This is a genomic window from Pedobacter sp. Bi27 (genome assembly GCF_918698255.1).
In the GTDB taxonomy this organism is placed as follows: Bacteria; Bacteroidota; Bacteroidia; order Sphingobacteriales; family Sphingobacteriaceae; genus Pedobacter.
The window spans coordinates 346,029-576,714 of sequence record NZ_CAKKMW010000001.1 but is presented as its reverse complement, the minus strand read 5'-3'; the positions used below and the strand labels follow the sequence as shown (position 1 = coordinate 576,714).

Here is a 230,686-nt window from a genome sequence, read left to right as displayed (position 1 = left end):
CCTGCTCTGTACAAGTATGGTGTAGAAGTGGTAGCGGGTAATGATTGTATTGTTGACCATTGGAATACCTTTGGCACTGGAAGCATTTTGCAAAAGGCCAATATAGCTGCTCAAATTTATGGCTATCGTACAGAATTTGAACTTTCAAGGATCTTGAAACTGGCTACAGGTAATATTCTTCCCTTAGATGATAAAGGAAATAGACAATGGCCTAACACAGGCGATAAAGCCAATCTGGTGCTTGTTGATGCCAGTTGCGCTGCAGAAGCCGTATCAAGGGTATCGCCTGTTAAATCACTGATCCATGATGGAAACCTGGTTTTCTAATCAAGTGAAAATCAATTGAAATATTTCTGATAGAATGAGCTTATGACCTGTGTTTTTTGTGAAAAAATCTTATCTTGATTTTACACACAAATAAATCTTAAGGATATGAAAATCACATTAGACACAAAATCCCTTGTGCTAGGGTTTTTGGGCGCAGGCTTAATGTTTACGGCCATCAGTTTTAAAAACGGACAAGATCAAACCGGTGGAAGGTACCGCACCGAAGTAAATCCCAACAATCTTGTCGTTATCCTTGATACTGAAACCGGAAATTACATCATTGCACCAGCTATGCAGTCATCCGGAAAAGTACAATGGATAAAGGGCGAGTTTGACAAAACATTTAGTACCGCAGTAGACAATAAAAAAGAGCCGAAATAATCAACTGTATCATAAACGAGGTGAATCCATGGTCTGTGTCTCACAGACCATCTTTGTTTTTTACCATAAGAAAAGTCTCATAAGGTTGTCATCCTGAGAGGGTAATTTATTTCATAATGATCAAAATAAATGACGTTGAAATATCAGGCGGTATATAATTCCCCTCTTTTAGAGGGGTGTCCGCAGGACGGGGTGTTTATTCGTCCTGGCCGGACAGGCCTTTTTCTTTTGGCACCAAAAGAAACAAAAGTGTCGGCTGAAAATTTTTGTATTGAAGTTTCTGCATGGGCTTGGCCTGTGGATTCCCAAAAATTTGTTAGGCCGATTTAAGTAGAACGGGGATACCGCGCTATGGCCTAGCTGGATGGAAATGCGATAGCGGCTAAAATATTAATTAATAATGATTTGTAAAATAACGTCAATGGTAGCGGAGTCGAAGGACCTTATTACAATTAACTAAAGGTAATGAAGAATAAGTTTACTTCACACTTATCCGTTCCACTACTGGTTTGCCTGTCGATTCTTCTGTGCCTTCCACTTCCGCATATTTTACATTCGGAAGCCAGAAACTGCCACCTTGTATCCTGATAAACAATCGAGTAACCCTGATGGTCCGGTTGTTTAGGGTTACCGAAACGCGATAGCTTTTATCACTATACTTTTGCAGGTAAAATGGTAATTTTTTATGTGATACAAATCGAAATTCATACTTGTCTGCCCCCAATTCCTTCGTGTCGATACCATATGCAAACTTTCTTTGGATATAGCCCAGATCTTTTTTCTGTCCTTTTTCACCATAGCGGATCCAATAAACCTGAATAGGCGCATTAGCATTAATGCTGCCATTTTCTTTCAGGTTTAGTGCATAGATCAGGGTGTTGGTATTCGGATCACGCTGAAGATAAAATAACATGCGATCTATATTTTTAGGCGTAGGAAAACTGATAGGGGATGGATCTTTCGATTGTGCCCATATTTGGGGTGAAAAGAGGAAAAAGGTTAAAACTATAGTGAATAAGGTTTTGAGTAAAATGGGTAGTCTGGGTGGTGTTGAATACATTTTAGGCTTGTTATTTAAAGGAGCGTTTAAACTAAAGGTTCGAATAATTTAGGTGTCGGTTTTGGGTTGATCATGTGGAATTTCTCCATTGATCTCATTAAGTTGTTCATTATAAAGCCGATCTGATTCTGTCTTACAATGTTCATAATCATCTAATTTTTCGCAGGAAGTATTTCCGTGGATCTCGAAAAAATCCCTGATGGATGGATAATCAAAATAAACTGACATATTATTAAATTTAGGTTACCAATTTTTGGAAGGGATAGCCATTGATCGTTCGCCGAAAACAGTGAAGGGATCTGCTTTCAAACTCATCTTTTCTGCCATTGCAGAAGGAATTAGCACCTTGTTAATCAATAGGTTGCTAAGACATCAAAGGGCCATTCCCTACGTCTTTCTTGATAAGTATTAGACGTCATGGACGGAATCGAACCGCCGTACTAGGTTTTGCAGACCTTTACCTAACCACTCGGCCACATGACTATATGATCTTTTCAAGCAGTTTTAGATTCACTTTTTGAAGAAGACTCAGCAAAAGTAAAAATTAATTACTATAATTTCTATAGAAATAGTAGTTTTTTTGTGGATTTGTAATATTTAATTTTTATTCTGTTGGTTAATACGTTGATCTATAGCTTTTTAATATGTCGTCCTGAGTAGAGCGAAGGATCTTTTAGTAGTTAACTTTTTTAAATAAAAGATTCTTCACTGCGTTCAGAATGACTGCAGCTTTGCGCCTTACCTCAGTGTCTTTTACGGTAAAGGATGGGAAATGTAAAATGAATGATGGAATGAAAAGGCTCCATGCGCTCCGCGTTTTTCTCTCTGTGACCTCTGTGGTAAAAATGGAGAGCGGCGACAGATTGATGATAAACCCAATCGTATTCTCAATTTGTCATCCTGAGTGCAACGAAGGATCTTACAGTTGACTTCGGTATTCTTAATAATTAAAGATTCTTAAATGCGTTCAGAATGACAACCGCCCTGCCTAAAACAATAATTATAAATTATTTTCACTGTAAACCAGTTTGTTAGAAATAAAGTCTATAAAATCTATAGGAATACTTGTTTAAATTAAACGAAGTTTATACTTTTACAAAAAAAATAAAATAACTCACTAGCAAATTTACGTTCAATATGAAACTCCGCAGACAACCTCAGCCATATTCCCTGATCAATTATTCAGATCAGTATAACTGCTGTTGCCGCTAATATAAGCTAATATACGGTTCACTTGCTAAAGGTTTTCATTCAGATATTCTTATTTAAAAATCCTGGTACCCCGGGGCCTTTTGATAGAATATTATGGTGGTCATGTATTTCAGTCAATAAGTTGCCGGGGTATCAGGAACGGCCTAACTAATCACCACCACTAGTTTAGGTTATTACGCTAATTAATTCACCTAAGTTTAGTGATTAAAGATAATACGACTAAGGTATTTATTTATTTGATAAACAATGCTTTAAGTACCGCTGAGTTCGAGGCCGGGAAAATTTATACCGTTTATATTAACGGTACATTGGGAGGAGTACAGCTACTATCATTTACATAATTAACATCATCAAAGATGTATAAAGAAACTCCTGGTTCTTAACAGGTTTATATTTGGTTAGAAAAAGGGGCATTTCTGGATAGAATGCCCTTTTGTTTTTAAATTTAATAATTTTATTTTCAATAATTTTTGAAAGTTTAAAAATATATTTTACTTTTGATCAAACATAAATAATATGAAAACGTTTCTCCAATCAAAATTACTTCAAGGGATCATTATCTCAAATGTAATCGTCTTAATCATTATCTGGTTAAATAATTGGCTTCATAGTGAAAAGGATGGTATTTTAGTGTTTTCAGAATTTGTTATTTTACCTTTTTTGATGGGGGTAATCAGCGCCTGGTTTTGGAGAAATCTGAACCTGAAAAGTAAATTGCTCATCTGGTATTCAATTTTAAATGGTCTCCTTGCTATTCTTTTAAGCTACATTTTTTTGGGAGAGGGAACAATTTGTTTAATTATTGTTTCGCCACTCATTTTTGCTTTTGTAATCACTGGGGCATTTATTGGTAAAACAATGTTCAGGAAAAATAACCAAACTTTAAATGTAAGTATCGTTTCCATATTACTCGTGATTTTTACCGTTGATTCCATCTCTGATCATCATTATAGAAACATGGTAAGTGATGAAATGATAGTCAAAGCAGCACCAGAAAAAATTTGGAAGAATGTTGTTGCGTTTGAGAAGATCAAACAAGCAGATACCTATTGGCTTTTCAAAGCGGGAATGCCTAGCCCCATGCAAACTACTGTTACCGCTTATAAAAAAGGTGCAGGAAGAAAATGTATTTTTAGCAATGGATATGTTTTTGATGAAAAGATTGTAACTTTTGATGTCAACAAGAATTTAACATTCGATATTACCGGGCAGCCTAAAGATCCTGAAATTATGGGACATATTGATATTGAAAGAGGTCAGTTTTTATTGAAAGATAATGGTGATGGAACCACCACTCTTGTTGGGAACAGCTGGTATAGCTTAAAGGTATTCCCAATTTGGTATTATGATTTATGGGCAGAAAGTATTACCAGAAATGTACATTTACGCGTAATGCATCATATTAAAGAACTTAGCGAAAAGAATTAGTCATGTTTTCATTTGTGGTGAAGAGATTGGATTTTCTTAAATCAATACCATTGCTCGCACTGGTATTTGATAGCTTATTGAAAATGTGGATGTTGATCACAAAACCCGAAAGGCTGGATCAAATTGACAAAATAGAAAACGAAGTTTTAAAATGGAAAAATACTTCTCTAAGTCTGCATAAATTTGGCGGTTCACAGTTCAACCATAACCAGCGAGAATTTGCGCACATTCATAGTAATGGCCTATTGGACATTCTTTTTACGCAGAAAGTTAAAGCAGAGTTAATGCTCTACGGAAGGGTAGAACAACATCATGTATTTAAAAAATCGGGATGGATAAGCTTTTATGTTCATCATACTGAAGATGTAGATTATGCTATCTTTCTTCTCAAACTATCTTATAATAAAATTGCCGGTAACGAGTACCGGCAGTTTTAATTACCCCAATTTCCTTCCCGTATTAATCACATTAACTCCGTTGAAACGGGTAGTGGCACTTCCGTGGGAAACGGCACTTGCTTGCCCCGGCTGACCTTTTCCATCCGAAAATGTCCCACCCAACCTGTAGTCGTTTTTATCGCAGCGTTGTACACAGGAGTTCCAGAATTCTTGTGTATTGGCTTGGTAAGCAGCATCCTTAAACATACCTACAATTTTGCCTTCCTTAATTTCGTAGGCCAACTGCGCGCTAAACTGGAAGTTATAACGTTGTTGATCGATAGAATAAGAGTTACGGCCAAACATGTAAATGCCTTTCTCTACATTTTTAACCATATCTGCCGCACTTAAAGCAGCATTTCCAGGTGCTAATGAAACGTTTGGCATTCTTTGGAACTGAATACTATCCCAGCTATCGGCATAGCAACAACCCTGCGATTCTTTCAAACCTAAAATATGTGCCTGATCTCTTATGGTCTGGTAATTCACTAAAATTCCATCTTTAATAATATCCCATTGGCCACATTTTACGCCTTCATCATCATAACCCACGGCGCCTAATGAACCCACTTCCAGTTTATCGCCAACGATGTTTACCTCTTTACTCCCGAAGTTGAATTTTTTGCTTTCCCATTTATCCAGCGTTAAGAAACTAGTTCCTGCATAATTCGCCTCATAACCTAAAACGCGGTCTAACTCTGTCGGGTGACCAACAGATTCGTGGATGGTTAGGAATAGGTGAGAAGGATCTAAAACCAGGTCGTATTTGCCAGGGGCAATAGGTTTGGCCTTTAGTTTTTCATCAACATGTACAGCTGCTTCGCGTACATCCTCCAAAATATCGTATCGTTTTTTGTAAAGTGTTACAGGGCCACCTTTAATTTTTTCTTCGTCTTTTGGCTTAAGGTATTCAAAACCCATACCCATTGGTGCACTTAAGGCATTTCTGGTTTCGAACTTACCACTGGCCGCATCTGTTTTAGTTAGGGTAAAGGTTGGCCATATCCTATGGATATCCTGATCGATATAAGAACCATCGGTTGATGCAAAATATTTCTGTTCATTGATCATAAACAGATTGGAACTGATGTATTTTGCACCGCCTTTCATGGCCTCACTATTTACCTTTAAAAGCAGGTCAACTTTGTCGGCAATGGGTACCTCAAAGGCATTAATTTCGATTGGTGTTTTCCAGCTTACCTCCCCATATCCTTTTTGTGCCGCCAATTGAACAGGTTCTTCCATGAGTTTAGAATTTCCTTTGGCAATGGCTACGGCAGTTTCTGCAGCTTTGGCGATGCTGGCATTGTCCATGTTGTTGGTAGCGGCAAAACCCCAGCTTCCATTGGCGATAACACGAACACCTAAACCATAAGATTCGGAATTAGAGATGTTTTCTACCCTGGTTTCTCTAGTAGCCACTACCTGATTTAAATACCGTCCAATGCGTACATCGGCATAAGTTGCGCCTTTGCTTTTTGCAGTATTGAGGGCAACATCGGCCATTTTTTTCTTTAGGGCAATATCAACAGGCGTTAAAGATTCTTCAACAGAAATAATTTTGCCAAAGGCAGGTATATTGGGCATCATGCTGGTACCAAGGCCAACACCTGTCATGTATAAAAAATCTCTTCTTCTCAATTTTTTGATTTTTATTAAAAATAAAAGGTCGTTATCGTACTACAGTCGTCATTGCGAGGCACGAAGCAATCTTAATGCGCACGCTGGTAGCGATCGTTGTAAGATTGCTTCGTCGTTCCTTCTCGCAATGACGGAGCTTGTTATGGAGTTATTTCCTTAAATCGCATCCGATAGTGAAGTAAACGTAAAATCGCGGATTTTCATTGGTGGGATCAATCCGCTTCCTGTTCTCACCGGTTTACCCAAAGCTTCAACATTGTTGAGCATAATTACCGGGCTTTCATTGAACCTGAAATTCTTGATCGGGAATTTAATTTCGCCATTTTCGATGTAAAAAGTACCGTCACGTGTTAATCCGGTGAGTAATAACGTTTGCGGATCTACTGAACGGATATACCAGAAACGGGTAACCAATATGCCTTTTTCAGTACTTTTGATCAGATCTTCCAACGATTGTGTTCCGCCTTCGATGACCATGCTACGACTAAAAGGAAGCGGCTGAACATTCTTTTGTGCAGCCCAATATCTTGAATAAGACAGGTTTTTAACTACCCCTTTTTCAACCCATTGCGTTCTTTTTACTGGTAAACCTTCGCCCGTGAACGTAGCAGACGGGATTTCAGCATTCATTGGATCAGAGTAGATATTTACGTTTTCTGAGAACAATTGCTCCCCTAAACGTGTACCACCACCCTTTTTGCTCATAAAGCTCCGGCCTTCGTCAGCACTTCTGGCATCAAAACCCCTAAACATATTGCCGATAATATCGCTGGCTGCAAGTGGTTCTAAAATAACAGTATATTTTCCCGGTTCTATGGCCTTTGCACCTGCAGAACCATTGGCTTTGCTTGCTGCAATTTTGCTAAGTGCCAGGGTATCCATTTTGTCGAGATCATTAAAGCCTTGCTCAACGTAACCTGATCCTGTTCCTTGCTTGTTTCTAACAGTTACTGAGAAAGAAACATCGGTACCTTTATTGTAGGCGAACAAACCTTTAGAGTTCATGATCGCGTTAAAACGGGTTGAGTTTTCTAAGAAACCGGCCGCATCTAAACCAGCTGCTTTTGATACACTTAAACTTTTTCCCACCATTTCTGCCCTGGTATCAGGAGTCATGGCGGCAGTTTTAGCATTGTATGTATTCGATTCTGGAAAAGTCTGTGGGCCTAAAGGAGGCATAAACTCAGGATTTTCTGGTGCCAGCATGGCCAGTTCTTCTGCTCTTTTTACGACCTTTTGTAAGGAAGCATCATCAAATTCATTTATCGTTGCCGAACCAGTTTTTTTACCAAAAGTGGAGCTTACGCCTAAGCTCATGGTACTGATCTGCCCTGCAGTAGAAACCGCATTGCGGGCATAACGGATATTCCCGCCATCAGAACCGTTTAAACCTACTTCACAGAAATCGGCTTTCGAATAACCGATTACTTTTTTTAATATCGCCTGGGCTTCTTCTTTACTTAATATGGCCATAATTATATTTTTCTTGCTGTATTGATAACATTAACTCCATTAAAACGGGTAGTGGCACTGCCATGCGATACGGCACTGCTTTGAGAAGGCTGTCCTTTTCCATCATTAAACGAACCACCTAAACGGTAATCACTTTCATCGCAAATGGCATTACACGAATTCCAGAACTCTTGCGTATTGGCCTGGTAGGCCACATCGTTAAGCATGCCTGCAATTTTACCATCCTTAATTTCGTAGAATATCTGTCCGCCGAACTGAAAATTGTAACGTTGCTGATCGATAGAAAAACTTCCGTCGCCAATAATGTAAATGCCTTTTTCAACATTTTTGATCATATCATCAACACTCAGTTTTTCTTTTCCTGGCTGCAGCGAAACATTTGGCATCCGCTGAAACTGAACATCATCCCAGCCCTGCGAATAACAGCAACCATTTGATTCGGTTAAGCCGATAATGTGTGCCTGATCGCGTATGGCCTGGTAGCTTGTGAGTATTCCATTCTTGATCAGATCCCATTTTTTGCATTTTACGCCCTCATCATCGTAGCCAACAGCACCTAACGAACCTACCTGGGTTTTATCGGCTACAATATTTACTTTATCACTGCCAAATTTGAAATTTTTTGATTCCCATTTATCTAAGGTAAGGAAGCTGGTGCCTGCATAATTGGCTTCGTAGCCTAAAACACGGTCTAATTCTGTTGGGTGACCAACAGATTCATGGATGGTTAGCCAAAGGTGTGAAGGATCTAAAACCAGATCGTATTTACCTGGCTCAACCGATTTTGCCTTTACTTTTTCTGTTGCTACGCGGGCTGCTTCTTTAACATCTTCCAGCATATCGTAACGGCCTTTATAGCGGGTTACAACACCAGTAACCTTATCTTCAGGGCGGGCATGCATGTATTCATAACCCTTTCCAGAAGGCGCACTTAGTGCATTACGTGTTTTAAATTTACCCGATTCGCGATCAACTTTGGTTACGTTAAAAGTTGGGTAAATGCGGTGAACATCCTGATCGATGTAAGAACCGTCAGTAGATGCGAAGTATTTTTGCTCATTAACCGCGAAAATAACGGAATTTACAAAATTGGCTCCATTCTGCATGGCCACGTCGTTGACATTCAGAAGCAGGTCTACTTTCTCCTTTACCGGAACTTCGAAGGCATTAATTTCGATCGGTGTTTTCCAGCTTACCTCGCCGTAACCTTTTTGCGGAGCCAGTTGAACCGGTTCGCCCTGTATTTTGGCATTGGCTTTTGCAACGGCAACCGCTTGTTCGGCTGCTTTGGCAATGGCATCTTTGGTTACATTGTTTGTGGCAGCAAAACCCCAGCAGCCATTGGCTAAAACACGAATACCTACACCATACGATTCGGTATTGGCTACGCCTTGAACACGTTTTTCGCGGGTGGCAACAAACTGGTTTAAATAACGCCCGATGCGGATATCAGCATATGTTGCACCTTTCGATTTTGCCGCATTTAGTGCAACATCAGCCAGTTCCTTTTTAATTTTTACATCTACTCCATCTAAGGCCTGTAAAGGGTCTATAGGAGTTCCGAATGCAGAAAGGTCGGGAAGGAGTAGGGCACCCATACCCATTCCGGATAAGTAGAGGAAGTCTTTTCTTTTCAATTGGTTGAATTTAGTTAGTTTACGTTCTCAATATAGCCAATTGTGAGGCTAAAACTGGAAATTGATTATAACATTTTAGTTTCAATGCTGAAAAAGGAGGTATTTTTTGTGAAAAGATGTTTTTAGCAAAGCTAATTTCGTCATTTCGACTGACGTTGCTGATTTTTCATCAGTAGCGGAATGGAGAAATCTATAGTAAGAGATTTTTTGTTAGAACTCCTAATGCTTGCGCTCGTTTCCAAACGAGTGCAGAAATAGTTATACGATGGTTTATTAAGATTTGTCATTCTGAACGCAGTGAAGAATCTTTATCAGATTGCACTGTTTCATTGGAGGAGGATTCTTCACTGCGCTCAGAATGACAGCAATCGCGCGGCTTATTTAACGGCCAATATCCTCGATTCGTACCATAAAAAGCTAGCTGCAAGCAGAAACCCTCCAAAGAACCACCAGAGTGATACTTCTTCCTCTACAATGGTATCTGTTAATTTGTTTTTGGCTTCAGTAGTCTTCAGGTTTTTGATAAACTGATGGGTTTCATCAAGCTTTTGTTGGTTTTTGAGTGCTTCCCAATCTGTTTTTTTGTAGATATACACTGGCTCAATGGCTTGATTTACTTTTAAATTAGTCCAGCCTGATTTTTGAGGCCAGTATAAAGCATCCCATTGGAAAGGAAGCTCCATATTTTGTCGCGGACTGAGTAAAATACTATCTATTTTTAATACTGGTACCTTATCTGATGCTGCCAGATCTGTAATAATCCTCATTTTTTGGTGCACAACAGGGAATTGAGGAATGATGTTTACAGACTGAATATTGTTTCTTTTCCTTGCTGCATGGGCCAAAAGTTTAGACCAATAGGTTGCATAATCAGTTTTTTGCCCTGAAAGTAGCCAATTATAGGTGGCGGAAAGTGTAGAGACCAATACTTTGCCATAACCACTGATGCTGCTGTTGACCACTGTTTTATCGCTGGCATCGGAAATGATGGGCTGATCAGTTTGGTTGGCCCTTAAAAATACAGTTTGTTCTAGTGGTAACGGATTAAATTTGTGATGATCTTCTATCATAATTAAATTTAATGCTTTGCCTTTTAAAACAGGAGATTCGAAACGGACAAATTTACCACTGAGTGTTGTCAAAGCTTTGCTATTTGCAACCCTGATCAATAATCCCATTCCGTTATTAACCGCAAAATTTATTGATGACCTTTCATTTGGGCTAATAGCGGCTAATTCTTCTTCATCAATGATCAGGATGTCGAATTTTTTTAAGGATGACGTATTGATCTGATTAAGGTTTATGCTGTCTATGTTAAGGAAATCGAAAGCAAATTTGTTTTTACTGATCTGACTTCTGAAAGCCAATGGATATTGATTTTCATATAACCAGTTTTTTAAAAATTTATATTCAAAGTCAGGAAAAGAGGCTAAAATCAGCACTTTCATCGGTGTCTGATCGCTAACCAGAACCGGCACAGGTTCTTTGGCCAGGGTATCGTTTTTTTGTAGTGCAATTAATTCGTAAATGGCTTTTCCTGTTTGTTTGGGATTCGTTTTAAATGAAAAAGATTTATTCGATTTTGCCTCGATAGCGATCGAATCTACTGTTTTGCCCAAACCTTTGAGCAGGAGTTTAACTGTTTCGCTCCCTGAGTTTTGATAAGTTCCCTGAACCTGAAGCGGCTCACTGGTTTTTAATTTGGCTGGCCAGTTGGCAGAAATAATCCCGCCAGGATTTGCGGAAGGATGAAAAGTGATCTGGTATCCTTTGAGGTTCTTCAGTTCAGCTGCACTTAAACCATAACCGTAGACATTCAGTTTTTGAATATTGGGATTCGATTTTAAGAAATAGGAGAGATCGGAAAGGGTTGTGGCCTTCGTATTTTTTAAATTTACTGATGGAAATGCATATTTTTTCCCTTTTAGTTTTGCAACAGAATCAGGGTTTGTGCCGTCGGTGAGTAAAATAACTTCATCTGCATTTTGTTTTACATGTGTTTTGTATCTGATCGGTACAATTAACAGCATAAAACAGCCCACGGCAATGATATTCGCTAAAATTCGCCATATTAATCTAGCTCGATTTGTCCGGTTTACCTCTTTGTAGAGCAAAAATGCCAATAAAACCAAGCCAACCAGAATAGCGATGTATTTAAATTCCATATCTATTTGCCGGTTTTGTTGAGGTTGTTAAAATAGTTTTGATACAATGCAGAAGCTGGGCCAGCGCTTTGTGTCTGCGGTTTTGCTGCTTCGTTATTAATCATTTTTTGGATAGCCTGTTGAACCAGGTCAATATCCCTCATTATCAGTTTATTGCCTGTGCTTAATTTTCTTAAACTGCTTAAGGCATTTAAATAGATCGATGGATGATCGGCTGCGGCTCCGATCATGTATTTCTCAGTTTCGCCAAGTAAGAATTGATCTTGTTCGATGAACTTTTTCCCTGTTTTTCTGCTCTCCAGTAAGGCGAGCGCCGCTTTTAAAAAGGCAGTTCTTTTTTCTTTTTGCTCAAACGACATTTTCTGAACCGGCTGTGTAATCTTATCCAGTTCCCCGGTTAAACGTTTCTCAGGTTTTAATGCTGCCGTTTTTACGGTGGTTTTGGCTACATAAGCCCGCGATTTTTGCTGCAGATCTTTCAGTAACCTCAGCGCTTTATATTCGTAAGGTAATGCTTCCTGGGGTTTATAGGTTCTCAAACGAAGTTCGGCATTCCACATTTCAGTTAAAACGGCCTTTAATTGCGCCTTCATTTCCGGTTCGAAAAAGGTAGCATCTTCAGCGATATCATGTTTATGGGCATATTTGTCCATAATGCCAGTCACATCACCGAACTTTTCGCCCTCACGCTTATGTTCCGCATGTTCATCGTGGTCGTCATGATCACCGCCGATTTCAGTTTCGTTCTCTTCGCCCAAAAACTGTCCGTAACGTAATCTCAATAACTTTTGATCGATACCCAGATCGTTGCTTCTGGTTTTAAAAGTTGCAGGAGGCAATGTCGATTGTTCTTTCAATAATTTCTCTGTATCGATAATGATCTGCCTTTCACTCCTGAAATATTCCGGAACCAGGTTAACGCCATTGGTCATCCCCGCCAAACTCATTAATTCGGCAGTATCTACAATCGAAACAAAATAAACATCTGAACGGCTCGATTGACCATGGTTATCCATCGCTTTGATGAAAAAGTAGAGTTCATCACCTGGTTTCATGCCAAGGCTTTTTAAGTCAATCAGTTTACCTAGCGTGAGGTTCTTTTTGTTATCAAACCCGGTATTAAACGATAGTTTTTTCTCTGTGAAACTCACACCTTCGCCTTTACCACTGGCCATGGTTGCCGATATATAGGCATCGTTGATGCCGTAATCGTCTGTAAGTGATACGTTCAGATCGATCTTTTGCGGCTGACCGATATCAATAGTGGTGTGCTGTTTGGGTTTTGTAATCTTAATCGTAACGGGTAAATCAGGAATGATCTCGATCTGGTAGAGGTCTGATTTTTTACCGTCCAGATCCAGTTGATAAAAGCCTGATTTGTTGACGGTTTTGCTATATGTCCATTGCGTATGCGATGCATTTAAGGCTTTTAGCGGGACAATTTCGTTATCGTTAAAGATGATTTTCAGTTTTTTAACACCAATGTTCGTTTCGATTTTCCAGTTTATTTTGGCACCAGTTTCGGCAGCGATTGTCAACTGTTTTTGTTTGCGCTCAGCTTTTTGAGTGTAGGCAGGTGGAATGATGATAGCGCTGAAATCGGAAATTTCTGCGGGAATATTTTCTTTGATTGCCGGAATTTGACTTGCTTTTTCGTGAAAATTTAAAGGTTCACTTTTATTCAAAGAGATTTGGCTAATACCAATGCTGATGAGCAATCCTACAAGAAGGGTAATCAAGCCGAAATATAATTTCTTGGCTGGTTCTTTTGGCTGCGATAGGCTGGGGATTATATTTTCGATTTTGTTGCGCTGCAATTGTTGCAGCATAGACAATTCATCTTGATTTTGCAGCAGGAGATCGGCGCTCTCTTCCAGTTCGGGGTATTGGTTGTTTACAAAACGCGAAACATCCTGTTCGGTGGTTTTCCAAATGGGTTTTATGAATAAGAAGATGACCAGAATAACAGGAAAAACAATTGTAAAAAGCCATGGAGAAAAATGCAGCAGGTAAATGCCAATAACCGATAAAACCAAAGCAATGGCCAAAGCAATTGCAATAATGCTAATCAGATAAAAGCTAATCCACTTTTTCCTTAGGTTACTGATCCAATTTTTTCCTTCAGCTTTTAACATAATTCGGTTTTTTTCTGAATGATAAAATACGTTCGGTAACAAAAATCAAAAGGGTAGTTATCCAGAATAAAGTTGCAAGTTCTTCATTTTGAGTATTTTGTGTAGATTCTGCTTTGGTAATCACGATAACTTCTTTTTGCTGAACTGATAAGCTCCGCTGATCGGCAGGATTGTCTTCGAAACCGAAGTCTATTGAGTTTTCCGCTCTGATCACAATCGGCATCAACGCTTTTACAAATAAGCCATCCCAAACAAGTTCGTTCCATTGCGGGTTAAAACGGCTGTAAAAGTGAAAGATATGTAAGGAATTAGCCTTTTCATTTGTCAATACTGCATTTCCAAAACCATCAGTCCATATTTTTTCGGCTTGGCTGGTTGAGGCAATTCTTTTACTCAATTTAATATGACGACCATAAATGTTAATCGTAGATGGTATAGCAACTACTTTCCCGTTTTCGTATTGAAATAATGCTCCACCCGGTGCAATTGATGATTTGAAATCTGATGAAACCGGATTATCAGATAACCAAAAACCAATGCTTGCTTTTTCTGCAGCTGCATTGATGATAATTTTCCGTTTGGTGAAACTTTCAATGGCTTTTAAGGCTGCAATGAGGTATTTACTGTCTGAAATACCTGAAGTTTCGTGTATGGCGACGTTTATTGACGATTCGTCTGCCGAATTTAAAGCCTGATAAGTCGTGCCTGAGGGATTGGACTTTGCTTCATATTTCTTTCCTGCATATCCGGCAATCCAGCTGCTAAGCGTATCGGGTTGGTTTAGCGGAATGTATTTCAGTTCATAACTAACAGTTGGCAGTTCGTTACCAAAACGGTTTAAGTGCCGATCGGCAAAAAAATAAACTTCAGTTCCAGGAGGAACAAATTGATTAGCTGCACTCAGTAAGGCTGTATAGCTTAAAGTATCGCCCTGTTTTGTTTCATTAAGAACGGTGTCTTTTAAGGTTAATGGTTTAAAACCCACATTAAAATCGTGAATTTCGTAACCCTTTTTCAGTAATGAATCTATCGTTTTTTTATTAGAATTGAAAACCTTTTGGAAAATAGTTTTATCAACCAAAATCCATCCGGCTTTATTTTTTCCCGAGATTATTTTTTTAAGGTAAGGTTGTGCCAGAAGAAATGTCAGTAGTGCCAAAAGTAAGCAGCGTAAAACCAATAAAAGCCAATCGTTAATTTTAAAGCTTTTCGAACTTGCCCTCGAACTTTCGCCCAGCAAGGCAATGCTGCCAATCTTAACCGTTTTGCCCTGCTTAACATTCCACAGGTGTATAATGAGCGGGATAATTAAGCCTGCAAGCGCCAGTAAACCTATGGGGTATAAAAAATGCACGGCTTAAATTCTAAGTTTACTTCTTTGTTTTAAAAAATCCCTCAATGCCTGGTCTAAAGGTTCATCGGTTGTAATTGTCCGGTAAAAAATCCTTCTATCAAGCAGCTTTGTCCTGGTTTCTTCCAGGTAAGCATTAAGCTTGTTTTGATAATTGGCCCTCGCTTTGGTTTGATCAATCTGAATGGTTTCTCCTGTTTCCAGGTCTTCGAAAGTGCTGTAACCTTTAAAATCAAGATTCAGTTCATTTCTTGATAACACATGAAAAACCACGATCTCGTGTCTTAAAGTATTCAATGTATCCAATAACTTGATTATTTCATCTTCTTTTTGATAAAGATCGGTGATGAAAATCAGCAATTCGCGTTTTTGGGCTCCGGCAAACAATTCTTTATAATGAATGGGTTTGGTGAATGCTCCATTGGGATTGATCTGCTCCAACTGGTAAAACAACCGGGCCAAATGCTGGTAATCCTGCTTTGGGGTCATGGAAAAAATCCCTGAATTTTTCAGTACATATAAACCAATGGCATCGCCCTGTAAATTGGCGAGGTAAGCTAAAGATGCACTAAGATATTTTGCATAATCTATTTTGGTAAAATCGCCATCACTATGGTTCATCGAGGCACTGGCATCTATTAATATGCGAACGGCAATATTCGTTTCCACTTCCGATTCGCGGATATAATAACGGTCGGAGCGGGCAAACATTTTCCAGTCGAGCGATCGTAAATCATCGCCGGGTTGATAACTTCTGTATTGGCTAAACTCCAATCCCGGTCCCTTTACGGTACTTTTATTAATGCCGTTCATAAAACCATCAATCGTCATTTTAGCCGATAATGAAAGGTCTTTAATGGCCATCAATACTTTTGGATCGAGCAATTTACTCATTAAATATTGGCTTTTGGTTTCGAAATGGCTTTAATCAGTTCTTCTGTAACTTTATCGGATGAAACATTTTCGGCTTCTGCCTTAAAATTCATCAATACCCGATGGCGAAGTACCGGATAAGCCATGGCCTGTAAATCCTCCATTATTACAGCATACCTGCCTTTAAATAAGGCTCTTGCTTTTGCTGTTAAAATCAGTGCCTGTCCGGCCCTTGGGCCTGCACCCCAACGCACCCATTCTTTTACAAAATTTACAGTGGTGGTATCAGGTCGGGTAGCGCGGATGATTTCGCTTACATAAGTAATTAAATCATCGCTGATGCTTACTTCGCGGGTAATGGCCTGCAGTTCTTTGATTTCTTCTGCACCGATAATCGGGTTGACCACCGCTTTTTTACTGCCCGTTGTACTGCTTAAAATCTGAGTTTCTTCGGCTGCCGTTGGGTAACCGATTTTGATGTACAAAAGAAAACGGTCTAACTGTGCTTCAGGCAGGGGGTAAGTTCCGGCCTGTTCAATCGGGTTTTGCGTAGCCAGAATAAAAAATGGCCGATCTAAAGGATAAGTTTGTCCACCGTAGGTTACTTCAAATTCCTGCATGGCCTCTAATAGTGCCGATTGGGTTTTTGGGGGCGTTCTGTTCACCTCATCTGCCAGGATAATATTGGCAAACAAAGGACCTTTGTTAAATTTAAAAAAACGTTTTCCCGTTACGTGGTCTTCTTCCAATATTTCGGTGCCCACAATATCGGTAGGCATTAAGTCGGGTGTAAACTGGATTCTTCTAAAAGAAAGATCTAAAGCCTGAGACATTGTTCTTACCATTAAAGTTTTTGCCAAACCCGGTACACCTTCCAGTAAACAATGTCCGCCAGCCATTAAAGCGATCAGCATTTCTTCAATGATCACATCCTGACCCACAATTACTTTTTGTATTTCGCTTTTTAAAAGGGAGATCTTATCGATCAATATTTTTAGGTTGCTTTCTGAACGCTCCAAAACGGTTGATTTTTTAGTATAACGATATTGTGCTTCAATATAGGGCATATTGATAGATAGTTTTAGCCTTATAGAAAAGAATATCAAAAAATTTACATGATAATTAAGATAAAAAAGCAGAATAATAAAAAATGAAGGTAATTTTAGGGTGATGCAGAGAGCTAAATTTACATTTGCGAGGTTAAAATATAATTCAGGCGATTGGGATACCGATCAACGCATGCCTTCTAACCTCTTAAATTCTCTTCTCGAGTATACAACCATTCCGTTGGATGAAGAAGAGAAAATTGTAGAGCTGAGCAGCCGCGATTTATTTAAATATCCTTTCTGTTATTTAAGCGGGCACAAACTGGTTCAATTTAGTCAGCAAGAAGCAGTAAATTTTAAAACCTATGTGCATAACGGAGGTTTCGTTTTTGTAGATGATTGCAATCATGATATTGATGGTTTATTTGCCCGTTCGTTCGAAACACAAATGAGCAACCTTTTTGGCCCTCAGGCTTTGAAGAAAATCCCTAATAACCATGGTATTTATAGTTCTTTCTTTAAGTTTGAGAAGGGACCACCAACCACTTCTTTCGAGTTAAACGGCTGGGGCGATGATCTTGTGCACGATTACCTGAAAGCAATTACCATTAACAATAGGATAGGAGTGCTTTATAGCAATAAAGATTATGGTTGCGAATGGGATTACGATTTCAGGAACAAACGTTTTTTAGCTGAAGACAATACCAAGTTCGGCGTAAATATTATCCTGTACGCCATGGGGATAAACAGTTAGCAATTGGCAATTTCCAGTTGACTGTTTTTTCGTGTTGTCAGATGTTACCATCTGACAGGTTTAGCGCACTACATCAGGTGATAACGATCATCAAAAATCTGCATTACCGATGCTTTTATCCCAAACAGCGCCAATTTTTCGCAACATGCTGTACTGATATCCCACACTGAAACAATCCGTATTACTTTGTCAATGTCGTCCAGATCGATAGACCATTCAGAAACGCCATCCAAGCCTGCAATGGCCAGGGCAACAAGACTCTTATCGTTTGCATTTTCGATAATGGTAGAGATGATGGTGACGTATCTGGACATATTTTTAGGAATAGTTAATGGATTTTCAAGATCAATCCATAGCTGAAGCTGATCTTTTGTCTATGCAAACGTAATAATAATTTGTAAACAAACCAAACGTTCGGTATCTTTGTTGTATGGAAAACCCCTATAAAAGAAAAAAAGAGCCTGAGGTAAGCAAACAACTTATTTTAGCAGCAGCGGCAGAAATCGGCGCATCAGATTGGCATCGTGTTACGTTTCAGGCAATTGCCGATAAAACGGGTTTGAGCAAGGGGGGGATTATCCACCATTTCCGTAACAAAGAAGATCTGCTAAAAGAATTGATGAACCAAAGTTTGGTCGAGCTTACTGAGTGGATTGTAGAAGAAAAAAAGTCGTCGGGTAAGGAGGTGGGAAGTTTGGCTTTCCTGCGCTTTATTATTGGTAAAAGTAACGACCTGTTTTATAGAAGAACGATGAAAATTATTACTCAGGTTATTCTCATCAATCCAGCGTACCGTAAAGGCTGGGGTGAATGGTTTAGTACGCACATTGGTCATGGTGATGATAGCGAGCAGGGCATAAAACACCTGATTGTGATGCTTGTTGCCGATGGATTATGGTATTCGGATAACCTGGGGGTTTATGATATCAGTGACAAGAAAAAGCAACAGATTTTAGAAACGCTCATTAAACTTTAAGCTGCAATATCTTTTCCTGCCACAGTTGTCAAACTATAATTTTTATGCTAGAACCCAGCGAAACAACCGTTCATCAAAATAAAACTTTTACCGATATCAATTACGCGGGTAAACAGCTGCAAAAGCGAGAGTTTATTAAGTGTGAATTTATAAGGTGCGATTTTTCTAAAAGTGACTTAAGCCATAACGATTTTGTTGACTGTGAATTTAGCCACTGTAATTTCTCGCTCACTCAGGTAACAGGTACAGGTTTTAGTAACATTACATTCACAGACTGTAAAATACTGGGTATTGATTTTTCTACCTGCAATAAATTTATGTTCTCCTTTTGTTTTAAGGGATGCATTTTAGATTATTCTGTTTTTTATGGTACCAAGCTCAGGAAAACGAATTTTATTAACTGCTTGCTAAAGGAAGTCGATTTTGAATCGGCCGATTTATCTTCAGCTGTTTTTAATCATTGCGACCTCACGGCAACCTCTTTTAACCGCACAATTCTGGAAAAAACTGATTTCCGCACCGCAAGGAATTTTTCTTTCGACCCCGCGTTGAACAACATGAAAAAAGCCAGATTTTCACCTGCTAACCTTTCGGGTTTATTAGATCACTTCAAATTGGATATTGAGGATTAAGCCGCTAATTTGGAATCGATGAACCGATTTCAACAATTAACCGGTTAACCAGTCTACAAAGCATACGCGGTTTCGGCTTTAGATTGATTAAGCACCAAAAAGCTCTGGATATTTCCTACGTAAGCCAATGCACCTATATTATCCCTGAGGAAATTGTTGTAAGAAACCATATCGGGCATGGCCACTTTAAGCATAAAATCGAAATGCCCGGTAAGGTGATAACATTCCATCACTTCTGGGTATTTTTCCATTTCGGCCTTAAATGCCCTTACAATATCTTCCGAATGTGTGGTAAGCTGAATGTGCGGAAAGGCTATAAAATGCGACCTCAGTTTATCGATGTCTACAATGGCAACTGTTGATTTGATGTAGCCGTTTGACCGCAGTTTTTTAATGCGATCTACAATGTGGGTCATGCTTTTTCTAAGCTTTCCCGAAACTTCTTTATAGGTTAATAATCCATCACGTTGTAAAAGATTTAGAATTTCTATATCAGTCTGATCAACTTTTTGAGGTTGCATGTGAATACTTAGTGTACAATTTTTTCTTTTTTGTTCGCTTTTGTAAAGGCTAAAAATAGTTAAAATAAGGTATATTTATAATATTTATTGTCGTTATTTAAAAATGTACTTAGTGTATATATTACAATAATAGTAGAAATTATGGAGTGGAAATAAAAATTATATTCTGTCAGCTTATTTTCCTGATATGCCAAACCAAATTTTTAGGATGTTTAGGCTTTGATAAAAAATAATTTTTACCAAAAAAATAAGTTGTTGCGGTATAATTTGCTTAACTACTGATCTTTACGCTGTAATTAATTTAACCGAATATTATTTTTCTCATGCATAAAAAACACAATTTCGGTGCCGGCCCATGCATATTGCCGTCATCTGTAATGGAGCAAGCTGCTCAGGCCGTAATCAATTGGGGAGGGATGGGTTTATCTATTTTAGAGGTTTCTCATCGATCGCCAGAATTTGAAGATGTAGTACTTAAAACCCAGCTTTTGGTGCGCGAGTTATTGTCTGTTCCAGATCAGTATTCGGTGCTTTTTTTACAGGGTGGGGCCAGTACACAATTTGCTATGGTTCCGATGAATTTTTTGAGTGAAGGAAAAAAAGCTGCTTATCTTGATACAGGATATTTTGCGCAAAAAGCCATTAAAGAGGCCAAATTGTTTGGCGAAGTAGAGATCGTGGCTTCTTCGAAAGATAAAGATTATGCTTATATTCCAGCTGAGTTTAATAACGATAAGCAAGCTGCATACCTGCATTGTACTTCAAATAATACGATTGAGGGAACAGAAATATTTGATTTCCCTACTGCCAGTGCACCGTTTATATGCGATATGTCATCAGATATTTTTTCCAGAAAAATTAACATCACTGATTTTGATCTTATTTATGCAGGAGCGCAAAAGAATATGGGGCCAGCTGGGATGACCTTGGTCATTGCTAAAAATGAATTCCTTAACCAGGCCAAAAAAGAAATCCCATCAATGTTGGATTATCGGGTATTCCGCGATAATATGAGCATGTACAATACACCACCGGTTTTTTCTATTTATGTGGCCATGCTTAATTTATTGTGGCTGAAAGATCAGGGTGGTGTTACTGGAATAGAACAAAGAAATATAGAAAAGGCAAAATTATTATACGCCGAAATAGACCGTAATCCGCTTTTTTATGGTACGGCCGATGTTGAGCATCGTTCTCGAATGAACGTTACTTTCTTAGCCATTAACAAAGAGGTAGAGACCGGGTTTTTAAAATTTGCAGCAGACCAGGGAATTGTAGGCATAAAAGGCTATAGAACAGTTGGTGGATTTAGGGCTTCACTTTACAATGCGCTTCCATTATCGAGCGTTGAAGTATTGGTAAATGCAATGGCCAGCTTTGAAAAAATATACAGTGATAAAACAGTTCTTGAACTCGAATAATCCGTTAAACGATGATAAAAATCTCTCCATTAAAGGCATTACAGCCGGGTAAAGACATCTTTGATCTGATGATTTCTGATCAGGTAAACGGTAAGGTGCATAAAAATGAGCAGCTTTCGTTTGAAGACCTGCTTAATCTATTCGGATGTCCTTTGGATGATCGGCCTGCTATTTATGTTTACGAGTTCCGTAGCGAATTTGGTATAATGCGGGGGATTTGGGCAGCTACCGATCTCTCTCAAACACCGGTAAACGCAATTAAAAGGCACGAAGAAACGGTATCGTCGAAAGTAGAATCACTTAAAATAGATCTTAAAAATAAAGCAACGCAAAAATCACCAATTTTATTGGTCCATAAAAAAGATAAAACTTTAGATGCGCTTATCGATTTTGTGGTGCGTACGCGTAAACCTTTGGTAAGTGAATGGTCGCAAATGGGGCATTTCCTTTATCAGGTATTGGAGGAAGATGTTATTGAAAAATTTGTAGAAGCGTTTATGAAACTTCATGCGGTTTACCTTGCAGATGGTCATCATCGTTTGGAAGCTGCCTGTTCGTTGCAGAAAAATACAGCTCAGCAGATCAGTTCGCTATTTGTTTCTGCCGATGTAATTTCGATAGGTGCCTTTCACAGAATGGTTTCAGGTGTAGATATTTCTTATTCGCTGCTGATGGAAAAACTGAAAGCTTATTATTATATCTCAAAAATTCCCAATAACAAAGCTTATAAACCTGATCAGAAGAACAGGTTAGGCCTTTTTTTTAAAGGCGAATGGTACCAACTGGATTTAAATAAAGCTTCTACTGCACTGTCAGAAGTGCCAGATACGGTGATTTTACAAAATAAAATCCTGTCGGCCGTGCTGGGTATCAATAAACCAAAGGAAGACGAAAGACTAGTCTGCTTTCCGGATTGCAAATGGTCTCAATTTCTTGAAGCGCTGAATCACGATGAAACGTCAATTGGTTTTTCTCTTTTTCCGATGACAGCGGATGCATTTATTAATACAGCAGAAAAGGGTAAGTTTTTGCCGCCCAAATCTACCTGGATAGCGCCTAAGATCCCTCAGGGATTTATGGCGAGTAGCCCGGTGGCCATAACGGCGAAAGGAGAACAGGTAAGGGTAAATTAATAGTTAAACCTACAAAACAAACGATATGTTCGATCTCGATTTAGAAAGTATTGCGCAGATAGGTGCTACCTTTCTGATAATTGCTTTCTTTTTAGTGGCTTTGTACAAAAAGCGCCTTAAAGTAAACAAGAAAAAGAATGATGGAGAGCAAGATTACCTGCATTGGCTCTAAACCTGTTATATTGATTTTAAGGGAGGCACGGTATTTTTTTTGTTGTGGTAAATCAATTTAGCTTTACGTTGAATAAATTTTATAGTTAATTATGCCTATCGAGATTGATTGTAGCAATTTCATTATGGTTAAATTTTATACTTTTGGGTTATTGATATTTACAATTTAACCCGATATATTTTATGAAAATGTTTTTTAGAGTTTTCACCCTTTCTATTTTAATCTGCTCATCTGTTCTGGCGAGTGCACAAACCGTTACTTTAGATTATTTTTTTAATCGCGAAACCCGAAAAAATAAAGCTGGAGAGGTAGAGCGTTTTCATTATTTATGGGGCAAAAGCGATTATGGGAACTTCTTTATTTTAGGAAACATCTTTAAGAAACAAGGCTTTAAGTTAGATTCTTTAGAAACAGCCCCTACTGCAGCCAAGCTAAAAGGAACTGATGTATATCTAATTGTAGATCCTGATCGACCAAAAGAAAATCCAAAACCAAATTATATACAGGCAGCAGATATTACAGAAATTTCTACATGGGTAAAACAAGGAGGCATATTGGTAATGTTTGCTAACGATAGCGCAAACGTGGAGTTGCCACACTTTAATAAGCTAGCCAATGTATTTGGTATGCACTTTAGCAATGAGATGCAAAACCATGTTATTGATGATAAACATTTTGAAGATGGTGCCATTTCTACCAAAAAAAATCCTGTATTTAAAACGGCACAAAAAATATTTATGAAAGATGTTTGCGCTATTGAGACCAAGAATGGTGCAAAACCTGTTTTGAAAAATGCAGCTAATGCAACAGTTATTGCTTCGGCTAAATATGGTAAAGGAACAGCAATTGCCATTGCCGACCCATGGTTGTATGATGAATATGTTAATGGACGTTTACCAAAAGAAATGGGTTTCGAAAATGATAAAGCAGCGGCTGACGTAGTGGCGTGGTTAAAAAAACTATCGAAAAAATAATGCTATTAAAGTTTATCTAGTTTAAAATAACCCAAATGAATTTCATCTTCAGGTAGATCGCCTGAAGATGTTTTTATTTCGATATGGTATTTTTGTTTCGATTCTTCGCTTAAAATATCTTCAATTTTATAAATATCATCAACATCAACACCATACTTTTCATCGATGTGGGCATTTGCGCCTTTTATCGAATTGGTTTTAAAGAATACCGTTTTCTTCGCCTCCTGTATAGCCTTGGCCCTTTCATCATGTACAGATAAAACAATATAATGTTGTTCGTATAGTTGGTTCGATTGGTAGCCACCAAGGTTAATGAAAAATAGTTTATTAGCAGGAAGGGTAGTATGGTTCTCTCTTAATTTAATGTTGATTTCATAATTATCGACCTTATTCACTTCCCGCCAGCCATCTATATGTATACTGGTTCCAGCTTCGGGCCAAAAAGCTTTAATTTCGGGAACAAGCGCTTTAAGCGAATGGGCAATGCCAAAGAAATAATCGTGCTGTTCTACATTTCTTTTTGGTGCTTTCGATCCCAATAAAAGCATGTATAGTTTAGGTTGCTGTTCGTCCATATTTAATTGCCTTTTCTTTTAACAGCTACAATCATAATTGGTTTGTGATTTTCTATCTTCTTTTAACCGCGGAGAACACAAAGAGAGGGCGCAGAGAACACAAAGCTAGATGCCGAAGTTCTTTCTGCTGTCATTCTGAACGCAGTGAAGAATCTTTAATTTATAGACATATATGTGTTATAGCGACCGCATTAAGATTGCTTCATCCAATGAAAAATTGGCTTCGCAATGACGATTCCTCATCGCTTATATTAATTCTTATATGATAAATTAACCCTCAGGAAGACAACCAGGACAATTATTCCGTGTTTCTGTGGTAAAAAGGCAAAACAATTTCACCTTTTTAAGATTATATGAAGGTGCACAAATAAAGGTAGCGATAAATGGATGTTAAAAAAGCAAAAAAGAAAATCGCTATTATAGGCGGTGGGCCTAGCGGTCTTTTCATGTACAAGAGATTAACTGAAGCTAAAGCCACCAACTTTGAAATAGACATCTTCGAACGCAAAAATTATTTGGGAGCAGGTATGCCTTATAGTGCCGAAGGGGCTAATGTAGAACATATAACCAATGTATCAGACAACGAAATTCCGATCATTTTTAATTCTATAGAAGATTGGATAAAAATTGCGCCTAAAGCGGTTTTAAAAAAGTTTAACATCAGCGAAGAGAAATTTGACGAATACAAAGTATTGCCCAGGCTATTTTTTGGTGAATACTTATCTGCTCAGTTTAATCTCCTGAAAAAAGCTGCGGCTAAAAAAGGAATCAAAACCAATGTCCACTTAAATTGCATTGTAGAAGATATTATTGATGACAATAAAGTAGCCATATGTGTTCAAAATCATGATAAACTTTATTTCGATCAGGTTATTATCTGTACCGGGCACAATTGGCCTAAAAAATATGAGGGCAGGATTCCTGATTATTTCGATTCTCCATACCCACCTAAAAAAATATCGTTAAAACTTGACCACGCTGTTGGCATTATGGGTTCATCGTTAACGGCGATTGATGCCTTAAGAACGCTGGCAAGGCAAAACGGAAAGTTTACAGATAATGAAGATGGAACCTACGCTTATGATTTAGAAAGCAAGGGATTTAAAATTGTAATGCATTCGCGTAGTGGTTTATTACCTGCTATCCGATTTCATCTGGAAGATTCGCATTTAGGAAAGGAAGAAACGCTCAGCAAAGCCGAAATTCAGGCGAGTATAGCTAAGAACGGAGGGTTTTTACCCTTGGATTTTGTATTTGAAAAGAATTTCAAAGAAATGTTCATTGAAAAAGATCCTGTTTTTTATAAGCAGATTAAAGAAATGAACCTCGAGGAGTTTGTGGGGGGCATGATGGCATTTAGAGAAAAAATAGAACCTTTCGACCTTTTTAAGAAAGAATACGAGGAGGCCGAAAAATCAATAGAAAAGCGGAAATCTATTTATTGGAAAGAGGCCCTGGCTGTTTTAAGTTTTGCCATGAATTATCCTGCTAAGTACCTTTCTGCCGAAGATATGGAGCGGCTCCAAAAGGTATTGATGCCCTTAATTTCTATTGTAATTGCATTTGTACCCCAAAGTTCGTGCAGAGAATTATTGGCACTTCATGAGGCTGGTGTGTTGAGCATTGTTGCAGTTGGAGATGATGCTGAAGTTGAACCCTTAAAAACAGGCGGTGCAGATTATCATTATAAGGTAGATGATCAAAAGATAACCGTTCACTTCGACACCTTTATCGATTGTGTTGGTCAGCCACATCTTTCTTTCGATGATTTTCCATTTAAAAGTTTAATCAAAAATGGAACAGTTAGTCCGGCCATGTTGCAATTCCAGTCTGCTAAGATCGGAAAAGCAGAAATGAAGCATAATGATTTAGTGATAAGAAAAGGCAATACTTACTTTTTAACTGTACCTGGTATCACCATCAACGATCATTTTCAAGTGGTTAATGAAGCGGGACAAGTGAATGAAAGAATCTATATTATGGCCGTTCCGTACATTGGTGGTTATAACCCCGATTATTCCGGAATCGACTTTTGTGAGGCTGCATCTGAAGCTGTATTGAAGCGTGTTTTAGAAGAGAACGGGCTTACTTAATAAAATCTCCTACTTAGAAATATTACTAAATATATTTTTTGCTGAAACGAATGCTGCAGCTAAGAGAAAGCTTGATTTATGAAATCAATTAGTGTGCTTCTACAAAAAACAGCTGGTAAAATGGATTATTAATTGTTTTTCAAGGTTATAGACAGCAGCTTTTTTAAAAAGTTGGTTATTATGTTGATGTTTGATTTATTTGATAATTAAGAACAGAAATTACTTAAAATAGTATACCTTATTTAATTGCTTTTAAAGAAAAAACTGCCTAACGGAGTGTTGGAGCTTGTTTTGTGTAAAAAAACAAACGTTTGCGCTTAATTTGCGCAATGTCTTTTTAGAATTACAAAATTTATAAAAATGATATAGCATTTCTGGGCACAAGCGAGGCTGAATATGATTCTTTAAGCCTAATTTCAGTAACCTATCAAACTATCATTTAAAGCTTTTTCCTTAACAGTTATTGATTATTAGAATATCGTTTATAAAAAAAACAAAAATTAGTTGATTAATACCGCCGTTCAATGTGTATAGCCATTTATGGCTTAGCTTATTACGCATTTTTTAAGCAAACGTTTGCGTTAAGAAAAAATAAAAAACAACTTTCTTAATATATACCTTGCATTAACAAATCATAACTAGCCGATATTTTATTTTAGTATTACGAGCGTAAAGAATCTTGTCAACTAGCAAGAAAACAAATAATAAGTAAAATAACCAAAGAACCTCTAACCAAGGTATATAACAAACAAGCAAACAAAAACTAATCATTCTGATGCACGATTAGGTTGCATTAAGAATTAATATTAATCAATCTTAAACCACATTCCATGATCAAAAATTTTACTTTTTGTCTTCAGGCATTGCTTTGCCCAAAATCTCAAATAGGGACAATTTCTTAACTGTATTTTACCAAATCGAGTTTCTTCTTTAAACACTTAAACTTTTAATTAAACTAATAAAATGGCTAAAATTTATACAAGCGTTTGTATTGCCTTGTTTTTATCTGTTTTTGGATTACAATCTTTACATGCCCATGGGGCATGGCTTAAAACGGCTAATGGCAGTTATTTTGTTTTTCAACAAGATACAACAAAAGCTAAAAAAGATTCGTCCGCTTATTCCATTAAAACCGATACAATTGGCCAAATGGTTAGAGCATTACAGAAATTTAAAACGGTACGCGATACGATTAACATCCGTTCCTCAACACCTGTTCCGAATTTATCATTACAGCAAATTGTTAAAGGTAATTTGGCTGGAGTTTATGTACAGGAACCAAACGGCGAACCTGGAACTGAGCAAAGTATTATTGTGCAGGGTGCATCAGGTGTATTGTTTACTAAAAAGGATATTTATGCACTGCAACCGGCAGTGTACCTAAATGGTGTTCCATTGGTTCAGGATAATCCTTTTGCTTTTGATGTACAGAAATACGATTTTAACAGGATTGGCCCTGCTACTAATTTACTTTCACAGATCAGTATAGATAATATACAGTCTATCTCTGTAATTAAAGATCCGTTTGAATTGGCTAAACTTGGGCCAAATGCAGCAAATGGTGCTATTTATATTACTACGAAAAATGCGAGAGCAGCCGGACTTAGAGATATAAGTGCAAATGCCTATTTTGGGTTTGTAACCGCGCCAAAAGTAAATACTGTTAATGGTGTTTATGAAAATAATTTCCGTAAACCTTTTTATCAGAAATATGCCTCTGCCGAAAATTATGCAGGTTATGCATCTTATTTAAGAGATTCGACTAATACTGCATATTATGGGCCATCAAACTGGAATGATTTATACTATCAGAATACACCAACCTTTTCTGCTGATTTAGGTATTACAGGTGGTGGTGATCGTGCAAACTTTAGATTTTTTGGTTCGGGTACCCAAAATGCGGGTAGTGCTGATGATACCAATATCAATAAGTACAATTTATTTTTTGGTATTAATATGGCGCCATTTAAATGGCTTACTGTTTCGAGTAGTGTAAATGCTGCCCGTTTAGATCGGACCAGAAATAAAAGTTTACGCGATCGTTTTGCAGAAACAAGGTATATCCCCGATTTAACTAGTCCTTTATCTCCTAATTCTTCTATTTATGGAAGTTTCCTAAATGAGAATGATAAAAATGTAGACAATAACCGCAATACCATTTTAAATGGGAATTTGATATTAAGCGCCAGGGTTAACAAGTTTATTATTTCATCTAGTTTGATTTTTGACTACAATGAAGGGGTTAGGGATTATTTTACACCTTCTACCTTAATGGATGGTGTAAGTTATGTATCAAACTATTTCGGTTATAGCCAACGTTTATTGCAAAGTAATACCGTTTCTTATAAATATGAAATTAACAAAGCGAATACTGTTGATTTCGAAATAGGAGAGAGCTTTCAGGGCGATACCTATAAATATAATTATGCCAGAGCCTACAATGGTCCTAACGATTATGTAAAACTAAACTTTGTTGATGGTCGGGAGTTTATTAATGGAGCCTATAACGAAGATTACCTGAATACTTTAGCCAGAGGTGAGTTTTATGTTTTCAGGTATATAGATAAGGAAAGAAATAATTTAATGTCTTTCTATGGCTCTGCCAAGTATAGCTATAAAAACTTGTTAAATATAAATGCATTGCTAAGAAGAGATGGAGCATCGAATGGCCAGCCTGATAGCAGATGGGTAACTACGCCAGCTTTCAATGCTACATTTAATTTAAAAGAACAGTTTTTAAAGAACAATACTTTTTTTGATAACCTTAATCTTAGTGCTGGATGGGGTAGAAACCTGAGAATTTTTCTTGATGACAGGTATGCTGCTGGTCCTCAGTACCGTTCAGAAAATGGCTGGTTTGAAGAACCAACTATTCCTGGGTATGGTGGAAGGTTAGGAATTAACAGACCATATGAGAGCGGGTTTATTGGATATGGTATCACCTTACCTTTTTCTGATCGTACCAATATTACTTTAGATGCATCTTTCTTGAAAAATAGAATCAATGCAGCTATCTCGGCTTATAACCGCAACGATAATAACAATATTATTGGCGTTCCGGTTCCTTTCGAAACAGGTTATAGTGTTAACTACCAATCAGGATTGGACATTAATAATAAAGGTTTAGAATTAATGTTGAATGGTGTGATTATTAGCCAACCAAAAGGGTTAAACTGGAATACTACCTTAAATATCAACTATAACAAGAATGAAGTTAAGGCATTACCAAATGGTTTAACAGAGGTAATTAGTGGAGATAACAAATTAGCTGTTGGTAAACCTGTTGGAAGTTATTGGTTATATACCAATAATGGTATTTATAATACCAATACAGAGGTGCCAGCTGGTAGGACTTTTAATGGTATCCCGATGAAAGCTGGAGATCCAAATTGGGTAGACTATAACGGCGACAACCGCATAGATAGCAAGGATAAGGTTTTAACTGGAGATAGGTTGCCGAAATTTGTAGGTGGATGGAACAATACAATCGCTTATAAAAGTTTCGACCTGAATTTCAACTTTATATTTGCACTTGGACAAAAAGCCATTAACCAATACGAAGCTACCCGCTATGGTTTTATCAACCGCGAAGCTGGTAACGATATCAACTCGGTAAAAGAGGTTTCTTCCTGGCAGATATTCGATAACGAGAAAACATATCCAATTTATAACCCATGGAGTGATGTTGATGCTTACCGTGCAGATCAGGATTTATTCTTAGAAGATGCATCATACCTTAAACTAAGGTCGGTAACACTTGGTTACGATTTTGGTAAAACAGTAATCTTCAAACAATCAGGAAAAACGGTTAAAAGGGCATATTTATATGCAACAGCTATGAACCTGTTTACCGTTACTAAATTTTCTGGTGTAGATCCTGAGTTGGTGAACTACAATGGATATTATGATGGTGCCAATTTAACCATCCCAAGAACATTTGTATTGGGCTTTAAATTGGATTTATAAAATAATTATACAATTAACATGAATTATATAATGAATAAAGAAAATAGGTTTTGCAAAACTGCTGTCGCAATTTTTGTATTACTGATCGGCTTGGGTAACTTTTCTTGTAAAAAGATAGATGATGTACAATCTACAAGATTATCTACAGAAGAAACCAATTGGAAAACCTTAGAAGACGCAAAAGCCAACCTTTTATCTGTTTACGGCTTGCTTCGTTCGGCAACCGTTGCCGATAACGGACATTGGTTAATGGGAGATTTAAGACAAGGCGATTTTACCATTACTACACGTGCAGATTTAAAAGCTATTGTAAATGGGCAGCTTAATGCTTCTTACCCGGTAATTAATAGGATTACCAACTGGAGAAGGTTTTATGCAGCGATAAATTCTGCAAGTCTTTTTGTAGAGCGTGCTAAAGAGATTAAACAATTAGATCCTCGTTATACACAACTGAATCTTGATGTAGATGTAGCTCAAGCCAGAATGTTAAGAGCCTTTGCTTACTTTTACATGAGTAGAATTTGGGGCGATGTGCCTTTACTTACTTCCTCTCACGATGGTGAGTTTATAAAACTAAGCAGAACGCCGCAACAAAAAGTTTTAGCATTTGCAACCAATGAGTTATTGGCCGCGGCTAAGGTGGTACCTTTTAGGTATGGTGGTACCGATCCCATTATGCCGGGTTTATATTATGGAGCTAACTGGCCATCATGGAACGGTATTGTTTTTACCCGATTATCTGCATATATCCTTTTAGCGCATATCGCCGCATGGCAGGGTAATTATATCGATGCAGCCACCTATTCGAAATTCGTTTTAGATAATCAATCAACCCAATATTTTGTTGATGGTGCAAATCCATTAGATTATATTGATATGAATGCGCTAACCGAAAATCAGAATAACTACAGCCCATTTGCCTATAAAAGGGCAAACTTAATGGTTGGTTTTCCTTTTGAGGCGGGTAACGGTTTATCAACCGCTAACGGGCACTTGGAGCAACTAACCTTAGCTTTTCCATTTATTCCAAAAACACAGCCAGAGATGTTTGTATCAAAGGACACCATTATTCGTGCCTTTACCACTCCGTTTGATCTTCGTTTTGGCGTAGATCCTGTAACGAACTTATACAGAACCAATTATTTCTATGGGTTTGAATCGGAGCGCCCGATTTTTAATAAAGTAAAAGTTATTTATCCATCTAATACATCAGGTAATGTAACCTTATTCAGTTCATCGATGGTGTTTAGCAGGATGGAAGAAATTACTTTATTAAGAGCCGAGGCCCTTGCTGTTTTAGGTTTAAGAGACGAAGCACTTACCGCACTGAATAGGGCATGTGCATTGAGGGGTTTCAGTTTTACAACTGCTACCCCAGATTTAGTTGCCGCAATTTTTCAGGAGCGTAGGAGAGAGTTAATGGGTGAAGGTTGGAGATGGTATGATATTATCAGATATAACAGAATTAAAAACCCTCAAACTGTTTTTGCCACTAAAAACGGTACTCCAATGACCTTTAAACAGTTTGAAAATGCTGGTGGTATTTACTGGCCGGTATCACAAGATGTAATTAATGCAAACTCATCAATTACTCAAAATCCATATTGGCAATAACCTACCTAACTAGTTATAAAATGAAAAATTTATCATATAATAGAATTACATTTTTTCTCTTAGGGCTTATTTGCTTGTGCTTTACCGCCTGCAAAAAAGATGATTCGCCTTATCACGATTATGTAAATACACAGCAAACTTTTAATGGTTCGGCAATGGATTACTTAAGGGCACAGCCTAAAGGTACATTCGATTCTTTGCTATTGGTTTTAGACCGTTACCCTTTCCTAAAGGATTCCCTAACGAACCAAAAAGTAACACTTTTTGCACCAGTGAACAAAAATTTTGAGGCCGCTGAGAAGTATTTAAACATGGTACGTAAAAACCAGGGGAAAGCACCAGTTTATTTATCAAATGCAGATCCCAACGAATTGGGCTATATGCTTTGCAAATACATCATTAGAGGAGATAGAACTACCGATGCGTACATCAACAATGTAGATGGCATGTTATTGAAAAACATTGTAATCGACTACCAGATGCACATTAAATATGTGAAACTGAGTTCTGCAGGTTATATAGGCGGTGGGCCAGCAACATTGAATTTTAGCGATACTTATGGTTCTATTTTTACAACCTATTGGGTAACCACTACAACCAACGCAGTTAATGTTAAAACCAATAATGCCATTATCAATATACTCACACCAATACACAACTTTGGTTTTGATGAATTCACCTACAGATTGAACAATTAAAAAGTGATGATGAAAAATAATATAAATCTATTACGAATATTCTTAACCATATTGATTGGTGGCATAGTCTTATCGTCATGCAAAAAGAATTTACCCGAAGAGCGTTTATCCATAGCCAACGATTCTCAGTACATACAATACTTATATCAACCTGTTCTTGGTAGAAATTCCTTGTTTGCCAATAATTTCCAATACGGAAATTCGAGCAGGCCGTTGGATTTTAAGATTGTAAACATGCGCACTTTTACTGGCGAGCCGGCACCAGAACTAACCAATAATTACCCGGTGTTAGTTTGGAAAACGGCTTACAATGGTACAGAGAAATCGCTAAATGAGATCAATGCGAAAAGAGTGATAGAAAACCATCCATTATTTGAGGTAAGACCACATTCTGGAGAATTTTTAATGTGGGCCGCGGCAAATTCTAACATGATAAAAGCACAACCAGATTCTGGTTATGTTTTCGATGTCGAAATGTCGAATTCAGGCGGAAGAAAGTATTATCAGAATTTTCGTCTGCGCCCACTACGCGAACGACCTTACGAGCCATCTAATCTAGATCCTGTTACAGGTCAGGGCACTTCGGTTTCTGTGAATCCTACCAGTGTAAATATTACGGGCGAACGTGGTCAGCCTTTAAGTACCGGAAGTGATATTCAGGTATTATTTAAAAAAGCGGGTAACGGTAATAGTATTACATTCAAGTTTGTAGATACGCTATCCAATCCGATCAATCCAGATAAGTTTGCCGCTACCGATTGGGCAAATCTCGTGCATGGATTTAACATGATTAAAGACGCCACCAAGGTGAAGTATGATGTTGCATACCCTATACCGTTAAGTGCATACCCAACCAAATACACTACACTTTCTGGAGATCAGGCCCGAATAGTTTTCAGATTTAACAGACAGGCTTTTGGTAACGTGCTTCAACAATGCTTCTTAGCATTCAATTTTAATATTTATGAAAAGGGAGACTGGGAGGTAACTTTCTGGTTTAAGCGGGACAAACCAAAATTTGATAATGATTAATGGAACAGTATAAACTAAAACAAAACATATTTCCGATGAAGTATTTTTACACCATAGTTATTTTATTGATTTTTGGTTTCCAAAATTTAGCTATTGCCCAGCAACGTATTGTTGTAACCGGGATAGTTATAGATGGTTCATCAAAGTCAAAAGAAACAATACCCGGAGTTAGTGTTACCAGTGGAGGCAGTTCATTAGGTATTACAGACAATAATGGTAAATTTAGGGTAACCGTAGCTGGTAACGCTTCTTTAACATTTAGTTATGTGGGTTACGAGTCTACTACAATAAAAGTAAACAACCGAACCAATATTTCGGTTACTTTGGGTACTGATAACAAAACCTTAAAAGAGGTAACGGTTACAGCCGGTTACCAAACCAAAACAAAAACGTTAATGACCGGCTCTGCGGTAACCATATCTGGTAAGGATATTCAGGGTCAGCCAGCTGGCGATGTAATGTCGTTACTGCAAGGTAAGGTAGCGGGTTTAAACATCCAGAATAATACTGGTGCTCCTGGTTTTAGGGGTAATGTAACCATCCGTGGTATTTCGAATATTAACGTTTCTGGTTCAGGAAATGGTTCATTTTTAACACCAACCTCTCCATTATTTGTAATAGATGGGGTACCTGTTGATGATAATACCGATTATTCTTATGGCTTTCAACAAGCAGGCCCCGGTGTTTCGCCAGCCTCACAAATTCCACCAGAGGATATTGAAGATATTACAGTTTTAAAAGATGCAGCAGCTACAGCGCTATATGGATCTAGAGGTGCTTATGGTGTAATTTTAATTACCACGAAGCGAGGTAACTCGAAAGTACCAGTAGTACGTTATAATGGTTCGGCATTTATGTCAACTGTTCCTCAATTGCGTTCGGTAATTGGTGGTAAGGGCGAGCGCTTGTTAAGAATCGATCAGATTTTGCGTTACGATACCACATTAAATCATGCTATCGATTTAATCAATTCTACTCCATTTTTATCTGATAGTTTAAATGCTTATTATAATAACTCTACAGATTGGCAGTCTTATTTTTATCGTCAAACTTTTAACCAAACCCATAATTTAAATATTTCTGGGGGAGATGTGAAGTTTAACTACAAGGTTGCATTAGGAGCTTACGATGAAAAGGGTATTCAAGAAAATACCGGATATTCTCGTTATAATTTGAATATGAATATGAGTTATGCACCAAGCCGAAAGTTTAAGCTAGAGGGGCAGTTGAATAACTCCATACAGAAACAACAAACCGGCAGTGGTAACGGACTCCAGAATTCGGGAGTGGCGTCCGGAGGAAGTTCATCCTCCTTGCTGCCTGCGCCCTCGCTCTACTCTTCAGTTAATTCAGTCCTAGGGGCATTAACTACGGATAATGATAATAAGGTATTAAATACTTCAGCACAGTTAAATGCAGAGTATGAGATTGTACCAAATCTGAAATTAGGTTCGTATTTAAATTATACCGCAAAATCGAGCACGAAAGATAATTTTTCTCCGGCGGCACTAAATTCGAATCAGGCAGAATATTATACCTATAACGATCGGGCCACTACCTTGTATAACCGTAACCAACTTACCTATGTATACTCATTAAAAGAAGCTGGTGAAGATGCGCATAACTTTTCTGTGTTTGCGTTCTCAGAGTTAAGAGCATCATTCTTTAAATCGGATGCAATATTAAACGATAGGGTAGTAAATGATCAGTTGAGAGGACCGTTAACCAACATGACAGATTATTTAACGTCAAAAGGTGGAACAATTGGTTACACAGATTTAAGAACAATAGCCTTTGCTGGTGCATTCTCTTATAACTATAAGCAAAAATATGTAATCGATTTAAACTATCGTGTGGATGGACTTTCTACTAATGGGCCGAATGCAGGTTACAAGAAAAATCCGGCCATTGCAGTTAAATGGAATTTTGACAGGGAAGAATTTTTAGGAACTCCAAAATGGTTAGATTATGGTGATTTCCGTTTAAGTTATGGTTCTAACATTACACCTAATGGTAATATTTATCAGGCCTATGGTAAATATTCTGGCGGTAACCGCTACAATAATAGCAACACGGTAATATCCAACTTAGATTTCTTGCCAAATTTAAGTTTAGAACCAACTAAGGCTACCACTTACAATGCAGGTTTTGATATCGGTATTTTTAACGGTAAATTCACCTTAGCTATGGATGCATATTATAAACAGACTGATAATATTTTCCAGGAAAAAGCACTTTCTACAGCTAATTCATTTAATCAAATTGCTTCTACAGAAATTAGTAACGTTAATTACGGCTGGGAGTTTCAGGTTACCAGTAGACCATTAAATGCAACTAGTCCTTTTAAATTGACCTTAAGTGCAAACTTAGCGATTAACCGAGAGATACTTGCGGCCTTACCTGATGGGTTAAGGGAGAAAATTCGTTTTGATACAGATTTAGGACAAGATATTTATTACCGTTTGGGTATTAACTCTTTGTCTAACTATTTGTATAATACAAAAGGTGTTTACAGTACAAATGCTCAGGTTCCTGTAGATCCACTTACTGGTTTGCCTTATCGTATTGGTTCAAACGGTCTTTTGAACTATTTCAGGGCAGGCGATCCAGTATTTACCGATTTAGATGGTAACTATGTTTTAAACGAGTTCGATAGGGTTATTGCAGGAAATTCACAACCTCAAATTACTGGAGGGTTTTTCACATTAGTTCAATACAAAAACTGGAGTTTAGAGGTTAACACTTCATTTACCTTACAAAGAGATATTTTAAACAACAGTTTGGCATCGCAATTTGCACGTTTTGGCAATCCAAATCTTTTGGGCAATCTGGTGCCGTTATCGGAGTACAGTTACTGGGCAGCACCTGGCGATATGGCTACTTATGGTAACCCATTGGATTTTGTTAGAGCGCAATTGTTAAGTCCATTCAGGTACAACCAAACCTTGTTCCAGGAAGATGGATCGTACTTTAAATTAAACTCGGTAAAAGTATACTATATGTTTAATCAAAAGTTTACGCAACGCTTTGGTATGAACAGGGTAAGCATTAACGCTACGGCTTCTAACCTAGGTTTTATTACGCGTTACAGAGGACCCAACCCAGAAAACGTAACTGCATTGGGTAGAGACGATTCAGGAGGTTATCCTGCCTCAAAACAATTTGCATTGGGCTTAAATATTGAATTTTAAATCGGAAATGATGAAAGCGAAAAATATAAAATATTTACTGGTTGCTACCTTACTATTTATCGTAGCGCCTGGATGTAAGAAGTTTCTTAATGTTGAACCAATTGATGCGCTATCTGGAAACAATTTTTGGCAGACCAGAAATGATGTTGAAGGTTTTACTAACGGAATTTATTCTCGATTAAGAGATAAAATAGGTTTTAGTGTAATAATGCCTGCACTTGATGTGAGAGGGAACTTTGTAAAAGTTGTTGGTACCATTGATAATAACGGAAATAATGTATTTAACAATTTAATTGCTAATAATTTAAAACCTGCAATAACTGGCTCAACAACATACGATGGTAGGTTAAGAGCCATTATGGATTGGAAAGCCTGGTACGATATTATTGCGGCAAGCAATATATTGTACTACGAAGTAGATAATGTTCCTTCTTCTGCCTTATCAGATGCAGACAGAAAAAGATACAAGGCGGAAGCGGTATTTACACGTAATTTAAGTTACATGTTTATTTGTAAATTATTTGGCGATGCCATTTACTACACAGAACCTTATAACAGCAAAGCCCTACCACGTACGCCACAGGTAGAAGTAATGAAAAAGTGTATTGCAGATATGAATGCTGCAAAAAATGATCTTCCAGAAGCTTATACCGATGCATCGTTAATTGGATTGAGACCTACAAAAGCCAGTGCAGTTGCGCTGTTAATGCATTTAAACATGTGGGCAGCAGCCTGGGATACAGGAGATAAAACTGGATATTATAAATCGGTTTTAACACTGGGAGAAGAGATGGCTAGCTATAAAAATTATTCATTGTTGCCAATTACCGTAGAAAATACACAAAGGATTTTTAAAGGCCGCTCTAGCGAAAACTTATTTGGTGTTTTGCAGGATTATAATTATGGTGAAACATTCTCAACCTTTTCCAATTATTCTTATTTCTTTTCTCATTTTCCTATTCGTGGTGGTATAACTAAAACCACCAGTTTTATGGCCTATGATAAAGATTACATCAACAAACTTTTTCCTGCTGGTACACCTGATGCCAGGGTATCCGTATGGTTTGAAAACTATAATGCTGATAATAATACTTTCCAGTTTAAGAAATACATTAATGTATATGCAACTGGATCTGGTGCAAGTTTGAGTATAAACAGTGATGATAGTGCGGTGATTTTTCGACTACCAGACGTGTTGTTACTCGCTGCAGAAGCTGCAGCAGAACTTGCTGATGATGCTACAGCACGTACCTATGCTAATCAGGTAAGAGCAGCAGCAGCGGCACCGGCATTTACCACCAGTGGTGAAGAATTGAAAAATGACATTTATAAGGAACGCTGCAGAGAATTAATTGGCGAAGGACAATTCTTTTTTGATCTGGTACGTACAAAAAGAGCTGTAAACACAGAGTATTCGAAAGCAGTAATCAGTGTTGGTAATTTTAACAATGGCGCATGGACCTGGCCTTTAATCATTAGTAGCACTGAGCGTTCTGCTAATCCATATTTAGTAGGTAATAACTTTTGGAATTAAGACGATGAAAATACAAAACAAAAATAAAGCATTTTTACTGGTATTGATCGGTACTCTGCTCATGTTTGCGAGTTGCAAAAAATACTATTTCGATACTGGCGTACACGATCCAAAATACAATGGAAGTGTGTTACAGTATATGAAGGCAAAACAACCATTCTTTGATAGTACGTTAACAGTGATCAACTTAGCTGGAATGAATGACGTATTGGACAAGGAAACGATAACTTTTTTTGCGCCGCCTAGTGGTTCTGTTTTCAAAAGTATTAAAAGACTTAACGAGTATTTAAGAAGTAATGGTAAGGATACGGTATCGAAACTCAGCCAGATTAAACCAGAAGTATGGAGAAACACGCTTTCTCAGTATATTTTTAAAGGTGCTAACTTGTTAAAGGATTATCCACAAAGAGATACGCTTTCGTATCTTGCTTATCCAGGGCAAAATTATACTTCTTATGGAGGGCGTATCATGAATGTCGGTGCAATTTTTAGCGATGCAGGTGGGGTTAGTTATGCCGGTTATCGTCAGTTATTTTTAGCTTATATCCCAGACTTATCTAATCCACAAGTAGCCTTGCAGAATAATCCTATTGCTACTTCAGATATACAGACTACAAATGGTGTATTGCATGTATTAACAAAAATTAAACATAACCTTGGTTTTAATACCGATACGTTTATAGATCAAGTAGTTGCAGCTGGCATTTTACCCCCTACACCATAGCTAATTATTTATTAATATAAATTAACAGATACATGTTAACAAACATAAAATATAGAACAGGCTTATTGGTAGCAGTGGTGATTAGCCTTGCTAGCCTAATGGTTTCTTGCGAAAAAAGTAAGGGACTGGCCGATGATCCATACGCTGGTGGGAAACAGGTTTTAGGGATTACTTTTATTTCTAAAACTACCGATCCTGATATCGTAAATGCTGGAACAACTTTAAATCTTCAGGTTAAAGGCTTAATGAAATATAAAGATAATTTTAAGCTGTATGTAAATGAGATCGAAGCAGAAGTGCTAAATTATACTGATAGTACCATTCAATTCAAGGTTCCACTAACGGCGAGTACCGGAAGTGTTTGGATTACTTCTCAAGGTCAAAGCTTTTTTGGACCAATTGTTAAGGTTGGAGGAAAAGTAGCTGTAGACCCCACTTTTAAAATAATAAACGGAGCTGGCAATGTTGCTGCTGCGGGTATAACAACAGTTTTTGATATCGAAAAACTACCTTCTGGGAGGTTTTGGTTAGGAGGAGGATTTACAAGTTTTGAACAAAGAGGTACACTGCTATCACCTAATGGGGGTATAGCTCAAATAGATGCAGATGGTACATACATTACCTCAGATATTAATTTTGGAAAAGGGGTAATGGGAGGAATTGGAATTATTACTTCGATTAATAGAATATCTAGCGGTTCACAGAATGGCAAATTTATTATCGCAGGTAGTTTTTCTTCTTTTAATTCTTGGCGTTTAAACCGACAAACACTAAATAATATCACTAGATTAAATGCCAATGGTACTTTAGATACCATTAAAACTGCAGATAAAGATGCTCTTGGTAATTCACTAGTGCCAATTGTTAACCCTAAACCTGGAGAAACCTGGAAAAATGGTGATACTGTTGCTGCATTTAATGCAGGGGTAGACGGTTTGGTGAGAAAAACCTTTGTCTTTGGAGAGCAGATTTATATTGTAGGTAGTTTTCAGAACTTTAAAAGGATGTATTATCCAAATTCTAGTTATGATGAGAAAGTTTACGATGTAACCCGGATGAAACAGATTGTGCGTGTAAATGCAGATGGATCTATGGATTCTACATTTCATTATAATAAAAACACACGTCAAAGTGCTGCTGCAGGAAACGGTGGTATTTCCGACGCCACGATGCAGAGTGATGGTAAACTTATTTTAGTAGGTGGTTTTACCACTTTTAACGGGGTAACGGCTAACAGGATTGTTCGATTAAACTTAGATGGTTCTGTAGATCAGAGCTTTAGTGCAGGTGCTGGTGCTGATGGAGACATTTATTCGATAAGGTACAATAGCACTACCGATAAAATTGTGGTGAGTGGTAATTTTACCACTTTTAATGGAAAAGCTTCTTCTGGCATTGCTTTACTAAATTCAAACGGATCATTAGTAAGTACATTTATCGGTGCTTCTATTACTGGCGGTATAGCTACTTTCGCTGGCCAACTTAATAATGGTAAAATAATAGTTGCAGGCTCATTCAATAAATATGGTGATTACTTGCGCCAAGGCTTTATGATATTGGAACCTAATGGCCAGTTGGCTGTGGGCTATAACAATACAGGAGGTTTTCAGGGTAGGATAAGTGACATGATTGAAACACCAATATCAAATGGTTCGCAGGTGATTTTGGTAGGTGATATCATCAGGTTTAATTCCATATTGCCACATAACGTACTTAGATTAATCATTTCTAATTAACTGTACACTTTAATTACACAGATATGAAAAAAAATATAATATCAGTTTTTAATGTAAAAACTATAGGTACTGCACTCGTTTTGGGCTTTGTTCTACTCCAATCGGCCTGCAATAAAAATTTTGATAGTGTACTTCCTAAATCATTCAGAAATGATACGCTTGGTTTAGGTACCAATGCTAAAAAAGTGTTGTACATTATATTGGATGGGGTAAAGGGTTCGGTTGTTAGCAGCCTGGCACCGAGCAACCTGACACAAATTACTACAAATTCGATTTATTCTTATGATGGAGTAGCCGATTACCAGAGAAATGTGATCACCAACGCAGCATCCTGGACTACCATGCTTACTGGCGTAGATTATACTAAACATAATGTTACCACAGAGGCTTTCACAGGCTTAAATTTGCAGCCAACTCCAACATTATTTAGCGGAATTAAATCAACTATACCCAGTGCGAGAACGGTTTCTTTCGGTGCAACAGCTGCATTTAACGATAACCTAGCGACTGATGCAACCGTTAAACAAACCCTGTCTGATGATGCTGCAGTTAAAACTGCAGTTATTACTGAGTTAACCTCAAGCAATCCATCACTATTGGTAGCACAATTTCACAGCGCAGAAACGGCTGGAGCAGCTAATGGATATACTGCGTCTACAGCAGCATATACTACAGCTATTAATACATTAGATAGCTATGTTGGAGAAATCTTAGCAGCCTTAAGGGCGAGAAAGACTTATGCTCAGGAAAACTGGTTAGTGGTAATAGCATCTAATAAAGGCGGTGGTCCTACTTCGGGTGGTGGTGCAGGCTCAAATATCTATGCCGACGATTCCCGTAATACTTTTGTGGCTTTTTACAATCCTAAATTTAAACCGAACCCTGTAACAAAACCTGATGTAAGTAATCTTCCATATGCCGGAATCGGTGCAAAGTTTAACGCAACCAATGGTGCAGTACAAAGCGATCCTAATTTTTTAAATTTAGGTACAAATGTCGAGGCTACCATACGTTTTAACATCCGCTGGGATGGAAGTGCCGGGAATTCAGGTTACTGTGCTATTCTCCAAAAAAGAGGCCTTACTAGTGGAATAACCGGAGGCGTACCGGGTTGGGCCTTTATAAAAGACGACGGTGGCATTATTACTTTTAACGCGAGTTTCACCGGGACTACTGGTAACAGCCAAACAAAAGGGCCAACATCACAAAAGATAGATGATGGAAAGTGGCACTCTGTTGCGGTAAGGTTTTTTAACAATGGTACTACCCATACGGCCAGTATGTTTGTTGATGGTATAGCTGCGCAAACCGCTAATTTAGCCTTAACTGCAGGTAGTGGAAATTTAAATACCACAGCGCCTTTACAGTTTGGAAAATATACTAATGTGGATTGTTTTATTACCGAATTTGCAGTTTACAATATAGCTATTCCGAATGCAGATATTATAGCGGCAAGTAAAAAAACGCCTTTAACGCCAATAACAGATCCATATTACAATAATTTAATAGCCTATTTTAGAGGTAACGAAGGTGTTGGAAGTGTAATAAATGATGTGACTGGCAAAGCACCTCAAATGAATTTAGTAGGAACACCTAATTGGACTAATTTTGCTGATATTTCTCCAAATCTGTCTCCTTCAATATCCGAAGCAGCTTTTAAAGCTGTACCTAATGGTGTTGATATTCCCGTATTAATCTATAATTGGATGAATATTGCCGTACCAGCGCAATGGAGTTTAATGGGTAAATTTTATAACCCTTCAGTTACTTTGCAAACAAACTAATTAAATATTAGAAATATGAAACTCAATCATTTCACAATATTATGCGCCGTTGCCTTAGTGTTAGGCGTAACAGCTTGTAAAAAATACGGTTACAACATTCCGGATGGTTACCCTGACGATTCTCAGAATGTTGCTGAAGGCAAGATTGATACCAACATGAAGGTGATCGATAAGTCTATGTATGCTAAGGCTAGGGTATTTCCAGGTTTGGTAGATCAGTCAGAGCCGCGTGTACAAAATGCTAAATTTACCTTAGATTTAAATTTTACCGATCAAACTGCTGAGAATCTACGCATTTCAGTAGCTCCAGAGCCGCAGTACAGCACTGGTTATTACGCTGCTCCAGGTGAACTGGTTAAAATAGAAGTTCCGGCAGGTATCGAAGGTTTAACTGTTCAGGTTGGTGGCCATACCGATAATCTTTCAGGAAAATCGCCATTGTTAAGAGATCCGGTAATTTATATGCGCCAACAGTTATATGCTGGTGCTAACTATGTACGTAATTTATATGGCGGTACCATTTATATCCGGGCAGGCAGAGCTTATCCAAATCCTGTTGAATTTACCATTACCAATGCTTGTGTTTCTCCTGATTTTATTCTTGGCCAAACCGTAGATGCAGACTGGGTAAATAAGGTGAAAGCTTCGCAGGTACCTTGGTTGGAGCTACGTAGCAAAAGGGTAATTTTCTTGGTGCCGAGAGATAAAATTATCGCTACATTTTCGTCAGCCGAACCCTATACGAATCCAACAGTTGCTTTGGGCAAATGGAACGACGTATTTGATTTGGATTACAACGCCTGGATGGGTTTATCAGATAATGCAGTAGATGCAAGAGATAAAAGCCCGCAGGGGCCGTGGAGAGGGATCTTGGATATTCAATTATCAGTAGGTTACGGCCACAGTGGTTTCCCTTTTGTGGGTTTGAACGATAGTGAGTGGTTTAAAGGTTTTACAAGTCTAACAAACATTACTACCAGTAACGGGATGTGGGGTTCCTATCACGAATTCGGACATAATTGCCAACAAGGTAGGGTATGGAGTTGGAGTACCTTAGGCGAAACCACCAATAACCTGTTCAACTTTAAAGTGGCTAACAGAATTGGCGCCAATTATAATATTTTGCATCCTGCAGTTTCAAGTGGTTTTCCTCAGGCCATAACCTATGCATCTGGTACAGGTACAAAAAATTTCGATACCGATGGAGCAATGAATGATCCGTTTAAAAGGATGACACCTTTTGTTCAGATTTTTGAGAAATATGGTTATGGAGCCATGACCTATTTGTATTCGGAAGCCAGGCATGCAGCACGTTTAAACTCTAGCGATATTACCATGCATAATTTTGTGTATGAAAAATTATCTGACTATGCCCAAACCGATTTAGCTCCATTTTTTGATGCCTGGGGTATTAATTATAGTGATGCTGTAGCTGTTAAAATGTCTAATAAATATCCTTTATTAACAAAACAGCTTTGGACTTATAATCCTTTAAATAAAACTGGAGGAACAGGTACTATTACTTATACTACCACTGTTGTGTCAGCAAGTTCTCCTGCGCAAGAGGGATCAACCGCTGCTTTGGTAGATAATAATTTAACTACCTACTACCATTCTCAGTATTCAAGCCCAACACCCGCACAATCATTTCCTTTTACCTTCATATTTAATGCGGGTGCTAATATTGCAATTAAGGGTATGTATTTTAATGGTAGAGCTGGTACCAATAGGGCTGGGGATGCTAAAGACATAGAAATTTTTAGCAGTAGAGATAATATTAATTACACCAGCATTGGTACCACTACTTTGCCTAATACAGCCAACAGGTTCGAATATATTTTCCCTAATGGAAATGTAAATGCCAAATTTTTCAAAGTAATTGTTAAAAACGGATATACCACTAATCCTTATGTGGTATTTGCTGAAATGAATTTAATTAAGCCATAATTTAAGAGATCATGAAATTAGATAATAAAATTTTTAAAGTCCTTTCATTTGGGCTTCTAAGCGTCTTAATTTATTCTGGCTGTAAAAAGTACGATAATCCACCGCCAGTATACGAAGATCTAAAAAGGGCCACAGGTTTGCAGCGTAAGGTGTTAATTATCAGTATTGATGGGTTAACAGGAACTGAGCTACAAACCGTAGCACCCACTAATATTACACAACTACAAAAAAACTCAAAGTACAGCTATAATACCTTAAAAACAGCATCTGATGCTGCAGGTTGGGTATCTTTGTTAACTGGCACGGGTTTTTCAAAACATCAAATCAGTGGAGATAATTTCGAACGGGTTGCAGATCCAAATGGAGATGATCACGCGCAAATTGTATCTTACCGTAATGTTTTTGATTATGTAACGCAGTACAAAGCGGTAAAAACAGCCTTAGTTACGCCTTGGGCTAACTTGCGCAATTACATGCGTAATGCTGATTTTTCTCCTGTTGTAACCACCGACCAAGCAGTTAAAGACAGTACGATAAGCATCTTAAATAGCCAATCAGGTTTGGGCACAATTGCTGTTAATTTAAGGGAAGTAGAAGCCGCAGGCGCTAACGGGGGATACCTAGCCACTAATGCGAATTACAAAAATGCAATAATAAAAGCTGATGAATATGTTGGTAATATTATGACGGCTTTAAAAGCCAGAAAAAATTATTCAAATGAAGATTGGCTTGTGATCATAACCAGCAATCATGGTGGCAGTAGCGCCAATCCAACTAATGGTTTTACATTAGTTTATAATTCTGCTTTTAAAGCTTATGAACTAAAGAAAACAGGTTTTAATCCAGTTTTATTCAACAATGCTACTGGCAGAGCTACCTTAACTAATGACAATAATCTTTACGATGCTGGCGAAACAAAAAGCTTTACAGTACAGATGGATGTGAAATTTAATTCAGTTCCAAGTGGCTACTCGAGCTTTTTTAGTAAGAGTACTAATCTAAGTGGCCAGGCAATTACAGGTTGGCAATGGGCACTTTATCCTGGTGGCAAGTGGGTAATTACTACTGGAGGAACTTTAAATGGAGGTGGTGGAAAGCAAGATGTAACATCGACAGATTCTCCAGGAACAGATTGGCATACCTTAACCATGACGGTGGAGTACATCAATTCAACAACGCGGAACTTAATTATGTATATAGATGATAAACGTCAAAACGCAACTGCGTTAAATATTACTGGCAGAAAAAGTTTAAGCACAACAGAAGGATTTAGAGTAGGCCATAGAACTGGTGATAATGATACACCTACATCTTTTTATGGTGCTAATTTAGCATATTTTAATACCGTTTTAAGTGAGGCAACTATTAAAAGCAATTTGGGCTTGAAAGATATTACGAAGCATACTAATTATGCAAATCTGACTGGTTTTTGGCCAATGGATGAAGGAGCAGAGGGCAGTTTCTATAACAAGGCTCCCGGTGGTTATAACATGGCACTTTCAGGTTTGTATAGCTGGGCGAATTTAGGGGCTTCGTACCCTCCAGGTACAACACCTGAGCCTGTAACATCATCCTTATCAATTCCATCTACAGTTAGTGATGTTTCTGCACTTACTTTGTATTGGATGAAAATAAATATCCTATCTGATTTCGGTTTTGATGGTAAAACTTACCTCAGCAACTTTGAAATAGAATTTTTAAAATAGTAGTAGTTCAGTTAGTAAAACCCTTTCCGCCTGAGGTGGCAAAGGGTTTTTTCTGTTTTAGGTGTTTGCAATGCATACTAAGACATCAGTTTATCCTTATAAATTTCTCTCCTCCGTAACATATTTAAAACTCAAACGTTTGCGCTAAAACAATTTCATTATTATCAGTTAATCATCAGTAATTTGGAGCAGCAAACCAAAATCATACACACAGAATGAAGCGAAAATTAGCCATTTTATTTACATCATTATTTATCACCGGGCAAATCAGTGCACAAGATCTGCCCTCCGAACTGCAAACGCCCGAAGTGGTTTCGGTAAACCGTTTGCCTATGCGGGCATCGGCTTTTGCTTTCGAAAACCAAGATTTAGCAACTAAAAGAGCCAAAGAAAAATCAGCATATTTTTTATCATTAAATGGTACCTGGAAGTTTAACTGGGTAAAAGATCCACGTAAAAGACCTACAGATTTCTATAAGGTCGATTTTGATGATAAAGGCTGGGATAATTTTAAAGTACCTGCCAACTGGGAAGTGAATGGTTATGGTACCCCAATTTATGTAAACCAACCGTATGAGTTTGCTGGCCGGCAACTCACCGGTGCGAAAATGAATCCCCCATTCGATATTCCTGCCGATAATAATCCGGTAGGTTCGTACCGGAAGAAGATCAATATTCCGGCTAACTGGAGCGGTAGACAGGTGTTTATCAGCTTAGGCGCTGTTAAATCTGCTTTTTATATCTGGGTAAATGGTAAAAAAGTAGGGTATAGTGAAGATAGTAAACTGGCTGCAGAATTTGATATTACCAAATATGTTAAGTCAGGAGAAAATACCGTAGCGCTCCAGGTTTACAGATGGAGTGATGGCAGCTATTTAGAATGCCAGGATATGTGGCGCATATCCGGAATAGAGCGTGAGGTTTATTTATACTCCACGCCAAAATTAGCTATCCGCGATTTTAAAGTTGTAGGGAATCTAGATGCCACTTATACCAACGGATTGCTAAATGTAGACTTAGCGGTTGAAAATTATAAAATAGATCAGCGCACTAACCATAGCCGCCCAGATAGTTTTTATGTAGCACTTGATTTAGTTGATGCCAAAGGAAATAACGTTTGGAAAGATGCCACCACAATCCAAAAAGTGCTGGGGAATTATAAAACCGATCTTTCTTTTAAAGCACAGATCAGTAATGTGAAAAACTGGTCGGCAGAAATTCCCTATTTATATACGCTTTACATCACTTTAAAAGACAAAAACAATAAAATAATCGAAGTAATTCCACAACGCGTGGGTTTCCGTTCGGTAGAAATTAAAGGAAGCGATTTATTGGTTAATGGTAAACGTGTATTCCTAAAAGGTGTGAACAGACACGAACACAATGCCACACAGGGACATACTTTAACCCATGCTGATATGGAGAAAGATATGGAAATGATGAAGAAACTGAATGTAAATGCAGTTCGTCATTCTCATTATCCACCAGATCCTTATTGGATGGAACTTTGCGATGAATATGGGTTGTACGTAATCGACGAAGCCAATATCGAATCACACGGCCGTTATTATAGTTTGGAAACTACTTTTGCCAATGATAAACAATGGCGTATTCCTCATCTTGAGCGCATTACCAGGATGTACGAGCGTGATAAAAACCATGCATCGGTCATTACCTGGTCCTTAGGTAATGAAGCGGGTAACGGTGTTAACTTTTACGAGGCTTATCAATGGCTTAAAGGAAAAGATTTCCGCCCGGTGCAGTACGAAAGGGCTGAGAGTGATTTCAATACCGATATGATTGTTCCGCAATACCCTTCGCCAAACTATCTGCCGCGCTATTCGAAACAGGATAAAGAAACGCGGCCGTTTATTATGAGTGAGTATGCGCATATTATGGGTAACAGTCTGGGTAATTTTAAAGAATATTGGGATGCCATAGAGAACAATCCTAAACTACAGGGCGGTTTTGTTTGGGAGTGGATAGACCAAGCGATCGATACCGTTAAAAACGGTAAACGCATTATGGCTTATGGTGGTGATTTTCCGCTAAGTGGTCCGGTTGACGAAAACTTTAGCGATAACGATTTCTGCGTAAAAGGTGTGGTTACCGCCTATCGTGGCATGACACCAATGGCAGTAGAATTAAAAAAAGTGCATCAATATATCAAAACTACTTTTAACGGTACCAACCAGATTAATGTAAACAACAGCTATTTCTTTAAAGATATCAGCAATGTACAGTTAAACTGGGAATTGGTAGAAGATGGAAAAGTGATTCAGAGTGGAGTGGTAAGTAACCTGAACGTTGGTGCACGTCAAACGCAGCTGTTAAGCTTACCATTTAAAACGAATTATGCGGCAGGTAAAGAATATTTCTTAAACGTTCGCTACCGCTTAAAAACAGCTGAACCCTTTTTAGAAAAAGGGTATGAAATTGCCTACGAGCAGATTGCACTGGCCGGGACGCCAAAGGCCAATGTTTATAGCAGTAACAAGAAATCTTTAAAGGTTGATAAAACGCCAGAAAAAATTACGGTAAGTGGAAATAACTTTTCTGTAAGTTTTGATTTAACAAAAGGTCTATTAAGCAGTTATCTCATTAATGGACAAGAGGTTTTGGCGAAAGGTCCTCAACCAGGCTTTTACCGTGCGCCAACTGATAATGATATTGGTGCAGGCTTAAACACCAAATTGCGTATGTGGCGCAATGTTTATGATGAAAATAGAACAATTATAAAGAAAACTGTTGTAAGTGCTGATAACTTAACTGCTAAAGTTACCATTACATCTTCCTTATTAAATGGAGATGCAGAAACCACACAGAAGTTTGAAGTTTTACCTGATGGTACGGTTAAAGTTGAAACCCAATTTAAAGCCGTAAAGGGCAACTACAAAAGTTTAATGCGTATCGGTAACGATCTGCAGCTAAAAAATGATTACAGCAATATCCAATGGTATGGTCGTGGGCCGGGCGAAAATTATGTAGATAGAAAAACGGCTTCATTAATCGGTACTTATAAATCAACGGTTGCAGATCAGTATTTTCCTTATGCACGTCCACAGGAAAGTGGTAATAAAACCGATGTACGTTGGGTAACTTTTACCAATAAAGCAGGTAAGGGCTTACGTTTCGAATTTGCCGATCAGTTATTGAGTTTTAATGCATTGCCATATTCGGTGGAAGATTTAGATCCGGAGGCCGAGAAAAAACAATATCACTCTGGCGAACTGGTAAAACGTAACCAGATTTATGTACACATGGATATGCAACAACTAGGTGTTCAGGGGATTGATAGTTGGGGATCTATGCCGTTAATTCAGTACCAGATTCCATTTAAAGATTACCAGTACAGCTATTATATCAAACCGATTAAATAAGCTGTCAAAGGTTATTAAAAAAATATTGGATGAAAATATAGGCGGTTCGTCATTCCCAACCGTATTGGGAATCTTAAACCAAAAGCATTAAGATTCTCACCTTCGTGAGAATGACGACCGTTTTTTTGTAATCAAACTAACATTACCTAACCAAAATAAAATGAAACTTATCAAAATCTGCTTTAGCTTGTTGTTGTTTGCTCAAATCAGCTTTGCACAGGAATCAAAATTAGCTGCTACACCACCAATGGGCTGGATGAGCTGGAACATCATGTCCGAAAATCCGAACGAAAAAGATATTAAAGAAATGGCCGATGCAATGGTTACCAGTGGGATGGTGAAAGCAGGCTATCAGTATATTTTTTTAGATGATTGTTGGCAAGGCGGCCGCGATAATAAAAACAAAATCATTGCCGATCCTAAGAAATTTCCTTCAGGCATTAAAGCCCTGGCCGATTACCTGCATAACAAAGGGATGAAATTGGGTATCTATTCTGATGCTGCTCCTTTAACCTGTGGTGGTTACACTGCAAGTTTAAATTTCGAAGATCAGGATGCTAAAACTTTTGCTTCATGGGGAATAGATTATTTAAAATACGACTATTGCAATGCCCCAGAAGATGTTGAAACTGCTAAAGCCCGTTATGGTAAAATAGCTCAGGCGCTACGCAAATCGGGTAGAGAAATTGTATTGGGAATCTGCGAGTGGGGTCCACGCGAACCTTGGAACTGGGGTGCACAGGTTGGCGGACAGAGCTGGCGTACCACTTACGATATCAGAGATAAATGGAATGATGTAGAAGGTAAGGGAGGAGTAGGCATTTACAATGTGGTAGATAAAACAGCAGGATTGGCAAGTTTTTCTGGCCCAGGTAAATGGAACGATGGAGATATGTTGGTTGCGGGTTTACATGGCACAAAAGGCCCATCATCGGCCTTTAATGGCAAAGGTTGTACCCAAGCTGAATATCAAAGCCAAATGAGTTTATACAGTATGCTTAATTCGCCATTATATGCGAGTTGCGATATCCGTAAAATGGATAATGAAGCAAAAACCATTTTTACAAACGAAGAAGTAATTGCATTAAACCAGGATGTTTTGGGCAAACAGGCCGAAAGAAAAATCAAAACTGATATCTGGGATGTTTTTGTCCGTCCTTTAGCCAATGGAGATTTCGCCATAGCAATTTTAAATAAATCGACAGCTGCCCAAAATGCAAAAATAAACTTTGCCGAATTAGGCCTGACTGGTAAATACGAGATCAAAGATTTATGGCAACATAAAGTAATTGGCAAAAATAACAAGTGGAATGGTGAAGTAACTGCTCACGAAACGAAGGTTTTCCGCTTAAAAAAAGTATAATTCTTAAAGAACAACAAACCAAACACAAATGAAATCACTATTATCCCTTGCATTAGTAGCAGCATGCTTAAGCACCTTTGCCCAAGATGTAGCTAAAGATCCCGCAACAATTGTCATTACACCACAACACACGCTTTCCAAAAGCGACACGGCATTTAGAAAAGCCATTGCGAAATGGAGTGATGAAACTTTAAAAAGCACCGATTATAAGAATATCAAAGCACAACCATCAGCTGATGTCTTTCCAGGTACTGTAAAGACTGGTTTTCAGTTTATAAGTAAAACGGTAAGCATCGAACATAAAAAAATGGCCGATAGTTTAGTGTCTATCGTGTCAACCCTAGGCTACTCTGGTTACGATAATGCTACCATGTACAGTACAGGTTTATATGCAAAAGCTGGCGAGTATATAGAAGTTGATGTACCTAAAAACACCAATGTAAACGAGCTTGAAGTTCAGATCGGTGCACATAGCGATCGCTTAAACTATTGGGTAGCAGGCAAGGAAGATTGGCGCAGGATGCCGATTATAACCAAGAAACAGCAATTGGTAATTGGTAAAAACAGATTAGCGTCGCCTTTCGGTGGACTGATCTACATTAATATTAAACCTAAGGCCGAAAGTAGAAAAATTGATTTCAAAATTAGCCATGCTGTTGCAGCTCCACTTTTTGTGCTGGGCAAAAGCACGCAAAGTGATTGGGAGAACCAATTAAAAAACAATAAAGCACCTTGGGGCGAGATGGCCACTGAAAATGTGATTTTAACTTTGCCTGATAGTGTATTGCAAACCATCAAAAATCCTGATGAAGTATTAAAACTATGGGATTTAGTTGTACTTGGAGAATTAGATCTGGCAAATATGCCAGCGCCGTTTTATAGGGCTCAACGGATGGTGCCCGATGAGCATATTGGCGGAGGATACATGCATAGCGGTTATCCGATCATGATTCACCATTCACCATCCAGAAAGATGCTCTCTAACGAAATTATGGCCAACCCTGAGTTGCTGATGAAACCAAGTAAGGGAGGTGCAAATTGGGGCTTTTTCCACGAAATTGGTCACAACATGCAAAATCTGAACTGGGTTTTTGGTGGCACTACCGAAGTGAGCAATAACTTCTTTTCAATTTATATGTTCGATAGGTTAATGGGCGGACGGGACGATTCGCATACCGGCGTATCAAGTGCAAATACGCAAAAGATGATGAAAAAATATTTTGCCGAAGGTGCGAGTTATGAAAAATGGAAGGGTGATGCCTTTTTAGGCCTGATCATGTTCCGCCAGATGCAGGAAGGTTTTGGATGGGAAAGTTTTAAAGCGTTTTTTAAAGAATATCAAAAAATCGGACCAAGTATAGGCAGGTTAAACGATCAGCAAAAACGCGATTTATGGGTTAAAACGTATTCTAATGTGGTAAAAAGAAATTTAGCCCCATTTTTTAATACCTGGGGTGTAGGCATAAGCGAAGAAACACAGAAAGAACTGAGCGTGCTTCGTGCATGGAAACCTTATAATTTTCCACCGGTAAACTAACTGTAAAGCTTCCCTGACCTATGAGGTTTCCTAAGCATGTTGCCGATAAACCTCATAGGTCTTAAGAATTCTTAAGGAATGTAGCGTTTTTATTTTAATTCCCGTTTTAGATTAAATTAACAAACGATGAAACGGACGCTATTTATTTTAACTTCAATTGTACTGATTATAAGTTTGATGTGGGCGTGTAAAGACCGAGAAGATTCTATGCGAAATGTTGATTCGTCAGAGTTGGATAGACTTTATAAAGACATTGAAAAATCAGCCCAGCAGTTTACCTGTGAAAATGCCGGCGAATGGAAATTCACCGCCATTGGATCTAAAGCTTGCGGAGGCGCATCAGGTTACATTGCTTATTCTGTAAAAATAGATGAAAGCACTTTTCTGAAAAAGGTTGAACAATTTACCAAACTACAAGCTGATTATAATCAAAAATACGGTGTGTATTCTGATTGTGCATTGGTGATACAACCGAAAGGGGTAACCTGCGATAATGGGAAACCTAAATTTACGTATTAAGATTTAAATGCTGCGTCAGATATTTCTGTTCTGACGCTAACAATATTTATAACCACTTATTTTAATTGTCTCGTAGCGCATTTTCGAAGTATTCGGAAATGCGCGTTTTTTATTTTACAACGCTATTTGATATGTTCTTTTATAAATACCTGAGGGTTATAAAACCGTTCGTTCAGTTGTTTATTATTAAAAGTTAGCCAGCTTGCACAGCCATAATCATCAAATTTTTTTCTGATCTCTAAATGAAGATGATGGTAATCGCCCCCATATTTTTTACTTTCCTGAGGCGTAAATAACCTGGCCAGTTTGGTGTTTTGGTCAACATTCTGGCCATTGCTTACATAAACTTCTTTTAGGTGTTTATAGGTGGTAAACATGGTTAAACCATTTGGTAATTTATGTTTTAGCACAACTGTACGTTGGTTTTCACCTAAATGGACAGAGCATACTATTCCATTGGCCATGGCATAAACATTAACCAGTTTCGCTTTAGGTTGTGCAGGATTAATATCAATAGCCGTGTGGATGTGACCTTTAACATAACTATCTCTATGATCGCCAAAAATGCTGATGATTTTAATGTTGTTTATTTTCTTACGGTTAGCTACATCAAAAGGAAGAAACCAGTTATCAGCTGTTTTTGCTGGAGCAGTATCCGTATAATAAGGCTTCCATCGATCACGATCTTTTTCAATCGTTGGGGTTTCTAATAAAAGTGTTGATAAAAAGATAAATACTAATGTTTTCATGCTAAAGATTTATAAAGCAAGATAATGATTTTATCAATATAAACTATTTTTATAGTTTAAAATGATTAGATCGTCATTGCGAGAAGGCTTTTTCAGCCGACGAAGCAATCTTAATGCGGCCGCTAGTAGCGATATCGTTGTAAGATTGCTTCGTGCCTCGCAATGACGATTTATCTTTCGTGGTGTCAGATGTTACCATCTGACACTGAAACGAATTAACTTTAGTAAACATTTTGATTTACGAAATTCAGATAAAAACATCTGACTTCACATTACGCCAGCATATCTTCTTCAAAGCCTCTGCTGCAGGGTTAACTAACGTTCCAATCAATTCAGGAACCGGAACATCAGTGCTTTCGCTATAACCATGGGTTAACAACCTTACCCGATTAATGCATACCCTGATAAATTCGGGCACAAACAGGTCAAATTTTTCGAATTTCGGAGCCAATTCTAGGTTTTCCTGTTGAAATTCTAAAATTACATCTGCTACCTGACGCCAGAACTGTTTTTCATCCAAGCCAACATAACTATGAAAAATGTTACTGAGGTATCTAAATACCGCATCGAATATCCCTGAGAGGATAAATAAAGGGGCTAATTCATCATCAATCTCCCTTAAAACATCTACCAGATCATTTGGTAATTTCGCTTTCGATTCTTCTGTTAATACAATTTCTTCAACAAAATCTTTAATAATAATGCGCTCTGGTACGCCGTTTTTCATTACCAAAATGGTGTTTTCGCCATGCGGACTAAAGAAAAAAGCATGTTTGTAAAAAATCCTTAAGACAGGTTTTAAATATGCAGACAGATAGGCATTTAACCAGCTTTCTGCATCCAGGCCAGATTTTTCTATCAAAGCCTCAACCATGCTTTTCCCATTGTCATCTACATAAAGCAGACTCGCCATGGTCATGATGTTTTCGCCTTCCAGCAAATAATTTTCGGCACTCTCACGCCAAATCGCCCCTAAAAATTCCTGATATTGATATGGAGAATCCGGTATTTTACTGTATTGTGGATGGGTATAGGCTACAGTAGCCACTTCACCCAAAAGCACCACACGGGTCTGTTTTAAATACTCATCGCCCTGAAGCATGTCTTTTGCCCACTGGGTTACTTTTGGTGCAATAGCCAGCTTTTTAGGTGAAAGTCCCCTGAAAATGGAGGTGTTTAAAATAGAAATAGCCGTTTTTACATAATGTTTTTTAGGCTCACTTACGTTAAAGAAGGTACGTATACTGTTTTGGCACATGTATTCATCATTGCCTAAACCGACAGGCACGATTAAATTATGCGCAATATCGTGTGCCAGTTGTAATACGATTTTATTGTTCCACTGCCATTCGTGCACAGGGATAAAGAAATAATCTTCAGGCTGTAACTGCTGTTGAATTAATACCTGATTAAAATCGTGAACCTGCTTTAAGCTGAGTTCTTCATTATAAAAAGAAAATGAAGAAATACTTTCGATACTTTTAAATTCTGCTCTTGTTTTATGTACCGCTAACCAAGCCAATTGCGTTTTTTGAGCAGCTTCTGGCGCGTATTTGCCTTGATCGCTATGGTTAAAGCCGATCCGTCCTTTGTTAATGGTGGCCCAGGGATGCCCATCCATTTGATGCTCGATGGTTTGGTAATCAGCATTGGCTAATTCATCAGCGGTTAATCTGCCTTTTTGATGAATGTAAGCATCGGCGTATAAGGTATTTAGGGTTTCTTCAACAAAATGAGCCAAAGTAAATGGTTTAATGCCAAAAGTTTGTTGCAGTTCGGTGTAAAAGGCAGGAGCGTTGTTTACGGCTACACTGTCACCATTTACAAATTTTTTGATGCTCTGTTTATCTATATGTAGATAATCTAAAGCACGTTGCTGCCCCGAAAAGGTATAATAAATGCCTTCAGCATCTGTGGCAAGACGAAAATCAGAATTTCCTTGTTTATCTGTATTGATCAGCGTTGGTTCAGCTAATTTTTCGTGCATCAACTCTACGATCGATTTTGCAATATAATTGCGGTTTACTTTATCCCAGATTTCTTTATTTAAGGGGCTTATGTGATTGAAATTGTTGTAGTTCATGGTATATAATTTTTTGTATTAGTCCAGATTTGTAATCTGGACTTTTCGTGCCCCGGATTTCAAATCTGGCTTTCTATGATCGGGATTACAAATCCCGACCAACCAGTAGTTTATAATTGATTGTCATCCTGTCCATAGGACTCCTACGGAGAGCCTTTCGAAGGACAGATTAAATCTTTTTTAAGCGTTTCGACAGGCTCAACGTGACAGACCTGAATTAATTTAATCTTCAGATAATTGCAGTTCGGCGTTAGACAATTCATTTTCCTGTATTTCATCTGGTACGCTAAACTGCTGAAAAGCAATGCGTTTTTCTATCTTGTAAATTTCGAAGCCTAAAATGGCATTGATAATGGATGCATTGCGATAGGCACCCATGCCCAAATCAGGTGTTACGAAACCGTGGGTGTGCAGTTCTACATTTTGAACAAAAATTTCGTTTCCGTTTACATCAATAGCATAGTTGCGGTGTACCTGAAAAAGTCCGTCGGCATTGCGTATGATGCGATCGTTTATTCCTGATAAGAAGCTTGGCTCGTTATATTTGTAGCCAGTCGCCAATACCACACAGTCTGTTTCAACCGCAAAATCCTTTTCGCTTTCAGTATGATAAAAATCGAGCTGATATTTGCCGTCGGTGTTTACTGTTAAATTGTTCAGTTGACAGTTAGGCATCAATTCTGCATTTACCTTTTCGCCATCAACACTCAATTCGTACAGTTTATCAAAAATCTGGTTAATCAGTTCGAAGTTTATGCCTTTAAACAGCGAATTTTGTTTTCCTAAAAGCTGTTTACGTTTGGCATCACTCAGGTTATAAAAGTGGTCTACATATTCGGGTGAGGTGAGCTCCAGTGTTAATTTCGAATACTCCATCGGGAAAAAGCGATCAGGTCGGGTAAACCATTTTAATTTCAATCCATTTTCGGTTTCAGGCAATAAATCGTAAAAAATCTCTGCAGCACTTTGTCCTGAGCCAATTATCGTTACGGTTTTTTGCTTCAGCAGCGTAGATTTAAACCTTAAATATGCTGAAGAATGTATGGCATTCTTATGCTCAGCCGGCCTAATAAAATTAGGTACTTTTGGTGCAGTTCCCGTTCCGAGTACTATTTTTTTAGTGAAAATGGTCTCGCTGATTCCGCTTGATTGATCGACTTTTTCTACCTGATAAACACCATCAACGTAATTTACACGGGTTACTTTCTGTCCGAAATGGCAGTTTTGCAGGTGATTAATCGTCCATTTACAATAAGCATTATATTCCTTACGTAATACAAAAAAATCTTCTCTGATATAGAATTTATACAGGCGATCTGTTTGTTTAAGATAGTTTAAAAAGCTGTATGGACTGGTTGGATCGGCCATGGTTACCAGATCGGCCATAAATGGAACCTGTAAAGTGGCATCGCTCAACATCATGCCAGGGTGCCAGTTAAATTCGCTCGCCTGATCCAAAAATAAAGTCGTTAAGCTACTGATAGGGGCACACAATGCAGCTAAACCCAGATTGAACGGGCCTATACCGATTCCTACAATGTCGTATATTTTTTGATTCTGCATTTAAATTTCCTCCGTTTCAAATTCTGATGATTTAGCCATGGCGTATGCCTTCGCCTCAGGGAATTTTTCCCAATACCAATTGCGGTGACAAAAGGTAAGATTGGCCATTTTGTAAGGCATCTGGATCACTTTCTCCAATTTGAAGCCCAATCTGGTTACAAAAATGTGCATCGCACGGCTTTCAACAGCTGCTTCACCAATACATTTACCTACTTCAGGTTGTTCGAAAATGAAATCCATTAATGCCTGACCAGTTTCGAAACTGAATTTTTTATCTTTATCTGTTGGCGCAATCAGTAAATGTGCACCATAATCGGTCGTTAAAGCTTCGTAGCATGCACCTACACCATCGCGCATAGGCCAGTAAGGCTCTATGGTAAAGGTGGGTTCGCCATTTATCTCGCCAATAAAGCTGTGCGATGAATCGTTTGGCAATAAAGTTCTATAGAATAGTTCTAAACCTCTGATCGGTCCATCCATCTTCCAGATCGGTTTTGCATGTTCCTGGTTAAACCAATCGTGAACCATTTCCAGATCGCGGTCGATATTAAACGGCCGGATATTGATTGTTACATTTTCTTTAGGGAAAAACCTGCTGTAGAGCACCTCCTTGGTTTTTGGCTTAATCAGATTTTCAGAGAAGAAATATTTAGATAAAGGATTCGGAAACTCACGGTAAATAGCTGGATTATCAATTGGGGCACTGGCCTCGTCGATATTGCAGAGGTTGGTTAACAGGTTACCTTTTACCTCCCAGCTGCGACGGTTGATGATATAATCGACTAAACCTGTAGTATCGGTGTTTTCGAATTGTTTAAACTCCAGGTAAACGAGATCGATCAAGGTTTTTTCATCGGTGAGATTGTTGCTTGCAATGGCATTTACCACACCTAATATATTATTGATGAGCAGATAATAAGTGAGCTTAGGGATAATGTATTCGTTCGGTACAATCGAACCACTTTCTGCAGCAATACCAGGAGATGCTTTTTCCAATACCTCGGCTTTGGCATCACTAAAGAAAAAGCCCTGATTATCCCTGAAATAAAGTTTGGCAGGATAATAATCTTTACCCAGTTCTACCATCACATTTTGCTGATGGAACTCAAAAGCCATCCCAAAATTGTTGTAAAGCCCAACAATCGGTGTAACACAAAGGTGCAGGTATTGTTTAAACCAATTTACAGCTGTATGAGCAACCGTTTTGTTTTTGCTGATCGCTGCTTCTTCAATGATGTTTACAATTCTTGGTTTTTGGCCCAGTAAAGCATCCTGACAAAGCGCTGCCAAAAGCGTTACATTTTTTTCGGCTCCTTCTCCCTTAAAAGGATTATGCCTGATACTGATGTTGAAACCATCAATGGTTTCGCCTTTATAATTTACGGTGATAAATGCAGGGTCGGTAATGAATTCAATTTCAGGGAACTCGGCTTTGGCCGCTTTGCCGTATTCGGTTTTTAAAAGTTTACTTACATCATAGCCACGGTGAAGCTCTCTAACCAGGTTAACCCTTTGCGAGTTGGTTATTTTTACGTGTAACGAAAATTTAAGCATCCAATCGCTCGATGCATTGTAAACCGTCCTTACTGAAGATGTTGGTGTATAGAATTCTCCAAAATGCCCAAGATAGAATAGAAGCTTTTCTTCCTGCATCGCTTTTACTGTAGGGAGGCTAAGCAGGTATTCGGCCTCCCAGGGGTGCATGGGCACCACTTTATGGTCTGGATGTTGATCCAGTAAATGAATGATTTCATCATGATCGCTATCTAGCAATTCAATTCTGAAAAGATCAGTCATGTCAAAACCTTCCGCGTTTTTCTCCACAATATTTTCTGCAGAGATCAGGAAATAGGCCAGCTGGAAACGCCCCTGTGTTTCTGGTGAATATTTAAAAAGCTCTTTTTTACTGTTAAAGCCAGATCTCCCTTTTGGAAGTGGATGTGCATTGTGACCTAAAAACAAGGATTGCTCTGCCTCAATAAAATTCATTTTAGCAAAATTTGCAGGCCTGCCATTCTGTTTGAAGAACGATAAAAATGCTTCAAGATTTTCCACACTGTTGGCTAAACGTTGCTTTACCAGATTAGCATCAACATCAGGAAATTCTTCAGCACTGAACTGGATGGCCAATTCCATAAACCTGTAAATGCTGATCGGGCTGATGACATCTGTAGCAACATCACGTTCGATTATCGGAAAATTAAATACGTGCCTGCCACTGTCTGCATAAAATTTTAAAGGTGCATATACTTCGAAACCAATGGCCGTAAAATCGAACCGGATGTGCAGGCGATCGGTAGTGGTAGTCAAATAGTTTGCTAAAGACTCATCATATTTAGGTATGCCTATATAACGGCTCCAGTTGTTAAATTCTCTGCAATAACTATTTAGGAGTGCATTAAAGTTAGTTTCTTCTGAAATCTGCTGAAGCCTGATTGAGTCTAAAGTATTCGTTTCCATGTTTTTTAATGATTTTAATAATGTTTTCAATATCGCTGATGGTAGTAAGCGGGTTAAGTAGGGTAAATTTGAGGTAGAATTGCTGGTTAATCTTGGTGCCGGCAACCAATGCCTTCCCTTGATTAAACATCGCTTTTTTGATGTACTGGTTCATGGCACAAACATCTAAGCGCACGTTTTTTGGTCGGTAACGGAAAACCAATGCACTGATATCTGATTCGTTCATTAGCTCAAAATCACTATCTGAATGTAACAGATCAGCAATTTTGGCTGCGGTTTCGATAATGGTGTCAAAATAACCACCCAATTTGTTCCTGCCCATCATCCTTAGTGTAAACCAGAGTTTTAAAGCATCAAAGCGCCGGGTGGTTTGTATCGACTTGTTTACCTGATTGGGTAAACCATCCTCATCATGATCTTTTGGATTTAAATAATCGGCATGGTGCGTAATCAGGTTGAAAAAGTTTTTATCGCGCACCAGGAAACCGCTGCTGCTTACCGGCTGGAAGAAAGATTTATGGTAATCAACCGTAACCGAATGGGCCAGTTCGATCCCATTCAACAAACTGCGGTACTTATCTGTTAGCAGTAAGCCACAGCCATAAGCGGCATCGATGTGAAACCAGGTGTTGTATTTTTTGCAGATAGAAGCAAGTTCTTTCAGTGGATCAACATTTCCGAAATCGGTAGTTCCTGCTGTGCCTACAATGGCAATAGGAATGTTGCCCTGATTAATTTCCCGTTTAATGGCGTCTTCCAATAAAACGGTATTCATCCTAAAGCTGCGGTCGGTTTTGATCTTGATTACCGATTTTTCGCCTAAACCTAAAAGGGAAGCATTTTTCTGAATACTGAAGTGCGCTTTTTCAGAAACAAAAATCCTGAAACGAGCTGCTTCTTGGGGCAATCCATCTACTTTAATGTTGTGGTTTAGTGCCGTGATGGAATAATGATCGCGGGCCAATAAAAGCCCCATTAAATTGCTCTGGGTGCCCCCGCTGGTAAAAATACCATCCGCTTTTTTGTTGTAACCGATCTGGTCGCAGGTCCATTCGATCAGCTTTTGCTCGATTAGTGTACCGCCTGCACTTTGGTCCCAGGTATCGATTGACGAGTTGATGGCCGAAATCATGACCTCGGCAGCTACTGCGGGAATCACAATCGGACAGTTTAAGTGTGCAATGTAAGCTGGGTGGTGAAAGGCAACCGCATGACTGGTGTAAAGCTGTTCAACTTCTTTAAGCAAAGCATCGTAATTGTCGTGCGTTTTTTCAAATTCGATCGAATCAAACAGCGGCCTTAATTTCGACGGCGATATCCCACTAAAAGGCTGTTGATTGGTGTTGAGGAATTTTTTTACCGCCTGGGTAACTTTTCCTATTGCATGCAGGTACTCTGCTTCATTTTCGTGGTGAAAGATTTCCTTCGTCGGACTTTCCGTAAGGAAATCAATAAGTTCATGTTTTTCGAGGTCTGATGTTAACATTAGTTTTTTAATTTTTCAAAAGGTTAGGTTTTAAGGCAATAATTATAGGGGCGTTACAGGTCTAAATTTTCATTATTAATGGAATATTAGCGCTTAAAAAAAGCGTGTGCTTCGGGCAATAATTTTGATTGCTAAGGTATATTTTTATTTAGATTGATTAAAAATAATATTTTAAATATTTTTAACATTCTGTTGATAAGTCTGTTATGTAGGGTTGCTTAAACGTTTTAGGAGAATCGCTTATAAAATTTTAATTTATTTATTTGGATTTGATCTAAATAAATGATTGCTTTGCGCAAAAAAATAATAATCATTAATGAAAAATCTATACTTAATTGCAATCTTAATCTGTGGATTTATCTTAAACGGTAAAGCACAAACCGTTACCGGAAAGGTAATTGGGGAAACGGCACCGCTTGCAGGAGCAAATATTAAAGTTGAAGGTAAAGATGCCTCAGCTACAACAGGTGCCGACGGTAGTTTCGAGCTGAAACTAACTGAAGGATCTTACAAATTACAGGTGAGTTATGTAGGTTATACCACCATATTACAAAAAGTGAGTTTGGCTAAAAATCAAACAGTTAACTTAACCCTTAACTTAAGTCCTACATCAAACATGCAGGAAGTGGTCGTGGTATCGTCACGCAAACCGACTAAAATCAGTGAAATACCGGGTACCGTTTGGGTGGTAGATGGTGCTAAAATTCAGGAACAGGCCAGGGCAGGGATTCCACTTAAGCAAACCTTGGCACAATTAATTCCAAGTTTAGATGCCGGTCCGGAAGGACGTACCAACTACGGACAAAACCAGCGTGGCAGAGATGCATTAGTAATGATTGATGGTGTATCATTAAACAGTACCCGTGGTGTAAGCCGTCAGTTTGAATCGATAGATCCTTTCAACATCGAGCGTATTGAGGTTTTATCTGGAGCAAGTGCAGTTTATGGTGGTGGTGCAACAGGGGGGATTATCAACATCATTACTAAAAAAGGACAGGACAGTCAGCCAAGTTTCACTACACAAGTTGGTGTACGCAGCGGTTTAAAAGAAAAAAGTGATCATGATGTACGTGTAGCACAAGCTATTTCTGGTGGGAGCAAAGATTGGAACGGACGCATTGGCATTGCTTTCCAAAAAAACAATGCAGCTTATGGCGCAGATGGAAAACAGATTTTTACCGATATTACACAAACCGATTTACAATATAACCAATCGTTCGATTTTTTCGCAAGTACCGAATTTAAATTGACTGAATATCAAAAACTATCGGTGAATGGTCAATATTACAATTCGGGTTACCGTGGCGATAAAGACCTTTTCCTGGGTGCAAATTATGGTGGATTATTATCAAATCCAGCACTTTTAGAAATGAGAAACGGCTACTCCTCAGATGTTGATCCAAAAACCAGCAGAGCCAATATAAATGCCAATTATCAGGCTAGCGATATCCTGGGTGGGCAAACACTTTATGTACAGGCAGCGGTAAGAAACGAACAATTTAGCTTTCACCCATTCCCAGGCCAAGCGGCAATACCACAGCGACTTTACAGTGGTTCATCCATCCAAAATACAAACTACAGCGCTTTAAAATTGGTATTGAACAAAGACTGGAACAGATTGAACCTTACTTATGGTATTGATGCAGATAACGAAAATTTTAATGCACAGCAAGCCCTGTTTGATAGAACAAAGGCCTTTGCGTCTGGCGGTTTAAACAATAACACAATCGCCACTATTGCCCGTTACCCTAATTTCAGGGTAAATGGTTTATCAGGTTTTTTGCAGGCACAGGTTAAAGTAACCGACTTCTTAAGCCTGTCGGGAGGTGTGCGTCAGCAACGTATGTTTGTTAAAGTTGGCGATTTTGTAGGCACCGCTGCTGCTGTACCTTTGGCTTATGGTGTAGGCAGAACTGCTACGGCTATTGCTGGCGGTGAAAACCATTATGATGTTAACCTATTAAACGGTGGTTTGGTATTTAAAATCAACGCAGCTCAACAAGCCTGGCTTAATTTCTCGCAAGGGTTTAACTTGGCAGATCCGGCAAAATATTACGGACAGGGCACTTATACCCTGGTAGGCACCAACTATAATTTAGGCAACTCGATCAATGTTGGAAGTTCTCCTTTAACAGGTATCAAAACAGAGCAGTACGAAGCAGGTTACCGTTACCGCACAGGTGTATTTAATGCACAGGTAGCTGGTTTTTATGCCTTATCTGATAAAAATGTAAAAACCAATAGCACATTCAACATCGAAGTTTTTGATGAAAATGTAAGGAATTTAGGTGTTGAAGGTTCATTATCACTAAACCTGAAAAATGGTTTCGAAGCTGGTGTAAATGGTTTGTACATTAAAACACAGAAACAAAATGCTGATGGTACCTGGTCATTACAGGATGTAACTGTTGCAAGTCCATCAAAAATTGCGGGTTATCTGGGGTATAATGGAAAAGTTTTTGGAATAAAGGCACAGGCTTTTCACTCATTTGATTCGAAAGGTTATGCTACAATTGGAAATGTTGTGGTGCAAAATGAGCTAAAAGGTTTCACTACTGTTGATTTATTGGGCTCCGTGAAATTATTTACCGGAAGTTTATCATTTGGTGTACAAAACCTGTTGAACAAAAATTACCAAACAATTTGGAGTCAGCGTTCGGCAATTTTGTATGCGGCATTAGCCAGACCAGAAACATTTTATTATGCAGGCCGTGGCCGTACGTATAATTTAACGTATACGCTTAATTATTAAGCGGTTCGTTATTCCCAACTCGATTGGGAATCTTAATGCTATAGCTGGACTTGTAGCTTGCATTAAGATTCCCGCCTGCGCGAGAATGACGACCCATTAACCAAAAATGCCCCAATTCGGGGCATTTGCTGTTTACTTCCTCTTCAATTCTATCACCGTAATTTCTGGCCAGATCCCAATCCGGCCTGAAAAACCAAGGAAACCGAAGCCTCTGTTTACATTAAGGTATCTTCCATTTTCGGTTTTAATACCCGCCCAATGTTTATAACGGTATTTCACCGGACTCCATTTAATGCCAAAAGCTTCGATACCAAACTGCATACCATGCGTATGACCTGCCAATGAAAGTTGGATTTTTGAAGGATAATTTTTTACCTGCGCATCCCAATGCGAAGGATCGTGCGATAACAGGATTTTAAAATCATCGACATTAGTGTTTTGCAAGGCTTTGTTTAAGTCTCCACGTTCTCCAAAACCGATTCCCCAGTTTTCTATTCCGGCGAGTATTATTTTCGCGCCGTTTTTATGCAATTCTACATGTTCATCCAATAATAGCTTAAAACCAAGTTCTTTATGGTAAGCTTTTAACTGATTCAGATTCTGTATTTTATCGGCTTCGCTTGGCCATTTGATGTAATCGCCATAATCGTGATTCCCTAAAACAGAAAACTGTCCGAAAGGGGCTTTAATCTGTGAGAAATGGCCGATATAAGGCACAATCTCCGAAGAAGCATTGTTCACCAAATCTCCGGTAAAAACAAATAGATCGCTCTTTTGGGCATTAATCATATCGATGCCTTTTTGTACCGCTTTAGGGTTGGTAAAACTTCCGGCATGTACATCCGAGATCTGCGTTAGGGTAAAACCATCAAAACTTGCAGGCAGATCATCAAAATACAAAGTATGTTTAATTACGCGGTAGGCATATTTTCCTTGGGTAATGCCATAAGCAAATAAGGCAACGGTTAAACAGAACATCACAAATGCAAAATCGACCCAGTAATTGCTACGGCCTAAAATATGGAAACCTTTGGGCTGGAAATTAGTCGACAAACCTAACAGCAAGCGGTAAATATCGCCGAGCAGGAGGAAAAAAGCGAACACGACTTCTGCGGTAAAGATGATTAAAAAAGCATGACTGATGATCTGAAAAAACCGGTTCATGCCTTGAATCCGCATTTGCTGAATTGCATATAACAGCGCAAATGTCAACCCTACAATAACGACCCAGAAAATAGGACTGAGCCAGGTAGATTGATTAATGGTACCCAGGCCCGATAAAACATAAGCGTTAAGGGCAAAAAATATGATTGCAACTATGATGAGCGGCAATAGATTGAGTTTTCTTTTCATTATTGAAATCTGTAATTCAGCGTGTAGGTAAAAATAGATTTTAAACGCCGATAAATGTTGTTCTGTTTTGTGTCGTGGTTATTTTTACGCTGCTTTGATTAAAGCATTATCGTTATTATGCATTATATTTATAAATATCATAGTATGTTGAATTAAAATCAACTTCCTGTTGCGTATTTTATAATTTACTTTCTTTTATTAGCTTTGTGCGAATATGCTATCCAAAAAAACAAAGTATGCCATTAAAGCGCTTGTTGCGCTTGGTAAAAATTTAGATAAACCACCAATGCAGATTTCGAAAATTGCAGAGGAGGAGCATATCCCGAAAAAATTCCTGGAGCAAATTCTGCTCGATCTTCGTAACGCTGGTTTTTTATACAGTAAAAAAGGTGCAGGCGGCGGCTATAGCTTAAACAAAAAACCTGAAGAGATTTTATTGGTACACGTAATGCGTGTAACGGATGGGCCTATTGCCATGGTTCCCTGTGCAAGTTTAAACTTTTACCACAAATGTGATGAATGTGTAGACGAAAAAACATGCGGAATCAGAAGCGCCTTTATCGATGTTAGAGATGCTACCCTTAAGGTTTTAACCGAAACCAGCATTGCTGATGTAATTGGTAGAGAGGATAATCTGAAAATCGGTATCGTTAATTTATAATATTTATTTTCACGTGGCCCAATCCGTCATGCTGAACTTGTTTCAGCATCTATGAAGATATGTCTAACACGTGGCAGATTTTAAAATATTAATCCTAAAATTCATTTTATTGAGTTTGGGATTTTTTTTTGGGGGGAAATGAAAGTTCAGTTTTTCATAGTGGTTTTCAGTCCCGCTTTCCGTTTTATTCCGATAAAGGATCGGAATGTTCACTTCAATCGGGTTTATTTAACAGAGAGAGTAGCATAATCGGGGGCAGACCTCGCAGGTTTTCGAAACCTGCGAGGTCTTGCTTCCGCGTTAGGGATTGTAAGGGTTCAGTACCGATTTTTCATCGGTACCGAAGCGAAGCGCAGCCCTGCAAAGCCCGACCCTTGCGTAGCTTGGGAACGCCCAAATCAGTTAGCAGTTTTCAATTCGCAGTCTTTAGTTAGCAGTTTAGCCGTTTTTATTCTTCAGTTGGCAACTTTCGGTTGCCAGTTATCAATTGACGGTTTTTAGTCCCGTTTGATTAAGTGATTTAACATTGCAGATTTAGCTTGGCTGAGCACTTCATGGTTTTCGACTGCGTTACACTCCGCTAGAAATGACGACCTTACATGGTTTTAACAGGATATCGTAAATTTTTTCATAATAAATTACGACTATTCCTATATACTTTATATATTTGGCATATGAATTTCAATTTTATACCTAACAAATTAATCGCTATGCAGATAATATGTTGTTGTAAAACGCAGTAATAGGAGCCTACAGATAATTTTAAGTATAAAATATGGAATGCTTCTCGGTAATAGGGAAGCATTTTTTGAATAAAGCTAACAACACATATGCAAAGTTTCAGAACAGAACTCGAAAATCCGATTGTCGAGCAGGACATTATCGATTTAGAGAATAAGATTAAAGCTTTTAGAGATGGAACGATCCACGACGAAAAGTTTAGAAGCCTCCGTTTAGCACGCGGTGTTTACGGTCAAAGACAACCTGGCGTACAAATGGTGCGTATTAAATTGCCTTTTGGTAAGGTAACTTTTAAGCAGTTGTTGCGCATTGCAGATATTGCTGATGAGTATGGAAGTGGGAACTTACACCTAACCACCCGTCAGGACATTCAGATTCACTATGTGAGTTTAGACCGTACTCCAGAGCTTTGGGCTAAATTAGAGCAGGATGACATTACGCTTCGCGAGGCTTGTGGAAATACGGTACGTAATGTAACGGCATCTCCAAATTCTGGAATAGATGCTGATGAACCTTTTGATGTTTCGCCTTATGCGCAAGCGGTATTTGCGTACTTTTTGCGTAACCCGATCTGTCAGGAAATGGGAAGAAAGATTAAAATTTCATTTTCTTCGAGCGATAGAGATACTGCCTTTAGCTACATTCACGATTTAGGTTTTATTCCTAAAATTAACGAAAATGGCGAGCGCGGATTTAAAGTTTTGTTTGCAGGTGGTTTAGGTGCACAGCCATTTTTGGCCAATGCGGTACACGAATTCTTGCCTGAAGATCAATTGATTCCGTTTACAGAATCTGTTCTTCGCGTATTCGATCGTTATGGCGAACGTACCAACCGTAACAAAGCACGTTTAAAATACCTGGTTCAAAAACTAGGTTTAGAAGAAGTTTTACGTTTGGTTGCCGAAGAGCGTATTGCCAACAAAGTAAAAACCTTTAAAATAGATATTAATACTGTACCTCAGCCAACTTTGCCTTTAGCGCAAGAATATCCTGCGGTAGAAATATTAAACGAAGCCCATTACAAACATTGGTTAGCCACTAACGTAATTGAGCAGAAACAAGCTGGGTTTTATGGCGTTTATGTAAAAGTTCAGGTAGGTGATATCAAAACAGATAAAGCAAGAGCTTTTGTTGATGCCGTCAGGTTATATGTGGCTGATGAAATCAGGATTACCCAAAACCAAGGCTTGCTGTTAAAATTTGTACGCAAAGAAGCATTGCCTTCTTTATATTCGGCCTTAAATAAAATTGGCTTTACTACGGCAGGTTTTGATAGTTTAGCCGATATTACCACTTGTCCTGGTACCGATACCTGTAATTTGGGTATTTCGAACTCAATGACCTTGGCCGAAGTTTTAGAAGAGGTAATTTATACCGATTTCCCTGAGTTTATCTACGAGAAAAACATCAAGATCAAAATCAGTGGATGTATGAACTCCTGCGGTCAGCATGGTTTGGCTGAGATTGGTTTCCACGGAAGTTCGGTAAAAGCTGAAGGAAAAGTTGTTCCGGCAGTTCAAGTGATGTTAGGCGGTGGTACTGTAGGTAATGGTGTGGGTAGAGTAGCAGAACGCGTAATTAAAGTGCCTTCTAAAAGAGCAACAAGTGTTTTACACTTCATTTTAAATGATTTTAAAGCCAATAACCTGGAGGATGAGAACTTTCACCAATATTATGATAGAAAAGGTAAAGATCATTTTTATCAGTTGCTAAAACCATTGGCCGATTTAACCAATCTTAAAACAGAAGAATTTGTAGATTGGGGGCATGTAGAAGAATTTGTTACGGCAATTGGTGTTGGCGAGTGTGCCGGGGTAGTGATCGATTTAGTGGCTACTCTGTTATTAGAAGCCGATGAAAAATTTGATTGGGCAAAGCAAAACTTAGATAAAGGTGCTTATGCCGATGCCATTTATCATACTTACAGCACTTTTGTAAGCGCTGCAAAATCGTTACTGTTAGATAAAGGCGTAAACAGCAGCACACAGGTAGGTGTGATCCGCGAATTTGATAACCATTACGTAGAAACTGGAGAATTTAATTTATCGACCAATTTCTCTGACCTGGTTTTACAGATCAATAAAAATGAACCGACTGCTGAGTTTGCTCAGAAATATTTTGAAGAAGCAAATCAATTCTTAAATCAGATTAAGGAAAAAAGGGCGGTATTGGCGAAATGAGATTTGAGACAATAGAAATGAGATTTGAGAACCGTAGACGTTAAACGCCACGCGCCAAACAACTCTTCATCTAGTCATTCAAAATTCAATAATTAAAAAGAACATGGTTAATCAAAATAAAGAATCAAAAATAACCCTTTTAGGTGCAGGTCCTGGAGATCCTGATTTATTGACATTGAAAGGAGTTAAAGCTTTGCAAACTGCTGATGTGGTTTTGTACGATGCATTAACCAACGAAGCTTTATTGGAACATGCTCCGGCAGAAGCCATTAAAGTTTATGTAGGAAAACGTTCAGGTGAGCATTCTTATCCTCAGGATACCATCAATAAATTAATGATCGATTATGCTTTAAACTACGGTCACGTAGTGCGTTTAAAAGGTGGCGATCCGTTCGTTTTTGGCAGAGGATATGAAGAGTTGGATTACGCAGCTTCATACAGCATTCCGGTAAGTGTAATTCCGGGTATTTCGAGTTCTATCGGTGTACCAGGTTTGCAACAGATTCCGGTTACACACCGCGGCATGAGCGAAAGCTTTTGGGTAATTACCGGAACAACCACTTCTGGAGAAGTTTCGGCAGATATTTACCAGGCTGCACATTCGAATGCAACTGTTGTGGTACTGATGGGACTTAAAAAATTACCTAAAATTGTGGAGATTTTTAAAGCCGCAGGTAAACACCATTTACCAACCGCAGTGGTTCAGAACGGATCGGCAGAAGATGAAAGATTGGTTGTTGGCGTGGTTGAAACCATAGAAGGTTTAGTGCAACAAGAAAATATTAAGGCACCTGCTTTATTAATTTTTGGAGAAGTTGTATCATTACATCCATCATTTAAGAAATTAATTAAACAATATGCAAGTATTGCCTAACCAACCTGATAATGCAGCATCTTTTTCTGAAGAAGAAAAAGGTAACCAGCTCTTTCCAGTTTTTGTAAAGCTGAATAAGCTGCGTACATTATTAATTGGTGCAGGAAATATTGGGCTCGAGAAATTAACTGCGATCGTAAATAATAGCCATAGTGCCACCATTACGATTGTTGCAGAGTTGATATCACCAGAAGTTTATGCGCTTATCGCAAATTATCCGCTGATAAAAGTTAAACAGAAATGCTTCGATGTAGATGATCTGAATGACATTGACATCGTTTTCGCGGCAACCAATAACAATATTTTAAATGAAGAGATCAGAAAGGTGACGCATGAGCGTGGCCTCTTGATCAATGTGGCAGATAAGCCTGAACTGTGCGATTTCTATCTGGGATCGATTGTTCAAAAAGGTGATTTAAAGATTGCCATTTCTACAAACGGCAAATCGCCAACCATAGCCAAACGTTTAAAGCAGATTTTAAACGAAGGTTTACCTGCGGAACTGGATGAAACCTTGCAGAACATGAGCGCTTTGCGCCAAACTTTAAATGGCGATTTTTCTGCAAAGGTTAAAAAACTGAATAAGGTTACCCAAAGTTTAATTAACCCTAAAAAAAGTTTTGCCGAACAAAATATTAAATGGCTAATCTGGGCGGCCTCAGTTTTACTAATTGGTGCTATCGGGTTTTCTTTGTGGAATACCGAACCAGAATTTCAGGCTTTTTTAATCCATATAGATCCACTATTCTATTGGTTCTTAGGCGCGGGATTTGTGTTCGCATTAATTGATGGTGCAATTGGCATGTCTTATGGTGTTACTACTGCGTCGTTCTCATTAGCGATGGGTTTACCACCAGCATCGGCAAGTATGGCCATTCACATTTCTGAGGTAATGAGCAATGGGATTGCAGGCTGGATGCATTACCGTATGGGTAACGTAAACTGGAAATTATTCAAAATTTTAATCCTTCCTGCCATAATCGGAGCAGTTTTAGGTGCCTATATCCTTTCTTCATTAGAGCATTATAGTGCTTATGTTAAGCCTATCGTGGCGGTTTATACCTTGTTTTTAGGTGGAGTCATTTTAATGAAAGCTTTTAATGTAAAAAGAAAAAAAGCTGATCAAAAAATTAAAAAAATTGGTTTATTGGGCTTTGTTGGTGGTTTTATCGATGCTGCCTTTGGTGGTGGCTGGGGTTCAATCGTATTATCAAGCTTAATTGCAGGTGGCAGGCATCCATTGTTTTCTTTGGGTACGGTAAAAATCAGCCGCTTTTTTATCGCCACCTTAAGTTCGCTTACCTTTTTTACCATGTTAGGTGGCAAACACTGGGAAGCTGTTGTGGGCTTGATTATCGGTAGTGCAATCGCATCACCAATTGCCGCAAAAGTATCGAACAAAATATCTGCAAAAACCATTATGGTTGCCGTGGGGATTATTGTAATGATTGTAAGCTTACGCAGTGTAATTATGTTTATTTTAAAATTAATTTAGTAATGGAGAACCTAGAGGAGATAAAAGCAGCACTGGCAGGTTTAACTACAATTGATAAACTGAAATTTTTGGCTGATAAATATGCCGACCGTATTATATTTTCGACCAGTTTTGGCTGGGAAGATCAGGCGATTACGCATTTAATTTTTTCAAATAATATTCCGATCAAGGTTTTTACTTTAGAAACCGGACGTTTGTTCCCAGAAACTTATTACGTTTGGAACCGAACCCTGGAAATTTATAACAAACCCATTCACGCCTATTATCCACAAAATGAGCTGTTACAGGATATGGTAAATACAAAAGGCCCGAGCAGCTTTTACGAGTCGGTAGAGAATAGGAAAGAGTGCTGTTACATCCGTAAAATCGAACCTTTAAAAAGGGCATTAAAAGGTAATGAGATATGGGTAACAGGAATCAGGGCCGATCAAAGTGCTAACCGTGAGGATATGCACGATTTAGAATGGGACGAAGGTAACCAGTTGATTAAATTCCATCCCATATTCGATTGGACTTTAGATGATGTGAAAACCTACATTAAAGAAAACAACATTGTTTACAATACCCTGCACGATAAGGGTTTCCCGAGTATAGGATGCGCCCCATGTACAAGAGCAGTACAACCAGGCGAAGATTTTAGGGCCGGAAGATGGTGGTGGGAAGACCAGAGTAAAAAAGAATGCGGTTTGCACGCTACTTAAGGTATAAGGCGGAAGGCTAAAAGGTAGAAGGTTTATATTTCTTATTCAATGAAATGTTGGAACATCCCAACATTCAAACCTTCCAAACATTTTTAACAACAATAACAACAGCAAAGACAACATTTGATAATGAGTACATATAACTTTGATTATTTAGATGAACTAGAGGCCGAGGCCATTCACATTTTACGTGAAGTAGCAGGTCAGTTTGAAAAACCAGCCTTATTATTTTCGGGTGGAAAAGATTCAATTACTTTAGTTCGTTTGGCAGAAAAAGCTTTCCGTCCTGGGAAATTTCCTTTTCCTTTAGTCCATATTGATACAGGCCATAATTTTGAAGAAACCATCACTTACCGCGATCAGATGGTGGAGCGAATTGGCGAAAAATTAATCATCGGTTCAGTGCAAGAATCAATAGATCAGGGGAAAGTTGTGGAGCAAACCGGTAAAAATGCCAGTAGAAATGCTTTGCAGACCGTAACCTTGCTTGATACCATTGCAAAATACCAGTTTGATGCCTGTATCGGTGGTGCGCGTAGAGATGAAGAAAAAGCAAGGGCTAAAGAACGTATTTTCTCTGTTCGTGATGAATTTGGCCAATGGGATCCAAAACGCCAACGTCCTGAACTTTGGAATATTTACAACGGTAAAATCCACAAAGGAGAAAATATCCGCGTATTCCCGATCAGTAACTGGACAGAATTAGATGTTTGGAATTATATCCGCAGAGAGAAAATAGATCTGCCAAGTATTTATTTCTCGCATGAACGCGATTGCATTACCAGAAATGGACAGCTGATGGCTGCTTCACCATTTTTAAATATGGATGATGAAGATGTGGTAGAACGTAAACAGGTTCGTTTCCGTACCGTGGGCGATATGTCTTGTACTGCCGCGGTAGAATCGGATGCGACTTTGATTGATGATATTATTTCTGAAATCAGCGCTTCTAAAATTTCAGAGCGCGGTGCCCGTATGGATGATAAAGTTTCTGAAGCCGCAATGGAAGACAGAAAAAAGGGAGGATATTTTTAAAGAGTATTCAGTCGTAAGTATCAGGTAGCAAGTTGGCAATGAGCTTTAATACAGATACTAGACATTGATACACTAATTAGTATGAAAGTTTTTAAGGCGCATTTAAGTCTTAATACTTGATACTTATATCTTAATACTAAAATTAAAATGAACATATTAAAATTTTTCACAGCAGGCAGTGTAGATGATGGTAAAAGTACCTTAATCGGCCGTTTGTTATACGATACAGATTCTATTTTAGCCGATCAATTAGAAGCTTTACAGAGCTCTAACCGCAAAAATGATGATGGAACAATAGATTTAGCCATTTTAACCGATGGTTTAAGGGCGGAGCGCGAGCAAGGTATTACCATTGATGTAGCTTATAAATACTTTCAGACCGAAAAACGCAAATTTATTATCGCCGATACACCTGGCCATATTCAATATACAAGAAACATGGTTACAGGCGCTTCTACAGCCAACCTGGCCATTATCTTAATCGATGCCCGTAACGGCGTGGTAGAACAGACCATCCGTCACTCGTATATCGTTTCCTTATTGGGTATTAAACATGTAGTGGTTTGTATCAACAAAATGGATATGGTCGACTATAGCGAAACCGTTTATAGTGCCATCATAGAGAAATACAAAGTTTTGGCGCAGCAATTAAAACTTGCTGATGTAACCTATATTCCGGTTAGTGCCTTAAAAGGCGATAACATTGTGCAAAATTCAGGTAACATGGATTGGTATGAAGGAGAGAGCTTGTTACATTTCTTAGAGAAGGTTGATACCGACAATTTAGATAAATCGCAATTAGCCCGTATGCCGGTACAGTGGGTAATACGTCCGCAAACTGAAGAATTGCACGATTATCGTGGTTATGCCGGGAGGGTACTAAGTGGTACTTTTAATTTAAATGATAAAGTTACTGTATTACCTAGTGGTGCGAGTTCTACTGTCGAGAAAATTGAATTTTTTGATCAAGCACCCGATGCAGCTCACGCTGGCCAGTCAGTTATTATTCACTTAAAAGATGATGTAGATATTAGCCGTGGCGATACCATTGTTAATGCTTCGGCATTGCCGCAGGAATCGAAGCTGATTGAAGCAGACCTTTGTTGGATGGATGGCCGTGCGCTGGATACTTCCATCATGTACAATATTCAGCACAATAGTAAAATCACGCGTTGTAAAATCAGCGAGATTCTGCATAAAGTTGACATCAATACACTTGAAAAACATGCTGCTGACGAATTTAAATTGAATGATATAGGTCGAGTGATTATTAAAACCGCTGATGCTTTAGCTTTCGATTTATACGATGATAACCGGGCAAATGGTTCAGCCATTTTAGTCGATACGCGCACAAATTTAACGGTTGGCGCTTTAATGTTCAGGGCAGCAGTAGAATAAAATAGATAATGGAGGATGGAAATTGATCAATGACCAATAGCGAAAGCTTCAAGGAATATAGAAAATCTTAATCTTCTTAATTCCTTAATGGTGGAAAAATTGATGATGAAAATGGTGAAACGATAAGGTCTTTATTTCAGTTTATTGATCCTGAAATCATACAATCCTGAAAATCTTACAGTAGAGAACCACAACCAAATATAATAATGAAGACTTTAGGTTTTTAATCTAAAGTGAAAGCAATTTCAGCGGGGCGCCAGATAGGGTAGCCCCGTTTTTCGTTTGGTGATTTTTTTTAAACGTTTTTAAATATAGGCGCTTTAAATTTTTTATACCTTAGTTCAAATCACTCAGCTAATTTTCCGAATAAACCAAAAACTATGCACGCTGGAAAGAAATATACCTTTTTCGAATTTATTGTATGGACCCGACGAGATATTTACCGTTTAACCATTCTTGCCATTATCCCTACCGTACTTTATCATTTTTGTAAATTCACCTTTCTCTCCATTTCATGGGTTCCGGTAGCACTTTTAGGTACCGCTGTTTCCTTTATCATCAGTTTTAAAAACAATGCCAGTTATTCGCGACTTTGGGAAGCCAGGCAGATTTACGGCGGGATTATCAATGCAAGCCGTGCTTTCGGGGTGATGGTGCGCGATTACTTAGCATCACAAGATAAAAAAGCAGATGTTCAGATCATTTTTTACCGCCATTTTGCCTGGTTAACAGCCTTACGGTTTCAGTTAAGAGAGCCGAGAGCCTGGGAAAACGCAAACGATCCCCGTAATATTGAGTACGCCAGATTGTACCATGTTTCCGAAAAAACTGATAAGTTAGAAGATAGCTTATCGGAATATCTTTCGACAGATGAATTGAAGTACATTTTAAGTAAGAAGAATAAAGCCACCCAATTAATGGCTTTGCAATCGAGCCACATTAATAAGTTAGCAACTGCCGGAAACTTGTCCGATTTACAATTACAGTCGTTGCAAAATTCTATTACCAGTTTTTACGATAATCAGGGTAAAGCCGAAAGAATTAAAAATTTTCCTTATCCACGCCATTTTTCATCAATAGCCACTATTATGTTAAACCTGTTTGTGTTTTTGGTGCCCTATGGTCTATTAAACGAATTTAACAAATTGGGCAATGGTACTTTGATTGAAGGTTATTCCATTTGGTTAAACGTTCCATTTGCGATTTTACTCACCTGGGTTTTTAACTCTTTGGATATTGTGGGCGAAAGTTCTACAAATCCTTTTGAAGGAAGTGCCAATGATGTGCCAATTACCAATATCTCGCGGACAATAGAAATCGATATGAGGGATATGCTTGATGAAACTGATCTGCCTCCAGTACTAACACCCGAAAATAGTATACTGATGTAAATTCGCATTATGGAAATGATGGAAAATAATCATCGTATTTGTATATTGATTATAAAACAATAAATTACAATTACCATGAAAAGAAACATCCTTTACCTTGCTTTGGCTGCAATCCCTTTTGCTTATGCCTGTACCCAAAATAATAAAACAGCTGGCGCTAAAACTAAAACCGATTCTGTGGTTAATGAGAACTGTTATGCAGCAGGTTTTGAAAAAGACAGCGCTGCCATGAATGTGAAAATACTGGCCTCTGGTAAAGTTACAGGTTCTTTATTGGTTAATTATGCCGAGAAACCGCATAACAACGGTACCATAAACGGAAAATTTAACGGCGATACCTTACTGGTAGATTACCGTTTTAAAACTGGCGAGGATACCGTAAAAGTTTACACCAACCCATTGGCATTTTTAAAGAAAGATGGAAAACTAATTATGGGAGTGGGACAAATAGAAACCACACTTGGCAGATCTTATTTTGTTAAAGATAAACCCATTAATTTCGAGGCTGGGAAGTTTATTTTTCAGGAGGTTGATTGTAAGTAAAACCTGATGCTGTGATAAAATGGAAATTACTGGTCTTAGCGTCTCGCTAAGATTAGTGGTTAGTGTTTGTGGTGGCGATACATGAAATTATTCGTTCAATTTGTCATCCTGTCCGAAGGACTCCTGTGGAGAGCGGAGTCGAAGGACCTTTTAATAGATCCTATGTTTCACTATTAAGATTCTTCACTGCGTTCGGAATGACAACCAATTCCATGTTGGTGATTTAAAAACATATACGTTCCCTATAGGATAAGTCTCTCATTAAAGCCCAGATCCCTTAAATCAACACCCACTAAAAAGCTAAATAAAATTATTTTAAAATAAATTACTACAATTCCCATAGACTTTATATATTTGTATTATTAACAAACGTATAACGAGCTTAAATTATCTGTTATGATTTTGAATAAAGTAGAAAAAGCGAACATTGAACCAAGAATTACTTTAATAGGTGCAGGTCCTGGCGACCCGGATTTATTTAGTTTAAAAGGTGTTAAAGCATTAAAGACAGCTGATGTTGTTTTATATGATGCAAATGTGAACGAGGCTTTATTGTGTCATGCGCCAGATGGTATACCGAAAGTTTATGTGGGCAAACGTTCAGATGATGAATCGTTTTCTCAGGATGCAGTTAACAAATTGATTGTTGATTACGCTTTAAACTACGGTCACGTGGTACGTTTAAAAAGCGGCGATCCGTTTTTCTTTGCAAAAGGATACGAAGAAATAGATGCTGCAGAATCGTACAGTATCCCCACCGAAATTATTCCGGGTATTTCGAGTGCAACCGGTGCGCCAAGTTTGCAAAAGATCCCGATGATTTATAAAGATTTGAGTGAAAGTTTTTGGGCAGTAACCGGAACAAACTCAAAGGGTGAAATCTCTGAAGATTTATACATCGCAGCAAAAACGAAAGCAACTATTGTTGTTTTAAACGGAATTGAAAAAGTAAAAGAAATTGCTGCTATATTTCAGGCAGAAAATAAAAACCTTTTGCCAGTAGCGGTAATTCAAAATGGTTCTACACCAGAAGAAAAAATTGCAGTTGGTATTGTTGATACGATTGCTGAAATTGTTGAAGATAAAAGAATAACTGCCCCGGCTTTATTGGTTTTTGGAGATGTAGTATCATTACACCCGCAGTTTCAGCCAATCCGCGATTTTTACGAAATTATCGCCGAAGAGTACTAAGATATTTTTAAACCAAAAATATATTTGTTTTGTTGTTAAAAACCGCTTATGGATTTAAGCGGTTTTTTTGCGTTTAGTAGAAGGAGCCCCTGTGTTTCTAAGCCTGATTGAAGCGAAAGCCCGGAGCGCAGCGAAGAACTTGTAGCGGAAAGCAGGGCTGTAGGCCGCCACAAAGAACTGAATATTCACTTTCTCATAAAAAACGCTGCAGGTATCTACAAAATCAGCGGGAAACCATAGGCATCATTCTCCCGCCGATATGAGCTAATTATGCTTAATAAAAACTTAAAACAATCAACTAAAAATATAATTTTCATTATTTGCAAAACTCAAAACAATTAGTAACTTACTTAGGTTATCTACACCAAATATTTGATGGAAATTATACATATAAGCGCCGAGTGTTACCCAGTTGCAAAGGTTGGTGGTTTAGCCGATGTAGTAGGGGCCTTACCAAAATATCAAAATAAATTAGGCCACATTGCCAAGGTGGTTGTTCCTGCATACGATACTAAATTCATTCGCGAAAGCGAATTTGAAGTAACTTACGATGCATGGGCAAACTACGGTAATCACCACTTTCAGTACCGCATTTTAAAAGAAAAAACCAATAAATTAGGCTTTGATTTATACGTGATCCATATTCAGGGCTTAACCGACCGCCCAAATGTATATGGTTATAGCGACGATACAGAAAGATTTGTGGCTTTCCAGATTGCTACACTTGATTGGATTGTACAATGGGAGCACCGCCCGGATGTGCTTCATTGCCACGACCACCATACAGGCTTAATTCCGTTTATGGTTTCAAATTGCGTAAAATATAAAGCAATTAGCGGTGTCCCGACGGTTTTAACCATTCACAATGCGCAATACCAAGGTCAGTTTGGCTGGGAAAAATTATATTATATACCTGCATTCGATTTGTGGAAAGGTGGTTTACTAGGTTGGGAAGATGCCATTAACCCTTTAGCATCGGCCATTAAATGTGCCTGGAAGGTAACTACGGTTTCGCCAAGTTACCTGGATGAGATGATGAACAATGCCCGTGGATTAGAAAGTTTGTTAAGACAAGAGCGCTGGAAATCGGTAGGAATATTAAATGGAATCGATAGTGAGGTTTGGAATCCGGAAACGGACCCGATGCTGGGCAAAGGTTACAATTTAAAAACAGTTGAAACTGGTAAACTGGCAAACAAAACAGCCCTCTGTGATGTTTTTCAATTAGATCCGTCTAAACCACTATTTACTTTTATCGGTAGATTGGTTGATGAAAAAGGTGCCGATTTATTGCCAGATATTTTTTACACAGCTTTGCAACAGCATGGCGACAACATCAATATCCTGGTTTTAGGATCAGGCGATAACTGGGTGGAAGGCCGGTTAAATCAGCTGAAAGACATTTTTACTGGTAAATACAATGCTTACATTGGTTATAATGAGCAGGTTTCGCACGAAATGTATGCTGGTGCAGATTTTCTGATCATGCCATCGAGAGTGGAACCTTGTGGTTTAAATCAGCTTTATGCGTTAAGGTATGGAACTGTTCCTATTGTGCGCCGGATTGGTGGATTGAAGGATACGGTAATTGATATAGGCGACGGAGGTTTTGGGATTTGCCACGATCAAACGAGTATTTGGGATGTTACTCATGCCATTAACCGTGCTGTTGAGTTATATAACGATAAAAAGGCTTTTAAAGCAGTGAGAAAAACAATGATGAAGATAGACCATTCGTGGGATAACGCAGCATTAAATTATATAGAATTATACCAAATATTAAAATAAGCTTAAACATGACTGACAAAGTTTTAGGCGTTATCCTTGGCGGTGGCCAGGGCTCTAGATTATCGCCGCTAACACAAACACGTTCTAAACCGGCAGTTCCAATTGCTGGTAAATACCGATTGGTAGATATTCCGATTTCGAATTGCTTAAATTCTGGAATTCATCGAATGTTTGTGTTAACCCAGTTTAATTCAGCATCCCTAAACAAACACATTAAAAACACATATCACTTTAGCCATTTTAGTACGGCCTTTGTTGATATTTTGGCGGCTGAACAAACTGTACAAAACTCAGGTTGGTTCCAGGGTACAGCAGATGCTGTTCGTCAGTGTATGCATCACATTGTTTCGCACGAATTCGATTACATTTTGATTTTATCCGGCGATCAACTGTACCAGATGGACTTTAAGGATATGATCGAAAAACATATCGAAGCCAATGCAGAAATTACCATTGCTACTATTCCGGTAACGGCAAAAGATGCAACAGATTTTGGTATTTTAAAGGCCGATGATGAAAACATGATCACTTCTTTCATCGAAAAACCTAAAACTGGTTTAGAAGAATGGGTTTCGGATACTGGTGCTGAAATGCAGGGCGAAGGACGTAATTTCTTAGCTTCAATGGGTATTTACGTTTTCAACCGCGAGTACCTGATCAATATCTTAAATGAGAACGAAGAAGAAAAGGATTTTGGTAAAGAGATTTTGCCCAGAGCAATTTCTCAGAGCAGGGTTTTAAGCTTTCAGTATGAAGGTTATTGGACCGATATTGGAAATATTTCATCTTTCTTTGAAGCCAATTTAGGTCTAACGGATGAAATTCCTAAATTTAATATGTTCGATAGCAACCATGCTATTTTCACCAGGGCACGAATGTTGCCTCCTTCAAAAATTTCGGGTACCACTTTGGATAAAACCATTATCGCTGAAGGCTGTATTGTTCAGGCCAGCAGAGTAGAGCATGCTGTTTTAGGGATCAGGTCTAGAATCGGACAGGATACAGTAATTACCAATGCCTATATTATGGGGAGCGACCGGTACCAGACGCTTGAAGAAATTCAGGAAGAAACCAATAAAGGGAATTCATTAATTGGTATCGGAGATCGCTGTCACATCAACAACGCTATTATTGATAAAAATTGCCGTATAGGAAATGATGTTAAAATTAATGGCGGCGATCATTTGGAAGACGGAGACTTTGAGCTTTATGCCGTTAAGGATGGTATCGTGGTAATTAAAAAAGGTGCTGTTGTACCTAGTGGAACAGTAATTTAAGATAATCATTATTCATTAACTAGGCCAGTCGCGATTTTTCGTGGCTGGCTTTTTTATTGCCCGACTATCATTCTGGGTGTAGTGTTCCAAAGGAACTCCTTCGGAGAAGAATCTTTTATCAGACCGCTAAGGTTTTAAAAATAAGCCGTTTTAAGAAACTACCAACTGAAAACTGCAAACTGGAAGCTGAAGATTGCAAACTGATTTGGGCGTTACCCTAATCCCGGTGAATCGGGAAAGGGTCGGGCTTTTCAGGGCTGCGCTTTGCTCCGGTACCGATGAAGGATCGGTACTAAACCCTTACAATCCCTAACGCGGATTTATAGCGTATCATCAGACTTCAGAAGTTCTCCGGCGTTATGGCCCCTTTGAAACTTCGGAAGTCTTTGCTAAATAAACCTGATAGCAAAAAGCCCACAATGAAGCAAGGACTTGCAGCGGTAGCAGGGACTATCGCCACCGAAATGTACAGAACCCTGCTTTTCAAAAAATAAGTTCTTAATCGTTTTAACGGCTTTTTGACATTTCTCCCTAACATTTTTCCGATCGGCTTGTTAGTAAATAAACAAAATTATAGTCTATGGCCGAACAGCACCTTTATCAAACAGGAATTATAGGAAATTGCGCTTTCATTGCACACGTAAATAAAAACACTGATATATCTTGGCTTTGCTGGCCACGTTTCGATAGCCCTTTTGTATTTGGCAGTTTATTGGATGAGAAAAAGGGAGGAGAGTTTTCGATTTTACCTCAGGGTGAATTTACCTCTAATCAATATTATATTGAAAATACCAATGTTTTAAGGACGGAAATTACCGCTGAAGACGGGAAATACCGGATTACGGATTTTGCACCACGTTTTCACCTGTACGATCGCTATTTTAAACCGTTAATGTTCATCAGAAAGATCGAACCTTTGGAGGGGAACCCGCGCATTACTATCAAATGTGAGCCGGTGTGCGATTATGGGAAAGGTAAAATGAAGTCGAGTAGGGGCAGTAATCATATTGATTATCTGGGTTGTGATGAAAATATCCGCTTAAGTACCAATGTATCACTTACTTATATTTTTGACGAAAAAGCATTTGTACTTAATGAGGCCAAGTACCTCGTTATGACTTATGGCCAAAATTTAGAGGCTCCCGTGGTAAGTACCGCCGAAAATTTTTTGCGGGAAACCATTGCCTATTGGCGATTATGGATTAAACACTCGTCAATAGCGGGTTTTTACCAACCTTTTGTAATCCGATCAGCCTTGGTGCTGAAAATCCATCAATATGAAGATACCGGTGCAATTATAGCAGCAAGTACCACTAGTTTACCAGAATCGCCGGGCAGTACCCGAAACTGGGATTATAGATATTGCTGGTTAAGGGATTCGCACTATGTATTAACGTCATTGAACCATATTGGCCATTTTGAAGAAATGGAGAAGTATTTTAATTACCTCTCTGATATTTCGCATGCTGAAGATACACGCTATCAACCCCTGTACGGTATTGCAGGAGAAAGGGAAATTACCGAGCATACATTAAATCATCTGGAAGGTTACAAAGGCGAGCAACCCATTAGAATAGGAAACCAGGCCTATGAACACATTCAGAATGATATTTACGGTCAGGTTTTAATTTCGATGTTACCACTTTATACCGACCACCGTTTTGTTTTTTCCGAACGTAGCGATTCGGTAAAGTGGATTGAAAGTGTGCTTTCTAAAATTGAACGGACAATTGATGAAAAGGATGCCGGAATTTGGGAATTCAGAAATATTGCCAATGTACATTGTTATAGTAACCTATTTCAATGGGCAGGAGCACAGGCTGCTTTAAAAATGGCTAAAACTATTGGTAATGAGGATTTCGAGAAGCGTGCGGAGATTTTGATTGATAAGGCTGCGGCGCACATAGAAGCCTGCTACGATCCGGAAAGAAAGGTTTATACCAATGCGGTTGGAAGTCCACATTTAGACGCGAGCACCCTACAATTGATCATGATGAATTATTTGGATCCGGCTTCAGATCGGGCGAAAGATCATTTAATCGCTTTAGAAAAGGAGTTGAAAACGGAAGATGGGCTATTTTACCGTTACTTACATGCTGACGATTTCGGTAAGCCAAAAACAACATTTTTAATCTGTGCTTTTTGGTATGTGGAAGCTTTGGCCTGTGTTGGCCGTAAGGATGAAGCGATTAAGGAATTCGAAAATATTATTAAATATTGTAATCACCTTCTTTTGTTCAGTGAGGATGTTGATGCTAAAACGGGTAGCCAATGGGGTAATTTCCCTCAGGCTTATAGTCATGTGGGTTTAATGAATGCGGCTTATCGCATTGCAATTAAACTGGATAGGCCGATATTTTTGTAGGAATAGGGTGGATTACAACAAAAAAGCTTTGACAACTTTTATCTGCACACTGCATGTTAAAGTTGTCAAAGCTAAATGTCTATGGAGACACAGACCTTGGCATTAATTTTATAATAAATTCGTCATTGCGAAGTATGAAGCAATCTTAATGCGCACGCTGTAGCGATCGTTGTAAGATTGCTTCGTCGGCTGAAAGAGCCTTCTCGCAATGACGATTTATTTAGTGAAAATGTAGGTTGCATTAACTCCGGCCTACAAATTCTTCTTTTACTAAGCTCCAAAGCAGTTTTCGCACTTCATTAAAATCATTTAGGTAATATTTTGCTTCCGAAATGTTGTTGCCAACTTTAATGGTAAAAGCGTCATCTGGTAATGCCCTGAAAATATCTTCGTCGGTATGGTCATCGCCAAGAGCCAAAATAAAATCTGGTTTTTTATCGTACAACCAGTTAAGGGCAGCCTTGCCTTTGTTAACCTCCATATTTTTAAACTCAATTACCTTATTGCCCGGCATAAGTTGCAGGCCTTTATCTGCAGCTAAGATTTTCATATGGCTGATAATTTCATTGGCCCTTAATTCGCCAAGCCCTTCTTCTGCTTTCCGATAATGCCAAACCAGTGAGTAACTTTTTTCTTCAATAAACGATCCTGGGGTACGGTCTGTATAAGTTTCCAATAACGTTTTTATTTCTTGTTTCCACTGGTCGGTTAAAAGTGGCAGGCTGTTCCATTTATCTTCGAACGATTTTTGCCAGGCACCATGTTCTGCAATCATATCTACCTTTAGGTGTCCAAACCACTTTTCGAGGGTTTCATTTCGTCTGCCACTAATAATAACCACTTTATTTGCCTTATCGAGTGTTAGGTTCTCAATCAAATCGTACAATTCGGCATCTGGCGAAGCGTCGTCAATATTTCCGGTAAAATCTACAAGGGTACCGTCATAATCTAAAAATAGCACACGATTTTGCGTTTGCGCATATTTAGTTACGATTACTTCATTAATAGCATTTACTGCATGTTTTGTTAATAACGATTTTTGAGAATCTTTCACTTCGTTTAATCTTAAAATAAAATTGTTAACCCAATGTTTAACATTGAATTTTTCTACAATTGCACGCATGGCTTTCATACGCATTTGTTGTTCTGATGGTAACATTTTAAGCGCTGTTACAATAGCCTCCATAATATCACCAATGTTATTGGGATTTACGATTATGGCATCAGTTAATTCTTTGGATGCTCCCGCCATTTCACTTAAAATCAATACACCATCATTATTGTTTCTGCTGGCTACATATTCTTTACTTACCAAATTCATTCCATCGCGCATAGGCGTAACCAAACAGATATCTGCTGTGGAGTAAAGGGCCGATAGCACTTCAATAGGGAAGGAGCGGTAAAAATAATTTACCGGAATCCAATTCATTGAACGGTACCTCGCATTTAAATTTCCAACAAACTGATCAATCTGATCTCGGAGTTCGCTATATTTTGGTACCGTATCCCTGGAGGGCACAACAATCATAAAAAGCTCGATTTTGCCAATATACTCTGGGTGGATCTGAAGCAATAGCTCTAAAGCCTTTAATCTTTCTAATATGCCTTTGCTGTAATCGAGCCGATCGATAGACAAGATTACTTTCATATCTTCTTTACCTGTCCTGAAATAGTCGATCTCTTGTTGCACTCGTTCAGTTGCTGGTAAACCTGAAAATTTATCGAAATCAATTCCCATTGGAAAAGCTTCCACAACAATTTGTCTTTCGTTACTGCTGAGTATGTTTGATGATGAGTTTACAGGGAGCAAACGTGTTGCCGTACTAATAAAATGGCGAACATCATCAAAAGTATGGAAACCGATTAGATCGGCACCAATTAAGCCGTTCAATAGTTCTTCGCGCCAAGGGATTAAACGGAATATTTCGTATGATGGAAAAGGAATATGCTGGAAAAAACCAATCGTAGCATTTGGGAGTTTTTCCCTTAAAATGCCAGGAAGAAGGAGTAACTGGTAATCTTGGATCCAGATTTTATCTCTTCTGTTAAGTACCTGCATGGCACTTTTTGCAAATTTCTCATTAACGGATTGATAGCAATCCCAATAACTTTGTTCGTAATGGGCGTAGGTAACAAGGTAATGAAATACTGGCCATAATACTTCGTTTGAGAAACCTTCGTAATATAAATTGATTTCGTTTTGAGTAAGGTAAACTGGGTATAGGTTTAACGCGGCAAGTTTTTGAGTAACTTCTTCCTGACGTTCTTCTGGTACTTCTATGCCAGGCCAGCCGATCCAAATGGAATTGCCTGATTTATAAACGTCTCCTAATCCTGTGGCAAGGCCGCCCTCACTTGGAATAAGGGTGTATTCGTTGTTTTCTTCAATGATTTTAACGGGTAGTCTGTTCGATATTATAACTGTCTTCATGCTTGTATTTGATGTATCCACATCATTAAAAGCATATCAAAACTGGTTTTGTTTGATTTTTTAGCTCAAAAAAACATTCAAATGATTAAACGTAATTAAATACCAGAGAAAAAGTGCTGCCATTATCTGGCATTGAAACAACTTCTATGCTGCCTCTATGCATTTTCATAATGTTGCGGCTAATGGTCAATCCTATTCCTGATCCATTTTTCCTGGTGGTATAAAATGGAACAAAAATCTTTTCAAGATCACTGGCATCGATGCCTTTTCCGTTATCGGTAACATCAATATATAGCTTAGTGTTTTCTAAACGGTAATTTACGTTGATGTATGGGTGTTCTCTGTCCTCTACAGCATAAATACTATTGGTAATGAGGTTGATCAGCACTTGTTCAACTAATTTCAGATCGAGCTGAATGGTGATTTTTGAAGAGGTTTGTTCTACATCCAGTACCACATTTTTAACTTTGGCAAATGGCTGCATCAATACCTTAATGTGTTTCAGTATTTCACCAATGGTATGCGATTCGAGGTTTGGTGTAGGCAGCTCGGCAATTAGGCGATAATCCTTTACAAAATCTAAGAGGCCAGAAGATCTTCTTTGTATGGTTTGTAATGCCGTTTTCAGGTCGTCCATTTCATCTTCTGTAAGGTTCTCTTTATCAGTTACCATCCTGTTGATCGTATCCGATAATGAACTTATGGGAGTAATTGAGTTTAAGATCTCGTGTGAGATTACACCAATTAATCTATTCCATGCTTCCGTTTCTTTTTGCTCAATTTCGTCTTTAATGTTTTGGAAACTGATAATGGTATAATTGTTTCCGTAAAGATTTAACGGAATAACTTCGGTTGATAATTGAATCAGTTTATCCTGGATTTTCAATTCCAGAAACCTTTTTCCACCCGATAAGATCTGCTCTATTTCTGCTGCAAAGGTAGGGAGGTGTTGCTTTACCCTGTGCCAATACTTATACGCCGGAATACCTAAAAGATTTGAAGCGGCCTGATTAAAAAATGCAACCTCTTCATTCTCTTCCTGATTGGTATTATTTACCACGATTACACCAACGGGAACCTGTTCCAAAATGGTTTTAATCAGCTGAAACATCGCTTCCTGTTCCAATCTGATCTGTTTATGGACCTGTAAAATATCGCTAAACGATTCGTATAACTCAGGGAAACTGCCTTTCGTTACTTTGTTTTTAAAGTTTAAGGTATGATCTCTCGTTTTAACGGCTAAAATGAAACGGTTGATATCTGATCGGATCTGATTGATATAGTAATAAAGGGAAATAATCGTACCCAATAAAATTAAAGCTACGCCAATGATGGTAAACCAAAGCTGGGTATTTTTAATCAGGTAAAATAGGAGATAGCCCAACAGATTGATAACCAACAGGCGAAATATTAAACGGAAAGTAAAACGTTGATAAAACATGTTTTTAATGCTGAAAGCTTAAAGGCGAAAGACTAAAGCTTTAAGCTCTGGTCTTTCAGCTTTCAGCTTATATTCCAAATTTCTCGATTCTTCTATACAGTGCAGCCCGTGTTAAACCGAGTTCTGCCGCGGCTTTTGATATATTTCCTTTGTGTTTGTCAATTGCTTTCTGCACCATCATTTTTTCCATATCCTCAAGTGCCATTTCATCTGGTATGGCGTTGTTCTGTGCGTAGCGCTGCGGACTTAATTGCAGATCTTCTTCTGCAATATCAGTCCCATCGCTCATAATAACGGCTCTTTCTAAAACGTGCTGTAACTCACGCACATTGCCCGGCCATTTATACTGTAAAAGTGCTTCTTGGGCCTTATTACTTAGTTTTCGTATGTCTTTATGGTATTTTGAACTAAAAACCTGCATAAAATGATTGGCCAAAAGTAGAATATCTGTTCCGCGTTTACGTAAGGCTGGTAATAAAAGCTCAACAGTATTAATACGGAACAGTAAATCCTGCCTAAATGTATTTTTAGCTACCATTTCATTCAAAGGCATATTGGTGGCCGTTATTAAACGGACATTCACCTTGCGTTCTTTACTTTCACCTAAACGGGTAACTGTACGGTTTTGCAAAACGCTTAAGAGTTTTGCCTGAAGTGGTAATGTTAAATTTCCAATCTCGTCTAAAAAGATCGTTCCTCCATCGGCCAGTTCAAAGCGACCGGGTTTATCTTCTTTGGCATCGGTAAAAGCACCTTTAGCATAACCGAATAATTCGCTTTCAAATAAATTTTCGTTTAACGAGCCTAAATCAACATGCATAAACACCTGGTTTTTCCTTTGCGAATTACCATGGATTTCATAGGCAAAAACTTGTTTTCCCGTTCCGTTTTCTCCCAGAATAAGCACATTGGCATCAGTAGGGGCTACTTTTAAGAGCGTATTCTGTAATTGCTTTATTTCATCTGCCTGCCCAACAATATTCTCAAAACCACGGGTAAGGTCTTTTTGGAGCGACGAATGTATTTTTTCTAGTTTCTTTACCTTTTTGGTCGATTCGCGAAGTTTAGATGCCGAAGAAATGGTGGCAAACAGCTTCTCATTTTCCCATGGTTTCAGAATAAAATCGGTTGCTCCTTTTTTAATCGCCTTTACTGCCAGTTCAACATTGCCAAAAGCAGTCATTAGTATTACAACATAATCTTTATCAATCGATAAAATATGTTCTAGCCAATAAAGACCTTCGCGGCCATCACTTGCACCTTTTTGGTAATTCATATCAAGCAGAATGATATCAATTTCATTTTTGCTCAATAAAACATTGATCTCTTTAGGCGATTTACAGGTAATTACCTGCTTTACCTGCTGCTTTAGAAACAAACGGGCACTGAGCAGGATATCGTCATCATCATCGATAATTAAAACTGTGGCGTCTAGCATAAAGTTAAATTTGATGTGCTAAAGTAATAAAACTGTCCGCTCCCGCACACGAACTGTCCGATAACGAACATATGAAAATAGTAAAAACTTTTAAATTACTGATTATTAATGTTTTAATTGTGTTTGTGGCTTTTGGCACAAGCTTGGTTATTAGTGATTCCAAACAGTACAACCGAACACAATGGATAAGAAAATAGAGAAAAAAAGATTTAGCACTAAAACCCTGTTGATTATAGGTGGAGCAATTGCTTTTGTGGCAGTTGTAATTTATGGCTATACTTTATCCCTCAAAAAAGTTTACAGTGCAGATGCCGATAAATTAACCATCAGTAAAGTAGAATATGGAGATTTTGAAGATGTAGTGTTATTAAATGCCAGTGTAGTTCCGTTAACTTCGGTAATTGTAAGTTCATCGGAAGGTGGAACAGTTGCCGAAATTTTTACAGAAAATGGTGCTTCGGTAGTTAAAGGAACCCCACTACTAAGAATCTCCAACTCAAATGCCATGTTGAGTTATACTTCAAGTCAAACAGCAGCTACCGAGCAGATTAACCAGTTGCGGAAATCGCGGTTGGATTTAGAGCAGAATCAAAGGGTTTTAAATCAGGATGTTTTAGATGTAGAAAATAGCTTAAGAACAGCAACCCGTCAGTATAGATTAGATAGCTCACTATTTTCTAAAAAAGTAATCACACTTCAGGAATTTAATAAATCGAATCAGGATTACGAATATTACCAGGGTAAACTGAAAATTGTGCGTCAAGCGATTAAACAAGAAAATCAAAGCCGTAAGATGCAATTGGCTCAAATCGATCAATCCATGGGGCAAATGAACGAAAGTTTAGAGATGATCCGTAAAAACATCGAAAATATGACCATTAAAGCACCTGTATCTGGTAAATTATCTTCTTACGATCCGGTAATCGGAAAATCTTATAACTCTAACGAAATGATCGGAAAGATTGACGTGTTGCAGGGCTATAAGCTTCAGGCAGGAGTTGATGAATATTATATCAATCGGGTAAAAGAAGGACAAACCGCTAACTGTGAGTTTAATGGTAAAACTTATAGCTTAACCGTAAGTAAAGTAATCCCTGAGGTTACAGCAGGTCAGTTTCAGGTAGAAATGGTTTTTAAGGGTGCAGCACCTGAAGGTTTACGTCGCGGATTATCGTTACAAACAAAATTAACCTTATCTGACAATAGCAAATCGCTGCTTCTTGCCCAGGGACAGTTTTTCCAGAGTACAGGCGGCTCTTGGGTATTTGTAGTAAATAATGGTAAAGCCACCAAGAAAAACGTTAAAATCGGGCGGAAAAATTACTTGTACTATGAAATATTGGATGGTTTGCAGAAAGGCGACGAAGTAATTACTTCATCTTACGATCAGTTTAACCAATACGATCAGGTGGAGATTAATAAATAAAGCGGATGGCGTTTGGCGCCAATTAACCGATTAACAAATTAGACAATAATAAAATCAGTCTTGATACTTGATACTAACTACATGTACAAGATACTAAATACTAGAATAATACTTGATACTATGATTAAAATAGAAAATCTGGAAAAAGTTTACAAAACTGAAGAGGTAGAAACCACTGCGCTGAATGGTATTAACCTCCATGTTGGAGCAGGAGAATTTGTTTCCATCATGGGGCCATCGGGCTGTGGCAAATCTACTCTATTAAATGTAATGGGTTTATTGGATAAGCCCGAAAGTGGAAGCTACAAATTTATCGATACCGAGCTTTTAACGCTTAACGATAGGGAACGTTCAAATTTCCGTAAAAGAAATATGGGGTTTGTTTTCCAGAATTTCAATTTGATTGATGAATTAACTGTTTTCGAAAACATCGAACTGCCACTAATTTATAATAAAATTCCTACAGGAGAACGCAAGAAACTGGTAAATGAAATTATCGAAAGAATGAATATTGTAAACCGTAGCGGTCATTTTCCACAACAGTTATCAGGTGGACAGCAGCAGCGTGTGGCCGTAGCAAGGGCTTTGGTTACCAAACCGAAGTTGGTTTTGGCCGATGAGCCTACCGGAAATTTGGATAGTTCTCATGGTAATGAAGTGATGGAGCTACTTTGCGAACTGAATGAAACTGGAACTACCATTGTAATGGTTACGCACTCCAGTCATGATGCCAGTTTTTCGAACAGAATCATCAACCTGAAAGATGGTCATGTGATTTCTGAAAAGATCAATAAAAGCAGAAACGAAGAACTGATATAAGGGGAGAAGGCTGAAGGTTTTAAGGTAGAATTATGTCAACCTTTAACCCTCTACCTTCCTACCTTCAACCTCAAAAAAATTTTAGTTTAGTTAATAATAAGTCTGCCCAAAAATCTTCCTGGATAGGAAGATTCGGGAAGACGAAATAGTGAAAACCACCAGATAGGTATTTTGACCGCCACACCCCAAACACCTATCGCCAAACAATAAAAACATGTTCAAATTAAACTTAAAAATCGCTTTGCGAAACCTCTGGAAAAACAAGGGATTCTCTTTGATCAACATTGGGGGTTTAGCCATTGGCTTAGCCAGCTGTATGGTTTTGTTACTTTATGTTGCTTACGAGTGGAGCTACGATAAACAATTCTCCAATCACGATAAAACTTATGTAGTTTATCAAAATATGGAGGCAAGTGGTAAAACTTTTAGCTGGGCGTGGACACCTAATGTGATGGCTAAGGAAGTGCAAGAAAAAATCCCTGGCGTTAAATATGCTTCTCACACTACTTATCCGAGGAAACAATTAATTACCGTTGGTGACAATAAAATAAATAGCAGTGCAATATTTGCCGACCAAAATTTTATTAAAATATTGGATTATAAATTTCTTGAAGGTAATTCAGCCAAAGTTTTAAAAGATGTAAATACCATTATTCTTACCAAATCTTTTGCGAAAAAATTATTTGGAAATGAAGATCCACTTAATAAAATGGTAAAGCTTGAAAATCAGGAAGCATTAAAGGTTGAAGCTGTAATAGAAGATGCACCAGCAAATAGTAGTTTAACTTTTGAGTGCATCATGCCCTGGGCATTGTTCGAAAAACGAGAAAACTGGGTGAAGGAAGGCAATTGGGGGAATAATATGTGTTTAACCCTTGTTCAGTTAAAGGATAATAACTTTTTTACTGCTGCAAATGATTTGATGCATGGCATTTACAAACGCAATCAAAAAGATAATACGGCAGTAGCTTTATTACATCCTTTAAACAAATGGCACCTATACGATGATTTTGTAAACGGTAAATCGGTAGGTGGAAAAATAGATCAGCTTAAAATATTCTTATTGCTGGCCTTTTGTATCTTGTTAATTGCCTGTGTAAATTTTATGAATTTATCTACAGCACGCTCAGAACGTAGGGCAAAAGAAGTTGGCGTTCGTAAAGCAATCGGATCAACACGTAAATCGTTAATTAATCAATTTTTTTTAGAATCCCTACTCCTCACATTTATTGCCACAGTTTTAGCTTTTATCTTAATTGAGGTGAGTTTGCCATATTTTAATGGTCTGTTAGATATTAAATTAACAATAGATTATCATAACAGCCTATTTTGGTTAACACTAGTGGGACTAATGATTTTAACCGGATTAATTGCGGGTAGTTATCCAGCGCTTTATCTATCCTCTTTTGAACCTATCAAAGTGTTAAAAGGTTTCACCCTTAAAGCAGATTCATCTACTTCGGTGAGAAAAGTATTAGTGGTTGGCCAATTCGTTTTTGCGGCAAGTTTAATTATTTGTACAGCAGTAATTTATCAGCAACTTAATTATGTTAAAAATAAGCCTATTGGTTATGATCAATCCAATTTAATTCAGATAGCAGTTGTTGGCAAAATGAACGATGCAGCAAAGCTAGAATTGCTTAAAACGCAACTAATAGCAGCTGGTGCTGCAAGCGATGTTACTTTCTTTAGTACAGATTTTACTGAAGGTGGAGATAATACTACGGGTGTACAATGGGAAGGTAAAAACCCAAACGAAGCTATTTCTTTTAATCATAGAACAATAGGGTATGATTTTGTTGAAACTATTGGCACTAAAATGATTAATGGTAGGGAGTTTTCTGCGAAATTTCCTAATGATACAAGTAGTGTATTGTTAAATGAAGCGGCGGTAAAAATGATGGGATTAAAGAATCCGATCGGTAAGGTTATTACTTTCTGGGATAAAAAGCTAACTACAGTTGGGATAGTAAAAGACTTTGTAGTGGAAAGTGCTTATCAAAGAGTGGCCCCAATGATTTTTAGAGTAAATCAAAGAGACGACGCAAGAGTTATCATTGTACGGCTAAATCCAAATCAAAACATCAGTTCATCACTAGCCAAAATTGATGATATAGTAAAGCAAATGGAACCCAACTATCCTGTTAACCGTAAATTTGTGAACGAATCTTTTGAAGTGAAATTTAAAAATGAAAAACTTTTAGGTTCACTCTCAAACTGGTTTGGTGGTTTCGCAATTTTCATTTCCTGTTTAGGATTATTAGGTCTGGCGCTTTTTATGGCAGAGCAACGCAAAAAGGAAATCAGTATCCGTAAGGTTTTAGGTGCCAGCACTAGCAATATCCTCGTGTTGCTAAATAAAGATTTTATAAAATTGGTGGCCATTGCCAATCTTATTGCATTCCCATTAGCATATATCATTGTAAATAAATGGCTTTCATCTTTCGAGTATCGGGTCTCTATATCTGCATTGCCATTTATAGCTGCAATTAGTCTTTCGGTAATCATTGCCATACTCACTGTAAGTATTCAATCGGTTAAAGTAGCGAAGGCAAACCCTATTGATGCATTAAAATACGAATAAAGCCTGCGTGCGGCGTTTGGCGTTAAGCGATAAATCCTCGCCAAACACCAAACGCTGTGCGCTAAACCCTACACCTTATGTTCAAATTAAACTTAAAAATCGCTTTGCGAAACCTTTGGAGAAATAAAGGATTTACCCTGATTAATTTGGGTGGATTGGCCATTGGCTTGGCCAGTTGTATGGTTTTATTGCTTTATGTCGCTTACGAGTACGGTTACGATAAACAATTTACCGATTATGATAGAACTTATGTACTTTATAACAACCAGAAAACAGCTTCGGAGACATTTAGTTTTATGGCTTTTCCTGGGCAGTTGAAAGATGAAATAAAAGAGAAAGTTCCGGGTATAGCCAAGGTAAGCCGTTTATCTTACCCAGAACCCATGCTTGTTTCTTATAACCAGAACAATTTTAAAATGAACGCTACTTATGGCGATCCCGATTTCCTTAAAATGTTCGATTATAAAGTTTTAAAGGGCAATCCAAATACATTTCTGAACAGTGTAGATGGCATAATTTTAACAGAAACACTGGCTAAAAATCTTTTCGGTAACGAAGATCCGCTTAATAAAGTGGTTAAACTGGATAATAAAGAAAATCTGAAAGTAGAAGGGGTCATAGCAGATCGTCCCAAAAATTCGACTTTGGAACTGGATTATATCATGTCGTGGAAGTTATATGAAAAGTTAAACCCATGGACAAAAAACAGTGGGTGGGGCAATAACTATTGTATGATGTTCGCACAACTTCAGGATAATTCATTTTTTAATCAGGCCAATAACCAGTTAAAGGGTATGATTAAAGCGCATGAGAAAGATGCAAACGGAGAGCCTTTTATGCATCCGCTTTCGAAGTGGCATTTGTACGATAAATTTGCGAATGGGCAGAATGTGGGCGGAAAAATAGATCAGTTAAAGATATTTTTCTTACTTGCTTTTTGTATTCTTTTAATCGCCTGCGTCAATTTTATGAATCTTTCTACAGCCAAATCAGAAAAGAGGGCGCGAGAGGTTGGTGTGCGTAAAGCCATTGGTTCATCTAGAAATAACCTGGTTGGTCAGTTCATGTTCGAATCTGTTTTATTAACCGCATTGAGTATGTTGGTAGCTTTTGTTCTGATCGAAGTAAGCTTACCCTACTTTAATAACCTATTGGGTATTACTTTGGGAATAAATTATAACGACTATAAATTCTGGTCGGTATTTTTAGGATTAACCTTGTTAACGGCCTTTATAGCCGGAAGTTATCCTGCTTTTTACCTTTCCTCTTTTGATCCGGTTAAAGTGCTCAAAGGCTTTAAACTTTCAGGCGGTTCATCTTTATCCATCCGTAAATTTCTAGTTGTTTTTCAATTTGTTTTTGCTGCCTGTTTAATTGTTTGTACAGCAGTTATTTATCAGCAGTTAAATTACATCAAAAATAAACCTATTGGTTACAATAAAGCCAATCTTGTGCAGATTTCTACCGAAGGCGAATTTTCTAAAAAAGAAAAGCGTGAAATATTAAAAGATGAACTGCTCAAATCAGGTGCTATAACAGGTTTTACCGAATACAGCACATCTTTAACCGGTGGTGGAAACAATACATATGGAATTAAGTGGCCGGGCAAAAACGAAAAAGATAAAATTCTGGTCAATTTTAGGTTCACTAACCTCGATCTCACCAAAACTACCGGGATGGAAATTTTGCAGGGGCGCGATTTTTCTAAAGATTTTGTAGATACCGCTAATGTTCTGGTTAACGAGGCAATGGTTAAAGTGATGGGTATGAAAAATCCGGTAGGTAAAATGATTGAATGGGGGCAGCCTATAAAGATCATCGGCGTGGTAAAAGATTATGTGATGGAATCTCCATACCAAAAAGCAAAACCATTGCTTATTGCACGAAACGCTAATTATGTTACTACCATTGTTATGCGATTGAACGATAAAAATAACATCACCTCATCTGTTAACAAGATCAATGAAACATCGAAGAGATTAAATCCTGCATACCCTGCGACAATCAGATTTGTAGAAGATAATTTTGAAAAAAAATTCTGGAACGAAAAACTTTTAGGCACACTTTCAAACTGGTTCGGAGGTTTTGCCATTTTTATCTCCTGCCTGGGTTTACTTGGTTTAGCTTTATTTATGGCAGAGCAACGCAAAAAAGAAATCAGTATCCGCAAGGTTTTGGGCGCCAGTACAGCCAATATTCTTACACTTTTAAATAAGGATTTTATCAAACTGGTTGCAATAGCCAATGTAATTGCATTTCCGTTGGCCTATATTATTATCAATAAATGGCTCTCGGGATACGAATATCGCATTTCTGTTTCTGCCTTGCCGTTTATAGCCGCAATTAGTCTTTCAGTAATTATTGCCATACTCACCGTAAGTATTCAATCGGTTAAAGTGGCCAAAGCAAATCCTGTTGATGCATTAAAATATGAATAAGACTTGCGAATAGCGTTTGGCGTTAAGCGATAAATCCTCGCCAAACGCCAAACGCTGTGCGCTAAACCCTACACCTTATGTTCAAATTAAACTTAAAAATTGCACTGCGTAACCTTTGGCGAAACAAGGTAAGCTCGTTTATTAACGTAATTGGCCTGGCCATTGGTTTGGCTGCCTGCTTAATGTTGCTCTTGTATGTTACCTACGAATGGAACTTTGATAAGCACTACAGAAACTCAGAAAATCTGTATACGGTTATGACTAATATTCCTGATGGAAATGGCGGAGTGTCGAAGACATTTGAAGGAACAACAACAGCGCTCGGACCATTATTAAAGGAACGTATTCCCGAAATAAAAAACCTTGCAAGGATGAATTACATCAAAAAAAGTTTAATTGCAAATGGGGAAAATGGATTTAAGAAAGACGGGAAATTTGCTGAACCGGATATTTTAAAGCTGTTTAATTATGAATTTATTGCGGGTAATGCTAAAACCGCAATGAAAAACCCGAAATCTGTAATTCTTACTGAGACAATGGCGAAAATTCTTTTCGGTACAACAAATGTATTAAACAAATCTGTCCGTTATCAGGATAGTGAAAATTTGACGGTAACCGGTGTAATAAAAGATATACCTCAAAATAGCTCGCTTAAGTTCGACTTTTTAATGCCTTGGGCCTTTTATGAAATGGTTGATGAGAGCGCGAAGAATTTGGGATGGGGTAATTACAGTTTTGTAACGATGTTTTCTCTTAATCCTAATGCAGACATTGATGTTGTGAACAGGAAAATTGACGAGGCTGTTAAAGCAAATAATAAGCAAACCGACCAACCTTTCGTAGCATTCCAATATGCTAAACTGCACTTATTTGGTAAATTTGAAAATGGAAAAAGTGTAGGCGGCGACATTGAACAGATATGGCTTTTTACTGGTCTTGCTTTTGGTATTTTACTCATTGCTTGTATCAATTTTATGAACATGGCTACGGCCAAATCAGAAAAACGGGCGAAAGAAGTCGGTATTAAGAAGACAATTGGTGCAAATCGGATTTCATTAATTCTTCAATTTTTAACAGAATCAATGGTGCTTACCTTAATTGCGGTTGTGGTCGCAATTGCGCTGCTCGAAATCTGTTTGCCTGCATTTAATGGTCTTTTAAATATCAATCTCGGCATATCTTATTTTAATTTAACCAGTTGGATTGGTATATTGGGAATAGTTATCGCTACAGGTTTAATCGCAGGAAGTTATCCCGCATTTTATTTATCTGCTTTTAACCCGATCCAAACTTTAAAAAGGAAAATAAAATCGAAAGGTTTGGCATCTGTAAGCTTAAGGCAAGTCCTTGTTGTAAGCCAGTTTTGTTTTGCTATCATTCTGATTATTTCAACGCTGGTTATTTATCGTCAAATTCAATACATTAAAAACAGACCACTGGGCATAGATACCAAAGCATTAATTGAGATTCCTCAGGATGGGCAGCTAAAAAATCAATTTGAGGTTTACAAGCAAAAATTATTGCAATCTGGTGCGGTAACAAGTTTAAATAAATCTTCAACAAAATTATCACACCACGGTTCAAATTTTACCGATGTCCGTTGGCCTGGAATGGTTCAGGAAAATAATGATAACCTGTTTAATAAGGTTGAAGCCAGCTATGATTTCATAAAAACTAATGGTATAAAATTGTTGGAAGGAAGGGATTTTTCTAAAAAATTTGCATCGGATTCTGCAGCCGTTCTCATTAGTTCTGCAACCGCAAAAGTAATGAACCTAAAAAATCCAATAGGGCAAATTCTTACCATTTTTGGTGATAAAAGGGTGATTATTGGGGTTTTTGATGATTATGTATGGGATTCGCCTTATAAATCGAATAACCCAATGATACTTTATTTTAACGATAAGTATACAAGTTATATCACGATGAGGCTAAATACTTCGAATACCATTCAGCAAAATATTGAAACAATTACCCGAATTACCAAAGATATTAATCCAGCTTATCCTGTTGAAATCTCATTTTTAGATAACGTATACAGTGATTTGTTCCAAAAGGAGAAAACTTTAGGCATTCTTTCAAATCTTTTTGGCGGACTGGCCATATTTGTTTCCTGTTTGGGGCTCTTTGGTCTGGTGGCCTATAGTGCAGAGCAGAGAACAAAAGAATTTGGCGTACGAAAGGTACTTGGCGCCTCCTTACTTAATTTAATGCAATTGCTCTCGTTCTCTTTTGTGAAAATGATTGTGGTTGCGATTGTTATCGCTATTCCTTTGAGTTATTTTATGATGAATAAATGGCTGATGAAGTTCGAATTCCATACCGAAATATCATGGTGGATTATGCCGATAGCGGGATTTGGGACTTTGCTAATGGCATTAATCACTGTAAGTTTTCAGGCTTATAAAACTGCAAACGCCAATCCTGTTGATGCACTTAAATACGAGTAAGGCATAAGGTTTAAGGTAAGAGGCGTAAGGTTGATGCGCCAATGTCTTAAACCAAAGTAATGTATTTGAATATGAATAAAGGCTGAAAGATTAAGGGGTAAAGCGAGATGTTGATACCCTAAACCTTACACCCTAAACCTTAAACCTATGTTAAGATTAAACTTTAAAATAGCACTACGTAACCTTTGGAAAAACAAAGGCTTTACATTGATCAATGTAGGCGGCCTAGCCATCGGAATGGCCTGTTGTTTAATGTTACTCTTGTACGTTAACTACGAATGGAGTTTCGATAAGCAATATAAAAACGCCGATAAAGTATATTTTGCCGCATTAAATTTAAAGTTTAACGGCAAGCTGGCTACTACGATGGCCGTTCCGAATAAATTGGCCAAAGCTGGAGTTTCAGAATTGCCAGGCATTAAAAGTGCAGCCCGCATTTCAATGAACAATGGCCAGAAATTATACAGCCATAACCGGAATAATTTTAAATTAATAGGATTTAATGTAGATCCTGATTTTTTAAAAATCCTTGAACAGAAATTTATCTATGGCGATCCAGGTACTGCTTTATCTGAGCCTAATAACGTATTGATAAGCGAATCGACAGCAAAGAAATTATTTGGCGACCAGAATCCAATAGGACAAAGTATTAAATACGATAACAGGGTAGACTTAAAAGTTAGTGCTGTAATACAAGATTTGCCAAAAAATCAAAGCATGCAGTTTGATGTTCTGCAACCATGGGCTTTTTTTGAACAGGAAAATCCTTCCGAAAAAGAAAATGGATGGGGAGCAATTACCTGTTTAACCTTCTTTCAGCTTAAAGATAATGCTTCTTTAGATGCAACAAATGCAGCACTAAAACACTTCATCGTAAACAAAGAACCCGATTTAAAAGAAATGACCTACGAACCTTTTCTTTTTCCTTTAAGCAAATTTCACTTATATGGTGATTTTGACAATGGAAAATCGGTGGGGGGTAAAATTGATCAGTTGCGATTATTTGTTTTTCTGGCCATCTGTGTATTATTTATCGCCTGTATCAATTACATGAATCTTTCAACTGCTAAGTCGGAGAAACGTGCCCGTGAGGTAGGGGTTAGAAAGGCTTTAGGTTCTACCAGAAATACAATAATGGGACAGTTTATGGTAGAGTCAATACTGCTGTCTTTTTTAGCAATGTTAATTGCCTTTACGTTGCTTGAAGTCTCATTGCCTTACTTTAACAACCTGCTCGATATTGCGATCAAAATTAATTACAATGCTTATCAATTTTGGGGCTTATTACTTGTTATGGTACTGGTAACCGGTTTGCTTGCCGGCAGTTATCCTGCATTTTACCTTTCATCATTTATACCCGTAAAGGTATTAAAAGGCTTTAAAGGTTCAACGGGCTCATTATCAATCCGCAAAATACTGGTAGTAGTACAGTTTAGCCTTTCTATCTGCATGATTATTTCGGCAATTGTAATTTACAGCCAAATTCAGCACCTTAAAAATAAGCCCTTAGGCTTTGATCAGACTGCGCTGGTACAGATCGATTTAGAAGGAGAGTGGACAAAGCCACAGAAATTGCAGACTTTTAAAAATGAATTGCAGCGGGCAGGTGCTACAATTGCTGCAACAGAATATGCTGGCTCGTTTACAGATGGTGGTTCAATTACCAGTGATATTCAATGGCCAGGCAAGCCCAAAAATGATGTCTCGATTATTAATTATAGAAGTACAGGTTTCGATTTTGCCAAAACAACTGGTGTGAAAATTCTTGCGGGCAGAGATTTTGATCCTAAATTTTCGGCTGATACAGCTACATCTCTGCTCCTCAATCAAACTGCCGTTAAAATAATGGGGTTAAAAAACCCTGTGGGTACTGTTATCCATTGGGGCGATAATCCGCCACTTAAAGTGGTAGGCGTGGTGCAAGATTATTCTAACGAATCACTTGCTTCTAAAATACAGCCAACAGTTTATTATTACAATGTTAAAACGAGTCGGGTTTTACTGCTTAAACTCAATCCTAAGCAATCGCTTACTAATTCAATCGAAGCGATAAAATCGGTAAGTCAACGTTTAAATCCGGCTTATCCAATTGAAGTGAAACTGGTTAGTCAGGGCATGGCCGAAAAACTTAAGAGCGAAAGGTTGCTCAGTGTACTTTCCAATATTTTTGGAGGATTTGCCATTTTTATTTCTTGTTTAGGTTTATTGGGTTTAGCGCTATATACCGCTGAACAGCGCAGCAAAGAAATCAGTATCCGTAAAGTATTGGGCGCTAATCTTTCTGATATCCTGGTCCTTTTGAACAAAGATTTTATGAAACTGGTAATCATATCCAATGTGATTGCTATCCCGGTAGCTTATATTCTTGTTGCCAAATGGCTGGAGAAATATGATTATAAGATTACCATTAATCCATGGCCTTTTTTGCTTGCCCTTTTAACCTCGGTAATTATTGCCATTTTAACGGTAAGCCTGCAAACCTTTAAAGTGGCCAAAGCAAACGCTGTTGATGCACTTAAATATGAATAAGACCTGCGTGAGGCGTTTGGTGCTAAGCGTTTAAACGCTACACGCCAAACACTTTACGCCAAACCCTACGCCTTATGTTTAAATTAAACTTAAAAATTGCACTACGCAATCTCTGGAGAAACAAGATAATTACCTTCATCAATATTGGTGGCTTAGCTATTGCTTTAGCTGCATTTATTTTGGTAACCATGTATTTTACCTACGAAACAGGTTTTGACAAAGAAAATCCAAACTACAACGAAATTTACGTAGTAGGAAGACAGTTGCCTGATTTTAAGACCAATAATACTCCGCCACCATTGGGTAAAGCTATTAAAGCAGAAATTCCAGAAGTAGTTTCAGTTGGTACCATGAAAATGAGTTTTTTTGAATTTCCGGTTAGCAGCGATCATGGTGTTGTTTTTTTAAGTAAATGCCTCTATCTTGATTACGCTGCGGCAAAAATGTTTAACATTAAACCCAATGTCGGTTTAACTCAGCCGGAAAGTACAACCGAAAATCTGTTTTACCTCAGTAACGAAAATTATAAAACGCTTTTCCCCCATAATAAAAACGGTCAGCCTGAAATGATTTGGCTTGGGAGTAAATCGGCTAATATGACAGGTAAGTTGAGCGGAAGTATTTTTGCCGATCCCCACTCTAATATTACTTTCGATGCCATTTCATTGATGAAAGAAGTTGGGATAGGCGAAAACTATGGATACAACAACTACAAGACTTATATCCAGGTAAAACCGGGCACAGATATTCAGGCACTTGAAGCTAAAATTAATGCCCTTTATAAAAAGGAATTGCTTAAAGATGGAGAAGATCCCAATAATGAGACTTTTAAAGCAACAAAAGCCTTTCTTGATCCTTTAAAAAACCAACACCTTAAACCAAAGGCCGGTACCGATGCCAATTATAAAGTACTCGTAGCTTTGTCTGTTTTAGGGATCCTGATCTTGGTAATCGCCTGTATCAACTTTACCAATCTGAGTATAGCGCAGGCAACCAAACGGGCAAAAGAGGTAGGCGTTAAAAAAGTGATGGGTGCTTATCGCTTTCAGCTTGCTTTTCAGTTTTTAACAGAAATATTAATTCAGTGTTTAGCAGCGACGATATTAGGACTGATTATGGCCGAAATCATCTTGCCAAAATTTAATAACCTGTTCGTGGTCAATTTATCCATTTGGGTAGCCAATAGTGCTTTATTCTGGCAATTGCCACTTATATTAATTTTTATTACGCTGATAGCTGGTATTTATCCTGCCATGGTACTATCTGGATTTAAACCTGCACTTGTTTTAAAAGGTAATTTTCAAACCAGCAAACAGAGCTATTGGTTGCGCAACAGCTTATTGGTGGTGCAGTTTAGCGTAGCGGTAGTTTTTATTATAGGTCTGCTCATCATCAGTTCTCAACTAAAATACATGCGTACTCAGGATATTGGTTTCAAACCCGAACAAGTGGTGTACATTAAAAACCTCGCCTATTTCGTCTCGCCAAGCAAATTCGATCCTATAAGGGATAAAATGGTTAAGATTCCGGGGGTGAAATCGGTTACTGTTACCAATGCATTGCCGGACGGTTCTGATGGTGGAAAAAATAAATATACGGTTGATGGAAAAGAACAAAGTTTAAGTTTTACAGATGTAGATTTTGATTATTTTGAAACATTAGATATTAAGATTAAAGAAGGCAGAACATTTTCCAGAGAATTTAAAACCGATACGGCAAATTCTGCTATACTTAATGAAGCTGCAGTAGCGAAGTATGGATTAACCAACCCTGTAGGTAAAACCATAAAAGGCTGCCAGAATAAAGAATATAAGATTGTAGGCGTGATAAGAGATTTTAAAGCACTTGGATTTGAGAAAGCAGTACAGCCTACCATTTATGCAATAAATGATCCCTGCGGAAACCCTAAAACAGAAATTATGCTAAAAATAGAAGAAAGCAGGATGTCTGAAGTGCTGAGTACCTTAAAATCGCAATGGCCAGAGATTAACAAGTTGGATGGAGATAATTTCCGTTACCAATTTCTGGATGAAATGTATGGTAAACTCTTTAAAAAACAAGAACAATTACAATCTGTATTTTTTGCTGCTGCAATCCTCACCATTTTTATTGCAATACTGGGTTTATTTGCCTTTGCAAAATACATTACCACTGGTAGAATGAAGGAAATTGCAATAAGGAAAATTCTTGGTGCAAGTCATTTACAGATTTTCAAACTCATTAATAGTTCATTCTTTGTTATGGTGCTTATAGCCAATATTATTTCCTGGCCATTGGCGTACATATTAACCAAAAAGTGGCTCGAAACCTTTGCATATCGAATCGATCTGCCACTTTTCCCTTTTTTAATCAGTGCAGCGCTAACCATTTTGTTAACCATTATAACCGTAAGTATCCAGGCAAACAGTGCTGTAAAAGCAAACCCCGTTGATGCACTTAAATATGAATAAGACCTGCGTGAGGGCGTTAGGCGATCAGTGCGAATTTATCGCCTAAGCCCAAACGCTTAGCTATTCTCCGTTCGGAACCGTACAGGTACTGTTCATAAACGGACATTTTTTCTTTTTGTTTATTTGTATATGGTTGATATTTAGTTATTTATGTTTTGTTTTGCTCTTGGTATAAAATTGGCATAAACACTTGCAGATTTCATTTTACTAATTACTTGATATGTTTAAATTAAATTTGAAGATCGCTTGGCGAAACCTTTGGAAAAATAAAGGTTATACTTTTATCAATATTTTGGGCCTTTCCATCGGAATGGCAAGCTGCATCCTAATTTTTATTTTTATCCGTTATCAGCTAAGTTTCGATGAAAACTTTAAAAATGAAGACCGTATATACCGTGTAATAACCGGTTGGACAACACCCGATAATTTTTTCGAATCTGCAGGTACACCTCGACCTCTTCCGCCAGCGATGCGAAATGACTTTAAGCAGCAATTTGATAAAGTTGCTGCTATTCAGGCCGGAGGTGGAATTATTAAAGTAAAAGACGAATCCGGAAAAGAAAGAATTAAAACCTCCGAAAGCGCACATTATGCAGAGCCAGATTTCTTTGAGATCTTAAGCTTTAAATGGCTTGAAGGAAATCCGCGCCAATCACTAAGTCAGCCTAATACTGTTGTGTTATCAGATGAGATGGCCGATAAACTTTTCGGAAATTGGCATAAAGCAGTTGGGAAAAGCATTAATTTTCAGAACAAAGTAGACCTTAAAGTTACCGGTATTATAGAAAAAACACCCGATAACAGCTCTTTCCCACTTAAAGTAATCATCTCTTATAAAACTTATCAAAATCAGGGAAGGCCAGAGTCGACTAATTGGGGTACAGTTTCTTCTACTTCTGAATGTTATGTATTACTAAAAGAGGGTGCTTCTATTGATGATGCAAGTAAAAGCCTCCCTCAGTTTATTACTAAATACTATAAAAGAGATAATGTTTCGAAAGAAAGCCATAGGTTTCAACAGCTAAGAGATATCCACTATAATGCAGATCTGGGCAATTTTGCGAACAAAGTAATGCCGAAGAAAGAACTTTATGGATTGGCGATAATTGGTGCTTTTTTATTGTTGACTGCATGTATCAACTTTATCAACCTTGCTACTGCACAGGCCGTAAGCAGGGGGAAAGAAGTTGGTGTACGTAAAGTAATGGGTAGTTTGCGCAGGCAATTAATTGTACAGTTTTTAACAGAAACTTTAACAATAACGGTTATTTCGCTACTGGTAGGTTGCGTTTTAACAGAAGTAGCCTTGCCGGGCATGCAAAGTTTGTTTAAAGATCATATTTCATTTAGTATTATCGAGCACCCCATCATATTTGTGTTTATGGTTGTTTTGGTGTTGCTGGTAAGCTTTTTAGCCGGTTTCTATCCGGCAATGGTCATGTCTGGCTATAGCCCCGCATTAGCCATTAAAAATAAAATTACTGCGAATGCTGCAGGTTTAAGTTTGAGGAAGATTCTTGTTGTGGTCCAATTTGCAATTACTGTTATTTTGATTATAGGTACTTTGGTTGTACTAAGGCAAATGAGTTACATGCGAGAGAAACCCCTTGGTTTTATTCCTACGGCGGTAGCTCTGGTTGATGTTCCTTCTGATAGCATGGCAATTACCCGATACCATACTTTGCAGGATCAGATCAACAAAATTCCAGGTGTATTATCAACCAGCTATTGCAGTGCAGCACCATCTTCTGATTTCAATAACGAGAGTAATTTCAGGTACAATGGAACAGTAAAATCAACTTTTCAGGCCAACACCAAAACAGGAGACGAAAACTACTTTAAAACATTTGGTTTAGAAATTATTGCTGGTAAAGGTTTATCTAAGAGTGATACACTCAAAGATATTGTAGTAAACGAAACCATGTTAAAAAAGCTCAATGTAGTTAATTATAACGATGCGATTGGGAAATCCATCAGGATCAATGATAAAACAGGCAATATCATCGGTGTAGTTAAAGATTTTAACAACATGAGTTTGCATGAGCCTATTTCTCCGATTGTGATTAACAGTGATAAAGAATCGTACACCACTATAGCTGTAAAGCTTGATAGTAAAAGTATTTTACCTGCTATGCGGGCTATAGAAAAAACATGGAACACAGTACTGCCCGAATATGTTTATGGATCTACTTTTATGGATGATAAAATCAGTGAATATTATCAAACCGAAAAAATAATGGGAGCCCTCTTTAAGGTGTTTGCCGGGGTGATCATTTTTATTTCCTTTATTGGCTTATTTGGACTGATCTCTTTCGTGGCTACACAAAGAACCCGCGAAGTTGCCATCAGAAAGGTTTTGGGTGCTTCTACATTAGAATTGGTTAAAATGTTAAATGGTTCATTTCTATTGATGGTTTTTCTTGCCAATTTGGTAGCCTGGCCACTTGCTTATTTATTTGTTGCCAAATGGCTGGCCACTTTTACCTACCGCATTGATTTGAATATCTGGCCTTTTGTATTTGCCATGATTATTTCTATGGTCATTACATTGATTACCGTAAGCATCCGCTCGTATAAAGCAGCAGTTGCCAATACCATTGATGCACTTAAATATGAATAATACCTGCGTAAAGTGTTTGGTGGCCAGCGTGGATTTATCGCATTACGCCAAACGCATTACGCTAAATCATTTACCTTATGTTTAAACTCAACTTAAAAATCGCACTGCGAAGCCTGTTTAAAAACAAAGTTTATGCAGCCATTAATATTGGCGGTTTGGCTATCGGCTTAACAGCTTTCATACTGATGCTTTTATATGTCAACCACGAAGAAAGCTACGATACCTGGTCACCACAATTAAAAGATGTGTATCAGGTGAGAGAGAAACACAGTTTTTTTTCGCCTGATAATGAAGATCATTGGCAGGAGATAAACGATAGCCGGATGGCAAACCTGGTAAGGGAAAATATTCCACAAGCCCTTGCTGTTACCCGCGTAACGGCAGATTGGGGTTTTAGCAGTGGTTATTCAGTTAAAATTGCTCATGCCGATCCGGTTATGGTTACGGGGATGAAAGATGCAGACAGTAGTTTCTTTCAGGTATTTCCGTATGAGTTTTTACAGGGCGATAGCGAATCGGCTTTAAATGCTCCAAAATCGGTGGTATTAAAAGAAAGTTTAGCCAGAAAGTTATTTGGAACAGAAAAGGTATTGGGGAAAACGTTAAAGGTATTGATGTGGCGGAACGACCCAGGTACAGATTTAACGATTACAGGAGTAGTTGCTGATCCTGTAACGCCCCAAAGTGTTGGCTTTAATGCTTTAATGCGTACCGGTGAGGAAGATAAAGTTCCCGAATCTGCCGGTAACTTTCATTATTGCCAGATTTACACAAAATTAAACCAGGTAGCGGATACAGGCGCGTTAAATCAAAGTTTGTTGAAAATCTATACCGATTACCAAAAGAAATCATTGGTGCAGCGCAAGTTACAGTATAATGAGATCTATAAAAATGGTAAAACACCGGGTTTAAAGGTTATCCCTTTAAAGGATGTTCATTTAAATCCACCTTTTAAACTAAGTTGGGTAGAAAAGTTAAGGCCAGTAATTGGTATTTCCATCTTTTTGCTTGTTGTTTCGATCATAAATTTTGTAAATCTTGCTACAGCCCAATCGGTTCAAAGAGCTAAAGAAGTAGGAGTTAAAAAGGTTTTAGGAGTTTATAAGCGTGAACTTATTGCTCAATTTTTAGTCGAATCGGCCTTGCAGAGTATGATTTCTTTATTCTTATGCGTAGTGTTGATCGAAGTTGTGCTTCCGACTTTTAACCATCATTTTAATGTTCAGTTGAGTTTTTGGCTCAATCCACAGCTTAAAACGATGTTGATTCAACTAATTGGCCTTTTTAGCGTGGTGACTTTGCTTGCTGGTTTTTATCCTTCATGGGTATTGTCGAACTATAATCCGGTTGCAGTGCTAAAAGGAAGTTATGAAAGCGGATTAAAAGGTGTTGTGCTAAGGAATGGACTGGTTGTTTTTCAATTTGTGATTTCAATTACCTTCATTATAGCCATTGGCATTATGCATAGGCAAACCCAGTTTATGAGCAATAAAGATTTGGGTTTTGAAAGAGGGGAGCTGGTAAACATTAAGACTAATTATGATGAAAGCTTTGCAGAAAAACTTAGAAAAATTCCAGGTGTACAGTATGTTGCAACAACCACTCAGGTAATGGGAAATGCATTTAATGTGCCAGAAGAAATCATATACAAAGGCAAACAACTTAATATGAATACCGTTACCGTTAGTATGGATGCCTTGCCAAGCTTGGGTGTAAGGGTTCTTCAGGGTAGGTTATTTGCTAAAACCTATAAACAAGATACCATCAACACCGTTATTTTAAATGAGGCTGCAGCTAATCTGATAGATAAAAAACCGGTCGGAAAGTCTTATAGCATCAAGGACGGAGATAAAAGTTATGTTTTTCAGATTGTTGGTGTAATCAAAAATTACCATAATGAAGGGTTTGATAAAGCCGTTTTACCTACCATCTACAAGGTTACACATTTAGGAGGAACATCTTCTACCAATAATTTATTGTTACGTTTAAATACCTCCAACACTGGCGAAATTATGAAAAAAGTTCAGTCAGAATGGAAGCAGGCCTACCCCGATTATCCGATGGAATACAAAGCCATGGATGACGTTTTTGCTGATGTTTTAAAAGAAAACAATCGGTTTATAAATATGATTGTGCTATTCAGTATCTTGTCGGTGTCCCTTTCGTTGTTAGGCCTTTTTGCACTTTCTACTTTTGTAGCCAAACGTAGAACTAAGGAAGTAGCTGTAAGGAAAGTACTCGGCGCATCTAACCTGCAAATTATAAACTTGCTAAACAGATCGTTTTTGCTATTGGTGTTAATTGCAAACCTAATTAGCTGGCCTATTGCTTATATCCTCGTTAAAAAATGGCTCGATGGTTTTGCCTATAGAATTGATATGCCTGTTTACCCATTTTTGATTGCTACAATAGTTTCATTAGTAGTATCAGCATTAACGGTTAGTATTCAGGCCAGAAAAGCAGCCAATGGCGACCCTGTACACGCACTTAAATACGAATAAGAACTGCGTGTAGCGTTTGGCGTTTAGCGATAAAAATTTACGCTACACAGCCAGCCGCTTTACGTTAAACCCTAAAAATATGATACAACTTAATAACATCGAAAAATATTACGCAAACAAGGGCATTAAAAATTACGTGTTGCGTTTGGTTACCACAACAATTAAACAAGGAGAATTTGTTTCTATTATGGGCCCATCGGGTGCAGGGAAGTCTACTTTGCTCAATATTATTGGCATGCTTGAAGAACCAACTTATGGTTCGTATGAGTTTCTGGGCGAGGATGTAACTTCGTTGAATGAACGTAAACGCATTGAACTTTACCGAAATCATATCGGTTTTGTTTTTCAGGCCTACCACTTAATTGATGAAATGACCGTTTACGAAAATATTGAAGCCCCATTGCTGTACAAAAAAGTAGGTAGCTCAGAACGCGCAAGTAGAATTGCCGATTTATTAGACCGTTTTAATATTGTGGCAAAAAAAGATTTATTCCCGAATCAACTTTCTGGCGGGCAGCAACAATTGGTTGGTATCGCAAGGGCATTGGCCGCTCAACCATCTATAATTCTAGCCGATGAGCCAACAGGTAATTTGCAGTCGGCACAGGCAGAAGAAATTATGACATTGTTTAAAAAACTAAATCAGGAAGATGGAATTACCATTATCCAGGTTACACATTCCGAAAAAAATGCACAATACGGAAATAGGATTTTGCACATTGCCGATGGTGTAGTAAAAGAAGATGTGGCAGTAGGTTAAAACCAATTTATTAATTTAAGCTTTTGCTTAAGAGATAAACACAGCCTTTAATATTTCAGCTGTGTTTATCTAAATAGCATTGTCTGTATGCCGTATTATTAATCTTTGTGAAAAACTTCTTCCATATTGCTCCAGGTTTCGCCTTTAGCAGCAGCATCTGGTAGTGGGATCTGAGTTGGTGCGGTTTCTTTCCACCAACGTTGCGTAGTGGTATCAGCAGCCATCTTTTTCATATCAGCAGCAAAATCGTTTCCCGTATACTCGAAATAACTAAAAAGATACTGTTTGCCCTCAATTTCTTTTAAATAAATGGAATAATTATGGATGTTGCATGCTGTTATTTTTTTTAATACCCCTGGCCATACTGCAGCATGTAACTTTTTGTAATAAGCCATCTTTTCGGGTTTCAAACCTGTAATACTGCCATAACGTAACACTTTGTTTGTCGCATTTACTTCTGTTTTTATGGGTGTACAGGCAGTAACCATTAGGACAAAAGCCAAGACCAAGAAATACATTGTTTTTAAATTTTTCATGAGCATATAATTTGCTTTTTAATGGTTATAAAGAGGCTTTCTCATAACTTGTAATTTACTTCGAATTCGTCACGTTGTCCAAAGGACTCCTACAGAGAGCCTGTCGAAACACCTTTTAATACCTTAAAAAAGGTCCTTCGACAAGCTACCATTGACGTATTTTGCATATTATTAATCAATATTTTAACGGCTTTCGCATTTCCATCCAGCCGGGCCATAGCATTGTTTCCCCGTTCTACTTAAATCCGGCCTAACAAATTTTTCGGGCTGCACTGTTCTGGCCGCACAACTGGCTTCAAAAGAAAAATTTTCAGCCGGCATTTTTTGTTTCTTTTTGATGCCAAAAAGAAAGAGCCCTTCGGCGGCGGCGAGCCGAGACCCTGATGTATGGAAAAAGAAAACAATTGTACGGCACTCATATTGATTTTTATAAAATAAATTCCCCCTCAGGATGACAATTCTTTATTTATGATACAGCCTCATCGATCTATTCAATAACTGGAATGTTTTCGGCGTTTCCGTTTAATTCTAGGACAACAATATAATCTGATTGGTTGGACTGGTTGCCGGGAAGTTGTAAAGAAATGCCATCTTTTTGCTCCATATTAATGGTTTGTTTATTTAGCAGATATGCTTTTTTAACTTTTAAACCTGGGATAGCCTTTAAACTCAGCTTGGCCAGATTGGTGTTTAATACATGCACGTAAATTTTATCCCCTTTTCTGGTCGTTGCGTAATCATTGTTCGGTTGGAATGGGCCACCTTTTGTGCCATAAACGGCTTCACCATTGGTTTTTAACCAATCGCCGATTTCTTTTAAGCGTTCTGTTTGGCGGGCTTCAATTCTACCATCTGGCATAGGGCCTACATTTAATAAAAGATTGCCATTACCACCTGCTGTTTTCGAAATAATTTCGAGACATTGTTTTAGCGGTTTCATTTTATCGTTTGGTTTCCATGCCCATTGGTTACAGATAGTAAAACAGCTTTCCCAGGGCGTAAACATATTTAATTTGCCTACTACCTGTTCTGGCGTGTCGTAATCGCCTATCATTTTAGAAGCATCAATGTTTTTATTTTCCATTGCTGCAAATTCTTTTCCCAAGCGGTTATTGGTAATGATATCGGGTTTTAGCTGTTTTAGATATGCATATAAATCTTTACCCATTTCGTCTGTCCAGGGTTTTTCCCATTGGCCGTCAAACCAGAGCATATATGGATCATATTTGGTAATGAGTTCCTTTAACTGGTTTTTCATGTATAGCGCATATCGGCTCATATCTGATTTTGGATCGATCGTTTGGTTTTTTGGAGAATGGATCGGGTAATCTGGATGGTGCCAGTCTAATACCGAGTAATAGATACAGAACTTAATTCCCTGTTTTTTACAGGCTTCGTTTAATGCACCAACAATATCTTTTTTATAAGGTGTGTTGGTAATATTGAAATCAGTAAATGCAGTCGGCCATAAGCAGAACCCGTCATGATGACGTGCTGTAATGGTCAGATATTTCATTCCGGCATCTTTTGCTGTTTTTACAATAGCATCGGCATCAAATAGAACAGGGTTAAATTCTTTGTAGAGATTGTCGTAATCTTCTGTTGGAACCTGATCGCCACGGCTCCAGCCAATCTCAGTGCCGCGTACACTCACTGGTCCCCAATGAATAAACATACCAAACCGTTTATCCATAAAATCGTTCATTACTGAGGCATTTGTTTTGGTTTGCGCGTTAACACTGAAAAAGGTAATTAGTGCAACGAAGAACAAGAGAAATCTTTTCATATTCATATCAATTTTATTTAAAGTAGACATATAAAACACCCATTATCACCAGTAAAAGCACCGACAGAAATTTGTAGTTGCCTATCCCGCTCCAGCCTTTACTTTTAAGGGGTTCCCAAATAGAATTCCAGTAGAGGGCTTCACTTTGGGCGGTGTGTTTTACAGGGTAGATGTAAGAAAATATAACCTGTATAAATACACAGATGCAGAACAGGTAAAATGCCATCATCATGAAGGGGATTTTGCCGATTATAGTTTCTGTACCATATAATTTGTTTACCACAAAAACACTCGCCCCAATAATAGAACCGACCAGCAAAGTATATTGCGCCCCTTTAGCCGATGCTCTTTTCCAAAATACCCCTAATAAAAACACACAGGTGATAGGAGGGGCAATATGTGCGATTACATCATTTATACCTTCGAAAAGACTTTGATAGCTATTTAATAATGGCAACAGGCCTATTGAAACGGCTAAAGCAATGCCTGCCGACCAGCGACCTACACTAACTAATTTTTTATCGCTGGTTTCGGGCTTAAATCTTTTGTACAAATCATAACTGCTTAAGGTGGCGATAGAATTTAATGCACCCGCAATTTGACTCATTAAACCAGATAATAATGCGGCTACTAAAATACCCACCAATCCTTTTGGTAAAAGCTGGGTAATCATTAAGGTATAAATGCCTTTTGTATTTAATACCGTTTCGCCATTGGTGCCAACAGTTTGCAAACTCGATAAATCCATAGTTCCCGATTTATACAAGATATAAGCAAACAAACCGGGCAGCACGAAAATAAACACGGGCAAAATTTTGATGAAACCGCAAAACAAGGAACCTACACGGGCATGGTTTTCGTCTTTTGCGCCTAAAACACGTTGTACTATGGTTTGATCAGCACACCAGTACCAAATACCCAAAACCGGATACCCTAAAAATACGGCTATCCAGCTCATTCCACTCTTATCGCCAATCGGGCGTATCATACTGAGCTTATCCATGGCATTTTCTTTTTGCAGTATAGCCGTCATATGATCCCAGCCACCAACTTTATTCCACGCAAAAACTGTAATGATAATGGCGCCGGTAATCAACACCAAACTCTGTATGGTTTCGGTAACTACCACGGCCCTTAAGCCGCCAATAATGGTGTATAGTCCGGTTAGCGAGGCAATTACCACTATACTTACATACATATCTATGCCGAATAGGGTTTCGAGTACAATACCACCCGCTAAAAAAGAAAAGGCAATATGAATAATGATGGCCGATAGGATAGAGATGAATGCCAACCAGTCTCTACAGGCGCGGTTATACCTTCGCTCTAAAAAATCGGGTAAAGTAGAAATGCCCGAACGGATATAGAAAGGAATAAATAACAAGGCCAAAAGAATAAGGGTAAATGCCGCCATCCATTCAAAATTGCCATTTAAAAGGCCGCTGTCAAATCCGCTCTGTGCCAAACTTACCAAATGGAGACACGAGATGTTTGTTGCGAACAGCGCCAGGCCAATCATAGGCCATTTAAGCGATTTGCCCGCCAAAAAGTATTCTCTGCTGGTGGTTTCTTCGTTTTTCTTTTTTCTCGTTCCCGTCCATAAGCCTATGGTTACAATAAAAAGTATATAAGCAATGGTAATTACGATATCGGTTGTACTGATCATATTTGGTTAGATTTTGGGTTATTTTAAATCACAGCTGCTTCCCGCTTCTTGTGGAGTGATGTAAACTCCGTTTTCAATTTTAATCGGATTTTTAAAGTGTTGTTTTAAATGGGGAATATGTTCCAAAAATAAAGCTTCGTGGCCCATGGCAATATGATTAAACAGTACCAGATGCTGATGTAACTGCCCCATGTCGCCAACATGTGGTACAACCGGCACGCCAAATTTTTTGCACAATAAACTAATTGTAATGAATTCGCTAACGCCGCCTACACGTACTGCATCTACCTGCGCAAAACCCGTACAGCCACTTTGTAAATAGTTCTTAAAAATGATACGGTTGGGTACATGTTCTCCCAAAGCCAATTTAACAGGTGCTATCTCTCTGGCCAAAGTCTGGTGTGCCAGTACATCATCCGGGTGTGTAGGTTCTTCTACCCAGAAAGGATTCATATTTTTAAGCTCATTACATATTGAAATGGCTTGCGGTAGGGTCCATTGCTGGTTGGCATCTAACATTACTTTTGAGGTTTCGCCAGCAACTTCACGTACAATGTTTGCCCTTCTGATATCACGCTTCGGATCGGCAGATCCTACTTTAAGCTTCATTGCTGTAAAACCATTGGCAATAGCTTTTTTGCAGTTTTCGCGCACCTTTTCATCATCGTAATTAAACCAGCCTACAGAAGTATCGTATCCTGGATAACCGATATCAAGAATAGCTTTCCTCGATTTTTTGAAATCGGTTTGGCTTTGCAGCATGGCAATCGCTTCTTCTTTGGTGAGTACATCTTCCAGATAGGAGAGATCGAGCGTATTCACAATTTCTTCCGGACTTAAATCGATTAATAGTTTCCAAAGTGGTACGCCACGTTTTTTTGCCCATAAATCGTAACAGGCATTGGTTACAGAAGCTAATCCTAAATGTACAACACCTTTATGTGGCCCTAACCACCTAAATTGCTGTTCATTTGATAACGTGCGAAAAGTCTGTCCAAAATCGCTCATCAGTTCTTCAATATCTTTTCCCTTTAAGGTATTAGCATAAAACTGAGCGGCATTGCAGACTAAATCGTTACCAGCACCCAGGGTAAAGGCTAAGCCTGTTCCTGTTACGCCGTTTTCGTTGGTTAAATTGGTAACTGCATAAGAGTATTGAGGATCTTTATGTATAGCATCGCTGCCGGCTCCGGTTGATAGTTCAAATCGTTTGTCGCTAATTTCTATTTTGTTTATCATGTTAATAATCTGGATTATATGATGGTTCTGTATCCTAGTTCGGCTCCACCGCTTACCGGTAAAATAGTTCCTGTTATAAATCTGGCAGCATCGCTGAGTAAGAATAAGCAAGCATCTGCAATTACATCACCAGCTGGCATGTTACCCAGTGGTTGAAGTTTATCTAAGTAATGTTGTATTTCTTCTTTGTTGGGCTGTTCTTTGCTCCATGATTGCAGGGTTGGAGTATTAATCGCTGCGGGCGAAACGGCATTAACGCGAATTTTGTATGGCGCATAATCTAAAGCCATTGCTTTTGTTAAGGCATTAATTGCACCCTTTGTAGCTACATAGGCAGCATGACTATCTTGCCCTATGGTGCCTACCATCGAACTGGTATTTAAAATACAGCCCTTTGTTTTTTTAAGATGCTCGATGCCATGGCGGGTGGTATATAAAATGCTTTTTAGGTTAACATTCATCAACAAATCCCACTCAGCATCTGTAGTCTGATCGAGCGTTTTTGAAGGATGCGCAATCCCTGCATTGTTATGTATAGCATCTATAACACCAAACTTTTCGATGATCGTTTTAAAAGCATCTTTTACATCATTTTCGTTAACTAGATTGCAGGTTATGGCTATTTTTTGCGTGGTTTCGAATTCATTGAGCTTATTTTCGGCTATTGGGTTTTTATCAAGAATGCAAACAGTAGCACCAGCTTTTGAATAAGCCTTTGCACATTCCCAGCCAATACCATCGGCACCTCCTGTTAGTACAATAATTTTATGATGAAGCATGTTAGTTATTTGGTTAGCATTTGTAATAGCTAATTTATTAAGGAAAAAAGAGATTAACTGAGGTATAATTCGCTAATAGTGATGTTATATTAGCTGTTTTATTTAAATTATTTGTATTAATTGGTAATTTAAGATGTAAATGGTAAATTGGTTTTTTCATACCCAAATAGCCATCATAACTGAATGGTAAAGAAGATAGTCTATATCAAATGAAACCGATTTTTGCCAAAATACTCGATGGAAAAGTAAATGATGTTTACGGCATAAAGATTGTAAACGCGCCTTACTTTTCTACCGAATTCCATTTTCACGAAGAATGCCAGCTCACCTATAATGTTGAGAGTGAAGGGCGCCGCATGATCGGTGATAGTATTGAAGATTTTAATAACGAAGACATGATTTTTGTAGGCGCTAATTTGCCTCATGTATGGCACAATAGCCAGCAATATTTTAGCGATTTGACACCAAATATCCATGCACATTCAATTTCGCTTTTTCTCCATCCCGAAAAAATACTGGATATTTTTCATGAGCCAGAGCATATCCAGAAGCTTAAAAATTTTTTCCAACTGGCTAAACGTGGGATGAAATTCAACTTTTCGGCCAGAAAGGAAATAAAACCTTTGTTGTTAAAAATTGCTCAGGCAACAGAAGAAATAACCCGTTTAATTGGGGTGCTAGAAATTTTAAACCTGCTTTGTCAAAATAAAGATTATGTGTTACTGGCGAGTCCGGGCTATACCAATAACTATCAGTTAAAAGATAATGATAGGATGGACAAAATTTTGAAATATGTTTTTGATAATTTTAATAAAGAGATCTTGTTGGTAGATGCTGCCGAGATGACCAATATGAATAAACAGGCTTTTTGCAGGTATTTTAAGAACCGTACACAGAAAACTTTTGTCACTTTTGTTAATGAAGTAAGAATTGGGCATGCCTGTAAATTAATTGCCGAAAGTGATCACCAGATAAGTGAAATGGCTTATATATGTGGTTTTAACAGTCTTTCTAATTTTAACAAATTTTTTAAGCTCGCAAAAGGCGTTACCCCAAAAGAATATAAAAAAATGTTGATTGCAGATTGATGAGGTAAAAAATTACTGAATGAAGAATGTTCTTTTAAAAGACCTCCTTTAAACAGACTAATCTTTACTAAATCCTATATTTGCAACATGCAAAAGTCCTTTATCGATCAAATGGGCAGGGAAATTTCCATCAATTTTCCACCTAAGCGGATTGTTTCTGTTGTACCCTCACAAACAGAATTGTTATTTGATTTGGGATTGGATAAGGAAATTATCGGATTGACCAAATTTTGCATCCATCCGATAGAAAAGTTTGCAGAAAGAATCAAGGTTGGTGGAACAAAAAAGCTTAACATCGATTTAATCAAAGATTTAAAACCTGATTTGATTATTGGCAACAAAGAAGAAAATACGCAAAGTGATATAGAAGAGCTCGCAGCAGGTTTTCCGGTTTGGATGAGCGATATTTTCACTTTGGATGACGCGATGAAAACCATTGGACAGATAGGGGAGCTTGTAGATCGTGAGCCAGAAGCTAGTTACCTTAACCATTTAATTTCTGCCGGATTTAATGATCTGAAAACACTTGCACTTCAACAGCATATTGATAAAAAGGTTGCCTATCTCATTTGGCGCAAGCCCTACATGGCTGCTGGAAAAAATACCTTTATTGATGATATTCTGCTGGTTAATGGTATGACGAATGTGATTACGCAAGAACGTTATCCATCGGTTACACTAGAGGAACTGAAAACTTTAAATTGCGAACTGATCCTACTGTCGTCCGAGCCTTATCCTTTTGGAGAAAAACACATTGAAGAGATTCAGGCGGCCATTCCTGAAGCAAAAATTATACTGGTAGACGGAGAAATGTTTAGCTGGTATGGAAGCAGATTGGTTAAAGCCGTGCAATACTTTTTTGAGTTTCAGAAGCAAATTATTAGCTTTTAAAGGCAAATTTTCATAATTTGTAGCAGACCGTTAAGTTATCCCGTTATCATACCATTACAATAAAAATCATAATCCGATGAAAAAAGTATTAATACTATCCCTGTTCGTAGCCGTAATTTCCAGTTGCAGTTCAATGAAAAACGGAGGAAACTCAACTACAGTTACTGCAAGTGGAACAATTGAAAAATTAGGCATGACTACGTTTCAGTACGGGACACATTTATTAAAAGCCGACAATAAAACTTACGCCTTAAAAAGTGCAAGTATAAATCTAGATACCTATTTAGATAAGAAGGTTACTATAAAAGGGAAAAAGGTTTCTGGCTATCCATTAGAAGGCGGACCTGAATTTATCGATGTAACGCTAGTGAAATTTTGATACCTATCTGGTTACGATAATGGCGTCATCTCCGAATCCTAAAGCTTCACCCATGGTTCATTAACTTTCTGATGCATTAAGATTGCCAGTTAAGCTGGCAATGACGGAAAGTGCTAAGGGGACTGCAAAGATGTACGCACGACCATTGAAATTAAATTTTGTTTCTTCATAAAGTATTGCAAAGATTTGATTATTCAATTTAGTTTCTATCTTTGCAATCCTTAAAACATCCTATCTGCGGAAGTGGCGTAATTGGTAGCCGCACCAGACTTAGGATCTGGCGCTTCACGGCGTGGGGGTTCGAGTCCCTTCTTCCGCACAACAAGATCAACCGTTCCGATTTAAACATCAGAGCGGTTTTTTTATGTTTCCGCAGGAACGTTTGATATTTTAACCATTGATAGTTCACCTATCCTTGCCACCTAAACCCGATGGGAGCGGCACGCAGTAAAGCGTACAGCGGGATTGCATTACCCTAAACGCTACCGAACCTGCTTTCCAAAGAAATAAAGGCTTAATTTATTATGATAAACAAACGCCATGTTTTATTGCAGCAATAACGCTGTTTCAAGTTACAAGTCTCATGGTCTCTATCACGACAAATCATTGCGAAAGTCTCTGTTATTAAAATTTTTCTCCTTAAAAATTAAAGAGTTAGCGGTTTTTGATCGAAATAATCAATAAAATATTGCCGATGCCTTTTGATTATTCAATCTTGTTTCTATCTTTGCAGTCCTTACAACATCCTAACTGCGGAAGTGGCGTAATTGGTAGCCGCACCAGACTTAGGATCTGGCGCTTCACGGCGTGGGGGTTCGAGTCCCTTCTTCCGCACAACAAGATAAAGGCCGTTCCGATTTAAAAATCGGAACGGTTTTGTTTTTAAAAACATTGATTAATAAAAATTGATGTGCTGTGCCGGTTGTGGCGATATATGGTTTTTCTCAAATCTCATATCTCATATCTCCCGTCTAAAGCACATCTTACTATATCTCAGAAAAAATGAATATTACACAGGAAAAAACCGGCAACTTAAATGCTGTTGTAAAAATCAAAATCGCACCTGCTGATTACACTGGAAAAGTAGAGAAAGCCATTAAAGATCAAGCTAAAAAAGCACAATTACCTGGTTTCCGTAAAGGAATGGTTCCTGCTGCCCACATTAAAAAAATGTATGGCAAAAGTATCTTGGTAGAAGAGGTTAACAACTTGTTAAACGATACTTTATCTAACTATATCGCGGAGCAAAAATTAGAAATTTTAGGTCAGCCACTTCCTAAAATGGATGATGAACGCGAATTTAAATGGGATAATACAGATGATTTCGAATTTGATTATGAGTTAGGTTTAGCACCTGCTTTTGATGTAAATCTTTCATCTAAAGATAAATTTACCGAATACGTAATTAAAGCTGATAAAGAAACTTTAGAAAGCCGTATCAAAAATATCCGTCGTAGCTATGGTAAAATGACTAATCCTGAGGTTTCTGCTGATGATGATGTACTTTACACTGAATTAACTCAGGTAGCTGCAGATGGTACTGCTGTTGAAGGTGGTATCACCAGTACTGCAACTGTTCGTTTAGATCAGATTAAAGATAAAAAAATCCTTAAATCGTTAATCGGTTTAAAGAAAGATGATGAAGTAACCATCGATATCCAAAAAGCATTAGAAGATGCTGCGGTAATCGCTAAAGCTTTAAATATTTCGGAAGAAGAGGCTGCTGAGTTAAAAGCAAACTTTAAACTTCATGTTAAAAACGTTAACCGCTTAGAAGAGTCAGACTTAAACCAAGAGTTTTTTGATAAATTATTTGGTGAAGGTACTGTAACTGACGAAGCTGGTTTCAGAGCAAAAATTACTGAAGAAGTAGAAGGTATGTTTAAACAAGATGCTGAGCGTAAATTATCTAACGATATTTATGAAGCACTTTTAACTAAACACAATTTCGAATTGCCGGATGAATTTTTACGTCGCTGGTTAAAGGCTACAAACGAAAAATTAACCGACGAGGAGTTGGCAGAAGGTTATGATGATTTCGCTAAAAACCTTAAGTGGACTTTAATCGAAAACAAAATCATCAAAGATAACAGTATCGAAATTAAATATGAGGATGTAGTTCAGGCAGCTAAAGCTAAATTAGATGCACAGTTTAGAATGTACAGTCCAAGCCCACTTCCTGAGGATCAATTGGCTCAATATGCCGTTCAGTTTTTACAGGAAAAAGAAAATGCAAACCGTGTTTTCGAAGAGGTAAAAGCATTAAAAACTTTCGAACAAATCAAATCTGTAGTTACTTTGGAGCAAAAAGATATTGATTACGATAAGTTTATTGCGCTGGATAAAAAGTAAGGCGTTTGGCGTGAGGCGCTTTGAAAATGACTGTGCTATTCCTATATTTAGTTATGGCTCAATTTAAATTTCAATCGCTCGAAGTTTGGCAGTTGTCAATCGCAATAACTGATAAATTACTTGATATAGCTGACCGATTGTCAGTTGATAAAAAATACAGATTTGCAGAGCAGCTCAATGGGGCTGCTCTTAGCATATCTAATAATATTGCCGAAGGCTCAGGCTCGGTTTCCAATAAGGAATTCGCTCATTATCTGAATATTGCGCACCGTTCTGCATTTGAGAATGCAAATATTTTAGTAGTTTTAGAAAGAAGAAAATATATTTCTGACATAGAACTGAATGATTATCTAGAAGAATTAGATAAATTGGCACGGAAATTAACCAACTTCAGGAAATATTTATTAAAATAACTCGCGTATTTGGTTTAGGCTTAACCCGCTTATCGCAAAACGCCAAACTCTATAAACATGAACATAGATTCACAAGAATTCAGAAAATTTGCCGTTAAACATCAGGGGATTGGCGGTTTACATGTAGATAAATTTATTGCTCAGGCCAATCTGAACCCTAAGAGCATGACACCATATATCATTGAAGAACGCCAGTTGAATGTAGCGCAAATGGATGTTTTTTCTAGGTTAATGATGGACCGTATTATCTTTTTAGGTGATGCGATTTACGATCAGAATGCCAATATCATTCAGGCTCAGTTGTTGTTTTTGCAATCAACAGATGCCGATAGAGATATTCAGATCTACATTAACTCGCCAGGTGGCTCGGTTTACGCAGGTTTAGGTATTTATGATACCATGCAATATATACAACCAGATGTAGCTACAATCTGTACGGGTATGGCCGCATCAATGGGGGCAGTTTTATTGGTGGCAGGCGCAAAAGGAAAACGTGCTGCATTACCTCACTCAAGAGTAATGATTCACCAACCATCAGGAGGTGCACAAGGTGTAGCATCTGATATGGAGATCAACCTGAGAGAGATGTTGAAATTGAAAAAAGAATTATACGATATTATTTCAGAGCACTCTGGGCAAACATATGATTGGGTAGAGAAAGCTTCAGATCGTGATTACTGGATGACAGCTGACGAGGCAAAAGGATTTGGTATGGTTGATGAAGTGTTATCGAGAAACGCAAAAAAAGATGGCGAAACAAAATAAAGAATCCCGTTGTTCATTCTGCCATTCTGGCAAGCATGAAACGTTAATGTTGATTGAAGGCATGGATGCGTTTATTTGCGATAAATGTGTAACCCAGGCCAATCAATTGCTTGCGCAAGAATTAGGGACCAAAGGGACAAAAAATATTCAAGAGGCGATAAATTTATTAAAGCCTCTTGAAATTAAACAACATCTTGATCAGTATGTTATTGGTCAGGATGATGCTAAAAAGGTATTATCCGTTGCCGTTTACAATCACTACAAACGTTTAAATCAAAAAGTTGATAAAGACGAGATTGAGATCGAAAAATCAAATATCATGTTGGTGGGCGAAACCGGTACAGGTAAAACCCTTTTGGCCAAAACCATTGCGAAAATTTTGCATGTGCCATTCTGTATCTGCGATGCAACTGTTTTAACTGAAGCAGGTTATGTAGGTGAAGATGTTGAAAGTATTTTAACGCGCTTGCTTCAAGCTGCCGATTATGATGTAACAGCTGCTGAACGTGGTATCGTTTACATTGATGAGGTTGATAAAGTAGCGCGTAAAAGTGATAACCCATCCATTACACGTGATGTATCGGGAGAAGGTGTTCAACAGGCTTTATTGAAAATTTTAGAAGGTACGGTTGTAAACGTTCCACCTCAGGGCGGACGTAAGCACCCGGATCAGAAAATGATTCCGGTAAACACGAATAACATTCTATTTATCTGTGGCGGGGCATTTGATGGTATTGAACGTAAAATTGCCAACCGTTTACGCACACAGGCTGTAGGTTATAAAGTAAAGAAAGATGAGACAGTTTTAGATCTTAAAAATCTTTATAAGTATATTACACCTCAGGATTTGAAATCTTTTGGATTAATTCCGGAATTAATTGGTCGTATACCAGTTCTTTCTCACTTAAACCCATTGGATAAAGAATCTTTAAGAAACATTTTAACTGCACCTAAAAATTCATTGATCAAGCAGTATGTGAAGCTTTTTGCTTATGAAGACGTAAAGCTTGTTTTTGATGAAGATGTTTTAAATTTTATTGTAGATAAAGCAATGGAATATAAATTGGGTGCACGTGGGTTAAGATCGATCTGTGAAGCGATTATGTTGGATGCGATGTTTGATACACCAACACAGACGGATGTCAAGGAATTGCACATCAATCTCGATTACGCGATAGAGAAATTTGAAAAGGCCGACTTTAAAAAGTTGCAGGCCGCTTAAAAATTCAATCCTCTCGCGAAAGCGGGGGGATTTTTTTTTAATACAATATTTGTTAACGCTAAGCGCCAAGCGCTATGCTCAAAACTAAAAGAATATGAACGAAGAAAAAGACGTAAAAAAAGACGATGAAATAGTAGAGAAATCGAAAAAAGTAAAAGAAGTAGAAACACCTGTTAAATCGGGATTAAAATCGAAAGATGAAATTGTTAAAAATTGGTTGCCACGTTATACTGGCAGACCCTTAGATCAATTTGGTGATTATATTCTGCTGACTAATTTCAGTAAGTACGTAACCATGTTTTCCGAATGGAACGATAATGCACCGGTTATGGGGTTAGATAAACCGATGCAAAGTGTTACCGCAAATGGCATTACGATTATCAATTTTGGTATGGGAAGCCCCTTGGCCGCAACCATGATGGATTTATTGACGGCCATTAAACCTAAAGCTGTTTTGTTTTTAGGTAAATGTGGTGGTTTAAAGAAGAAGAACCAATTAGGCGATTTAATTTTGCCTATTGCCGCGATCAGGGGTGAAGGTACATCGAATGATTACCTGCCGGCAGAAGTACCTGCATTGCCAGCATTCGCCTTGCAGAAAGCGATTTCTACAACCATACGCGATCATGGCAGAGATTATTGGACCGGAACCTGTTATACCACCAACCGGAGGGTTTGGGAGCACGATAAAGAGTTTAAAAAATACTTGAAAACTTTAAGGGCTATGGCAGTAGATATGGAAACAGCTACGATTTTTACTACGGCTTTTGCCAATAAAATCCCAGCAGGCGCGTTACTATTAGTTTCCGATCAACCGATGATACCAGAAGGTGTTAAAACTGCCGAAAGCGACAGTACTGTAACTGAGAAATATGTAGAAACGCACTTAAGAATTGGTATTGACTCGTTGAAACAGTTAATCAATAACGGGTTGACGGTAAAACATTTGTTATTTTAATGTGTAATAATTAAGCAGACCACAAAGACTCAAAGCACACCAAGATAATTTAATCCTTGTGTCCTTCGTGTCTTAGTGGTAAATCGCTATGCTTATGCTATACGTCCCGGCAAGTAGCCGTATAATATCAAATCAGCTTCATTCTGGATGGTGTAATTGCACCTGTTATGCAGCAGTACAATCCGGTCAGAAATAGCTAAAATGGATTTATAGTAATGATCTGTAATGATGAAACCTTTATATGCTTTTGCACTATCAATGTGGTTCTTTAGCTCATCTACCCACAATGGTGATAATTGAGAAAAAGGCTCATCAAGCAATACATATTCGGCATTGCTATAAATCATCAAGAGGCATTCTAAAAAACGGCGTTCTCCACCAGATAAGTTGTAAAATTTTGAGTTTAAATGATTTTTGACAAATTCGACCTGATGAAGTTCGGCTCCATGTTTTTTACAAAAGATATCAATGGCCTGCGAAACATTAATCTGGTCTGGAATGAAATTATCCTGTGGTAAATAAGAAAGGTTTTTAGATAAGTAACCTTTAGTATAAACCCTATTATTTATATTGAGGTATTTAAAGTTGGCTTTTACACTTCCAAAAATAATTTTTAACAAGGTCGATTTACCCGACCCATTTCTACCTAATAAGCCAACCACTTCACCAACTTCGCAGTTTATATAAACGCTGCTTAATACTTCCCGATCTGCAAAAGATTGGTTAACACTGTCGATAAAAAGTCTTTGCATATAGATGAAATGATTAAGATTCCGATAAAAACAATTAAATCATATAAAATCAGGTTTGTCATGATTTTTCTGAAGCCTATACCCTGATTTTTGAAAAAGTATGTAGTAGATTGATAAAACATGAAATATATAGCAACAGAAAATAGCCAGCCGATAAGTTTGATGAATAGGGCAAAGGAATAGATTCCTGGCTCCTTAAAGCCATTTAAAATGAAAAATACCGATGTGAGCAAGCTGACCAGTACATTCCATAAAAAAATGGGTTTGTATATAGTTAAAGATTTTTTGAGTAGACCAATCGACATGACTTAAAGATATAAAATCATAACGATAAACTTAGTTATAACTAAACAAAAAAGATTGCCAATGTGTAATCGTCATTTCGACCGTAGCGTTCCAAAGGAACTCCTTCAGAGGGAAAATCTAATAACAAAAAAAAGATCGGCTAATAGCCGATCTTTTTTTGTTTATATGAACTTAGTCTCTTATCCTAAATAAGATTTTAAGATTTTACTTCTTGAGGTATGACGTAAACGCTGTAACGCTTTATCCTTAATCTGACGAACACGTTCGCGGGTTAAATTAAATTTCTCTCCAATTTCTTCTAAAGAAAGGGGATGGTTAGAACCTAAGCCGAAGAATAAAACGATAATTTCTCTTTCTCTTTCAGTTAAAGTAGATAAAGAACGTTTAATTTCTTCTGATAAAGATTCATTAATCAATGAGCTATCTGTATTTGGTTCGTGGTTTTCCAATACATCTAATAATGTATTTTCTTCACCTTGAACAAATGGAGCATCCATTGATACGTGGCGGCCCGAATTACTAAGTGTGTCCGAAATTTTATCCACTGTAGTTTCTAAAATATCGGCAAGTTCTTCAGGAGAAGGCTCACGTTCGTATTCTTGCTCTAATTTAGAGAAAGCTTTACTGATTTTGCTTAATGAACCTACCTGGTTTAAAGGTAAACGTACAATACGGCTTTGCTCGGCAATTGCCTGCAAAATAGATTGACGAATCCACCAAACAGCATAAGAAATGAATTTGAAACCTTTAGTCTCATCAAAACGTTTTGCCGCTTTAATTAAACCTAAGTTACCTTCATTGATTAAATCGCCTAAGGTTAGGCCTTGATTCTGATATTGTTTTGCAACAGATACAACGAAACGCAAGTTGGTCTTAGTCAATCGCTCTAATGCAGCCTGATCGCCCTCACGAATCTTCCTTGCTAAAATTACTTCCTCTTCTGCTGTTATTAAATCTACTTTGCCAATTTCGTGTAGGTATTTATCTAATGACTGACTTTCACGGTTGGTAATGGATTGCGTTATCTTGAGTTGTCTCATTTATACGAATTGTGTGCTCTTTAATTATTGAGTGTGCAAAGTTACGAAATTGTATAGCAATCCGAAAGGATAAAATGCTGAAAATGTTACTGTTTGCACAAGTTTTTTACAGTTTTACTTATAGCAAAAACCATTCCAAACAAAATTCTGACATTGTCTGTCTGAATAACTGCATAATAATTGTGTTGCGAGTATTATTTGTTGTAAATCAATAAATATATTTTGATTTGTAATAATTTATTATGTATGTTTGTACTATAAATGATTGAATAAATATGACGTTTCTTAATTTTTCAACTATTTAAAGCAAATAATAAAAGTCATTATTATTGGGTGTTTTTAATCATGTAGTTTTTGTCAGGTTATACAAGTTGTAAATAGAGAATAGAAATTCAACAAGAAAACGATTTAACGATATAAGCCCATGCCCATAATTGTAAATTTAGATGTAATGTTAGCCAGGCGTAAAATGTCGTTAACCGAATTAAGTGAACGGGTAGGGATAACGATGTCTAATTTATCGATACTCAAAACAGGTAAAGCAAAGGCTGTCCGTTTGGAAACGTTAGAAGCGATTTGTAAAGCTTTAGATTGCCAGCCAGGTGATATTTTAGAATTCCGCGTAGATTAACATACAAAGTCTAGAAGGGGTCGAGCGCAGGAAAGACTTTGTAAGTTTAGCGATAGGTTTTTTGCCGGAGTACGGCGGACCCATGTTAAATAAACCTGATAGAACGAAAATACTTTTTGACTGTAGTGCCCATAAATTTTGTAGCCATGCTGAGGTACGAAGCATCTGCACCCGATTAAACAGATGCTTCGTGCCTCAGCATAACAGTTGTTGTTTAAAAAGATTGATTGATAGCAGGCTTCCGAAACTGAAATGTGCAGAGCTTGCTTTCCAAGAAAAATATTGACCACCTAAGACACCTTAGTACATTTAAGTCGATTGCTATCGAATTGCTGGTAATGATAGGTTAGAGAGCACCCCGTCCTGCGGACAGCCCTCTAAAAGCGGGGAATAAAAAAAAACCTTCCAGTTTTCACTGAAAGGTTTGTAAATTATGATTAATGCTTTAAGCTTTAGTCTTTTTGCTTTAAGCTTATTAAGCTTGTTCAGCCAATACTTTAGTAACTAAATCTGCAGCTTCTTTTAAAGCGATTGCTGAGTAAACCTGAAGGCCAGACTCATCAATTAATTTTTTAGCTTCTTCGGCATTTGTGCCTTGTAAACGGCAGATAATTGGCACTGGAATGTTGCCGATTTCTTTATAAGCATCGATTACACCTTGCGCAACACGGTCGCAACGAACAATACCGCCAAAAATGTTGATCAAAATTGCTTTAACGTTAGGGTCTTTTAAAATGATGTTGAAAGCTGCTTTAACTGTTTGTGCATTAGCAGTTCCGCCAACGTCTAAGAAGTTAGCAGGCTCACCACCGGCCAATTTAATAATATCCATGGTAGCCATGGCTAAACCAGCACCGTTAACCATACAACCTACGTTACCATCAAGGTTAACGAAGTTTAGGTTAGAAGCACTTGCTTCAACTTCCATTGGATCTTCTTCCGTAACGTCGCGCATTGCTGCATAATCAGGATGACGGAATAAAGCGTTTTCATCCAGATTCACTTTAGCATCAACTGCAATTACTTTATCATCAGAAGTTTTTAATACCGGGTTGATTTCGAACATTGAAGAATCGGTAGCTTCGTAAGCTTTGTATAAAGCGGTTACAAATTTAACCATTTCTTTATGTGCAGCACCACTAACGCCTAAGTTAAAAGCTACTTTACGGGCTTGGAAGCCTTGTAAGCCAACTTTAGGGTCGATTTCTTCTTTGAAAATTAAGTGCGGCGTGTGCTCGGCAACTTCTTCGATATCCATACCACCTTCCGTACTGTACATGATGATGTTACGGCCTTTTGCACGGTCTAACAATACCGAAATGTAGAATTCTTTGGTTTCAGAAGCACCCGGATAATAAACATCCTGAGCAACTAAAATTTTACTCACTAATTTACCTTCAGGACCGGTTTGAGGAGTCACCAACTGCATACCAATAATATCGGTTGCACGTTGTTTAACTTCTTCAAGGTTTTTGGCTAATTTAACACCACCACCTTTACCGCGGCCACCTGCGTGGATTTGCGCTTTAATTACAACCCAGTCAGAATTGTAATCTATTTTCAGTTGCTTAGCAGCCTCAACAGCTTGCTCAGGAGTATCGGCAACTATTCCTTCTTGAACGTTAACACCGAAACTTTTTAATATTTGTTTACCCTGGTATTCGTGAATATTCATTTGCTACAAAATTTGCCCAAAGCTACAATTTCAAACCCTTTAAACAAATAGCAATTGCTGATTTTTTCAGAAAATGAACGTTTTATGTTAATCTGGAAAAGTGATGTGGTACACAAGCTGATTATTGGGCCTTAACCTCAATAAAGAAGCAGATGTAGCTATTCTACAATACTTTTTTTGCTAAATTTTTAATTTCATCTTTGAAGTTCTTGTCGAAGACAGTTTTTAAAGCCCCTGTTTTTAAGTTGTATGTAAAATATTCAACCTCATCCTTATCATCAAATTCTTTATCTCCATTAGTATCCTTTATCAAATCCATTAATATTAAATCATGTTTGTCGTCTATTTTCCAGCTACTTACATCATAGTTGTTTGGAGATATCCGGATAAATGATTTTCCCTCCAGGTTGGAGAGGTAAAGTTTACTAGGATCTTTGTCTGTTAGCTTTTTATTGCCATCATAGTCAGAATCGGTAATGTTATAGTAGATAAACTGATCGGATAAAGTATTTTGATTATTTGGACTATGTTCTGAATGACCAATATTGAAGGAATTGATAATAATTTTTTCTTTAGTCAATAATTCGCTTTTACCTGAAATAACGTTGTGAAAGATGAGGTTCCAATGATTGGAATTCACGTCTCTTTTATAACTATCGTAATCGCCATCATTTAATCTTAATGGGTATAGCAGAATATCTGTTTTACCAATGATAATTGGAGAATCATATTGTATTTTAGGCTGACTTTTCGTTTGAATGTTACTTGTTTCATCCGTAGAAATGGTTTTAATTTCCTCAGTGCAGGATGATGCCAGTATGGTAAAACTTAATAAAGTTATTGAGCTAATTTTTTTCATTGTCGTTAATTTTGATTTAAGGTGAGTATAGCCAATAAAAGTGCTTATTGGCTTAAGATCAACCATATTAGGTCGTACTTGGAAATGGCATTATACATTTGTTTTAAAAATGTGCTAACTTCCTGCAATTGGCGACCCAAAAATTCCAACAGCCATTTCTGCCCAGATTAAAAACAATGCAATTAAAATTACAATTAGGACTATGGTTCTGCTGGTGCCTGTTTTCATGTTTCTAATTACAAGTTCAATGGCTAAACCTGTACTAAGCAATAATATTCCAGCGGCAACAAAATCCCTTAAGTCCCACTGTACCTCATTTGTAAATTGCATGGCTATTAAAGGAATAGCCAGTATTGATGCTATTACGCTTAAAATAATGATGATTCTTAGTTTGCCTGAATTTAATGTTTCTTGATTTTTCATGATTTTTATATTTATAATGTGTTTTAATTAGTCTACTTAGTTTGATTCCTTTGCTTCCCGATGCAAAACAGCACCAGGAAGACTAAATCCAACAAAAGTTTAGCAAAGGAGAGAGGTTAATTATTGTTATGAGTTAACAAAATAAATAAGGATGCTTTTCCGGTCGTTTAAAAAACCGATGTAGCAATTTTGGCCTACATAATTTGTTTTGTGCTGTTTGATCATTATAATATTTTTTATCTGTTCTTTGTCTAAAATATCGTTCAATGTATCTGAATAAATAAAGTCTGCATTGTAAAATGATTTATCATTAGAAATTTTTTCATACAACCTCTTATAATCACCAACCGATAGTTCCATCAATGATGCAGAACAATAATCACCATGTAAATCGGGGTAACTAGCAGACTTTTTAACAATTTTGGCGGATGCAGGAGCAGCGATTCCAATTACAGTTTTATATTCTTCCGTATAGAAAGAATCTTCTGGATAAAAAGCCGTGAAGGCTGAATAAAATATCCACAACTGTAAAATACTTAATGAAATGATTAAAGTATATTTTAATCCCTTTACCAATTTCCTTTTTAATATTATGCAAATAAAAATTATTGGAAGTAGAGAAATGAAAAAGATTAATAAAACCGCCATTATTAATAAGAAATAATTCATAATTTATTCGTTTAATTTTCAAAATAACCTTCAAAGCATTGTTGCCCAATAGCCCCACCGCCAAATTCTAGTGCAACTTTTTTATTATACAAAATGTGTGTACAACCATCACTATATTCTTTTTTCAGGCTATCCGTCATTGGTTTATCGAAAAGATTATAGAAATACATACCCATGCCGCTTCTTTGATAACCAATTGTAAAGGGCTCTTTATTCTCTACAGAAATGCAGTTAGCATAGTCTAATTTCTTTTTTACAGTTGCCAATGTTTCCTTTGTCCAATGCAATACACGCAGCAGAGAGTCCGTTTTTTTTGAATTAATATTAATATCCCAGTTTCTCGAATCTCCATTTTTGTCAGAAAGGTGAAAAATGAACAATGAATTATTGCTTTCAAACTCTAATGTTACTGACTTGCCAACTGGGATTATGGATTTCATATATTTTTGTAATTTATTAATCTCTTTACTTTTAATTTTGTAATTTTCTATTAAATCCTTCTTGCTGTAGCTTTGGTCGAATGATGACACAAAAGTTATGAACCCCCAAACCACATAGCTAATAAAGATCAGTGCTCCAATACCTACAGAAATAAGCCCCCACTTCAAAATTTTATTCACGTTATACTTGATCTAATTTTTATTATCTCCAAAATATTCTGCTGTATTCCAATCCTGCAGGTTCCATGATAGCCAGCTTACGCTTTCGTAACGTTCTTTAAAATAGCCAATACGTCTGTCCAACTGGTCTCTATAAAAGTCTGCTGTTTGGGGCTTGGCAATTTCTCTTCCGTTTAGATCTTTAGAAGGAGTATAATCCAGTTTTGATCTGTTTTTATATAAAATGGGCAGGGTCTTGTCTGATAATGATAGTAGGTAATCGGCATCGATACCAACCTTATCACTTTGTGCTAAATTGTATTTCACAATAAAAACATCCCAGTTTATTAGACTAAAAGCCAATAATAGGGCAAACCAGATGTTACCATTTACTTTGAAAAGGTAGAATATAGTTTTTTGTTTCGCTACTTTAAAATAAACCGTTGCCAAACCGATGATGCAAAGTGTAGCGAAGACCAAAACACCGATTCTTTTATGGGTTAAACCGTGGAATTCGATATAATAACCATCGCGGATAAATACAGAAATAATCAGGATGAAATTTTGAACCATCCAGGTAAAGGCAAGCGCCCTTAATGTTTTGCTTTTACGATAAAAATTTAGGTTTCCCCTGAAAAAGTAAAGGATTACCGCCATGGCCATTACAATACTAAAGATTAGTGTATTGGTGCCCTGGTGTAGCTCTCCAGAGAAATTTCCTGAAGGTTTATAACCGAACCAAAGCGTGGTAATATCGATGGCATTTAATAACAACAATAGGACGTTAAGGGCAACAAACGAAATTATGCCTACAATGTATTCGGTTTTTAAAGCCATTTTCCGTGTTAAGAGATTACCGCTAAATGTTTCTACAATGTGGTACCAAATCGTTTTTTGACCTGATGTTCTTCTGATCCTTACTAATTGTTCCTTGCATGTCAGTTCTGCTTTTTCTAAAGTTTTATCAAAAAAAGTGAGTAATAAACCTCCTGTTAAGGCTAATCCAAAGCAGAAGTGTATGATACGTTCGATACTTAAATCTTTGAAAAAGAAATGGAGGATATCTTCAAAAAATTGACCGATGTTAGTTAATACACTTTCGGCATAATGTGCAAAAACATTATTCGCTGCAGAATACAAACACGTAAAAAAGATTACGGCAATAACAGGTATAAAAATGTACTTGATCAATTTAAAAAAAGGTTTCAGGTTAAAATTGCCTATGCTTATTTTACTTAAATGTTTTACTGCATTAAAAGGAACCGTGATCATTTGTAAGATACTGGCAAGAAAAGCGGCAAAAATAGTTCTGATCTGCTGGTTATGACTAAAACCGATAAATAACAGCAAACTGATGTAATAAGTGGCAACGGATAAATCAGAATTATTAACCACCACCAGTACTGCGGCCAAAAGATGTGCTAAGCCGTAAATTTTTAGTTTGGTACTTTTAACTACATCTGGATTAATAAAGGTGATAGCCAGTAAATAAATGCTATAAATAAGCAGATTGAGCGCTAATCTTTCCTGCCAGAAGAGAAAAGTAAACAGTAGGCCACCCAGCAGAACAGAGAGTGATAAGAGGTTGGATCTATTTTTCATTTTGTTTAAGGTTTAAGAATTGAAATAACTTATAATAAGTATGTAGATAATGACTAAGGGAATATTTAATAGCATGCAGATGATGGTAGCGACAGTGTTCCTCCAGGAAGTTTGATCACAAATGAGCTCAATTAGAACTATAGCTAACACAAAGAGATTTACAATTGCAGCACCAAGCGTAAAAACAGCTCCTACTATCATGAGAAAAAAAGAGTCTGATATTAAGTTTGCTATTAGAATTAACGTGCCGATAAGTGCAGAATAGTAAGCCAGCCTTTTGCCTAAGTAATTCATTTGAGGTTCTAATATTTCTTCCATTTTTTTTGCGATTTAAAAGTGCTTTGAATTTCAAAGTGAATAGTTAAAAAAAAATGACTTATAGTTTTTTGATCATTTTTTCAAGTGCATCTAAATGTGCTTTAAAAGCCTGTTTGCCCAAAGCCGTAATAGCGTAGGTGGTACTGGTTTTTCTGCCGATAAAACCCTTGTGTACCTTGATAAATTCTGCCTGCTCTAAAGTATTCAGGTGTGAGGCCAGGTTTCCATCTGTTAATTCGAGCATTTGTTTCAGGTCGTTAAAGCCAATTTCATCGTTTACCACCAGAATAGACATTACGCCCAACCTGATCCGGCTATCGAATATTTTATTTAAATCTGCTATCGGGTTTTTCATCCTTACTGACCTCTCTCATATTTAAAATACATTAAAAGACCATAAACAATGTGCAATACACCAAAGCCAAAAGCCCAAAAAATTAAGCCATAACCTACGTAAAACATGCAGATCAGACCAAGTATTACCTCGCAAAGCCCCAGGTAGCGAATGTCGCTGTAAGTATATTTACTGGCATTAATAAGCGCCAAACCATAAAAAATTAAACAGCTTGGTGCAACAATAGCATAAGTATTCGGATGGTTAATCAATAAAGCAATAATAAACAAACCTCCGGCAACCAATGGGACAAATAAATTAATTAAAAGTGATTTAGAGGTTTTATCCCAGATTGGAAGATTGTTTTTCTGACTTTTTCTATAGGTAAATAAAACTCCTCCAGCCAGCGCAATCACCAAAACAAAAATACCAAGTTTTATTAAGTTAAACTCCAGGTCCATTTCTCCATCAACGCCATAACCGTAACCGCGTTTGCCGATGAATTTGTTAATTTCATCGTTTGCAAAATAAGCCCCAATTAAAGCGATAACGCCTGCAAAAACACCAGATAAACCGCTTAAAGAAATAAATCTCGACGACCTGTCCATCATTTGTCTTATATCTTTTAAGGTATTTAATTGTTCTTCCTGAGTGCTCATTTTAAAAGTGCTTTGTTTTTCAAAGTTAAATAAGAAATTGATATTTCCAAAATTATTTTTTTTCCTTCGGGATGATTACACGGATTTAGGGATTACACAGATTTTAAAGTTCCGGTGTTAGGCATTTAGTCTTTGTGCTTTAGTCTTTGTGCTTTAGTCTTATGCTTTGGTCTTTAGTCTTTAGTCTTTAGTCTTTTTGCTTTAGTCTTTACGCTTTAACCTTTTTTATTAAATTTGAAGCATGCTAAAAGCCACGGGAATAAGAAAATCGTACGGAAATCTACAAATTTTAAAAGGCGTAAATTTTGAAGTGCAAAAAGGGGAGATTGTAAGTATTATTGGGCCATCTGGTGCAGGTAAAAGTACTTTATTGCATATTTTAGGAACATTGGATAAACCTGATGCCGGGTCTGTAGAACTAAAGGGTACTGTTGTTAATAGATTGAACGGCGATCTGCTGAGTACTTTCCGCAATCAGAATATCGGTTTTGTATTTCAGTTTCATCATTTGTTGCCAGAATTTAGTGCCATTGAAAATATTTGCATTCCGGCATTTATTGCCAAAACCAATAAAAAACAGGCCGAAAGCAGGGCATTTGAACTGTTAGATCTGTTTGGACTAAAAGACAGGGCCCAGCATAAGCCCAATCAGCTGTCTGGCGGTGAGCAGCAGCGTGTAGCCATTGCAAGAGCGCTGATCAATAATCCTTCAATTATATTGGCTGATGAACCATCAGGGAATTTAGACTCCGAAAATGCAGCCGGATTACACCAGTTGTTTGTAAGTTTGCGCGATAATTTCCATCAAACTTTTGTAATTGTTACGCACAATGAACACCTTGCAAAAACCAGCGACCGTGTAGTGAGTATGAAGGACGGTTTAATCGTATAAGATCATATCATTCGCTAATTCTATCATTCTTTCATTCAATTATTAACTAACTTATTCATTCAATCATTATACTTTGAAAATACTGATAACAGGAGGGAACAATGCTAAGGCTTTGAAGCTGATGAAAGCGTTTCCCAGTCATTTTGTTTTACTTGCCGATTATGGTGATGTACCGGGGATTGTAACTGAAAATTATGCCTTTTCATCGTTAGGTGTATTAAATAAAGACAGTATCGCTCATATTCTATTAAATTTTTGTATCACTGAGGCCATAGATTGTATTATCCCTTTGCACCATTATGAGCTTGAGCCATTGGCTAAATCTGCTGTACTTTTTGGCGAGTATGGAATCCAGGTACTATTGCCTGATGCAGCTATAATTGCCGACTATCTGGCAGAAGAAAAGCTCCCTTATCAAAATTTTGCAGTGTTTATTCACGGCGATCAGATTTTTTCAACCGGGGAGGCTTCTCTACCTGCAAATGTATCTCCCAAATTAAATGGAGTATTTGGTTATAATGATGCCAATGATTTAAAACTTTTTACAATTTAACATGGATGCATATCAATACGTTAAGGACAAGCAGATCGTAATTTTTGAATTGGACGATGTGCTATTTCCAGAGAAGGATTATTTGCTACAGGTTTATTATCTGTTTGCGCAGTTTATAGAATATACCGAGCAAAAAAGTGCGCAGCCTATTATTGAATTTATGCGTGCAACATACGAAAATAATGGTACTCAAAAACTTTTTGAGAAAACAGCAGATCAGTTTGCCATTGATATGAAGTACAAGCATAATTTTGATCTTCTACATCAGAATGCCCGTTTACCTTTAAAACTTTTGCTTTATAAAAATGTGCTGGAGTTTATGCAGGAACTTGTGGTAGACCGCAAACAAATATTTATTGTAACTGCCGGCAACCCTGAGCAACAACTTAATAAAATTAAGCAAACAGAGTGGAATGGACTAGAGCAATATCTTACAGTATATTTTGTTGAGGAGCTAGGTTTAACTAAAGTGGAAATTTTTCAGAACATACTAAACAGCAACAATTTATCGCCTAACCAGGCGTTAGTTGTTGGTGCAAATAAATTTGATGAGCAACAATCTAAATTAATTAATTTGCCGTATATTGTGTCACTAGAAATTTACAAGTAAATATGCTTAGAAAATTTATTTCGCAAAATACATTTTTGTGTGCTTTGCTTATTGTGGTTGGATTTACAGTATCATGTAAAAAATCGAATAATAATCCTGATGGGGAAGGTGCACCGCAAGGCACTCCAGGGACCCGGGCAGAATTAACCAAAGATTCTATTTATCTGTATGCACAGCAAACTTATTTGTGGAATGTGGGGATGCCAAGTTACTCATCTTTTAATCCAAGACAGTATGGTTCAAATGAGGCAGTTTTGGCGGCAATAAAAGCTTTGCCAAGCACAGGGGGGAAAGATAAATATTCTTTTATTGATGACGGTAGTGTAGCCACCCAACTTGGTGGGGCGGGTGAAGATTATGGCTTTTCTGCAAATTTTGATGTTACCGATTTATTAAGGGTAAAGTATGTTTATCCGGGTTCTCCTGCTGATGTGCAGGGATTAAAACGGGGATACCAGATTACTAAGGTTAATGGTGGCGGAACTTCCAGGTCAAGCAGTACTGATATAGCTAATTTAAATGCCTCAATATTTGGCAACAATCCATCCATTTCGCTAACGGTTTTAAAACCCGATAATACTACACAAGATATTGTGATTAACCGTGGTAAATATGATATAAAACCTATTTTATTTAGCAATACTTATACAGTTGGTGCCAAAAAAGTTGGGTATATTGTATTTAATAGCTTTACTACCAATGCAGTAGATGCATTGGACGCTGCTTTTTCCAAATTTTCAACTGACGGGGTAACCGAGCTTGTTGTAGATTTAAGGTATAACGGTGGCGGTTCGGTGGCTACTTCCGAAGCATTTACCAACCTTATTGCACCTGTATCTCAAAATGGGAAAATAATGTACACTACTTATTTTAATAAAACGATGCAAGATGCACAGGCGAGAATTCTTGAAAATCAAAAATTCTACTATACCTTGCCTAACGGAAAAACAGAACTTATAAGTGCTTTTGATTATAGCTTTAAACCTACAATTGCAGCAGGGAACCAAGAAGTTTTTAAAAAAAGAGGCGCTCTTGCCGTTACAAGAGTTTATTTCATTGTAACAGGTGGTACGGCGTCTGCTAGCGAACTTTTAATCAATAATTTAAAGCCTGTTATGGATGTTAAATTAATTGGTAAAACTACATATGGGAAACCTGTAGGCTTTTTCTCTTTAAGAATTGATAAAAACGACTTATACATCCCCCAATTCCAAACCAAAAACCAATTAGATCAAGGTGATTATTTTTCAGGGATGACCGTTGATAAGGATGTAACAGATGATTTAACTAAGGATTTTGGAAATCCAGCTGAAAAGATGTTGGCCCAGGCTTTATATTATTCTGGGAACAACACCTTCATGGCTTTGGCTAAAGATAATACATTAAGCAGCACTTCAGGAGCAACAAAGGTTCAGATAGCTGCCGCAAATGAAAAGCTTGATCATGAATTTAAAGGTATGGTTGAAACTAGAAAGCTGAAATTTAAGTAATTAGCTTTAAAATTTACTAAAAAGGCCAGTTTTGTATTTCAAATCTGGCCTTTTTTATGTGATTATTGCTTTATTTGAGAAAATATTGTTGTTTTTTTTATAAAAAATTGATAAGCTTGTTTAACATTAATCGTTAAAGAGATACCATGCCAATAGAAATTGTAGAAAAGGAACATATCAGTTATTTAAACATCATCAATGCAAAAGAAGATCATACTACAGAATTAAAAACAAAACTTGATGAAGCACAACGGCTGGGGAATGAGTTTAAATCAAAAGCCGTCATTACTTTTAATACTACCATTGGGCCAAAACGCGTTGATACTACAGTTTGGGCTGTTACAGAAAAATACATCCAGCTAAAGAATAATATTCATATTCCGTTAAAAAGTTTAATCGATATTGATTTTTAAGCTTGCTTTAAGGAAATAAATCATCCCGCATTTATTTAACCTTATCAGATCATGAGCATGCTCCATAAAATTGCCTTAACTTTTATTAAATCTATAGGCCCGGTAACGGCCAAAAATCTTCTTGCCTATTGTGGAAGCGCTGAAAATGTGTTTTCTGCGAACAAAAAGCAGCTTTTGCAGATTCCGGGTGTTGGAGAGAAAACAATTGAAGCCATTCGTAGTACCGATGCTTTGGTAAGGGCCAGGCAAGAATTAGATTTTATTGAAAAACATGGAATAGAAGTATTGTTTTTCGCTGATGAAAAATACCCTAAAAGGTTAAAGAATTGCATCGATTCGCCAATATTGCTTTATGCCAAAGGCACAGTTGATTTTAACCATCAGCGCATCATCAGTATCGTTGGAACCCGTAATGCAACAAGCTATGGAAAAAACCTCTGTAAAGAATTGTGCGAAGTTTTAGCACCGTACAATGTTTTGATAGTGAGTGGCTTGGCCTATGGTATCGATATAACGGCCCATAAAGAATGCTTGGTAAATAATATTCCTACCGTTGGTGTGCTTGGTCATGGCTTAGATCGATTGTATCCAAAAATTCATAAAACGATTGCTCAAAAAATGGTTTTGAATGGAAGCCTGCTCACCGAATTCCCGATCCTAACCAATCCGGATCGGCCTAATTTTCCACAAAGGAACCGGATTATTGCAGGGATTGCAGATGCTACCATTGTAGTTGAAGCATCAATAAAGGGAGGTGCCCTAATTACCGCAGAAATCGCAAATTCTTACAATAAAGATGTATATGCTTTTCCGGGTAGAACAAATGATGTTTTTTCGGAAGGCTGTAATTTCCTGATTAAAACCAATAGGGCCGGATTAATAAATAATGCTCATGATCTGATTTATTACCTGGGTTGGGATGATGAGGTGAGAGAAAAGAAAAACGAAGCGCAAACCATGCTACACCTTAGCCTTACCCCTAATGAACAGCGGGTCGTAGATGCATTACAAAGCGGCCAACTTAGTATAGATGAGCTTTGCATTCAATTGAATATTCAGCAAAGTAAACTGGCAATTGTAATCCTTACATTAGAGATGCAGGGGATTATTGTTTCGCTACCAGGCAAGATTTACAAGTTGGTGTAGTGAGAACTAGATTTTAGATTTCTCCATTCCGTTTCACTACAGTCGAAATGACGAACCTACTTTCGGAATTGCGTTTTGCCCAATAATCAATCTATAATGCCCATCATAATTATAGATTATGAAATTAAATTCTTTTAATTTGTTGTTTTCGAAATTATGTTTCAAATAAAATATAGTTTGTAAAATACTTAATGCCTTTGCTTAATTTTGTAACATGTGGTACAATAATATTTTAGAAACCATTGGCAACACGCCATTGGTAAAATTAAATACGATAACAAAAGGAGTTCCGGGAACAATTCTGGCGAAAATAGAGACTACTAATCCAGGCAACTCAATTAAAGACCGCATGGCGGTTAAAATGATTGAAGATGCCGAGAAAAGTGGTAAATTAAAACCAGGTGGAACAATTATAGAAGGAACATCCGGAAATACAGGTATGGGCCTGGCTATGGCAGCCATTATTAAAGGTTATAAATGTATTTTTACCACTACAGATAAGCAATCAAAAGAAAAAGTTGATGCTTTACGAGCCTTTGGTGCCGAAGTAATCGTTTGTCCTACAAATGTTGAGCCTGAAGATCCCCGTTCTTATTATTCTGTTTCTTCGCGTTTAGAACGCGAGGTTCCAAATTCATGGAAACCTAATCAGTATGATAACTTAGCCAACTCACAGGCGCATTATGAGCAAACTGGTCCCGAGATATGGGAGCAGACGGAAGGAAAAATTACACACTTAGTGGTTGGTGTGGGTACCGGTGGAACCATTTCTGGAACAGGAAAATATCTGAAAGAAAAGAATCCGAATATTAAAGTCTGGGGAATCGATACCTATGGCTCAGTTTTCAAGAAATACAAAGAAACAGGCATATTTGATAAGGATGAAATTTATCCTTACATCACAGAAGGTATTGGCGAAGATTTCCTTCCGGCAAATGTAAATTTCGATGTAATCGACCTATTTGAAAAAGTTACAGATAAAGACGCTGCTTTAATGACACGCGATATTGCGCGTAAAGAAGGCATTTTCGTGGGTAACTCTGCCGGTGCTGCCATTGGCGGATTAATACAGCTAAAAGATAAACTTAAGCCAGAAGATGTTGTTGTCGTTATTTTTCACGATCACGGTAGCCGCTACATGGGCAAAATGTATAATGAAGATTGGTTACGTGAACGCGGATTTTTACAGGATGAAAAATTAACCGCTAAATCCATTCTGGCTAAAAAAGAAAGCACAGAGATTGTAACACTTGATGCACAAAAATCGGTACTTGAGGCCATCAATACCATTAAATCGATGAATATCTCTCAAATTCCGGTAACGCAACAAGGAATGATTGTAGGTAAAATTGCAGAGAGTGATATTTTAAGTGCATTACTTGAAAATCCAGGTTTAAAATCGGCGCCGATTTCAGAAATTATGACGGCTACTTTCCCATTTGTTGATTTGAACACCTCGATTGATAAAATATCTTCATTGATCAATAAAGAAAACTCAGCCGTATTGGTAGAAGATGAATCTGGAAAGATCGAAATTATCACACAATACGATATTATTAACGCAATATCAGGGTAAGGGTGTTTAAATTCCTGCGATCGTCCTCCTGAACTTGTTTCAGGATCTATATGGCATGGAAGATGCTGATCCAGATGCAATCTCCTTGTCGTCATCCCTGAATTTATTTCTGGGTCTTGAATGATTAATAGATGCTGAAATAAATTCAGCATGACGATTCGTATTAATATTAACGCAAAACGTCCGGGTAATTATTACCCGGACGTTTTTATTTATGCTATTTTCGCTTTAAGCTTTAGTCTTTCTGCTTTAAGCTTAATGACTCGGTGCATCAGCATTAACACGTTTAATCTGCGCACCTAAGGCACGTAAACGGGTGTCGATATCCTGATAGCCACGTTCAATCTGTTCGATGTTGTAAATGGTCGATTTGCCTTCAGCAGATAAAGCTGCAATTAACAATGAAACTCCAGCTCTAATGTCAGGAGAAGTCATGCTGATTCCACGAAGTTTATATTTTTTATCAATACCATTAACGGTTGCGCGGTGTGGGTCGCATAAGATGATTTGAGCACCCATATCGATCAATTTATCCACGAAGAATAAACGGCTTTCGAACATTTTTTGGTGGATTAAAACGTTTCCTTTTGCCTGTGTAGCCACAACCAGCACAATGCTCAATAAGTCAGGCGTAAAACCTGGCCAGGGAGAATCGGCAATGGTTAAAATCGAACCATCGATAAAAGTATCGATTTCATAATGTTTTTGTGAGGGAACATAAATATCATCGCCACGGCGCTCTAATTTAATGCCCAGTTTTCTGAAAACCTCTGGTATTACACCCAGTTCATCATAACAAACATCTTTAATGGTAATTTCCGACTCTGTCATTGCAGCCATACCAATAAAAGAGCCAATTTCGATCATATCCGGCAACATTCTGTGCTCAGTTCCGCCTAAAACGCTAACGCCTTCAATGGTTAACAAGTTCGAGCCAATGCCCGATATTTTTGCCCCCATGCGGTTAAGCATTTTGCAGAGTTGCTGTAAATAGGGTTCGCAGGCAGCATTGTATATCGTAGTAATGCCTTTTGCTAAAACAGCCGCCATTACAATATTTGCCGTTCCCGTTACCGATGCTTCGTCTAATAAAATATATGCACCCTTTAAATTAGTTGCATCTACATTAAAGAAAGCTTTTTTGCTGTCGTAAACGAATTTTGCACCTAATTTTTCGAAACCTATAAAGTGTGTGTCCAGTCTTCTACGACCAATTTTATCACCACCTGGTTTCGGGATTGCTGCTTTACCAAAACGTGCCAACAATGGTCCAACAATCATAATCGAACCACGTAAACCACCACCTTTAGCTTTAAAAGTATCAGATTCAAAGAAATTCAAATCAATATTTTTAGCTTCAAAGGTATAGGTGTCTTTATTGATGCGCTCAACGGTAACGCCTAAATCGCCAAGTAACTCAATCAGCTTGTTAACATCCTTAATGTCGGGAATATTACTGATGGTTACTTTCTTTTCGGTAAGCAATACAGCCGATAAAATCTGTAAAGCCTCGTTTTTGGCTCCCTGAGGGGTAATTTCGCCTTTTAATTTAATTCCGCCTGTTATTTCAAATGCGTTCATGTTTTTTTAGTATCAAGTACAAAGTATCAAGTATCAAGATTGGGCGGATATTTTAACCTTCCGCCTTCTGCCTTTTACCCTTCACCTTTAATATTTAGGTTTATTGTTGTTATTGCGTTGACGGTTATTATTGTTGTTATTTTGACGGTTTTTTCCGTTGTTGTTATTATTGTTGCTTCTGCCCCGGTTATTGTTGTTGTTATTACTTTGGCGAGGGTTTTGTGCTCTAAATTCTACCTTTGCCAGGTTAACACCTTCATCAAGAGATAACAATCCGCCAGAAAGGTACTTTAAGTCCTTAATAATGGTATCATCACTCACATTATCTTTATTCCAGGTAACATAAGCCATTTTCATAAAATTTGCGATGCTTTGAACCATTGCCTTTTTTATTTCGGCATTTTCTTCGCGCATGGCTTTTTCAATTAAATTCTCAACCGTTTTACCATAGTGTTTGTAGGTAATTCTTTGTTGAGGATAGGCCAGGGGCTCTGGTTTAATGTAAGCATTCTCAATTAATGGTTTAGGATAAGGACTGTCTACATCAATCTGGTAGCCAGAAATAATGTGCAGGTGATCCCAAAGTTTATGCTTAAAATCGGCAACATCACGTAAATGTGGTTGCAAAAAACCCATCAGGTCGATAACCGCCTGGGCATATTTATTACGTTCTTCAATGGTGGGTAATTCGCAGATATACTTCACCATATTTTGTACGTTACGGCCATATTCCGATAAAATCAAATGGCTACGCGTAGTATTATAGTCAAAATTCATGTACAGATAAATTAATGGATAAATTTTCTGGCGATACGAATTATGAAATAACCAGAGGAGTTTAGGTTATGAATTCACCGAAATGTCTATTGCCAGATTTTCGTTTTATATATTCAAAGGTAATAAAATTATTTGATTAGAGATGTTAATATTGGATGTGAAATATATGCTTTAGTTTTTTGGAAATGTTCGTTCAGGAGTTCTTGGCGCATTCAGTCCCGTTATTCGCTTTAGCCCCGATAAAGGATCGGGAGCTGCCGCTACTACCGGGTTTATTTTACGTCAGGTTGTGCTTATCGGGAAAACCTTTCCAGCGCCAATGAGCTAAAGCCGTTTTAAGTATTTATGGAGTTGGCCAAAGCCGATCTGTATTGAGTTAATGTAAACACACAATAATTTCCTTGTAATCTGTGTTTCCGTGGCAAGTAATTAACTGACTACTAGCCTTAATGTTAAAAAACCTTAAACCTCGTCACTATTCTTCGGGTAATCAAAAAACACCAATTCTCCTGTTCCTTTGCTTACCATTTGCCATGAATCAAAAGGAAAAGAAATTAACACCATGCCTGCAGTTGGAATGTTGTAAATGTCGGCATCGCATAACTCGTTCGCAAAATCTGTAAAACCGGGGTTATGACCAAACATCACTACATGGTCTGCGCCATTATTTAACCCATTTACCACTTTAAGTAGGGCTCTGGTATTGGCTTCGTAAATAGATTCTTCAAATTGGATATGGTCGATATTATAGGCTTCTGCAAAGTATTTAGCTGTAGATTTAGCTCTTTTCGCCGGACTACTTACAATCAGATCTAATTTGAAACCTCTATTAATTAATCTTTCAGCCATTTCCGGCGCATTTTCTTTGCCACGTTTGTTTAGCGGTCGGTCGAAATCTTTTAAATCTAAATTTCCCCAATCCGATTTACCGTGACGGACCAAAAGTAATTGCTTAGCCATTTAATTTCTCTTTAATTTTATCTACAATTGTTTCAGGCTTAATTAAGTCTATACAGTTTTCAACACCGCAAAGGCAGGGTTTGTTTCCATAAATAGAATTGGGCCTGTTAGGGTGATCAATCTGAATGCAATCGCTTTCCAATTGCCCGTAACCCAAAAAGCCAGCATATGGATGTGTTGGTCCCCAAACTGAAATTACGGGCACACCAACAAGCGATGCCATATGCATGCCGGATGAATCCATACTTAACATTACATCCAAGTTTGAAATAATGGCAAGCTCTTCCGTTAAGTTAAAATTACCGATTAAATTATGAGCGTTTTTATTCGTTTTCGCCCAGTTTTGGGCAATTGCCTGTTCTGTTTTACCACCACCAAATATGAAAAGTTCAAAGTCCAATCTGCTTAATGAGGCAATTACCACTTCCATTTTTTCTAAAGCATATATTTTATAAACATGTTGCGCAAAAGGGGAGATGCCTATTTTTTTTGTGGTTTTATTGGCAAATAAGTTTTGTGCATTTGCCGGAATTGCCTGCGGAAATTTATCTAGTTTATAACTTAGCTTAATACTAAATCCCAATTCGCGGAAAACATCGGCATAACGCTCTACCGTTTTTCTGAGCGGTTTAAAAACTTTGTTATTGTTACGTGTTAATCTCTTTTTCTCTGCTCTTCCTTTATCTATCCGCCTAATTTCTGTTCCGGTTAAACGAAAAAAAGTAGAAATTGCCCTGCTCCTCAAATTATCGTGTAAATCGGCTATTGCATTTGGTTTATAGCTGCGGAGTTCCTGATAGAGTCTGTATAAACCATCAATTCCTTTATGAACGGTTTTGGGCTCGATAGGATGGAAGATCAGGTTCGGAATGCGATCAAAAAATGGCTTAAAAGCAGATCTGCTCACCATGATGATCTCTGTATTTGGGTTCTGTTCTGAAAATTCGTGTAAAACAGAGGCTGCCATGGCCACATCGCCCATTGCCGAAAAGCGTAAAACGATAATTTTTTGGGTTGCGGCCATAATGTTTTACCACGGAGGCACAAAGAGCACCAAGGGATTCTTTGTGTTCTTCGTGTCTTTGTGGTTGATTAATTTATGCTTTATTATACAATACCGGATTCAAACTCGGATCGTTGTACATTTTCATTTGTTTATATACTTTCATGTATTTTTTACCCGCCTCAATATCTGCCAATAACTCATCGATACTGGTTGAAAGATCCTCGCGTTGCGATAACAATACATTTAATTTAGCCTGACATTGTGCACGGTGCTCAGCTGAGGCACTTTCGCGTTCAGCTTCTTCCTGCATATGGTAAATTTTCAATGCCAGAATAGAAAGCCTATCTATCGCCCATGCTGGGCTTTCTGTATTGATTTTTGCATCTGGCAAAGCCGAAATCCCCTGATAAAGATTTGAGAAATAACCATCAATAAACTCAACCATATCGGTACGTACCTGGTTTTGTGCGTCAATGCGTCTTTTCCAGCTCAAACCTTCAACAGGATCAATTTGAGGGTTACGCACCACATCCTCCATATGCCATTGTGCTGTATCGATCCAGTTCTTAAGATAAAAGAGATGCTCTAAACTTTCGGCATCATATGGGTTTTCAACCGGATGGTCAATATCATCAAACTTATGGTAGTCTGTAATTACTTGATTAAATATGCGGTTGGCAATTTCACTTATCATGGGGCAAAGTTATGGTTTTTTACCACAGATTTTCACAGATGAACACAGATTTAAACTTATCCGTGTTCATCCTTTTTATCTGTGGTTAATTTGTTTTTTGCGGTTAAAGTAAGCTGTAATCTCCTCCAAAGAAAAAGCATTTAAACATTTGTCGGCACTTAAACCACCTTTGCGGGCAACTAGAATGCCGTAATGCATATCATGGAAACCTTCCGTTCTATGGGCATCTGGATTTACAGAAAGCAATACGCCTTTATCTAAAGCATAACGGTGCCAGCGCCAGTCTAAATCCAAACGTAAGGGATTCGCATTGATTTCGATCACTACTTTATTTGCTGCACAGGCATCAATAATCTTTTTATAATCTATCGGGTATCCGGCTCTGCTTAACAATAAACGGCCTGTTGGATGCCCTAAAATGGTGGTATATGGGTTTTCAATGGCTTTTAGTAAACGTGCGGTTGCTTTTGCTTCGTCCATGCGTAAATTGCTATGTACCGAGGCCACTACAAAATCGAACGTTTTTAAAATATCATCCGGATAATCCAATGAGCCATCACTTAAAATATCGCTCTCAATACCTTTGAAGATTTTAAAGGGAGCGAGTTTTTTATTGAGTTCGTCAATTTCCTGGTGTTGTGAAAAAACACGTTGCTCATTTAAACCTTTCGCATAAACAGCAGTTTTAGAGTGATCACAGATCCCTAAATACTGAAGATTTAAGTTTTCTTTACAATATACAGCCATTTGCTCCAGGGTGTGTACGCCATCGCTCCAGGTAGAGTGGTTGTGCAAACTGCCTTTTAAATCTTCATATAGGATTAAGGTAGGGAGTTTACCTGCTTTCGCCAGGTCGATTTCATCAAAATCTTCACGAAGTTCAGGAACAATGAAAGATAAACCTGCTTTACTGTAAATTTCTTCCTCACTTGTAAAAGGACCATTACCTGCTAATACTAAAACTTTCTCTACATGTTCGGTATTTCCGGTGTGTTTGAACCATTGTAAATAAAATTCAGCTTTTTCAACTGCATAAATTTTTATCCTGAAACCAGCTTCAGTGGTGCAGATGTAAGCATTTTCCGCTTCAATCAAAGAAAGTGCTTCGAAAGCAGGCAAATTTTGTTTAAGGGTATCAATTTGTTCAGCACCGATCACAATTTCCAGTTCATCGATAATCTCACAAGCGCGTCGGTACTGACCCGCAAAGCCCAAAAGTGCACTGCTGTCAATTTTTCCAGTCCAATCAGCAAGCTGTGTAAATAAAGTTTTGGCAAAACCCTCAACCTGTGCGTATAAAAACCGTCCATTGGCCGCGAGTTTAAATTCGATTGCATTCTTAATTTCTTCCTGGGTTTTTAAACCGAAACCTTTGGCTTCAATTAAGCGGTTTTCGTTACAGGCATAATACAATTCACCTATACTTTCTATACCTAAGGTACGCCAGATAATGAATATCTTTTTCGGTCCGATGCCCTTTATGGCCAGCATTTCTACTACACCTTCGGGTGTTTTCTCGCGAATTTCATTAAGCTCTTTTAGTTCTCCTGTTTGGAGAAGTTCAATGATTTTGGAAGCCAGTCCTTTACCAATACCTTCAATTTTATCCAGTTCATCTAAAGGTTTATCCTTTAAAGCAAAGGGTAATTTATCTACCTTAAAATAGGCATTTGCAACAGATTTAATTTTGAAGGGATTTTCTTCGTGCAGTTCCATAAGCTGCGATAGCAGGCGTAAGGTGCGGGCGATGGTCTTGTTTTCCATAAGAGGTAAAATTAGGAAATAATGCCTCAAATCCTTCTTGTGCTTATAAAATTAAAACACAAATTTATTAAAGTCTTGTTTTACAATCATGAAATCTATAAAATTCGCCCTCTTGGGATTAAGTATGAGTGTAGCCGCTTGTCAATCTGCCAGTAAAACAGATCATAATGCCGATTCTGTAAGTAATTTAGCATCAGCCCCAACACAAAGTGTTGATGAGCGCTTCCTGGTTGTCGCTGGTCGGTCAGTTGGAGAAATTGCACTTGGAGAGGATATGGAAGAGGTAGGTAGAAAATTAGGCAGGCCAAATGCCGGTGATGCCGCAATGGGGAAAGCCTGGGGGATTTGGTACAGTGACGATTCTACTGCGAAACACCGAAACGAAATTGCGGTATATTCTTCTTATCGGGACACGAGTATGCGTGCAAAAGATGTAAAACAGATTAGAATTACCTCCAATAGGTTTAAAACAAAGGATGGCCTGGCTACCGGGAGCACGTTGGAAGATGTGAAATTGAAGTTCCCAACCATTGAAAAACTTTCTGCCTATTTAAATGAAGATAAAGATACCGTTACGGTTTATGATGCCAAAAAAGATGGAATTGGCTTTGAATTTTTAAAAGGAAAAAGTATTTCCTTAACGGTTCATCAGGTGAATATTCCGGTTAATGCGACTTATCTTACTTTGCATCCCGAATGGAAAGTGATAGAGTAGGAAGAAGAATTGAAATAAAATGTATGGTCTAAAGGTCTTTCAATCATTCTTAATTTGATCCTCATTTTTTAAGGAAAAAACTAACGCTTATTTTTTTGGCGTTACCCAAGCTACGCAAGGGGCGGGCTTTTCAGGGCTTCGCTTCGCTCCGGTACCGATGAAAATCGGTACTGAACCCTTCCAATCCCTAACGCAAACCCAGAGTGAAATAAAACTTTAATATTAAACCTTGCAGGTTTTAGAACACTGCAAGGTTTAATTATTACTTAATTACTGCTTCAAATGGCATTCTGGCCTGAATGCCAGAGCTTGCAATTACCTTTTTCATTTGTTGGTAAAGCATGTAGTTATCGCCAAGTTCTTGTTTGGTGTAATAGGTTTTAATCCTGTCTGTACCCTCATCCATTAACGATTTCCATGGGTCAATTACATCTGGATATTCTACAACCTTATAATTCTTTAATTTAGCCTTTTTAGCGGCTGCCTTAATAGCATCGTTAAAACTACCTATTCTATCAGCTAAACCAATTTGAACGGCATCTGTACCGATCCAAACGTGGCCACCACCAATGCTATCGATATATGCTTTGCTTTTCTTTCTTCCATCGGCTACACGGCTTACAAAACCGCTGTAAATTCTGTTTAATTCATTTTGGATAATGAATCTTTCACCTGCAGTCATAGGGCGGTTAGTGGCCATAATATCGGCGTATTTACCGGTTTTAACGCCATCAAATGTAATTCCCAGTTTGTTGGTCATTAAATTTTGGAAGTTCGGGATGATACCGAATACACCGATCGAGCCTGTAATGGTATTCGGTTGCACAAAGATACTGTCGGCAGCACAACCAATGTAATAACCACCTGATGCGGCAACATCGCCAAACGATGCAATAACTGGTTTTTCTTTTCTGGTCAATACAATTTCTCTCCAGATCACATCCGAAGCAAGTGCGCTACCTCCGGGCGAGTTTACACGTAAAACCACCGCTTTAATGTTATCATCCAAGCGTGCTTTTCTAATTGCCCTGGAAATACGTTCCGAACCGATCTGGTTGTCAGAACCTTCGCCGCCATTAATTTCGCCATTGGCATAAATTACCGCTACTTTATCTTTTCCTTCGCCGGTATCAGTATTGTTTTTCGCATAGTCGTTAATCGTTACCGAACGGATATTTTCACCCCTGGTCCTTCCAGATAATCCCCTCAGCTCTTCTAAAATCTGATCTTTATATTTCAGGGCATCGATCATTTTAAAGTTTACGGCATCTTGTGGCTGTTGTACTTTGTAATTATCGGCAATGTTATAAAGACTATCTTTTTGAATGTTTCTGCTTTGCGCAATATCAGTTAAGAAAGTATTGTACAATCCGCCAACATAAGCTGTAACCTGTTTGCGGTTATAATCGCTCATTTTATCTAAAATGAAAGGCTCTACTGCACTTTTATAGTTTCCTACACGGATAACCTGCATTTCTACTCCAACTTTTTCTAAAGTTCCTTTAAAGAAAGTTAATTCAGAGCTGAAACCTTTAAATTCTAAAGCGCCTTCGGGATTTAGATAAACTTTATCAGCAACTGACGCTAAATAATAAGCGCCTTGTGTATACACTTCGCTGTAGGCAATAATTTTTTTGTGAGATTTTTTGAAATCGATCAACGCATTCCTAACTTCGCGCAAAGTTGCAAAACCTGCATTCGGACTGCTCACATTCAGGTAGATGCATTTGATATTATCATCTGTTTTGGCTTTTTGTACCGCTTTTAAGAAATCGTTTAAGCCAATACCATCTTTTTCTTCACTACCAACAATTGGCAGGTTTCCGAATGGATTTTTGGGTGTACGTTCTGTAATGGCCTGGTCTAAATTTAGGAATAGTACCGAATTGTTAGACACAACAACGGTTTTGTCGCTATCAATAGAAGATATTAAACCCACAACAACTACGAAGCAGATCACAAATACAATTACTATTGATAAGAAAAAGCCCAGCATAGAGGCAAATAAATACTTAAAGAATTCTCTCATTTAAATGTTTTAATTTTGTGTTGTAAAGATATAAAAATACATGATGCTTAATAAAGCTTTAGAGTACAACACGGCTTATTTGTTACTGGGTGGAAATTTAGGCGATAGGGAGGCGAATTTGAAAAAAGCCATCGAACTATTGAACGATAAAATTGGTACTGTGACCGCCATCTCATCTCTTTATGAAACCGCTGCGTGGGGTAAAACCGACCAACCCTCTTTTTTGAACCAAGCTGTAAGTTTACGAACCCCTTTAACGGCGCTTGAAGTTTTAGAGTATGCATTAAGTATCGAGCAGGAATTGGGCAGGGTAAGGAAAGATAAATGGGGAGAACGGTTAATAGATATCGATCTGATCCTTTTTGGAGAAGAAATTATCAATATTCCGGATAAACTTCAGGTACCTCATCCCCATATGCAAGATAGAAAATTTGTAATGGAGCCTTTGGCTGAAATTGCACCAGAGGTGATACATCCACTGTTGGGCGAAACGATGCTCGATATTTGCAGAAATATTACAGATCCGCTTGAGGTTAAAAAACTGTAGCGCATTAATCTTTGATTTTTGCAGAAAAGGAACGCAGATTTTAAAGGATTAATCTAATGCGCTATGATCTGCGATTTTAATCTTCTTAATCTGCGGGAAAAACTTAGTTATATTTTATGATTAGTCGCACCCCTAAAATGCAATACCGATAAAGCAATATATAATACCAGGACAAAAGGAATTGCTGCAAATTTTAGAAAAGCTATTAATATGGCCGATAGGATGAGGAAGATAAATTTGATTTTATTTTTCGCCCAGCTTAAATCGCTGAATTTTAAAGAGAATATTTTTATTTCGCTCACCAGTAAAAAACTTGTAATTGCTGTAATGGCAATCAGTAAAATACTAGAACCAATAACCTGAGGATAATCGTTGGCAATAAAAGCTAGGGAACAGATAAACAAAGTATTCATAGGTGTATTCAAACCAATAAAATCTTCCGTTTGCCTGGTATCGTTGTTAAATTTGGCCAGCCTGAGTGCCGAAAAAATAGTAATGATAAATCCAAGATAAGGAAGGTATTCAGATGAATAATCGCTTGCCTTTAACAAATGAAACATGATTACCCCCGGTAAGAACCCAAAACTTACCATATCTGCTAAAGAATCAAGATCTTTTCCAATTGCCGATTTTACATTTAATAAACGCGCAACCATACCATCAAAAAAATCGAAAATTCCAGAGAAAATAACGAAATAGGCTGCGGTTTCTAAATTGCCTTTAAATGCAAAAACGATTCCGATACAACCTGAAAAAAGGTTTGCACAGGTAATCGCATTAGGGAGATTCTTTTTAAGCATGGAGGTGGGCGCTAAGCGCATGGGGTTTGAAACGCATTACTCCAAACCCCAAACGCCAAACTTATTTAGCTGTTCATCGAAATTAAGAACTCTTCGTTACTTTTTGTTCCTTTTATTTGAGATTGAACAAATTCCATCGCCTCTTGACTGTTCATATCGGCAAGGTGGTTACGTAAAATCCATACACGTTGCAAAATATCTCTATCTAACAATAAATCATCGCGACGGGTACTTGAAGCCGTAATATCAATTGCAGGGAAGATACGTTTGTTAGATAATTTACGATCTAACTGTAACTCCATGTTACCTGTACCTTTAAATTCTTCGAAGATAACTTCATCCATTTTAGAACCTGTATCGGTTAATGCGGTAGCTAAAATGGTTAATGAACCACCATTTTCGATGTTACGTGCCGCACCGAAAAAACGTTTTGGCTTGTGTAAAGCGTTTGCATCAACACCACCTGATAATATCTTGCCAGATGCTGGTGCTGTTGTATTGTAAGCCCTGGCCAAACGTGTAATCGAATCTAAAAGGATTACCACATCATGTCCGCTTTCTACCAAACGTTTCGATTTCTCTAAAACAATATTGGCAATTTTAACGTGGCGCTCAGCCGGCTCATCAAAAGTAGAGGCAATTACCTCTGCTCTTACACTACGGGCCATATCGGTAACCTCTTCCGGACGTTCATCAATTAATAAGATAATTAAATAAACTTCAGGGTGGTTTTTAGCAATTGCATTGGCAACCTCTTTAAGCAGGTTGGTTTTACCTGTTTTTGGCTGTGCAACAATTAAACCCCGCTGTCCTTTACCAATAGGTGTAAATAAATCCATAATACGGGTAGAGTAATTGCTGTTATCCGTAAATAAATTTAATTTTTCTGTTGGAAAAAGTGGTGTTAAATAATCAAAAGGAACACGGTCGCGAACCTCAGCAGGAATTCTGCCGTTAATGGTTTCTACACGAACCAGTGGGAAATATTTTTCGCCTTCTTTTGGCGGACGGATGCTACCTTTTACAGTATCACCGGTTTTCAAACCAAAAAGTTTTATCTGAGACTGCGATACATAAATATCATCAGGAGAAGTTAAATAGTTGTAATCTGCAGAGCGCAAGAAACCGTAACCATCAGGCATAATTTCTAAAACACCTTCATTTGTAATTACGTTATCGAAATCTAAGTTGGAGTAACTGTTTTCGTTTTTGTGGTGATTGCCACCACCCGGTTGTTTTTGCTGGCGGTTTTCGTCGCGCTGTGGTTTTTCCTGCTTTTCTTTAGGCTCTTGTTTTTGTTTTGGAGCTACCGGAAGTACTTCTGCACTTTCTTCTATTAAAGCTGAGATTGGTTTTACACTTTCTTCAGATTCAATAATTCTATCTGGTTGTCTTTCTGGTTGTTGCTGGTGTTGAGGCTCGTCAAATAACGTTACAGCATCTCTTCTTCTTTCAATTGGCGCTGCAGGCTCGTCTTTCGTTAACCTTGCTCTTTTTTTAACAGGCTTGTCGGCTGTAGTAGCTGGTTTTTCAGCGGCCACTGCAGAGGCGGCTGCTGCGGCTGCGGCAACTTTTGGTGCTTTTGCAGCTTTGGTTTTAGGTGCAGGAGTAGCTGCAATAGGTTCGATTTCGCTATAAGGGTCTGCACCGGCTTTAGCAGCATTTATAATTTCTTGTTGGTGTAAAAGTACTTCAACAAGGTCGATTTTTCTTAGGGAGTCGGCACCTTCAATGCCATAGCTTTTAGCTAGCTCACGTAATTCTGTTGTGAGCTTATCATTTAATTCTGTTTTACTAAACATTCTAAATATATATGTTTCAAGAAATTTTTCATTTGTTTATAACGGATGTTTTCTGTTATAAATCTACACAGGCTTAAATATATTTGTGTTAGTGTAGGCCTGGCGTTTCATTGTGTATAAATTCTTAAGGCTATAAAACATTAAATGAGTTCATTATGGAAAATGCTCAAATTGTTTCATAATTGTTTATAAGCTGAATAAAAAGCAACATGTGCTTTTAAAAAATGGTAACAAAAAACAAGTCTTGATAAATTTTTCTGGGATATTCAGATAAACGGTTGAGAAATTATGTTGCAATTGTATGTATTTGAAACGTAATCTGCAAGCAAAAGTTTAAAATGTTTATAAAAATAATTAATGTGAGCATTATTTTGTCGCTCAGAAAACTTAAAAATCTTCATATTTGCAGCAAATAAGCCCATATATGACAAAGCAACAACTTTTCGAGCAGATACAAAAAAAACGTTCATTTTTATGTGTCGGATTAGATTCTTCGTTAGATAAGATACCAAAACACTTATTGAAGTATGAAAACCCGATTCTGGAATTTAATAAACAGATTATTGATGCCACAAAAGATTTATGTGTAGCTTATAAACCCAATACTGCTTTTTATGAGTGTTATGGAAAAAAGGGATGGGAAACTTTGATCGAAACCTGGAAATATATTCCGCAGGATGTTTTTTCTATTGCTGATGCTAAAAGAGGCGATATTGGCAATACTTCTGCCATGTATGCCGAAACGTTTTTCAATGCTGCATCATCAGAGATGAGTTTCGATTCGGTTACGGTAGCACCTTATATGGGGAGCGATTCGGTAACGCCGTTTTTAACTTTTAAAGATAAATGGGTAATTCTTTTGGCTTTAACCTCGAATGCCGGCCATGCCGATTTTCAATTACAGGAAATTGGCGAAGATAAACTTTTCGAAAAAGTACTTAAAACATCGCAAACCTGGGCTACAGATGAACAGATGATGTATGTGGTAGGCGCAACCCGTGGGGCAGCTTTTGGTGATGTACGTAAATTAGCACCAAATCACTTTCTTTTAGTGCCAGGTGTTGGCGCACAGGGAGGAGATTTAAATGAAGTGTGCAAGTATGGTCTAAATGCACAATGCGGATTGCTGATTAATTCTTCGAGAGGAATTATCTATGCCAGCCAGGGAGAAGATTTTGCCGAAAAGGCCAGGGAAGAAGCGTTGAAACTTCAAAAAGAAATGGAACAGATCCTACTTAAAGCTGAATTAATTAACCACAGATAAAAAGGATGAACACAGATTTGGGTTTTTCAACACTTGTGTCGAAATATTTTTTATAAATTGGTTTCATGGATAATCTAAATGAAATCACTGAAAAAATAATTGGAGCTGCATATAAAGTTTCAAATACTTTAGGAAGTGGTTTTTTAGAAAAAGTGTATGAAAATGCATTATTCATTGAAATTAAAAAAGCTGGATTAATCGTCACAAAACAACACGCATTACAGGTTTTCTATGATGATCAAGTTGTAGGAGATTATTTTGTCGACTTGTTTATTGAAAATGAAGTTGTTGTCGAACTAAAAACAGCTAAAGTAATAACGGATATCCATCAGGCACAATTAATGAACTATTTGATCGCTTGTAATAGACGCTGTGGTTTAATCATAAATTTTGGTAAGCCAAGAGTTGAAATAAAAAGAATGCTCAACGGCTATAGTCTCTAAAATATCTGTGTTTATCCGTGTTCATCTGTGGTTAAACATATATCAATCATGAAATCAAAAATAGATCTTAAACTCATCCTCGCCCTATTTGGCGTGGCCTTGATATGGGGCACAACATATTTAGGAATAAGGATTGCCGTAGAAAGCATTCCGGCCTGGTATGTAACGGCCATTCGTCAATCTGTTGCTTCGATAATTATATTGGTTCTGTTAATTAAACAGCAGGAACTAAAATGGATTGGATGGTCGAGTTTTAAACGACAGATCTTACTGTCTATTTTAATGGTGGTAATTGCCAATGGCATGACAACCGTTGCCGAAAAGACTATTCCAAGTGGATTGGCTTCCTTAATTAACGCCACTTCTCCCTTGCTCGTATTTCTCGGATGCGTATTTCTGGGAATTCAAAAGGCTAGTTTAAAGGGATTCATTGGTGTTTTTATCGGGTTTTTAGGTATTGTTTTTATTTTTAGAGATGGTTTGAATGATTTGCTTGAACCAGGTTACCGAAATGGAATTTTATCGTTGATTATTGCAGTTTCAGGTTGGACAGTCGGCACCATTTATTCGAAGAAACACAGTGGTAAACCTCAATACATTTTCTTAAATCTATTTTACCAGTTTGTGTTTTCGGCCATTATTCAATTGGGCTTAGCAATGGTATTCTCCGGCAAGGCTGATGTAAGTTCCTGGAAAACAGAAAGCATATTTGCCACAGTTTATTTAGCTGTTTTCGGATCCGTTTTAGGCTACTTCTGTTATCATTATGCCCTAAAAAAGGTTTCAGCATCCGAAGTTTCCATCTTAACTTACTTCAACACCATTATTGCCATATTTTTGGGTTGGTTAATTTTAAATGAAAAGGTAGGTATAGATTTAGTAGTTGCAACCGTTTTAATCATTGCAGGGGTTTTTATTACCAATTATAAAAAGAAGGCCGAAGTTAAAGCAACTTAATCTTTAAGGATGTGTTGTAATTAAGACTTTAGCATAGATTTTAAGTGACAAAATATGTAATTATTTATAGCTTTTCAGAATATTTCGTTACCTTGAAGAATGAATTTTCCAGAAGATTTTCTTCATTACGTATGGCAATTCAGGTCGTTTGACTATAGCGGGCTGCAAACCACTGCTGGAGAAAACCTGAAAATTATAAATCCAGGCTTACTAAACAAAAATGCTGGTCCGGATTTTTTTAACGCGAAAATCGAAATTGGCAATACCACATGGGCTGGTAATGTAGAAATACACCTCAGGTCGTCAGATTGGTTAAAACACAGTCATCAAATTAATCCCGCCTACGAAAATGTAGTCTTACATGTTGTTTATGAGCATGATGCGGAAATAAAAAGAATAGACAATACTGTTTTGCCCGTTTTGGAATTAAAACACCGTATCTCTACCGATCTCATCAAAAAATACGAAAACCTATTTCTCACCTTAACTGATTTTCCTTGCATTGCACAAATTGGAACGGTAGATCAATTAATTGTCGATTCTTTTTTATCAAGAACCTTAATAGAGCGTTTCGAGCAAAAAACGAATGCTGTTACAGAAACCTTAAACGAATTAAATGGGAATTGGGATGAGACTTTTTACCGTTTCCTGGCGCGTAATTTTGGCTTTAAAATAAATGCTTTGCCTTTCGAGTTGTTTGCCAAAGCCGTTTCGCAGCACATTTACGCCAAGCATAAAAATAACCCAAACCAAATTGAAGCACTGGTTTTTGGTGCCGCTGGTTTTTTAAACGATCAGTTTGAAGAGGAGTATCCTAAAAAGCTAAAGGCCGAATTCCAGTTTCTTCGAAAGAAATACAATATTAAACCTATAGAAGTTTCGATGTGGAAATTTATGCGGATGAGGCCGCAAAACTTTCCTACGATCAGATTGGCGCAATTTGCGGCGTTAATTGTAAAAGCCAATCATCTTTTTTCTAAAATAATGGAAATCAAAGATACAGCTCAATTGCATGCTTTGTTCGAAAACCTACCGGTAAACGATTACTGGAAAACACATTATCATTTTAAAAAAGAAACTTCTGGTGTAAATACACAAATTGGGAAAACATCTGTTGATAGTGTTTTGTTAAATACGGTGGCTTTGTTTTTATTCGCGTATGGTAAACACACAGGTACACAATACTATATTAGCAGGGCGATAAAATTGTTGGAGCGTTTGCCAGCTGAGCAAAATGCGATTACAGATAAATTTACCGGAGCAGGAGTGAAGATGGATCATGCATTTGCTTCGCAAGGAATTTTGCAGCTTAAAAAGCAATACTGCGATGAGAAAAAATGTCTATATTGTGGTATTGGAATTAAAATTTTAAAGCAGGCCTAACCAAATGCTGATTTCAAACAAAACTTTCTACACTATAATCTGTTTTTAAATTATGGAATTTCCACACGAGCTTAAAGAAGTATATCCTAATCAGATTATTGAGGTTAGGGGTAATGCCGATGCCTTAACTGTTATTTTAAACAAAGATGTCGATATCCATAAATTTAAAGCAGAACTGATCAAAAAGTTTTCAGGACTGGAAGAACAACAAACGCTTTTTATTAAACACGAGGATAAACAGGATTTTGAAAAATTGGTTTTGGAATAATCGGGATAGAATATGCTATTGAAATTTAACCGATTATTATTGCTAAATTAGAGTTTGGAAATCAAATTATGATTTCGGTTTCCAATGATTTTATCTTGTGGTATTGTTATTAAGATTTTTAAAATAAGCTTAAAATGTTCCAAAGAATTATAACCTATTTTGAACAACAGAGTTTTGGCGTTTCTACTTATTTGGCTAACAAGTTGAACATGAGCACAGCGAAAGTGCGTTTGTTTTTTATTTATTCGTCGTTTTTAGCGGTGGGCTTTCCAATATTGTTCTATTTTTTGGCAGCTGTTGTGCTCGATATCAGGACGTATATGAAAAGAATGCGATCAAGGATTTGGGAATAAAATGTAAGAGCTAGTATGGATGATGGAAAATGGTTGCTAAATCAGACTCTTGACTAAAGACTCACGACTCCAGACTAATTAATCATCGTCTCTTAAAATCTCAGCAATTTCATTAAAGCCTTTTTCTGCGGCTAAATCTGCAGGTAGTTTTCCACCTTCCATGCGCAAAGAAACTTCTGCTCCGTGTTCTAACAATAAAATAATCAATTCTATATTTCCTAATTGTGCGGCGGTATGTAAGGGCGCCAATCCTGCCTTCTGACAAACATTCGGGTAGGCGCCTGCGTCTAACAGTATTTTAGTAATATTGAAATTATTAGCAGCAACTGCCGAGTGGATCGGAAATACATTAAATCCATTTTTTGATGGCAGGTTAACATCCGCACCTTTTAAAACTAAAAAACGGGCTAAATCTTCATGGCCGAAATAACAGGCTAAACCTAATGGTGTAAAGCCATCTTCCGAAAATTCGTTAATACTATTAGGACTTTGAAATATTAATTGCGATGCTGCATCAAATTTGCCCACTGCACAAGCTTCGAACAAGGTTAGGTTATCTACAAATTCAGTAATTAAATCGGCTATTTCCTGTTTTTTATAATAACAGGCCAATAACAGTGGCGAAATGTGATGAGAAGTATCAACATTTGCCAATTTTGGGTTTTCAACCAAAATTTCTTTTACTGCTTGTAAATTTCCAGCCTCAATTTGCTCTTCGAGTTGCGCTATGCCCATAGTATTGTTTCAAAAATCGCTTTAAATTAACAAAAATTAAGAAATTGTAAACTTTATTGCTTAAATATATATAGTGTAAGGCAATCTACCAAGACCTCAGCGGTCAAAAAAACATGATATCTGAAGAAAAAGAGCCACCGGTCGAAAAATTGCCGACTGAAAGCTGTTAGCTCATTTGGGCGTTACCCAATCCCGAGAAAAACGGGAAAGGGGTCGGGCTTTGCAGGGCTGCGCTTCGCTCCGGTACCGATGAAGGATCGGCACTGAACCCTTACAATCCCTAACGCAAACCCACTGTCTTAAGTAACCATTAGGTTTAAGCCCTAAGAACTACAGACTCAGGTTGAATAAACCTGATAGAACGATCCCGACGTAAAGAAGTCGGGAGAAGTGATAGCAGGACTATGATAACCGAAATGAACCGAACCCTGCTTTTCAAAATAATAGGAACTTAATTCACCTAGTATTTCAAACCTCATAGGTTTTTAAACGGCTTCAGCCCTCAACGAGACCTTTAAAAATAAATTAAACGACGAGTTAAACCTAAGGTTTATAAATAAAAAAATCCCGTTTAACCTCTCCAGGTAAAACGGGATAAAACCTAAAACAAAATCCGTTTCATTTGATAAAACGTAACAACTTGTGTGTTGTTGAAATAATAGACGATAATTTCTGTTTAAGGTTTAATGCCCGATGAATATTTTTATTTAATTTAAGGCAGATTATAAAACCAATAGATAGCGGTGCAAATTTGGCTCTTCTTGAAAATAGTGAGTGGTATAATAAAAGCCCTGGCAGCAATGCCTACAATTTGTGATTATTTTTTTTGTTAGGCTTTCGTTAATGCTGCGCAGTTTTATCTAAGTTTGTTCAATATTAAATTATTTAGGATAGAAAATGTCGGTAAGGGGTAACCAGTTTAAAACCAATACATTCAGAGATAAAGGTGCAGAAAGTGCACCTGGCAGATCATCATCAGGTCGGCAGCCGAAAGAAAAAAGAGATTTTTTGCCAAGCTTCGATTTGGCAGATGGCCGTGCAGTTAAAATTGCAGGTCTGTTTTTTGTGATATTGTCACTTTACTTTTTAATTGCTTTTACCTCGTATTTATTTACCTGGCAAGATGACCAGAGTTATGTAATCGATGCAAATGGTGGCTGGGGCAATCTTTTTAAAACAACAGAAGAACTAAAAGAAGCTGGTGTTTCCATACCGGTAGTTCAAAACTGGTTAGGTAAGTTTGGCGCCTTGTTATCGCACCAGTTTATTTACGAATGGTTCGGTATTGCATCTTTCCTGTTTGTTTTGGCCTTTTTTATTATCGGTTACCGTTTATTATTTAAAGTTAAAATCCTTTCCATCTCTAAAACATTAGGTTATAGCTTTTTCTTTTTACTGTTTATATCCTTAACCTTAGGTTTTGCACATAGTTTCTGGTCAGAATCGCCACATTATTTAGAAGGTGAGTTTGGCTATTGGAGCAATAAATTATTAGGTGCCCAAATTGGCGCAGCTGGGGTGGCGGGATTAATTGCTTTTGCGGGATTAACCATTTTAATCATCGCCTATAACATCGATTTTAAATTTCCGGAGCGCAAAGAGAAAGAGGTTTACCTGGATAACGAAACGCCAGATTATGTGAATGATATCAGAGAGCAGGCCGTAAAGAACAAAACTTTCGACGAGCCATCATCACCCATTGAATTTCCGGTACGTGATAAGCCGGTAAGTAACGAGCGTAAACAACAAAATGTAGTATTGCAGCCAAGCCGTTTCGAAGAAAAAGAAGAGGAAGAAGCTATTGCACCTGTTGTATTATCTCCGTTGGCTACCAATTTGCCTTTGGCTACTGCTGCGGCAGCAACACTTCCATTAACGGTAGAACCACCAGTTGAAACCGAAAAGGAGCCTGCTTTTACGATCGAAAAAACTGAAGAAGAAAAAAAATCGGATGATCTGGTAGAACAGTTTGGTAATTATGATGAAAAACTAGATTTATCTGGTTATAAATATCCAACAATAGATTTGCTCGAAAATTACGGCACCAATAAAATTTCGGTAAATGCCGAAGAACTGGAAGCCAATAAAAATAAAATTGTCGAAACCCTTAATCATTACAACATAGAAATTGATAAGATTAAGGCAACCATTGGCCCAACGGTTACCCTTTACGAAATTATTCCTGCCCCTGGGGTAAGGATTTCGAAGATTAAAAATCTGGAGGATGATATTGCACTTTCGTTGGCGGCCTTAGGCATCCGTATTATCGCACCAATGCCGGGTAAGGGCACAATTGGTATCGAGGTACCTAACCAACACCCAGAAATGGTGCCCATGCGCAGTATTCTCAATACCGAAAAATGGAGCCAAACCACTATGGATTTGCCAATTGCATTGGGTAAAACCATTAGTAATGAGGTTTTTATCGCAGATTTGGCTAAAATGCCTCACTTATTGGTTGCAGGGGCAACTGGTCAGGGTAAATCGGTTGGTATTAACGCCATTCTGGTTTCGCTGTTGTTTAAAAAACACCCTGCACAACTTAAATTTGTACTGGTCGATCCGAAAAAAGTAGAGTTAACTTTATTCAATAGAATTGAAAGGCACTTTTTAGCCAAACTACCGGGAGAGGCCGATGCCATTATTACCGATACCAAAAAAGTAGTAAATACGTTGAACTCACTTTGTATCGAAATGGATCAGCGTTACGATTTATTGAAAGATGCACAGGTTAGGAATTTAAAAGAATACAACGATAAGTTTGTTAAACGCAAGCTTAATCCAAATAACGGCCACCGCTTTTTACCATTCATTGTTTTAGTGGTAGATGAGTTTGCCGATTTAATGATGACCGCAGGTAAAGAGGTGGAGGCGCCAATTGCGCGTTTGGCACAATTGGCCAGGGCAATTGGGATTCACCTGGTTCTGGCTACACAGCGCCCATCGGTAAATATTATTACAGGTACCATTAAAGCCAACTTCCCGGCCAGGTTAGCCTTTAGGGTATTGTCGAAAATCGATTCAAGAACCATTCTGGATAGCGGTGGTGCCGATCAGTTAATTGGCCGTGGTGATATGCTTTTATCTACAGGTAGCGACTTAATCAGGCTACAGTGTGCTTTCGTTGATACACCTGAGGTAGACCGGATTTCTGAATATATAGGTAACCAACGCGGTTATGCTGATGCTTATCAACTGCCAGAATATATAGATGAAGCAGGGGAGGGCAGTAAGGCCGATTTTGATCCTAACGAGCGTGATAAGTTTTTTGAAGATGCAGCCAGACTGATTGTGATGCACCAGCAGGGTTCTACCTCATTAATACAGCGTAAATTAAAGTTAGGCTATAACAGGGCGGGCCGGATTATCGATCAATTGGAAGCTGCGGGAATCGTTGGTCCCTTTGAAGGAAGTAAGGCGCGCGAAGTCTTGTATCCGGATGAATATTCTTTGGAACAGTTCTTGAATAGTATGAATGACAAAGATTAGATTAAACCAATAACAAAAAATCTACTCTAACGTTTCAAAGGAAAAATTTAAAAAAGAAAAGATGAAGAAATTAATTTCAGCATTAATGGTTGTAGTTGCTTTTACAACTTCAACTTATGCTCAAACTGATGCGAAAGCTAAAGCCATTTTAGCAGAGGTGAGTAAAAAATACAAATCGTATAATATTGTAAAAACAGATTTTACCTTCACTTTGGATAATCCAAAGGCAAAAGTAAAAGAAACCCAGCAAGGTACCTTGTACGTTAAAGCCAATTCTAATAAGTATAAAGTAGCCATGACGAATCAAGAATTGTTTAGCGATGGTAAAAGCCAATGGACTTATTTGAAAAAAGACAAAGAGGTGCAGGTGAGCAATGTAGATAACAGTGGCGATGCCATTAATCCTGCTAAGATTTTTACAGTTTACGAAAAAGGATTTAAATACGTTTATACCGGTGAAGAAAAAGCTGGTGCCAAAACTTATCAAATGATTGATTTAACACCTGTTGATGCTAAAAAATCGATTTTTAAAGTACGTTTAAGCATCGATAAAGCGGCTAAACAAATTGCAAACGTGGTATTGTTCGATAAAAACGGCAACAAATACACATACAATGTGAAAACATTTTCGCCTAACGTAAATATACCAGAAACTACTTTTGCTTTCGATGCCAAAAAATATCCTGGTGTTGAAGTGGTAGATTTAAGATAATTGTTATTACCGCCTTAAGGCGGGATGAAACCTGAAGGTTCAGCTGGAAACAGCTGAACCTTTTTTGTTTTTAATAACACCCTATTCATTTTATTAACCAAGGTGTTCTAAGATGGTTGGAAAAATGAGGATGGTAAAGAAATAACCACCTATGCTATTTGTTGAAGATAGTAGTTAGCTAAAGTGCACTTAAATGTCTTAAGTGGTAAAAAATTTGGTGTATTATTTTACCACCTAAGTCACCTGAGGCCATCTAAGTTTTTATGTATTATTTGTTAATAGTTAACTAAAGTGCGCTTACATGCCGTAGGTGGAGGGAATTTGGTGCATATTCTTACCACCTTAGCCACCTAACATCATCTAAAGTTTATACATATGCCATTTGATTGAGCTTTATTGATTAGCTGAGGTCTTTCTTCGCATCTCAGGTGATGAAAACAATAACGCTACATTTTTTTTACTGCGGTATTTATGAATGCTGCGCAGATTTATCTAAGTTTGTTTCCAATGTCATTGCCACTAACAAACCATACCTTAGAGAAATTAGAAGCCCTGCTTTTTGCTATGGGTTATAAGGTTCGTTATGAGAAAGGGAACTTTAAAACCGGTTCTTGCCTGCTCGAGCACAATAAGGTTGTTGTGGTAAACAAATTTTCAAATCTGGAAGGAAAAATTGCCGCATTGGTAACTTTGGTTAAGCAAACCAATACAGACGAAAACCTGTTAGAAGAAAAACAGCGCCAATTCTACCTATCCTTACAGCAAACCGAATTATTTTAATGAAGATACAACTCCAGCATTACAATTATAGAAAGGAAAGTTTAAGCAGATGAAAGTTACTTTTTTAGGTACCGGTACATCACAAGGCGTTCCTGTAATTGCTTGTAATTGTGAAGTTTGTTTATCTGCTGATAAAAGAGATAACCGTTTACGGACTTCAATATTAATTGAAACAGCTGATAAAACCATCGTGGTAGATAGCGGGCCTGATTTCCGTTACCAGCTTTTACGCGAAAAAGTAAAAGATCTTGATGCGGTATTGTTTACCCACGAACATAAAGATCATATTGCGGGTTTAGATGATATCAGGCCGTTTAATTACTTGTTGCATAAGGTAATTGATGTTTATGCAACAGACAGGGTTCAAGCGGCTTTAAAAAGAGAGTTCTATTATATTTTTGCCGAAACTAAATACCATGGTTTGCCACAGATTAATTTACATACGGTAACCAATGGCGAAGATTTTAAAATTGGTGAAAGTACAATTATTCCTTTTGAAGTGATGCACCATTTGTTGCCCATCACCGGGTATCGGATTGGAGATTTTACGTACATCACGGATGCTAAAACCATATCGGAGCAAAGTTTTGAGAAAATAAAGGGAACAAAAATATTGGTGCTTAATGCTTTACAGAAAGAACCACATATTTCTCATTTTACTTTAGGTGAGGCCATCGCCTTTGCAGAAAGGGTAGGTGCAGAAACCACCTACCTTACGCACATCAGCCATAATCTGGGTAAACATGCCGATGTGGAAAAAGACTTGCCGTCGAACATCAGGTTGGCTTACGACGGGCTTAGTTTGGAATGTTAGCGTTATTTAACGTAAAAGCTTCATTCTTTTGTGATCAAAAAACGAAACTGCCGCAATAGGTACTCGCAGATATCCCCATTCTGTCGTCTGCAATGAAAGCCATCCAGTTGTGAAATGTCTTTCCTTTATAAAAAGAAGGAATTTCCAGGCTTTCCCTTTCTTTTGACCGCCTGGCACCACCTGTTTCATAGATGGCCGTTTTGTCGTCCACGTCATAAATCATTAACATCACCTGGTCATGTTGCCTGGTGTAATCGCCGTTAGAATTATCCGTCCAGCTGAAATGTACACCAGCATCGTCGTGTTCCAGCTTAACACCCTCCGCACCGGTGAGGTTTCCAGAGCTTAAACGCACAGCGGCATAGTCGATTTCGCCGGCGGCATTTTGGGCATTCAGCATATTATAGGATTTTGCAACATTATGGGCGGTCATCATGCGTTTTTTCGACTCCAGGTTAAAGCCAATCCGGATAAAACCAACAATAGGACTTAAAAAGGTCTGCATCATTGTAAAACGGGATCTGCAGGTCTTTTGATCAGCACTACCGGTTTTGTTTTTTATGGACTTTCTGCGTTTACTCCTGATGACCCATTTCCCGTTCAGGTAATAACCGGTCACAGCGCCCACCGTCCCTGTGAAACCACCGTTAATTCCGTTTTCTATTTTTCCCATGATTGCATTAACTTATATTATACAATATAGCAAATTGCTGATTAATAAACTAATAAGTTGTATTTGCTTCTGATTTATGTCGGCTTTTATTCGGGTGTAATTGTCATAAGTCCGACCAAACCCCGACTTAAATGCGGCGAAAGTCCGTCTAAAAGATTACGCTGTTATATCTGTTTATACGGTTTACTATAGTAAGTCGTGTTACTGTTTATAATTGAATTTGGTGTTACAGTATATGGTTTACCATGTTGAGATTTGCTTTCCGGAATTTCAGTTCAAAAAATATTTTATGAATGTTGCAGCGCAAGATGGTTAATTTATATATTTGCAACACTTCAAACCCAGGTGGCGAAATTGGTAGACGCACCAGCTTGAGGGGCTGGCGCCTGTATGGGTGTGGGAGTTCGAATCTCCTCTTGGGTACATTGTAAAAGATAACGCTTTGTAAAACAGATGTTTGCATGGCGTTTTTTGTTTTAGTATACATTTTAATATACAAACTGAATTTTTTGATAATATAATTGAGACCCGTTATCGATTTGGCGGGTGGGCTTTTTAAGTATTTTATTAAATTCGCAATGATAATCATGACCCAGTTAGAAAAAATTGCGGGGTGTACCAATGTTTTATTAGCAGAATGGTAATAATTTTGGTATTGTAACGAGTTTGTTACTTTTTGTGAATTTTGCCATTTTGGGTTCAAAATTTTGGTTTAATTAAAAATTAGACGGTTTTCTTTAAATTAACTACCTGCGGTGGATGAATGAATGAATGAATCATTGTAAAATTACGGTTTCCCCTATTGACCAGATGAAACCTTTCACCTACTTTAGACGTTAATTAAGCATCGGCGCTGAAATGGGAATATGTTCTAAAGACATATTTTTTTGTACAACAAGGTTTTGTTCAGAAAAAAATCCTACTTTTGCACCCTCGTTTAAATTAACGCATAATTTAACAATAAACAGCCTGATATAATTGATGTCCAACTGGCTCTCTAAATCAACATCCAGCTTAAAGGCTTCTCAACTTTTGTGCGATGATTTTTCAAATCAAAGTGTCCACTGCGCGTACTATAGCTGCGTTCAATTCATTTATCATCTTATGAATACTCAAATGAACGAAACTGAAGAAGATCTGAATGAGGGTATAACAAAGCAAAATTTCGAAAATTCATTGCCCCTAAAAAAAAACGGAGAAACAGTAAAGCTAGGAACTCATGTTTGGCTTCAAAAAGAACTTTATCGAAGCCTTAGATCTAAAACAAAGGATTTTAAAATGATTCAGGATATCACGGATAGTATCGGAACAATTTCAGAAGTACGAATTTTGGCGGATTATACTAATGAAATAATTTTAGAACCAAGAGCCAAAGGAATTGTTAAAAAGGCAGAGAGTTTAATCGAGTCACTAGATAAAATATACTAATGAAAGAAGTTAAAGAATTTATTTACGAAAGCCTGAGTGAATTAGTAAAGAAATTTTCAGATGTTAAAGCATCTATTCTATATAAGGAATTAAGTTGCGCATATTACATTAAAATAGAATCCAGTAGAGATACTGACAAACAGGATGATTTGGACTTAGTTAAACTAGACATTCTAGATAATTTTTATGATCAAAATTTCAATTCAACTTTGGTATTCATTAAGAATGACAATACCTTGCTAGAGTTGAGTGATTTCGATGACTCTATCATTGGCAATAGATTTATTGATTACACAAAACTTATATGTTTCACAGGTGATTTAAGCAAATGGAACAATGAAGTTCCGGGCATTACTTTGGAAGATATTTTAGCCTATGGTGAAGAAACTTACGCTTTAGCTGCATAATATGAGTGTTTTAGAGAAAATTGAAAACTCTCCATTTAAGCTTGATAGCTTTATGATCATAGAGTCCCACATAGAGAGGGAACCTGGAGCATTGCAAGAGGTTAAAGTTAAAATATCACCAAAAGGGATATTAAATCGCACGAAGAAAAATTTTAGTCTATTTCTTGATGTTTCTGTACAGGATAATGTAAGTGTAACAATTAACATTAGTTGTGTTGGTAGTTTTAGATTTAAAAACGACATCAATGAGCAGCAATTAAGTAATTATTTCCTGATCAATGCACCGTCGATAATTTTTCCATACATAAGATCTTATATTTCTGCCTTAACCGCATTATCCGGTCTTCCAGCAGTTAATTTGCCTGTAATGAACTTAACTTCATTAAAAGAAGATTTGAAGAACAACATCAAAGATATATCTTCGAAGTCAAAGAGTACTACAAAGGCCAAGACAGGCAATAAATTGATAAATTAAATGAACAACCACCCAACCAGGTGGTTTTTTTTTATTTATAGTTTTTATATCTTGAATAGCTTTGTTCGATATAATCCTCGATATCCTTTCCTATTAAATAATCATATTCCTTCCATTTTAGAGCAACCTAATTTGTGCTTGTTATCGTGCATCCACTTTTCGCTCATATTCAATAATACAATGCGACTTAATTTAGCGATCTGGTAAACAGATAAAAAACTGTTTATTTGCAGAATGAAAACGCATCACAAACTTGACTTGGTTTTAAGATTTCTACAGGATGGGAAACAAACAGATTATTCTGAAATACAGAAATTATTAAATGAAAATGATCATGGTGTTATTCATGAGGTTCTTCAAGAATTAATATTAGATGAATATCTTAAAACTCCAGCAAAGCAACAGTTTGCTATAACAAATTTGGGTTTAAGATTTATAAAAAATGGTGGCTATGCTGTTGAAGCCATAAATCAAGAACAAATTGAGGCTGAAGAAGAGGCTGAAAGAAGCCATCAAATAAATAAAAGAAATTGGGAAAAAAATGATGAGAATAGAAAGAAATGGACTTTAACAGTAGCTATCTTTGCTGTTGTCATGACTCTTGGAAACATTATTTATCAGGGCAATAGTAATACTGCAACAAAAATAAAAACTGATCAAATAGACAGTTTGAAAATGACTATAAAGGCGCAACAATTACAAATTGATACTTTAAGAAATATTTTGGAACCAAAGATAATTACTGAGAAATAATAGTGAGGTCATAAATCTCGTTATTTTGATTCTACATCTTCTTTCAAGTTTCCTTTGCTTAAATAGCATACTTGATTATTACATGATCCTCCTAATATTCGTAATAAAACTGGACGCTCTATTGACGAGCAATTCTTTAGCTCTGTCTCCAAGGTAAGGTTTGGTTCAATCAGTCTTTCAATTTTTTTTGACTGACATTTTAATATTCAATTTTTTGACCTTTCGGATTTCCTGATAATCCCTTTCTAAATTACATTTTTATTGTTTCTATTGATAATCAAAGTAACTGAAAGGGATGGCTAAGGAAGTTTACGGGCTTACTCACAATTGCAAATAACTTGTATATTAGGCTAAAAATTAATCTCTTGACATTATGAGTGACCACAGAATTGAAACAATTATTTTCAGCATGGATGATCCTAACTACGAAACTTTCAAAAAAAAAGTAGATGAGCTAAATGATAAATACAGCTATTGGCTGGAGAAATATGATGATGTAATTACCGGCAAAGCACCAGTTGATCTGAACAACTATTATTCTATTTACACATCTAATGGAAGGCATACATTCAATGTTCTACATATGGAGAATTTTCCAAAAGAAATTCAGAAAGATTTAAAGCAAGCTTTTATAGATTCATATAATTAAGAAGTGAATGAAGAATGTTTTGGATAAATTGGCGTCGTGGGCCACTTTGATATCTGCTGTTTTTTTAATATTAGGTTTACTAAGAGCAATATTTTATTTTTCTCCGTTTGGGATACCCATTCTCACATTTATAGATCTTAGCGAGGTTTTTACGACATGGTTTACCCAAATAATTTATGTGCTCATTATTTGCTCTATAATATCGGTGCTCTATCCCGTCTTAAAATATGCAAACATCAGCCCCACAAGTTATTTCGTTTATTATTATTTTGCCGTTTACATAACTCATGTAGTTTCCTTGTGTTATCTTTATTTTGATCTTCTAAGAAATTGTTTTGGGAATTATTCGGAGGAATGGCTACACTACACCCGTTTTAACTACTCAATATTATTTGTAATTTCTATGATTTTTGGATTTGGAAGTTTAAGTGGAATTTGGGATGTAATCAAGGTATTGCGCAAAAAACAAATTAATAAGGAATTTAACAGAGTACGTGGATACATTGTAGTAACTCTACTGGTCATTTCGGGGTTTATTTGGAGCATAACACAACCTATTGGCATCGAAATGACTACTAAGGAATATACTCAAGTCAAACTTTATGGGAAAAGTGATACCATCACAACAAACGACAATTTAAGGTATTTAGGTAAAACTAGGAATTACATTTTTCTTTGGGATAAGAAAAAACGAGTAGCAGAAATATACAAAGCTGATGATTTTGATAGAATTACATTTGGTACGTATAATTTGAGAAATTAGCTTGTAGGACTTTATGTTAATATCATTAATTATTTAAAGAGCTTTTTTTGAACTCTTATAACATAATAATAAGTAATAATTGAATTCAGCAAATTAAAGCCCTCACCATCCGCAAGGGCTTAAATTTAAATTGTCAATTTCAATTTTACCTCATTCAAAATTTTCCTTTCCCATCAACACTATAACTATAAATCAAGATATATTCAATCCCGTTCTTTTCAAAATGCCCGATAGGAATATCGCCTTTTTCGAAGTAGGCTGATTTACTTTCGGAAGGAACGCCACAAAGAATTATATTAGCTTCTGTTTGATGGTAAATAACATCGTTTCTACTGTTTGCAATAGCCATCAATGCTGATAAATTTTTGCTTGATCCTTTTTGGTTATATTTTGGATGATGCGGGTGCTGATTGGCCGATACCCAGGCGCCCTGCGCCATCGGTTTATAAAATTTGCCCAAAGGGATATCGAACCTGCGTGGTAAAAAGCAAGAGGCTATTGTTCCATTGGTGGTAATGGTTCCGGTTTCTATAAAGAAATGGGTAATTTGAATCCAATGCCTGGTGAGCTGATACACATATTCCCGAATTGAATTTTGTCCGTCTTCTAAAAATTCTGCCCAACCAGTGTAGCGTGGCAAAGTCATCATGATTTCAGAAACATTACCATCAATATGATGTAAGGTAGCCTTTACTGCACAAATTGCAGGTAATACATTCATTTTGGCTGATTCAGCTACAACCTGATCAGGGAGCTGTGTGTTTTGGTTTTTACAATTGTTGTTTCGCATAACATTGTTAAAAAGATCCTGGGTGCTGCGAAACAACAATAAACTCTTTTCAGAGAAAATTTAGATACGGTGCCAAACCGCTCACCCAGGAATATTGTTAAAAATTGATTGCTTACTTAATTGCTTCTCCGTCTAAGTTGAAAATTCTGTTTATTATTATTTCGCATCAGCAATTTAGAAACAATATCCCAAACCACAAAGAAAAATTTAATTATTGAATTAATTCCCGGTTGCTGCAAACTGCCAATTAAATTATTGAAAAATTAATTGGTACATCATCTTGAGGGATAATTTGTTGCATAAAATAAATATCAATAACAGCGTTTTAATGGAATAAATAACCCTCTGTACCTGTCATTGCAGTAAGCTTTTTCTGTCTTACCCTGAAATCGCTTGTCATTAAAACAACAATAGCAATGCTGCAAAATATGTAAAGCTAATATTGCGGCATTGCTAGGATTTTATAGGCTTTGGACGTTTAGCGTTAGCCGGTAATCTTAAGCGATTGAATTAGACCCTGCTGAAGAATAAGGTTAAAGTTAAGAATAACCGGGCTACCTGGAAATGTTCCCGAAATCTCAGCTGTAAATACCGAACCCTTTTCATCTTCCTTATAACTAACCGGTTTTAAAGTAGCTTGATATTGTTGGTTCGAATTTTCAATCCATTTTTGAATTGCTGTCCTTCCAATATGGTTCTTCCCTTCGTCGAATACTTCGGCGTTTTCTGAAAAAAGTGATGAATACGCTACAGCATCATGGTTGTTCTGTGCTTCAATTAGGTCTGTTATAAATTTTGGTAAATTCATGATATTTATTTTTAGATTAACTTATTGTTGTACAAATTTCGGTGGTACTGGCGTGATGCACAAGTAGGGCATTACGATTCGAATAGGGAAAAATTTATCCGTATTGTTTCATTAATGGCCTACATGTATCTTTGTTAGATGTATGAGAAAAAAACTTTTCCCAATTTAATCTGTGGCCTCGATTTAGTTGGAGAGGTGCTTTATGGCAAATGGAAAATTCGGTTATTGTGGTTTATCAACGAGGGTTATTTGCGCCCGAGCGAGCTGCAACGCAAAATACCAGATGCAAGTCGTAGGGTAATCAATATTCAGCTAAAGGAGCTTGAGGACCATGAATTGGTTATCAGAACAATCTATCCGGTGATGCCACCAAAGGTAGAGTATTCGCTTACTGCGTTTGGCAAAACCTTGATCCCGGTGATCGCCGCTATTGGAAATTGGGGAGATGAGTATCAGGACAGTTTGAAGCGTGTGATTCTGAAAGGATATCCACAGTTGGTCTGATTCTGAGTGAGTATTAGCTAAATTATGCCCAGGTTGATTTAGGTCAGCATTTTAAACTCTTTCCAAATGCAACCCAGGCTGATATTGTTTTAATTTTAAACGGTGGGTATGGTGCCTCCATCAATTACAAATTCGGTTCCGGTAAGGTAACTTGCCCTTGGCGAAACAAGGAACCCAACCATTTCTGCCACATCTTCTGGCATGGCAGGTCGGCCGTATGGAATGCCGCCAAGTGCATCCATTACACTTTGTGTGGCCTGTTCTATCGAAATTGCTTTGCTCTGCGATATGCGTTCCATCATTCTCTTCGAGCTGTCTGTCATGATCCAGCCCGGAGAAACCGTTAAAACCCGAATTCCTTTTGGAGCAACTTCGTTAGAAAGTCCTTTGCTGTAATTGATCAGTCCAGCCTTTGCTGCCGCATAGGGTAGTGTGCTTTCATATAATGGAAGTTTGCCTTGAATAGATGCGATATGGATAATTACACCTGCTTTTTGTTTAATCATTTGCGGCAAAAATGCCCGGTCTAATCTTACTGGTGCCAAAAGATTGGTTTGCAATGTTTCTTCCCAGTGTTCATCGGTTAAATTAGCAAAACCACCCGCCGGAGTTTCTGAACCACCAAGGCTATTGATCAGGATATCGAGCCTGCCAAATTTTGATAATACCGCCGTTACTACTTTTGCTGTTCCAGCAGGCTTGCTCAGGTCTGCCGAAATAAAATACAGCTTTTCATTGGGCTCTTCAGGCGGGTTTCTTGCAGTAATGATTACTTGTGCCCCGGCTGCCAGGAGCCTTTCGGCAATTGCTTTTCCGGCGCCTTTGGTTCCGCCTGTTACCATGGCAATCTTGCCAGATAGTTCGTTGTTGAAATTAAATTCCCTTTCCATTGTATATATTTTATACAAAATTCAGGCATACTAGAATTTCCTACAAGTACGGTGTTACGATTCAGATAGCGTAAAATTTATCCCTATGCAATTGGTATTTCCGTAATTGCTTTAATTAAATGTTCGCGAGATATTTGCTTTGGTATTATTAAGTATGCTAGGTGGAATAGGGTAAAAATCCAATCATTGGTTGATAATGATTTAGAATAAGCATGATAAATATCCTCTTAGGGAAAAATGTACAAGATTGTTGTCTGTTTATCCATTCCCTGAGCCTGGCGTTCTCCTCATCTTTGTATGGTCAACAAACAACAAATATTTCAAACATTAATTTAAAAAAAATAACAATGAAAAATCTAATCTTAACCGCAAGTGTAATCATCACTTTATTAACAAGTCAATTCGCTTTTTCGCAAAGCAAAAGAGTCCCAGCTTCAGCCGGAAGGGCGGAATATATCGAAGTTGAGCCAGGTGTAAAACTTCACGTAACCGATCTTGGCGAAGGCCAGCCCATTGTATTGATCCATGGATGGCCACTTAGCGATGAAATGTACCAATATCAATATCAGTATCTGGTAAGGAAAGGTTTCAGGGTAATCGGCATTACACTACGTGGTTTCGGTAAATCTGATAAGCCTTATGGAAAGTACAATTTCGATGTTTTTTCTGATGACATTTATGCCGTTCTCCATACCTTAAAAATAGAGAATGCTGTACTGGGTGGCTTTTCTATGGGTGGTGCCGTTACCATTCATTATGTAAATAAGTATAAATCTGCACATGTGAGCAAACTGGCACTATTTGCGGCAGCTGCTCCATCATGGAAACAACGTGCAGATTACAATTACGGAATATCTGAGGAAGGTGCTGCCGGACTGATCAAACAAACCCTGATCAACAGGGAAGAGCTGATAGGTGGATTAGGTGCAGCATTTGCGGCCAAAGGTACCACACTTCAAAAAAATACAGAGAAATGGCTTGAAAATATCAACTTATCAGCAAGTCCATATGTAGTTACCGAATCTATCAGTGCCCTTGGGGATCTAGATTTGCGTCCGGTGCTTAAGAACATAACCATCCCTGTAGCCATATTTCAGGGTACAAAAGATCAACTGATTGATTTTACCTTGGCTGAGCAATTGCATAAAGGTTTAAAAAACTCATACATCGTGAAATTCGAGAATAGCGGGCACGCACTTTTTGTAGAAGAGATGGATAAATTCAACTCGGAGCTTGAGCAGTTTGCCAAAAAATAATTATAAGATAAGATTACTTGCAGGTTTAAATGCCCGCAGGTAATTTTTGCTTTAACCGAATATTGAAATCGTCACCAATAATGGTAATTTTATTTTTTAATCCATTTTATTAACCCTTTCATGAAACAAAGTATTTTTGATGTAAACCTTAAAACCATCGGCATGATAAATGTTGATTTAGAAAGTATTGAGGCCATCAATTCCGAAGCATACAAATCCTATATCAAGGTGCTTTATCTTAATGAAGGATTTGAAATAAAAGTAGACTTCAACGTTTACCACACTACTGGTCCAACGCTGTTCTTTATCAGTCCAAATCAGGTACTGAGCATCGAAAAACTTGGTGAGCAATCAGGTCGCCTGGTGTTCTATAACCGCGATTTCTATTGTATACAGTTGCATGATGAAGAAGTTGCCTGCGATGGGCTCCTGTTCAATAACATCAATAATATGCCAATGACGGTGATACCTCAGCAGGATGCCACATTTATTGAATACCTGTTTTCCAGGATTGAGGATGAATTTGAACTGAAGGATGGATCGCTGGAAGAAATGATCAGGACCTACCTTAAACAGCTTTTGATCAAGTCTACCCGATTGTGGAAGGTGCAACACCTGGATGGGGTGATGGCCGCCAGACCGAACAACGACCTTGAGTTCTTTAGGAAGTTTACCCAATTGGTCGAAGCGAACTTTAAAGAAAAGCACAATGTTGCCGATTACGCCGATCTGCTGGTGATAGCCCCCAAAACCCTTACCCATAGGTTCAAGCGGCTTAAGCTTCCTCAGCCGAACGAAATCATCAAAAACAGGATTATCCTGGAGGCAAAAAGATTGCTTATACATACAGATAGAACGGCAAAGGAGATTGCCTATTCACTGGGTTATGACGATCCTGCCTATTTCAGCAGATTGTTTTTTATCAAGACCGGCGAGCCTCCATCTGGTTTTAGATCTAAATACCTAAGTATACACGAACCAAAACAGATTTAATCTTCAATGATCTTTTTATGTCATTGAATAAAAATTGAGCACTTTTGTTAGGCATTACGGCAGCGCTAGAAGAAAAAAATTAAATAATTAAACATGAAAGCTAAGCTTATTGTATTGGTGGCCACCCTTATTTTAACATCGGTGAAAACCTTTGCCGGTTGGTACAATATTTACAATTACACAGGTTTAATCGATAGGTATCCGGTTACTTTATCTTTTCAGGTAAAAGAGGGCTATTTTGGCGAACCTGCAAAAAAACACTATAATGTTATTGGGGTCTATAAATACGATAAAGTTAATCATCCCATCAGGCTTGAGGGCGTTTTTACCCAAAGTACCCAAGAGCTTAAAATTTATGAAATTGGGACTAATGACAGGATTTCTGCCACTTTTCACCTTAATTTTTCACCTCAGCAGCTCACAGGTAGCTGGAGCCGTGGTAAAAGTAAACTGAAGGTAAACCTGCGGCTTGTAAACAGACTCAGTGATCGCTCAGATGAAGCGTTCGATAATATCCAGATCCTTCAGTTTCCGTCTTTGCAGCATTATTATTTTATCGGTGTTTATGCTAAAAAGAGCAAATCTACCGAAGCACACATGCGCGAATTAAAGATCATTAATAAGGAAACTAATAGAGTCTTTCAGATACTTAATTTTGAACCTATCGAAACGCCCACAGGCAATGTTATGACCATCATTTACGATAACATTACGACAGGGAAAAACAATGATTTTCTGATTTCCAATCAGATCGGCAGGGTTGGTGGATACCTTAACGTGAATTTTAATGTAAAGAACAAACAATTTGTTTTAAATCCGGAACCGGTTGCAGAAGGAGGGTAAAGGTTGAAAAATGCAATGTTTTTAATTCGCGCTTATTAGCATATTTCTGATATTTTAGTTGGCTGATATTGAATGACCAAGAATATTACAGCTAGCGTGATTACTTAATGGTATTAGCCAATTGACTTAAAATGATTAAAGTAATTATTATAGACGACCATCCCATTGTATCCGACGGATTGAAAAACCTGCTTACTAACCATGATGATATGGAGGTAGTAGCCTGTTACAATACCGGACAGACAGGTTTAGCTGGAATAAACAATTTAAAGCCAAATGTGGTATTGCTTGATATAAGCCTGCCAGATATAAGCGGCGTAGAAATATGCAAACAGGTAAGAAAGACCGATACTCAAGTTGGTATTATTGCGCTGAGCATGCATAATGAACGGCCTGTAATTAAAAGTGTTTTACAAAGCGGTGCAAATGGTTATGTTCTTAAAAATTCTGTAGGTCAAGAGATCATATTGGCCATTCAGACCATTTTAAGTGGCCAAAAATACCTGTGCACCAAATCGAAAGAGATTATGTACAGCCACCAAAAAGGCAACTTGGTAGAAATACCACACATTACCCGCAGAGAAAAAGAAGTACTGGAGCTGGTGGGCAAAGGGCTAACCACGGGGCAAATAGCCACACACTTATTTATTAGCCCTCATACGGTAGAGAGCCACCGTAAAAATCTGATCGAAAAATTTGAAGTAGCCAGTATGTCGGCAGTAGTAAACCTGGCTATAAAGTATGGATTGATATAATTAAAAAACTTTTTATAAGATAGATAACGACTAGTAAATTGCTTGTATTAAAGATCTAAGCAAAATAGTCGTTAAGCAGTAAAATTCAATTCTATATTAATAGAAGTGCCTGGTTTATTTTCGGCCGATAAAATTTCCATTTCACCATCTAAATAGGCTACCCTGTTTTTTATATTCTGAATGCCCATACCTTTAGTTAAATAGGCGGGATCAAAACCCTTGCCATCATCTTCTATGGTGATATAAAATATATTATCGTTTTGCGAGCACTGCAACAAAATGTTTTGTGCCTCTGCATGTTTAACGGCATTGTGCATTGCCTCCTGTATAATGCGGTATATATTAATTTGCTGGTGTGGCAAAAATACACGTTTAGCGCCCAGGTATTTTAAATCAATGTTCAGTTTTTCAGATGTTAACGATGTGCATAAATCTTTTAATGATTCTTCCAGTCCAAATTTGAGCAACATTTCTGGCATCATGTCGTGCGCTATGTGGCGCAGTTCATTGATCGAACCTTCCATCTGATCCATGATTTGGTACAGTTCAGGATCATCGTTGCTTTTCTTTTTTGTGGCGTAATGAGAAAGATTGATCTTGATTCCCGCAAGGGTTCCGCCCAATCCATCGTGCAGATCGCGGGCAACCCTGTTCTGTTCCTCTTCTTTGGCATTTAACATCGCCTGAACAATTTTAATTTCCTGCCTGCGGTCAAAATCTTCTATTTGTTGCTGGTGGTTTAAATCTTTTTGTATCGTTAGTTTTTTACTGCTCCTATAAAAAAGCCACCCCAAAATGGCAACGATGAGTAAAAACAAACAAGCTATACCAAATAACCAGCTTAATAGCTTGCTGTTTTGTGCCGATAGGTTTGCTTTTTCATTTTCGGCATTAAGGGCAATTATTTTTTTCTCTTTTTCTGCTGTTTTAAATTTTACTTCCAATGCACTTATTTTGTGTTCAACCTCTCGGGCATTTATACTATCCTTTAATTTGCTATATTTTTTAAGCCAGGTATAGGCCATTTTACTGTTGCCCAGTTTGCCGTAGGTTTCTGATAGTTCAAAATAATAAATCAAATCATCCGAAGAGTGCTTATGTATAACAAGGCCTTCTACATTTTTTCTTAAAACTGCTAAGGCTTTTTGATATGCTTTTTGCTTGATGAACAGCCGATACATCTCTAAAGATAAATTTCGCTGCATATTATATTCTTTTGATTGCACAGCGAGCACTTCCCCCTTTTTTAAAGCCTGTAATGCTTTGCTATATGCTTTGACAGTTGTATAATATGTTCCTTCTACTACGTAGAATTTCATGTAATTTATGGGGCTTGTAGTTTCAATAAGAAAAGCTTTAGCCTTGTCTAATTCTTTTTTTGCAGATAATGTATTGTTTTGAAATAAATAATTTCGACTAAGACTGATGTGGTTTTGGTACAATTCATTAATATATACGGTGGGTTGTTTATCCAATAACGAAATAGACAACCGGAGATATTCCGCTGCTTTGTCGTATTGCTGGCAATCCATAAATATCATCGCTATATTATGATAATTCACCGCCAGATGTTGAACATTGCCTGTTTTTTTTATCAGGGGAATAACTTTGTTTATGAAAATATCGATAGATGTAATGGAGTTGTCTTTTATACTGAATTCTAAAATGGCATATTTCGACCAACATTTACTTCTGAAAAGAAATGCCTCTTTGCTGTTAAATTTCGATAGCTGTTTGTCGGCTTCCAAATAGTTGGTTTCACTTTTCGCACTATTGGTCGAAAAATAATACCCGCCCAGATAATAATAGTAAAGCGCCTTAACGTAAGGGTATTTATCGCCATATTTTAAACCTTTTGCAAGGAAGTTTTTGGATTTTAAGGTATCGCTGTTTGACCAATAATCTGATAAAAGGAACAGTGAACGCGCTTTTACGCTATCAGATTTGGCATTTGCCAAAAATTTCAACAAACTATCTGGATAGCGTACATCTGTTATGGGCAATTGCGCAAATGATAGGTAAACGCAAACCATAAATAAACAGGATAGAGCGGTTTTTTTCATTAAAAGCACATAGATGATGAGTATCAAACATAGCTAAAACTATACAATTCAGCTATAATACCTGGTAAACTTTTCTACTGTTCATTTCAGAACAAACATGGCAATAAAATCAAATATCCCCGAAATCAGGGATACATACAGATGTGTTCCAGTCTAACTTTGGGTATCATATTAAGGTGGTTAGAAATTAAAAAATACCGGCAAAACCGTTGATTTATAATTATATGATGAGCCAGTGAAACTTTGAAAAAATGATGAACAAAAGAATACCAAAAATATTGCTGGTTAAAATGTTGCTTTTATATTGTAGCATGATGGGCTATGCACAGAAAGCCCCAGAATGGGTTCTTCCTGCTACTCCTTTTAATGAATCAGAAACGGCCAGATTGATGGAAAAAGGAACGGCTACCATACAGGGAACTGCCACATTGAAGAAAAAAGGAAAAGATAATTTTGGTGTTAAAGGAAGCCAGATCTTGCTATTCCCGGTAACACCTTATTTTACCGAATTTTTGGAGTTGAAGAAAAAATTTAATAGCCGTAGAAAACAGGCCACTATGAGTCCTGTTGCATTTACTTACCGGGTAGAAGGCAGATTTTTGGATGATAAGGGAACGTTTCAGTTCACCAACCTGAAACCAGGAAAGTATTATGCAATTAGCTGGATAGCCTTTGCCAGGCAAAAAACAGTTGCTGTTCAAACCGGCACAAGCACCTCTTATAATGTTTATGGATATGCTTTAGGCTCGTCGCCAATTTATGAAGATCAACATTACGACGTTTTTATTGAAAATGAAGTACGCGGGTTTGTTGAGGTTAAAGAAGCTGGCGCAGTAGTAAATATAATCGTGAGCAATTAAATTAAGAAAAACAATGAAGAAAAAATATGTGTATTGGTACCTCATCATTATAGGGGTGATCATACCTTTTGGTGCTTTTGCCCAAACGATAAAGATTCCGGATCTGAATTTTAAGAAGAAGTTGGTTGTTCAGGGCATAGATCTTAATGAAGATGGAGAAATTCAGCTTGCTGAAGCACAAAAAGTAACTAAGCTCAGTTTAGATCAGGCAGGTATCAGTTCGTTGGTGGGGATTAAAAATTTTACGAACCTAAAAGAGCTAAGCTTTTGGAATAACCAGGTACAGGTACTGGATCTGGAAGGAATGAAAAACCTGGAAAATATTTTTGGCTACAACAACCAGATTCAGCGCGTTAACCTTAAGGGATTGATAAACCTCAAAAATTTATACATCCATCAGAATCAAATCAGTGTAATAGATTTTACAGGACTCCAAAAGCTTGAAGATATAAACATGCTACAGAATGCAGTTAGTAAAGTGAGCATTTCAAATCTTCCAAAACTTGTGCATATTGAGTTTCAAAAAAACAGGCTAACCGAGTTTAAAGTAACAGGATGCCCTGCGGTAAAGCTGATCAGATTAGCTGAAAATCAATTAACAAAATTAGATTTTAGTAAGTTTAAAGATCTTGAAGAATTGTCTCTGAGAGATAATCCTTTGGTTGAGCTCGATATATATGGCTTAAGAAAACTTAAACAGTTAGACTGCTCTTACACCCTCTTAACCAATGTTAATATGAGCGGAACGGTAAGTTTGGGCAGAATGGAATGGTAAAGTTTCTCGCATCAAAGCTGATTTCTTTCCTTTAAAACACCTCCCTTATTGTAAAAATAAAATTTGAGATTAACTTATAAATTAGTTTCAAAATCGAAATATTTATTTCTATATTGCCCGTGGATTTAAAAAATACCTTGCTTTTTCTGAATAAGAAAATGGTGATGTTTCGTCATCGATGAACTAATATTTGACACTCGGCACTACCTGCAATCTTTATGGGGAGAACACGTACTATACGTACGGTTTCGGTTCCATACTCCACGAGTTTAACCGTACGTATAGTACATGCTCTCTGGAGTTGATTGATATAGTCCTATGAAAATACGAAGGATTTTAAATTCAGGCCCTGTTTTATAAAAAAGACAGGGCTTTTTAACTAAATCAAGCTCCAAATGGCAGAAAAACTGAGCCGACAACAAATCTACGACCGTATTCGGACTACCTCTAAAGAAAGTTATATCCTTGAAGAAATGCAACGTCTTGGTTTTTGGGAATCATCTGATACGCCAAGTTTACCAGAAGTTTTAATTAAACGGGAACTTGTTGCAAACCAAGAGCTGAACAATCTTTTGGCGCAGGATCGTAAATACCAGAATCAAGAAGCCATGCTAAAAGAAATGCGTAAAGCGCGCATGAAATTGGCAAAGGATAAAAGAGCATTAACCAAGCAAAAAAACAAACAAAAGAAAGATGATAAGGCTGCAAACTGGACGAATATTCAGCAACAGCAAATTATTTATTTGGGTAATGGCGTATCAGGTGGCTTAAACCAAAAGGAATCTGATGTAGAAACTTTACAGAAATTTAATCTGCCGGTTTTTAATCAAATTATTGATTTTGCATCAGCCATAGGTGCAGATTTATCCACTTTACGATACTTGCTCTATCAAAGAAAAGTTTCCCGGATCAATCATTACCACACTTTCGAAATTCCTAAAAAAACAGGAGGGAAAAGGCTGATATCGGCACCAAAATCCAAATTAAAAGCTTTGCAACTCTGGGTATTGGAGCACATTTTGAACCGTATTGAAATTAATGATCATGTTCATGGCTTTATCAAAGAACGCTCCATCATCAGCAATGCGCAGCCACATCTCGAAAAAGACATTGTTATTAATGTCGATTTAAAAGATTTCTTTCCAAGCATTAGTTACAAACGCGTAAAGGGGTTATTCCATAAATTGGGCTACTCAGAACAACTTGCTACTGTGTTTGGCCTAATTTGTACCTCTGCAGAAACAGAACATGTAGAAATGGATGGCGTATCTTATTACGTGCAAAAAGGAGATCGCGTGCTACCGCAAGGTTCTCCTGCGAGTCCGGCAATTAGCAATTTAATCGCATTTAAACTTGATAAGAAAATTACAGGATTAGCATCGAAATTCAACTTTGTCTATACCCGATATGCTGATGATTTAAGTTTTTCAACAACAAAAGAGAACGAAAAAAATATTGCCAGTTTATTGTTTTTTCTCAAAAAGATCATAGAATCAGAAGGTTTTACCATGCACCCTGCGAAAACGCATATCATGCGAAAAGGCAATCTGCAAAAGGTTACCGGAATTGTTGTAAATGAAAAATTAAATGTTCAGCGAGATCAACTGCGCAAATTTAGAGCGCTTTTGCACAATATAGAATCACATGGCTGGAACGGACAGAAATGGGGTAATGCTAAAAACCTGATCAACGCTGTAGAGGGTTATATCAATTTCGTGAAAATGGTAAATAAGAGCAAGGCTGCTGCTTTTAAAGTTCAGCTCGAAAATATTATTGCTAAACATGGTTATCCAGCTATCGAGAAAGAGCTTGTTGAAGTTAAAATTGAAACTATTGTAGTTGAAATAGTGCCTGAAGTTAAATTAGAAACTCCCATAAAACCATCAAATGATGCCAAACAGTACGATTGGTGGAATATTCTTTAAACGTTTTGTATATGAAACTCATTAAACAAAGTAAATTATTTTTTAAAGAAGGGAAATCTGATAAGGTATATGAGATTGATCTTTGCGAGCTTTCTGCAAACGAATTCCTGGTGAATTTTAGATACGGTAGAAGAGGAAGTACACTTAAAGAAGGAACTAAAACACCTGCTGCATTGCCTTTGGCCAATGCTGAAGTGCTTTTTGCAGAATTGGAAAACGAAAAACGCAAAAAAGGTTATCAAACCGAAACGGAAGTATTTATGGAACTCCCATCCTTAGATATGGTTGAGCCCGATACTTTAAATGGTACAATTTTGCAGCGCCTGCAGGATGCTGTAGTTGGTAGAAACAGTTTCAGAACCGAATGGAAAACCAGTCGGGTAATTTGGAAAGCCGGCATGTTAAACGTGCAAGAGGCTATTCCGTTTATCATCAAGCTGGCAACAAGAGGGAACGAAATGCAAACTTACGCGGCCTTATATGCGTTGACAAAATTAAATGCGGTTACAGCCGGGCCACTGTTTATGGCTTTGGCTAATAATATCAAGCAAAAAAGTCATATCATAAACATGGCTTTTGAGGGGCTTTTGACGATTACTAGGGATGCTGAGCAGCAAAAGATTATTAATCTGCTATTAGAGAAGCTACCTGCAGAAATAAGATATGCTGTAGAAACAGATGATTTAGCCTTGCTTAAGGCTACTTTAGATCAAAATTTAAAAGATAAAGAGGTAGATTATTTTACCACTCTTTATTTATTATGCAAAGTGCAGCCAACTTTATTGCCCATACTTAATAGTATATTGAAAGCCTGCCCGTACAAACCACCGTTTTTTAAACACCTAAGGGCAATTTACAAGCTGGCGCAGTTAAGAAACGATGTAACAACTTTGGCTATTTTATTTTATGGTTTCGAGAAACAACCCGCTATGTTTAGGCGAACATATTCGCTTGATTCTAATTACAGGCAATATTTAACCGCTATAGACCTCACCGTTAAGGTAGGAGCAGAACTTAAAAATAAAGATAGTAAGCTCGCATTTTCGCAATACACTAAAACCTATTTTCAGAAAAATGCAGTCGAATTTCTTAAAAATGCTGGGGCAACGAATGATGCATCTGCATATTTAAAACTTGCAGTTAATACTTTACTGCAGTATAAAGAAAAAGATTATTCTATTGCTGAAGAGAAGCCATTAAGCGAATATGGCCGGTATAATTATAAAACGAAACAATACGCTTATGTAATTGTCAATTATCCCGAATGTTCGGAATCATTACTGCTTTCTACCATCCTTTTTGGGAATGATCCGAAGCGCCAATTGCAATCTAATTTAAGGTTTATAATCAACAGTAGAACGGTAACCAGCCCTGATTATTATTACAACGCGGCCAATGTTCGAGCGGTAGCTGCCAGATCAAATACAGGTTTTAACAGTGACAACGGTGTTTCGGTAATTGATGCGGCTAAGAATATTTTTAAAAGCTTATTTGGTAAGAAAAATGTAATACCACCACCTCTGCCAGTGGTTGAGCAAGATACTACTCCAAGAACAGAGGTGAAAAGTGTGCCCCGTTTGGAGCTGTACCCCGAGCTTTGGGATGCTATGCCTCAAGCTTATATACAATTGTTGATGCAAGCTGAGATGGATAGAATACATCTTTTTGCTTACGAAAGGTTAACGGCTCATCCACAGTACGAAGAGATTATCCAGCGTTTTGATGAACGCTCGATTTTGCAACTGTTAAATAGTAAATTCGATTTACCAAATCAGTTTGGGTTTGAAATACTGAAAAACGAAGAAAGCAAGCTTGCTCAAAACCCTGTTTTTGTTGCCGAAGTATTGGCTTGCAATAGTAGAAACGCCAGGCTTTGGGCGCAAGAATTGGTTAGCCGAAATATCGAACTGTATTTTAATGATATTGAATTTTTGTTGATTGTGCTATTCAACGCCCAAGAGGAAAGCAAAAATTGGATCAATGAAACATTACAGAAATACCTGTTTTCTGAGGATAGGAAACAGGCTGTTTTAGGTAAAGTAATTACTGAACTACTTCATTTTGAAAATACAGATGACAACAATCTTCAAGCTAAAAATGCTATTGATCGTTTAGCTTTGTTTGCTGAAACGCAAATGGAAAGATTGAGCTGGAATATTGTAGAGCAGTTAATATCATCGGGATTAAATGCCAATAAAATTTTGGCGACGAAAATATTACTGCATAAGGTTAAAAAGGTTTCTCCAACGGAAATTCCGATCTCTTTAACAAAAATGTTATTGCTTAGTGAATTTCCTGAAGTCCGCGATGGTGGTATCGAGCTGTTAAATCAATACCCTGAGCATTTTATTGTTGAAAATATCCAATTGTTACTCAGTCTCATTGATAGTAGCGATGAGAAAGTTTTGGATGCTGTATTTAAAATTATCGGGAAGCTATTTGCTCATCAATCCGAAATTGGGAATGCTATTGTGCCACATTTTGCTTATGCTTTGATGCGTAAAGAGAAGTTTGAAGGTGCACATACGAGGTTAAGCGAATTTTTACTGCAAAATTTAAAGCCGTATTGGAGCAGTGGCTTACAACCGAAAGATATTACAAAACTGATTCATGCCCAGTACCGGATTAGTCAGTTGGCAGGGTATGAAATCCTGAAAGCTTATGATAACCCGGATCGTTTTTCTTTGCGGCAGATTATTTCTTTTGGTAGTCATGAAATCCTTGCCATCCGCCAATGGAGCTGGAATTATTTCAAGCAACATGTATCACGAATCAGAGCGGAAAGGAATCAGTCACTTTACCTGTTAGATTCGAAATGGGACGATACCAGGGCTTATGCATTTCATTTTTTTAAAACTGAGTTTATGGAAGCAGATTGGGACCCAGATACTTTAATTGCGATTATAGATTCGATCAGACCAGATGTTGAAAGCTTTGGCAAGGAAATGATTACCCGGTTTTTCAATGCAGCACATGCCTTAGATTATTTAACGAAATTAAGCGAGCATCCAAGTGTAAATGTTCAGGCTTTTTTAAGTAGCTACCTATCCATGTATGCTAAAGATAAACCTGATTTACTGCGGGAGTTAACATTTTACTTCCGTTCGGCACTTACCCGTGTGAACAAAGGTAGGGTTGCCAAGGATCGTATTTTTAACTTTCTACATCAGGAATCGATAAAGAATGTGGAAACTGCAATTTGGGCAATAAGTATTTTGGATGATGTTTCAGCACAATCAACCATTCAGGATAAGGCTGTTTGTATCGATATTTTAACAAAAATTAAAACGCAATATCCTGATTTGGATATGCATCTCATCATCAAAAACGAAGCGCATGTTATTCAATTATAAATATAGCGGAAATACTTCCATCAGTAACGATGCGAATGAAACAGCAATGCGTTTTGCGCCTGATGCACTGCGTGATCCAACTTTTTTTGTTGGAAAATTAAATAAAAAGATTGCGTTTCGCGAGGCAATATCTGCATTGCATGATGTAGTTGTTTCCGACCTTCGTTACAAACCAAAAGATAAAGCTGAATATAAAGCCTGGGCAGAAGAACAGGAAAAACTTTGGTTAGGCGAATACATGGCTGGTTTCCAGATTGAACAGGTGAGAAATCGCATTGAAGAAATTAGAAATGATTTAAAGCAGATTTATCGGGAAAAAGATCGGGTACTAGGGCCATTTAACAAAGCAAAGAGTAGGTACTTCGATTACTTGTATAAAAATGATCGCGATGCATGGGTTGTTCTTGATCCTGTGATCACTGTCCATCCTGATGAGTTGTTTTTCGAATGTTTTAGTCAAGATGAGTCTTCATATGGCAAGCTAAGCTGTAACTATAATGTGTTTACAGAAATTAATGAATTTAAATGTGGTACGACCAATATTGATTACTCGGCAGAATTATATGGCGAATTTCAAAAAATAAGGGGTTATAAGGATACATCATTTAAAATTGATCCTTCGGGATTTGAGGCGAAAACCACTAACGAAGAGGTTTATAAAGAGGTTAAAATAGATTTACCAGATTCGTGGGTGAGGGGCTTTTTGCAGGTGAGTGCAGCAATGACTTTGCCCGCAACTGCATTCGAATTGCATCCGATGGATGTTTTTAGTCTTTGCCAATACTTACGCCGTTTTAAAGAAACTGCTGGGCCACGTGCTTTACGGTTTATTTTAGCGCCAGGCCAACCAGTACGCCTGGTTATTGAGCCTTGGTATGAAACCTTAACTTTCCATCGCTCTATTTACACCGGTTCGGAGGAAAAGACAATTAGAATTTGGGGCAGAAGAAGGTTGATGATTCTGGAACGTTTAATTCCGATTGCAAAAAGTTTTAAAGTTGTTTTATTGGGTTCTGGTTTGCCTTCTTTTTTTATGGCCGATTTAGGCGATATGACTTTTACGCTTGGATTATCAGGCTGGACAAATAACGATTGGAGCAGGGCCGGTAATTTCGACTTAATGGCACCTCGTGGAAATGTAGATATATTAACCAAACAACAGGTTTTTACTACTTTAAAAGAAACCTGGTTTGCATCGACAGCAGAAATAACAACAAAAACCGGACTAAGCGCTGCTGTGGTTTCGTCGGCGTTAACAGCTTACACGCAGGCGGGGCGTGTAATTTACGATTTGAAACAGGGTGTTTATCGTGTAAGAGAGCTAAGCCAGGAACCGCTTGATTTTACTGCTTTACGTTTTGGTAGCGAGCAAGAAAAAATTGCGAACGAATTTATAACGAAAGATCATGTGAAAATAGCCACCAAAATAGAAAATGATGTACTTGAAATAAAGGGTAAAGTGAAAACTAAAAACGAAACTTTTAGTACGCTGGCTTTGATTGATAAAGATCAGCGCTTAATTGAAGGTACCTGCGAATGCGCTTTTTATCTGAGCAATAAACTTAAGAAAGGACCTTGTGAGCACATTTTGGCAACCAGAATGATGTTGCAGAACAATGCGGTTAAAGTTGCAGCGAACTAAAAAGACAATTTTCCTTAAGGTGTATCTATAAGCTAGCAATAACAATTCCTAAAATCAGGTACCGCCTCTACAGATGCTCAATGATGTTAAGTTAGGCGTTTTTAACCACAGATGCACACAGATAAACACGGATTTTCATATCTGTGTGCATCCTTCCTATCTGTGGTTAAATTATTATTCTTGTGCCGAACTCCTAGCTTAATAAAATAAGCCTAATATTTTTTCTCCTTCGATACCTTAAGCATTGCAAATGGATTTGGCATTCGCCACTTCAGTTCGGAGATCAGTGTTGCCAGAAATATCATTCCGCCTCCAATCAATAACCTTGACGTAATTTCTTCTCCCAAAATAAAGTGTGCTGCGAAAGCGCCGAAAATAGGTTCGAAAAGATAGATGATGGATACCCTTTCGGCGCTAATGTACTTTTGAGAAATATTCGATATGGTGTACATATATGCCGTTGAAAATAGCGCACAAAAAATGATTCCAATCCAAAATGTTTCTTGCTGAGGAATCCAGGTGGCGTTTCCTTGAATAAATGTTAATAGAAAAGTTAATATGGCGCAAGTGGCAAACATAGGCACAATGGTAGGGATAATGTCGCCTGCTATCGATTCTTTTTCAATCTGGATTAAATATATGGCGAAACAAAAAGCGCCGACGATAGTGTATAAATCTCCGGTTCCAATGTTGAATTTATCAGTAACCGATATTACAAAAAGCCCAATTAGCGCTGTAAATGCCGCAATCCATATTTTTAGTGCTGCAGGTTTTCGATAAATAACAAGTTTAATCACCGGAATCATTACAACGGTTATTCCGGCTACAAATGAACATTGCGATGCCGATGTATGTGTGATACCCAGTGTTTGCAAATAAATGCCAAGTACCAGCGGAATAGCCAAACTTGCGCCAGTTTTAATAGCGGTCGAATCAAGCTTTTTTACATATTTCCAAAAAATAACCGATAGAACCATTGTGGCGAGTAAAAAACGGTAGAACAAAAACAAAACAGGTTGGTGCTGTCCGATAGCAAGCTTGGTAACAGAAAATGAAATTCCCCAGAACGCAGTACCCAGTATCAATAAAATCAAAAAGAGGTTTCTTTTTTCCATTAGGATACTTTTAATTCATGATCGTTAACCAATTCTTTTTTCATCATCAGATCTGTTTGTTCATCATCTCCAAGCCAAAACTTATGCTTGCCGAAAGGTGTAAAGCCATTTTTTTCATAAAATCTTAATGCCCTGTAATTTTCTTCCCATACGCCCAGCCATACATAACTGGCTTGCATTTCAAGCGCAATATCAATGGCCTTTTGATACAGTAGCTGGCCAACTCTCTGACCATAAAATGCTTTTAGAAGGTAAATACGCTCAATTTCAAGTGCATCAGGATCCAGTTTTTCGGTTTGTGCCTGCCCAATGTTGATCTTTAAATAGCCAATAACTTTTCCATCAAGCTGTGCAAAATAAAACTGAGAATCCTGATTACTCAGTTCCGCTTTCAGTTTTTCTTCCGAAAAGCCTTTTTCGAGGTAATCTTTCATGTTTTCCTCAGTGTTTACCTCCGCGAAAGCTTCAGAAAATGTTGTTCTCCCGATCTCCTGTAATTTGTTGATATCAGCCAGGGTTGCCCTTTCGATTATAATCTGCTCCATGGCACGAATGTAACAACTCTTTAAATGTAATAAAATGCTATTTTTTCATTTATTAATGCGTATTTTGCATTAATGGATCTTCAGCGAATCAAGTATTTTTTGGCCCTGGCAGAACAGCTTCATTATTGGAAAACAGCTGAAAAGGTAAATATCACGCAGTCAGCCCTAACCCGCCAAATTCAGTCGCTCGAAAATGAATTGGGTCTGCAGCTCTTCGAACGTAATAAGCGTAATGTGAAGCTCACTCCGGCGGGTAAATTCTTAAAAGAAAAATGGGAAGTCGAGTTAAGTGAGCTCGAATATATCCATCAGTTTGCAAAACAGATCCATTTAGGCGAGCGCGGGACCATTACCATTGCACATCCTGATTCAATATCGGCTTCTATCATGCCCGATATTTTGGCTAAGATAACGCAGGCATTTCCACAGCTTCAAATTAAGTTGGTACAGGTTTTATATGAAAATCAGCTGGATTTTCTAAAGAACTATAAAATTGATCTGGCCATTACGAGGGATATTACCAGTGAGCAGGGGATTAAATCAAAAAAAATCTACTCTGATCATCTGGCGCTGGTGGTTCCGTTAGCACATTCTTTTAAAAGATTTGAAGATTTATCTACGGAGCGCCTTAAAGCACAAAAATTTATCCTGCCCACTAAGGATGAGGGGAGTAGCTATAGCGAGATTATTCAGGCACTTTTCAAATCTTACGATTTTGTTCCTGATGTATTTCTACATTCAGAATTTGGATCTACAATTATTGCACTCGTACGCAAGGGATTGGGAATAGCCATTTTGCCTGATTCTTATATGCACCATCAAAGTCCTGGCTTACGGTTTATTCCCTTGCCTTTTAAAACCGATATATTGATTAATTGGCGTGCCGATGACCATAATCCTGTGCTTGCGAATATTTTAAAGCTTGTATTTTAGTGCTAAATAGATATTCTACATAATTTTTTGATAAAGTTTTGATACATATTTATTTACAATTATAGGGAAAAAGAATATTTATTGAAATATGATGAAAATACTTTAACTTTGATGAAAATTAGTCACTCTCAATAAGTAAGTAGAAATGAATAATAACAATTTAAATTGATCGTTGTTATTATTTTACACTTAAAAGAATTATCATGGGTAGCAATAACAATTCATACGGACAAAATAAAGCACCTTATAACAGTGCAGTTTCGGCCAAAAATTCTTGTGTTAAAATCAACTCTACATCAAAATCAAATCTTGTACGTGTGACTTCCAGTCAAATCAATAATGGACGTTCACAAGCATACAAGCACTTGATACCTTAATGTTTGATCATTCATATCCATTTACAAAACATTTTACCAATAAATTTCAAGGAGCTCAGTACTTAAAAGAGCGAACAACTTATATTTTTAAAACTCAGAAAGAAAAATATCATATAGAGGTTGAAGAGTATCTTTTCAATATTTATGTGTTGAAATTTTTTCCTGCACGTTTAAAAAAACATCCAAGGAAATTCAATGTCCTCACTGGTGAAAATAAGATGGGTAAAATTGTGGCAACCTGTATACAGCTTATATTACAGATATTGAAAAAGAATCCTATAGCAAGCTTTGGTTTTTTAGGATCGCATACCTTTGATCCAAAAAGGTCTTACGAGGAAAGTAAGGATTGTACAAAACGTTTTAAAATATATCGTTATGCTGTTTATAATCTTATTGGTGAAGCATATTTTAGCCATTTCATGGAAGAAAAAAACAGCACCTATTTATTGGTTAATAATAAACATGAAGATATTGATTTAATTAAGGGACAGGCCAATATTATGTTCGATGCTATTTTTCCTTCGCTAAGCTAGGATATATATTATTCGCATTTAACGTTTTATTATTCATTTTTAATCAAAAAAAACTTTTATAGCAGTATATAATTTACAATTTTTAAGCAAAAAAAGCATTCAGTTTAAATAACTTTGTTTTTCAATGAAAAAAATCAAGAAATCGATTTAGCTTGTTTTAAACCAAATAATTTAAAATGCTTTTAATTATTCTCAACATTATTTTTTGCATCTCGTTTTTAGGCTTTGCCTATGTAAATTTAAATGATAACGATGCTTTTCTTTGGGTATCTATCTATTTAAGTGCCGCAATATGCTGCGGATTGGCTGCGGCGGGTAAATTTTATCCTTTCGCGTATCTGTTTTTAACTGCTTTCTACTTAATTTATGCTGCTATCCTGTTCTTCGCAAAAGATGGTGTACGAGATTGGATTACCAAATACAGACGCGAGAGCCTTGTGCAGAGCATGCAGGCCACAAAACCTTACATCGAACAAACGAGAGAATTTTTTGGTTTGTTGATTATTGCGGGCGCGTTGTTGATCAATTATTTTGTTTCGGCGGGTATTGCCAGCTAATAGATTTAGTACTTTATGAAAGGTGATGATACGATGGCTATCCAAAAAGCTTTATCAACTATTGTAAAAAGCAATGTAGGTGCAGATGGCCAGAACTGGTTGGAAAGTATAATACAATCTGCTGATCAAAGCAATAAAATCAGTCAGGCATTTGTGATGGTACCGCGCAAAACCGGGAAATCGCTTATTCAACTTAACGAAGAGCAAAAGGTTTTAATAGAGGAGGCTGGAATCAGTTATATTCGTAACTGGACAATAGATCGGCTTTGTCGCGTTTGGTTGCTGAGCACCTTAAATTCAATAGATCAGGAGAAACTATACGCAACTGTCGATCGGTTATTCCTGTCGGCAGAAATGAATGAGGCGGTGGCTTTGTATTCGGCCTTGCCGTTTTTGGCGCATCCTGAAATTTGGGTAAAACGTTGTGCTGAAGGGATCAGGAGTAATATCGGGTCGGTTTTGGAAGCGATAATGGAAAACAATCCCTATCCTTCAGGAAATCTGGATGAAGCTGCCTGGAACCAATTGGTGCTGAAGGCATTCTTTACCGAAAAAAATATTAAGTTCATCGTTGGTTTAGATCAACGTGCCAATCTGGATCTTGTATTAACTTTGATTGATTATGCAAAAGAACGTTGGGCTGCCAAACGAGAGGTAAACCCACAGCTTTGGCGCCTGGTTGGTAAATTTATCAATGCCGAGATTTTTGAGACCCTTAAAGTCGGTTTACAGCATTACGACCAAATTGAACAACGTGCTATTGCACTTGCTGTTGCGCAGTCTGAATATCAGCCGGCAAAAGATTATATTAACACTTTTCCTGAACTTAAGTTGGCCCTCACAGAAGGGAACTTAAACTGGGATTCATTTTAACCATTAGAAATTCAAAATAGAAATATATGTGTTGCAGTAGTTCAATTGAAAGAGATAAAGCATTGATGGGGGAGCCTGAAGCGTTCGATATCAGTGCGGTAAAGGGAATGAAATTCTTCGACCCACATGTTCACATGACTTCGAGAACGACCGACGATTACCAGGCGATGGCTGATGCAGGAGTTGTTGCTTTGATAGAACCCGCATTTTGGCTGGGGCAGCCACGTACCGGATTGGATAGTTTTAGAGATTATTACAGTAGCCTGATCGGCTGGGAGCGCTTCCGCTCTTCTCAATTTGGCATTAAACATTATTGCACCATTGGGCTTAACTCAAGAGAAGCCAATAACGAAAGACTGGCAGAGCAGGTAATGGAAATATTGCCCTTGTTTATCTATAAAGAAGGTGTAGTTGGCATAGGCGAAATCGGTTTCGACGATCAGACTGCAGCCGAAGAAAAATATTATAGACTACAACTTCAGCTTGCTAAAGAAGCAGGTTTGCCAGTACAGGTACATACACCGCACCGCGATAAGAAAAAAGGCACACAACGCAGTATGGATATTGCTTTGGAGCATGGCCTTGATCCTTATAGCATAATTATCGATCACAATAACGAAGAGACAGTAAAAGAGGTTTTAGATAGAGGCTTTTGGGCTGCTTTTACCATTTATCCGTTTACTAAAATGGGTAACGAGCGCATGGTAGAAATTGTAAAACAATATGGTCCAGAGCGGATTATGGTAAATTCTGCTGCTGATTGGGGCATCAGCGATCCTTTAGCCGTACCAAAAACCGCTGCTTTAATGAAAATACGTGGTTTAAGCGATGAGGCTATTGAGCTGGTTACTTACAATAATGCGATTACCGCATTTGCACAGAGCGGACAGCTGGATGAAGCCGATTTTAATGCGCAAAAAAATGTAGACCTTACCGAGAAATTCGAAGGCAATACCATTTTGCGTGGCGGACAACAGCCAAGAACGGATAAATCATCTATCATCATCAGCTAAAGTATTGAAAAAAATAATTGTCTATCTGCGCATGATGCGCCCTGCCAATATTGTTACATCAGTAGCCGATATTTTAGCAGGAATTGCCATCTCAGGTGCCTTAAGCAGTGGGCTCTCCATTCCGTGGTTATCCATTGTGTTTTTGGCCGCATCAACAGCCTGTTTGTATGGAGGAGGAATCGTTTTTAACGATGTTTTTGATGCCGATCTGGATAAAATAGAACGTCCGGAGCGGGCCATTCCCAGCGGGCTGATCAGCTTAAAAAATGCAACCATTTTAGGTAGCCTGTTACTTTTGGGCGGTATTGCATTAGCTGCATTAAATAGTTTAACATCGGGATTATTGGCCCTTTTGGTGGCCGTTTTCGCTTTGCTTTATAATAAATTTGGTAAACACCATTCTTTTTTCGGCCCCTTGAATATGGGCTTGTGCCGTGGATTTAACTTGCTACTGGGTTTGAGTATTGTGCCGGCAATGCTGTGCAGTCATTATTATTTGGCCCTTATTCCGGTAATTTATATTTTTTCCATCACCATGACCAGCCGTGGCGAAGTTCATGGAGGCCATGCTAAAAACTTATATTTGGCTGCGTTTCTGTATGCAATTGTGATCTGCGCGATTGCTTATTTTGCTTTTGTAAACGATAGGTTGCTGTGGTCCCTGCTGTTTCTGGTTCCATTTAGCTTTATGATTTTCAGGCCACTTTTAAAAGCAATAAAGGAGCCTATCGGTAAAAATATCGGCGGGGCGGTAAAAGCTGGCGTAATTTCACTTATTTTGATGGATGCAGCCTGGGCCGTAACTTTCGATGCCCTGATTTTGGCATTTATAATCGCAGCTTTATTGCCATTATCCATGTGGCTATCTAAATTATTCGCCGTTACTTAACCATCAAACACACATTCTCAAATTGATATGGAACATTTACATCAATCCTTTACCGTACAATATAATTATAATGTTTTCTTTACTTCATCGCTTTTTCTGCCTGAAAACGAACTGTTGAATAGTTTTTTGGTTAACCTAAATCCGGCTGTTGCAGTAAAGAAAATCTTGTTTGTAATAGATGAAGGTGTAGCAAATGCACACAAAGACCTTAACACCCAGATTAAAGCCTATTTTTCAAAATACCCTCAAACGCAACTGGTTCAGGATATTCTGATCATTCCAGGAGGAGAGCAGGTGAAAAACGATACCAGATATTTCGATCAGGTGTTGGAAGCCATCAATGTTCATGGTATCGACAGGCATTCGTTTGTTGCTGCCATTGGTGGTGGTGCTGTGCTCGATATGGTGGGCTACGCGGCAACGGTTGCACACCGTGGTATTAAACACATCAGGATTCCAAGTACTGTGCTTTCGCAGAACGATTCGGGGGTTGGCGTGAAAAATGGAATTAATTATTTCAATAAAAAGAACTTTTTGGGCACTTTTTCGCCACCTGTCGCTGTTTTTAACGATGAAGTATTTTTAAGCACTTTATCCGATCGCGATTGGCGTTCGGGTATTGCCGAAGCAATTAAAGTGGCATTGATTAAAGACCCTGAGTTTTTTGAGTGGCTGGAAGCAAATGTCACGGCGCTTGCGCAGCGGGATATAACAGCCATGAACTACCAGATCTGGAAATGTGCAAAACTCCATATGGAGCATATCCGCAGTGCCGATCCTTTTGAAAACGGTTCGGCCCGTCCATTAGATTTTGGTCATTGGAGCGCCCATAAACTAGAATATCTGACTAATTTTGAAGTGAGGCATGGTGAAGCCGTTGCCATGGGGATTGCCTTAGATGCTGTGTATTCCAATTTATCTGGCAGGATCAGTACTGAGGATGCACAAAGGATAATCACCCTGATTCAGCATCTTGGTTTCGAATTAACGCATCCTTTGTTACAGGTTACCGAAGGCAACAGTCCGATTTTGCAGGGACTGGAAGAATTTAGGGAGCATCTTGGTGGAGAGCTGACCATTACCTTACTTACAGGTTTGGGTAGTGGAGAGGAAGTTCACGAAATTGATGCCGACATTTTAAAACAAGCGGCCGAAATCTTAAATAACCAAACTGCTATTATTCAACATTAAGCTATGAAATTAACTTCCGGACATTTAACCTTCTGTACCAACATTTATGCAGGGGAAAACTGGATGGCACATTTTGCCGTGTTGAAAGATAGTTTTCCGATATTAAAAGCGCAATTGTCGCCAGAGGCACCGATGGGTATAGGTTTACGCCTTTCCAATCTCGCCAGTATCGAATTGCTGGAAGAAAATCACCTGGAAACATTTAAGCAGTGGCTCGAGCAGGAAGGTGGATATGTTTTTACCATGAACGGATTTCCATATGGCGGTTTTCATCATACCAGGGTTAAAGATCAGGTACATGCCCCCGATTGGACGACGAGAGATCGCGTTGAATATACACTCCGTTTAGCAGAAATTCTTTCACAGTTAATCCCGGAAGGTATGGATGGAGGCATTTCGACATCGCCATTAAGCTACAAACCCTGGTTTAAGGATGCTTTGGGAAGAGAAAAAGCTACAGTTACTGCAAGTACACATGTTTTGGAAGTTGCCGGAGGTTTAGCAAAAATCTTTAAAAAGACAGATAAAATCATCCATCTCGATATCGAACCGGAACCCGATGGTTTTCTCGAATCTGGTCCCGAATTTATCAACTGGTTTGAAAACGAACTTTTACCAACTGGAAAAAAATATTTTTCGGATCGATCGGGTTTAAACGCCAATGAAGCAGAAAATCTGATCAAAATGCATATCCGTTTGTGTTATGATGTTTGTCATTTCGCAATCGGTTACGAACCCCATACAGCCATCATCAATGAACTGCAGGATAAAGGCATTCAGATTGGAAAAATCCAGATCAGTGCCGCATTGAAAGCTAAATTACCTGCAGCTGTATCGGAGAGAACAGCCGTATTGGCTCAACTAGGCCGTTTTGATGAGCCTACTTACCTCCATCAGGTAATTGCCCGAAAAAATGATGGTTCGCTGCTGCGTTATCCCGACCTTGCTGATGCACTGGCAGCGGGAGAAAATCCTGAAGTAGAGGAGTGGCGGGCACATTTTCATGTGCCTATATTTGTTGAGGACATGGGGCTGATCCAATCTACACAATCGGATATTACCGAGGTATTGAACTTGCAAAAAAATAATCCATTTACCGCTCATTTAGAAGTAGAAACCTATACCTGGGAAGTTTTGCCAACAGCTTTAAAAGCACCTTTAAACGATTCAATTATCAGGGAACTGGCTTGGGTTAAAAATTTATTAGAAAAATAGAACATGCATAAAACCGTTGTTATCGATATCGTAGCTTTATCTGCTTCCGTAATTGGGGCGCATACGCCATTTCTTCAGAAATATATTGCTGAGAACCATTTAACTACCATAGAACCTTTATTGCCTGCAGTTACAACGGCTGTGCAGTCGAGTTATCTCACTGGTAAATACCCTTCAGAGAATGGTATTGTGGGCAATGGATGGTACGATCATGCAGATGCAGAAATTAAATTCTGGAAACAATCTAATAAACTGGTGAATGCTGAAAAAATATGGGATCAGGCTAAAAAAGAAGATCCGAATTTTACCTGTGCCAATATGTTCTGGTGGTACAACATGTATTCAACAGCCGATTTTTCGGTAACACCACGGCCAAATTACCTTGCCGATGGCCGTAAGTTACCAGATTGTTATTCGCAACCTGCCGAATTACGCGACCATTTACAGGCTAAACTGGGGCAATTCCCCTTGTTTCAGTTCTGGGGCCCTGGTGCGAATATTAAATCAACAAAATGGATTGCAGATGCTTCGATGGAAACTGAAAAGCTGCACAATCCTACGCTTACTTTAATTTATTTACCCCATTTAGATTACTGCCTGCAAAAGTTTGGCCCTGAACAGGATAAAATCAGTACAGAACTAAAAGAAATCGATCAGGTGGTAGAAGAATTGGTGCGTTTTTATGAAAGCAGGGGGGCGCGCATTATTTTACTTTCCGAATATGGCATTGCGCCTGTAAATAAACCGATCCACCTTAACCGTTTGTTTAGGGAAAACGGTTTGATCCAGATCCGTGAAGAGAGAGGGCTGGAATTGCTTGATGCGGGCGCTTCCAAAGCTTTTGTAGTGGCCGACCATCAGGTAGCGCATGTTTACATCAACGATAAAAGTGTAACCGAGCAGGTAAAAGCCTTATTGAAAAATGTACCTGATATTGAATTGGTGCTTGATAAGGCAGAACAGGAGAAACACCATATTAATCACGAACGTTCTGGAGATCTGGTTCTTACCGCAAAAGAAAACAGCTGGTTTACCTATTATTTCTGGCTGGATGATACCAAAGCCCCAGATTATGCTAGGGTGGTTGATATCCATAAAAAACCAGGCTACGATCCTGTCGAAATGTTCATGACCTCTAAATTGAGGGCGGGGTATAAACTTTTAAGGAAAAAAGCCGGCTTCCGTTATGTAATGGATGTAATTCCGCTTGATGCCACTTTAGTTAAAGGATCGCATGGCAGCATTAATGTAGCTGATCAATTTAAACCTGTTCTGGTTACTTCAAAGGCAATGGATAAAACCTTATGCGCACCAGATGTTTATCAGGTGATATGGGATAGTTTAACTGTTTAAATAAGAATGATGTTCTGCTGATCTGATCGCTATCCAATTAGCAGAACGATCGTATTTAAGAAGGATCTTGTTGAGTCCAATAAATTAAGCTTTTTAAGAACCTTAGCTACAAGATTATTATTATTCCCTTACGAAACGGTATCCACAACCCTCAATACAGGGCGGATTAAGTTGAAGCGATTTTGCCGAAACTTTGTAATAATAAGTCATCGGCATTTTATAGGTGTTGCTGTAAACCTCCATTTTTACACTGTCCAAAATCCTGAATGAAAATAAATCTGGCAGGGCATCACCTTCAAATTTACCGGCTTTATCTGCCGATTTGCTTAGAATAAGGTATTTGGCCTGGCCGCTTACCTTTTTATATCTGCCACTTCCATCACCGGGATCCTGCATTGTTTCTATGAGTTTCCACTTACCATAAACTTCGCCCGGCCCGTCATTGTTGTTGTCTGATTTTTTGCATGATACATACAAAAGGCATGCTATAGCCAGGAGGAGTAATAATCTCTTTTTCATAAAGCTTTAATTTACAGCTTATACGGTGTAGAGAACCAAAACGCTACTTAAGAATTTTCTTTTGTTAATTAAACATTTTTCTAAATGCCAATGGTGAAACCTTGGTTTTTGCCTTGAAGAGTTTGTTAAAAGATTGCGAATGTTCAAAGCCCAGTTCGTAAGCTACTTCGCTCACCGATAAACTGGTGCCCGATAGTTTTTCCTTTGCTTTCTCGATCAGTTTTTGATGGATATGCTGTTGTGCGTTCTGTCCTGTTAGCGAACGGAGCAGATCGCTTAAATAACTTGGCGAAATATTTAAATGATCGGAAAGATACTGCACAGTTGGTAAACCCTTTAGTATTGGTGTTCGATCATTAAAATAAGCTTCCAATAGTTCTTCCAATTTTTGCAAAAGATCGTTGTTAAGCACCTTGCGTGTAATAAACTGGCGTTTGTAAAAACGGTTGCTGTAATTCAACAGCAATTCGATCTGTGTAATAATCACATCCTGACTAAAATCGTCAATTCTGCTGTTCAATTCTTCTTCAATACTCTGAAAAATAGCAATAATGGTTGCCTTTTCCTTTTCTGACAGGTGTAATGCTTCGTTAGTTGAATAAGAAAAGAAACCGTAACTTTTGATTTTTTTGGCGATAGGGTACGACAATAAAAAATCAGGATGGACCAATAAGGTATATAATGAGCAAACACTTGATTCTAAATCCTGCTCATGGCCGATAATCTGGTTCGGAGCAGCAAACAACAAACCACCTTCATCAAAATCATAATAACTCTGCCCGTATTTTAGCCTGCCGCTTAATTTTGGCTTGTAAGAGATTTTATAAAAGTTAAGGATGTGCGAATTTGGCTGGCCGCTCATTTCAACCGGGTGATTTTCATTATTGATCAGGCTGATAAGCGGGTGTTTAGGTTGTGGCAGCCCCATTATCCGGTGTGCTTCCGATAAGGAATTGAATTTATAAGGGCTGTTATCTTCCTTTTTCATATTGATATGATACAAATATAACCGATAAGCCTTGTTTATCGGTTATAGATAAGTTTTTCTATTTAATTATCCTTGTGCAGCGTTTGATATTGGTTCCCATTCTTCCCAAGTGGCCATCCGTTCTGCATAAGCGGTACGTACCCAAGGCAAGTTATGGCTGCCGAGAAAGAAACGTAAAGGTGGGTTTTCAGTATCAACAATTTTAAAAATCGCATCTGGTGTAGCCTCCGGATTACCTCTTTCCATACGCTGTAAACCTTCAAAAAACTGAGCTTTAAAGTCGGTGTATACCTCCATACCATCAGCGAACTTTAGAGAAGCCTGACTTCCAAACTCAGTGGCATAGGCACCGGGTTCGATAATGGTTACTTTAATCCCAAAAGATTTTACCTCTGCTGCCAGGCTTTCGTGGATGGCCTCAAATGCCCATTTAGATGAACTATAATAACCGATAACGGGTAAAACAACATGACCAAGGTTGCTCGAAGTACCTAAAATATGTCCGTAATTTTGTTTGCGCAATATAGGCAGGGCGGCTTTTATAACAGCCACCGCTCCAAAAAGGTTGGTATCGTACATGGCCTTAACCTGATCAATGGTGGCTTCTTCAATAGTGCCAACAAGCGAATAACCAGCATTATTTAATACAATATCCAATCTTCCAAAATGCTTGTAGGCCTGTTGAACGGTTTTTTCTACCTGCTCATAATTGGTCACATCCAGTTCCAGTGTCAATACATTTTCTTTGTATTTTTCCTGAAGGTCGGCAATACTGGAGAGCGTCCGTGCTGTTGCAGCCACCTTATCGCCACGTTCCAGGGCAGCAGTTGCCCACACACGCCCAAATCCACGCGATGCGCCTGTAATAAACCAAACCTTATTGGTTATTGGGGTATTTGTACCTTGATTTTCTTGTTGATGTCCCATAATTTTTATTTAAATAAATGATGGATCAAATGTGGGCAAGGTCTGCGTGTTATTTGTAGCCTAATCGGGTACTTTTGTAGCTAAAACGAGAAATACAATATAATGACAATTGATTGAAACAGATTTTTCAGTGCAGCATAACAAAGTCCCTTTGGTTACAACAAAGCCCTATCCAAGTGTACATAACCACCATCCACATGGATCAGTTGGCCTGTAGTATGACTCGATTTATCTGATAATAAGAATACCGCCATGCTGGCAATCTCATCCACGCTGGTCATTCTGTTTTCGAAAGGGATTTTATCAGTAATGTTCTTCAATTTTTCGTCACGGTCTTCAAAAGTGTTGATCCATTTCTCGTATAAGGGCGTCCAGGCTTCGGCAACAATAATCGCATTAACACGGATGCTGAAAGGCAATAATTCTACTGCCCACTCTCGTGTTAAGGCATTTCTGGCACCGTTAGATGCGGCATAACCAGATGTTCCACCTTGTCCGGTTTCTGCAGTTTTGCTACCGATATTTAATATAGATCCCTTGCTCTGTTTAAGTGCTGGTAGGGCATGTTTGGCCAAAAGGTAATAATGCACCACGTTTTTATGCAGCGATTCCATAAAACCTTCATAAGTGCCATTTTCGAGACCAACACCATCGTTAACACCCGCATTGTTCACTAGGCCGTCTATTCTGCCATATTTTGCCAATATCGCATCAACAATGGTTTTACAGCTTTCGGGTGCGGTGAGTTCTGCAGTAAAATAATCTGCTTTTAAGCCTAAATCTTTTATTTCCTGAAGCATTTTCAGGTTATCATCTTCGTTACGGCCAATAATAATCGGAAAAGCCTTTTCAATAGCCAATGCTTTAACAATTGCCGCGCCGATGCCTTTGGCACCACCACTTACCAGGATTATTTTGCCGTCTAAATTTAAATTCATATTTGGTTGTATTTTTGTTTTTTACCACAGAGGACGCAGCGTTTTCACAGAGAACGCAGAGGGTTCTTTAGCCTTGCTTATATAGATTTCTCTCCCGAAAATCGGGACTGCGCTTCAGTCGAAATGACGGATCGATTATCCATCTTCCATGGGTTAAAGGCTTACACCTCTTTTCCAGGGGATAAAATCATCCTGATTAAGCTGTACAGCTTTAGGGATTTCTTCGCCGCTGGCTACTTTAATACAGTATTCTAATATATCTTCGCCCATTTCGTTAATGGTTTTTTCGCCATTAATCACTGCTCCTGTATCGATATCGATAATATCACTCATGCGTTTCGCCAGGATCGAGTTGGTAGCCACTTTAATGGTGGGGCAAACCGGATTTCCTGTTGGCGTACCTAAACCGGTTGTAAACAGAATTAAGGTTGCTCCTGCAGCAGCTTTACCTGTGGTTGCTTCTACATCATTCCCAGGGGTACATACCAAGCTTAAGCCGGGTTTAGTAGCTGGTTCGGTATAATCTAAAACATCTACAACAGGAGAGGAGCCGGCTTTACGTGCAGCACCTGCCGACTTAATCGCATCGGTAATTAAACCGTCTTTAATATTGCCTGGAGAAGGATTCATGTAAAAGCCAGAGCCAACTTTATGCGCCAGATCATCATATTCAGTCATTAGGCGGATAAATTTTTCGGCAGTAGGTCGATCAACAGATCTGTCGATCATTTCCTGTTCTACGCCGCAAAGTTCGGGGAACTCGGCCAATAAAACCTTGGCGCCTAAGGCCACCAATAAATCTGCACAATAACCAACAGCCGGATTAGCTGAGATGCCGCTAAAACCATCGCTACCACCACATTTTACACCCACACACATTTTGCTTAGCGGGGCTGCTGCGCGTTCTTGTTTATTAATGAACATCAATCCTTCAAAAGTACTGCGGATTGAATTTTGGATCAATTGCTCTTCGCTTTGTGCTTTTTGCTGCTCGAAAATTAAAAGTGGTTTGTCAAAATCAGGATCAAGTGCAAACAGGTCGCGTTTAAAATCTTCTACCTGCAAATGCTGGCAACCCAAACTTAAAACAGTTATACCGGCCACATTGGGGTGATGGGCATAAGCCGCCAATAATTTGCTTAAAGTATCCGAATCCTGACGTGTTCCGCCACAACCTCCATTATGTGTGAGGAATTTAATACCATCTACATTTTTAAAAGTGCGGCTGGCTTTATCTACTTTAGGTTCAAAACTAATGTGATTAATGTCCTCTCCCTTTTCGAAGGCCTGAACCAGTTTGTGGGTGTAGGATTTATATTTATCATCCACCGCATAACCCAGCTCACTATAAAGCGATTCTTTAATAATATCCAGATTTCTGTTCTCGCAAAATACAGTCGGGATAAACAACCAATAGTTTGCGGTGCCCACTGCGCCGTTTTTACGGTGATAACCATTAAAACTGCGGTTGACATATTTACTTACATCGGGCGCTTCCCATTTGTAATTAACATTGCGATAAGCAAATGGCTCTGCAGCATGTTTGGTGTTCTCTACATTCATCCGCATACCGGCCTTTACATCAAACTGTACCTTTCCAACCAAAACGCCGTACATCATTACCTCATCGCCTGCTTTCATATCCCGCATAAAAAATTTATGCTTGGCAGGGATTTCATCAACAGTAACGTAGGTATTCCCTTCATGCACTATTTTGGTATCCTTAGGTAAATCTTGTAACGCAACCAAAACATTATCAGCATTGTTAATCTTGATGACTAATTTTTTCATTGTCAATTTTATACTTCTAAACTAATTTCTTTTTCAATGTGATTGGGTTTCCATCCTTTCCATCCGAAGTAGAAAACCACTAAAAAGCATATAAATGGTACTAAATACCCATATTGTATGTTGTGTGTCGCATCTGATATCAAACCTAATATTGGCGGTAAAAAGGCACCACCAACAATAGACATCACAATTAACGATGAGCCCAGTTTTGTATCTTTACCCAAACCTGCTATGCCCAATGAGAATATGGTTGGGAACATGATCGACATAAAGAAAGAGACACCGATTAAAGCATAAACAGTAATCATGCCGCTTGCAAAAATAGATACAAGGGTAAGTACAGCACTAATTAAGGCGTAAAGCATTAATAATTTATGTGGTGCAACATATCTCATAAAAAAGGTTCCTGCAAATCTACCCGACAAAAAAGCAATTCCTGCAGCAGCTTGATACCATTTAGCTTCATCCTGACCTATCCCTGCTGATGAAGTGATGAAACTGATAAATAAACTCAATACGCAAACCTGTGCACCAACATAAAAAAACTGCCCGATAATTGCCCAGCGCAAATGGCTATGACTCAACACATGCCCAAAACTGCTTTTTTCTTTGGCATTTTCTTCTTCCTTAATATCAGGTAGTTTGGTGAAAATAAATAGAATAGCGACTACAATAATCAGAATCCCTAAAATTAAATAAGGTGCTTTTACCGTCGACGCCTCTTCAAGCATGTAAGCCTGTTTTTCTAAAGGCAACATTTTCGCCAATTGGGCATCAGTATATTTTACTTCGGTAAAAATAAATTTACCGCCAAGTAACGGCGCTAAAAATGCAGCTAAACCATTAAAAGACTGAGAGAAATTTAAACGCTGTGTAGCGGTTTCTGGCGGTCCTAGCACGGTAACATAAGGATTTGCAGCTGTTTCTAAAAAAGTTAAACCACAGGAGATAATAAAAAGTGCACCTAAGAAAAATATATATTGTGCGGTATTGGCTGCGGGTATAAATAATAAACAGCCGATGGCGAATAAAACGAGGCCCAATATGATACCGCTTTTATAGCCATACTTGCGCATAATGTAGCCTGCAGGTAGTGCCAATAAAAAATAAGCGATAAAAACCGAAGAATCGACCAGGGTAGATTCGAAAACATTTAGTTGAAAAGCTTTGCGTAAATGCGGAATTAATATAGGATCGAGATTATGGACAAAACCCCAGAAGAAAAATAGGCTGGTGACCAAAATTAATGGAAATAAATATCCCTTACCATTTTTTGGTGTATCGGATACCTGAAAGTTCGATGATGAAGTGTGGCTCATGTTTTGTTTGGTTATAATGGTTTAAGCAGGTTCTTTTTGGTTAGTTGTTGTATTACAAATTAAACCCTTAAGCATTAATAAAAATTTAACTTTATGATCTAATTATTAAATGATATTGTCTCAATTTTCTAGTATGCAAAATAATTTTGCATATTAGATTGATTTTTTAAGATTTTATGAAACCGCATTTACTTAATGTATCTACTAATTCGGTAGATTCTTTTAGCGCCCGGAGAGATATTATGCCAGATATAAACAATCGTTGGCATTACCACTCTGCATTAGAATTAATCTACGTAAAAAAGGGCAGAGGAACGCAATTTATTGGCGATAGCATCAAAAATTTTAAGGATGGCGATGTAGTTTTACTCGGAAGCAATTTGCCACACTATTGGCGCTTTGACCCCGAGTTTTTTGATGAATTGGGTGGAGAAACAGTTGAAGTTTATGCGATCCATTTTAAGGAAGATTTTTTAGGCAAGGATTTTCTCGATCTTCCCGAAAACCAGGAGATGAAAAAAGTGTTGCTGCAATCGCGGCAGGGAATTCAGCTGCAAGGCATCTCAAAAGAGAAAATAGCTTGTTTAATGCCACAGATTATTGAGGCAACAGGCACCATGCGGATTATAAAAATACTGGAAGTATTAACTGAAATAGCCAATTGCGAAGAGAAAAACATTTTGGTTTCGCTGGGCTTTAAGCCAAATTTTTTGGAGAATGAAAAAGATAGAATTCAATCTATTTATAACTATACCATCAGCAATTACAAAAATAAAATAGAACTAAAGGAAATTGCTGCGGTAGCTAAAATCAGCCCCAATTCTTTCTGTAAATTCTTTAAAACTAAAAGCAGGAAAACCTATACACAGTTTCTGAACGAAATTAGGGTAGGGCAGGCTTGTAAACTATTGATTGAAAATGATTTAACCGTTAAAGAAATCTGCTACGACTGCGGTTTTTATAATTTTACCAGTTTCCACAAATATTTTAGGGAAATAACAGGTAAAACCCCGTTAAAATATCAACAAGCCTTTTCTAAACAGTAGTTATAGCTAATGAAGTCTGTTTTTTTAAATATGACTTCCTAATTCTACAATATTTGCCGTTTTATTCAAGTTTTTCTGCTTAGTTTTGTTTAAACCAAATATGAATAGCTGAAGATTTAACGACTTTTATCTTTTATCGATTTTAAAATACAAGAATGTTGAAACTAATTTTTGATTTATAGGTTTATAGCTTAAGTTTGCATTTCTAACTGAATATTTTATGAGCAATATCTCTAATCCGAAACCAGTGAAAAAGGGCGATAGGATGGACAATGACCATAATAACCTTAATGAATCTTACACCCCTATTTCAAAACATAAATTTGAAGGATGGCCGATTTTATGGATATTGATCGCTATATTTTTAATCTCCGCAGTTTTATGGTATACAGGAGCCGCTCCTTACTTAATTAAGTGGATCGCCAATAAATAAAATAGATGTTTTTAGAGCGGTCAGTTTGGCCACAACATTTCATTGTCTTTCTGTGAGAAAGTTCAATGTATTGGCTTAAAGGGAGACGTTAATTTTGATGACGGGAAAAGAACTGATTAAAATTTTTCATCATCGCTGGGAATCTGCTCAGCGGAGAAATAACAGTACAACATTAATCCAAAGGAAACAATATAAAATACCGCTGTGATTAAAAGGAATGTGCTCATATAAATAGTTATTTGGTTAGTGTAATTATAACGTTAAGTTATCTTAAATTATATAGGGCAATGCATTTATTTTATATTAATTATTAACATAATTTATTTTAATGTTGAAAACTATTTATTTAGTTTATTGTGTGCTGTTAATTTGCCATTCCGCATTTCCGCCGTTATCTGCTTACCTCGCTTGAAATTTATCGCGGTATTGAGTCGGCGTCATCCCGACTGATTTTCTGAACACTTTCCTAAATGCTTTTGGATCATTGTAGCCAGAATTATAAATTACCTCTGTCATTTGCTGGGCAGTTTGCTCTAATAATTTTTTAGCTGCTTCGATACGGGTTTGTTGGAGATACTCGATAGGAGTAATACCGATCACCTGTTTAAAGCGACGCACAATATTTCTTCTACTGGAAGGAATATCTTTAATCATCTCTTCAATGGTAGCCACATCCTGATAGTTATTTTCAATTTTTTCCTGGGCAGAAGCCACAATATCATCATTGTGATGACGGATAGGCTGGAAGGTACTAAAGTACAATTGGTTTACACGGTCCATATCGATCGCAAAAATCTTGGCCACCTTAACAGCCATATCTTTTCCACAATGAAGCTGTAAAAGGTGCAATAATAAATGAAAAGTGGAGGTTGCACCACCACTTGTAAATAATTTTCCATCCTGTGTTACGGTTTTATCAGCCTTTAAATGAACCAGGGGAAATGCCGTAGAAAAGGCCGAGCAGGCATCAACATGTGTGGTAGCTGCTTTACCATTCAACAGTCCTGATGCTGCAAGTAAAAATGCACCAGTACAAAAAGTAGCAATTTCTGCGCCTGCTGCATGTTGTTTGTTTAACCAGGGGATATAGTTTCGGTTTGCTGCGATGGAATCTTTAATATCGTTGGTTGCAAATGAGGGCACTAAAATAAGATCAAGATGTGCAGCTTTTTGTAAGGACACACAGGGATGTTCACTAAAGTTATAATTTTTATCCTCCAGTGTAATTAAGCTAATGTTAAATGGGGCTTCGAGGTCATCTTTCCGATAAAATCCATTAACAGTATCAAATACATCTAAAATAGCCGCTATGCTTAATAATCTGAAATTTTGGGGCAGTAAAACACCTACTTGTATCATTTGGTTAAAAATTTAAGTATCGTAAATATATAAAAATTGTCTGAAATGCCCCTTAAGATTGACTTTTACGGCAACGGTGTTCGGCTAAATTAACAACTAACTTTATTTCAGTTAATCAACTAATCAGTAAACATATGAAAACCACCCCAACGAGTAGCAGAATGTATGGCTTTATCGTGCTGTACGAAATGCAAACAGATTTTTTAGTAAGGGCTTTAGATGGGATAGACCAAAAGGATGCACAGAAAAGATTGGATACAAAAGCAAACCACATTGCTTGGATTACCGGGAGTGTAGTGCATAGCCGTTATTTTCTGGCCAAATCATTCGGTATCGATCTTCCATCCATAACCGACGAACTTTTTGCCGATAACAAAGGAATTGTGGATGATGCCACTTATCCTTCACTTGCAGATTTCATTAAAGATTGGGCAGCAATTTCTCCTAAGTTACAGGAGGCTTTAACCCAGTCTACCGACGAGAAACTGGAAGAGAAACTCAGTATCCCCGGAATGGAGATCACATTGTTTGAAATGATCAGCTTCAACAGTTATCGGGAAGCCAATTGCATCGGGCAGATTGCCCTATGGCGCAGGTTGTTAAACTATCCTGGAATGAATTACATGTAAGCTATGGAAAAGATAATAAAAGAAGCCAACGAAACGCTGTCGGCGTTAGAAAACACTTTATCGAAATTTGATACTGCACAAATTAATGCAGTACCATTTAAGGGAAGCTGGACAGCCGGCCAACTGGCTGAACATATGATTTTATCAAATTCGGGCTTTCTACAAGTGATAAATGGCCCGGTAGCTGAAACAGATAAGCCAGCCGATTTTATGGTAGCACAAATTAGGAACGACTTTTTAAATTTCAATGTGAAGTATGATTCGCCTAAAGAGATTTATCCTGAAGACAGGACATATAATCAACCTGAATTATTAAAAAGCTTAAAACAGATCAGAGACGGGATTTCAACTTCTATAGCCAACCTGGATTTAACGAAGACCTGCAGCTCCTTTGAGTTGCCCGGTTATGGTTTTCTAACCCGCTTAGAGGCTGTTTATTTTGTAATTTATCATACACAACGACACGTACATCAGTTAAATAAAATTTATAGCGAGCTGGATAGCAATTGATTTTTAATTAAATTTATGAGAAACAACAGGCTTAATCTATTAAATCCCTATATCGGCAGATGGAAAACAGAAGGTTTAACAAAATCAGGTGATGTTATTACCGGAACTGATACCTACGAGTGGGTTGATGGTGGTTTTTTCTTAATGCATCAGGTAGATGTTATGTTTGGTGATAAAAAGATCCGATCGTTAGAAATTACACACTATGATGATATGGAGGATGTTTTTAGGTCACAATCGTTCGATAATGAAGGTAATATTTCAATATCAACCCTTAAAATTTACGATGATATCATTTTAATATTTGCCGATACTGAAAGATTTAAAGGAAATTTCAAAGCCAGTACTATTGAAGGGACATGGGAACAATTTGATGGTAAAAACTGGGTACCATGGATGGATATCAAATTAACAAAACTTGAAAATGGACAGTAAGGGGCACAAGCAGAAATCAGATCAGGTTGATCATTACATGGAAAAACTCCAGCATCCTTTTAAACAGGAAGTCGAGCGGTTACGAAGTATCATACTGAATGCAAATCCTAAACTGCAAGAAAGAGTGAAGTGGAATTCACCAAGTTTTTTTTATATAAAAGATTTGGCTGCTTTTAACCTTAGGGCAAGTGGATATGTGCAGATCATTTTTATTTTTTACGATGGAAATATGATTGAAGACTCATCTTTATTACAAGGCAACTGGAAAGATAGGCGCGAAGCAAGGTTTTACAGTATGGCCGATATTGAAGCAAAACAACCTGCGCTTGAGCAGTTTGTGAATAATTGGGTTAAACTAATAGCGCCAAATAATAATTAACCAACCCAAGGAAAAAAAACAACAAAACAATGGCAACAATTAACACATGATGATAATGGGGATAGCCTTGAGTCCTAGTTCGTGGTCTGTTTTATTAATTAAGTGTACAACAATATAAATCATGTGTGCGGTAATGTAAATCGCGGGTGCAATAATATAAAGAGCGAATTAAATAATATAGAATGGTCAATAGCTCATGGTTAATGGACTATGAGTATTAAACATAAAACCATCAAACAAAACAGATTAACTTATTATTACATCCATGTGCCAATGCCCAATGTACCAATGACTAATGAACTATAAATAACTTTTATTATTTTTAAACTTAGAAACCAAAAATCAAAACACTATGAAAATTGCAGTTATTATTGTACGCGTGCTTCTAGCCGCTATGTATCTTTTTGCTTCTGTAAGCTATTTTCTTAATATAATGCCTAAGGCACCGGAGATGACAGCGGCACAAACCAGTTTTATGACAGGGATAATGGCCTCCGTTTATCTTTTTCCATTGATCAAAATAACCGAACTGATTGGTGGTATACTATTGCTTATTGGTCGTACAGCACCTTTAGGCGCATTGATCATTTTTCCGGTTACCTTGAATATCTTTTTGTATACCGCATTTTTGGCCCAGCCTAAAGATCTTCCGATGTCAGCAGTAATGTTATTGTTTAATTTGTTCCTGTTTTATGCGTATCGTGCCAAGTATCTACCGATCGTTTCAAAGTAAATTTTAGGGTTTTCAAACTTTCTCATACTTTTTCTCTTTATTTAGTGTTTCCATATAAGGTGTAATTATTATCTTTAGAAACTAACTAGAAATAAAAAATATGAGAAAGTTACCATTTTTAATGCTACTTTTTGTTGCAGTATCGTTTTCTGCATTTGCACAGAACAAAGATGCTATTGTAGGTAAATGGCTTAATCCATCAGGCGAAGGGCAAATAGAAATTTATAAAAAAGGCGATAAATATTATGGAAAATTAGCCTGGATGAAGGAACCCAATTTAAATGGTAAACCTAAATTAGATGCTAAAAATCCTGATGAAAAACTACAGAAACGCGCTTTGTTAAATCTGGAAATATTAAAGGATTTTGTTTACGAAGATGGCAAGTGGACTGATGGAACAATTTACGATCCGAAAAGTGGTAAAACATACAGCTGTAACATGTCTTTAAAAAGTAACGATGTGTTAAACGTTCGCGGTTATGTAGGTATTTCTCTTTTAGGCCGATCAGAAACTTTTAGACGGGTAAAATAATTTATAGATGAAGAAAATTTTATGGTGCCTTTTAATGGCACCTTTTTTTTGCACTGCGCAGTCGTATTCCTTTAAACCCTTAAACGAGAATACCAAAACCAGTTTACGGGGTTTAAGTGTCGTATCAGATCGGGTTACCTGGGTAAGTGGTAGTAATGGATCGGTAGGTAAAACTACTGATGGTGGTATAACCTGGAAATGGTTAAAACCAAAAGGTTACGAAAAAATCGATTTCAGGGATATTGAAGCTTTCGACGATAAACAGGCCATTATAGTGGGCATTGCATCGCCGGCATATATTCTGAAAACCGTTGATGGCGGCGAAACCTGGACAGAAAATTATAAAAATGTAGATTCTGCCATATTTTTGGATGGGTTAAGTTTCTGGGATAAAAATAAAGGGCTCATTTTTGGCGATCCCATAAATGATAAAATGCAATTGCTTAAAACTGTAGACGCAGGTAAAAGCTGGCAAGATATTTCAGCAAATCTAAAAACCAATTTGGCTAAAGGTGAAGCGAGTTTTGCAGCCAGCGGCACAACCATTAAAACATTGCCTGGTGGCAAAACCTGGATTGCAACAGGTGGGACGGTATCTAACATTTACTTTTCTCCAGATTATGGACAAAACTGGCAGGTATTTAAATGCCCCATTTTACAGGGCGAAAATAGTACAGGCCCTTTCTCTATCGATTTTTGGAATGAAAAAATTGGTGTAACTGTTGGCGGAAACTATGTAAAGGATAAAGAAAATACCAATAATGTTCTTTTAACGAGCGATGGAGGCAAAACCTGGCAAAAGCCAGCTACCCCGGTTTTAGGCTTCAGATCGGGCGTAACCTATATTAATGCTAAAACCTTAATTGCTACAGGTACTTCAGGAACAGACATTTCTACTGATGGTGGCCAAAACTGGAAACATATTTCTGATAAAAGTTTTAATGCTGTTCAAAAAGCAAAAAAAGGTAAACAGATTATTCTGGCCGGAGAGAAAGGTAATGTCTATCAACTGGAGATCAGCAAATAAATTTCAGTCCTATTGCGTAACAGTTTTATTGATTAAGTATCTAATCAGTAAAACGATTCAATAAATAAAAAAGATTGAAGCATCGGATTGATAAAATTTTGTTTCTTTGCTGTCAACTAAAACTTTAATTAAAAACATACACACACTCGCTCAATGGATTTTTTGCACACAATTTTAGGTGACGATATACAGGCCGGACTATTAATTATTTTGAATTTAATTGTGATCGAAAGTTTGCTTTCGGTAGACAATGCTGCTGTTTTGGCTACTATGGTAATGGATTTACCAAAATCGCAAAGAGAAAAAGCTTTAAAATATGGCATTATTGGCGCTTATGTTTTTAGAGGGATCTGTTTGTTCCTGGCTGCATGGCTGGTTAAAATCTGGTGGTTGAAACCACTTGGTGGTTTATACCTATTGTACCTGGCTTTCGATTATTTTAGAAAAAAGAATAACAAAGGCAAGGAAGACGAAGAAGAGGAAGTAGACAAAAGCAAAAGCTGGATTTATAAATCTACTGTTGGTTTAATGGGGAATTTTTGGGCGACTGTCGCTTTAGTAGAGGTAATGGATCTGGCTTTCTCTATCGATAATGTTTTTGCTGCTGTGGCTTTTACCGATCATATCTGGTTAATCTATATTGGTGTTTTTATCGGGATTTTGGCTATGCGTTTTGTAGCACAGGCATTTGTTAAACTGATGGAGAAATTTACCTTTTTAGAAACGATAGCATTCATCGTAATTGCTGTTTTAGGCATTAAACTTACTTCATCGTTGGTAACGCATTTCTATCCCGAATCGCCAATTTCTCATGCTATCGAAGGTGAAAAAACAGACCTTTTTGTCTCTGTTTTTACAGTAGCCATTTTCATTATACCAGTATTAACATCCTTATTATTTAACTATCCCAAAAAACACAAAAGCGATATCATCATTTCGGACGATGCCGAAAAGGTATTGGATAAATCTTAAATTATAAGGCTTATCTGTGATAAATCTTACAATTAAACGTTGGTAATATTACAATCAAATTTGTAATATTAGAATTTATAAACAGATTAGGAAACAGGTTGCAATGGCTTTTTACAAACATTACTCATTCGATCTTTGGTTAACGTTGATTAAATCAAATCCAGCGTATAAACAGGAACGGACGCAATATTTTTACCGGAAATTTAATACTAAGCATAAAAATTTAGCAGAAATTGCTGTTATTTTCCGTCAGGTGGATTTAATGGTAAACGCCATTAATGAGCGGACAGGTAAAAATGTAGATGCTGATGAAATGTATTTAATGATCATCAGTATGATCAATGATTACGATTTCAATTTTCATGATGTGGATCTGCAGGAGATTGATCACGACATGGAACAACTGGTTTTTACCCACATGCCTTTGCTCTATAGCGAAAGCTCTTTAACCGTATTGGAACAGCTTAAATCAACAGGTTTAAGTTCGACCAATATTTTAAGCAATACTGGTTTTATAAAAGGGAAAACCTTAAAACAAGTAATCAGTCATTTGGGGATCGATCAGTTTATCGATTTTCAACTGTATTCTGATGAAGTAAGGATGTCTAAACCCAATACCGGATTTTTTCAGTTGATGTTAGATACCATCGATAGGGAAAAACATCCGGAATTAATGCTAAAAGATGTAATCCATGTTGGCGATAACCCGCATGCTGATGTTCGTGGGGCGGAAGCAATGGGAATTAACAGCATGCTCATCAATTCCAATCACCTATCTATCTCAAGCTTACTCTATGATACCGTATAATTTCTCACTCCATAAAATAGACAATACAGTCGATTTTGGCTTTAGTGCCGACGATTACAGTCGCTTTAAGTTTGGCGATGACCTGGTGGCCCGATCTTTTGGAAAAGAACTTGCCGATGGTTTTATCCGCTATTATCTGGCGGATAATGTGATTACCGATCAGATTGTGGTTATTTCTAGTCCTTATAGTTTTATTCCAACGGCAACCTTTGCCATGAAAAACTATTTCGTTTGCCAGCTTAACCGTTGGCTGGTCGAAAATGGTGGTTTGTCGGTACAGGAAACCAAAGTGCACAGAACCATTACTTATAAAGAAGATTATGGTGAGTTAAGTGCCGAAGAAAGGCTTTTACTGATTGGAAACGATTCATTCCATATTGACAAAGATTTTCTCACGGGTAAAACACTTTTATTTCTGGACGATATCAGAATTACCGGAAGCCATGAGCGGATGATCTTAAAAATGGCTAAAGAATACGGTTTAAAGAACGAAATGCATATGCTTTATTTCGCCGAACTGGTCAATAAAAATATCCATCCCAATGTAGAGAATTTTCTGAATTACCATCAGATCAAATCTATTTTTGATCTGGAAGAAATTATTGATAGCGGCAATTTCAGGTTTAATACCCGTATTGTAAAATACATTTTAAATACTACTTCGAGCAGTTTTAATCTGTTTTTAGAACGTAGAAGTACCGATTTTATCAATCAGCTTTACGATCTATCCCTGGGGAATAATTACCATACCATAGAAGCGTATGCTAAAAATTTACATCTTATAAAAGATTATATCAAAAACAACAATTATAAATTAATTTAAATATGGCTATTAATTTGCAAAAGGGGCAAAGAGAAAATATCGATGCTCCTAAATTTACAATAGGTTTAGGTTGGGACACCAACAGCTCTTCAACAGGTTCTGCGTTCGATTTAGATGCTTCAATTTTTTTACTAAACGACCAGAAAAAACTGATTTCAGACGAAAACTTTGTATTCTACAATAATTTGGTTTCTCCAGATGGTTCGGTAGAGCATACAGGTGATAACTTAACCGGTGATGGTGATGGCGACGATGAGCAGATCAAAATTGATTTGACCAAAGCTGATGCTAAAGTAAACGAGATCTGTATTGTGGTAACCATCCACGATGCTGACAACAGAAGACAAAATTTTGGTCAGGTTAGAAATTCTTTCATCCGTATTTTCGATGCCGTAACCAATGAGGTGATCTTAAAATACGAATTAGAAGAAGATTTCTCTATCGAAACGGCAGTAGAATTTGGAAGAATTTATAAACGCGAAGGTAAATGGAAATTTGAAGCCGTTGGCGTAGGTATGAAAGGTGGTTTACAGGATTATATAAACAAATATCAATAATATTATGGCAATCAATCTTCAAAAAGGACAGCGCATCAGTCTAGAAAAAAGTAATGGTAGCAAACTTCAGAATGTTTGTGTAGGCATTAACTGGGGTGCCATCGAAAAGAAAGGCCTTTTCGGTTTCGGATCATCAAAAGAAGCGGTAGATTTAGATGGAAGCTGTGCATTATACAACGAAAACAAACAGCTTTTAGAGGTAGTTTATTTCGGTAACCTAAAATCTAAAAATGGTTCTGTAAAACATAGCGGCGATGATTTAACTGGCGATATGGGTGGCGATGATGGCTTAGATAACGAGGTCATCACGCTTGATTTTTCTCAGTTGGATGCCAATGTAAACTATGTTGCCTTTGTATTGAATAGTTTTAGGGGACATGATTTTGGTACAATCCCTTTTGCTTCAATCCGCATTTATGAGGGCACAACTAAACGTGTTAACGAAGTTTTTGCTAAATTCGATATTGCTAACGGAGCCAACTTTGCTGGTCACGTATCGATGGTAATGGGCGTTTTTTACAAGAAAAACGGCGAATGGAAATTTAATGCCATTGGCGAACCAACCAAAGATAAAAAACTCGAAGATACCGTTAAAACTGTAACACAAAGCTATTTATAAGCCATAAGGCTGGTAATTAATCAAACTATGGAAACCAACCCAAACGTTACCCAAGCCCTTACTCCGGTTAAACTGGACAAAGATGGCAATGTGGATCTTGAGAAAATAACCTCAGAGGAAACGCTTAAATACAATGAGATTGGAAAATCGTTAGAACCATCAGATGTAAATTCTATCCTGAATTACGGAAGCGATGCCCAAAACTCAATGGAAAAATACAGTAACGAGTTTTTATCGTCTGTGCGGACCTATAACAGTGGCGAAGTTGGTGGTTTAATTAACGAACTGCTTACCGAACTAAATTATATCGATGTTTCAGAATTGGAGCAAAGTGCATTTAAGAACTTTATTTCTAAAATCCCGTTTTTAAAGAGCCTTGTTGTTGATGTGAAAAAACTTTTCCAGAAGTATGATGTAGTGGTGAATAATATTGATAAAATCACCAACAAAATTAAAGCTGGAAGGTTAAATTCGATTAAAGATAACAGTTCGCTGCAAACCATGTTCGATAGCAATGTTGGTTACATCCACCAAATGGAAGAATTGATTATTGCCGGGCAGATGAAATACAACGAGCTGAACATCAAACTTGCTGAGATGGAAGGCCGACCTGCCGATTACCAGGATTATGAAATTGCCGATTTAAGGGATTTTATAAGCCGTTTGGATAAAAGACTGGCAGATATGAAAATCGTTCGTTTCATCATGTTGCAATCTTTAGCGCAGATCCGTGTGGTGCAGAACAATAATACTTCAATTGCAGAAAAAGCGCAGTCGATTGTATCTACAACCATTCCGGTATGGAAAAACCAATTGACCATTGCTGTTGCTTTGCAAAGGCAAAAGGCCAATGTAGAGATGCAGAAGAAAATTTCGGATACCACGAACACCATTTTGCAGAAAAATGCAGAGATGCTGAAACAAAACAGTATCGATGTAGCCAAAGAGAATGAAAAAACAGTAGTATCTTTGGAAACCTTGAAACAAACCACTTCATCGTTGATTGAAACGCTTAATGAGGTTAAACAGATCCATGAAGCGGGTGCACAGAGTAGAAGAGTGTTAGATGGCGAACTTAAAACTTTGGAAACAGAGTTGAAAAAGAACGTAACGAGGGTGAGTTAATTAAAATATGGATGAATACCGTTTAAATATCATCAAAAAATCAAGCGCAGAGATCAACCGTTTACAATTGCTCTCTGTGTTTTTTGATGATGAGGTGATTTATAAAATTTATTTAAGAAGCCAGGTTATTCATCAACTTTTTGCCAACAACGAAGAATTAGAGATCGAAAAATTAGATCTTTTCCATATTCAGTTTACCGATAGCGTGATCGAACTGCTCAAAAAGATTAAAAAGAGCAATGAGAAAAACGTATCGCTCATTTACGATGAAATTGACCTGAATGAAGAGCTGATCGACCGCATGGCAGGTGCGCTTGTTGATCAGAAAAGTTTTCAGCAGAATAAACAAAAGCAATCGTTAAAAGTGAACCTATCGCTGCGGAAACTATTCAGTGTGCTTTCTGAGCTCAGTTCCGATTTTCCCTTTTCTAAAAATATTAATGTTTTTAGTTCCAGATACGCCAACGATTTTTATTTCGATCTTAAACCGGATCAATTTGCTAAACTGATTGATTTTCAAAGTAAACAAGTGTATACCAATGTTTATGCAACCATCGAGAAAAAATTGATGGGCAAATTGTGTAAGTACGATTTTCGGACCGAATTTTATATTGGTTTAAAATCGGGCGAACTGGTAATTGAAGTATATAAATTTTTGGATATAGACAGTTATTACCTGTTTTTTCCAAACAGAAACCTGTTCTTGTTCTGCGATTTAACCATTTTGAAAGATTTGGATATGTCTAATAATCTTTCAGAACGGGAACGGATTGTACAGGAACTACAATATAAAAACGATAAGTTAAAAAGTAACGCAGCGGTTTTAAAGACGGCAATTCCGAATGAGGTTGTTAATTTGTTAGAAGATAGTTACAGTAAGATATCTGACATCAATTTCTTGAACCACCTCAATAATTTCGATGTACAATCGAATATTTTGAAGACCATGCTGAAGACGGATTTGTTTTAGTTGGTTTTTACCACCTAAGACACCTGAGCGCAGCTAAGAAGTATCGTGCCGATAAACTATCACTATCGCAAGAAATCGTCATTGCGGGGAGGAACAACCAAGCATTCTTACAACTAAGGCTTTATGCTAGCTTAGTTAAGTTTTGGAAATCAATTATAGCACTTTTCGGTATTGGCAGTCCCGCTTTTTATTCCAAGTCCTTGCTCGTGCCTCGCTGTGGGCTTTACATTACAATCGGGTTTAAGTGGCAGTAACCTTTGTTAAATAAACCCGACAGAGCGGAATAGCCCGCAGCGCAGCGAGGACTATAAGCGATGGCGGGGCCACAGCACCTGTGAAACACCGGACGCACGTTTCCAAAATAGAGAAGTCGTTATTGTGGAGAAGAACGAAGAAGCAATCTTAAAACGTTTGATAATCATCCTTTTGCACAAAATTGCTTTGTCGGCTAAAAAAGCCTTCTCGCAATGACGATTTTGTGATAGGAATTACTACCGCGTCAACACAGCCAGTTTCTGTTTAAACAGATCAATAGTTCTGCTCCAGGCTAATTTTGCTGCAGCTTCGTTATATCTGGTAGGTGATGTATTGTTATTAAAGGCATGGTTTACACCATCGTAAATGTAAATTTTATAATCGATTTTATTGTCTTTTAATGCTTGCTCATACGCTGGAATCCCGGCATTAATGCGTTCATCCAGGCCACCATAATGTAACATTAAACTCGCTTTAATTTTAGGAACATCCGCCACATTGGCCTGCGCACCATAATAAGCGACAGCTGCCTGCAATTTAGGATCGTTAACTGCTAATTTATTGGCCATTGCACCGCCCCAACAAAAGCCCACGCAGCCTACTTTACCGTTTCCGTCTTTTCTTTTGCGTAAATAGTCCAATCCTTTTAAATAATTCTGTAAGTTCTTTTCAGGATCTAATTTACCGATCAACTCGCGTCCCTTATCTTCATCTGTCGGGGTTCCACCAAGCGGCGAAAGGGCATCAACACCAAGGGCTAGGAAACCTTCGGCGGCAACACGTTTGGTTACATCAATAATATGTGGATTTAAACCTCTGTTTTCATGGATAACCAGTACGCAGCCTAAGTTCTTTTGGCCTTTTGGTTTGGCCAGTACAGCTTTCATTTCACCGTCAACACCAGCGTAGGTAATGTTTTCAACTTCGATATCATTACTGTTAAAATCTGCTGCAGCGGCATAATTATTCTCTAGCATAGGTAAAATAGTCATGGCCAATGCTGAGCTACCCGCCAGGATAGCCAGCTTTCTCATAAAATCTTTTCTGCTTACCTGACTATGGGTATATTCATCGTACAGGTTGATTATTTTCTGATCCATCTTATTGGTTTTGAATTACCATACAAGATAAACAAGGATGGCGAGATTTGAGGTAGCATTGCCTAAAAGTTACAATACATTTCTTCCCATTTTTTAACCAGCGTTACACGGTGTTTCGTATAACGAGGGGTTAAGAAGGCATTCGACCAATCATCGTAATTATCATAAAAGAATTTAAGGAAGAAAATATGAAAGGTGATCCCGAGATATGGAATGGCTTTTAATTCATCATCAGTTAACGCCCTAACTTGCTGGTAAGCATTTAAAAAGGTATCGAAATCCTTTTCTGCCTGCTCTTTGGAGATTAGGTTATTCAATTGATGGAAGAAATAATGGTTAAGGAACGACATTAAATCATTAATCAGGTAGCCCTCACCTGCAAAATCGAAATCAAAAAAGGTAATTTTTCCCACTTCATCAAAATGGAAATTCTTTGGAAAAAAATCATAATGGCAATAGCCATAGCTGAACTTTGAAATATCAAATCCTTCGAACTTTTTAACCACTTTATCGGCAATATTGGTCAGGTAGTCAAATTCCTCAGGCATTTCTGTAAAATGAGATTTTAAATCGCGCAAAGGCTCAAACAAGGTCGTTTCAAAGTTGAAAACCGGTCTTGCATTATTCAGCTTTATTGAAGAAGCACTTTGGTGCAAGGTGGCAATGTCTTGCCCCAATTGAACAAGATGTGTATTTTCCAGGTTCAAAATTACCTTTCCTTCAGCAAAAGAAAACAGTACGCCGTTTCTTAAGCCTTCTATGGCGTTAAACTGTTGAATTTGTTTCCCATTTACATCGGTTATGGGGTAGGAAACTGAGTTTCCATTTGCTTTTAAAATATTGAGCAGTTCTACTTCAGCTTCGATTTCATTGCGTTTGCGGTGTGCATCGCGGTAGATTTTGAAGATGTATTTCTGACTTAGGTTTTCCAGGATATAAGTGTCGCTTACATTTCTGATGAGTAGCCGGCAGGTTGTAGATGGATCTAACCGGTAAGCTTCAATTAAATGATCCTTTAAGGCAGCGGCTGATAAGGTGGAGTATTGTGCGGGGAAAGTGTTTTGCATAAGTAGCGCTTTGGGGGTTCAAATATAAATTTTAGAAATGACATCTTAGCCATTAAATAAGAGTACCTTACACGCCTTAGGGATATCGTTTTAAGATTAATACAATCTGTTGGAAAAAATATTTGATTGCCTTATCGATGGTTTTATCGAGGATAAAGTGGGCATTGCCGAAAACTTTTTAAGTGTTTCTTTAGCAGCCCATCTTAAAGATAACCTGATCGGGTTATTTGAAAATAAAAAACTTTTAAATGCTGGCCTGGGTAACGATACGGTTGTGAATCAAAACAAGTTGATCAGAAGCGACGTGATTTACTGGTTAGACAGAAAGCATAATAACCAATACGAAAATGATTTCTTCGATCTGATGGACGAATTTGTGGTTTATTTAAACCGTACCTGTTATACGGGGATCACCGGATACGAATTTCATTATACACTTTACGAATCGGGTACTTTCTACAAAAAACATATCGATCAGTTTCAAAACAACGGAAGCAGACAATATTCGATGATTATGTATCTGAATAGCGATTGGAAAATAGAAGATGGGGGAGAGCTACGTATTTATCATGTTGATGAGGAACAGCATATCTCGCCCAATAACGGTAAAAGTGTTTTCTTTAAAAGTTCAGACCTGGCACACGAGGTATTGCTTACGAATAAGCAAAGGATGAGTATTACAGGCTGGTTAAAGGTCGGTTAATTTTAATCCTTACTATCAAAAAAAAAATGCTAATACAGGCGATTCTCATTCAAAGGTGTGTCCTGCTGTCCCGATTCTATTACATCGGGATCAGCATCTTTTTTTGAAACATTATTAATAAGACCCTGAAACAAGTTCAGGGTGATGACTCCCTCCGTAGATTCCAGGGTTCGTGACACTCCGTTGCCATAGGTAGATTTTAGTAAAAGGGTCGTCATTGCGAGGAACGAAGCAATCCTAAAGCGTTCGCTACTAGCGATCGTTGTAGGATTGCTTCGTCGGCAGAAAAAGCCTTCTCGCAATGACAATCCTTCGTTGCTTATGACACTAAAGATGATAAATAAAAAAGCGCCGTTTCCTCATTTGAGGATTGGCGCTTCACTTGTTAAACGACTAGGTTTAATACGGTTATGATCAATTTGCTCTAAAGCCCTTTGGGGTACATTGCATCTGACGTTTAAAAAAAATATTAAAATTTGCGGGGTATTCGAAACCTAAACAATAAGCGATCTGTGCGATATTCCATTCGGTATGTTTCAGCAAAGCCACGGCTTCGGTTGCTATCCTTCTCGAAATGTGCTCAGAAGTGGTTTTGCCCGTTACTTCTTTTACCGCATGGTTTAAGTGATTTACATGCACCAATAAACGGAAGGCGAAATCGTGGGCTGTTTTCAATTCTAAAATATGCTCTGTAGAACCAATGGGGAACTGCCTCTCTAATAATTCGATAAACAATGAAGTTAAGCGCGCCGATGCATTATTCTGTTTAAAGATAACATCCTGAGGTTTTACCTTTAGTGCTTCGTGAACAATAAGTTGTACATAGTTTCTTAACAGATCGTATTTATGGATGTAATCGCCATCCATTTCTTTCATCATTTTAGTAAAGATATCTGTTAAGATAACTTCCTGCTCTTCGTTAATATGAATTACCGGGCTATCATTAATGCGCCATAATAAAGAATCGCGAAGGGTTTCGTTACGGTTATGGATAAAATTCTCGGTAAATAAACAGAAGAAACCAGCAGGTTTTGGTGAAGTACTTTCCCATGAATATGGAATATTCGGATTGGTAAACAGTAATGCCCGTCCTTTAATTTCAATCTGCGCATCAGGGTAATGCAAAATCCCATTGCCTATGATCAGCGAAATCTTATAAAAATCTCTGCGGCTAAAAACAGATGGAACGTTACTGCAAACAGTAGTTCTGTTAAAAACATTAAAGTGCCCGATATCATTGATCATTCCTAAACTTGGCGTAGGAATTTCAGGCCTTGTGATTTTTAATTTATTGTAAAAATCCTCTAATGTTTCCTTTTTTTGAAGGGTAGAAAGCTCTTGATTTTTTGATAACATATTTTAAGTGCTTAATACAGGTAAAGTTATGGTTTAATCGTCATTCCTTCATGCATTTCCTCGGTCGGTTCTGCCACTAATTTGTCACCTTCTGCTAAATCGCCGAAAACTTCTACCTTATCATCGGTTTCACGGCCTTTTTTTACACCCACTTTAACCGCTTTATTATCGGCTACTTTTAACACGAATAATCCTTCGCTGGTATCCAATAAAGCTTTTTTGGAAATGATAAAGGTGCTGGCATTGGCCGGAAGCGGAATGTTCACTTCAGCAACCATGCCCGGTAATAAAATCTTCGAAGCATTTGGTACATCCATTTCAATGCGTTCAGCACGTAAGCGCAAATCTAAAGCGCCTGATAAACGTTTCACTTTAGCCTTAAAGGTCTGGCTAGGCAAAGATTTAACGGTAAAACTAATCTCATCGCCAGCTTTTAAATATCCGGTATAAACTTCTGGAATGGAAACGGTCAAACGCAGGTTTTTCTGATCCTGTAAAGTAAATAGTGGTAAATCAGAGCCTTTACCTGTTGGACCAACATAGGCTCCTAAATTCACATTTCTGGCTGAAATAATTCCGCTGAAAGGTGCCCTGATGGTTAAATAATCCTGAATTGAACCCACTTCTTTGTAAGCCGCTTTTGCTGCCTCGAGTTGTGCAAGGTCTGCATTTTTTTTTGCCATTGCCTGGTCCAGGTCGTTTGTAGAGATCGTTCCAGGGGTTTTACTGGTTTCGTACAAACGGTTATAATTTGCTTTGCTCGCCGTATAAATGGCCTCCTGTGCTTTTATCCGCGACTGTGTTGCAGCCAGTTGGGAAGTCATTTCAGGTGCTTCCAAAGTCATCAATAATTGACCTTTACTTACTTCTGAGCCGATATCAACTTTTAGGGTTTTTACAAAGCTGCTTACTTTCGCATATAGATCAACCTGTTGCAAAGCAATTAATTCGCCTGGCAAACTCAGTTTGGTGGATAGCTTCTCTTTTTTAAGATCGAAGGTGGCTATAACTGCTTCTTTTTCTTTTTTGGGTGTTACTTTCGATTCGGAGCGCCCACAGCCATACATGGCCGTTAGCACTAAAAACCCTGTACTTAATAATCCTGTTGAAAATATCTTCGTATTCATTTATAATGATGATTTATTCGTTTTCTTGTAAACCTTTAATGTAATGGATGCTTTCTGCGTCTTCGGGATCAAGCGACATCGAATTGGTAGTCTGTTTTCCCTGAACCCATGCAAATACCAATGGCAATATAATGAGTACGGCGAATGTTGAGGCCAGTAAACCACCAATAACGGCTCTGCCAAGAGGAGAAACTGCTCCACCACCTTCACCATGACCGATGGCCATTGGCAACATACCCGCAATCATCGCAATACTCGTCATGATAATTGGGCGCAAACGTAATGCTGCGGCTTCACGTGCCGATTCGAGCGCATTGCCATTATGCTTTCTTAGTTGCTCGGCATTGGTAATGAGCAATACCGCATTGGCGATAGACACCCCGACTGACATGATAATCCCCATATAAGATTGCAGGTTTAAGGTTGATCCGGTAATGGTTAATAACAATAGTGAACCTAAGATAACTGCCGGCACGGTGGCTAAAATAACCAATGGAACTTTAAAAGATTGGAAATTAGCTGCCAGCATCAAGAAAATTACCACAATAGCCACAAATAAGCCAGATTGTAAACTGTCTAAAGTATCAGTTAACACTTTACTTAAACCGATGGCAGTGACATTTAATCCCCTTGGCAGTTCGCCGACGTCTTTGATGGCTTTTTCTACATCTTTTGATGCTGCACCCAGATCCATATGGTAAAGGTTTGCCGTTACCGATAGGAAAGGCATAGCACCAATGTTATCGTTTTCGCCAGCCGTGGTATCAGGAGTAATTTTTGCCACATCGCTTAAAACCGGTCGCGCCGAATTTTTCAATAGCGGAATTTCTCCAATATCATCTTTACTGGTCATTTGGTTAAGTGGTACCTGAACCTGAACACTATAAGGCAAAGCCGATTTTTCATCTAACCAGATATTTTTGTCCGTATAACGTGATGATGAAGTTGAGGCAATCAATGACCTCGAAATATCGGCCATATCTACCCCGATCTGTGCCGCACGGGTCCTGTCGATATCGATATTCAATGATGGATATTTAATGGGCTGTGCGAACTGAACATCGCGCATGTAAGGGATTTCCTTCAGTTCTGCGAGGATCTTATTGGCATACTTTTCATTCAGCTTTTTGTTTTTGCCTGCAATACGCACTTCAACAGGGGTAGGAGAGCCCTGGCTCAAAACCTTATCCGTTAGCTCAATCGGCTCGAAAGAAAGTTTAACATCAGGCAGAACTTTTTTGATTTTCTCCCTGAACTGATCTTTAAAATCGTCCATATCTTCTTCGAAGTCTTTTAAACTTACCTGGAAAACAGCTTCGTGCGGCCCTGCCATGAACTGGTAGATGGGGTTTACCGAAAACTGGGCAGGGTGTTGACCAACATAAACAGAAGAAATACCCATATGCTCTTCCCCGACCATCTTTTTCAGCTCAGCCAAAACCACATTTGCTTTTTCTTCGGTACGTTCTAAACGCGTTCCATCAGGTGCACGTAAACGCAACTGAAACTGACTTGAGTTAACTCTTGGCAAAACATCGCGACCAATATTGGCCAATAATAGGGCAGCTAAACCGATAATTACCACCAAATAAATCAAAACGACAGATTTTCGGTAAGGCAGTATCCGATCTAGGAAACGCATAAAACGGTTCCGGAACCGATCAAAGAAACCAATTTTGCCATTGCCACTAAAATCTTCACGCTCAACCAGTACTCTTTTTTGATTCAAGGTATCTTTTTCCGATTCGAGTGTAATGCCGGTTGCGGCAAAATCAGCTTCATCCTGTGTAATGCCTGGGTGATGTTCACTGCCTTTTTTTGGGTGTGCAACCATTAGCCAGTTGGCCATAATGGGTACGAAAGTTTGTGATAACAGAAATGAAACCACCATTGAAAAGCCGATTGCCAATGCCAAGGGTAAGAATAATGCTCCTGGAATCCCTGTCATGGTAAAGGCAGGCGCAAATACGGCAAGGATACAAAACAGAATTAACAGTTTCGGGAAGGCGATTTCCTTACAGGCATCCCAAATGGCAAGGGCCTTTGGTTTGCCCATATCAAAATGCTGGTGGATGTTTTCTATCGTTACCGTCGATTCATCTACCAGAATACCAATGGCTAAAGCCAATCCGCTCAGCGTCATGATGTTGATCGTTTGTCCGAACAATTTCAGAAATAAAACACCAGCAATAATGGATGTTGGAATGGTGAGGATTACAATCAATGCCGCACGTTTATCGCCCAAGAAAAGTAAAACCATCAAGCCTGTTAATATTGCACCGATTGCGCCCTCACTGATCAGACTTTTTACCGCGTTGATTACATAAACAGACTGGTCGAACTCATAAGAAAGCTTAACATCTTCTGGTAAGGTATTTTGGATGTTCGGTAGGTTTTTCTTTAAGTTTTTAACCACATCCCAGGTAGAGGCATCTCCAGATTTAGCGATACTTAAGTATACCGAGCGTTTGCCGTTGATTAAGGCATATCCTGCCACTAAATCGGCTCCATCTTTAACGGTTGCTACATCGCGGAGCTGCAAATTTTGCACACTACCTTTAAATAAGGGAATGTTTTCAAAATCTTTAACCTTTTTAATGGTATAATTGGTTGGTGTGATGTAGTTTTTATCGCCAATCCTCACATTTCCTGAAGGTGCGGTCTGGTTATTTAGCCTGATGGCTTCTACCACTTGATCTACCGTTAGGTTATGTGAACGCAACAGCGACGGATTTACATTGATTTCTATCGTTCTTGGACTACCTCCAAAAGGGGCAGGAGAGAGCAAACCTGGTATAGCTGAAAAACTAGGGCGTACATAAGTATTCGCCAGATCCTGTAATTCATTGTTGGTGCGGATAGGGCTGCTTAATACCAATTGTCCAACAGGAAGCGATGAAGCATCAAAACGGATCACGAACGGTGGTTGCGAACCTGGCGGGAAAATAGCTTGCGCCCTTGTAGATAGCGCACTTAGTTCTGCAGCTGCCTGGGCCATGTTAGTGCCCTCGTAGTAGGTTAGCTTCATTAACATTAAACCCTGCGTATTTTTGGTTTCGATACTTTTAATACCGTTTGCAAAAAGCAGGATGTTAACGTACTGTTTACCAAAGTAAGCCTCCATTTGGTCGGGAGTATAACCACCAAAAGGGTGCGCGATATAAATTACCGGAAGGTTCATCTGCGGAAGGATATCAACCTTGATCTGATTGATGGCCCCAATACCGAAAAAGAACAATCCAGCTACTAAAACTAAGATGGATATGGGCTTGCGGAGTGCGAAACGGATTAAATTCATTTATGTAGCCAGATTAAAATTCGTTGATAAATATGTCGTAATTGCCGAGTGCTGCCGATTTTAGCAATAAGGCTTGCCAAACATTGGTAAAGGCAATATCCCGATCGGTTTCGGCTCTGTTTAACGTAAACAGGGCCTGTGTAAGATCTACTAACGTGGTAAGTCCGTTTTTGTAGAGCGTATTTTTCTGCAGATAAGCATCAGATGCTGCTTTTACCTGAACAGGTGCTTCTCGGTAATTGGCCAAAGCGTTGGTCAGTTTAGTTTCTGCAAGTGCCAATTGTGCTTTAAGTTGCTGATCAAGCAGATTATATTCTTCCTTTAAGCCCTGGCTAATGTATTCCTGTGCACGTACCTGTGGGCGGTTTTTAAGTAAGGTAGACAGGTTCCAGGTCATTCCTATGCCAATCAAATAGTTTCCGCGGGTAGGGTTTATACCATCAGCATAACTGGTAGAATAAGCAGTCTGATCTAAGGCATAACCCGGACTAAAACCTGAACCACGGCCCTGCATTACTCCGAATAAGCTAAACGTAGGGTAGTATAGTTTTTTGAAATAATTAACCTGTTGCTGGCTAACATCAACACGGTTTTGGTAAAACTTTAACAGTGGATGTGCGCTTTTGATCACTGTATCTTCCAGCAGGTTGCCTGGGATACGCGTAATTGAGGTGGTATCTAACTCATATGAGGTTGCAGTTAATCCCATTAACACGCCCAAACGGTTGGCCTGTTCCTGCTCTAAATCTTTAGCTTTTGTTAGTGCAATTTTGGCATTAGAAACTTCGGCTTTTGCGAAAGAAGAATCTACGCCTGCAATTAAACCGTTTTTAGCCCTGATGATGGCCGTATTTTTAAAGGTAATAGCGCGATCGAGATTTTTCTGTTGCGATTTGCTTAACCTTTGTGCAGCCAGCAGATTTAAATAAGCGGCAGAAACACGGATCTCCTGCTGGAATTTTTCCTGTTCCAGGTCATTTTTGTCTCTTTGATAAGCGGCATCGGCAATTTTAATGCGTTCCCTGATTTTTCCAAAAGTGAAGAAATCCCAGTTTACATTGGCCAGATAGAGCCCGCCAAATGCAGCATTCCAGTTTTGTTTATCTAGAGCAGGACCAGATGAGGCCGTTCCCAAACCACCAAGTCCGTATTGCGGTCCGTTTTGGCCGTTAATGGTACCATAATCCTGTTGGGCACTTAAACTGAAGTTCGGTAAATACTCTCTTTTGGCCTGTTGGATAGAAGATTTTGATGCATTGGCATAATTATCTTTGGCCTTAATGGTGCCATAATTGTTTAATGCAGTGTTAACAGCTTGTTTAAGGCTAAGCGTTTGCGCACTTACGCCGATGGATAAACTGATAAAGAATAATAATGAAAAATAAAATAAAGATGTACGAGACATAGTGTATAATTTACACGACAAATGTAAATTATGATCACTATATCAAAGTATTCGGTTCAAATCAAAAATTATGCGAATCAAATAATAATCGAATTGTTACTTAAGGCGTAAAAAGGGACAGTTTCTGCTGCTAAAAACCTGAGTTCGATTATTAAATTATAAAAATAACTATAACACAAGGTTTATTCCTAACCTCATCGTCATGCTGAACTTGTCTTACAAGTAGAATAGTGTTTTCAATTGTCTTGTAGCTACTACGTGGTCAGCATCTTTTTTGGCAGGAAAGACCCTGAAATAAATTCAGGGTGACGACCGACTTAACCCAAACCTGAGTTTAGATAATCAAATCAGTATTTAATTATCGAACTCAGGTTAAAAATAACAAGAGGCTGCATCATAAAAATGAATATTAATGCCAGCGGATTTTTAGTGCTATGTGGCGATGAGGAATCGTCATTGCGAGGAGGCTTTTTCAGCCGACAAAGCAATCTTACAACTATCGCTAGTAGTGAGCGCTTTAAGATTATTCATTTGTGCCGTTGTTTTTAAAGGCATTCATGAGCTCACTCCGTTCGGTTATCTTCGTACCTCGCAATGACGGATTTTCTATTGGAATCTGCAATGATAGCCTGTCTATAACCTGTTATCTTGCAAGACGTTATTAACAACGTGTTTATGATTGTTCTGTATAACTTTTAAAATTATCCAGAATGGCCTGCCAGCCACCACGTTGCATTTCGATCGGATTGGTAGCTTCGGCATCGAAAGTTTCGGTTACCCTGGTTTGTTCGCTCAGTGCGTCAAAAACAATGCTTACTGCTCTGCCATCTTCCATGGTATATTCGATTGTTTTATGCTGGTCAACCGTGGTATAGGTTCCGCCGAAATCAAAACTCATGCTGCCATCTTTTGCCGCCATGGTGCTTTTAAATTTACCACCAACTTTTAAATCGTTTTCTGAATAAGGGGTATGCCAATCTGGTGAGGCAAATGCCCATTTTGTAATGTGATCCGGGTTATTCCAAAATTCCCAAACTTTTTCTACAGGTGCATTTACTGTCGTTTCTACGGTGATTGATGTTTTATTTTCCATGTTTTAAGGTGTTTAATTTTTTAATAAAGTTATAGGAACTTTAACAACTCGGAAAGTGTAAATGCGACAAATTAAGGGGTAATATGCCACTATTGTTTAGTTAAGCTTTACAATTGGAGAATGGTTAACCATTAGATAAAAAGAATGCACACTGGTAATTAATTTAAAATAACTGTGTGCATCTCCATACGGCCAACTAAGCCTAAATGACTAAAAATTATCGAATATTTTATTCTTTAATCCGAGTTGAATGCTAGTGCAGTTCCTTGTAAATAAAGGTTACCGTGTCTTTGGATACTAAGCCGCTCATATTTCCGCCTGTGTAAACTGCCTTATAGCTCGATCCTTTTTTCAGGTCGTAGGCTTTAAGCAAATCGGCATTCGCAACCAGGCTATCACCTGGGTTTACCTTCGAATAACTCGATGCAGGAGGTGGCATTACTCTTTTAGCCATTGCGCCTTTATACTGTGCTTCTTCTCCTTTTTCGTTGGTAATGCTTAAATAACTGCTCATTAAAGGCTCGAAAGGTGTATGCCAGATACAGAAAGTTTTTATACTATCGGTATTGTTGTACACTACAAACCTTAGCAATAGTGGATCGCCGGCAGCTACATTGCCATTTATTTTCATTTTAACCTCAAGCGAATCGGTTTTATTAGCAGTAGTTTGAGACATGCTTTCGCTTTTACTGTTTGCGGTGTTTCTGGTGGCCTCGCTGCAGGCAGACAATAATACTAAAAGTGCTGGGATGATTAATTTGATGTTTTTCATGAGGATTTTGTTTATATAAGCAAATGAGAATTGATATTGTTTGGTTAAACTAAATCGATTTTCTATGTACAGCGCAAATATATAACAACTTATTTGCAGATCAGAAATCTGTTTTCGATAGGTCGTATCAGACATCGTCCCCGTTTGCAACGGGGATTAGCGAGACTCGCATTTATAATGCGAGATAGGAAATATAAAGGCGATAAAATCGCTACGCTCATCCATCCCCGTTACAAACGGGGACGATATATTGATAAACGCTTGTTTTAAAAAATCTTAATTCGAGTTCACTAAAAAGTAAGCAATTCTACAGGCATAACCTGTAGATTTTGAGTTGTGCTGATCGCTGATCCGTACACTTAATTTATGCGTTCCGTTAGTGAGTTGATCGCCGAGTAGCAGGTACCATGGCAAATGCAGGCTTGAACTCCATGGGGTGTAAAGATCGATCATTTTTTCTTCTCCGTCATCTATGCGGTAATGGAGTGCACCCGCATCAGGGCCTGATAAAAGAGCAATCCCCACAGTATTGCCTTTAAAAATCAGATCGAAGGTACTGTTCCTGGTATTGCTTTCGAGCACTGGAATATTAACAAAACCAGGTCTTCCTTCCAGCCCGTCAGTTGGCTTCCAGTTTTTATTGATGCTAAAAGTATTTAAGTTTTCTGCGCTATTAATGCTAAGGTATTGTCCTTTGGTATAAGCAAATTTATCAATGATTTTAGGAAGGCCTACAGAAGCTTTCTTGTTGGCATTTTTCTGATTTTCTTCCAGATAAGTTTTAATGGTATTGAAATAAAGTTGTTGACCAAAGGGTGATGGATGCAGGTCTTTAAAATCGTTCTTCCAGGTAAATTCGCCATTGGCAATACGTTTGTCAACCTCTAAAGCCAGGTTAATAAATGGCAAGTGATAATACTCAGCCAAATCGCTGTGTACTTTTACTTCTGTTGGGATTTTACCTTTATTAAAATCATCATTTTTATCTTCATCGGCAAAAGCCATCATTACGATATCCGTTTTCGGGTTCTTGCTTAAAGTATGTCTGATAATGCCTTCTAAAGCACGACGCTGTGTTTGTTCAGCGGTTTTGTTGACATGGTCGTTAACGGCCGATTCTACAAACAGCAGATCAATTTTTCCACTGTCGAGTACATCGCGCTGAAGGCGGAAGGCGTGGGGTAAACTGCCCAATGATGGAATACCGGCGTTAATGAACCTGAATTTTGTTTGTGGATGAGTTTTGGCTAAATAATTACTTACCAATCCACGCCAGCCTTCCATATTGGTAATCGATCCGCCTAAAAAGGCAACGGTTACCGCTTCGTTTTTTCCAAATTTTTCTGCTACGGTATGGCTGTAGCCGTTAAAAGTGATGAAAGATGAAGATTTTAACTTGTTTTGCGCAAAGCTTTTAGAAAATAGTGACGTAAACAGTAATGTCAGGCAAAGAAAAGAGGTTAGTTTCATGTTGATTAGAAGAAACCAAAAGTAATAAAATTTATAATTGATCGGACGGCTTAAAGAAATTTGCGTAAACAGAATTGATTTTATTTTTGAGTATGGTTTTAAGGGATTGTCACCCTGAGGGGTAATTTATTGTATAAAAATCAATATGAATGACGTATATATTTGGTTATTGCCCCTTGGCTCAACCTTGCCTCGGCTCGCCGCCGCCGATTGGCTCTTTCTTTTTGCTGTCAAAAAGAAACAAAAAACACCGGCTGAAAATTTTTCTTTCGAAGCAAGTGGGGTGGCTGGTTCAGTGGAACCCGAAAAATTTATTAGGCCGGATTTAAGTAGAACGAAGATATGGTGCTATGGCCTAGTTGGGTGGAATGAATAAATAATAAAACCCTGATTAATAAATAATTACCAAATAACGTCAATGGTAGCGGAGTCGAAGGGTAGTTTAAGGATATTACGAGTTCAATATTAATTAGGAGCGCAATTTGGTGCAACTATTAGGTTTGTTCCCGCTTTCCGTTTTATCCCGATGAATTATCGGGATGCTCACTTCAATCGGGTCTAGGTGGCTCGTTAGGTGGTACTATTTTAGGTTGGGTGCTTACTTGCAGGAGCCTTTGTTTCTAAACCCGGTAGCAGCGGCAGCCTCCGATCCTTTATCGGAGCTATAGCGAATAACGGGGCTGCTGTTCCCGATTATTACTAAACGCTCATTTTCAGAAAAAAAACATAGTTAGTAGGAGAGCAGTGCCAGTACAACATATCTAGGTTTCCTCCCGCTTTCCGTTTT

192 protein-coding genes, 4 tRNA genes and 1 riboswitch (1 of these 197 running past the window's edge) are annotated in these 230,686 nt (G+C 37.8%); of the genes, 125 read left to right on the top strand and 71 right to left on the bottom strand.

Annotation, left to right across the window (positions count from 1 at the left end; genetic code table 11):
* Together LQ227_RS02170 and LQ227_RS02165 are read left to right on the top strand one after the other, a co-directional pair.
* Positions 1-327 carry the end of an amidohydrolase gene (locus LQ227_RS02170; protein ID WP_230148041.1) on the top strand. It extends 948 nt beyond the left edge of the window, so the window shows 327 of its 1,275 coding nt (coding positions 949-1,275); its start codon lies beyond the left edge, outside the window; the stop codon is at positions 325-327.
* A gap of 105 nt (positions 328-432) precedes the next feature.
* Complete coding sequence (locus LQ227_RS02165; RefSeq protein WP_230148040.1) at positions 433-708, top strand: hypothetical protein; 276 nt, start codon at positions 433-435, stop codon at positions 706-708.
* A gap of 478 nt (positions 709-1,186) precedes the next feature.
* On the opposite strand, the gene LQ227_RS02160 is transcribed toward LQ227_RS02165, so the two are convergent.
* From LQ227_RS02160 to LQ227_RS02150, 3 genes are all read right to left on the bottom strand, one after another.
* Positions 1,187-1,621, bottom strand: a complete 435-nt coding sequence (locus LQ227_RS02160) for a DUF4833 domain-containing protein (RefSeq protein ID WP_230148038.1) — start codon at positions 1,619-1,621, stop codon at positions 1,187-1,189.
* A 195-nt stretch (positions 1,622-1,816) separates the two neighbouring features.
* Positions 1,817-1,996 carry a hypothetical protein gene (locus LQ227_RS02155; RefSeq protein WP_230148036.1) on the bottom strand — a complete coding sequence of 60 codons (180 nt, stop codon included), beginning with the start codon at positions 1,994-1,996 and terminating at the stop codon, positions 1,817-1,819.
* Positions 1,997-2,076: 80 nt separating this feature from the next.
* Positions 2,077-2,176, bottom strand: a riboswitch (SAM riboswitch).
* Positions 2,177-2,180: 4 nt separating this feature from the next.
* Positions 2,181-2,251: transfer RNA gene (locus tag LQ227_RS02150), tRNA-Cys, on the bottom strand.
* A 1,245-nt stretch (positions 2,252-3,496) separates the two neighbouring features.
* Here LQ227_RS02150 and LQ227_RS02145 point away from each other — a divergent pair.
* Together LQ227_RS02145 and LQ227_RS02140 are read left to right on the top strand one after the other, a co-directional pair.
* Positions 3,497-4,408 (top strand): hypothetical protein, encoded by a 912-nt coding sequence (locus LQ227_RS02145; RefSeq protein ID WP_230148034.1) that lies wholly within the window; start codon positions 3,497-3,499, stop codon positions 4,406-4,408.
* Between the two features lie 50 nt (positions 4,409-4,458).
* Positions 4,459-4,845, top strand: a complete 387-nt coding sequence (locus tag LQ227_RS02140) for a luciferase family protein (protein ID WP_230143854.1) — start codon at positions 4,459-4,461, stop codon at positions 4,843-4,845.
* Here LQ227_RS02140 and LQ227_RS02135 read toward each other — a convergent pair whose 3' ends face one another.
* The 8 genes from LQ227_RS02135 to LQ227_RS02100 form a co-directional block, all read right to left on the bottom strand.
* The gene (locus LQ227_RS02135) at positions 4,846-6,486 is read right to left on the bottom strand and encodes a TldD/PmbA family protein (RefSeq protein ID WP_230148032.1); all 1,641 of its coding nucleotides are present in this window, start codon (positions 6,484-6,486) and stop codon (positions 4,846-4,848) included.
* Between the two features lie 156 nt (positions 6,487-6,642).
* Positions 6,643-7,959, bottom strand: coding sequence for a TldD/PmbA family protein (locus LQ227_RS02130; RefSeq protein ID WP_230148030.1), 1,317 nt, complete (start codon positions 7,957-7,959; stop codon positions 6,643-6,645).
* 2 nt (positions 7,960-7,961) lie between these two features.
* Complete coding sequence (locus LQ227_RS02125) at positions 7,962-9,596, bottom strand: TldD/PmbA family protein (protein WP_230148029.1); 1,635 nt, start codon at positions 9,594-9,596, stop codon at positions 7,962-7,964.
* Positions 9,597-9,973: 377 nt separating this feature from the next.
* Positions 9,974-11,761, bottom strand: coding sequence for a hypothetical protein (locus tag LQ227_RS02120; protein ID WP_230143860.1), 1,788 nt, complete (start codon positions 11,759-11,761; stop codon positions 9,974-9,976).
* A 2-nt stretch (positions 11,762-11,763) separates the two neighbouring features.
* Positions 11,764-13,896, bottom strand: a complete 2,133-nt coding sequence (locus LQ227_RS02115; protein ID WP_230148027.1) for a DUF4175 family protein — start codon at positions 13,894-13,896, stop codon at positions 11,764-11,766.
* The gene (locus LQ227_RS02110) at positions 13,883-15,250 is read right to left on the bottom strand and encodes a BatA domain-containing protein (protein WP_230143863.1); all 1,368 of its coding nucleotides are present in this window, start codon (positions 15,248-15,250) and stop codon (positions 13,883-13,885) included. Before LQ227_RS02110 ends, LQ227_RS02115 begins: the two co-directional genes overlap by 14 nt.
* Before the next feature lie 3 nt (positions 15,251-15,253).
* A complete protein-coding gene (locus tag LQ227_RS02105) occupies positions 15,254-16,141 on the bottom strand; it encodes a DUF58 domain-containing protein (protein ID WP_230143864.1) in 888 nt (295 codons plus the stop codon).
* Positions 16,141-17,187, bottom strand: coding sequence for a MoxR family ATPase (locus LQ227_RS02100; protein WP_230143865.1), 1,047 nt, complete (start codon positions 17,185-17,187; stop codon positions 16,141-16,143). Before LQ227_RS02100 ends, LQ227_RS02105 begins: the two co-directional genes overlap by 1 nt.
* 103 nt (positions 17,188-17,290) lie before the next feature.
* Here LQ227_RS02100 and LQ227_RS02095 point away from each other — a divergent pair, with 103 nt between their 5' ends.
* Positions 17,291-17,920: a DUF4159 domain-containing protein gene (locus LQ227_RS02095; RefSeq protein ID WP_086545324.1), complete on the top strand. Its 630-nt coding sequence runs from the start codon at positions 17,291-17,293 to the stop codon at positions 17,918-17,920.
* Positions 17,921-17,988: 68 nt separating this feature from the next.
* On the opposite strand, the gene LQ227_RS02090 is transcribed toward LQ227_RS02095, so the two are convergent.
* Entirely contained in the window at positions 17,989-18,234 is a 246-nt protein-coding gene (locus tag LQ227_RS02090) for a hypothetical protein (protein WP_230143866.1), read from the bottom strand.
* A 116-nt stretch (positions 18,235-18,350) separates the two neighbouring features.
* Here LQ227_RS02090 and LQ227_RS02085 point away from each other — a divergent pair, with 116 nt between their 5' ends.
* Together LQ227_RS02085 and LQ227_RS02080 are read left to right on the top strand one after the other, a co-directional pair.
* A complete protein-coding gene (locus tag LQ227_RS02085; RefSeq protein ID WP_230148025.1) occupies positions 18,351-18,896 on the top strand; it encodes a TetR/AcrR family transcriptional regulator in 546 nt (181 codons plus the stop codon).
* A gap of 44 nt (positions 18,897-18,940) precedes the next feature.
* Complete coding sequence (locus tag LQ227_RS02080; RefSeq protein WP_230148023.1) at positions 18,941-19,528, top strand: pentapeptide repeat-containing protein; 588 nt, start codon at positions 18,941-18,943, stop codon at positions 19,526-19,528.
* A 53-nt stretch (positions 19,529-19,581) separates the two neighbouring features.
* Here the strand turns inward: LQ227_RS02080 and LQ227_RS02075 are convergent, their stop codons facing one another.
* On the bottom strand, positions 19,582-20,049 hold the full coding sequence (locus tag LQ227_RS02075) for an Lrp/AsnC family transcriptional regulator (RefSeq protein WP_230148021.1): 468 nt from the start codon (positions 20,047-20,049) through the stop codon (positions 19,582-19,584).
* A 323-nt stretch (positions 20,050-20,372) separates the two neighbouring features.
* On the opposite strand from LQ227_RS02075, the gene serC reads away from it, so the two are divergent.
* From serC to LQ227_RS02055, 4 genes are all read left to right on the top strand, one after another.
* Positions 20,373-21,470 carry a 3-phosphoserine/phosphohydroxythreonine transaminase gene (gene serC, locus LQ227_RS02070; protein WP_230148019.1) on the top strand — a complete coding sequence of 366 codons (1,098 nt, stop codon included), beginning with the start codon at positions 20,373-20,375 and terminating at the stop codon, positions 21,468-21,470.
* Between the two features lie 11 nt (positions 21,471-21,481).
* Positions 21,482-22,603 carry a DUF1015 family protein gene (locus LQ227_RS02065; RefSeq protein ID WP_230148017.1) on the top strand — a complete coding sequence of 374 codons (1,122 nt, stop codon included), beginning with the start codon at positions 21,482-21,484 and terminating at the stop codon, positions 22,601-22,603.
* A 25-nt stretch (positions 22,604-22,628) separates the two neighbouring features.
* Positions 22,629-22,775 (top strand): hypothetical protein, encoded by a 147-nt coding sequence (locus LQ227_RS02060; RefSeq protein WP_165456383.1) that lies wholly within the window; start codon positions 22,629-22,631, stop codon positions 22,773-22,775.
* Between the two features lie 182 nt (positions 22,776-22,957).
* Complete coding sequence (locus tag LQ227_RS02055) at positions 22,958-23,749, top strand: lacto-N-biose phosphorylase central domain-containing protein (protein ID WP_230148015.1); 792 nt, start codon at positions 22,958-22,960, stop codon at positions 23,747-23,749.
* A 5-nt stretch (positions 23,750-23,754) separates the two neighbouring features.
* Here LQ227_RS02055 and LQ227_RS02050 read toward each other — a convergent pair whose 3' ends face one another.
* Entirely contained in the window at positions 23,755-24,324 is a 570-nt protein-coding gene (locus LQ227_RS02050; protein ID WP_230148013.1) for a DUF1543 domain-containing protein, read from the bottom strand.
* A 383-nt stretch (positions 24,325-24,707) separates the two neighbouring features.
* On the opposite strand from LQ227_RS02050, the gene LQ227_RS02045 reads away from it, so the two are divergent.
* The 16 genes from LQ227_RS02045 to LQ227_RS01970 all read left to right on the top strand — a co-directional run bounded on the left by LQ227_RS02045 (position 24,708) and on the right by LQ227_RS01970 (position 53,148).
* Positions 24,708-26,417, top strand: coding sequence for an FAD/NAD(P)-binding protein (locus LQ227_RS02045; RefSeq protein ID WP_230148011.1), 1,710 nt, complete (start codon positions 24,708-24,710; stop codon positions 26,415-26,417).
* A gap of 963 nt (positions 26,418-27,380) precedes the next feature.
* The gene (locus LQ227_RS02040; RefSeq protein WP_230143879.1) at positions 27,381-30,383 is read left to right on the top strand and encodes a TonB-dependent receptor plug domain-containing protein; all 3,003 of its coding nucleotides are present in this window, start codon (positions 27,381-27,383) and stop codon (positions 30,381-30,383) included.
* A 30-nt stretch (positions 30,384-30,413) separates the two neighbouring features.
* Positions 30,414-31,997: a RagB/SusD family nutrient uptake outer membrane protein gene (locus LQ227_RS02035; RefSeq protein ID WP_230148009.1), complete on the top strand. Its 1,584-nt coding sequence runs from the start codon at positions 30,414-30,416 to the stop codon at positions 31,995-31,997.
* Positions 31,998-32,017: 20 nt separating this feature from the next.
* A complete protein-coding gene (locus LQ227_RS02030; RefSeq protein WP_230143882.1) occupies positions 32,018-32,695 on the top strand; it encodes a hypothetical protein in 678 nt (225 codons plus the stop codon).
* 9 nt (positions 32,696-32,704) lie between these two features.
* Positions 32,705-33,727, top strand: a complete 1,023-nt coding sequence (locus LQ227_RS02025; protein ID WP_230146587.1) for a DUF5007 domain-containing protein — start codon at positions 32,705-32,707, stop codon at positions 33,725-33,727.
* Between the two features lie 35 nt (positions 33,728-33,762).
* Positions 33,763-36,918, top strand: coding sequence for a SusC/RagA family TonB-linked outer membrane protein (locus LQ227_RS02020; RefSeq protein ID WP_230143884.1), 3,156 nt, complete (start codon positions 33,763-33,765; stop codon positions 36,916-36,918).
* Between the two features lie 7 nt (positions 36,919-36,925).
* Positions 36,926-38,452: a RagB/SusD family nutrient uptake outer membrane protein gene (locus LQ227_RS02015; RefSeq protein ID WP_230148007.1), complete on the top strand. Its 1,527-nt coding sequence runs from the start codon at positions 36,926-36,928 to the stop codon at positions 38,450-38,452.
* 4 nt (positions 38,453-38,456) lie between these two features.
* A complete protein-coding gene (locus LQ227_RS02010) occupies positions 38,457-39,176 on the top strand; it encodes a fasciclin domain-containing protein (RefSeq protein ID WP_230143886.1) in 720 nt (239 codons plus the stop codon).
* A gap of 32 nt (positions 39,177-39,208) precedes the next feature.
* Positions 39,209-40,912, top strand: a complete 1,704-nt coding sequence (locus LQ227_RS02005) for a DUF5008 domain-containing protein (RefSeq protein WP_230143887.1) — start codon at positions 39,209-39,211, stop codon at positions 40,910-40,912.
* A gap of 23 nt (positions 40,913-40,935) precedes the next feature.
* Positions 40,936-42,696: a DUF4983 domain-containing protein gene (locus LQ227_RS02000; protein WP_230143889.1), complete on the top strand. Its 1,761-nt coding sequence runs from the start codon at positions 40,936-40,938 to the stop codon at positions 42,694-42,696.
* Between the two features lie 15 nt (positions 42,697-42,711).
* On the top strand, positions 42,712-44,643 hold the full coding sequence (locus LQ227_RS01995) for a M60 family metallopeptidase (RefSeq protein WP_230143891.1): 1,932 nt from the start codon (positions 42,712-42,714) through the stop codon (positions 44,641-44,643).
* Between the two features lie 11 nt (positions 44,644-44,654).
* Entirely contained in the window at positions 44,655-46,349 is a 1,695-nt protein-coding gene (locus LQ227_RS01990; protein WP_230143893.1) for an alkaline phosphatase family protein, read from the top strand.
* Between the two features lie 215 nt (positions 46,350-46,564).
* Entirely contained in the window at positions 46,565-49,729 is a 3,165-nt protein-coding gene (locus tag LQ227_RS01985) for a glycoside hydrolase family 2 TIM barrel-domain containing protein (protein WP_230148005.1), read from the top strand.
* 160 nt (positions 49,730-49,889) lie between these two features.
* On the top strand, positions 49,890-51,092 hold the full coding sequence (locus tag LQ227_RS01980; RefSeq protein WP_230143896.1) for a glycoside hydrolase family 27 protein: 1,203 nt from the start codon (positions 49,890-49,892) through the stop codon (positions 51,090-51,092).
* Between the two features lie 28 nt (positions 51,093-51,120).
* Complete coding sequence (locus tag LQ227_RS01975; RefSeq protein WP_230148004.1) at positions 51,121-52,629, top strand: M60 family metallopeptidase; 1,509 nt, start codon at positions 51,121-51,123, stop codon at positions 52,627-52,629.
* A gap of 126 nt (positions 52,630-52,755) precedes the next feature.
* Positions 52,756-53,148 (top strand): hypothetical protein, encoded by a 393-nt coding sequence (locus LQ227_RS01970; protein WP_230143898.1) that lies wholly within the window; start codon positions 52,756-52,758, stop codon positions 53,146-53,148.
* A 122-nt stretch (positions 53,149-53,270) separates the two neighbouring features.
* Here LQ227_RS01970 and LQ227_RS01965 read toward each other — a convergent pair whose 3' ends face one another.
* From LQ227_RS01965 to LQ227_RS01945, 5 genes are all read right to left on the bottom strand, one after another.
* Entirely contained in the window at positions 53,271-53,897 is a 627-nt protein-coding gene (locus LQ227_RS01965) for a M23 family metallopeptidase (protein WP_230143899.1), read from the bottom strand.
* Between the two features lie 247 nt (positions 53,898-54,144).
* The gene (locus LQ227_RS01960; RefSeq protein WP_230148003.1) at positions 54,145-55,980 is read right to left on the bottom strand and encodes an IucA/IucC family siderophore biosynthesis protein; all 1,836 of its coding nucleotides are present in this window, start codon (positions 55,978-55,980) and stop codon (positions 54,145-54,147) included.
* A 222-nt stretch (positions 55,981-56,202) separates the two neighbouring features.
* Positions 56,203-57,543, bottom strand: coding sequence for a lysine N(6)-hydroxylase/L-ornithine N(5)-oxygenase family protein (locus tag LQ227_RS01955; RefSeq protein WP_230143901.1), 1,341 nt, complete (start codon positions 57,541-57,543; stop codon positions 56,203-56,205).
* Positions 57,544-60,003 carry a GNAT family N-acetyltransferase gene (locus LQ227_RS01950; RefSeq protein WP_230148002.1) on the bottom strand — a complete coding sequence of 820 codons (2,460 nt, stop codon included), beginning with the start codon at positions 60,001-60,003 and terminating at the stop codon, positions 57,544-57,546.
* Positions 59,948-61,489 carry an aspartate aminotransferase family protein gene (locus LQ227_RS01945; protein ID WP_230143903.1) on the bottom strand — a complete coding sequence of 514 codons (1,542 nt, stop codon included), beginning with the start codon at positions 61,487-61,489 and terminating at the stop codon, positions 59,948-59,950. The genes LQ227_RS01950 and LQ227_RS01945 overlap by 56 nt, the downstream gene beginning before the upstream one ends.
* 316 nt (positions 61,490-61,805) lie before the next feature.
* Between LQ227_RS01945 and LQ227_RS01940 the strand changes: the two genes are divergently transcribed.
* Entirely contained in the window at positions 61,806-64,241 is a 2,436-nt protein-coding gene (locus tag LQ227_RS01940; protein ID WP_230148001.1) for a TonB-dependent receptor, read from the top strand.
* Positions 64,242-64,373: 132 nt separating this feature from the next.
* Here LQ227_RS01940 and LQ227_RS01935 read toward each other — a convergent pair whose 3' ends face one another.
* A complete protein-coding gene (locus LQ227_RS01935) occupies positions 64,374-65,594 on the bottom strand; it encodes a metallophosphoesterase (protein ID WP_230148000.1) in 1,221 nt (406 codons plus the stop codon).
* A 214-nt stretch (positions 65,595-65,808) separates the two neighbouring features.
* Between LQ227_RS01935 and LQ227_RS01930 the strand changes: the two genes are divergently transcribed.
* The 13 genes from LQ227_RS01930 to LQ227_RS01870 all read left to right on the top strand — a co-directional run bounded on the left by LQ227_RS01930 (position 65,809) and on the right by LQ227_RS01870 (position 83,234).
* The gene (locus LQ227_RS01930; RefSeq protein ID WP_029275042.1) at positions 65,809-66,255 is read left to right on the top strand and encodes an Rrf2 family transcriptional regulator; all 447 of its coding nucleotides are present in this window, start codon (positions 65,809-65,811) and stop codon (positions 66,253-66,255) included.
* Between the two features lie 830 nt (positions 66,256-67,085).
* Complete coding sequence (locus LQ227_RS01925) at positions 67,086-69,176, top strand: HEPN domain-containing protein (RefSeq protein ID WP_230147998.1); 2,091 nt, start codon at positions 67,086-67,088, stop codon at positions 69,174-69,176.
* A gap of 103 nt (positions 69,177-69,279) precedes the next feature.
* A complete protein-coding gene (gene cobA / locus LQ227_RS01920; protein WP_086545364.1) occupies positions 69,280-70,050 on the top strand; it encodes a uroporphyrinogen-III C-methyltransferase in 771 nt (256 codons plus the stop codon).
* Positions 70,034-71,545 (top strand): TSUP family transporter, encoded by a 1,512-nt coding sequence (locus LQ227_RS01915; protein WP_230143910.1) that lies wholly within the window; start codon positions 70,034-70,036, stop codon positions 71,543-71,545. Before cobA (LQ227_RS01920) ends, LQ227_RS01915 begins: the two co-directional genes overlap by 17 nt.
* A gap of 2 nt (positions 71,546-71,547) precedes the next feature.
* Entirely contained in the window at positions 71,548-72,246 is a 699-nt protein-coding gene (locus LQ227_RS01910; protein ID WP_230143912.1) for a phosphoadenylyl-sulfate reductase, read from the top strand.
* Between the two features lie 129 nt (positions 72,247-72,375).
* Complete coding sequence (gene cysD, locus LQ227_RS01905; protein WP_057932867.1) at positions 72,376-73,281, top strand: sulfate adenylyltransferase subunit CysD; 906 nt, start codon at positions 72,376-72,378, stop codon at positions 73,279-73,281.
* Between the two features lie 147 nt (positions 73,282-73,428).
* A complete protein-coding gene (locus tag LQ227_RS01900) occupies positions 73,429-74,679 on the top strand; it encodes a sulfate adenylyltransferase subunit 1 (protein WP_230147996.1) in 1,251 nt (416 codons plus the stop codon).
* A gap of 380 nt (positions 74,680-75,059) precedes the next feature.
* A complete protein-coding gene (locus LQ227_RS01895) occupies positions 75,060-76,070 on the top strand; it encodes a bestrophin family protein (protein ID WP_230143914.1) in 1,011 nt (336 codons plus the stop codon).
* A 75-nt stretch (positions 76,071-76,145) separates the two neighbouring features.
* The gene (locus LQ227_RS01890) at positions 76,146-76,613 is read left to right on the top strand and encodes a hypothetical protein (protein ID WP_230143915.1); all 468 of its coding nucleotides are present in this window, start codon (positions 76,146-76,148) and stop codon (positions 76,611-76,613) included.
* A gap of 396 nt (positions 76,614-77,009) precedes the next feature.
* Entirely contained in the window at positions 77,010-77,804 is a 795-nt protein-coding gene (gene cobA, locus LQ227_RS01885) for a uroporphyrinogen-III C-methyltransferase (RefSeq protein ID WP_029275052.1), read from the top strand.
* 375 nt (positions 77,805-78,179) lie between these two features.
* Positions 78,180-79,592, top strand: a complete 1,413-nt coding sequence (locus LQ227_RS01880) for a glycogen synthase (protein WP_230143916.1) — start codon at positions 78,180-78,182, stop codon at positions 79,590-79,592.
* Between the two features lie 8 nt (positions 79,593-79,600).
* Positions 79,601-80,869 (top strand): glucose-1-phosphate adenylyltransferase, encoded by a 1,269-nt coding sequence (locus tag LQ227_RS01875; RefSeq protein WP_230143917.1) that lies wholly within the window; start codon positions 79,601-79,603, stop codon positions 80,867-80,869.
* 580 nt (positions 80,870-81,449) lie between these two features.
* Positions 81,450-83,234, top strand: a complete 1,785-nt coding sequence (locus LQ227_RS01870) for a glycoside hydrolase family 15 protein (RefSeq protein WP_230147994.1) — start codon at positions 81,450-81,452, stop codon at positions 83,232-83,234.
* A gap of 241 nt (positions 83,235-83,475) precedes the next feature.
* Here LQ227_RS01870 and LQ227_RS01865 read toward each other — a convergent pair whose 3' ends face one another.
* The 3 genes from LQ227_RS01865 to LQ227_RS01855 all read right to left on the bottom strand — a co-directional run bounded on the left by LQ227_RS01865 (position 83,476) and on the right by LQ227_RS01855 (position 88,544).
* Positions 83,476-85,665, bottom strand: a complete 2,190-nt coding sequence (locus tag LQ227_RS01865) for a bifunctional alpha,alpha-trehalose-phosphate synthase (UDP-forming)/trehalose-phosphatase (protein WP_230147992.1) — start codon at positions 85,663-85,665, stop codon at positions 83,476-83,478.
* Positions 85,666-85,750: 85 nt separating this feature from the next.
* Positions 85,751-87,106 (bottom strand): PAS domain-containing sensor histidine kinase, encoded by a 1,356-nt coding sequence (locus LQ227_RS01860; protein WP_230147991.1) that lies wholly within the window; start codon positions 87,104-87,106, stop codon positions 85,751-85,753.
* Positions 87,107-87,173: 67 nt separating this feature from the next.
* Positions 87,174-88,544, bottom strand: coding sequence for a sigma-54 dependent transcriptional regulator (locus tag LQ227_RS01855; protein ID WP_230147989.1), 1,371 nt, complete (start codon positions 88,542-88,544; stop codon positions 87,174-87,176).
* 181 nt (positions 88,545-88,725) lie between these two features.
* Between LQ227_RS01855 and LQ227_RS01850 the strand changes: the two genes are divergently transcribed.
* The 10 genes from LQ227_RS01850 (at position 88,726) to LQ227_RS01805 (ending at position 109,121) form a co-directional block, all read left to right on the top strand.
* Complete coding sequence (locus LQ227_RS01850) at positions 88,726-89,970, top strand: efflux RND transporter periplasmic adaptor subunit (RefSeq protein ID WP_230143921.1); 1,245 nt, start codon at positions 88,726-88,728, stop codon at positions 89,968-89,970.
* Between the two features lie 120 nt (positions 89,971-90,090).
* Complete coding sequence (locus LQ227_RS01845; protein ID WP_230143923.1) at positions 90,091-90,789, top strand: ABC transporter ATP-binding protein; 699 nt, start codon at positions 90,091-90,093, stop codon at positions 90,787-90,789.
* Between the two features lie 214 nt (positions 90,790-91,003).
* Positions 91,004-93,373 (top strand): ABC transporter permease, encoded by a 2,370-nt coding sequence (locus LQ227_RS01840; protein WP_230147987.1) that lies wholly within the window; start codon positions 91,004-91,006, stop codon positions 93,371-93,373.
* 77 nt (positions 93,374-93,450) lie between these two features.
* Positions 93,451-95,811, top strand: coding sequence for an ABC transporter permease (locus LQ227_RS01835; protein ID WP_230147985.1), 2,361 nt, complete (start codon positions 93,451-93,453; stop codon positions 95,809-95,811).
* Between the two features lie 77 nt (positions 95,812-95,888).
* Positions 95,889-98,261 carry an ABC transporter permease gene (locus tag LQ227_RS01830; RefSeq protein ID WP_230147983.1) on the top strand — a complete coding sequence of 791 codons (2,373 nt, stop codon included), beginning with the start codon at positions 95,889-95,891 and terminating at the stop codon, positions 98,259-98,261.
* 147 nt (positions 98,262-98,408) lie between these two features.
* A complete protein-coding gene (locus LQ227_RS01825) occupies positions 98,409-100,790 on the top strand; it encodes an ABC transporter permease (RefSeq protein ID WP_230143930.1) in 2,382 nt (793 codons plus the stop codon).
* A gap of 74 nt (positions 100,791-100,864) precedes the next feature.
* Entirely contained in the window at positions 100,865-103,240 is a 2,376-nt protein-coding gene (locus LQ227_RS01820) for an ABC transporter permease (RefSeq protein ID WP_230147981.1), read from the top strand.
* A gap of 220 nt (positions 103,241-103,460) precedes the next feature.
* Entirely contained in the window at positions 103,461-105,860 is a 2,400-nt protein-coding gene (locus LQ227_RS01815) for an ABC transporter permease (RefSeq protein WP_230147980.1), read from the top strand.
* A 77-nt stretch (positions 105,861-105,937) separates the two neighbouring features.
* Positions 105,938-108,361 carry an ABC transporter permease gene (locus LQ227_RS01810; protein ID WP_230143933.1) on the top strand — a complete coding sequence of 808 codons (2,424 nt, stop codon included), beginning with the start codon at positions 105,938-105,940 and terminating at the stop codon, positions 108,359-108,361.
* 79 nt (positions 108,362-108,440) lie between these two features.
* Positions 108,441-109,121, top strand: coding sequence for an ABC transporter ATP-binding protein (locus tag LQ227_RS01805; protein WP_215128636.1), 681 nt, complete (start codon positions 108,441-108,443; stop codon positions 109,119-109,121).
* Between the two features lie 98 nt (positions 109,122-109,219).
* Here the strand turns inward: LQ227_RS01805 and LQ227_RS01800 are convergent, their stop codons facing one another.
* The 5 genes from LQ227_RS01800 to LQ227_RS01780 all read right to left on the bottom strand — a co-directional run bounded on the left by LQ227_RS01800 (position 109,220) and on the right by LQ227_RS01780 (position 115,127).
* On the bottom strand, positions 109,220-109,657 hold the full coding sequence (locus tag LQ227_RS01800) for an L-rhamnose mutarotase (protein ID WP_230143934.1): 438 nt from the start codon (positions 109,655-109,657) through the stop codon (positions 109,220-109,222).
* 487 nt (positions 109,658-110,144) lie between these two features.
* Positions 110,145-111,443, bottom strand: a complete 1,299-nt coding sequence (locus LQ227_RS01795; protein WP_230143935.1) for an alpha-L-fucosidase — start codon at positions 111,441-111,443, stop codon at positions 110,145-110,147.
* A gap of 13 nt (positions 111,444-111,456) precedes the next feature.
* Positions 111,457-113,109 carry a sodium:solute symporter gene (locus LQ227_RS01790; protein ID WP_230147979.1) on the bottom strand — a complete coding sequence of 551 codons (1,653 nt, stop codon included), beginning with the start codon at positions 113,107-113,109 and terminating at the stop codon, positions 111,457-111,459.
* Positions 113,110-113,127: 18 nt separating this feature from the next.
* Entirely contained in the window at positions 113,128-114,348 is a 1,221-nt protein-coding gene (locus LQ227_RS01785; RefSeq protein WP_230143938.1) for an enolase C-terminal domain-like protein, read from the bottom strand.
* A 14-nt stretch (positions 114,349-114,362) separates the two neighbouring features.
* A complete protein-coding gene (locus LQ227_RS01780) occupies positions 114,363-115,127 on the bottom strand; it encodes an SDR family NAD(P)-dependent oxidoreductase (protein ID WP_230147977.1) in 765 nt (254 codons plus the stop codon).
* A 209-nt stretch (positions 115,128-115,336) separates the two neighbouring features.
* Between LQ227_RS01780 and LQ227_RS01775 the strand changes: the two genes are divergently transcribed.
* From LQ227_RS01775 to LQ227_RS01730, 10 genes are all read left to right on the top strand, one after another.
* Positions 115,337-116,215 carry an AraC family transcriptional regulator gene (locus LQ227_RS01775; protein WP_230143942.1) on the top strand — a complete coding sequence of 293 codons (879 nt, stop codon included), beginning with the start codon at positions 115,337-115,339 and terminating at the stop codon, positions 116,213-116,215.
* A gap of 87 nt (positions 116,216-116,302) precedes the next feature.
* Entirely contained in the window at positions 116,303-117,106 is an 804-nt protein-coding gene (locus tag LQ227_RS01770) for a helical backbone metal receptor (RefSeq protein WP_230147975.1), read from the top strand.
* Between the two features lie 76 nt (positions 117,107-117,182).
* Positions 117,183-117,485, top strand: coding sequence for a hypothetical protein (locus LQ227_RS01765; RefSeq protein WP_215128623.1), 303 nt, complete (start codon positions 117,183-117,185; stop codon positions 117,483-117,485).
* Positions 117,486-117,722: 237 nt separating this feature from the next.
* Positions 117,723-117,804: transfer RNA gene (locus tag LQ227_RS01760), tRNA-Leu, on the top strand.
* Positions 117,805-118,237: 433 nt separating this feature from the next.
* Positions 118,238-118,319, top strand: a tRNA-Leu gene (locus tag LQ227_RS01755).
* 168 nt (positions 118,320-118,487) lie between these two features.
* Positions 118,488-119,837, top strand: coding sequence for a trigger factor (gene tig, locus LQ227_RS01750; protein WP_230143946.1), 1,350 nt, complete (start codon positions 118,488-118,490; stop codon positions 119,835-119,837).
* A gap of 53 nt (positions 119,838-119,890) precedes the next feature.
* On the top strand, positions 119,891-120,250 hold the full coding sequence (locus LQ227_RS01745; RefSeq protein WP_230143949.1) for a four helix bundle protein: 360 nt from the start codon (positions 119,891-119,893) through the stop codon (positions 120,248-120,250).
* Positions 120,251-120,307: 57 nt separating this feature from the next.
* On the top strand, positions 120,308-121,015 hold the full coding sequence (gene clpP / locus LQ227_RS01740; RefSeq protein ID WP_057932889.1) for an ATP-dependent Clp endopeptidase proteolytic subunit ClpP: 708 nt from the start codon (positions 120,308-120,310) through the stop codon (positions 121,013-121,015).
* Positions 120,969-122,237, top strand: coding sequence for an ATP-dependent Clp protease ATP-binding subunit ClpX (gene clpX, locus LQ227_RS01735; protein ID WP_371823028.1), 1,269 nt, complete (start codon positions 120,969-120,971; stop codon positions 122,235-122,237). The genes clpP and clpX overlap by 47 nt, the downstream gene beginning before the upstream one ends.
* Positions 122,238-122,331: 94 nt before the next feature.
* Positions 122,332-123,195, top strand: coding sequence for an AMP nucleosidase (locus tag LQ227_RS01730; protein ID WP_230143951.1), 864 nt, complete (start codon positions 122,332-122,334; stop codon positions 123,193-123,195).
* Positions 123,196-123,287: 92 nt separating this feature from the next.
* Here LQ227_RS01730 and LQ227_RS01725 read toward each other — a convergent pair whose 3' ends face one another.
* Both LQ227_RS01725 and LQ227_RS01720 read right to left on the bottom strand, forming a co-directional pair.
* Positions 123,288-123,947 carry an ATP-binding cassette domain-containing protein gene (locus LQ227_RS01725; protein ID WP_230143953.1) on the bottom strand — a complete coding sequence of 220 codons (660 nt, stop codon included), beginning with the start codon at positions 123,945-123,947 and terminating at the stop codon, positions 123,288-123,290.
* Positions 123,948-124,432: 485 nt separating this feature from the next.
* The gene (locus tag LQ227_RS01720; RefSeq protein ID WP_010601359.1) at positions 124,433-125,293 is read right to left on the bottom strand and encodes an RNA polymerase sigma factor RpoD/SigA; all 861 of its coding nucleotides are present in this window, start codon (positions 125,291-125,293) and stop codon (positions 124,433-124,435) included.
* Between the two features lie 424 nt (positions 125,294-125,717).
* Here LQ227_RS01720 and LQ227_RS01715 point away from each other — a divergent pair, with 424 nt between their 5' ends.
* Positions 125,718-125,924 (top strand): helix-turn-helix transcriptional regulator, encoded by a 207-nt coding sequence (locus tag LQ227_RS01715; RefSeq protein WP_029277191.1) that lies wholly within the window; start codon positions 125,718-125,720, stop codon positions 125,922-125,924.
* 475 nt (positions 125,925-126,399) lie between these two features.
* Here LQ227_RS01715 and sucC read toward each other — a convergent pair whose 3' ends face one another.
* From sucC to LQ227_RS01675, 8 genes are all read right to left on the bottom strand, one after another.
* Positions 126,400-127,599 (bottom strand): ADP-forming succinate--CoA ligase subunit beta, encoded by a 1,200-nt coding sequence (gene sucC, locus LQ227_RS01710; protein ID WP_025142947.1) that lies wholly within the window; start codon positions 127,597-127,599, stop codon positions 126,400-126,402.
* A 163-nt stretch (positions 127,600-127,762) separates the two neighbouring features.
* The gene (locus LQ227_RS01705; RefSeq protein WP_230143955.1) at positions 127,763-128,458 is read right to left on the bottom strand and encodes a hypothetical protein; all 696 of its coding nucleotides are present in this window, start codon (positions 128,456-128,458) and stop codon (positions 127,763-127,765) included.
* Positions 128,459-128,572: 114 nt separating this feature from the next.
* Entirely contained in the window at positions 128,573-128,881 is a 309-nt protein-coding gene (locus LQ227_RS01700; RefSeq protein WP_230143957.1) for a hypothetical protein, read from the bottom strand.
* 126 nt (positions 128,882-129,007) lie between these two features.
* Positions 129,008-129,550: a hypothetical protein gene (locus tag LQ227_RS01695; RefSeq protein ID WP_230143959.1), complete on the bottom strand. Its 543-nt coding sequence runs from the start codon at positions 129,548-129,550 to the stop codon at positions 129,008-129,010.
* Positions 129,551-129,561: 11 nt separating this feature from the next.
* Positions 129,562-130,170 carry a hypothetical protein gene (locus LQ227_RS01690; protein ID WP_230143960.1) on the bottom strand — a complete coding sequence of 203 codons (609 nt, stop codon included), beginning with the start codon at positions 130,168-130,170 and terminating at the stop codon, positions 129,562-129,564.
* 12 nt (positions 130,171-130,182) lie between these two features.
* Positions 130,183-131,751, bottom strand: coding sequence for a DUF4173 domain-containing protein (locus LQ227_RS01685; RefSeq protein WP_230143961.1), 1,569 nt, complete (start codon positions 131,749-131,751; stop codon positions 130,183-130,185).
* A 376-nt stretch (positions 131,752-132,127) separates the two neighbouring features.
* Positions 132,128-132,424 carry a transcriptional regulator gene (locus tag LQ227_RS01680; protein ID WP_029277182.1) on the bottom strand — a complete coding sequence of 99 codons (297 nt, stop codon included), beginning with the start codon at positions 132,422-132,424 and terminating at the stop codon, positions 132,128-132,130.
* A gap of 2 nt (positions 132,425-132,426) precedes the next feature.
* Positions 132,427-133,062, bottom strand: coding sequence for a hypothetical protein (locus LQ227_RS01675; RefSeq protein ID WP_230143963.1), 636 nt, complete (start codon positions 133,060-133,062; stop codon positions 132,427-132,429).
* A gap of 241 nt (positions 133,063-133,303) precedes the next feature.
* Here LQ227_RS01675 and LQ227_RS01670 point away from each other — a divergent pair, with 241 nt between their 5' ends.
* From LQ227_RS01670 to LQ227_RS01640, 7 genes are all read left to right on the top strand, one after another.
* A complete protein-coding gene (locus tag LQ227_RS01670) occupies positions 133,304-133,954 on the top strand; it encodes an ABC transporter ATP-binding protein (protein ID WP_230143964.1) in 651 nt (216 codons plus the stop codon).
* A gap of 73 nt (positions 133,955-134,027) precedes the next feature.
* The gene (locus tag LQ227_RS01665; protein ID WP_230147973.1) at positions 134,028-134,507 is read left to right on the top strand and encodes a hypothetical protein; all 480 of its coding nucleotides are present in this window, start codon (positions 134,028-134,030) and stop codon (positions 134,505-134,507) included.
* A gap of 1 nt (position 134,508) precedes the next feature.
* Positions 134,509-135,117 (top strand): HAD family hydrolase, encoded by a 609-nt coding sequence (locus LQ227_RS01660; RefSeq protein WP_230143967.1) that lies wholly within the window; start codon positions 134,509-134,511, stop codon positions 135,115-135,117.
* A 2-nt stretch (positions 135,118-135,119) separates the two neighbouring features.
* A complete protein-coding gene (locus LQ227_RS01655; RefSeq protein ID WP_230143968.1) occupies positions 135,120-136,607 on the top strand; it encodes a S41 family peptidase in 1,488 nt (495 codons plus the stop codon).
* Between the two features lie 146 nt (positions 136,608-136,753).
* On the top strand, positions 136,754-137,020 hold the full coding sequence (locus LQ227_RS01650) for a hypothetical protein (protein ID WP_029277171.1): 267 nt from the start codon (positions 136,754-136,756) through the stop codon (positions 137,018-137,020).
* Positions 137,021-137,071: 51 nt separating this feature from the next.
* Positions 137,072-138,166 (top strand): DNA-processing protein DprA, encoded by a 1,095-nt coding sequence (gene dprA, locus LQ227_RS01645; protein WP_230143970.1) that lies wholly within the window; start codon positions 137,072-137,074, stop codon positions 138,164-138,166.
* 214 nt (positions 138,167-138,380) lie between these two features.
* Positions 138,381-139,742 carry a pyridoxal-phosphate dependent enzyme gene (locus tag LQ227_RS01640; RefSeq protein ID WP_029277167.1) on the top strand — a complete coding sequence of 454 codons (1,362 nt, stop codon included), beginning with the start codon at positions 138,381-138,383 and terminating at the stop codon, positions 139,740-139,742.
* A 255-nt stretch (positions 139,743-139,997) separates the two neighbouring features.
* Here LQ227_RS01640 and murA read toward each other — a convergent pair whose 3' ends face one another.
* The 6 genes from murA to LQ227_RS01610 form a co-directional block, all read right to left on the bottom strand.
* Positions 139,998-141,323, bottom strand: a complete 1,326-nt coding sequence (gene murA / locus LQ227_RS01635; RefSeq protein ID WP_230143971.1) for a UDP-N-acetylglucosamine 1-carboxyvinyltransferase — start codon at positions 141,321-141,323, stop codon at positions 139,998-140,000.
* An 87-nt stretch (positions 141,324-141,410) separates the two neighbouring features.
* Complete coding sequence (locus LQ227_RS01630) at positions 141,411-142,100, bottom strand: DUF4290 domain-containing protein (RefSeq protein WP_230143972.1); 690 nt, start codon at positions 142,098-142,100, stop codon at positions 141,411-141,413.
* Positions 142,101-142,562: 462 nt separating this feature from the next.
* The gene (locus LQ227_RS01625) at positions 142,563-143,060 is read right to left on the bottom strand and encodes a histidine phosphatase family protein (protein ID WP_230147970.1); all 498 of its coding nucleotides are present in this window, start codon (positions 143,058-143,060) and stop codon (positions 142,563-142,565) included.
* The gene (locus LQ227_RS01620) at positions 143,053-144,084 is read right to left on the bottom strand and encodes a glycosyltransferase family 9 protein (protein ID WP_230147968.1); all 1,032 of its coding nucleotides are present in this window, start codon (positions 144,082-144,084) and stop codon (positions 143,053-143,055) included. Before LQ227_RS01620 ends, LQ227_RS01625 begins: the two co-directional genes overlap by 8 nt.
* A 73-nt stretch (positions 144,085-144,157) precedes the next feature.
* On the bottom strand, positions 144,158-144,760 hold the full coding sequence (locus LQ227_RS01615; protein ID WP_230143975.1) for a DUF4254 domain-containing protein: 603 nt from the start codon (positions 144,758-144,760) through the stop codon (positions 144,158-144,160).
* Between the two features lie 75 nt (positions 144,761-144,835).
* A complete protein-coding gene (locus LQ227_RS01610; protein WP_230143976.1) occupies positions 144,836-146,524 on the bottom strand; it encodes a helix-hairpin-helix domain-containing protein in 1,689 nt (562 codons plus the stop codon).
* A gap of 88 nt (positions 146,525-146,612) precedes the next feature.
* Between LQ227_RS01610 and LQ227_RS01605 the strand changes: the two genes are divergently transcribed.
* Complete coding sequence (locus LQ227_RS01605; RefSeq protein WP_230143977.1) at positions 146,613-147,239, top strand: hypothetical protein; 627 nt, start codon at positions 146,613-146,615, stop codon at positions 147,237-147,239.
* Positions 147,240-147,501: 262 nt separating this feature from the next.
* Here the strand turns inward: LQ227_RS01605 and sppA are convergent, their stop codons facing one another.
* Positions 147,502-149,268, bottom strand: coding sequence for a signal peptide peptidase SppA (gene sppA, locus LQ227_RS01600; RefSeq protein WP_230143979.1), 1,767 nt, complete (start codon positions 149,266-149,268; stop codon positions 147,502-147,504).
* Positions 149,269-149,308: 40 nt separating this feature from the next.
* On the opposite strand from sppA, the gene folK reads away from it, so the two are divergent.
* The gene (folK, locus tag LQ227_RS01595; protein ID WP_230147965.1) at positions 149,309-149,815 is read left to right on the top strand and encodes a 2-amino-4-hydroxy-6-hydroxymethyldihydropteridine diphosphokinase; all 507 of its coding nucleotides are present in this window, start codon (positions 149,309-149,311) and stop codon (positions 149,813-149,815) included.
* A gap of 107 nt (positions 149,816-149,922) precedes the next feature.
* On the opposite strand, the gene pssA is transcribed toward folK, so the two are convergent.
* Both pssA and rho read right to left on the bottom strand, forming a co-directional pair.
* Positions 149,923-150,615 (bottom strand): CDP-diacylglycerol--serine O-phosphatidyltransferase, encoded by a 693-nt coding sequence (gene pssA, locus LQ227_RS01590; protein WP_230143982.1) that lies wholly within the window; start codon positions 150,613-150,615, stop codon positions 149,923-149,925.
* 65 nt (positions 150,616-150,680) lie between these two features.
* Positions 150,681-152,417 carry a transcription termination factor Rho gene (rho, locus tag LQ227_RS01585; RefSeq protein ID WP_230143983.1) on the bottom strand — a complete coding sequence of 579 codons (1,737 nt, stop codon included), beginning with the start codon at positions 152,415-152,417 and terminating at the stop codon, positions 150,681-150,683.
* Between the two features lie 424 nt (positions 152,418-152,841).
* On the opposite strand from rho, the gene pyrF reads away from it, so the two are divergent.
* The 6 genes from pyrF (at position 152,842) to LQ227_RS01555 (ending at position 157,085) form a co-directional block, all read left to right on the top strand.
* A complete protein-coding gene (gene pyrF / locus LQ227_RS01580; RefSeq protein ID WP_230143985.1) occupies positions 152,842-153,681 on the top strand; it encodes an orotidine-5'-phosphate decarboxylase in 840 nt (279 codons plus the stop codon).
* Between the two features lie 65 nt (positions 153,682-153,746).
* Positions 153,747-154,124, top strand: coding sequence for a GxxExxY protein (locus LQ227_RS01575; RefSeq protein WP_230147963.1), 378 nt, complete (start codon positions 153,747-153,749; stop codon positions 154,122-154,124).
* A 48-nt stretch (positions 154,125-154,172) separates the two neighbouring features.
* Complete coding sequence (locus tag LQ227_RS01570) at positions 154,173-155,081, top strand: DMT family transporter (protein ID WP_230143989.1); 909 nt, start codon at positions 154,173-154,175, stop codon at positions 155,079-155,081.
* A gap of 99 nt (positions 155,082-155,180) precedes the next feature.
* Positions 155,181-156,464 (top strand): DUF2851 family protein, encoded by a 1,284-nt coding sequence (locus LQ227_RS01565; RefSeq protein WP_230147961.1) that lies wholly within the window; start codon positions 155,181-155,183, stop codon positions 156,462-156,464.
* A 52-nt stretch (positions 156,465-156,516) separates the two neighbouring features.
* On the top strand, positions 156,517-156,732 hold the full coding sequence (locus tag LQ227_RS01560) for a hypothetical protein (RefSeq protein WP_230147959.1): 216 nt from the start codon (positions 156,517-156,519) through the stop codon (positions 156,730-156,732).
* Positions 156,733-156,866: 134 nt separating this feature from the next.
* On the top strand, positions 156,867-157,085 hold the full coding sequence (locus LQ227_RS01555) for a PspC domain-containing protein (RefSeq protein ID WP_047799560.1): 219 nt from the start codon (positions 156,867-156,869) through the stop codon (positions 157,083-157,085).
* Positions 157,086-157,163: 78 nt separating this feature from the next.
* Here the strand turns inward: LQ227_RS01555 and LQ227_RS01550 are convergent, their stop codons facing one another.
* Positions 157,164-157,820 carry an ankyrin repeat domain-containing protein gene (locus LQ227_RS01550; RefSeq protein WP_230147957.1) on the bottom strand — a complete coding sequence of 219 codons (657 nt, stop codon included), beginning with the start codon at positions 157,818-157,820 and terminating at the stop codon, positions 157,164-157,166.
* 897 nt (positions 157,821-158,717) lie between these two features.
* On the opposite strand from LQ227_RS01550, the gene LQ227_RS01545 reads away from it, so the two are divergent.
* From LQ227_RS01545 to LQ227_RS01530, 4 genes are all read left to right on the top strand, one after another.
* Entirely contained in the window at positions 158,718-161,309 is a 2,592-nt protein-coding gene (locus tag LQ227_RS01545; protein WP_230147955.1) for a DNA translocase FtsK, read from the top strand.
* 61 nt (positions 161,310-161,370) lie between these two features.
* Positions 161,371-162,021 (top strand): outer membrane lipoprotein carrier protein LolA, encoded by a 651-nt coding sequence (locus tag LQ227_RS01540; RefSeq protein ID WP_230143997.1) that lies wholly within the window; start codon positions 161,371-161,373, stop codon positions 162,019-162,021.
* Between the two features lie 507 nt (positions 162,022-162,528).
* On the top strand, positions 162,529-162,801 hold the full coding sequence (locus tag LQ227_RS01535; RefSeq protein ID WP_167293640.1) for a hypothetical protein: 273 nt from the start codon (positions 162,529-162,531) through the stop codon (positions 162,799-162,801).
* 49 nt (positions 162,802-162,850) lie between these two features.
* The gene (locus LQ227_RS01530; protein WP_230147953.1) at positions 162,851-163,615 is read left to right on the top strand and encodes an MBL fold metallo-hydrolase; all 765 of its coding nucleotides are present in this window, start codon (positions 162,851-162,853) and stop codon (positions 163,613-163,615) included.
* Between the two features lie 34 nt (positions 163,616-163,649).
* Here LQ227_RS01530 and LQ227_RS01525 read toward each other — a convergent pair whose 3' ends face one another.
* Positions 163,650-164,288, bottom strand: a complete 639-nt coding sequence (locus LQ227_RS01525; RefSeq protein WP_230147951.1) for a DUF6266 family protein — start codon at positions 164,286-164,288, stop codon at positions 163,650-163,652.
* Between the two features lie 339 nt (positions 164,289-164,627).
* Here LQ227_RS01525 and LQ227_RS01520 point away from each other — a divergent pair.
* From LQ227_RS01520 to LQ227_RS01490, 7 genes are all read left to right on the top strand, one after another.
* Positions 164,628-164,711, top strand: a tRNA-Leu gene (locus LQ227_RS01520).
* A 693-nt stretch (positions 164,712-165,404) separates the two neighbouring features.
* Positions 165,405-165,716, top strand: coding sequence for a hypothetical protein (locus LQ227_RS01515; protein WP_230147948.1), 312 nt, complete (start codon positions 165,405-165,407; stop codon positions 165,714-165,716).
* Positions 165,716-166,123 (top strand): hypothetical protein, encoded by a 408-nt coding sequence (locus LQ227_RS01510; protein ID WP_230147947.1) that lies wholly within the window; start codon positions 165,716-165,718, stop codon positions 166,121-166,123. Before LQ227_RS01515 ends, LQ227_RS01510 begins: the two co-directional genes overlap by 1 nt.
* Before the next feature lies 1 nt (position 166,124).
* Positions 166,125-166,598, top strand: a complete 474-nt coding sequence (locus LQ227_RS01505; protein WP_230147946.1) for a protein-export chaperone SecB — start codon at positions 166,125-166,127, stop codon at positions 166,596-166,598.
* A 234-nt stretch (positions 166,599-166,832) separates the two neighbouring features.
* Entirely contained in the window at positions 166,833-167,351 is a 519-nt protein-coding gene (locus LQ227_RS01500; protein WP_230147945.1) for a hypothetical protein, read from the top strand.
* Between the two features lie 373 nt (positions 167,352-167,724).
* On the top strand, positions 167,725-168,000 hold the full coding sequence (locus LQ227_RS01495) for a hypothetical protein (RefSeq protein WP_230147944.1): 276 nt from the start codon (positions 167,725-167,727) through the stop codon (positions 167,998-168,000).
* A 403-nt stretch (positions 168,001-168,403) separates the two neighbouring features.
* On the top strand, positions 168,404-168,763 hold the full coding sequence (locus LQ227_RS01490) for a hypothetical protein (protein ID WP_230147943.1): 360 nt from the start codon (positions 168,404-168,406) through the stop codon (positions 168,761-168,763).
* Between the two features lie 154 nt (positions 168,764-168,917).
* Here the strand turns inward: LQ227_RS01490 and LQ227_RS01485 are convergent, their stop codons facing one another.
* Both LQ227_RS01485 and LQ227_RS01480 read right to left on the bottom strand, forming a co-directional pair.
* Positions 168,918-169,553 carry a hypothetical protein gene (locus LQ227_RS01485; RefSeq protein ID WP_230147941.1) on the bottom strand — a complete coding sequence of 212 codons (636 nt, stop codon included), beginning with the start codon at positions 169,551-169,553 and terminating at the stop codon, positions 168,918-168,920.
* 484 nt (positions 169,554-170,037) lie between these two features.
* A complete protein-coding gene (locus tag LQ227_RS01480) occupies positions 170,038-170,361 on the bottom strand; it encodes a nuclear transport factor 2 family protein (protein WP_230147939.1) in 324 nt (107 codons plus the stop codon).
* 138 nt (positions 170,362-170,499) lie between these two features.
* Between LQ227_RS01480 and LQ227_RS01475 the strand changes: the two genes are divergently transcribed.
* The gene (locus LQ227_RS01475; RefSeq protein WP_230147937.1) at positions 170,500-170,865 is read left to right on the top strand and encodes a helix-turn-helix domain-containing protein; all 366 of its coding nucleotides are present in this window, start codon (positions 170,500-170,502) and stop codon (positions 170,863-170,865) included.
* 95 nt (positions 170,866-170,960) lie between these two features.
* Here the strand turns inward: LQ227_RS01475 and LQ227_RS01470 are convergent, their stop codons facing one another.
* Positions 170,961-171,755: an SDR family oxidoreductase gene (locus tag LQ227_RS01470; RefSeq protein ID WP_230147935.1), complete on the bottom strand. Its 795-nt coding sequence runs from the start codon at positions 171,753-171,755 to the stop codon at positions 170,961-170,963.
* A 347-nt stretch (positions 171,756-172,102) separates the two neighbouring features.
* Here LQ227_RS01470 and LQ227_RS01465 point away from each other — a divergent pair, with 347 nt between their 5' ends.
* From LQ227_RS01465 to LQ227_RS01450, 4 genes are all read left to right on the top strand, one after another.
* Entirely contained in the window at positions 172,103-173,011 is a 909-nt protein-coding gene (locus LQ227_RS01465) for an alpha/beta fold hydrolase (RefSeq protein WP_230147932.1), read from the top strand.
* Between the two features lie 120 nt (positions 173,012-173,131).
* Positions 173,132-174,004, top strand: a complete 873-nt coding sequence (locus LQ227_RS01460; RefSeq protein ID WP_230147929.1) for a helix-turn-helix domain-containing protein — start codon at positions 173,132-173,134, stop codon at positions 174,002-174,004.
* A gap of 93 nt (positions 174,005-174,097) precedes the next feature.
* Complete coding sequence (locus LQ227_RS01455; protein WP_230147927.1) at positions 174,098-174,847, top strand: hypothetical protein; 750 nt, start codon at positions 174,098-174,100, stop codon at positions 174,845-174,847.
* Between the two features lie 131 nt (positions 174,848-174,978).
* Entirely contained in the window at positions 174,979-175,602 is a 624-nt protein-coding gene (locus tag LQ227_RS01450) for a response regulator transcription factor (RefSeq protein WP_230147924.1), read from the top strand.
* Positions 175,603-175,673: 71 nt separating this feature from the next.
* Here LQ227_RS01450 and LQ227_RS01445 read toward each other — a convergent pair whose 3' ends face one another.
* Positions 175,674-177,665, bottom strand: a complete 1,992-nt coding sequence (locus tag LQ227_RS01445) for a sensor histidine kinase (protein ID WP_230147922.1) — start codon at positions 177,663-177,665, stop codon at positions 175,674-175,676.
* Between the two features lie 251 nt (positions 177,666-177,916).
* Between LQ227_RS01445 and LQ227_RS01440 the strand changes: the two genes are divergently transcribed.
* The 5 genes from LQ227_RS01440 to LQ227_RS01420 all read left to right on the top strand — a co-directional run bounded on the left by LQ227_RS01440 (position 177,917) and on the right by LQ227_RS01420 (position 186,220).
* Entirely contained in the window at positions 177,917-178,525 is a 609-nt protein-coding gene (locus LQ227_RS01440; protein WP_230147920.1) for a hypothetical protein, read from the top strand.
* Positions 178,526-178,538: 13 nt separating this feature from the next.
* Positions 178,539-179,300, top strand: coding sequence for a leucine-rich repeat domain-containing protein (locus LQ227_RS01435; protein ID WP_230147919.1), 762 nt, complete (start codon positions 178,539-178,541; stop codon positions 179,298-179,300).
* 395 nt (positions 179,301-179,695) lie between these two features.
* Positions 179,696-181,225: a reverse transcriptase family protein gene (locus tag LQ227_RS01430; protein ID WP_230147918.1), complete on the top strand. Its 1,530-nt coding sequence runs from the start codon at positions 179,696-179,698 to the stop codon at positions 181,223-181,225.
* 11 nt (positions 181,226-181,236) lie between these two features.
* A complete protein-coding gene (locus tag LQ227_RS01425; protein WP_230147917.1) occupies positions 181,237-184,578 on the top strand; it encodes a hypothetical protein in 3,342 nt (1,113 codons plus the stop codon).
* Positions 184,562-186,220 carry a hypothetical protein gene (locus LQ227_RS01420; RefSeq protein ID WP_230147916.1) on the top strand — a complete coding sequence of 553 codons (1,659 nt, stop codon included), beginning with the start codon at positions 184,562-184,564 and terminating at the stop codon, positions 186,218-186,220. Before LQ227_RS01425 ends, LQ227_RS01420 begins: the two co-directional genes overlap by 17 nt.
* Positions 186,221-186,432: 212 nt before the next feature.
* On the opposite strand, the gene LQ227_RS01415 is transcribed toward LQ227_RS01420, so the two are convergent.
* Positions 186,433-187,335: a DMT family transporter gene (locus LQ227_RS01415; protein ID WP_230144025.1), complete on the bottom strand. Its 903-nt coding sequence runs from the start codon at positions 187,333-187,335 to the stop codon at positions 186,433-186,435.
* The gene (locus tag LQ227_RS01410) at positions 187,335-187,880 is read right to left on the bottom strand and encodes a GNAT family N-acetyltransferase (RefSeq protein WP_230144026.1); all 546 of its coding nucleotides are present in this window, start codon (positions 187,878-187,880) and stop codon (positions 187,335-187,337) included. The genes LQ227_RS01415 and LQ227_RS01410 overlap by 1 nt, the downstream gene beginning before the upstream one ends.
* A gap of 72 nt (positions 187,881-187,952) precedes the next feature.
* On the opposite strand from LQ227_RS01410, the gene LQ227_RS01405 reads away from it, so the two are divergent.
* The 9 genes from LQ227_RS01405 (at position 187,953) to LQ227_RS01365 (ending at position 196,814) form a co-directional block, all read left to right on the top strand.
* Positions 187,953-188,813 (top strand): LysR family transcriptional regulator, encoded by an 861-nt coding sequence (locus LQ227_RS01405; RefSeq protein ID WP_230147914.1) that lies wholly within the window; start codon positions 187,953-187,955, stop codon positions 188,811-188,813.
* Between the two features lie 376 nt (positions 188,814-189,189).
* Entirely contained in the window at positions 189,190-189,723 is a 534-nt protein-coding gene (locus LQ227_RS01400; protein WP_230144028.1) for a hypothetical protein, read from the top strand.
* Positions 189,724-189,899: 176 nt separating this feature from the next.
* The gene (locus tag LQ227_RS01395) at positions 189,900-190,280 is read left to right on the top strand and encodes a transmembrane 220 family protein (protein ID WP_230147913.1); all 381 of its coding nucleotides are present in this window, start codon (positions 189,900-189,902) and stop codon (positions 190,278-190,280) included.
* Between the two features lie 15 nt (positions 190,281-190,295).
* Positions 190,296-191,153 (top strand): EboA domain-containing protein, encoded by an 858-nt coding sequence (locus LQ227_RS01390; RefSeq protein ID WP_230147912.1) that lies wholly within the window; start codon positions 190,296-190,298, stop codon positions 191,151-191,153.
* A gap of 26 nt (positions 191,154-191,179) precedes the next feature.
* Positions 191,180-192,166 (top strand): TatD family hydrolase, encoded by a 987-nt coding sequence (locus LQ227_RS01385; RefSeq protein ID WP_230144031.1) that lies wholly within the window; start codon positions 191,180-191,182, stop codon positions 192,164-192,166.
* A 4-nt stretch (positions 192,167-192,170) separates the two neighbouring features.
* Positions 192,171-193,055, top strand: coding sequence for a UbiA-like protein EboC (gene eboC, locus LQ227_RS01380; protein WP_230147911.1), 885 nt, complete (start codon positions 192,171-192,173; stop codon positions 193,053-193,055).
* A 27-nt stretch (positions 193,056-193,082) separates the two neighbouring features.
* Complete coding sequence (locus tag LQ227_RS01375) at positions 193,083-194,246, top strand: 3-dehydroquinate synthase (protein ID WP_230147910.1); 1,164 nt, start codon at positions 193,083-193,085, stop codon at positions 194,244-194,246.
* 3 nt (positions 194,247-194,249) lie between these two features.
* Entirely contained in the window at positions 194,250-195,461 is a 1,212-nt protein-coding gene (gene eboE / locus LQ227_RS01370; protein WP_230147909.1) for a metabolite traffic protein EboE, read from the top strand.
* Between the two features lie 3 nt (positions 195,462-195,464).
* The gene (locus LQ227_RS01365) at positions 195,465-196,814 is read left to right on the top strand and encodes an alkaline phosphatase family protein (RefSeq protein ID WP_230144035.1); all 1,350 of its coding nucleotides are present in this window, start codon (positions 195,465-195,467) and stop codon (positions 196,812-196,814) included.
* Positions 196,815-196,934: 120 nt separating this feature from the next.
* On the opposite strand, the gene LQ227_RS01360 is transcribed toward LQ227_RS01365, so the two are convergent.
* From LQ227_RS01360 to fucP, 6 genes are all read right to left on the bottom strand, one after another.
* Entirely contained in the window at positions 196,935-197,333 is a 399-nt protein-coding gene (locus LQ227_RS01360; protein ID WP_230147907.1) for a hypothetical protein, read from the bottom strand.
* A gap of 64 nt (positions 197,334-197,397) precedes the next feature.
* Entirely contained in the window at positions 197,398-198,321 is a 924-nt protein-coding gene (locus LQ227_RS01355; RefSeq protein WP_230144037.1) for an AraC family transcriptional regulator, read from the bottom strand.
* Positions 198,322-198,387: 66 nt separating this feature from the next.
* Positions 198,388-199,248, bottom strand: coding sequence for an SDR family NAD(P)-dependent oxidoreductase (locus LQ227_RS01350; RefSeq protein WP_230144038.1), 861 nt, complete (start codon positions 199,246-199,248; stop codon positions 198,388-198,390).
* Positions 199,249-199,403: 155 nt separating this feature from the next.
* Positions 199,404-200,186, bottom strand: a complete 783-nt coding sequence (locus tag LQ227_RS01345; protein WP_230144039.1) for an SDR family oxidoreductase — start codon at positions 200,184-200,186, stop codon at positions 199,404-199,406.
* Positions 200,187-200,339: 153 nt separating this feature from the next.
* Positions 200,340-201,977 carry a UxaA family hydrolase gene (locus tag LQ227_RS01340; protein ID WP_230147905.1) on the bottom strand — a complete coding sequence of 546 codons (1,638 nt, stop codon included), beginning with the start codon at positions 201,975-201,977 and terminating at the stop codon, positions 200,340-200,342.
* An 8-nt stretch (positions 201,978-201,985) separates the two neighbouring features.
* Positions 201,986-203,296: an L-fucose:H+ symporter permease gene (gene fucP / locus LQ227_RS01335; RefSeq protein ID WP_230144041.1), complete on the bottom strand. Its 1,311-nt coding sequence runs from the start codon at positions 203,294-203,296 to the stop codon at positions 201,986-201,988.
* 176 nt (positions 203,297-203,472) lie between these two features.
* Between fucP and LQ227_RS01330 the strand changes: the two genes are divergently transcribed.
* Together LQ227_RS01330 and LQ227_RS01325 are read left to right on the top strand one after the other, a co-directional pair.
* A complete protein-coding gene (locus LQ227_RS01330; RefSeq protein WP_230144042.1) occupies positions 203,473-204,342 on the top strand; it encodes an AraC family transcriptional regulator in 870 nt (289 codons plus the stop codon).
* Between the two features lie 220 nt (positions 204,343-204,562).
* On the top strand, positions 204,563-204,775 hold the full coding sequence (locus LQ227_RS01325; protein WP_230147903.1) for a hypothetical protein: 213 nt from the start codon (positions 204,563-204,565) through the stop codon (positions 204,773-204,775).
* Positions 204,776-205,174: 399 nt separating this feature from the next.
* Here LQ227_RS01325 and LQ227_RS01320 read toward each other — a convergent pair whose 3' ends face one another.
* On the bottom strand, positions 205,175-206,134 hold the full coding sequence (locus tag LQ227_RS01320; RefSeq protein WP_230147902.1) for a GlxA family transcriptional regulator: 960 nt from the start codon (positions 206,132-206,134) through the stop codon (positions 205,175-205,177).
* Positions 206,135-206,268: 134 nt separating this feature from the next.
* On the opposite strand from LQ227_RS01320, the gene LQ227_RS01315 reads away from it, so the two are divergent.
* From LQ227_RS01315 to LQ227_RS01250, 14 genes are all read left to right on the top strand, one after another.
* Positions 206,269-206,763, top strand: a complete 495-nt coding sequence (locus LQ227_RS01315; protein ID WP_230147901.1) for a DinB family protein — start codon at positions 206,269-206,271, stop codon at positions 206,761-206,763.
* Between the two features lie 3 nt (positions 206,764-206,766).
* Entirely contained in the window at positions 206,767-207,273 is a 507-nt protein-coding gene (locus LQ227_RS01310) for a DinB family protein (protein ID WP_230147900.1), read from the top strand.
* 15 nt (positions 207,274-207,288) lie between these two features.
* Entirely contained in the window at positions 207,289-207,708 is a 420-nt protein-coding gene (locus LQ227_RS01305; protein WP_230147899.1) for a hypothetical protein, read from the top strand.
* A complete protein-coding gene (locus tag LQ227_RS01300; RefSeq protein WP_230147897.1) occupies positions 207,698-208,087 on the top strand; it encodes a DUF1801 domain-containing protein in 390 nt (129 codons plus the stop codon). Before LQ227_RS01305 ends, LQ227_RS01300 begins: the two co-directional genes overlap by 11 nt.
* Positions 208,088-208,439: 352 nt before the next feature.
* Positions 208,440-208,820 (top strand): DoxX family membrane protein, encoded by a 381-nt coding sequence (locus tag LQ227_RS01295; RefSeq protein WP_230147895.1) that lies wholly within the window; start codon positions 208,440-208,442, stop codon positions 208,818-208,820.
* Positions 208,821-208,920: 100 nt separating this feature from the next.
* On the top strand, positions 208,921-209,352 hold the full coding sequence (locus LQ227_RS01290; RefSeq protein WP_230144050.1) for a DUF2147 domain-containing protein: 432 nt from the start codon (positions 208,921-208,923) through the stop codon (positions 209,350-209,352).
* 7 nt (positions 209,353-209,359) lie between these two features.
* On the top strand, positions 209,360-210,379 hold the full coding sequence (locus LQ227_RS01285) for a YCF48-related protein (protein WP_230147894.1): 1,020 nt from the start codon (positions 209,360-209,362) through the stop codon (positions 210,377-210,379).
* Between the two features lie 153 nt (positions 210,380-210,532).
* Positions 210,533-211,351 carry a DUF475 domain-containing protein gene (locus LQ227_RS01280; protein ID WP_230144052.1) on the top strand — a complete coding sequence of 273 codons (819 nt, stop codon included), beginning with the start codon at positions 210,533-210,535 and terminating at the stop codon, positions 211,349-211,351.
* A 103-nt stretch (positions 211,352-211,454) separates the two neighbouring features.
* On the top strand, positions 211,455-212,159 hold the full coding sequence (locus LQ227_RS01275; RefSeq protein ID WP_230147893.1) for an HAD family hydrolase: 705 nt from the start codon (positions 211,455-211,457) through the stop codon (positions 212,157-212,159).
* Positions 212,146-212,982, top strand: coding sequence for a phosphoribosyltransferase family protein (locus LQ227_RS01270; protein ID WP_230144054.1), 837 nt, complete (start codon positions 212,146-212,148; stop codon positions 212,980-212,982). The genes LQ227_RS01275 and LQ227_RS01270 overlap by 14 nt, the downstream gene beginning before the upstream one ends.
* A gap of 2 nt (positions 212,983-212,984) precedes the next feature.
* Positions 212,985-213,539 carry a TerD family protein gene (locus LQ227_RS01265; protein WP_131531209.1) on the top strand — a complete coding sequence of 185 codons (555 nt, stop codon included), beginning with the start codon at positions 212,985-212,987 and terminating at the stop codon, positions 213,537-213,539.
* A 4-nt stretch (positions 213,540-213,543) separates the two neighbouring features.
* The gene (locus LQ227_RS01260) at positions 213,544-214,158 is read left to right on the top strand and encodes a TerD family protein (protein WP_230144055.1); all 615 of its coding nucleotides are present in this window, start codon (positions 213,544-213,546) and stop codon (positions 214,156-214,158) included.
* Between the two features lie 27 nt (positions 214,159-214,185).
* Entirely contained in the window at positions 214,186-215,283 is a 1,098-nt protein-coding gene (locus LQ227_RS01255) for a toxic anion resistance protein (protein ID WP_230144056.1), read from the top strand.
* 7 nt (positions 215,284-215,290) lie between these two features.
* Positions 215,291-216,253, top strand: coding sequence for a hypothetical protein (locus tag LQ227_RS01250; RefSeq protein WP_230147892.1), 963 nt, complete (start codon positions 215,291-215,293; stop codon positions 216,251-216,253).
* Between the two features lie 491 nt (positions 216,254-216,744).
* Here LQ227_RS01250 and LQ227_RS01245 read toward each other — a convergent pair whose 3' ends face one another.
* Positions 216,745-217,608 (bottom strand): dienelactone hydrolase family protein, encoded by an 864-nt coding sequence (locus LQ227_RS01245; RefSeq protein ID WP_230147891.1) that lies wholly within the window; start codon positions 217,606-217,608, stop codon positions 216,745-216,747.
* A gap of 62 nt (positions 217,609-217,670) precedes the next feature.
* Positions 217,671-218,675 (bottom strand): phosphotransferase enzyme family protein, encoded by a 1,005-nt coding sequence (locus tag LQ227_RS01240; RefSeq protein ID WP_230144059.1) that lies wholly within the window; start codon positions 218,673-218,675, stop codon positions 217,671-217,673.
* Positions 218,676-218,784: 109 nt separating this feature from the next.
* Here LQ227_RS01240 and LQ227_RS01235 point away from each other — a divergent pair, with 109 nt between their 5' ends.
* Positions 218,785-219,378: a 2OG-Fe(II) oxygenase gene (locus tag LQ227_RS01235; RefSeq protein WP_230147890.1), complete on the top strand. Its 594-nt coding sequence runs from the start codon at positions 218,785-218,787 to the stop codon at positions 219,376-219,378.
* A gap of 414 nt (positions 219,379-219,792) precedes the next feature.
* Here LQ227_RS01235 and LQ227_RS01230 read toward each other — a convergent pair whose 3' ends face one another.
* The 7 genes from LQ227_RS01230 to LQ227_RS01200 all read right to left on the bottom strand — a co-directional run bounded on the left by LQ227_RS01230 (position 219,793) and on the right by LQ227_RS01200 (position 229,899).
* The gene (locus tag LQ227_RS01230) at positions 219,793-220,734 is read right to left on the bottom strand and encodes an AraC family transcriptional regulator (protein WP_215131852.1); all 942 of its coding nucleotides are present in this window, start codon (positions 220,732-220,734) and stop codon (positions 219,793-219,795) included.
* Positions 220,735-220,760: 26 nt separating this feature from the next.
* Complete coding sequence (locus LQ227_RS01225) at positions 220,761-221,861, bottom strand: efflux RND transporter periplasmic adaptor subunit (RefSeq protein ID WP_230144061.1); 1,101 nt, start codon at positions 221,859-221,861, stop codon at positions 220,761-220,763.
* Positions 221,862-221,874: 13 nt separating this feature from the next.
* On the bottom strand, positions 221,875-225,159 hold the full coding sequence (locus tag LQ227_RS01220; protein WP_230147889.1) for an efflux RND transporter permease subunit: 3,285 nt from the start codon (positions 225,157-225,159) through the stop codon (positions 221,875-221,877).
* A gap of 13 nt (positions 225,160-225,172) precedes the next feature.
* Positions 225,173-226,564, bottom strand: a complete 1,392-nt coding sequence (locus tag LQ227_RS01215) for a TolC family protein (RefSeq protein WP_230147887.1) — start codon at positions 226,562-226,564, stop codon at positions 225,173-225,175.
* 673 nt (positions 226,565-227,237) lie between these two features.
* Positions 227,238-227,657: an SRPBCC family protein gene (locus LQ227_RS01210; protein WP_230147885.1), complete on the bottom strand. Its 420-nt coding sequence runs from the start codon at positions 227,655-227,657 to the stop codon at positions 227,238-227,240.
* Positions 227,658-227,910: 253 nt separating this feature from the next.
* Complete coding sequence (locus LQ227_RS01205; RefSeq protein ID WP_230147883.1) at positions 227,911-228,429, bottom strand: protease; 519 nt, start codon at positions 228,427-228,429, stop codon at positions 227,911-227,913.
* A gap of 276 nt (positions 228,430-228,705) precedes the next feature.
* The gene (locus LQ227_RS01200; protein ID WP_230147882.1) at positions 228,706-229,899 is read right to left on the bottom strand and encodes an SGNH/GDSL hydrolase family protein; all 1,194 of its coding nucleotides are present in this window, start codon (positions 229,897-229,899) and stop codon (positions 228,706-228,708) included.
* A 145-nt stretch (positions 229,900-230,044) separates the two neighbouring features.
* Here LQ227_RS01200 and LQ227_RS01195 point away from each other — a divergent pair, with 145 nt between their 5' ends.
* Entirely contained in the window at positions 230,045-230,275 is a 231-nt protein-coding gene (locus tag LQ227_RS01195; RefSeq protein WP_230144067.1) for a hypothetical protein, read from the top strand.
* Positions 230,276-230,686: the final 411 nt, after the last annotated feature.

What these genes read in the sequence shown, in the direction of transcription:
- LQ227_RS02165 (WP_230148040.1), top strand. Translation starts at nt 433, where the DNA reads ATGAAAATCACATTAGACACAAAATCCCTTGTGCTAGGGTTTTTGGGC.
- LQ227_RS02160 (WP_230148038.1), bottom strand. Translation starts at nt 1,621, where the DNA reads ATGTTATTTTATCTTCAGCGTGATCCGAATACCAACACCCTGATCTAT.
- LQ227_RS02155 (WP_230148036.1), bottom strand. Translation starts at nt 1,996, where the DNA reads ATGTCAGTTTATTTTGATTATCCATCCATCAGGGATTTTTTCGAGATC.
- LQ227_RS02145 (WP_230148034.1), top strand. Translation starts at nt 3,497, where the DNA reads ATGAAAACGTTTCTCCAATCAAAATTACTTCAAGGGATCATTATCTCA.
- LQ227_RS02130 (WP_230148030.1), bottom strand. Translation starts at nt 7,959, where the DNA reads ATGGCCATATTAAGTAAAGAAGAAGCCCAGGCGATATTAAAAAAAGTA.
- LQ227_RS02120 (WP_230143860.1), bottom strand. Translation starts at nt 11,761, where the DNA reads ATGGAATTTAAATACATCGCTATTCTGGTTGGCTTGGTTTTATTGGCA.
- LQ227_RS02115 (WP_230148027.1), bottom strand. Translation starts at nt 13,896, where the DNA reads ATGTTAAAAGCTGAAGGAAAAAATTGGATCAGTAACCTAAGGAAAAAG.
- LQ227_RS02105 (WP_230143864.1), bottom strand. Translation starts at nt 16,141, where the DNA reads ATGAGTAAATTGCTCGATCCAAAAGTATTGATGGCCATTAAAGACCTT.
- LQ227_RS02100 (WP_230143865.1), bottom strand. Translation starts at nt 17,187, where the DNA reads ATGCCCTATATTGAAGCACAATATCGTTATACTAAAAAATCAACCGTT.
- LQ227_RS02095 (WP_086545324.1), top strand. Translation starts at nt 17,291, where the DNA reads ATGCAGAGAGCTAAATTTACATTTGCGAGGTTAAAATATAATTCAGGC.
- LQ227_RS02090 (WP_230143866.1), bottom strand. Translation starts at nt 18,234, where the DNA reads ATGTCCAGATACGTCACCATCATCTCTACCATTATCGAAAATGCAAAC.
- LQ227_RS02085 (WP_230148025.1), top strand. Translation starts at nt 18,351, where the DNA reads ATGGAAAACCCCTATAAAAGAAAAAAAGAGCCTGAGGTAAGCAAACAA.
- LQ227_RS02080 (WP_230148023.1), top strand. Translation starts at nt 18,941, where the DNA reads ATGCTAGAACCCAGCGAAACAACCGTTCATCAAAATAAAACTTTTACC.
- LQ227_RS02075 (WP_230148021.1), bottom strand. Translation starts at nt 20,049, where the DNA reads ATGCAACCTCAAAAAGTTGATCAGACTGATATAGAAATTCTAAATCTT.
- serC (WP_230148019.1), top strand. Translation starts at nt 20,373, where the DNA reads ATGCATAAAAAACACAATTTCGGTGCCGGCCCATGCATATTGCCGTCA.
- LQ227_RS02065 (WP_230148017.1), top strand. Translation starts at nt 21,482, where the DNA reads ATGATAAAAATCTCTCCATTAAAGGCATTACAGCCGGGTAAAGACATC.
- LQ227_RS02060 (WP_165456383.1), top strand. Translation starts at nt 22,629, where the DNA reads ATGTTCGATCTCGATTTAGAAAGTATTGCGCAGATAGGTGCTACCTTT.
- LQ227_RS02055 (WP_230148015.1), top strand. Translation starts at nt 22,958, where the DNA reads ATGAAAATGTTTTTTAGAGTTTTCACCCTTTCTATTTTAATCTGCTCA.
- LQ227_RS02050 (WP_230148013.1), bottom strand. Translation starts at nt 24,324, where the DNA reads ATGGACGAACAGCAACCTAAACTATACATGCTTTTATTGGGATCGAAA.
- LQ227_RS02045 (WP_230148011.1), top strand. Translation starts at nt 24,708, where the DNA reads ATGGATGTTAAAAAAGCAAAAAAGAAAATCGCTATTATAGGCGGTGGG.
- LQ227_RS02040 (WP_230143879.1), top strand. Translation starts at nt 27,381, where the DNA reads ATGGCTAAAATTTATACAAGCGTTTGTATTGCCTTGTTTTTATCTGTT.
- LQ227_RS02035 (WP_230148009.1), top strand. Translation starts at nt 30,414, where the DNA reads ATGAATAAAGAAAATAGGTTTTGCAAAACTGCTGTCGCAATTTTTGTA.
- LQ227_RS02030 (WP_230143882.1), top strand. Translation starts at nt 32,018, where the DNA reads ATGAAAAATTTATCATATAATAGAATTACATTTTTTCTCTTAGGGCTT.
- LQ227_RS02025 (WP_230146587.1), top strand. Translation starts at nt 32,705, where the DNA reads ATGAAAAATAATATAAATCTATTACGAATATTCTTAACCATATTGATT.
- LQ227_RS02020 (WP_230143884.1), top strand. Translation starts at nt 33,763, where the DNA reads ATGAAGTATTTTTACACCATAGTTATTTTATTGATTTTTGGTTTCCAA.
- LQ227_RS02015 (WP_230148007.1), top strand. Translation starts at nt 36,926, where the DNA reads ATGATGAAAGCGAAAAATATAAAATATTTACTGGTTGCTACCTTACTA.
- LQ227_RS02010 (WP_230143886.1), top strand. Translation starts at nt 38,457, where the DNA reads ATGAAAATACAAAACAAAAATAAAGCATTTTTACTGGTATTGATCGGT.
- LQ227_RS02005 (WP_230143887.1), top strand. Translation starts at nt 39,209, where the DNA reads ATGTTAACAAACATAAAATATAGAACAGGCTTATTGGTAGCAGTGGTG.
- LQ227_RS02000 (WP_230143889.1), top strand. Translation starts at nt 40,936, where the DNA reads ATGAAAAAAAATATAATATCAGTTTTTAATGTAAAAACTATAGGTACT.
- LQ227_RS01995 (WP_230143891.1), top strand. Translation starts at nt 42,712, where the DNA reads ATGAAACTCAATCATTTCACAATATTATGCGCCGTTGCCTTAGTGTTA.
- LQ227_RS01990 (WP_230143893.1), top strand. Translation starts at nt 44,655, where the DNA reads ATGAAATTAGATAATAAAATTTTTAAAGTCCTTTCATTTGGGCTTCTA.
- LQ227_RS01985 (WP_230148005.1), top strand. Translation starts at nt 46,565, where the DNA reads ATGAAGCGAAAATTAGCCATTTTATTTACATCATTATTTATCACCGGG.
- LQ227_RS01980 (WP_230143896.1), top strand. Translation starts at nt 49,890, where the DNA reads ATGAAACTTATCAAAATCTGCTTTAGCTTGTTGTTGTTTGCTCAAATC.
- LQ227_RS01975 (WP_230148004.1), top strand. Translation starts at nt 51,121, where the DNA reads ATGAAATCACTATTATCCCTTGCATTAGTAGCAGCATGCTTAAGCACC.
- LQ227_RS01970 (WP_230143898.1), top strand. Translation starts at nt 52,756, where the DNA reads ATGAAACGGACGCTATTTATTTTAACTTCAATTGTACTGATTATAAGT.
- LQ227_RS01965 (WP_230143899.1), bottom strand. Translation starts at nt 53,897, where the DNA reads ATGAAAACATTAGTATTTATCTTTTTATCAACACTTTTATTAGAAACC.
- LQ227_RS01960 (WP_230148003.1), bottom strand. Translation starts at nt 55,980, where the DNA reads ATGAACTACAACAATTTCAATCACATAAGCCCCTTAAATAAAGAAATC.
- LQ227_RS01955 (WP_230143901.1), bottom strand. Translation starts at nt 57,543, where the DNA reads ATGCAGAATCAAAAAATATACGACATTGTAGGAATCGGTATAGGCCCG.
- LQ227_RS01950 (WP_230148002.1), bottom strand. Translation starts at nt 60,003, where the DNA reads ATGGAAACGAATACTTTAGACTCAATCAGGCTTCAGCAGATTTCAGAA.
- LQ227_RS01945 (WP_230143903.1), bottom strand. Translation starts at nt 61,489, where the DNA reads ATGTTAACATCAGACCTCGAAAAACATGAACTTATTGATTTCCTTACG.
- LQ227_RS01940 (WP_230148001.1), top strand. Translation starts at nt 61,806, where the DNA reads ATGAAAAATCTATACTTAATTGCAATCTTAATCTGTGGATTTATCTTA.
- LQ227_RS01935 (WP_230148000.1), bottom strand. Translation starts at nt 65,594, where the DNA reads ATGAAAAGAAAACTCAATCTATTGCCGCTCATCATAGTTGCAATCATA.
- LQ227_RS01930 (WP_029275042.1), top strand. Translation starts at nt 65,809, where the DNA reads ATGCTATCCAAAAAAACAAAGTATGCCATTAAAGCGCTTGTTGCGCTT.
- LQ227_RS01925 (WP_230147998.1), top strand. Translation starts at nt 67,086, where the DNA reads ATGCAAAGTTTCAGAACAGAACTCGAAAATCCGATTGTCGAGCAGGAC.
- cobA (WP_086545364.1), top strand. Translation starts at nt 69,280, where the DNA reads ATGGTTAATCAAAATAAAGAATCAAAAATAACCCTTTTAGGTGCAGGT.
- LQ227_RS01915 (WP_230143910.1), top strand. Translation starts at nt 70,034, where the DNA reads ATGCAAGTATTGCCTAACCAACCTGATAATGCAGCATCTTTTTCTGAA.
- LQ227_RS01910 (WP_230143912.1), top strand. Translation starts at nt 71,548, where the DNA reads ATGGAGAACCTAGAGGAGATAAAAGCAGCACTGGCAGGTTTAACTACA.
- cysD (WP_057932867.1), top strand. Translation starts at nt 72,376, where the DNA reads ATGAGTACATATAACTTTGATTATTTAGATGAACTAGAGGCCGAGGCC.
- LQ227_RS01900 (WP_230147996.1), top strand. Translation starts at nt 73,429, where the DNA reads ATGAACATATTAAAATTTTTCACAGCAGGCAGTGTAGATGATGGTAAA.
- LQ227_RS01895 (WP_230143914.1), top strand. Translation starts at nt 75,060, where the DNA reads ATGCACGCTGGAAAGAAATATACCTTTTTCGAATTTATTGTATGGACC.
- LQ227_RS01890 (WP_230143915.1), top strand. Translation starts at nt 76,146, where the DNA reads ATGAAAAGAAACATCCTTTACCTTGCTTTGGCTGCAATCCCTTTTGCT.
- cobA (WP_029275052.1), top strand. Translation starts at nt 77,010, where the DNA reads ATGATTTTGAATAAAGTAGAAAAAGCGAACATTGAACCAAGAATTACT.
- LQ227_RS01880 (WP_230143916.1), top strand. Translation starts at nt 78,180, where the DNA reads ATGGAAATTATACATATAAGCGCCGAGTGTTACCCAGTTGCAAAGGTT.
- LQ227_RS01875 (WP_230143917.1), top strand. Translation starts at nt 79,601, where the DNA reads ATGACTGACAAAGTTTTAGGCGTTATCCTTGGCGGTGGCCAGGGCTCT.
- LQ227_RS01870 (WP_230147994.1), top strand. Translation starts at nt 81,450, where the DNA reads ATGGCCGAACAGCACCTTTATCAAACAGGAATTATAGGAAATTGCGCT.
- LQ227_RS01865 (WP_230147992.1), bottom strand. Translation starts at nt 85,665, where the DNA reads ATGAAGACAGTTATAATATCGAACAGACTACCCGTTAAAATCATTGAA.
- LQ227_RS01860 (WP_230147991.1), bottom strand. Translation starts at nt 87,106, where the DNA reads ATGTTTTATCAACGTTTTACTTTCCGTTTAATATTTCGCCTGTTGGTT.
- LQ227_RS01855 (WP_230147989.1), bottom strand. Translation starts at nt 88,544, where the DNA reads ATGCTAGACGCCACAGTTTTAATTATCGATGATGATGACGATATCCTG.
- LQ227_RS01850 (WP_230143921.1), top strand. Translation starts at nt 88,726, where the DNA reads ATGGATAAGAAAATAGAGAAAAAAAGATTTAGCACTAAAACCCTGTTG.
- LQ227_RS01845 (WP_230143923.1), top strand. Translation starts at nt 90,091, where the DNA reads ATGATTAAAATAGAAAATCTGGAAAAAGTTTACAAAACTGAAGAGGTA.
- LQ227_RS01840 (WP_230147987.1), top strand. Translation starts at nt 91,004, where the DNA reads ATGTTCAAATTAAACTTAAAAATCGCTTTGCGAAACCTCTGGAAAAAC.
- LQ227_RS01835 (WP_230147985.1), top strand. Translation starts at nt 93,451, where the DNA reads ATGTTCAAATTAAACTTAAAAATCGCTTTGCGAAACCTTTGGAGAAAT.
- LQ227_RS01830 (WP_230147983.1), top strand. Translation starts at nt 95,889, where the DNA reads ATGTTCAAATTAAACTTAAAAATTGCACTGCGTAACCTTTGGCGAAAC.
- LQ227_RS01825 (WP_230143930.1), top strand. Translation starts at nt 98,409, where the DNA reads ATGTTAAGATTAAACTTTAAAATAGCACTACGTAACCTTTGGAAAAAC.
- LQ227_RS01820 (WP_230147981.1), top strand. Translation starts at nt 100,865, where the DNA reads ATGTTTAAATTAAACTTAAAAATTGCACTACGCAATCTCTGGAGAAAC.
- LQ227_RS01815 (WP_230147980.1), top strand. Translation starts at nt 103,461, where the DNA reads ATGTTTAAATTAAATTTGAAGATCGCTTGGCGAAACCTTTGGAAAAAT.
- LQ227_RS01810 (WP_230143933.1), top strand. Translation starts at nt 105,938, where the DNA reads ATGTTTAAACTCAACTTAAAAATCGCACTGCGAAGCCTGTTTAAAAAC.
- LQ227_RS01805 (WP_215128636.1), top strand. Translation starts at nt 108,441, where the DNA reads ATGATACAACTTAATAACATCGAAAAATATTACGCAAACAAGGGCATT.
- LQ227_RS01800 (WP_230143934.1), bottom strand. Translation starts at nt 109,657, where the DNA reads ATGAAAAATTTAAAAACAATGTATTTCTTGGTCTTGGCTTTTGTCCTA.
- LQ227_RS01795 (WP_230143935.1), bottom strand. Translation starts at nt 111,443, where the DNA reads ATGAAAAGATTTCTCTTGTTCTTCGTTGCACTAATTACCTTTTTCAGT.
- LQ227_RS01790 (WP_230147979.1), bottom strand. Translation starts at nt 113,109, where the DNA reads ATGATCAGTACAACCGATATCGTAATTACCATTGCTTATATACTTTTT.
- LQ227_RS01785 (WP_230143938.1), bottom strand. Translation starts at nt 114,348, where the DNA reads ATGATAAACAAAATAGAAATTAGCGACAAACGATTTGAACTATCAACC.
- LQ227_RS01780 (WP_230147977.1), bottom strand. Translation starts at nt 115,127, where the DNA reads ATGCTTCATCATAAAATTATTGTACTAACAGGAGGTGCCGATGGTATT.
- LQ227_RS01775 (WP_230143942.1), top strand. Translation starts at nt 115,337, where the DNA reads ATGAAACCGATTTTTGCCAAAATACTCGATGGAAAAGTAAATGATGTT.
- LQ227_RS01770 (WP_230147975.1), top strand. Translation starts at nt 116,303, where the DNA reads ATGCAAAAGTCCTTTATCGATCAAATGGGCAGGGAAATTTCCATCAAT.
- LQ227_RS01765 (WP_215128623.1), top strand. Translation starts at nt 117,183, where the DNA reads ATGAAAAAAGTATTAATACTATCCCTGTTCGTAGCCGTAATTTCCAGT.
- tig (WP_230143946.1), top strand. Translation starts at nt 118,488, where the DNA reads ATGAATATTACACAGGAAAAAACCGGCAACTTAAATGCTGTTGTAAAA.
- LQ227_RS01745 (WP_230143949.1), top strand. Translation starts at nt 119,891, where the DNA reads ATGGCTCAATTTAAATTTCAATCGCTCGAAGTTTGGCAGTTGTCAATC.
- clpP (WP_057932889.1), top strand. Translation starts at nt 120,308, where the DNA reads ATGAACATAGATTCACAAGAATTCAGAAAATTTGCCGTTAAACATCAG.
- clpX (WP_371823028.1), top strand. Translation starts at nt 120,969, where the DNA reads ATGAAGTGTTATCGAGAAACGCAAAAAAAGATGGCGAAACAAAATAAA.
- LQ227_RS01730 (WP_230143951.1), top strand. Translation starts at nt 122,332, where the DNA reads ATGAACGAAGAAAAAGACGTAAAAAAAGACGATGAAATAGTAGAGAAA.
- LQ227_RS01725 (WP_230143953.1), bottom strand. Translation starts at nt 123,947, where the DNA reads ATGCAAAGACTTTTTATCGACAGTGTTAACCAATCTTTTGCAGATCGG.
- LQ227_RS01720 (WP_010601359.1), bottom strand. Translation starts at nt 125,293, where the DNA reads ATGAGACAACTCAAGATAACGCAATCCATTACCAACCGTGAAAGTCAG.
- LQ227_RS01715 (WP_029277191.1), top strand. Translation starts at nt 125,718, where the DNA reads ATGCCCATAATTGTAAATTTAGATGTAATGTTAGCCAGGCGTAAAATG.
- sucC (WP_025142947.1), bottom strand. Translation starts at nt 127,599, where the DNA reads ATGAATATTCACGAATACCAGGGTAAACAAATATTAAAAAGTTTCGGT.
- LQ227_RS01705 (WP_230143955.1), bottom strand. Translation starts at nt 128,458, where the DNA reads ATGAAAAAAATTAGCTCAATAACTTTATTAAGTTTTACCATACTGGCA.
- LQ227_RS01700 (WP_230143957.1), bottom strand. Translation starts at nt 128,881, where the DNA reads ATGAAAAATCAAGAAACATTAAATTCAGGCAAACTAAGAATCATCATT.
- LQ227_RS01695 (WP_230143959.1), bottom strand. Translation starts at nt 129,550, where the DNA reads ATGAATTATTTCTTATTAATAATGGCGGTTTTATTAATCTTTTTCATT.
- LQ227_RS01685 (WP_230143961.1), bottom strand. Translation starts at nt 131,751, where the DNA reads ATGAAAAATAGATCCAACCTCTTATCACTCTCTGTTCTGCTGGGTGGC.
- LQ227_RS01680 (WP_029277182.1), bottom strand. Translation starts at nt 132,424, where the DNA reads ATGAAAAACCCGATAGCAGATTTAAATAAAATATTCGATAGCCGGATC.
- LQ227_RS01675 (WP_230143963.1), bottom strand. Translation starts at nt 133,062, where the DNA reads ATGAGCACTCAGGAAGAACAATTAAATACCTTAAAAGATATAAGACAA.
- LQ227_RS01670 (WP_230143964.1), top strand. Translation starts at nt 133,304, where the DNA reads ATGCTAAAAGCCACGGGAATAAGAAAATCGTACGGAAATCTACAAATT.
- LQ227_RS01660 (WP_230143967.1), top strand. Translation starts at nt 134,509, where the DNA reads ATGGATGCATATCAATACGTTAAGGACAAGCAGATCGTAATTTTTGAA.
- LQ227_RS01655 (WP_230143968.1), top strand. Translation starts at nt 135,120, where the DNA reads ATGCTTAGAAAATTTATTTCGCAAAATACATTTTTGTGTGCTTTGCTT.
- LQ227_RS01650 (WP_029277171.1), top strand. Translation starts at nt 136,754, where the DNA reads ATGCCAATAGAAATTGTAGAAAAGGAACATATCAGTTATTTAAACATC.
- dprA (WP_230143970.1), top strand. Translation starts at nt 137,072, where the DNA reads ATGAGCATGCTCCATAAAATTGCCTTAACTTTTATTAAATCTATAGGC.
- LQ227_RS01640 (WP_029277167.1), top strand. Translation starts at nt 138,381, where the DNA reads ATGTGGTACAATAATATTTTAGAAACCATTGGCAACACGCCATTGGTA.
- murA (WP_230143971.1), bottom strand. Translation starts at nt 141,323, where the DNA reads ATGAACGCATTTGAAATAACAGGCGGAATTAAATTAAAAGGCGAAATT.
- LQ227_RS01630 (WP_230143972.1), bottom strand. Translation starts at nt 142,100, where the DNA reads ATGAATTTTGACTATAATACTACGCGTAGCCATTTGATTTTATCGGAA.
- LQ227_RS01625 (WP_230147970.1), bottom strand. Translation starts at nt 143,060, where the DNA reads ATGGCTAAGCAATTACTTTTGGTCCGTCACGGTAAATCGGATTGGGGA.
- LQ227_RS01620 (WP_230147968.1), bottom strand. Translation starts at nt 144,084, where the DNA reads ATGGCCGCAACCCAAAAAATTATCGTTTTACGCTTTTCGGCAATGGGC.
- LQ227_RS01615 (WP_230143975.1), bottom strand. Translation starts at nt 144,760, where the DNA reads ATGATAAGTGAAATTGCCAACCGCATATTTAATCAAGTAATTACAGAC.
- LQ227_RS01610 (WP_230143976.1), bottom strand. Translation starts at nt 146,524, where the DNA reads ATGGAAAACAAGACCATCGCCCGCACCTTACGCCTGCTATCGCAGCTT.
- LQ227_RS01605 (WP_230143977.1), top strand. Translation starts at nt 146,613, where the DNA reads ATGAAATCTATAAAATTCGCCCTCTTGGGATTAAGTATGAGTGTAGCC.
- sppA (WP_230143979.1), bottom strand. Translation starts at nt 149,268, where the DNA reads ATGAGAGAATTCTTTAAGTATTTATTTGCCTCTATGCTGGGCTTTTTC.
- folK (WP_230147965.1), top strand. Translation starts at nt 149,309, where the DNA reads ATGATGCTTAATAAAGCTTTAGAGTACAACACGGCTTATTTGTTACTG.
- pssA (WP_230143982.1), bottom strand. Translation starts at nt 150,615, where the DNA reads ATGCTTAAAAAGAATCTCCCTAATGCGATTACCTGTGCAAACCTTTTT.
- rho (WP_230143983.1), bottom strand. Translation starts at nt 152,417, where the DNA reads ATGTTTAGTAAAACAGAATTAAATGATAAGCTCACAACAGAATTACGT.
- pyrF (WP_230143985.1), top strand. Translation starts at nt 152,842, where the DNA reads ATGACAAAGCAACAACTTTTCGAGCAGATACAAAAAAAACGTTCATTT.
- LQ227_RS01575 (WP_230147963.1), top strand. Translation starts at nt 153,747, where the DNA reads ATGGATAATCTAAATGAAATCACTGAAAAAATAATTGGAGCTGCATAT.
- LQ227_RS01570 (WP_230143989.1), top strand. Translation starts at nt 154,173, where the DNA reads ATGAAATCAAAAATAGATCTTAAACTCATCCTCGCCCTATTTGGCGTG.
- LQ227_RS01565 (WP_230147961.1), top strand. Translation starts at nt 155,181, where the DNA reads ATGAATTTTCCAGAAGATTTTCTTCATTACGTATGGCAATTCAGGTCG.
- LQ227_RS01560 (WP_230147959.1), top strand. Translation starts at nt 156,517, where the DNA reads ATGGAATTTCCACACGAGCTTAAAGAAGTATATCCTAATCAGATTATT.
- LQ227_RS01555 (WP_047799560.1), top strand. Translation starts at nt 156,867, where the DNA reads ATGTTCCAAAGAATTATAACCTATTTTGAACAACAGAGTTTTGGCGTT.
- LQ227_RS01550 (WP_230147957.1), bottom strand. Translation starts at nt 157,820, where the DNA reads ATGGGCATAGCGCAACTCGAAGAGCAAATTGAGGCTGGAAATTTACAA.
- LQ227_RS01545 (WP_230147955.1), top strand. Translation starts at nt 158,718, where the DNA reads ATGTCGGTAAGGGGTAACCAGTTTAAAACCAATACATTCAGAGATAAA.
- LQ227_RS01540 (WP_230143997.1), top strand. Translation starts at nt 161,371, where the DNA reads ATGAAGAAATTAATTTCAGCATTAATGGTTGTAGTTGCTTTTACAACT.
- LQ227_RS01535 (WP_167293640.1), top strand. Translation starts at nt 162,529, where the DNA reads ATGTCATTGCCACTAACAAACCATACCTTAGAGAAATTAGAAGCCCTG.
- LQ227_RS01530 (WP_230147953.1), top strand. Translation starts at nt 162,851, where the DNA reads ATGAAAGTTACTTTTTTAGGTACCGGTACATCACAAGGCGTTCCTGTA.
- LQ227_RS01525 (WP_230147951.1), bottom strand. Translation starts at nt 164,288, where the DNA reads ATGGGAAAAATAGAAAACGGAATTAACGGTGGTTTCACAGGGACGGTG.
- LQ227_RS01515 (WP_230147948.1), top strand. Translation starts at nt 165,405, where the DNA reads ATGAACGAAACTGAAGAAGATCTGAATGAGGGTATAACAAAGCAAAAT.
- LQ227_RS01510 (WP_230147947.1), top strand. Translation starts at nt 165,716, where the DNA reads ATGAAAGAAGTTAAAGAATTTATTTACGAAAGCCTGAGTGAATTAGTA.
- LQ227_RS01505 (WP_230147946.1), top strand. Translation starts at nt 166,125, where the DNA reads ATGAGTGTTTTAGAGAAAATTGAAAACTCTCCATTTAAGCTTGATAGC.
- LQ227_RS01500 (WP_230147945.1), top strand. Translation starts at nt 166,833, where the DNA reads ATGAAAACGCATCACAAACTTGACTTGGTTTTAAGATTTCTACAGGAT.
- LQ227_RS01495 (WP_230147944.1), top strand. Translation starts at nt 167,725, where the DNA reads ATGAGTGACCACAGAATTGAAACAATTATTTTCAGCATGGATGATCCT.
- LQ227_RS01490 (WP_230147943.1), top strand. Translation starts at nt 168,404, where the DNA reads ATGATTTTTGGATTTGGAAGTTTAAGTGGAATTTGGGATGTAATCAAG.
- LQ227_RS01485 (WP_230147941.1), bottom strand. Translation starts at nt 169,553, where the DNA reads ATGCGAAACAACAATTGTAAAAACCAAAACACACAGCTCCCTGATCAG.
- LQ227_RS01480 (WP_230147939.1), bottom strand. Translation starts at nt 170,361, where the DNA reads ATGAATTTACCAAAATTTATAACAGACCTAATTGAAGCACAGAACAAC.
- LQ227_RS01475 (WP_230147937.1), top strand. Translation starts at nt 170,500, where the DNA reads ATGTATGAGAAAAAAACTTTTCCCAATTTAATCTGTGGCCTCGATTTA.
- LQ227_RS01470 (WP_230147935.1), bottom strand. Translation starts at nt 171,755, where the DNA reads ATGGAAAGGGAATTTAATTTCAACAACGAACTATCTGGCAAGATTGCC.
- LQ227_RS01465 (WP_230147932.1), top strand. Translation starts at nt 172,103, where the DNA reads ATGAAAAATCTAATCTTAACCGCAAGTGTAATCATCACTTTATTAACA.
- LQ227_RS01460 (WP_230147929.1), top strand. Translation starts at nt 173,132, where the DNA reads ATGAAACAAAGTATTTTTGATGTAAACCTTAAAACCATCGGCATGATA.
- LQ227_RS01455 (WP_230147927.1), top strand. Translation starts at nt 174,098, where the DNA reads ATGAAAGCTAAGCTTATTGTATTGGTGGCCACCCTTATTTTAACATCG.
- LQ227_RS01450 (WP_230147924.1), top strand. Translation starts at nt 174,979, where the DNA reads ATGATTAAAGTAATTATTATAGACGACCATCCCATTGTATCCGACGGA.
- LQ227_RS01445 (WP_230147922.1), bottom strand. Translation starts at nt 177,665, where the DNA reads ATGAAAAAAACCGCTCTATCCTGTTTATTTATGGTTTGCGTTTACCTA.
- LQ227_RS01440 (WP_230147920.1), top strand. Translation starts at nt 177,917, where the DNA reads ATGATGAACAAAAGAATACCAAAAATATTGCTGGTTAAAATGTTGCTT.
- LQ227_RS01435 (WP_230147919.1), top strand. Translation starts at nt 178,539, where the DNA reads ATGAAGAAAAAATATGTGTATTGGTACCTCATCATTATAGGGGTGATC.
- LQ227_RS01430 (WP_230147918.1), top strand. Translation starts at nt 179,696, where the DNA reads ATGGCAGAAAAACTGAGCCGACAACAAATCTACGACCGTATTCGGACT.
- LQ227_RS01425 (WP_230147917.1), top strand. Translation starts at nt 181,237, where the DNA reads ATGAAACTCATTAAACAAAGTAAATTATTTTTTAAAGAAGGGAAATCT.
- LQ227_RS01420 (WP_230147916.1), top strand. Translation starts at nt 184,562, where the DNA reads ATGTTATTCAATTATAAATATAGCGGAAATACTTCCATCAGTAACGAT.
- LQ227_RS01415 (WP_230144025.1), bottom strand. Translation starts at nt 187,335, where the DNA reads ATGGAAAAAAGAAACCTCTTTTTGATTTTATTGATACTGGGTACTGCG.
- LQ227_RS01410 (WP_230144026.1), bottom strand. Translation starts at nt 187,880, where the DNA reads ATGGAGCAGATTATAATCGAAAGGGCAACCCTGGCTGATATCAACAAA.
- LQ227_RS01405 (WP_230147914.1), top strand. Translation starts at nt 187,953, where the DNA reads ATGGATCTTCAGCGAATCAAGTATTTTTTGGCCCTGGCAGAACAGCTT.
- LQ227_RS01400 (WP_230144028.1), top strand. Translation starts at nt 189,190, where the DNA reads ATGTTTGATCATTCATATCCATTTACAAAACATTTTACCAATAAATTT.
- LQ227_RS01395 (WP_230147913.1), top strand. Translation starts at nt 189,900, where the DNA reads ATGCTTTTAATTATTCTCAACATTATTTTTTGCATCTCGTTTTTAGGC.
- LQ227_RS01390 (WP_230147912.1), top strand. Translation starts at nt 190,296, where the DNA reads ATGAAAGGTGATGATACGATGGCTATCCAAAAAGCTTTATCAACTATT.
- LQ227_RS01385 (WP_230144031.1), top strand. Translation starts at nt 191,180, where the DNA reads ATGTGTTGCAGTAGTTCAATTGAAAGAGATAAAGCATTGATGGGGGAG.
- LQ227_RS01375 (WP_230147910.1), top strand. Translation starts at nt 193,083, where the DNA reads ATGGAACATTTACATCAATCCTTTACCGTACAATATAATTATAATGTT.
- eboE (WP_230147909.1), top strand. Translation starts at nt 194,250, where the DNA reads ATGAAATTAACTTCCGGACATTTAACCTTCTGTACCAACATTTATGCA.
- LQ227_RS01365 (WP_230144035.1), top strand. Translation starts at nt 195,465, where the DNA reads ATGCATAAAACCGTTGTTATCGATATCGTAGCTTTATCTGCTTCCGTA.
- LQ227_RS01360 (WP_230147907.1), bottom strand. Translation starts at nt 197,333, where the DNA reads ATGAAAAAGAGATTATTACTCCTCCTGGCTATAGCATGCCTTTTGTAT.
- LQ227_RS01355 (WP_230144037.1), bottom strand. Translation starts at nt 198,321, where the DNA reads ATGAAAAAGGAAGATAACAGCCCTTATAAATTCAATTCCTTATCGGAA.
- LQ227_RS01350 (WP_230144038.1), bottom strand. Translation starts at nt 199,248, where the DNA reads ATGGGACATCAACAAGAAAATCAAGGTACAAATACCCCAATAACCAAT.
- LQ227_RS01345 (WP_230144039.1), bottom strand. Translation starts at nt 200,186, where the DNA reads ATGAATTTAAATTTAGACGGCAAAATAATCCTGGTAAGTGGTGGTGCC.
- LQ227_RS01340 (WP_230147905.1), bottom strand. Translation starts at nt 201,977, where the DNA reads ATGAAAAAATTAGTCATCAAGATTAACAATGCTGATAATGTTTTGGTT.
- fucP (WP_230144041.1), bottom strand. Translation starts at nt 203,296, where the DNA reads ATGAGCCACACTTCATCATCGAACTTTCAGGTATCCGATACACCAAAA.
- LQ227_RS01330 (WP_230144042.1), top strand. Translation starts at nt 203,473, where the DNA reads ATGAAACCGCATTTACTTAATGTATCTACTAATTCGGTAGATTCTTTT.
- LQ227_RS01325 (WP_230147903.1), top strand. Translation starts at nt 204,563, where the DNA reads ATGAGCAATATCTCTAATCCGAAACCAGTGAAAAAGGGCGATAGGATG.
- LQ227_RS01320 (WP_230147902.1), bottom strand. Translation starts at nt 206,134, where the DNA reads ATGATACAAGTAGGTGTTTTACTGCCCCAAAATTTCAGATTATTAAGC.
- LQ227_RS01315 (WP_230147901.1), top strand. Translation starts at nt 206,269, where the DNA reads ATGAAAACCACCCCAACGAGTAGCAGAATGTATGGCTTTATCGTGCTG.
- LQ227_RS01310 (WP_230147900.1), top strand. Translation starts at nt 206,767, where the DNA reads ATGGAAAAGATAATAAAAGAAGCCAACGAAACGCTGTCGGCGTTAGAA.
- LQ227_RS01305 (WP_230147899.1), top strand. Translation starts at nt 207,289, where the DNA reads ATGAGAAACAACAGGCTTAATCTATTAAATCCCTATATCGGCAGATGG.
- LQ227_RS01300 (WP_230147897.1), top strand. Translation starts at nt 207,698, where the DNA reads ATGGACAGTAAGGGGCACAAGCAGAAATCAGATCAGGTTGATCATTAC.
- LQ227_RS01295 (WP_230147895.1), top strand. Translation starts at nt 208,440, where the DNA reads ATGAAAATTGCAGTTATTATTGTACGCGTGCTTCTAGCCGCTATGTAT.
- LQ227_RS01290 (WP_230144050.1), top strand. Translation starts at nt 208,921, where the DNA reads ATGAGAAAGTTACCATTTTTAATGCTACTTTTTGTTGCAGTATCGTTT.
- LQ227_RS01285 (WP_230147894.1), top strand. Translation starts at nt 209,360, where the DNA reads ATGAAGAAAATTTTATGGTGCCTTTTAATGGCACCTTTTTTTTGCACT.
- LQ227_RS01280 (WP_230144052.1), top strand. Translation starts at nt 210,533, where the DNA reads ATGGATTTTTTGCACACAATTTTAGGTGACGATATACAGGCCGGACTA.
- LQ227_RS01275 (WP_230147893.1), top strand. Translation starts at nt 211,455, where the DNA reads ATGGCTTTTTACAAACATTACTCATTCGATCTTTGGTTAACGTTGATT.
- LQ227_RS01270 (WP_230144054.1), top strand. Translation starts at nt 212,146, where the DNA reads ATGATACCGTATAATTTCTCACTCCATAAAATAGACAATACAGTCGAT.
- LQ227_RS01265 (WP_131531209.1), top strand. Translation starts at nt 212,985, where the DNA reads ATGGCTATTAATTTGCAAAAGGGGCAAAGAGAAAATATCGATGCTCCT.
- LQ227_RS01260 (WP_230144055.1), top strand. Translation starts at nt 213,544, where the DNA reads ATGGCAATCAATCTTCAAAAAGGACAGCGCATCAGTCTAGAAAAAAGT.
- LQ227_RS01255 (WP_230144056.1), top strand. Translation starts at nt 214,186, where the DNA reads ATGGAAACCAACCCAAACGTTACCCAAGCCCTTACTCCGGTTAAACTG.
- LQ227_RS01250 (WP_230147892.1), top strand. Translation starts at nt 215,291, where the DNA reads ATGGATGAATACCGTTTAAATATCATCAAAAAATCAAGCGCAGAGATC.
- LQ227_RS01245 (WP_230147891.1), bottom strand. Translation starts at nt 217,608, where the DNA reads ATGGATCAGAAAATAATCAACCTGTACGATGAATATACCCATAGTCAG.
- LQ227_RS01240 (WP_230144059.1), bottom strand. Translation starts at nt 218,675, where the DNA reads ATGCAAAACACTTTCCCCGCACAATACTCCACCTTATCAGCCGCTGCC.
- LQ227_RS01230 (WP_215131852.1), bottom strand. Translation starts at nt 220,734, where the DNA reads ATGTTATCAAAAAATCAAGAGCTTTCTACCCTTCAAAAAAAGGAAACA.
- LQ227_RS01225 (WP_230144061.1), bottom strand. Translation starts at nt 221,861, where the DNA reads ATGAATACGAAGATATTTTCAACAGGATTATTAAGTACAGGGTTTTTA.
- LQ227_RS01220 (WP_230147889.1), bottom strand. Translation starts at nt 225,159, where the DNA reads ATGAATTTAATCCGTTTCGCACTCCGCAAGCCCATATCCATCTTAGTT.
- LQ227_RS01215 (WP_230147887.1), bottom strand. Translation starts at nt 226,564, where the DNA reads ATGTCTCGTACATCTTTATTTTATTTTTCATTATTATTCTTTATCAGT.
- LQ227_RS01210 (WP_230147885.1), bottom strand. Translation starts at nt 227,657, where the DNA reads ATGGAAAATAAAACATCAATCACCGTAGAAACGACAGTAAATGCACCT.
- LQ227_RS01205 (WP_230147883.1), bottom strand. Translation starts at nt 228,429, where the DNA reads ATGAAAAACATCAAATTAATCATCCCAGCACTTTTAGTATTATTGTCT.
- LQ227_RS01200 (WP_230147882.1), bottom strand. Translation starts at nt 229,899, where the DNA reads ATGAAACTAACCTCTTTTCTTTGCCTGACATTACTGTTTACGTCACTA.
- LQ227_RS01195 (WP_230144067.1), top strand. Translation starts at nt 230,045, where the DNA reads ATGAATGACGTATATATTTGGTTATTGCCCCTTGGCTCAACCTTGCCT.